At 45.1% G+C, this 230,686-nt stretch carries 167 protein-coding genes, 6 tRNA genes and 6 rRNA genes (1 of these 179 running past the window's edge); 133 read left to right on the top strand and 46 right to left on the bottom strand.

Annotated features, from left to right (window positions below):
• Positions 1–785, bottom strand: partial view of a tetratricopeptide repeat-containing sensor histidine kinase gene (locus BACHE_RS01115; protein ID WP_013545859.1) — the 5' end (the start) only. Its footprint begins 1,108 nt before the window's first position; only the first 785 of its 1,893 coding nucleotides appear in the window; the start codon lies at positions 783–785; the stop codon falls past the left edge of the window.
• A gap of 140 nt (positions 786–925) precedes the next feature.
• Positions 926–2,761, bottom strand: coding sequence for a DNA polymerase III subunit gamma/tau (locus BACHE_RS01110; protein ID WP_013545858.1), 1,836 nt, complete (start codon positions 2,759–2,761; stop codon positions 926–928).
• A gap of 178 nt (positions 2,762–2,939) precedes the next feature.
• On the opposite strand from BACHE_RS01110, the gene BACHE_RS01105 reads away from it, so the two are divergent.
• From BACHE_RS01105 to BACHE_RS01040, 13 genes are all read left to right on the top strand, one after another.
• Entirely contained in the window at positions 2,940–3,248 is a 309-nt protein-coding gene (locus BACHE_RS01105; RefSeq protein WP_013545857.1) for an FtsB family cell division protein, read from the top strand.
• A complete protein-coding gene (locus BACHE_RS01100) occupies positions 3,245–3,583 on the top strand; it encodes a hypothetical protein (protein WP_013545856.1) in 339 nt (112 codons plus the stop codon). The genes BACHE_RS01105 and BACHE_RS01100 overlap by 4 nt, the downstream gene beginning before the upstream one ends.
• 1,413 nt (positions 3,584–4,996) lie before the next feature.
• A 16S ribosomal RNA gene (locus BACHE_RS01085) occupies positions 4,997–6,521 on the top strand.
• A 183-nt stretch (positions 6,522–6,704) separates the two neighbouring features.
• Positions 6,705–6,778, top strand: a tRNA-Ile gene (locus BACHE_RS01080).
• 82 nt (positions 6,779–6,860) lie between these two features.
• Positions 6,861–6,934 (top strand) — tRNA-Ala (locus BACHE_RS01075).
• 151 nt (positions 6,935–7,085) lie between these two features.
• Positions 7,086–9,965, top strand: a 23S ribosomal RNA gene (locus BACHE_RS01070).
• Positions 9,966–10,051: 86 nt separating this feature from the next.
• Positions 10,052–10,162, top strand: a 5S ribosomal RNA gene (gene rrf, locus BACHE_RS01065).
• Together the 16S, 23S and 5S rRNA genes with 2 tRNA genes alongside form the textbook arrangement of a ribosomal RNA operon.
• Before the next feature lie 171 nt (positions 10,163–10,333).
• Positions 10,334–10,915, top strand: a complete 582-nt coding sequence (locus BACHE_RS01060) for a YceD family protein (protein ID WP_013545855.1) — start codon at positions 10,334–10,336, stop codon at positions 10,913–10,915.
• A gap of 13 nt (positions 10,916–10,928) precedes the next feature.
• Positions 10,929–11,114 (top strand): 50S ribosomal protein L32, encoded by a 186-nt coding sequence (rpmF, locus tag BACHE_RS16785; RefSeq protein ID WP_004288267.1) that lies wholly within the window; start codon positions 10,929–10,931, stop codon positions 11,112–11,114.
• A 124-nt stretch (positions 11,115–11,238) separates the two neighbouring features.
• Positions 11,239–12,243, top strand: a complete 1,005-nt coding sequence (locus BACHE_RS01055) for a beta-ketoacyl-ACP synthase III (protein WP_013545854.1) — start codon at positions 11,239–11,241, stop codon at positions 12,241–12,243.
• A gap of 110 nt (positions 12,244–12,353) precedes the next feature.
• Positions 12,354–13,235, top strand: a complete 882-nt coding sequence (era, locus tag BACHE_RS01050; RefSeq protein WP_013545853.1) for a GTPase Era — start codon at positions 12,354–12,356, stop codon at positions 13,233–13,235.
• Between the two features lie 48 nt (positions 13,236–13,283).
• Positions 13,284–14,597, top strand: a complete 1,314-nt coding sequence (der, locus tag BACHE_RS01045; protein ID WP_013545852.1) for a ribosome biogenesis GTPase Der — start codon at positions 13,284–13,286, stop codon at positions 14,595–14,597.
• Positions 14,598–14,786: 189 nt separating this feature from the next.
• Positions 14,787–15,440, top strand: a complete 654-nt coding sequence (locus tag BACHE_RS01040) for a response regulator (protein WP_013545851.1) — start codon at positions 14,787–14,789, stop codon at positions 15,438–15,440.
• Between the two features lie 234 nt (positions 15,441–15,674).
• Here BACHE_RS01040 and BACHE_RS01035 read toward each other — a convergent pair whose 3' ends face one another.
• Positions 15,675–16,445 carry an ABC transporter ATP-binding protein gene (locus BACHE_RS01035; RefSeq protein ID WP_013545850.1) on the bottom strand — a complete coding sequence of 257 codons (771 nt, stop codon included), beginning with the start codon at positions 16,443–16,445 and terminating at the stop codon, positions 15,675–15,677.
• Positions 16,446–16,473: 28 nt separating this feature from the next.
• On the bottom strand, positions 16,474–17,217 hold the full coding sequence (locus BACHE_RS01030) for an MlaE family ABC transporter permease (protein WP_013545849.1): 744 nt from the start codon (positions 17,215–17,217) through the stop codon (positions 16,474–16,476).
• A 75-nt stretch (positions 17,218–17,292) separates the two neighbouring features.
• Here BACHE_RS01030 and lptB point away from each other — a divergent pair, with 75 nt between their 5' ends.
• Positions 17,293–18,048 (top strand): LPS export ABC transporter ATP-binding protein, encoded by a 756-nt coding sequence (gene lptB / locus BACHE_RS01025; RefSeq protein WP_013545848.1) that lies wholly within the window; start codon positions 17,293–17,295, stop codon positions 18,046–18,048.
• A gap of 58 nt (positions 18,049–18,106) precedes the next feature.
• Here lptB and BACHE_RS01020 read toward each other — a convergent pair whose 3' ends face one another.
• A complete protein-coding gene (locus BACHE_RS01020; protein WP_013545847.1) occupies positions 18,107–18,355 on the bottom strand; it encodes an RNA recognition motif domain-containing protein in 249 nt (82 codons plus the stop codon).
• Between the two features lie 491 nt (positions 18,356–18,846).
• Here BACHE_RS01020 and tig point away from each other — a divergent pair, with 491 nt between their 5' ends.
• The 11 genes from tig (at position 18,847) to mutL (ending at position 34,135) form a co-directional block, all read left to right on the top strand.
• On the top strand, positions 18,847–20,202 hold the full coding sequence (tig, locus tag BACHE_RS01015; protein WP_013545846.1) for a trigger factor: 1,356 nt from the start codon (positions 18,847–18,849) through the stop codon (positions 20,200–20,202).
• 138 nt (positions 20,203–20,340) lie between these two features.
• Positions 20,341–21,003: an ATP-dependent Clp endopeptidase proteolytic subunit ClpP gene (gene clpP, locus BACHE_RS01010; protein WP_013545845.1), complete on the top strand. Its 663-nt coding sequence runs from the start codon at positions 20,341–20,343 to the stop codon at positions 21,001–21,003.
• A gap of 2 nt (positions 21,004–21,005) precedes the next feature.
• Positions 21,006–22,250, top strand: a complete 1,245-nt coding sequence (gene clpX / locus BACHE_RS01005; protein ID WP_013545844.1) for an ATP-dependent Clp protease ATP-binding subunit ClpX — start codon at positions 21,006–21,008, stop codon at positions 22,248–22,250.
• Positions 22,251–22,424: 174 nt separating this feature from the next.
• The gene (gene recQ / locus BACHE_RS01000; protein ID WP_013545843.1) at positions 22,425–24,608 is read left to right on the top strand and encodes a DNA helicase RecQ; all 2,184 of its coding nucleotides are present in this window, start codon (positions 22,425–22,427) and stop codon (positions 24,606–24,608) included.
• A gap of 104 nt (positions 24,609–24,712) precedes the next feature.
• Positions 24,713–26,188, top strand: coding sequence for an IMP dehydrogenase (gene guaB / locus BACHE_RS00995; RefSeq protein WP_013545842.1), 1,476 nt, complete (start codon positions 24,713–24,715; stop codon positions 26,186–26,188).
• Between the two features lie 115 nt (positions 26,189–26,303).
• Positions 26,304–27,860: a peptidylprolyl isomerase gene (locus BACHE_RS00990; RefSeq protein WP_013545841.1), complete on the top strand. Its 1,557-nt coding sequence runs from the start codon at positions 26,304–26,306 to the stop codon at positions 27,858–27,860.
• 57 nt (positions 27,861–27,917) lie between these two features.
• On the top strand, positions 27,918–28,760 hold the full coding sequence (locus BACHE_RS00985) for a peptidylprolyl isomerase (protein WP_013545840.1): 843 nt from the start codon (positions 27,918–27,920) through the stop codon (positions 28,758–28,760).
• Between the two features lie 15 nt (positions 28,761–28,775).
• A complete protein-coding gene (locus tag BACHE_RS00980; protein ID WP_013545839.1) occupies positions 28,776–30,143 on the top strand; it encodes a peptidylprolyl isomerase in 1,368 nt (455 codons plus the stop codon).
• Between the two features lie 27 nt (positions 30,144–30,170).
• Positions 30,171–31,892: an OstA-like protein gene (locus BACHE_RS00975; RefSeq protein ID WP_041579089.1), complete on the top strand. Its 1,722-nt coding sequence runs from the start codon at positions 30,171–30,173 to the stop codon at positions 31,890–31,892.
• Between the two features lie 5 nt (positions 31,893–31,897).
• Positions 31,898–32,188, top strand: coding sequence for a hypothetical protein (locus BACHE_RS00970; RefSeq protein ID WP_013545837.1), 291 nt, complete (start codon positions 31,898–31,900; stop codon positions 32,186–32,188).
• A 12-nt stretch (positions 32,189–32,200) separates the two neighbouring features.
• Positions 32,201–34,135, top strand: a complete 1,935-nt coding sequence (gene mutL, locus BACHE_RS00965; protein ID WP_013545836.1) for a DNA mismatch repair endonuclease MutL — start codon at positions 32,201–32,203, stop codon at positions 34,133–34,135.
• Positions 34,136–34,326: 191 nt separating this feature from the next.
• Here mutL and trpS read toward each other — a convergent pair whose 3' ends face one another.
• From trpS to BACHE_RS17470, 3 genes are all read right to left on the bottom strand, one after another.
• Complete coding sequence (gene trpS / locus BACHE_RS00960) at positions 34,327–35,421, bottom strand: tryptophan--tRNA ligase (RefSeq protein WP_013545835.1); 1,095 nt, start codon at positions 35,419–35,421, stop codon at positions 34,327–34,329.
• Positions 35,422–35,484: 63 nt separating this feature from the next.
• On the bottom strand, positions 35,485–36,129 hold the full coding sequence (locus BACHE_RS00955) for an HU family DNA-binding protein (RefSeq protein ID WP_013545834.1): 645 nt from the start codon (positions 36,127–36,129) through the stop codon (positions 35,485–35,487).
• A 348-nt stretch (positions 36,130–36,477) separates the two neighbouring features.
• Positions 36,478–36,642, bottom strand: a complete 165-nt coding sequence (locus BACHE_RS17470) for a hypothetical protein (RefSeq protein WP_187289280.1) — start codon at positions 36,640–36,642, stop codon at positions 36,478–36,480.
• Between the two features lie 564 nt (positions 36,643–37,206).
• On the opposite strand from BACHE_RS17470, the gene BACHE_RS00945 reads away from it, so the two are divergent.
• Positions 37,207–38,502, top strand: coding sequence for a site-specific integrase (locus tag BACHE_RS00945; protein ID WP_013545833.1), 1,296 nt, complete (start codon positions 37,207–37,209; stop codon positions 38,500–38,502).
• A 93-nt stretch (positions 38,503–38,595) separates the two neighbouring features.
• On the opposite strand, the gene BACHE_RS00940 is transcribed toward BACHE_RS00945, so the two are convergent.
• Both BACHE_RS00940 and BACHE_RS00935 read right to left on the bottom strand, forming a co-directional pair.
• On the bottom strand, positions 38,596–38,913 hold the full coding sequence (locus tag BACHE_RS00940) for a helix-turn-helix domain-containing protein (protein WP_005858007.1): 318 nt from the start codon (positions 38,911–38,913) through the stop codon (positions 38,596–38,598).
• A 1-nt stretch (position 38,914) separates the two neighbouring features.
• Entirely contained in the window at positions 38,915–39,208 is a 294-nt protein-coding gene (locus BACHE_RS00935; RefSeq protein ID WP_004326140.1) for a helix-turn-helix domain-containing protein, read from the bottom strand.
• A 242-nt stretch (positions 39,209–39,450) separates the two neighbouring features.
• Between BACHE_RS00935 and BACHE_RS17465 the strand changes: the two genes are divergently transcribed.
• A complete protein-coding gene (locus BACHE_RS17465) occupies positions 39,451–39,807 on the top strand; it encodes a hypothetical protein (RefSeq protein WP_005858004.1) in 357 nt (118 codons plus the stop codon).
• Positions 39,808–40,035: 228 nt separating this feature from the next.
• On the opposite strand, the gene BACHE_RS00925 is transcribed toward BACHE_RS17465, so the two are convergent.
• Complete coding sequence (locus BACHE_RS00925; protein WP_004326138.1) at positions 40,036–40,389, bottom strand: winged helix-turn-helix transcriptional regulator; 354 nt, start codon at positions 40,387–40,389, stop codon at positions 40,036–40,038.
• Positions 40,390–40,513: 124 nt separating this feature from the next.
• Between BACHE_RS00925 and BACHE_RS00920 the strand changes: the two genes are divergently transcribed.
• Complete coding sequence (locus BACHE_RS00920) at positions 40,514–41,308, top strand: EFR1 family ferrodoxin (RefSeq protein WP_004326137.1); 795 nt, start codon at positions 40,514–40,516, stop codon at positions 41,306–41,308.
• On the opposite strand, the gene BACHE_RS17460 is transcribed toward BACHE_RS00920, so the two are convergent.
• From BACHE_RS17460 to BACHE_RS00905, 4 genes are all read right to left on the bottom strand, one after another.
• Entirely contained in the window at positions 41,266–41,484 is a 219-nt protein-coding gene (locus BACHE_RS17460) for a hypothetical protein (RefSeq protein WP_172579062.1), read from the bottom strand. The two genes, BACHE_RS00920 and BACHE_RS17460, sit on opposite strands and share 43 nt — an antisense overlap.
• 17 nt (positions 41,485–41,501) lie before the next feature.
• Positions 41,502–42,092, bottom strand: coding sequence for a DUF4948 family protein (locus BACHE_RS00915; RefSeq protein WP_004326135.1), 591 nt, complete (start codon positions 42,090–42,092; stop codon positions 41,502–41,504).
• Between the two features lie 87 nt (positions 42,093–42,179).
• A complete protein-coding gene (locus tag BACHE_RS00910; RefSeq protein ID WP_004326134.1) occupies positions 42,180–42,686 on the bottom strand; it encodes a hypothetical protein in 507 nt (168 codons plus the stop codon).
• Positions 42,687–42,748: 62 nt separating this feature from the next.
• Positions 42,749–43,879: a tyrosine-type recombinase/integrase gene (locus BACHE_RS00905; protein ID WP_013545831.1), complete on the bottom strand. Its 1,131-nt coding sequence runs from the start codon at positions 43,877–43,879 to the stop codon at positions 42,749–42,751.
• Between the two features lie 277 nt (positions 43,880–44,156).
• On the opposite strand from BACHE_RS00905, the gene BACHE_RS00900 reads away from it, so the two are divergent.
• The 5 genes from BACHE_RS00900 to BACHE_RS00880 all read left to right on the top strand — a co-directional run bounded on the left by BACHE_RS00900 (position 44,157) and on the right by BACHE_RS00880 (position 50,015).
• Positions 44,157–45,677 (top strand): DUF4099 domain-containing protein, encoded by a 1,521-nt coding sequence (locus BACHE_RS00900; protein WP_010992642.1) that lies wholly within the window; start codon positions 44,157–44,159, stop codon positions 45,675–45,677.
• An 89-nt stretch (positions 45,678–45,766) separates the two neighbouring features.
• A complete protein-coding gene (locus BACHE_RS00895) occupies positions 45,767–47,869 on the top strand; it encodes a type IA DNA topoisomerase (RefSeq protein ID WP_004327336.1) in 2,103 nt (700 codons plus the stop codon).
• Positions 47,866–48,342 carry a hypothetical protein gene (locus tag BACHE_RS00890; protein WP_004327334.1) on the top strand — a complete coding sequence of 159 codons (477 nt, stop codon included), beginning with the start codon at positions 47,866–47,868 and terminating at the stop codon, positions 48,340–48,342. Before BACHE_RS00895 ends, BACHE_RS00890 begins: the two co-directional genes overlap by 4 nt.
• A 232-nt stretch (positions 48,343–48,574) precedes the next feature.
• Positions 48,575–49,624 (top strand): type II toxin-antitoxin system RnlA family toxin, encoded by a 1,050-nt coding sequence (locus BACHE_RS00885; RefSeq protein ID WP_004327332.1) that lies wholly within the window; start codon positions 48,575–48,577, stop codon positions 49,622–49,624.
• 4 nt (positions 49,625–49,628) lie between these two features.
• Complete coding sequence (locus tag BACHE_RS00880; protein ID WP_004327330.1) at positions 49,629–50,015, top strand: type II toxin-antitoxin system RnlB family antitoxin; 387 nt, start codon at positions 49,629–49,631, stop codon at positions 50,013–50,015.
• 248 nt (positions 50,016–50,263) lie between these two features.
• Here the strand turns inward: BACHE_RS00880 and BACHE_RS00875 are convergent, their stop codons facing one another.
• From BACHE_RS00875 to BACHE_RS00840, 8 genes are all read right to left on the bottom strand, one after another.
• Entirely contained in the window at positions 50,264–50,755 is a 492-nt protein-coding gene (locus BACHE_RS00875; RefSeq protein ID WP_004327329.1) for a dihydrofolate reductase family protein, read from the bottom strand.
• A 409-nt stretch (positions 50,756–51,164) separates the two neighbouring features.
• Positions 51,165–51,524, bottom strand: a complete 360-nt coding sequence (locus BACHE_RS00870) for a helix-turn-helix domain-containing protein (RefSeq protein WP_013545830.1) — start codon at positions 51,522–51,524, stop codon at positions 51,165–51,167.
• On the bottom strand, positions 51,499–53,598 hold the full coding sequence (locus BACHE_RS00865) for a bifunctional DNA primase/helicase (protein WP_010992641.1): 2,100 nt from the start codon (positions 53,596–53,598) through the stop codon (positions 51,499–51,501). Before BACHE_RS00865 ends, BACHE_RS00870 begins: the two co-directional genes overlap by 26 nt.
• Positions 53,561–53,989, bottom strand: a complete 429-nt coding sequence (locus BACHE_RS00860; protein ID WP_004327326.1) for a helix-turn-helix domain-containing protein — start codon at positions 53,987–53,989, stop codon at positions 53,561–53,563. Before BACHE_RS00860 ends, BACHE_RS00865 begins: the two co-directional genes overlap by 38 nt.
• Before the next feature lie 239 nt (positions 53,990–54,228).
• The gene (locus BACHE_RS00855; RefSeq protein WP_004327325.1) at positions 54,229–55,065 is read right to left on the bottom strand and encodes an RteC domain-containing protein; all 837 of its coding nucleotides are present in this window, start codon (positions 55,063–55,065) and stop codon (positions 54,229–54,231) included.
• Between the two features lie 147 nt (positions 55,066–55,212).
• The gene (locus BACHE_RS00850) at positions 55,213–56,058 is read right to left on the bottom strand and encodes a helix-turn-helix domain-containing protein (protein ID WP_010992639.1); all 846 of its coding nucleotides are present in this window, start codon (positions 56,056–56,058) and stop codon (positions 55,213–55,215) included.
• Positions 56,059–56,280: 222 nt separating this feature from the next.
• Positions 56,281–56,799 (bottom strand): hypothetical protein, encoded by a 519-nt coding sequence (locus tag BACHE_RS00845; protein WP_004327323.1) that lies wholly within the window; start codon positions 56,797–56,799, stop codon positions 56,281–56,283.
• A 30-nt stretch (positions 56,800–56,829) separates the two neighbouring features.
• Positions 56,830–57,105 (bottom strand): immunity 17 family protein, encoded by a 276-nt coding sequence (locus tag BACHE_RS00840; RefSeq protein ID WP_010992638.1) that lies wholly within the window; start codon positions 57,103–57,105, stop codon positions 56,830–56,832.
• A gap of 157 nt (positions 57,106–57,262) precedes the next feature.
• Between BACHE_RS00840 and BACHE_RS00835 the strand changes: the two genes are divergently transcribed.
• The 5 genes from BACHE_RS00835 (at position 57,263) to carB (ending at position 68,212) form a co-directional block, all read left to right on the top strand.
• Positions 57,263–58,018 (top strand): WG repeat-containing protein, encoded by a 756-nt coding sequence (locus BACHE_RS00835; protein ID WP_004327321.1) that lies wholly within the window; start codon positions 57,263–57,265, stop codon positions 58,016–58,018.
• 569 nt (positions 58,019–58,587) lie between these two features.
• On the top strand, positions 58,588–61,908 hold the full coding sequence (locus BACHE_RS00830; protein WP_013545827.1) for a SusC/RagA family TonB-linked outer membrane protein: 3,321 nt from the start codon (positions 58,588–58,590) through the stop codon (positions 61,906–61,908).
• A 13-nt stretch (positions 61,909–61,921) separates the two neighbouring features.
• Positions 61,922–63,730 carry a RagB/SusD family nutrient uptake outer membrane protein gene (locus BACHE_RS00825; protein ID WP_013545826.1) on the top strand — a complete coding sequence of 603 codons (1,809 nt, stop codon included), beginning with the start codon at positions 61,922–61,924 and terminating at the stop codon, positions 63,728–63,730.
• Positions 63,731–63,788: 58 nt separating this feature from the next.
• A complete protein-coding gene (locus tag BACHE_RS00820; RefSeq protein ID WP_041579534.1) occupies positions 63,789–64,658 on the top strand; it encodes an endonuclease/exonuclease/phosphatase family protein in 870 nt (289 codons plus the stop codon).
• Positions 64,659–64,984: 326 nt separating this feature from the next.
• On the top strand, positions 64,985–68,212 hold the full coding sequence (gene carB / locus BACHE_RS00815; protein WP_013545823.1) for a carbamoyl-phosphate synthase (glutamine-hydrolyzing) large subunit: 3,228 nt from the start codon (positions 64,985–64,987) through the stop codon (positions 68,210–68,212).
• Between the two features lie 65 nt (positions 68,213–68,277).
• On the opposite strand, the gene BACHE_RS00810 is transcribed toward carB, so the two are convergent.
• Positions 68,278–68,610: a tRNA-binding protein gene (locus BACHE_RS00810; protein WP_013545822.1), complete on the bottom strand. Its 333-nt coding sequence runs from the start codon at positions 68,608–68,610 to the stop codon at positions 68,278–68,280.
• Between the two features lie 264 nt (positions 68,611–68,874).
• Between BACHE_RS00810 and BACHE_RS00805 the strand changes: the two genes are divergently transcribed.
• From BACHE_RS00805 to tsf, 13 genes are all read left to right on the top strand, one after another.
• Positions 68,875–69,084: a hypothetical protein gene (locus BACHE_RS00805; protein ID WP_041579083.1), complete on the top strand. Its 210-nt coding sequence runs from the start codon at positions 68,875–68,877 to the stop codon at positions 69,082–69,084.
• A gap of 20 nt (positions 69,085–69,104) precedes the next feature.
• Positions 69,105–69,665, top strand: a complete 561-nt coding sequence (locus tag BACHE_RS00800) for a sugar O-acetyltransferase (RefSeq protein ID WP_013545821.1) — start codon at positions 69,105–69,107, stop codon at positions 69,663–69,665.
• Between the two features lie 129 nt (positions 69,666–69,794).
• Positions 69,795–69,869 (top strand) — tRNA-Val (locus BACHE_RS00795).
• Positions 69,870–69,902: 33 nt separating this feature from the next.
• A tRNA-Val gene (locus tag BACHE_RS00790) sits at positions 69,903–69,977 on the top strand.
• 171 nt (positions 69,978–70,148) lie between these two features.
• Complete coding sequence (gene purB / locus BACHE_RS00785) at positions 70,149–71,495, top strand: adenylosuccinate lyase (protein WP_013545820.1); 1,347 nt, start codon at positions 70,149–70,151, stop codon at positions 71,493–71,495.
• A 131-nt stretch (positions 71,496–71,626) separates the two neighbouring features.
• On the top strand, positions 71,627–73,132 hold the full coding sequence (locus BACHE_RS00780; RefSeq protein WP_013545819.1) for a pseudouridine synthase: 1,506 nt from the start codon (positions 71,627–71,629) through the stop codon (positions 73,130–73,132).
• Between the two features lie 28 nt (positions 73,133–73,160).
• Positions 73,161–74,564, top strand: coding sequence for an asparagine--tRNA ligase (asnS, locus tag BACHE_RS00775; RefSeq protein ID WP_013545818.1), 1,404 nt, complete (start codon positions 73,161–73,163; stop codon positions 74,562–74,564).
• 154 nt (positions 74,565–74,718) lie between these two features.
• Positions 74,719–75,210, top strand: coding sequence for a DUF4488 domain-containing protein (locus tag BACHE_RS00770; protein ID WP_013545817.1), 492 nt, complete (start codon positions 74,719–74,721; stop codon positions 75,208–75,210).
• A gap of 69 nt (positions 75,211–75,279) precedes the next feature.
• Positions 75,280–75,516, top strand: coding sequence for a hypothetical protein (locus BACHE_RS17660; RefSeq protein ID WP_222836626.1), 237 nt, complete (start codon positions 75,280–75,282; stop codon positions 75,514–75,516).
• Between the two features lie 26 nt (positions 75,517–75,542).
• A complete protein-coding gene (gene rplM, locus BACHE_RS00765; RefSeq protein ID WP_013545815.1) occupies positions 75,543–76,004 on the top strand; it encodes a 50S ribosomal protein L13 in 462 nt (153 codons plus the stop codon).
• Positions 76,005–76,011: 7 nt separating this feature from the next.
• The gene (gene rpsI, locus BACHE_RS00760; protein WP_013545814.1) at positions 76,012–76,398 is read left to right on the top strand and encodes a 30S ribosomal protein S9; all 387 of its coding nucleotides are present in this window, start codon (positions 76,012–76,014) and stop codon (positions 76,396–76,398) included.
• Between the two features lie 178 nt (positions 76,399–76,576).
• Positions 76,577–77,413 carry a 30S ribosomal protein S2 gene (gene rpsB, locus BACHE_RS00755; protein ID WP_013545813.1) on the top strand — a complete coding sequence of 279 codons (837 nt, stop codon included), beginning with the start codon at positions 76,577–76,579 and terminating at the stop codon, positions 77,411–77,413.
• Between the two features lie 122 nt (positions 77,414–77,535).
• Positions 77,536–78,528, top strand: a complete 993-nt coding sequence (gene tsf / locus BACHE_RS00750) for a translation elongation factor Ts (protein WP_013545812.1) — start codon at positions 77,536–77,538, stop codon at positions 78,526–78,528.
• Positions 78,529–78,636: 108 nt separating this feature from the next.
• On the opposite strand, the gene BACHE_RS00745 is transcribed toward tsf, so the two are convergent.
• Complete coding sequence (locus BACHE_RS00745; RefSeq protein ID WP_013545811.1) at positions 78,637–78,984, bottom strand: translation initiation factor; 348 nt, start codon at positions 78,982–78,984, stop codon at positions 78,637–78,639.
• A gap of 216 nt (positions 78,985–79,200) precedes the next feature.
• On the opposite strand from BACHE_RS00745, the gene BACHE_RS00740 reads away from it, so the two are divergent.
• The 9 genes from BACHE_RS00740 to rrf (BACHE_RS00695) all read left to right on the top strand — a co-directional run bounded on the left by BACHE_RS00740 (position 79,201) and on the right by rrf (BACHE_RS00695) (position 88,130).
• Entirely contained in the window at positions 79,201–79,863 is a 663-nt protein-coding gene (locus BACHE_RS00740) for a redox-sensing transcriptional repressor Rex (protein WP_013545810.1), read from the top strand.
• The gene (locus BACHE_RS00735) at positions 79,863–80,480 is read left to right on the top strand and encodes a fumarylacetoacetate hydrolase family protein (RefSeq protein ID WP_013545809.1); all 618 of its coding nucleotides are present in this window, start codon (positions 79,863–79,865) and stop codon (positions 80,478–80,480) included. Before BACHE_RS00740 ends, BACHE_RS00735 begins: the two co-directional genes overlap by 1 nt.
• A 40-nt stretch (positions 80,481–80,520) precedes the next feature.
• Positions 80,521–81,006, top strand: a complete 486-nt coding sequence (gene ispF, locus BACHE_RS00730) for a 2-C-methyl-D-erythritol 2,4-cyclodiphosphate synthase (RefSeq protein WP_013545808.1) — start codon at positions 80,521–80,523, stop codon at positions 81,004–81,006.
• A gap of 48 nt (positions 81,007–81,054) precedes the next feature.
• Positions 81,055–82,059: a metallophosphoesterase family protein gene (locus tag BACHE_RS00725; protein ID WP_013545807.1), complete on the top strand. Its 1,005-nt coding sequence runs from the start codon at positions 81,055–81,057 to the stop codon at positions 82,057–82,059.
• A 905-nt stretch (positions 82,060–82,964) separates the two neighbouring features.
• Positions 82,965–84,489: ribosomal RNA gene (locus tag BACHE_RS00715) — 16S ribosomal RNA — on the top strand.
• Between the two features lie 183 nt (positions 84,490–84,672).
• A tRNA-Ile gene (locus tag BACHE_RS00710) sits at positions 84,673–84,746 on the top strand.
• 82 nt (positions 84,747–84,828) lie between these two features.
• Positions 84,829–84,902 (top strand) — tRNA-Ala (locus BACHE_RS00705).
• Between the two features lie 151 nt (positions 84,903–85,053).
• Positions 85,054–87,933, top strand: a 23S ribosomal RNA gene (locus BACHE_RS00700).
• Positions 87,934–88,019: 86 nt separating this feature from the next.
• Positions 88,020–88,130: ribosomal RNA gene (rrf, locus tag BACHE_RS00695) — 5S ribosomal RNA — on the top strand.
• 187 nt (positions 88,131–88,317) lie between these two features.
• Here rrf (BACHE_RS00695) and BACHE_RS00690 read toward each other — a convergent pair.
• Positions 88,318–89,373 (bottom strand): porin, encoded by a 1,056-nt coding sequence (locus BACHE_RS00690; protein WP_041579080.1) that lies wholly within the window; start codon positions 89,371–89,373, stop codon positions 88,318–88,320.
• A gap of 191 nt (positions 89,374–89,564) precedes the next feature.
• Here BACHE_RS00690 and mnmA point away from each other — a divergent pair, with 191 nt between their 5' ends.
• The 7 genes from mnmA to BACHE_RS00655 all read left to right on the top strand — a co-directional run bounded on the left by mnmA (position 89,565) and on the right by BACHE_RS00655 (position 96,727).
• Positions 89,565–90,638, top strand: a complete 1,074-nt coding sequence (mnmA, locus tag BACHE_RS00685; protein ID WP_013545805.1) for a tRNA 2-thiouridine(34) synthase MnmA — start codon at positions 89,565–89,567, stop codon at positions 90,636–90,638.
• A gap of 47 nt (positions 90,639–90,685) precedes the next feature.
• On the top strand, positions 90,686–92,062 hold the full coding sequence (locus BACHE_RS00680; RefSeq protein WP_013545804.1) for a S8 family peptidase: 1,377 nt from the start codon (positions 90,686–90,688) through the stop codon (positions 92,060–92,062).
• A 42-nt stretch (positions 92,063–92,104) separates the two neighbouring features.
• Positions 92,105–93,340: an exodeoxyribonuclease VII large subunit gene (gene xseA, locus BACHE_RS00675; RefSeq protein WP_013545803.1), complete on the top strand. Its 1,236-nt coding sequence runs from the start codon at positions 92,105–92,107 to the stop codon at positions 93,338–93,340.
• Between the two features lie 3 nt (positions 93,341–93,343).
• Positions 93,344–93,556, top strand: coding sequence for an exodeoxyribonuclease VII small subunit (gene xseB / locus BACHE_RS00670; RefSeq protein ID WP_013545802.1), 213 nt, complete (start codon positions 93,344–93,346; stop codon positions 93,554–93,556).
• Positions 93,557–93,608: 52 nt separating this feature from the next.
• Entirely contained in the window at positions 93,609–94,625 is a 1,017-nt protein-coding gene (locus tag BACHE_RS00665; RefSeq protein ID WP_013545801.1) for a branched-chain amino acid aminotransferase, read from the top strand.
• 103 nt (positions 94,626–94,728) lie between these two features.
• The gene (trmB, locus tag BACHE_RS00660) at positions 94,729–95,487 is read left to right on the top strand and encodes a tRNA (guanosine(46)-N7)-methyltransferase TrmB (RefSeq protein WP_013545800.1); all 759 of its coding nucleotides are present in this window, start codon (positions 94,729–94,731) and stop codon (positions 95,485–95,487) included.
• Positions 95,488–95,626: 139 nt separating this feature from the next.
• Entirely contained in the window at positions 95,627–96,727 is a 1,101-nt protein-coding gene (locus BACHE_RS00655; RefSeq protein ID WP_013545799.1) for an Mrp/NBP35 family ATP-binding protein, read from the top strand.
• Between the two features lie 73 nt (positions 96,728–96,800).
• Here BACHE_RS00655 and BACHE_RS00650 read toward each other — a convergent pair whose 3' ends face one another.
• Both BACHE_RS00650 and BACHE_RS00645 read right to left on the bottom strand, forming a co-directional pair.
• Positions 96,801–98,426 carry a M56 family metallopeptidase gene (locus BACHE_RS00650; protein ID WP_013545798.1) on the bottom strand — a complete coding sequence of 542 codons (1,626 nt, stop codon included), beginning with the start codon at positions 98,424–98,426 and terminating at the stop codon, positions 96,801–96,803.
• Positions 98,427–98,442: 16 nt separating this feature from the next.
• Positions 98,443–98,808, bottom strand: a complete 366-nt coding sequence (locus BACHE_RS00645; RefSeq protein ID WP_013545797.1) for a BlaI/MecI/CopY family transcriptional regulator — start codon at positions 98,806–98,808, stop codon at positions 98,443–98,445.
• Between the two features lie 289 nt (positions 98,809–99,097).
• Here BACHE_RS00645 and BACHE_RS00640 point away from each other — a divergent pair, with 289 nt between their 5' ends.
• From BACHE_RS00640 to BACHE_RS00565, 16 genes are all read left to right on the top strand, one after another.
• Positions 99,098–99,628, top strand: coding sequence for an RNA polymerase sigma factor (locus tag BACHE_RS00640; protein WP_013545796.1), 531 nt, complete (start codon positions 99,098–99,100; stop codon positions 99,626–99,628).
• A 74-nt stretch (positions 99,629–99,702) separates the two neighbouring features.
• A complete protein-coding gene (locus tag BACHE_RS00635) occupies positions 99,703–100,887 on the top strand; it encodes a FecR family protein (protein ID WP_013545795.1) in 1,185 nt (394 codons plus the stop codon).
• Between the two features lie 173 nt (positions 100,888–101,060).
• A complete protein-coding gene (locus BACHE_RS00630; protein ID WP_013545794.1) occupies positions 101,061–104,369 on the top strand; it encodes a TonB-dependent receptor in 3,309 nt (1,102 codons plus the stop codon).
• A gap of 15 nt (positions 104,370–104,384) precedes the next feature.
• Complete coding sequence (locus BACHE_RS00625) at positions 104,385–106,223, top strand: RagB/SusD family nutrient uptake outer membrane protein (protein ID WP_013545793.1); 1,839 nt, start codon at positions 104,385–104,387, stop codon at positions 106,221–106,223.
• Positions 106,224–106,468: 245 nt separating this feature from the next.
• Positions 106,469–110,329, top strand: a complete 3,861-nt coding sequence (locus BACHE_RS00620; RefSeq protein WP_013545792.1) for a TIM-barrel domain-containing protein — start codon at positions 106,469–106,471, stop codon at positions 110,327–110,329.
• Between the two features lie 94 nt (positions 110,330–110,423).
• On the top strand, positions 110,424–111,989 hold the full coding sequence (locus BACHE_RS00615; RefSeq protein ID WP_013545791.1) for a Gfo/Idh/MocA family protein: 1,566 nt from the start codon (positions 110,424–110,426) through the stop codon (positions 111,987–111,989).
• A 528-nt stretch (positions 111,990–112,517) separates the two neighbouring features.
• A complete protein-coding gene (locus BACHE_RS00610; protein ID WP_013545789.1) occupies positions 112,518–112,946 on the top strand; it encodes a bactofilin family protein in 429 nt (142 codons plus the stop codon).
• Positions 112,947–113,154: 208 nt separating this feature from the next.
• Entirely contained in the window at positions 113,155–114,072 is a 918-nt protein-coding gene (locus BACHE_RS00605) for a tyrosine-type recombinase/integrase (protein ID WP_013545788.1), read from the top strand.
• A gap of 433 nt (positions 114,073–114,505) precedes the next feature.
• Positions 114,506–115,738 (top strand): FimB/Mfa2 family fimbrial subunit, encoded by a 1,233-nt coding sequence (locus BACHE_RS00600; RefSeq protein ID WP_013545787.1) that lies wholly within the window; start codon positions 114,506–114,508, stop codon positions 115,736–115,738.
• Between the two features lie 91 nt (positions 115,739–115,829).
• The gene (locus BACHE_RS00595; protein WP_013545786.1) at positions 115,830–116,738 is read left to right on the top strand and encodes a FimB/Mfa2 family fimbrial subunit; all 909 of its coding nucleotides are present in this window, start codon (positions 115,830–115,832) and stop codon (positions 116,736–116,738) included.
• 29 nt (positions 116,739–116,767) lie between these two features.
• Positions 116,768–117,364 carry a DUF3575 domain-containing protein gene (locus BACHE_RS00590; RefSeq protein ID WP_013545785.1) on the top strand — a complete coding sequence of 199 codons (597 nt, stop codon included), beginning with the start codon at positions 116,768–116,770 and terminating at the stop codon, positions 117,362–117,364.
• Between the two features lie 25 nt (positions 117,365–117,389).
• Entirely contained in the window at positions 117,390–119,240 is a 1,851-nt protein-coding gene (locus BACHE_RS00585; RefSeq protein WP_013545784.1) for an OmpA family protein, read from the top strand.
• Positions 119,241–119,264: 24 nt separating this feature from the next.
• Positions 119,265–121,727 carry a Calx-beta domain-containing protein gene (locus BACHE_RS00580; RefSeq protein ID WP_013545783.1) on the top strand — a complete coding sequence of 821 codons (2,463 nt, stop codon included), beginning with the start codon at positions 119,265–119,267 and terminating at the stop codon, positions 121,725–121,727.
• Positions 121,728–121,809: 82 nt separating this feature from the next.
• Positions 121,810–124,314, top strand: coding sequence for a BACON domain-containing protein (locus BACHE_RS00575; RefSeq protein ID WP_013545782.1), 2,505 nt, complete (start codon positions 121,810–121,812; stop codon positions 124,312–124,314).
• Positions 124,315–124,347: 33 nt separating this feature from the next.
• The gene (locus BACHE_RS00570) at positions 124,348–126,000 is read left to right on the top strand and encodes a FimB/Mfa2 family fimbrial subunit (protein ID WP_013545781.1); all 1,653 of its coding nucleotides are present in this window, start codon (positions 124,348–124,350) and stop codon (positions 125,998–126,000) included.
• 10 nt (positions 126,001–126,010) lie between these two features.
• Entirely contained in the window at positions 126,011–126,355 is a 345-nt protein-coding gene (locus tag BACHE_RS00565; protein WP_013545780.1) for a hypothetical protein, read from the top strand.
• Positions 126,356–126,496: 141 nt separating this feature from the next.
• Here the strand turns inward: BACHE_RS00565 and BACHE_RS00560 are convergent, their stop codons facing one another.
• From BACHE_RS00560 to BACHE_RS00540, 5 genes are all read right to left on the bottom strand, one after another.
• A complete protein-coding gene (locus tag BACHE_RS00560; RefSeq protein WP_013545779.1) occupies positions 126,497–127,735 on the bottom strand; it encodes an ABC transporter permease in 1,239 nt (412 codons plus the stop codon).
• The gene (locus BACHE_RS00555) at positions 127,735–128,916 is read right to left on the bottom strand and encodes an ABC transporter permease (RefSeq protein WP_013545778.1); all 1,182 of its coding nucleotides are present in this window, start codon (positions 128,914–128,916) and stop codon (positions 127,735–127,737) included. The genes BACHE_RS00560 and BACHE_RS00555 overlap by 1 nt, the downstream gene beginning before the upstream one ends.
• Before the next feature lie 55 nt (positions 128,917–128,971).
• Positions 128,972–129,958, bottom strand: a complete 987-nt coding sequence (locus BACHE_RS00550; protein WP_013545777.1) for an HlyD family secretion protein — start codon at positions 129,956–129,958, stop codon at positions 128,972–128,974.
• A 112-nt stretch (positions 129,959–130,070) separates the two neighbouring features.
• Positions 130,071–131,540, bottom strand: coding sequence for a TolC family protein (locus BACHE_RS00545; protein ID WP_013545776.1), 1,470 nt, complete (start codon positions 131,538–131,540; stop codon positions 130,071–130,073).
• Positions 131,541–131,682: 142 nt separating this feature from the next.
• Entirely contained in the window at positions 131,683–132,561 is an 879-nt protein-coding gene (locus BACHE_RS00540) for a hypothetical protein (RefSeq protein ID WP_013545775.1), read from the bottom strand.
• A gap of 467 nt (positions 132,562–133,028) precedes the next feature.
• Between BACHE_RS00540 and mdh the strand changes: the two genes are divergently transcribed.
• From mdh to lacZ4, 14 genes are all read left to right on the top strand, one after another.
• Positions 133,029–133,970 (top strand): malate dehydrogenase, encoded by a 942-nt coding sequence (mdh, locus tag BACHE_RS00535; RefSeq protein WP_013545774.1) that lies wholly within the window; start codon positions 133,029–133,031, stop codon positions 133,968–133,970.
• Positions 133,971–134,067: 97 nt separating this feature from the next.
• A complete protein-coding gene (locus BACHE_RS00530; RefSeq protein ID WP_013545773.1) occupies positions 134,068–137,319 on the top strand; it encodes a S41 family peptidase in 3,252 nt (1,083 codons plus the stop codon).
• Between the two features lie 30 nt (positions 137,320–137,349).
• Positions 137,350–137,931, top strand: coding sequence for an RNA polymerase sigma-70 factor (locus BACHE_RS00525; RefSeq protein WP_013545772.1), 582 nt, complete (start codon positions 137,350–137,352; stop codon positions 137,929–137,931).
• Positions 137,932–137,977: 46 nt separating this feature from the next.
• Positions 137,978–138,997, top strand: coding sequence for a FecR domain-containing protein (locus tag BACHE_RS00520; protein ID WP_013545771.1), 1,020 nt, complete (start codon positions 137,978–137,980; stop codon positions 138,995–138,997).
• Positions 138,998–139,166: 169 nt separating this feature from the next.
• On the top strand, positions 139,167–142,556 hold the full coding sequence (locus BACHE_RS00515; protein ID WP_041579528.1) for a TonB-dependent receptor: 3,390 nt from the start codon (positions 139,167–139,169) through the stop codon (positions 142,554–142,556).
• Between the two features lie 25 nt (positions 142,557–142,581).
• Positions 142,582–144,498 carry a RagB/SusD family nutrient uptake outer membrane protein gene (locus BACHE_RS00510; protein ID WP_041579527.1) on the top strand — a complete coding sequence of 639 codons (1,917 nt, stop codon included), beginning with the start codon at positions 142,582–142,584 and terminating at the stop codon, positions 144,496–144,498.
• Entirely contained in the window at positions 144,482–145,867 is a 1,386-nt protein-coding gene (locus BACHE_RS00505; RefSeq protein WP_013545768.1) for a sulfatase, read from the top strand. Before BACHE_RS00510 ends, BACHE_RS00505 begins: the two co-directional genes overlap by 17 nt.
• Positions 145,868–145,884: 17 nt before the next feature.
• A complete protein-coding gene (locus BACHE_RS00500; protein WP_013545767.1) occupies positions 145,885–147,480 on the top strand; it encodes a sulfatase-like hydrolase/transferase in 1,596 nt (531 codons plus the stop codon).
• Positions 147,481–147,597: 117 nt separating this feature from the next.
• Positions 147,598–151,599: a hybrid sensor histidine kinase/response regulator transcription factor gene (locus tag BACHE_RS00495; RefSeq protein WP_013545766.1), complete on the top strand. Its 4,002-nt coding sequence runs from the start codon at positions 147,598–147,600 to the stop codon at positions 151,597–151,599.
• 113 nt (positions 151,600–151,712) lie between these two features.
• Entirely contained in the window at positions 151,713–154,931 is a 3,219-nt protein-coding gene (locus BACHE_RS00490) for a SusC/RagA family TonB-linked outer membrane protein (RefSeq protein ID WP_013545765.1), read from the top strand.
• An 11-nt stretch (positions 154,932–154,942) separates the two neighbouring features.
• On the top strand, positions 154,943–156,658 hold the full coding sequence (locus BACHE_RS00485) for a RagB/SusD family nutrient uptake outer membrane protein (RefSeq protein WP_013545764.1): 1,716 nt from the start codon (positions 154,943–154,945) through the stop codon (positions 156,656–156,658).
• A gap of 40 nt (positions 156,659–156,698) precedes the next feature.
• The gene (locus BACHE_RS00480) at positions 156,699–158,639 is read left to right on the top strand and encodes a heparinase II/III family protein (RefSeq protein ID WP_041579078.1); all 1,941 of its coding nucleotides are present in this window, start codon (positions 156,699–156,701) and stop codon (positions 158,637–158,639) included.
• Positions 158,636–159,889: a glycoside hydrolase family 88 protein gene (locus BACHE_RS00475; RefSeq protein WP_013545762.1), complete on the top strand. Its 1,254-nt coding sequence runs from the start codon at positions 158,636–158,638 to the stop codon at positions 159,887–159,889. The genes BACHE_RS00480 and BACHE_RS00475 overlap by 4 nt, the downstream gene beginning before the upstream one ends.
• A 32-nt stretch (positions 159,890–159,921) precedes the next feature.
• Entirely contained in the window at positions 159,922–161,970 is a 2,049-nt protein-coding gene (gene lacZ4, locus BACHE_RS00470; RefSeq protein WP_049778952.1) for a beta-glucuronidase LacZ4, read from the top strand.
• 137 nt (positions 161,971–162,107) lie between these two features.
• Here lacZ4 and BACHE_RS00465 read toward each other — a convergent pair whose 3' ends face one another.
• Entirely contained in the window at positions 162,108–163,739 is a 1,632-nt protein-coding gene (locus BACHE_RS00465; RefSeq protein ID WP_013545760.1) for a beta-N-acetylhexosaminidase, read from the bottom strand.
• Between the two features lie 66 nt (positions 163,740–163,805).
• The gene (locus BACHE_RS00460) at positions 163,806–164,675 is read right to left on the bottom strand and encodes an NAD kinase (RefSeq protein WP_013545759.1); all 870 of its coding nucleotides are present in this window, start codon (positions 164,673–164,675) and stop codon (positions 163,806–163,808) included.
• A gap of 104 nt (positions 164,676–164,779) precedes the next feature.
• Between BACHE_RS00460 and BACHE_RS00455 the strand changes: the two genes are divergently transcribed.
• The 13 genes from BACHE_RS00455 (at position 164,780) to folE (ending at position 175,839) form a co-directional block, all read left to right on the top strand.
• Positions 164,780–165,493, top strand: coding sequence for a pyridoxine 5'-phosphate synthase (locus BACHE_RS00455; RefSeq protein ID WP_013545758.1), 714 nt, complete (start codon positions 164,780–164,782; stop codon positions 165,491–165,493).
• Positions 165,493–166,209, top strand: coding sequence for a MotA/TolQ/ExbB proton channel family protein (locus BACHE_RS00450; protein WP_013545757.1), 717 nt, complete (start codon positions 165,493–165,495; stop codon positions 166,207–166,209). The genes BACHE_RS00455 and BACHE_RS00450 overlap by 1 nt, the downstream gene beginning before the upstream one ends.
• A 38-nt stretch (positions 166,210–166,247) precedes the next feature.
• Positions 166,248–166,664: an ExbD/TolR family protein gene (locus BACHE_RS00445; RefSeq protein ID WP_013545756.1), complete on the top strand. Its 417-nt coding sequence runs from the start codon at positions 166,248–166,250 to the stop codon at positions 166,662–166,664.
• Positions 166,661–167,476, top strand: coding sequence for a TonB family protein (locus BACHE_RS00440; protein ID WP_013545755.1), 816 nt, complete (start codon positions 166,661–166,663; stop codon positions 167,474–167,476). Before BACHE_RS00445 ends, BACHE_RS00440 begins: the two co-directional genes overlap by 4 nt.
• A 14-nt stretch (positions 167,477–167,490) precedes the next feature.
• Positions 167,491–168,039: a DJ-1 family glyoxalase III gene (locus tag BACHE_RS00435; RefSeq protein ID WP_013545754.1), complete on the top strand. Its 549-nt coding sequence runs from the start codon at positions 167,491–167,493 to the stop codon at positions 168,037–168,039.
• Complete coding sequence (locus BACHE_RS00430) at positions 168,039–168,710, top strand: 2-C-methyl-D-erythritol 4-phosphate cytidylyltransferase (RefSeq protein ID WP_013545753.1); 672 nt, start codon at positions 168,039–168,041, stop codon at positions 168,708–168,710. Before BACHE_RS00435 ends, BACHE_RS00430 begins: the two co-directional genes overlap by 1 nt.
• Positions 168,698–170,794, top strand: coding sequence for an ATP-dependent DNA helicase RecG (gene recG / locus BACHE_RS00425; protein WP_013545752.1), 2,097 nt, complete (start codon positions 168,698–168,700; stop codon positions 170,792–170,794). The genes BACHE_RS00430 and recG overlap by 13 nt, the downstream gene beginning before the upstream one ends.
• 269 nt (positions 170,795–171,063) lie before the next feature.
• On the top strand, positions 171,064–171,936 hold the full coding sequence (locus BACHE_RS00420; RefSeq protein WP_013545751.1) for a M23 family metallopeptidase: 873 nt from the start codon (positions 171,064–171,066) through the stop codon (positions 171,934–171,936).
• A 106-nt stretch (positions 171,937–172,042) separates the two neighbouring features.
• The gene (locus BACHE_RS00415; RefSeq protein ID WP_013545750.1) at positions 172,043–172,585 is read left to right on the top strand and encodes a DUF1599 domain-containing protein; all 543 of its coding nucleotides are present in this window, start codon (positions 172,043–172,045) and stop codon (positions 172,583–172,585) included.
• Positions 172,575–173,873, top strand: a complete 1,299-nt coding sequence (locus tag BACHE_RS00410) for a BT_3928 family protein (protein ID WP_013545749.1) — start codon at positions 172,575–172,577, stop codon at positions 173,871–173,873. Before BACHE_RS00415 ends, BACHE_RS00410 begins: the two co-directional genes overlap by 11 nt.
• Positions 173,870–174,625, top strand: coding sequence for a triose-phosphate isomerase (gene tpiA, locus BACHE_RS00405; RefSeq protein WP_013545748.1), 756 nt, complete (start codon positions 173,870–173,872; stop codon positions 174,623–174,625). Before BACHE_RS00410 ends, tpiA begins: the two co-directional genes overlap by 4 nt.
• A gap of 130 nt (positions 174,626–174,755) precedes the next feature.
• Complete coding sequence (locus tag BACHE_RS00400; protein ID WP_013545747.1) at positions 174,756–175,211, top strand: SPOR domain-containing protein; 456 nt, start codon at positions 174,756–174,758, stop codon at positions 175,209–175,211.
• A 40-nt stretch (positions 175,212–175,251) separates the two neighbouring features.
• Positions 175,252–175,839: a GTP cyclohydrolase I FolE gene (gene folE / locus BACHE_RS00395; RefSeq protein ID WP_013545746.1), complete on the top strand. Its 588-nt coding sequence runs from the start codon at positions 175,252–175,254 to the stop codon at positions 175,837–175,839.
• Between the two features lie 19 nt (positions 175,840–175,858).
• Here the strand turns inward: folE and dnaG are convergent, their stop codons facing one another.
• From dnaG to recJ, 8 genes are all read right to left on the bottom strand, one after another.
• The gene (dnaG, locus tag BACHE_RS00390) at positions 175,859–177,907 is read right to left on the bottom strand and encodes a DNA primase (protein ID WP_013545745.1); all 2,049 of its coding nucleotides are present in this window, start codon (positions 177,905–177,907) and stop codon (positions 175,859–175,861) included.
• 110 nt (positions 177,908–178,017) lie between these two features.
• Positions 178,018–178,791 (bottom strand): prephenate dehydrogenase, encoded by a 774-nt coding sequence (locus BACHE_RS00385; RefSeq protein ID WP_013545744.1) that lies wholly within the window; start codon positions 178,789–178,791, stop codon positions 178,018–178,020.
• 2 nt (positions 178,792–178,793) lie between these two features.
• Positions 178,794–179,861, bottom strand: coding sequence for a bifunctional 3-deoxy-7-phosphoheptulonate synthase/chorismate mutase type II (locus tag BACHE_RS00380; protein WP_013545743.1), 1,068 nt, complete (start codon positions 179,859–179,861; stop codon positions 178,794–178,796).
• Positions 179,862–179,968: 107 nt separating this feature from the next.
• Entirely contained in the window at positions 179,969–181,150 is a 1,182-nt protein-coding gene (locus tag BACHE_RS00375) for a pyridoxal phosphate-dependent aminotransferase (RefSeq protein WP_013545742.1), read from the bottom strand.
• Entirely contained in the window at positions 181,125–181,973 is an 849-nt protein-coding gene (locus tag BACHE_RS00370) for a prephenate dehydratase (RefSeq protein WP_013545741.1), read from the bottom strand. The genes BACHE_RS00375 and BACHE_RS00370 overlap by 26 nt, the downstream gene beginning before the upstream one ends.
• Positions 181,974–182,306: 333 nt before the next feature.
• The gene (locus tag BACHE_RS00365) at positions 182,307–183,266 is read right to left on the bottom strand and encodes a tetratricopeptide repeat protein (RefSeq protein WP_013545740.1); all 960 of its coding nucleotides are present in this window, start codon (positions 183,264–183,266) and stop codon (positions 182,307–182,309) included.
• Between the two features lie 56 nt (positions 183,267–183,322).
• Positions 183,323–185,218, bottom strand: coding sequence for a RecQ family ATP-dependent DNA helicase (locus tag BACHE_RS00360; protein ID WP_041579076.1), 1,896 nt, complete (start codon positions 185,216–185,218; stop codon positions 183,323–183,325).
• A 79-nt stretch (positions 185,219–185,297) separates the two neighbouring features.
• On the bottom strand, positions 185,298–187,013 hold the full coding sequence (recJ, locus tag BACHE_RS00355; protein ID WP_013545738.1) for a single-stranded-DNA-specific exonuclease RecJ: 1,716 nt from the start codon (positions 187,011–187,013) through the stop codon (positions 185,298–185,300).
• Between the two features lie 234 nt (positions 187,014–187,247).
• Between recJ and yaaA the strand changes: the two genes are divergently transcribed.
• On the top strand, positions 187,248–188,012 hold the full coding sequence (yaaA, locus tag BACHE_RS00350) for a peroxide stress protein YaaA (protein WP_013545737.1): 765 nt from the start codon (positions 187,248–187,250) through the stop codon (positions 188,010–188,012).
• On the opposite strand, the gene BACHE_RS00345 is transcribed toward yaaA, so the two are convergent.
• Positions 187,999–188,628, bottom strand: coding sequence for a DUF6266 family protein (locus BACHE_RS00345; protein ID WP_013545736.1), 630 nt, complete (start codon positions 188,626–188,628; stop codon positions 187,999–188,001). The genes yaaA and BACHE_RS00345 overlap by 14 nt on opposite strands.
• A 326-nt stretch (positions 188,629–188,954) precedes the next feature.
• Here BACHE_RS00345 and BACHE_RS00340 point away from each other — a divergent pair, with 326 nt between their 5' ends.
• From BACHE_RS00340 to BACHE_RS00285, 12 genes are all read left to right on the top strand, one after another.
• The gene (locus tag BACHE_RS00340) at positions 188,955–192,953 is read left to right on the top strand and encodes an AlbA family DNA-binding domain-containing protein (RefSeq protein WP_013545735.1); all 3,999 of its coding nucleotides are present in this window, start codon (positions 188,955–188,957) and stop codon (positions 192,951–192,953) included.
• A gap of 112 nt (positions 192,954–193,065) precedes the next feature.
• The gene (locus BACHE_RS00335; RefSeq protein ID WP_013545734.1) at positions 193,066–194,025 is read left to right on the top strand and encodes a phosphatidylinositol-specific phospholipase C; all 960 of its coding nucleotides are present in this window, start codon (positions 193,066–193,068) and stop codon (positions 194,023–194,025) included.
• A gap of 129 nt (positions 194,026–194,154) precedes the next feature.
• The gene (locus BACHE_RS00330; protein WP_013545733.1) at positions 194,155–194,982 is read left to right on the top strand and encodes an ROK family protein; all 828 of its coding nucleotides are present in this window, start codon (positions 194,155–194,157) and stop codon (positions 194,980–194,982) included.
• 137 nt (positions 194,983–195,119) lie between these two features.
• Positions 195,120–198,299 carry a SusC/RagA family TonB-linked outer membrane protein gene (locus BACHE_RS00325; RefSeq protein WP_013545732.1) on the top strand — a complete coding sequence of 1,060 codons (3,180 nt, stop codon included), beginning with the start codon at positions 195,120–195,122 and terminating at the stop codon, positions 198,297–198,299.
• A gap of 21 nt (positions 198,300–198,320) precedes the next feature.
• On the top strand, positions 198,321–199,961 hold the full coding sequence (locus tag BACHE_RS00320) for a RagB/SusD family nutrient uptake outer membrane protein (protein ID WP_041579523.1): 1,641 nt from the start codon (positions 198,321–198,323) through the stop codon (positions 199,959–199,961).
• A 195-nt stretch (positions 199,962–200,156) separates the two neighbouring features.
• Positions 200,157–203,087: a GH92 family glycosyl hydrolase gene (locus BACHE_RS00315; protein WP_013545730.1), complete on the top strand. Its 2,931-nt coding sequence runs from the start codon at positions 200,157–200,159 to the stop codon at positions 203,085–203,087.
• Positions 203,088–203,103: 16 nt separating this feature from the next.
• Positions 203,104–203,967 carry an endonuclease/exonuclease/phosphatase family protein gene (locus BACHE_RS00310; protein ID WP_013545729.1) on the top strand — a complete coding sequence of 288 codons (864 nt, stop codon included), beginning with the start codon at positions 203,104–203,106 and terminating at the stop codon, positions 203,965–203,967.
• A 50-nt stretch (positions 203,968–204,017) separates the two neighbouring features.
• Positions 204,018–205,160, top strand: a complete 1,143-nt coding sequence (locus tag BACHE_RS00305) for an alkaline phosphatase (RefSeq protein ID WP_041579522.1) — start codon at positions 204,018–204,020, stop codon at positions 205,158–205,160.
• A gap of 12 nt (positions 205,161–205,172) precedes the next feature.
• The gene (locus tag BACHE_RS00300; protein ID WP_013545727.1) at positions 205,173–206,810 is read left to right on the top strand and encodes an MGH1-like glycoside hydrolase domain-containing protein; all 1,638 of its coding nucleotides are present in this window, start codon (positions 205,173–205,175) and stop codon (positions 206,808–206,810) included.
• A 16-nt stretch (positions 206,811–206,826) separates the two neighbouring features.
• Positions 206,827–208,278 (top strand): glycoside hydrolase family 125 protein, encoded by a 1,452-nt coding sequence (locus BACHE_RS00295; protein WP_013545726.1) that lies wholly within the window; start codon positions 206,827–206,829, stop codon positions 208,276–208,278.
• The gene (locus tag BACHE_RS00290; protein ID WP_013545725.1) at positions 208,275–210,596 is read left to right on the top strand and encodes a glycoside hydrolase family 20 protein; all 2,322 of its coding nucleotides are present in this window, start codon (positions 208,275–208,277) and stop codon (positions 210,594–210,596) included. Before BACHE_RS00295 ends, BACHE_RS00290 begins: the two co-directional genes overlap by 4 nt.
• 13 nt (positions 210,597–210,609) lie before the next feature.
• Positions 210,610–212,058, top strand: a complete 1,449-nt coding sequence (locus BACHE_RS00285; RefSeq protein WP_013545724.1) for a PA14 domain-containing metallophosphoesterase — start codon at positions 210,610–210,612, stop codon at positions 212,056–212,058.
• 1 nt (position 212,059) lies between these two features.
• On the opposite strand, the gene BACHE_RS00280 is transcribed toward BACHE_RS00285, so the two are convergent.
• Positions 212,060–213,244: an AraC family transcriptional regulator gene (locus BACHE_RS00280; protein ID WP_013545723.1), complete on the bottom strand. Its 1,185-nt coding sequence runs from the start codon at positions 213,242–213,244 to the stop codon at positions 212,060–212,062.
• 55 nt (positions 213,245–213,299) lie between these two features.
• Positions 213,300–213,740 (bottom strand): acyl-CoA thioesterase, encoded by a 441-nt coding sequence (locus BACHE_RS00275; RefSeq protein WP_013545722.1) that lies wholly within the window; start codon positions 213,738–213,740, stop codon positions 213,300–213,302.
• Between the two features lie 80 nt (positions 213,741–213,820).
• Between BACHE_RS00275 and BACHE_RS00270 the strand changes: the two genes are divergently transcribed.
• From BACHE_RS00270 to BACHE_RS00225, 10 genes are all read left to right on the top strand, one after another.
• Positions 213,821–214,384, top strand: coding sequence for an L-threonylcarbamoyladenylate synthase (locus BACHE_RS00270; RefSeq protein WP_013545721.1), 564 nt, complete (start codon positions 213,821–213,823; stop codon positions 214,382–214,384).
• A gap of 8 nt (positions 214,385–214,392) precedes the next feature.
• Positions 214,393–216,183: a chloride channel protein gene (locus tag BACHE_RS00265; protein WP_041579519.1), complete on the top strand. Its 1,791-nt coding sequence runs from the start codon at positions 214,393–214,395 to the stop codon at positions 216,181–216,183.
• A gap of 124 nt (positions 216,184–216,307) precedes the next feature.
• Positions 216,308–217,276, top strand: coding sequence for a methionyl-tRNA formyltransferase (gene fmt, locus BACHE_RS00260; RefSeq protein WP_013545719.1), 969 nt, complete (start codon positions 216,308–216,310; stop codon positions 217,274–217,276).
• Positions 217,277–217,358: 82 nt separating this feature from the next.
• Positions 217,359–218,012 carry a ribulose-phosphate 3-epimerase gene (rpe, locus tag BACHE_RS00255; RefSeq protein ID WP_013545718.1) on the top strand — a complete coding sequence of 218 codons (654 nt, stop codon included), beginning with the start codon at positions 217,359–217,361 and terminating at the stop codon, positions 218,010–218,012.
• A 565-nt stretch (positions 218,013–218,577) separates the two neighbouring features.
• Positions 218,578–221,769 carry a SusC/RagA family TonB-linked outer membrane protein gene (locus BACHE_RS00250; protein WP_041579514.1) on the top strand — a complete coding sequence of 1,064 codons (3,192 nt, stop codon included), beginning with the start codon at positions 218,578–218,580 and terminating at the stop codon, positions 221,767–221,769.
• Positions 221,770–221,794: 25 nt separating this feature from the next.
• Positions 221,795–223,708, top strand: a complete 1,914-nt coding sequence (locus tag BACHE_RS00245) for a RagB/SusD family nutrient uptake outer membrane protein (RefSeq protein WP_041579512.1) — start codon at positions 221,795–221,797, stop codon at positions 223,706–223,708.
• Positions 223,709–223,799: 91 nt separating this feature from the next.
• Positions 223,800–225,308 (top strand): arylsulfatase, encoded by a 1,509-nt coding sequence (locus tag BACHE_RS00240; protein WP_013545715.1) that lies wholly within the window; start codon positions 223,800–223,802, stop codon positions 225,306–225,308.
• Positions 225,309–225,441: 133 nt separating this feature from the next.
• Complete coding sequence (locus BACHE_RS00235) at positions 225,442–226,995, top strand: sulfatase family protein (RefSeq protein WP_407707872.1); 1,554 nt, start codon at positions 225,442–225,444, stop codon at positions 226,993–226,995.
• Positions 226,985–228,223 (top strand): PNGase F N-terminal domain-containing protein, encoded by a 1,239-nt coding sequence (locus BACHE_RS00230; RefSeq protein WP_041579072.1) that lies wholly within the window; start codon positions 226,985–226,987, stop codon positions 228,221–228,223. The genes BACHE_RS00235 and BACHE_RS00230 overlap by 11 nt, the downstream gene beginning before the upstream one ends.
• 42 nt (positions 228,224–228,265) lie before the next feature.
• Entirely contained in the window at positions 228,266–230,353 is a 2,088-nt protein-coding gene (locus tag BACHE_RS00225) for a ComEC/Rec2 family competence protein (RefSeq protein WP_013545712.1), read from the top strand.
• Positions 230,354–230,686: the final 333 nt, after the last annotated feature.

The raw sequence follows: 230,686 nt of genomic DNA, 5'->3' as shown, positions 1-230,686 counted from the left end.
CAATATTGTTTATTCCAATTTCCCATAGCTCGGTAATAGGCAGCGGTGGTATAATCTAAATGGAAACGGTAAAATCTTTCGGGATGTTTTTTGTAAATGGAATCTGTTTTATACAAATGGCCTGCTGCTTCATCCAGATAATTTTGTGAGAGATGCCCGTGAGAAATAGCATAATTGGCTTTCTCTATGTTGAAAAAGAATTCCGTGGGATAATCCGGTTTTTGTTGAAGGATGTCTTTCAGCTCATTTAGTATCTCATGTGCCTCTTCCAAACACCCTTTTCGTTGCAGCACATTGGATATTTTCAGTAGAAGTCGTGTCCTGTACGGGTGTTTCGAGGAAATAAGTGACAGTTCGCTTAACGCATCTTGATAAGATTCCAAAGCTTTGTCATACAGATCGGCAATGGTGTTATAAGCATCTCCGATGGCCTGATTGGCTACCACTATACCGAATTGGTAGTTCAGGTTTCTTGCACCCTCATACATTAATTGTGCAAGGTCTGTTGCCAGGCCGACATCGCCTCGTAGAGTATAGGCATTTGCTAACTGGAGCTGTAGCAAAAAATAGACTTCTTTATCTTTATGTTCGTCCGCTTGTATGCTGGGAAGGAGTTGCTCGCTCCAAAGAATCACGCTATCCAACGGGGTGGAAACATCATAAAGAATTTGTCTTTTTACGAATGATTCCAGTATCTTTTGTTTTCCTTGGTTGGTTACTGCGGAAGCAGTAAATACAGAAGCAAACAGCATCTGCCCGAATATCGCCAATGTAATTACTTTCATCCCTTGTCTATTTGTTTGCCTCTTTTGAATATTATTGGCAAAAATAAACATTTATCCAATAATAAAAAATTAAATACACTGATTTTCTTCTGATTAGAAAACAATAAATATCGGCAGACTTCGGAAAGGGCTAAATAGAGTTAATAGAGCTCCAGGCCGAATTCGTTTTTCAGTTCCATCAAGGCATTGTTTTTTTGTGCCATCATTTGGAACTTTTCAACTCGGCCGTACGCCCGGACCTTTTCTGCGGGGGCACTGACGCGTACGGTCATGGTGACTTTTCGGTTTTTCAGGCGGATGCGCAAGTAATCCTGCAAAGCAGGTATCATAGATATAAAATCTTTGGCAATGATTTCGTTATCTACTACTGCTTCAAAGGTAGTATCATTCAGCAAGGTGACATGCATGTTTTGCATACGTTTGGCGATGGCAACCTGTTCCTTAGGCATACGTCCGGCATACTCTTGCCAATAATAGTTTATGTCTCTTTCGTTGAATATGAAATCTTCCTCAGTCTGGGATGTTTGTGGTAAAACTGTGGGAATATCTGTTTTTTTTTGTTCTTCTTCTGCATGAGGGCGTTTTATGGAGACACCCAGTCCGGACATTTTCATCACCGGAATTTTCTTTTCTTCTCTGCCTTGTGCTATCAGTACGGCAGCAGGAGTATCGTGTGTTGTAGCAGCATTGCCTATTTGGGTGACTATCGGCTTGGAACTGTTATTTGTTTGTATGGCAGATTCAGGTTGCGTAATCGGCTTGGCTGCTGGTTGCTGATGAAGTGTAACTGGGGTGGCCTGTTGCGGCTGTGCTGCGGCAGGTTGTGTAAATACGGGTTTTATGATTTGTTTAGGGCTGCGCCCACCCGAAGTATCGTCACCTTCGGTGGTGAGTTGGGCTACCTGTATAAGAGTCAACTCTACAAGCAGTCGTTTGTTCTTGCTGGTCCGATAATTCAGGTCGCAGTCATTGCACAATTTCATGGAACGGTACAAGAAAGGCAGAGGACATTTCTGTGCCTGTACCCGATATCGTTCGCGAATGCTTGCACCGACTTCGAGCAGTGACAAGGTTGCCGCATCTTTACTCACCAGCAGGTCGCGCAGATGAGAGGAAAGACCGGTGATGAAATGACTGCCGTCAAATCCTTTGTTCAGTACATCATTCAGCAACAGCAAAGCATCGCTCACTTTGTTTTCGAGGAAGAAGTCGGTCAGTTTGAAATAGTATTCGTAGTCCAGTACATTGAGGTTCTCAATCACGCTTTGGTAGGTGATATGTCCTCCGGTGAAACTTACTACTTGATCGAAGATAGACAAGGCGTCGCGCATGCCTCCGTCCGCTTTCAGGGCAATGACATTCAGGGCTTCCGGTTCGGCGGTGATACCCTCTTTGGAAGCTACGTAGGCCAGATGTGCCACGGTATCTTCCACACCGATTCGGCTGAAGTCATATATCTGGCAGCGAGAGAGGATGGTGGGCAATATCTTGTGTTTTTCGGTGGTGGCAAGGATGAAGATAGCATGGCGCGGTGGTTCTTCCAGCGTTTTCAGGAAAGCGTTGAATGCGGAAGCAGACAGCATGTGCACCTCGTCGATGATATATACTTTATATTTGCCGATCTGTGGTGGGATTCTTACTTGCTCTACCAATTGGCGGATATCGTCCACCGAGTTATTGGAGGCGGCGTCCAGTTCATGGATATTATACGAGCGTTGTTCGTTGAAAGCTGTGCATGATTCGCACTGGTTGCATGCTTCACCGTCGGCAGTCGGAGTCATGCAATTGATGGTTTTGGCAAAGATACGTGCACACGTGGTTTTCCCTACGCCTCTCGGTCCGCAGAAAAGGTAAGCGTGAGCCAGCTTTCCGGTAGCTATGGCATTCTTCAAAGTGGTGGTCAGGGCGCGTTGCCCTACCACAGACTCAAAAGTCGAAGGACGGTATTTTCTTGCTGATACGATATAATTTTCCATGTCAGGGATCTTTGTTTATAGTGTAAAGATTGTGCAACCCGAATGCAGAAGTAGGTTCGCTTTCTTATGCTGAGGCGCAGCATGTCTTTGCTTTTTGTGCAAATGTACACAAAAAAAAGTTTTTTTTCAGTTATTCGTCTTATCTTTGTGCACACTAATCATTAATCATTGAATCGTCATGGACAAACTCGCTTCTCTTTGGTCTTTCGTCCGCAGGCATAAGTATCTGATTACGTTTATGCTCTTTGTGGTTATTGTGGGTTTTCTGGATGAGAACAGTATTATGCGTCGTTTGGGATACGCACGTGAGGAGAGCCGGTTGCGCGGTGAGATAGAAAAGTATCGCAAGGAATACGAGGAAAATACGGAACGGCTCAATGAACTTGCCGTCGATTCCGGTGCTATTGAACGGATTGCCCGCGAAAAGTACCTTATGAAGAAGCCTAATGAAGATATTTATGTATTTGAAGAAGACATAGAAGAATGAAACAACTGATCCCTGTTCTTTTTATAGTAGGAGCTGTTATGCTTTTGGCTGGTGCTGCCGTTTATATTACCGGATGGGCATTTGCACCTTATATATATACTATTGGTGCTACTTTAGTAGCTTTGGCGCAGGTCAATTCTCCTTCTGAGTGCAAGAGTCTTGCCGTAAAACGCTTACGCCGTCAACAGGTTTTCGGAGCATTGCTGCTGGTGTTGAGTGGAGCATTCATGCTTTTTACACATGGCAATGAGTGGATTGTTTCTTTAACGATAGCTGCCATACTCGAACTTTATACATCTATCCGCATTCCACAGGAAGAAGCGAAAGAGGGGTGAGCATCATTCCTTCCGGACTGCTTCTGCCTCTCTACCCGCCGGTATTTTACAAGGATGATTTTTTCCCCGTTTGCATGTATTATGGAGGTGTGCAGGTTTGCTTAGTCATGTCTTTATGCGAAAGTATATACTGTTCGTCATCCGAATTAGCCCCTGAATCTATTTCGCCTTGTTTTGATGTTTCATCCTTTCACTTTTTTTCTTGCTGTCCGTGTTTTAGTTGTTTTGGCTGAAAGAAAGTCTGTTTCCCTTTTTTCAAATCATTCAGGGGTGGGGGATATCCTACTATTGCTTTCATGGTTTCACTGTGTGTACTTTACTGCCTCTCTACTTTGTGTTTTTAACCTTCAGCTCCACGCTTCTATCCCTCAGCTTCATGTCACCGAAAGTCTGTGAGAGCATAAAAGATGAGTGAGGGAGTGAAAGCGGCGAGACTAAAAAACGAACCCTTTTTGAAGGCAGTGCCGCGTGTTGTCAGATACGGGCACTAATCTTGCCGGCCACAAGAATTTATCTCGTCAGACATTGGCATTTATTCTGTCGGCCACAAGTATTTCTTGTGATAAATGCAAGTGTCTGACAAACAGCGATATTTAATCAGCGTTTTTGCATCTATATATCGCGTTTCCTGGATCTATATATCGAGTAACCTGGATCTATAGATGCAGTCCGGTGGATATATAGATGCAGGTAGCCCGATATATAGATGATATATTCTTCTCTTTTATCTTACTTTCTTCCTTCCTTTTCACCCCGTTTGCGGCTGCATGGATCTTTTCCCGTTCCCCCCGATTCCCGTGCCTGCTTCTTCCCTCCCCCTTCGCCCGCTTTATATATATAATGTGTCCCCTTCTTCTTTTTTTAATCTTCCTTTTCCATCGGCATAAAACCATGTCTTCCCTCTTCCTTTGTCAATCAGCCTGTTAGGTGTTGTATTGAAAAAAACTTCAGAAAAAGGTTTGGATATATTTGTTTCGTGTTTGTAAAATCTCTACTTTTGCACCCGCTTTCCAAGAGACGGGGAGCCTTGAGATTGACATTCTGAGAGAGACGGATCATGAGGGCAGTCCCTTTTTCCCTTTCCCCTCCCTTTCGCAAAGAGAGACGACGAGGAGAAAGAAAAAAAAGAAAAAAACTTCAGAAATATTTGGAGCATATACTTAAAAGTTCTTACCTTTGCATCCGCTTTCCTAAAGAAAGCCGATTTGAAACAAGCGATCTTTGAACAGATTTACATAAACAATACAAGTAGTACAAGAGCAAGGCACTTGACTTTTTTTATAAAGACGAGTGTCTTGGGTATAATGAAAGAACCGTCAATACTTATGATAAATAGGTAAAGATAAACTTTTAATAAACCGAGCGTCCTGAACAGAGCAAAGACCGGCAGCAATGCCGATTGACAATACTTTTACAATGAAGAGTTTGATCCTGGCTCAGGATGAACGCTAGCTACAGGCTTAACACATGCAAGTCGAGGGGCAGCATTGTCATAGCAATATGACAGATGGCGACCGGCGCACGGGTGAGTAACACGTATCCAACCTGCCTTCCACTCGGGAATAGCCTTTCGAAAGAAAGATTAATGCCCGATGGCACTGAAAGAGGTCATCCTTTTTCAGTTAAAGAATTTCGGTGGAAGATGGGGATGCGTTCCATTAGCTTGTTGGCGGGGTAACGGCCCACCAAGGCATCGATGGATAGGGGTTCTGAGAGGAAGGTCCCCCACATTGGAACTGAGACACGGTCCAAACTCCTACGGGAGGCAGCAGTGAGGAATATTGGTCAATGGGCGAGAGCCTGAACCAGCCAAGTAGCGTGAAGGATGACTGCCCTATGGGTTGTAAACTTCTTTTATAAGGGAATAAAACGGGCCACGTGTGGCCTTTTGCATGTACCTTATGAATAAGGATCGGCTAACTCCGTGCCAGCAGCCGCGGTAATACGGAGGATCCGAGCGTTATCCGGATTTATTGGGTTTAAAGGGAGCGCAGACGGGGTCTTAAGTCAGTTGTGAAAGTTTGCGGCTCAACCGTAAAATTGCAGTTGATACTGGGGCTCTTGAGTGCAGTATAGGCAGGCGGAATTCGTGGTGTAGCGGTGAAATGCTTAGATATCACGAAGAACTCCGATTGCGAAGGCAGCCTGCTGGACTGTAACTGACGTTCATGCTCGAAAGTGCGGGTATCAAACAGGATTAGATACCCTGGTAGTCCGCACAGTAAACGATGAATACTCGCTGTTGGCGATACACAGTCAGCGGCCAAGCGAAAGCGTTAAGTATTCCACCTGGGGAGTACGCCGGCAACGGTGAAACTCAAAGGAATTGACGGGGGCCCGCACAAGCGGAGGAACATGTGGTTTAATTCGATGATACGCGAGGAACCTTACCCGGGCTTGAATTGCAGAGGAATATGTAGGAAACTATATAGCCGCAAGGTCTCTGTGAAGGTGCTGCATGGTTGTCGTCAGCTCGTGCCGTGAGGTGTCGGCTTAAGTGCCATAACGAGCGCAACCCTTATCTATAGTTACCATCAGGCAATGCTGGGGACTCTATGGAGACTGCCGTCGTAAGATGTGAGGAAGGTTGGGATGACGTCAAATCAGCACGGCCCTTACGTCCGGGGCTACACACGTGTTACAATGGGGGGTACAGAAGGCAGCTACACAGCGATGTGATGCCAATCCCAAAAACCTCTCTCAGTTCGGACTGGAGTCTGCAACCCGACTCCACGAAGCTGGATTCGCTAGTAATCGCGCATCAGCCACGGCGCGGTGAATACGTTCCCGGGCCTTGTACACACCGCCCGTCAAGCCATGAAAGCCGGGGGTACCTGAAGTGCGTAACCGCGAGGAGCGCCCTAGGGTAAAACTGGTGATTGGGGCTAAGTCGTAACAAGGTAGCCGTACCGGAAGGTGCGGCTGGAACACCTCCTTTCTGGAGCGACGCTCAATCAAAATCTTCGATTTTGAAGTTCAAAGTTCAAAGTTGAAGGTTGAAAATTAAAAGTTGGTTCTTTCAGTGATACTGACATCAGAACCTCTTCGTACTACGCGTACTTGTTTATTATGATATAATGAGAAAGAAGAAGCCGAGCCGTAAGGCGAGGTTGAACTCGACAGTCCTATAGCTCAGTTGGTTAGAGCGCTACACTGATAATGTAGAGGTCGGCAGTTCAACTCTGCCTGGGACTACGTAAAGAGTTAGAAGTTGACAGTTCAAGGTTGATGGTTATTGTAACTTTCAGCTTTCCACTTCCACTTTCAACTAAAAAACGGGGGATTAGCTCAGCTGGCTAGAGCACCTGCTTTGCACGCAGGGGGTCAACGGTTCGAATCCGTTATTCTCCACTCAGCGACAGTCTTAGTGTGATTGATTTTTGAAACTTTCAACTATCAATTCTCAACTATCAACTGTTTGCAAAGCGAACTATGACATGATGTAACGAAAAAAGTAAAGTAAGAGCTGAAAGTATATATCGACCATACGTGATCGGTAAGACAAAAAGTAAGCAAGGGCGCATGGCGGATGCCTTGGCTCTCGGAGGCGATGAAGGACGTGATAAGCTGCGATAAGCTTCGGGTAGGTGCAAATGACCTTTGATCCGGAGATTTCCGAATGGGACAACCCGGTTAGTTGAAGACTAACCATTCTGCATAGCAGAAGGCTAACGCAGGGAACTGAAACATCTTAGTACCTGCAGGAACAGAAAATAAATAATGATTCCCCCAGTAGTGGCGAGCGAACGGGGAACAGCCCAAACCATACATGTTACGGCATGTATGGGGTTGTAGGACCACGTCGTGGGACGAAAGTTGGTGAGTGGAATGATCTGGAAAGTTCAGTCATAGACGGTGACAACCCGGTACACGAAGCCGACCGAACCTTAGTGGTATCCTGAGTAGCGCGGAGCACGAGGAATTCTGCGTGAATCTGCCGGGACCATCCGGTAAGGCTAAATACTCCCGAGAGACCGATAGTGAACCAGTACCGTGAGGGAAAGGTGAAAAGCACTTCGAACAGAAGAGTGAAATAGTTCCTGAAACCATGCGCCTACAAGCGGTCGGAGCACCTTTTGGTGTGACGGCGTGCCTTTTGCATAATGAACCTACGAGTTACTTTTTCCGGCGAGGTTAAGCGACTCAGTCGCGTATCCGAAGCGAAAGCGAGTCTTAATAGGGCGTATAGTCGGAAGGAGTAGACGCGAAACCAAGTGATCTACCCTTGGGCAGGTTGAAGGATGGGTAACACCATCTGGAGGACCGAACCAATAAGCGTTGAAAAGCTTCTGGATGACCTGAGGGTGGGGGTGAAAGGCTAATCAAACTTGGAGATAGCTCGTACTCCCCGAAATGCATTTAGGTGCAGCCTTGACTTATACTGGTATGAGGTAGAGCGACTGATAAGATGCGAGGGCTTCACCGCCTATCAAGTCTTGACAAACTCCGAATGCGTACCAGTTCTATGTCAGGAGTGAGGGCATGGGTGCTAAGGTCCATGTCCTAAAGGAGAACAATCCGGACCAACAGCTAAGGTCCCGAAATGAACACTAAGTTGAACTAACGAAGTCAGATTGCTAAGACAGCTAGGATGTTGGCTTGGAAGCAGCCATTCATTTAAAGAGTGCGTAACAGCTCACTAGTCGAGGAGTTTGGCGTGGATAATAATCGGGCATAAGTGTTCTACCGAAGCTTTGGGATGAGAAATCATCGGTAGGGGAGCATTCCACTCGGCGTTGAAGGCGGGGCGTGAGCCCTTCTGGAGCGTGTGGAAAAGCAAATGTAGGTATAAGTAACGATAAAGGGGGTGGGAAACCCCCTCGCCGAAAGACTAAGGTTTCCTGATCAACGCTAATCGGATCAGGGTCAGTCGGGTCCTAAGGCTCAGCCGAACGGCGAGGCCGATGGCAGAACCGGTTAATATTCCGGTACTACCTTCAGGAGTGACGTGGAGACGGAGCAGTGACAATGCCGCCATCTGACGGAATAGATGGTTGAAGGGTGTAGATGTTGATTGTGCCAGGCAAATCCGGTGCAAGAGTCGAACCTGACAGTACGGAGCGTTCTTCGAACAATCCGATAGCGCATGTAATCATACTCCCGAGAAAATCCGCTAAACTTCATCCTGTTGGTACCCGTACCGTAAACGGACACACGTAGTCGGGTTGAATATACTAAGGCGCTTGAGTGAATCACGGTTAAGGAACTAGGCAAATTGACCCTGTAACTTCGGGATAAAGGGTCCTCACAGCAATGTGAGGCGCAGAGAATAGGTCCAGGCAACTGTTTAACAAAAACACAGGGCTATGCGAAATGGAAACATGAGGTATATAGCCTGACACCTGCCCGGTGCTGGAAGGTTAAGAGGAGATGTCATCGCAAGAGAAGCATTGAATTGAAGCCCCAGTAAACGGCGGCCGTAACTATAACGGTCCTAAGGTAGCGAAATTCCTTGTCGGGTAAGTTCCGACCTGCACGAATGGTGTAATGATCTGGACGCTGTCTCAACCGTGAGCTCAGTGAAATTGTAGTATCGGTGAAGATGCCGATTACCCGCGATGGGACGAAAAGACCCCGTGAACCTTTACTATAGCTTAACATTGAATTTGGGTGATTGATGTGTAGGATAGGCCGGAGGCTTTGAATCAGGTACGCCAGTATTTGTGGAGCCGCTGTTGAAATACGGCCCTTTGATTATTTGAGTTCTAACCCGCTGATGCGGGGACACTGTTTGGTGGGTAGTTTGACTGGGGTGGTCGCCTCCAAAAGTGTAACGGAGGCTTCTAAAGGTGCCCTCACGACGATTGGTAACCGTCGGCAGAGTGTAATGGCATAAGGGCGCTTGACTGGGAGACTGACAAGTCGATCAGGTAGGAAACTAGAGCATAGTGATCCGGTGTTTCCGTATGGAAGGGACATCGCTCAAAGGATAAAAGGTACTCCGGGGATAACAGGCTGATCCCTCCCAAGAGCTCATATCGACGGAGGGGTTTGGCACCTCGATGTCGGCTCGTCACATCCTGGGGCTGGAGAAGGTCCCAAGGGTTGGGCTGTTCGCCCATTAAAGTGGCACGCGAGCTGGGTTCAGAACGTCGTGAGACAGTTCGGTCTCTATCTATCGTGGGCGTATGAAATTTGCGTGGCTCTGACACTAGTACGAGAGGACCGTGTTGGACTGACCTCTGGTTTACCGGTTGTGCCGCCAGGTGCATTGCCGGGTATCTAAGTCGGGATTGGATAAGTGCTGAAAGCATCTAAGTACGAAGCCAGCCACAAGATTAGATTTCTCAGGGTCGTCAAAGACTATGACGTTGATAGGATGCAGGTGTACAGGCAGCGATGTCACAGCCGAGCATTACTAATTGCCCGTTGACTTTTTGTCTTCCGTAGTATGGGGGATATATACGTTCAGCATATCGTAATGATTAATTACGCATGACTTTACTTTTTGCATCATGTCTGCCTTATTCAGGTGACTACAGCACCGGGGTTCCACCTCTTCCCATTCCGAACAGAGAAGTTAAGCCCGGTCACGCCGATGGTACTGCGTAACAGTGGGAGAGTAGGTAGTCGCCGTTTTAGAGAAGCCCCCGTATTCCGGAAAGAATGCGGGGGCTTTATTTGTTTATGGAAAGGCAGGAGAAGAATTTTTCAGGATGAAAATCATATAAAAGTGAAGTTTTTGCTTTAAATGCTACATAATGAGGATAATTATTCGTATCTTTGTCGCCCGAATAAATAAAAGAAGCTTTGGGAAAGTTTGATAAATACAAAATAGATTTGAAAGGGATGCAGGTAGATTCTCTGAAATATGAGTTCTTACTGGACAATCTTTTTTTTGCCAATATTGATGCTCCGGAAGTTCAGAAGGGGAAAGTCAATGTGGAATTAGTTGTAAAAAAAACATCTCGTGCTTTTGAATTGAACTTTCAGACAGATGGATTTGTGTGGATACCATGCGACCGTTGTTTGGATGATATGGAACAGCCGGTCAGTTCTACTGATAAGTTGCTGGTTAAATTTGGTCATGAATATGCTGAAGAGGGTGATAACCTTATCGTTATTCCTGAAGAAGAAGGAGAAATTAATGTTGCATGGTTCATGTATGAGTTTATTGCTTTGGCTATCCCGATGAAGCATGTACATGCTCCAGGAAAATGTAATAAGGCGATGAGCAGCAAACTGAACAAGCATTTGCGTACAACTTCTGATGATGACATGGCGGAGGATGGTTTTACTCCTGAAGAAGAAGTGGAGCTGATGAATGAAGAAACGGAAACGCCGGTGGATCCGCGTTGGGACGTATTAAAGAAAATATTAGATAACAATTAAAGATTAAAAGAAAATGGCACATCCTAAGAGAAGACAGTCAAAAACAAGAACTGCAAAGAGAAGAACTCATGATAAAGCAGTAGCTCCTACACTGGCTATTTGCCCGAACTGCGGTGAATGGCATGTATATCATACTGTATGTGGCGCATGCGGCTACTACAGAGGTAAACTTGCAGTTGAAAAAGAAGCGGCTGTTTAATTGCAGGCAGTTTGACTAAAACTTATACTTGAATAGTGGGTGTCTAAAAAGATTTGTTATTTGAATGAGCAAATCTTTTTAGACTACCGTTGTTTAAGTGTTTCTATAAGAAAACAAGATTTTAATGGAAAAAATAAATGCAGTAATTACAGGAGTCGGCGGATATGTGCCCGATTACGTCTTGACAAATGACGAAATCTCAAAAATGGTAGATACCAATGATGAATGGATTATGACCCGTATCGGAGTAAAGGAAAGACATATTCTGAATGAAGAAGGTTTAGGAACTTCGTATATGGCTCGTAAAGCGGCCAAGCAATTGATGCAACGTACAGGTTCCGATCCCGATGACATTGATCTGGTGATTGTCGCTACTTCTACTCCCGATTACCAGTTTCCTTCTATTGCATCTATCTTATGTGATAAGCTTGGCTTAAAGAATGCTTTTGCTTTTGATTTGTCGGCTGCTTGTTGCGGGTTCCTCTTTTTGATGGAAACTGCTGCAAACTTTATTCGTTCTGGAAGATACAAGAAGATTATTATCGTAGGTGGAGATAAAATGTCGTCGATTGTGAATTATAGTGACCGTGCTACTTGTCCGATTTTCGGCGACGGAGCAGCTGCCTTTATGATGGAACCGACGACGGAAGATGTGGGTGTTATGGATGCTATCCTAAGAACCGATGGCAAAGGTTTGCCTTTCCTGCACTTGAAAGCTGGAGGATCGGTTTGTCCTCCTTCTTATTTCACAGTAGATAACCATATGCATTATCTTTATCAGGAAGGGCGTACAGTATTTAAGTATGCTGTTTCTAATATGTCTGATGTCAGTGCAGCGATTGCAGAGAAGAATGGTTTGACAAAAGAAACCATTGATTGGGTGATTCCGCATCAGGCAAACCTTCGTATTATTGATGCTGTGGCACATCGTTTGGAAGTTCCTCATGAAAAAGTCCTGATTAATATAGAACGCTATGGTAATACAAGTGCCGGTACGCTGCCGCTTTGTATCTGGGATTTTGAAGAGAAACTGAAGAAGGGTGATAACCTTATCTTTACAGCGTTCGGCGCCGGGTTTACTTGGGGAGCCGTTTATGTGAAATGGGGATATGATGGAAAGAAACAGTAACAGCTTGATTGCGGATTCTGATAAAGTCTTTGCTGAACATATAAAAATAAGAAACGCATCCTATCTTGATTCGATGCGTTTTTTTGTCTCAATCCAAATACATTGAAGTTATGCATAAAGCCGGATTTGTAAATATCGTGGGTAATCCTAATGTAGGTAAGTCCACATTGATGAATGCTTTGGTAGGTGAGCGTATTTCTATCGCTACTTTTAAGGCACAGACTACCCGTCATCGTATTATGGGTATTTATAATACGGATGATATGCAAATTGTGTTTTCGGATACCCCGGGTGTTCTGAAGCCAAATTATAAGTTGCAGGAATCTATGCTGAACTTTTCGACTTCGGCATTGACGGATGCAGATGTGCTGCTTTATGTTACTGATGTGGTTGAAACTCCTGATAAGCACAATGATTTTGTGGAGAAGGTAGCCCAAATGGAAGTACCTGTATTGCTGCTTATCAATAAGATCGATTTGACTAACCAGGAGAAACTGGTAGAACTGGTAGAAGCATGGAAAGAATTATTGCCTAAAGCGGAAATAGTACCAATTTCTGCTACAACGAAATTCAATGTGGACTATGTCATGAAGCGGATAAAGGAGTTTTTACCTGATTCGCCGCCTTATTTTGGCAAAGACCAGTGGACGGACAAACCGGCACGTTTTTTTGTGACTGAGATTATCCGTGAAAAGATTCTGCTATATTACGATAAGGAGATTCCTTATTCGGTAGAGGTAGTGGTGGAGCAATTTAAAGAAGAAGCGAAGAAGATACATATTAATGCTGTTATCTATGTAGAACGTGATTCGCAGAAAGGTATTATAATCGGTAAACAAGGGAAAGCTTTAAAGAAAGTTGCAACCGAGGCACGCCGGGAATTAGAAAAGTTCTTTGGGAAAACTATTTTCTTGGAGACGTTTGTGAAAGTTGATAAAGATTGGCGCAGTTCGGATAAAGAATTGCGTAGCTTTGGTTATCAACTGGATTAAGAGTTATTCATACGACTGTGATAGTCGCAAAAACAAAGAGTGTGAACTATGGGAAATTTAGTTGCAATAGTAGGACGCCCCAATGTGGGAAAATCTACGTTATTTAACCGTCTGACAAAAACACGTCAGGCAATCGTGAACGAGGAAGCGGGAACTACGCGTGACCGCCAATACGGAAAAACCGAATGGCTTGGACGTGAGTTTTCGGTGGTAGATACTGGTGGCTGGGTTGTGAATTCAGATGATGTATTTGAAGAAGAGATACGAAAACAAGTACTGATGGCTTTAGATGAAGCCGATGTCATACTATTTGTTGTGGATGTGATGAACGGTGTGACTGACCTGGATTTGCAGGTAGCTACCATTTTGCGTCGTTCCAAAAAGCCTGTATTGTTGATTGCAAATAAGACTGATAATAATGAACTGCAATACAATGCCCCTGAGTTCTACAGTTTGGGATTGGGAGATCCTTATTGTGTTTCGGCGATTACAGGCAGTGGTACTGGAGATATGATGGATCTTATCGTCAGCAAGTTCAAAAAAGAAACCGATGAAATATTAGATGAAGATATTCCTCGTTTTGCTGTGGTAGGCCGTCCTAATGCCGGTAAATCTTCTATTGTAAATGCATTTATAGGCGAAGATCGCAATATCGTTACTGAGATTGCAGGAACTACTCGTGACTCAATTTATACCCGTTATAATAAATTCGGTTTTGATTTCTATCTGGTAGATACTGCTGGTATCCGTAAGAAAAATAAGGTGAATGAAGATCTGGAGTATTACTCAGTAATCCGTTCCATTCGTTCTATTGAAAATTCGGATGTGTGTATCCTGATGCTGGATGCCACCAGAGGTATTGAAAGTCAGGACTTGAATATCTTTTCTTTGATTCAGAAAAATGCCAAAGGTTTGGTAGTGGTTGTGAATAAGTGGGATTTGGTGGAGGATAAGACTGCGAAGGTGATGAAGACCTTTGAGGATGCTATTCGCAACCGTTTCGCTCCTTTTGTGGATTTTCCCATTATCTTTGCTTCGGCATTAACTAAGCAGCGTATCTTGAAGGTGCTTGAACAAGCTCGTAATGTTTATGAAAACCGTATGGTACGCATTCCGACCGCCCGTCTGAACGAGGAGATGTTGCCACTTATCGAGGCTTATCCCCCTCCTGCTATCAAGGGCAAATACATTAAGATAAAATACATTACGCAGTTGCCTAATACGCAAGTACCTTCATTTGTATATTTTGCAAATCTTCCGCAATATGTAAAGGAGCCGTATCGCCGTTTTCTAGAGAATAAAATGCGTGAAAAGTGGAATCTGACCGGAACGCCCATAAATATATATATAAGGCAAAAATAAAATGATGATAATCTGTTTGGGAAAATGATGAAATATTGTTTCTCTCATGAAAGAGTGCGAAAAAGCATACTTGGATTTTCGCACTCTTTCTCTTTTTTGTGTATTTCCATTAAAGGATTATAGGGATGTGTACTGTAAGTTATTTTACATACACTTGCCAGAAAGAGTTACTGTTTTAGTATAGGAGTTATGAGGGAAAAGACAAAAGCTGAAATGCTGGTGGTTGATGACCACAGTCTGATAATAGAAGGTATTTGCAGATTGGTGGAGAAGTTGCCTGAAGTAGTGGTAGCCGATGCCGTAACCTCAGGAGAAGAGGCAGTTACCCTGATAGCCAGGCGTGACTATGACCTCTATGTTCTGGATGTGGGAATGCCGGGAATGTCCGGCTTCGAGTTGATTGTCCGGATAAGAGAAATTAATGAGAATGCGCGGATTATCATTAATACGATGCATGAAGAAATCTGGATGGTTAACCGTTTGGTACAAAGTGGAGTAAACGCAGTCATTTTGAAAAGCTCGACAGCTTCGTATCTGATTGATGCTGTACGCTGCGTACTGCAGGGAAATTCGTATGCATGTCCTCGTTTTGCTTCCATTAGTCGGAAGTTGTGCCGTACTTCTCCCGAATTGCAACAGAAAGATGTTCCCACGCGGCGCGAACAAGAAGTTTTGCAGGCTGTGGCTAAGGGGCTAAATACCCGTGAAATAGCTGATTTGCTAAAAGTATCAGAAAATACTGTGGAAACTTTTCGTAGAAGATTAATATTTAAGTTTGATGCTAAAAACGCCATTGATATGGTGTTGAAAGCTGTTTCTCAAGGTTGGATCATTGTAGAATAAATCATAAAAAATGCAGTTGTCATGGTTTTCCGTGATTTTTTTATTGAACAGTTTTGTGTAACTTTGTAGCGTAATTGAAATTGTGTTTTACACTTTTACGTGAAGTAGTGAAGACAATTAAAATATATCGTGATGATATAGGTCAATTCTATTAACTGGTTTTATGAGTATGAGGTGTCCGGAATTTTATTCCGGACACCTCTTTTCTTGGCTGTATAGAGGCTTTTGTTAACCTTATCCTTCTATATTCTGTATTTCCACTTCCTTCACTTTACGGAACAACTCGGATGCGAAGATAAAGCTGTTCAGACGTTCATTGGTTGAGGTGAATATATCATCTTTGCTACCTTCCCATTCTTTATGGCCTTCGTAGATATAGATGATTTTCTCGCCGATGCCCATTACAGAATTCATGTCGTGGGTGTTGATAAGGGTGGTCATATTATATTCACGGGTAATGTCTTGTACCAATTCGTCGATGACCAGAGACGTTTTGGGATCCAGACCGGAGTTGGGCTCGTCGCAGAATAAATATTGAGGATTCAAGGAGATGGCACGGGCTATTGCGACGCGCTTCTGCATGCCCCCACTGATTTCTCCTGGAAATTTGTCTTTGGCTTCGATCAGGTTGACACGTTCCAGGCAGAACATTGCGCGGCGAGTACGGTCACGCAGTGTATCGTTGCTGAACATATTGAGTGGAAACATAACATTGTCCTGCACTGTCATGGAATCAAAGAGTGCGGCACTCTGGAAAATCATTCCCATCTCACGGCGCAGTGCTTTCTTTTCATTTTTACCCATGGCAAGAAAATTGCGGTCATCATATAATAATTCTCCTTTTTCGGGAGTGAGCAGACCAACGATACACTTCATGAGTACAGTCTTTCCTGAGCCACTCTGTCCGATAATGAGATTGGTTTTCCCGTTTTCAAAAGTAGCATTGATATTTTTCAGTACCTCTTTTTCTTCAAATGACTTGCAAAGTCTTTTCAGTTCTATCATCTTGTTGAATTTTGAATTGTGAATAATTTCATCCCATCAGTAACTGAGTCAAGATGAGATCGGCAAACAAGATAAGTACGCTGCTACATACTACGGAGTCTGTGGATGCCTTGCCTACCTCTATGGAACCACCTTCCACAGTATAGCCGAAGAAGGCAGATACACTGGCTATGATGAAGGCGAAGAACAGCGATTTGATGATGCCGCACCAGATGAACCATTCTACAAATGTGTATTGCAAGCCGTATTCCAAATCGACTGCCGACATGATACCGCCGAACCAGCAGGTACAAAAGGCGCCGATGATACCGGCAAATATACTGAATGTCACCATCAATGGAATGGTAGTAACCAAAGCCGATATTTTAGGAAGTATCAGGTAGTTGGCGGAGTTCACTCCCATTATTTCAAGGGCGTCTATCTGTTGGGTGACTCGCATGGTTCCTAATTCGGACGCTATGTTAGAACCTACTTTTCCTGCTAATATTAGGCACATGATGGAGGATGAGAATTCCAGCAGCATGATTTCGCGGGTGACGTAGCCTACTGTCCATCGGGGCATAAAAGGACTTTCGATATTCAGTTTGATCTGTATGGTGATGACAGCTCCTATAAAGAACGATATCAGGAGTACGATGCCGATGGAGTTCACGCCAAGCTGCTCCACTTCGTTGAGATATTGGCGGAAGAACATACGCATGCGTTCCGGACGGGCGAAAACACGTCCCATCAGTATGATGTATCTTCCCACTGTTCTGAGTGCTTTTATCATAACTCGTAAGTATTTGACTGCAAATGTACTCATTTCAGCTTATTTTTGCTACATTTGCGGCAAAATAAAGCAAGTATGGAAGAAAGCAAAATGGTACTTCGCACGGAAGATTTGGTGAAAAAGTACGGGAAGCGTACGGTGGTGAGCCATGTTTCCATCAATGTGAAGCAGGGTGAGATTGTAGGCTTGTTGGGGCCGAACGGCGCCGGAAAGACAACTTCGTTCTATATGACCGTGGGGCTGATAACTCCGAATGAAGGACGTATCTTCCTGGATAACTTGGATATAACAAAATATCCGGTATATAAGCGTGCGCAGACGGGTATTGGTTATTTGGCACAGGAGGCATCTGTGTTTCGTCAAATGAGTGTGGAAGACAATATTGCATCTGTACTGGAGATGACCGACAGGCCATTAGACTATCAGAAGGATAAGTTGGAAAGCTTGATAGCCGAATTTCGCCTTCAGAAAGTGAGAAAGAATAAAGGTAACCAGTTGTCTGGTGGCGAACGTCGCCGTACAGAAATAGCTCGTTGTCTGGCCATAGATCCTAAGTTTATCATGCTTGACGAACCGTTTGCGGGTGTGGATCCTATTGCGGTGGAAGATATCCAACAGATTGTGTGGAAGTTGAAAGACCGTAATATTGGTATTTTGATAACCGATCATAACGTGCAGGAAACATTGAGCATAACAGATCGTGCCTACTTGTTGTTCGAAGGAAAAATCCTGTTCCAAGGTACACCGGAAGAGTTGGCAGAGAATAAAATTGTTCGCGAAAAGTATTTGAGTAATAGTTTTGTGCTCCGTAGGAAAGACTTTATGAAATAATTGGTTGCAGCCAAAAAAGGACCGCCAATGGCGGTCCTTTTTATTTCTCCTTATATAATTAAAATTTAGGAGGTCTTGCTTCTTTGACTACCATTTGACGTCCGAAAAATTCAGCTCCATCCAGTTCTTCGATAGCTTTGGCAGCAGCTGCTGCGTCTTCCATTTCAACGAATGCAATGCCTCTAAAACGTTTCGTTTCGCGGTCAGTGATAAATTTGATAGAAGTTACGGCTCCGTACTCTTCCATGGCCTTTTGCAGGTCGCTTTCCTTAACACGGTAGTTAAGGTTTCCAACATAAATGTTCATAATGAAAAATGTAAAATAAATAAATGAATAAAACTCTCTTGGAGATAATGGCCGAATAATAACAGGGATCACAACGACAGAGAGTTTACAAAAACGTTTTTTAGACGGAAGTAAAAACCATGTAATGGAAATCGAGAAACTAATGCGCCATCATTCCGCGACAAAGGAACATATAAAATTCGAATAAACAATACTTTTCCTTCATTTTTTTTGAATCTGTCCTGCTTGTCTGTTATATACTTATCTGATAGATTCTCTCTCTGGCAGGTACTTTGGTGTATTCCGGACGTTGGATGCAAGTGCAACATGGTATTGTGAAAAGTGTGAAGATTCGACAGATTCCTTTTTGCTTATGTTGGACGACACTGTCCATGTTATGTGAAAACTAAATAATTAGGCTATGTTTTTTTGATAATTGAAAGAATAACGCTAATTTTGCACGCTCATTTGAGATGTGGAATAAAATATAAATCAAATAAATAATTGTCAGAATGAACGTTTCATTGCAAAACATTGACAAAGTAAGCGCTTTGCTTACTGTAAAGCTTGAGAAAGCAGACTATCAGGAGAAGATAGACAAATCGTTGAAAAACTTCCGTCAAAAAGCTCAGGTTCCCGGATTCCGTAAAGGAATGGTTCCTATGAGTCTTGTTAAGAAAATGTATGGAAAGTCTGTATTAGCCGAAGAAGTCAATAAATTACTTTCCGAATCAGTATATAAGTACATTCAAGATAATAAGGTGAACATCCTTGGTGAGCCCCTTCCCAATGAAGACAAACAGAAGGAAATAGATTTCGATACGATGGAGGAATTCGAATTCTTGTTTGACATTGCTTTGGCTCCTGAATTCAAGGCTGAAGTCTGTGCTACCGACAAGGTAGATTATTATACAATCGAAGTTACAGACGATATGATTGAAAATCAGATAAAGTCTTATACTCAACGTAGTGGTAAGTATGACAAGGTAGATGTTTACGAAGACAACGACATGCTGAAAGGATTGCTTGTCGAATTGGACGAAGAAGGCAATACTAAAGAAGGAGGAGTTCAGGTGGAAGGCGCCGTGATGATGCCGTCTTATATGAAGAATAATGATCAGAAAGCCACTTTCAAAGATGCAAAGGTCAACGATGTGCTTGTATTCAATCCGAATACGGCTTGGGATGGCAATGCTGCCGAACTGGCTTCCTTACTGAAGATTGATAAGGAAGCTACTACTGAAATTAAATCCAACTTCAGTTTTCAGATAGAGGAGATTACACGTTTTGTACCTGGTGACCTGAACCAGGAAATTTTTGATCAAGTATTCGGTAAAGACGTTGTGAAGAATGAGGAAGAATTCCGCGCCAAAGTAAAGGAAAGCATTGCTGCGCAATTTGTAGCAGACAGTGATTATAAATTCCTTATTGATATGCGCAAGGCATTGATGGAGAAAGTAGGTAATCTGGAATTCCCAGATGCACTGTTGAAGCGCATCATGCGTCTGAACAATCCGGAAAAGGACGAGGCATTTGTAGAAGAAAATTACGACAAGAGCATTGAAGAACTTACTTGGCATTTGATTAAGGAACAATTGGTGAAAGCCAATGACATCAAGGTTGAGCAGGAAGATATCACAAACATGGCTAAGGACGCTACTCGTGCACAATTTGCACAATATGGTATGTTGAGTGTGCCCGAAGAAATTCTGGAAAACTATGTCAAAGAGATGTTGAAGAAAAAAGAAAGTATTGAAGGGCTGGTGAACCGCGTGGTTGAAAGCAAACTGGCTGCTGTTTTGAAGGCTCAGGTGACATTGGAGAACAAAAACATTTCATTGGAGGAGTTCAATAAGATGTTTGAATAAGAGATTTAGCTGGAAAGCGGCTGGCTTTTATAAAGAAACACAGAGTTTGACAAACTATAACTCTGTGTTTTTTTGTGTCTCTGTGTTCTTTTTTGTTTCTTTGCATCCACATTATATTAAACTAAAACAGAAAGAAAAATGGATGATTTCAGAAAATATGCTACCAAGCATTTAGGAATGAACGGCTTGGTGTTGGACGATGTGATTAAGTCACAAGCCGGGTATTTAAATCCTTATATCTTGGAAGAACGTCAGCTTAACGTTACACAGTTAGATGTGTTCTCTCGTTTGATGATGGATCGTATCATTTTCCTTGGTACACAGATTGATGATTATACTGCCAATACTTTGCAGGCACAGTTGTTGTATCTGGATTCTGTAGATCCGGGCAAGGATATCTCTATCTATATCAATTCTCCTGGTGGATCGGTATACGCCGGATTGGGGATTTATGATACCATGCAGTTTATCAGCAGTGATGTGGCTACAATCTGTACGGGTATGGCAGCCAGTATGGCGGCTGTGCTCTTAGTGTCTGGTGCTGAGAGTAAACGTTCTGCCTTGACACACTCCCGTGTCATGATTCACCAACCGATGGGCGGTGCGCAGGGACAGGCTTCGGATATCGAGATTACGGCACGTGAAATCCAAAAGTTGAAGAAAGAACTTTATGCCATTATTGCCGATCATTCGCATACAGACTTTGATAAGGTCTGGGCCGATTCTGACCGTGATTACTGGATGACGGCGCAAGAAGCCAAGGAATATGGAATGGTAGATGAAGTGTTGATTAAAAAATAAATATGGCAGATTCAAGAAAAAATAAAAACAGATGCAGTTTCTGTGGACGCTCTGAGGATGAAGTAGGTTTTCTCATTACAGGAATGAATGGCTACATCTGTGACAGTTGTGCTACCCAGGCATACGAGATTACTCAGGAAGCTATGGGAGGAGCTAAGAAGGGCACTGCTACAAAGCTGAATTTGAAAGAACTTCCTAAACCGGTAGAGATAAAGAATTTTCTCGACCAATACGTTATTGGACAGGATGATGCCAAGCGTTTCTTGTCAGTGTCAGTGTATAATCACTACAAGCGGCTATTGCAAAAGGAAAGCGGTGATGATGTGGAAATCGAAAAATCGAATATCATTATGGTAGGTAGTACCGGTACGGGAAAGACCTTGCTGGCGCGTACGATTGCTAAGTTGCTCCATGTACCTTTTACTATTGTGGATGCAACCGTCTTGACAGAGGCCGGTTATGTAGGTGAAGACATTGAAAGCATTTTGACCCGACTATTGCAGGTAGCAGATTATAATGTGCCGGAGGCCGAACAGGGTATCGTATTTATTGACGAGATAGATAAAATTGCTCGTAAGGGTGATAACCCTTCCATTACTCGGGATGTGAGTGGTGAAGGTGTGCAGCAGGGATTGTTGAAATTGCTGGAAGGAGCTGTAGTAAACGTACCGCCTCAGGGAGGGCGCAAGCATCCGGACCAGAAGATGATTCCGGTAAATACAAAGAATATTCTGTTCATTTGTGGCGGAGCTTTTGATGGCATTGAAAAGAAGATAGCTCAACGCTTGAATACCCATGTGGTGGGATATGGAGCAGTACGCAATACGTCTGTCATAGATAAGAACAATATGATGCAGTACATTGCTCCACAGGATTTGAAGTCGTTCGGTTTGATTCCCGAAATCATCGGTCGTCTTCCGGTATTGACCTATCTGAATCCATTGGATCGTATGGCTTTGCGTGCTATTCTTACAGAACCGAAAAACTCCATTATTAAACAATATATCAAGCTGTTTGAGATGGATAATGTGAAGTTGACTTTTGATGATGCCGTATTCGAGTATATTGTGGACAAAGCTATTGAATACAAGTTGGGTGCTCGTGGTTTGCGCTCCATTGTGGAGACAATCATGATGGATGTAATGTTTGAAATTCCATCTGAGCACAAAGACAACTTTGTAGTGACACTGGATTATGCAAAACGCCAGCTTGAAAAGGCAAATATGGCGAGACTTCAAAGTGCTTAAAATGAGAAGGTAATGCTTGAAAGGAGCGACTTTTTTGCTTTTTATTGAAAATATTAGGCGGATTATGCTTGAAATTTAAGAAGTTGTTTATAACTTTGTTAGAGTTCTTCAATAAGAATAATTGCCGAATGGCACAAATTAAAGATTACTCTATAAACAACAACCTAATGAATCATGGCAGGGAAGAAAACCAATTTGACAGACCAGTTGAAGGAATACTTCGGGTTCGACACATTTAAGGGAAATCAGGAAGCAATAATCCAGAACCTGCTGGATGGGAACGATACTTTTGTGTTGATGCCCACCGGTGGAGGTAAATCATTGTGCTATCAATTACCCTCCTTATTAATGGAAGGTACAGGAATTGTGATTTCACCGTTGATTGCCCTGATGAAGAACCAGGTCGATGCGATGCGCAACTTCAGCGAGGAAGATGGCATTGCTCATTTTATTAATTCTTCTCTGAATAAGGGAGCGATAGATCAAGTGAAATCCGATATTGTTAGTGGTAAGACCAAGTTGTTGTATGTAGCTCCCGAATCGTTGACGAAAGAAGAGAACGTTGAGTTTCTGAAGACGGTAAAGATTTCTTTCTATGCCGTGGATGAGGCGCATTGTATCTCAGAGTGGGGGCATGACTTCCGTCCGGAATATCGTCGCATTCGTCCTATTATTAATGAAATCGGAAAAGCTCCGCTTATAGCGTTGACTGCGACTGCCACACCCAAAGTGCAGCATGATATTCAGAAAAATCTGGGTATGGTGGATGCGCGGGTATTCAAGTCGTCATTCAACCGTCCAAACCTATACTATGAGGTACGGCCCAAAACCGCTAATGTGGATAGGGATATCATCAAGTTTATTAAGAACAATTCTGAAAAGTCAGGTATTATTTACTGTCTGAGTCGGAAGAAAGTAGAAGAACTTGCTGAAATCTTGCAGGCTAACGGCATCAATGCCCGTGCATATCATGCCGGAATGGACTCGGCTACACGAACGCAGAATCAGGATGATTTCTTGATGGAAAAGATAGATGTGATTGTGGCTACCATTGCTTTTGGTATGGGCATTGACAAGCCGGATGTACGCTATGTGATCCATTATGATATTCCGAAAAGTCTTGAAGGATATTATCAGGAAACCGGACGTGCCGGTAGAGATGGGGGAGAAGGACAGTGCATTACTTTTTATACGAACAAGGACTTGCAGAAACTTGAAAAGTTCATGCAAGGCAAGCCTGTAGCAGAGCAGGAAATAGGCAAGCAGCTTCTGTTGGAGACGGCTGCGTATGCCGAATCTTCCGTATGCCGTCGAAAGACATTGCTTCATTACTTCGGTGAAGAATATACGGAGGAGAATTGTGGTAATTGTGACAACTGTTTAAATCCAAAAAAACAAGTGGAAGCTCAGGAATTATTGTGTACCGTTATTGAGGCGATCCTCGCGGTGAAAGAAAATTTTAAAGCGGACTATATTATAGACATAATACAAGGTAAGGAGACTTCGGAAGTGCAGGCTCACCTGCACGAAGAGCTCGAAGTGTTCGGTTCCGGTATGGGGGAAGAAGACAAAACGTGGAATGCCGTTATCCGTCAGGCTCTTATAGCTGGATATTTAAGCAAGGATGTCGAAAATTATGGTTTGCTGAAAGTTACGGATGAAGGTAAGAAATTTCTCAAGCATCCCAAGTCCTTCAAAATTGTGGAAGACAATGATTTTGAGGAGGTAGAAGAGGAAGCTCCGGCACGCGGAGGCGGTGCTTGTGCGGTTGATCCCGCATTATACTCCATGCTGAAAGATCTACGTAAAAAACTGTCCAAAAAACTGGAAGTTCCTCCTTACGTTATATTTCAGGATCCTTCTCTGGAAGCAATGGCAACTATTTATCCTGTGACATTGGATGAGTTGCAGAATATTCCGGGGGTCGGAGCAGGCAAGGCGAAACGTTACGGTGAAGAATTCTGCAAGCTAATAAAGCGCCACTGCGAAGAAAATGAGATTGAACGGCCGGAAGACTTGCGTGTACGTACCGTAGCCAATAAATCAAAGATGAAAGTAGCCATTATACAGGCTATCGATCGTAAAGTCGCATTGGATGATATTGCTATGTCAAAGGGCATTGAATTTGAGGAGTTGCTGGATGAGATAGAAGCGATTGTTTATTCAGGAACCAAACTGAATATTGATTATTTTCTGGAAGACATTATGGATGAAGATCACATGCTGGACATCTATGATTATTTTAAGGAATCCACAACGGATAAGATTGATGATGCTCTGGATGAATTAGGTGATGATTTTACGGAAGAAGAAGTGCGTTTGGTACGTATTAAGTTCATCTCAGAAATGGCAAACTGATCACTCTTTTGGCAGATAAAAATAGAAAAAATATTGCGTGCAAATATAGGGAATGGAATAAAAGCCGTATATTTGCACGCAATAAATTTTAAACGCATAGCCCTATGTCATTTATTGCTGATAAGATTGTAATGGATGGGTTGACGTACGATGACGTATTGTTGATTCCCGCTTATTCTGAAGTCTTGCCCAAAACAGTCGAACTCTCGACTAAGTTTTCACGAAACATTGAGTTGAAAATCCCGTTTGTAACTGCTGCTATGGATACGGTTACCGAAGCGAAAATGGCAATTGCAATTGCCCGCGAAGGTGGTATTGGTGTAATCCATAAAAACATGTCTATTGAAGAGCAGGCACGTCAAGTTGCCATAGTGAAGCGTGCGGAAAACGGTATGATTTATGATCCGGTAACTATCAAGAGAGGCTCTACGGTGGCCGATGCTTTAGATTTGATGGCTGAATATAAGATCGGTGGTATTCCGGTTGTGGATGATGAAAGATATTTGGTGGGAATTGTCACTAACCGTGACTTGCGTTTTGAGAAAGATTTAAGCAAACGCATAGACGAAGTGATGACTAAGGAGAATATAATCACTACCAATCCTACCACTGACATGGATGCCGTTTCACAGATTCTGCAGGAGCATAGGATTGAAAAGTTGCCGGTAGTAGATAAAGATAACAAACTGGTAGGTTTGATCACTTATAAAGACATAACCAAAGCAAAAGATAAGCCGATGGCTTGTAAGGACGCCAAGGGACGTTTGCGTGTTGCCGCCGGTGTAGGGGTTACGGCTGATACTCTTGACCGTATGCAGGCTTTGGTAGATGCTGGGGCGGATGCCATTGTAATTGATACGGCGCATGGACATTCTATGTATGTAATAGAGAAACTGAAAGAAGCAAAGAAGCGTTTCCCAAATATTGATATCGTGGTTGGCAATATAGCTACGGGTGAAGCGGCAAAAGCCTTGGTTGCTGCGGGTGCTGACGGAGTCAAAGTTGGCATCGGCCCGGGTTCTATTTGTACTACTCGTGTTGTTGCCGGTGTGGGCGTTCCACAGTTGTCTGCTGTATATGACGTAGCGAAGGCTTTGAAAGGGACAGGAATACCTTTGATTGCCGATGGTGGTTTGCGCTATTCTGGTGATGTCGTTAAGGCTTTGGCTGCCGGTGGTTACAGCGTGATGATCGGTTCGCTGGTTGCCGGGACAGAAGAATCTCCGGGTGAAACAATTATATTTAATGGACGTAAATTTAAGTCTTATCGCGGTATGGGCTCTTTGGAAGCTATGGAGCATGGATCTAAGGACCGCTATTTTCAAAGTGGAACAAGTGATGTGAAAAAACTGGTTCCAGAAGGAATTGCCGCCCGTGTTCCTTACAAAGGAACTTTGTTTGAGGTGATTTATCAGTTGGTCGGCGGTTTGCGTGCTGGCATGGGATATTGTGGCGCGGCCGATATCGACAAATTGCATGATGCTAAATTTACTCGCATTACAAATGCCGGTGTATTGGAGAGCCATCCGCACGATGTAGCCATTACCAGTGAAGCTCCGAATTATAGCCGTCCCGAATAAGGATATATAAAGTAAAGATGCCCGGAAAGAGTAGGATGCTTTTCGGGCATTTTTATATCTTTGGCATGTGACATTGAGAAATCATTTCTGTAATGGTTTTATTCTATTCAAAACGATGATTATGATAAAGAATGGCTTGGCAATTGTATTTCTGTGCTTAAGTTTGGCGACGGCTGTTGCTCAAGATCCTGTATTGATGCGTATCAATGGGAAAGATGTTCTCCGTTCGGAGTTCGAGTATGTTTATAATAAGAATAACAAGTCTGCAAGTGCAAGGCAGGTGATGCCAAAAAATTATGTAGGGACGTTTATTGATTACAAGCTTAAAGTTGCGGAGGCAGAAACTGCCGGTATGGATACGACATCGGCTTTCCGGGATAAACTGGAGGCTCGTCGCCGCTGGTCATCCATATCTTATTTGGTGGATGAAGAGACGGAGGAGCGTATTGCACATCGATTTTATAACAGGCTAAAGTTTGCCAGACAGGCAGGGAAGGTACGTGTCAGTCATATTTTTAAATATCTTTCCCAGAATATTTCCGGACATGCATTGCATGAGATAGAGGCTAAAATGGATTCTATCTATCAAATGCTCAGAAAACAGGGGAAAAATGCGGATTTTGATGCCTGCGTGGTGGATTTTTCAGATGAAAAAAGTGAGTTTTGGGTAAGCTGGTTGCAAATGCCTGCCGAATTTGAAGATATTGTTTTTGGCATGCAGGTCGGTGAAATCTCACACCCGTTTTTTACTCCGCAAGGCATTCATATTGTAAAAGTTCTCGAACGGAGAGAACTTCCTCCATTTGAAGAAGTGAAGGAAGGTATTATGCATAGTCGGACATATCGTTATGAGATGGATGAGGAGATGGATGCTTTGGTGGAAAAATTGAAGAAAGAATACCATTATATTCCCGATCAGGCTGGAATGGATGAACTTATATCCAAGGGAAAGACAAGCCGAGTATTGTTTATTTTCGGGGGAAAGACATATACCGGTAGAGAATTTACCCGTTTTGCGGTGGCTCATCCTGGAGGTGTGCGGCGTCAGTTGAGAGAATTTGTTATGAAATCCGTCTTAGATTATGAGAATAGTCATTTGGAACAGAAATATCCTGAATTTCGTTTGCTGATGCAAGCATATAAGGAGGAATTACTGCTACATGAAATTACTGACCGTGAAGTTTCGGAACGAATTAAAATGGATGAAGCCGGTTTGAAGGCTTACTTTGATACCCATCGTTCCGATTATTATTGGAAAGAACCTCGTTATAAAGGAATTGTGTTGCATTGTACTACCAAGCGTGTAGCAAAACAAGTACGTAAATTTCTGAAACAAATCCCTGAAAGTGAATGGATGGATGCCATCCGGTTGACTTTTAATGCCGAAGGTACTCCTGAAGTGCAGGCTGAACAAGGTCTTTTTGCGTATGGAGACAATGCCTATGTCGATGCTCTGGTGTTTAAGGGGCAAGAGGCGACTCCTATATTGTCTTTTCCTTTTACTGCTATCCTTGGGAGAAAAGTTAAAGGGCCGGAGGAATTTCATGAAGTTAGTGAACGCCTTTCAGTTGATTATAGAAACTACCTGGAACAGCGTTGGGTGGCTAAACTGCGTGCTTCCGCTAAGGTTGAAATTAACCAAGAGGTTTTAAAAACCGTTAATAATCACTGATGCAACCAATTAAAGCGCTATCTTCGTACTTTAAAATAAAGTAAATCCCAGTTGCTAATGCGAACAACCAGCTTCTTGCTTTTCATTACTCTTCTCTGTATGGCGTGTAGCGAGCAACACGACCATAAGGGACGGACACCATTAGTGGAGTTGGATGGAAATTTTCTTTATCGGGAAGATTTGCAGGCGGTACTTCCTGTCGGTTTGTCAAAAGATGACAGTTTGTTGTTTGTAGAACATTACATCCGTAACTGGGTGGAAGACATTTTGCTTTATGACAAAGCGCAAAGCAATATCCCCAATAATGATGAAATTGAGAAACTTGTGGAGAATTATCGTAAAGCATTAATTATGCATACTTATCAGCAGGCATTGATACATCAGCGGTTTTCGGAAGAAATCTCAGAAAGAGATTTGGCAGATTATTATGAAAAGAACCGGGAGCTTTTCAAAGTAGAGCGTCCGTTGATGAAAGGGCTGTTTATTAAAGTTCCCTTGACTGCTCCTCAATTGGCAAATGTCCGGCGTTGGTATAAAACGGAAACACAAGAGGCGGTGGAACATCTGGAAAAGTACAGTTTACAGAATGCGGTGAAATATGAGTATTTCTACGACAAGTGGGTATCTGTTTCGGAAGTGCTGGACCTGATACCATTGAAGGAATCTGATGTGGATGAGTATCTGAACAGGAATCGCCATGTTGAATTGAGCGATACTGCCTTTTACTATTTTTTGAATGTGAGCGATTATCGTCGGATAGGAGAGCAGGAACCGTATGAATTTGCCCGGACACAAGTGAAAGACATGCTACTGAACGTAAAGCAAGTGGAGTTTATGGAGCAGGTAAAAGATGACTTGTATCAGCGAGCTGTAAAAAGAGACAAAATTAAGTATTATTAGTATAAGACACCAAGAATGAAAAAGTGTATGAGCTTTAAGTTTGTAGTTTTATTTGCCTTGACACTATTAGCCGGTTCTACCGTTTATGGACAAGACAACGTGATTGACGAGGTAGTTTGGGTAGTAGGCGACGAGGCTATATTGAAGTCCGAAGTAGAAGAAGCACGTATGAGTGCATTGTACGAAGGACGCAAGTTTGACCGTGACCCTTATTGTGTGATACCAGAGGAAATAGCAGTTCAAAAACTGTTTCTTCACCAAGCTGCACTTGATAGTATTGAAGTCGCTGAAGCCGAAGTGCTCCAGCGTGTGGACTACATGACAAACATGTATATTTCAAACATCGGTTCGCGTGAGAAGATGGAAGAGTACTTTAATAAAACTTCCAGTCAGATTCGTGAGACTTTGCGTGATAATGCCCGTGAAGGTTTGAAAGTGCAAAAGATGCAACAGAAACTTGTAGGAGAAATAAAAGTGACTCCTGCTGAAGTACGCCGTTATTTTAAGGATCTGCCTCAGGATAGTATTCCTTATATTCCTACTCAGGTAGAAGTGCAGATCATTACTTTGCAGCCGAAGATTCCTCAAGAAGAAATAGAGGATGTAAAGAGGCGTCTGCGTGAATATACCGACCGGGTCAATAAGGGTGAAAGTTTTTCCATGTTGGCTCGTATGTACTCTGAAGACCGCGGATCTGCCATTCGTGGTGGTGAGATAGATTTTTCGGGTCGCGGCATGCTCGATCCTGCTTATGCGAGTGTAGCCTTCAACTTGCAAGATCCCACTAAGGTATCCAAAATCGTGGAGTCGGAATATGGATTTCATATCATTCAGTTGATAGAGAAACGTGGTGACCGCATCAAGACCCGCCACATATTGCTGAAGCCGCATATCCCCACAGAGGCTTTGACTGCAGGTTGTGCGCGTCTGGATTCTATTGCAGATGACATCCGTAATAACAAATTTAGTTTTGAAGAAGCAGCTTCCGTACTTTCACAGGACAAGGACACTCGTAACAATCACGGCCTGCTGCCCAATCCTAACAGCAATACTTCCAAGTTTGAAATGCAGGAATTACCGCCTGAGATAGCAAAAGTCGTGGACAAGATGAAAGTTGGAGAAATCTCAGAGGCATTCACTATGATTCCTCAGAAGACCGGTAAGGAGGAATGCGTGATTGTGAAGCTGAAAAGCCGTATTAACGGACATAAGGCAACGATTGCGGATGATTATCAGAATCTGAAAGATATAGTGTTGGAGAAGCGTCGTGACGTAGTGTTGGACAAGTGGATTCGTGAAAAGCAGAAACACACTTATGTGCGCATTAAGGACAATTGGAAAAATAATTGTACGTTCAAGTATCCGGGGTGGATCAAAGACTGATCCGGAGTAAGTTACATAGACTTTTGTATGCAAAAGAAAAATACGAGAATGAGTTTTCTGAACAGGCATAGATACCTATTGGCAGGTATTCTATGCCTGTTTGGCATGTGCCTGATGAATGGTCAGGACAGAAAGACGAATACCAAAGCTCCGGACAGTAAGAATACAGTAGCTGTTGCGCAGAAGAAAAACGGAATTCCCGAAAAGAAGAAAACGCGCGTAGATTTGTTGTATGCCGACGAGGCGCAGGCCGATAAACTGTTGCGCCCGGATGTGCAGGTACTTATCGGATCGGTAAGGCTGAAACATGACAGTATGTACATGTTCTGCGACAGTGCCTTGATTTACGAAAAAATCAATTCGGTTGAAGCTTTTGGTAATGTTCGTATGGAGCAGGGGGATACTTTGTTTATTTACGGTGATTATTTGTACTATGACGGAATGTCGCAACTGGCAATGTTGCGTGAGCATGTGCGTATGATCAACCGTAAGACGGTGTTGACTACTGACAGCTTGAACTACGACCGTCTGTATAACTTGGGTTACTATTTTGAAGGAGGTACGCTGACCGATGAGGAGAATGTCCTTACTTCGGAATGGGGCGAGTATAGCCCGGCCACTAAACTGGCTGTTTTCAACCATGATGTGAAGCTGGTCAATCCCAAGTTCACATTGACTTCCGATACCTTGAAGTACAGTACGGCATCCAAAGTTGCCACAATTTTGGGTCCCTCTGATATCATAAGTGATAAAAACCATATATATTCTGAGCGCGGCGAGTATAATACGGTTACTGAACAGGCTGAATTGCTTGACCGTTCCATATTGACCAATGAAGGCAAGAAGCTGACGGGCGATAGTCTTTTCTATGACCGTAAGCTGGGATATGGCGAGGCTTTCTACAATGTCCAGATGAATGATACCGTTAACAAGAATATGCTTACGGGTGATTATTGCTTTTACAATGAACTTACCGGGAATGCTCTGGCAACCAAACGTGCCGTGGCAATAGATTATTCGCAGGGTGACAGTCTGTTTATGCACGGTGATACTCTGAGGCTGCTTACTTATCATCTGAACACGGATTCCATGTATCGGGAGATGCATGCCTATCATAAAGTTCGTGCCTACCGCACAGACGTACAGGCTGTGTGTGACTCTTTGGTGTATAACTCCAAGGACTCCTGCATGACTATGTACTATGATCCTGTGTTATGGCATGGCAGCCAGCAATTATTGGGGGAAGAAATAAAGGTTTATATGAACGACAGCACCATAGACTGGGCGCATATCATTAATCAGGCTTTGGCTGTGGAACAGAAAGACAGCATTCATTATAACCAAGTGACCGGTAAGGAAATGAAAGGCTTCTTTATCGGCGGAGATATGCGCCGGGTGGAAGTGAATGGCAATGTGCTGGTTGTGTTTTATCCGGTAGAGGAAAAAGACAGTTCTCTGATTATGATGAACTATTCGGAAGGCAGCTTCTTGAGACTGCTTTTGAAAGACAGGAAAATGGAGCGAGGCTCCTTTATCGGTAAGGCCAACGGGACAGCTTATCCTCTGGATCAGATACCGTCGGACAAATATAGATTGCCGTCTTTTGTCTGGTTTGATTATATTCGTCCGCTTAATAAGGAAGATATCTTCAATTGGAGAGGTAAAAAGGCCGGTGAAGTATTACAGAAGAGTGATCGCAAACCTGTAACTTCACCAAGGAATATGCATATAAAACGTAATAATAAATAGATGCTATGGGAATGTTTACAATGCGCAAGCCTCGTGGCTTTAATCATCGCTATATCTATGTGGATGAGCGTAAAGAGAAGTTGGCGAAGATGGAAGAAAGTGCCAAACGTGATTTGGGGATGTTGCCCGAAAAGGAATTTTCTCCGGAAGATATCCGTGGGAAGTTTATGGAAGGAACCACTCATCTGAAACGTCGGAAAGAAAGTGGGCGCAAACCTGTCCATCTGGGAATCATCCTGATTGTCATAGCCATCCTGTGCTATCTGTGGTATGCCATCAGTACGGGAGTCATTTAATTCAACTTGTTTATGAGCGACATTATTCATTTGCTGCCCGATTCGGTTGCCAATCAGATTGCTGCCGGAGAGGTGATACAGCGTCCGGCATCTGTCATTAAAGAATTGGTTGAGAATGCGATTGATGCCGAGGCGCAGGAAATTCATGTTTTGGTAACGGATGCAGGTAAGACTTGCATCCAGGTGATTGACGATGGAAAGGGCATGTCGGAAACAGATGCCCGTCTTTCCTTCGAACGTCATGCTACTTCAAAGATACATGAGGCTGCGGATTTGTTTGCATTGCGTACGATGGGCTTTCGTGGAGAGGCTCTGGCGTCCATAGCAGCAGTGGCGGAAGTAGAATTGAAGACACGTCCTGCCAGCGAGGAACTGGGAACTCGTTTGATGATTGCCGGTTCCAAGGTGGAGAGTCAGGAAGCTGTATCCTGTCCCAAGGGAAGCAATTTCTCCGTGAAAAACCTGTTCTTCAATGTCCCTGCCCGCCGGAAGTTCCTCAAGGCCAATTCTACGGAACTGAGTAATATCCTGAATGAGTTTGAGCGCATTGCACTGGTTCATCCGGAGGTGGCTTTCTATCTGTATAGCAACGACACGGAGCTGTTTAATCTTCCGGTCATGCCTTTGCGCCAGCGCATCATGTCCGTGTTCGGTAAAAAGTTGAACCAGCAATTGCTGGCGGTAGAAGTGGATACGACCATGGTGAAGGTTTCCGGCTATGTGGCCAAACCGGAGACGGCGCGCAAGAAAGGCGCACATCAGTATTTCTTTGTCAATGGACGCTACATGCGTCATCCGTATTTTCACAAGGCAGTGATGGATGCTTACGAACAGCTTATTCCGGCCGGTGAACAGATTTCGTATTTTATATATTTTGAAGTCGATCCTGCTAATATTGATGTGAACATACATCCCACAAAGACAGAAATAAAGTTTGAAAATGAGCAGGCTATCTGGCAGATATTGTCTGCTGCCGTGAAGGAGACGCTGGGACGTTTCAATGCCGTGCCTACCATCGACTTTGATACGGAAGACATGCCCGACATTCCGGCTTTTGAACAGGCTCGTCCGATAGAGCCGCCCAAGGTACATTATAACACTGATTTCAATCCTTTCAAGACATCTTCTGCGCCTTCATCCTCTTATGGCGGTGATTACTCTCGTCCGAAGATGGAATGGGAAGGGCTTTATGCCGGTGTCGAGAAGGCCAGCAGGATGAATGAACCGGTGGAGGAAGAATTGTTTTCGGAAGATGGGCGGGAGGCTCCTTCTGCTCCTTTGGAGGAAATGCCGGATGGCGGAGGAATGCCTTTTCTTCGAGAGTCGGCCGGAGATACGGTATCTTCTTCTTCTCTCTACGGAGATGAACCTGTCATTGAAAAGGGAGGGCGGCATCTGCAATTCAAAGGTCGTTTCATCCTTACTTCCGTAAAGTCGGGGTTGATGCTGATTGACCAGCACCGTGCACATATACGTGTCCTGTTTGAGCGTTACCTCGGTCAGATACGCCAAAAGCAAGGAGTTTCGCAAGGAGTTCTGTTCCCTGAAATTGTTCAGCTTCCGGCTTCAGAGGCTGCTGTCTTGGAGGATATTTCGGGCGATTTGGCAGCGGTAGGGTTCGACTTGAGCCCTTTGGGTGGAGGAAGTTATGCCATCAACGGCATACCGTCCGGCATTGAGGGACTGAGCCCGGTGGATTTAATCCGGAATATGGTGCACACGGCTATGGAAAAGGGCAATGACGTGAAGGAGGAGGTGCAGACGATTCTTGCATTGACATTGGCACGTGCGGCAGCCATTGTTTACGGGCAGGTTTTGAGCAATGATGAGATGTCGAATCTTGTGGATAGCCTGTTTGCCTGTCCCTCTCCTAATTATACTCCGGACGGGCATACGGTATTGGCCACAATTAAGGAAGAAGACATTGAAAAGCTTTTTGCCAAATAGCGGGTATTCCCGATAGATAATCGAGGGGGGATGTGTCAGGGCCTCCCCTTTTATGGGGATCACGAGGGTGTGTCGAAACAAGAATGACTATAATACTTGAAAGGGTCGTGTCATTGCTCAAAACGGAGCTTGATACGACCCTTTCTTCAGTCTCTTAGTATGCTTAGATTGCTAATTAAAGTTTCCGGTGCTTACTCTCCGCTGAACTTCCTTACTTGTTCGGCTATCAGCTCTTCGTCGTCAAAGTAGTTTATTTTCATTGCCTTGCGCACGTCGTCCAAAGTTGAGGCTGCGGCTTCTCTTGCCGTTTCACAGCCCTTCTTCAGCATGTCGTAGATGGCGGGGATGTCTTTCTCGAATTCCTTGCGGCGGTTGCGGATAGGCTCCAGTGTTTCCTGCATAATCTCGTTGAGGAATTTCTTTACTTTCATGTCACCCAGGCCGCCACGCTGGTAGTGGGCTTTCAGCTCGTCCAGATTAGGATATTCGGGCAGGTAGAGGCCGAAGTGCTCCGGGCGGCAGAAGGCGTCAAGGTAGGTGAACACGGTGTTTCCTTCAAGCTTTCCGGGGTCTTGCACGCGCAGATGGTCGGGATCGGTGTACATGCTCTTCACCTTTTTCTGCACTTCGTCGGCCGTGTCCGAAAGGTAGATGCAGTTGCCCAGGCTTTTGCTCATCTTGGCTTTGCCGTCGGTTCCGGGCAGGCGGAGGCAGGCGGCGTTTTCGGGCAGTAGTATTTCCGGTTCCACGAGGGTTTCACCATATATATAGTTGAAGCGGCGTACTATCTCGCGGGCTTGTTCCAGCATCGGCTCCTGGTCTTCGCCCACGGGCACGGTGGTGGCGCGGAAGGCGGTGATGTCGGCGGCCTGGCTGATGGGGTAGGTGAAGAAGCCTACGGGGATGCTTGTCTCGAAGTTGCGCATCTGGATTTCGGTCTTTACCGTGGGGTTGCGCTGCAGGCGGCTCACGGTGACGAGGTCCATGTAGTAGAAGGTCAGTTCGCAAAGTTCGGGTATCTGCGATTGGATGAAGATGGTGCTCTTCGTCGGGTCCAGTCCGCAGGCCAGATAGTCCAGCGCCACTTCGATGACGTTCTGGCGTACCTTCTCCGGATTCTCCATATTGTCCGTCAAGGCTTGCGCGTCGGCTATGAAGATGAAGGTCTTGTCGTACAAGCCGGAGTTTTGCAGTTCCACTCTGCGTCTCAATGAGCCTACATAGTGTCCTATGTGTAGGCGTCCTGTGGGGCGGTCGCCCGTAAGGATGATTTTTTCTTTTGCCATATATCTTTTTAAAATTAAGTCCACTGAAATTCTTCGGCAAAGATATTGATAATTATCGTAACCTCAAGGGATGGGTGATTCTTTCCTCTTGATGTACACGCGGTGACTGCCTCGGCCGCTGATGCCGATGCCGCTGTCCGGCTGCGAGGCCCATCGGCGCAGTTCGGTGGCGGCGGAGGTCTGAAGCAGTCCCGTCAGGTGGCGATAGGTCTGCACGCTGAGGTACGGATTCTCCTCCAGATAGGCGCGGGCGAGGGCGAGGCGTTGTTCGGGGGTGTATTTGCGCGACGAACGGGCGGGCTTCCAGGGGGCGCGTTCCAGGTCGCACCAGCGGTTTGTCTCTTGCACCAGTTCCTTGTCCGCGCGGAAATTGACGCTGCCCACGCGCAGGCTCTGGGCGTTTCGCTTCGTGGCGTTCCGGTCCGTTTCTTCGCGTTCCTTGCCCGCGCGCAGGGCCAGCGAAGGGGTGAAGATGCCGAGCCCGTCTATCTTGACTGAGCGTCCCATGCCCATCTCGTGGGCGATGGCTTCGCTCAGCTCGCAGATGACGCCTTCGGTGATGCCCTTGGCAAAGCCGGTTCCTTTGGCGATGTACTCTGCCAACTGCCGTGTGTTGGTCTGTCCGGTCAGCACCATCTGAGGATAGGTGACGGTCTTGCCTGTGTCCTGCAGGTCAGGCATTTCTTTCATGATGTAGCGTGTGCCCATGGTTCTTGTTCTTTATTTATGTGAGTCGGGAGTTTTCTTCTCAGGGAGTTATCGTTCGCTTTGCTCTCTCAGGGAGTTATCGTTCGCTTTGCTCTCTCAGGGAGTTACCGTTCGCTTTGCTCACTCAGGGAGTTATCGTTCGCTCTGCTCACTCAGGGAGTTATCGTTCGCTTTGCTCTCTCAGGGAGTTATCGTTCGCTTCGCTCTCTTAAGGAGTTATCGTTCGCTTTGCTCGCTCAGGGAGTTACCGTTCGCTTTGCTCTCTCAGGGAGTTATCGTTCGCTTTGCTCTCTCAGGGAGTTATCGTTCGCTTCGCTCTCTCAGGGAGTTACCGTTCGCTTCGCTCACTCAGGGAGTTAAAGGCCGATAGCTCTGAGATTGAGAACCTATGACTAATGAATCCACAAGAGTATCGGCCTCTAACTCCTCAGCCTGCCTTGGCAGGCGATAACTCCCTTTAACTCCTTCTAACTCCCTGAGAGAGCGAAGCGAACGGTAACTCCCTCTTTCCATAATCCTTCTCCATGCCTGTGAAGACTTCTCTCCGTAGGCAGAAATTCTTCTCTTCTTGCTTTCCGATACTTTGATCGAAGTCTTCGTCTCTGTAAACGAAAGCTTCGTTTTAAGAAACCGTGGTTTCATCTGTAGGAATGAAACCTGCGTCTTGAATCTGCCTTTGCGCAAAGATAACTATTCGTACCTACCGAAGCAAGTTTTCGTCCGCATATCTTTGTATTATGATTGTAACTTCCCCTTAATGGCTTTGCGATGTCACAATCATACTTTTGCCGCCGTAAACAGTTTTTTCAATAAAAATTGGTATAAGGCGCAAAGAAAAGCAAAGTTCTACATAAATAAATGCAGGTCAGCATCTTGTATGCAGGGCGGGTTGAAGCAAGCTTCGGCATAAAAAGCCTGAAAACACCCCTTTCGGACAAAGTTCGGCTACTAAACAGCTACCGGTTCCGAAACGGGGTATATACGGCATAACAAGTTCTGTTTCATCGCTTTGCCTTGTTTTGCATAGCTCTTGGTAAGAAATAAGTAACTACCTTTAGAAACGAAAATTTTAGAGTTATGGAAACAAAGAGAAGTACGTTTGCGACCTCGTTCTACATCAAGAGATCCGCAGTGAGAAACCGGGACGGGAAAGCCCCCATCATGGTGAAAATCTCCGTTGACGGGGATGACAAGGCGGTGGGAACCAAGCTGTTCGTCACCCCCGACCTCTGGGAGAACGGCAAGGCGAAAGGCAAGTCCGCCGAGGCAAACGAGATAAACGGGCAACTGAAGGAGGTCTCCGCCCGGCTCACCAACCACTACCACCGCATCCTCCGGGAAGAGGATTTCGTCACCGCCGAGAAGCTGCGCAACGCCTTCCTCGGTGTCGGCGTGATGGAGAACTGCATACTGAAAGACTTCGAGAATATGAACAAGGAGTTCGGGGCGATGGTGGAGAAAGGGCAGCGAGCCAAGTCCACCTACAACAAGTATCTGGCTGTTTACAACCATTTCAAGACCTTCCTTTGGGAGAAGAAGAAGCGCACCGACATGGCTTACAAGGAGCTGACCAAGGAGATCATCGCCGATTTCGACAAGTACCTGCGGGTGGAGAAGGGATTGAGCGCCAACACCCTCTGGATATACACCATGCCCCTGCTCAGCCTGACCGACAAGGCGTGGCGGCGGGGCATCGTCCGCACCGACCCCTTCGGCGAGTACAGCCTTGAGATGCAGGAGACCGACCGGGGCTATTTCACGGAGGAGGAGCTGCGCACCTTGGCTAACGCCGTGTTCGTCAAGAAACAGACCAGCCTCGTGCGGGATATGTTCCTCTTCGGGTGTTTCACCGGGCTTAGCTACATTGACATAAAGACGCTCACCCATGACAAGATACAGCGCATGGACTTCGACGGCGAGGAATGGATCATCACCCGGCGCACCAAGACCCGTGTGTCGAGCAACGTCCCTCTCATGGAGATTGCCAAGGAGCTGATAGAACGTTACAAAGGGCTTGCCGGGGGCGACCTTGTCTTTCCCATGCCCAGCAACAGCGTGTGCAACAGGCACCTCAAACAGATAGCCAAAGCCTGCGGCATCCACAAGGAGATCGGCTTCCACCTAAGCCGCCACACCTTCGCCACGACCGTCTATCTCTGCAACGGCGGCACCATCGAGGCACTCTCCAAGATACTCGGGCACAAGCACATTTCCACGACCCAGATCTACGCCGAGGTGACCAACAGGATGGTCAGCTCCGATTTCCGGGCGATCTCCGGCAACCTCGCCGCCATGCAGCGGAGCGTGCTGGAGAAGAAGGACAGGAAACAGGACGGGAAGCGGGTGCGCCGCTCCCTCCGGGAAACGGCTTGACGCCTTTCCCCGGCGCAGAATGCGGCAAAGGCAGGAACTTCCGATGCGGTGTTCCTGCCTTTGCTGCATTTCCCGATGCACACCCCCGTGCGTTTATGTTGGACTTTTCCCCCGTTTGCGCTTTGGGCGCATGTCCACGTAGTTCTCCTCCAGCATACGCAGCAGATCCGACTGGCGGTAGAGCGTCTTGCCCGGCAGCGATATGTACGGGATCAGCCGCTGCGTGCGGTAGTCCTGCAACGTTCTCGGCGTGATGTGCAGCAGCCTGCACACGTCCTCGCCCGTGAGATAGACCTCGCCGTTCATCGCCGGGCGGAAGTGCGCCGTTACCGTGTCAAGGTACCTCATGCCTTCCTCCAGTGCCTCGAAGTACGCCCGTACCTCTTCCGTGTCCCTTGTGATCACTTCCATCTCACTCGTCCTCCGTCATTTCCCGGCTCATGGCTTCCACGAACGCCTCCACGTCCTCCGTCCGGTAGTAAATCTTGTGGTTGATCTGGCTGTACGGCAGCAGCCCCCGGTCACGGTAGGTCTGCAATGTCCGCTTGCTGATGCCCAGTTTCTCGCACACGTCCGCCCCGTCCATCCAGTTCATCTTTTCGGGCGGTCGGTAGCGGGCGCAAAGCTCCCTCACGTGCTGCGAGAAGCTGCCGAACCGTTCCTTCATCTCCTCGAAGGTCTTTTTCTCGATGCTTACTATTTCCATTGTCCCGATACGTTTTTATTGTTATACTTCCCTGCAAATATACCGGTCTGTATATGTCCGTGTATCAAAACCGTACCGCTTGTCCTCGTTTTGCTTCACGTTTGTAGCCTTGTCACGTTCCGGGCGGTGAAAAGCAGGGAGAAGCTCTACATATCCGCACGCCCTTCCGCATATTTCCCGTCTCTTCCGCTTGCCGTGTGCCGGACATTTCGCATATTTGTAACCGACCAAACATCATCACTATGGACGAGGCTGTCTTTATCGCACAATACACCTTCCTTGCCACTCCTGCGGTCATCGAGGAGGAGAGCCGCATCTTGGGCAAGATCGCACGCCGCCTGCGCTGCGAGTACGTCATCCGTTTCGAGGACGACGGCAAGTTCTATTTCCTGCTGGAGACCCGTTCCGGCTACGAGGAGCATTTCGCCCGGTGCGGCTGGTACGTCGTCAGCCAGACCGACTTCAACAGCCGCCTGACCATCGGCATGGGCTTGTACGAGAGCGGGAACTTGGCGGGCTTCATGTACAGGCTTGATTCCGGCAGCTGTATCCGGGCGATTCAGGAGAACAGGCATCGTGCCGCTTGGATTATAAATTAAGCGTTATTTATTCCTAAATATCAGCACTTTCTGAAATTTTGGCTTTGCATCCGTCACGCTTTTAGTCCTTAAAAGCTGTCTGCTGTTGTCCGGTGTCTGTCTGCCAACATCTTGGGTTCAGATGTCCGCATTATTTTTGGATTATGCAAATCGTTGAAAATAAACATTCTAAGGTTATTGCAAGGTGCAAGCTATATATAAATATATACTTGTACCTTGCAATAAATTTCAATACTTATTTTTCCGTCTATTTTCCATTATCGTTTCAAAATTTTCTTGCCCCCATTGTTTCAACTGCTCTAAATAAGGGATTAAAGTTTCTCCAAATTCAGATACATAATATTCCACTTTGGGTGGAACTGTGGGATATATTTTTCTATTTACCAATCCGTCCGTTACCAATGACCGCAAAACAGTAGATAGCATCTTTTCCGATATAGAGGGGATTGTTTTGTATAGTTCATTGAAACGTATTACTTCATTCTCATGTAGCTTCAATAAGACAACTAAAGCCCATTTGTCACCCAGCCATTCCAGTATAGGGGAAGCAGAACAATAATCGTAATCTAACTTTTTTCTCATTTTTCTTTTATCCAACAAATTGATATACAGGAAAACTAACCTAAATGTAAGTTGCTGATAACCAAGATAGTTCTTCTTTTTTTTAAAGAGACCTATTAACTTTGCTGTCGCAAAAATAAATGTTATGGACTATAAAAGCAAAACGGCAAACGACAAAGAAATATCCATCTATTATTTCTCCGCCACAGGCAACAGCCTGAAATTGTCGCAGGATATTGCGGCGGCTTTTGGAGGAGCCGGGCTGTTCAGAATGACACCGTCAGCTGGAATCACCGCATCGGACTCCCGAATCGTAGGTTTTATATTCCCCGTATATATGGGCGGACTGCCCGGCATTGTCCGCCGGTTCTTGGAAAGTTATCCGTTCAGGAAAGGCGTGTACTATTTCTCCATAGGCACATATTACACGTACAAGGGCTGTGCGGTGTCCGTTGTGGACAAAATCATGTCCGGCAAAGGCGTGCGTCTGGACTATGGCTACAACCTGCCCACCGTAGGGAACTGCCTGAAGGAATACGAGGTATCTTCAGTAAGGAGGACGAAGATACTGGAACGGGCGGAGCTTTACACTTCACGAATAATCGACGACTTGAAAAAAGGCAAACGGAAAAAGCCTTTCCCGTATTGCAGGTTATCGGATCTGTTGCACAAAGGGCTGTTCAATGCCTTTTTCAGTCGCTCGCACTTGAACTTCTCCTTGGAAAATGGTTGTATGGGATGTGGTGTCTGCGAACGTGTATGTCCCGTGAACAATATTACGCTGAAAAACGGAGTGCCCCGGTGGGGAACCGGTTGCGAGGCTTGCCATGCTTGCGTACACTGGTGTCCCCGGAATGTCATTCAGATCGGGAAGTCCAAAGGGCGGCTGCAATACCATCATCCAGCTGTAAAAAGAACGATGCTGTACCGTGTGGAATGATGGGTTCCTATGCTGCGTATCCAGAGATTCCGGTCTGTTTCCCGTTTGTAGGATTCCACCGGAACCAGCCCGTTCTTGCGTTGTTCATGCCGACAGGTCATAGAAACGATATGGATGACCTTACGCATCCTTGCCATCATCTGGAAGAATCGGCGCATGTATTGGAATATCCTCATGCGTCCCTCTTTGCAGGTTATCGTGAATGGTCTAACTCGATGTACCAGCCTTCCTTGACAGGCTTGTACAACGTGGTGTCGTTGTACGTCCTGCGGTAGATCTCGTTCAGGTCGCCGTGTTCGGTGATACGGATATTCCGGCGGCTTTCCAATCCGGGATCGTAAATGAAACTCTTGGACGTTCCCGCATCCACGATGCCGTGGGAATAGTACGGCATAACGAGGCTCACATATACCGAATCCGCCGTTTCCCATTCCCTGCGGTCAACAAGGACAAGACCGCATCCAATCTCTGACAACAGGGAATCGAGCTGTATTCGGTCTGGCTTCAGCAGCCCATATACCGGGAGGTTTTCTTCGTCATTCGTTTCATGGGATGTATCGCTTTGCTCTGTTGAATCAAGTATAATGACCTCTTCCGGAGAAAGCGGCGGGTAGTGGAAACTACCTTCTGAACTCTCTGACATGATTTCGTACACCTTGCGGAACGCCGCCTCGTGCGTGGCGAAGTGGCGTATCATTTCCTCGTCGCTCGGTGGCATGGGCGGCTCTCCGCAGCTTGCGGCAAACAGGCTTGCTAAAAGCAGGATTATGGCGGGTGTTCTCATATTCTTATGTAGATGATGTTTGGCAGCGTTTCGCTTTAAGCGGCAGTGCTGTTTGTTATCTAAATCTTAATGTCTTTATTGGCAAAATCAAGGCACTATTTCGTAAACGGTTCGTTCGTTGTTCCTGAAAATGGTCTGCTCAATCTGTTTTCCGACCTTTACGATGCTGTCTATGTCAGCATTGACTTTCAGGCTAAGGACGGGAGCGTATTTCAGATGTTCGTAATCGACCGGAGTATTGTTATAGGTTGTTTCGACAATAGGATAATTATGTTCCTTTGCGAACTGTTTCAAGGTATCTATGTAGGGAAGCTGCTCTTTACCCATAGCTTCAAAATCTATGTAAAACTTTCCGTTCTCCAGCACAAAGTAGATGCAGTCCACACCATTGGAACAAATACCTATAAAATCATAATCAGTATTTCCTGCCTGCACGTTTCTCAATACATCCGGCAGTTTGTCTATCGTAATCCGGGCAGCAACCGGGATATTGGAGTTTATACCGTCGTTTTGCGTCACTCGTTTATTCCCATGCCCGCAACTCAATAAACTTAAGATAGAAGTAAATATTCCCATAATTTTTAAGAATCTCATAGTTTTATGCTTATTATTAAATAGATAACATGTAATTATCAGCGGTTTTCGCTGTTATTTTCTTATTTAACTATCTCATTATCACTTTCAAGAATATCATCCAATGGAGTGCGGATGCTGCTCTTGAAAGTGTCGGCTATATGCACGTACATTTCCGTCGTTTTCAGTTGGTTGTGCCCCAACAGCTCTTTCACGATTTTCAAGTCCGTGCCTTGCTCGATCAGATGCGTGGCGAACGAGTGCCGCAACAGGTGGGGGTACACCCGCTTGGTGATTCCGGCTTCCTTCGCCGCCTCTTTCAGCTTCTTCGACACGATGCTCTCCGTAAACGGCTCACCCTTGTACCGCTCGAAGAGCCATTCCTGCGGCTTGTACAGCTTGGTGTACTCGGTCAGCTTCCTGACAAGGGGCTTCGACAGCAGCGTGTAGCGGTCTTTCCTCCCTTTGCCCTGCCGTACCCGTATCAGCGAACGGCTCACGTTGATGTCGTGAGGTTTCAAGTCCAGCAGCTCGCTGATTCTCAACCCGGCGGAGTAAAGCAACGAGAACATGCAGAACAGCCGGATGTCCGGACCGGTTGCGTCAAGGATGGATTTTATCTCCTCCTTGCTCAGCACGTCGGGCAGCGTCCGTTCCCGTTTGGCTCGCTTTACCTCGTAACATTTCCGTTCCTGTCCCAGCACCTTCTCGAAATAAAACTTGATCGAGTTGATGCGCAAGTTCTGTTGGCACGACGAGATCCCCCGTGTGTCAATCAGGTGTACGATGTAGGCGTTGATTTCTTCCGGTCGGATGTAGCGGAGGTTTCTTCCCGCAAAGTATTGCTGGAACTCCCTGAAATAGGCAGTGTACGCACGGACGGTATGCTCGCTGTACCGCAGTTGCCGCAGCGTTTCGGCATAGCCGGGCGGGATGGCGGGGCTGGTTTTCCCGTTTTTCTTGGGCAAGGTGTTTTTCAGGGCGGAGTAATTGATATACGCCGTTTCCACATGGCGGTCGAAAAAGCCGGACAGGTCGAAGCCTTCTTCCGGCAGGTAGGCTCTGTCGCCCTCGAACCGCACACCCTTCTCTTTCGACAGCGACAGCCGGATGGCATCGTCCTCGTCGAACTCCACTTCCACGTATTTCTGCCCGTCACGGATGGCAGGTGAAAGCGTTATTCTCGGTTTGCTCTGATAGACTTTCATACGCATCGCATGGGTGGCAATGACAGACCGTGTCCCTCATTACCCATATTTTACAAATATAGAGAAAACAACGAATTATCGCCGTTTCCCGGAGGAGAAAAATGCGTGCGGGGCATGATTTTTTGGTATTTTTCACAGGAAAGGGCTGCGACAAACCTGCGAACCGGACGACAAGTGCGGACAGCCCGCCCCGGAGTTGCACGTTCCCCGTGTTTCTCCCTCTATATTTACGCCCGGTTTCGTTTGAGAACCAATAGTATTCACCATTTAAAAACATTAGATTATGGACGAACGACCGGACAGCAGCCAGCAGTTGATGGACATCCTGCTCGTCATGGACGAGAAAGGCACGCTCCAAGCCGTCAGCGGAGTAAAGGACGGCGAGTTACAGACCAAGAATCCCTTGGAGGACAACAACGACCTCCTGCGGGTGGATCGCCACGGCGATATGTTTTCGAATTTCTTTTCCAACCTCTGGAACCAGTTGAAAGACCCGACCCGCTTCCACTTCTTCCGTGTGCCGGAAGAGGAGGTGCAGCGGGTAGCCGCCGATTTCCGGCAACGGGAGAGCCAGTCCGTCAAGACGGGCGAGCCGCTCGTTGCGCAGTACGAGGTGCAGCCGCCCGTGCAGGCGCAGCAGCAGACCCAAGCCGGGCAGCAGCAACAGCCGGAGGGTGCGCCGCAGCAGTCCGCCGGGCAGACCGAACAGAACCCGCAGTACAAGTACCGCCCGGAGGACATCGACTGGAACAGCCTCGCCGCCCTCGGCGTGCAGCGGGAGCAGATCGAGGGCAACGGGATGCTCGACCAGATGCTACGGGGCTTCCAGACTGACAAGACCGTCCGGGTGCATTTCCACTTCGACGGCATCTCGCACAGCAACGACAGCCAGCTCTCGCTCAAGCCCGGCACGGACGGCAGGCTGACCGTGTGCAGCCACGGCATCCTCGACCCGGAGAAGATGCAGAAGCAGTTCTTCGGCTACGACATCACCGACTCCGACAAGCAGGTGCTCCGGCAGACGGGCAACATGGGACACCCGGCGACTGTCACCAACCGGGCGGGCGAGCAGGTCGAAGCCCTTGTCAGCCGCAACCTCAAGACCAACGAGCTGGTCGCCTTCCCGCTCTCCAAGGTCAATATCCCGGCGGAGAAGAACGGGCATACCTTCACCCCGGACGAGATAGCCCGGCTCAAACAGGGCGAGGCGGTGGTCTGCCAGTTCCTTTCCAGAGCCAAGGAGGGGGAGCAGCCCAAACTCTACCCGGCTCCCGTGCAGTTCAGCGCAGCCAAGATGCAGATCGAATTTCTTTTCGGCGACCGGGGCAGGCTGGCGATGGATGCGTACAAGGCGAACCTGAAACAGACCGCCAATCAGGAGGTGCCGAAGACCTTCCGCAAGCAGGAGCTTACCGAGAAGTCCCGCCTCGAACTCGAAGCCGGGGGAACGGTCAAGGTTTCCGGCTTGGTGGACAAGAAAGGAAAAGCCTACCAAGGCTACATCACATGGAAGCCCGGCGAGAAGCCCGCCTTCATGTTCCCTAAGGACTACAAGGCGGCGCTCGAAGAGGGGCGTGTCAAGCCCGCCGTGGAGAACGAGGTGCAGGTGGCGGTCAATTCCGAGGGCAAGACCGTCGAGGCGACCCGTAACCTGAAAGAAGCCCTGCAATCCGCACAGCAGCGACCCACCGGGGAGCAGAAACAGCAGCAGGAGCGCAGGCAGGAGCAGAAAGAGGACCGGAAACAGGAACAGAAGCAGGAGCAGCCCGACAAGCCCAAGCGCAGCCGGGGTGTCCGCCGATGATTTCCCCCGCCATTCTGTAAATGAATTACCCGGTTATCCCGTCGCTCGGACGGGATAACTTTTGTCAAACCGTTAAAAATCAAAGAAATATGATTACAGCAGTCATCGCTGAAAAGCCTTCCGTAGCGAAGGATATAGCAAACGTGTTGAATGTCCGGGAGCGGCACGATGGCTACCTCTCAGGTAACGGCTACCTCGTTACCTGGGCGTTCGGCCATCTCGTCCAGCTCGCCATGCCCGAAGCATACGGCTACACGGGCTTCCGGCGTGAGAACCTGCCCATTCTGCCGCAGGAGTTCAAGTACATCCCCCGCCAGATACGGGAGGGCAAGGAGTACAAGCCCGACCTCGGCGTGCTCAAACAGTTGAAGGTCATCAAGGAGGTTTTCGACCGTTCCGACCGTATCGTCGTGGCGACCGATGCCGGGCGTGAGGGCGAAGCCATTCATCGGTACATCTACAATTACCTTGGCTGCCGCAAGCCCTGCCTGCGCCTCTGGATCTCCTCGCTGACCGACCGTGCCATCCGGGAGGGGCTGGACAACCTCAGACCCGGTAGCGACTACGACAACCTCTACCGTGCCGCCGAAGCCCGTGCCATCGCCGACTGGGAGATTGGGCTGAATGCCACCCAAGCTCTCAGCATCGCCGCCGGGCAGGGCATCTACTCCCTTGGACGGGTGCAGACGCCCACCTTGATGATGATCTGCTCCCGTTATCTGGAGAACAGGGATTTCACCCCGCAGACCTATTTCCGGCTGAAGATCACGGCGGAAAAGGACGGCACGCCTTTCGCCGCCATCTCTGAATTGCGTTACGAAACCCTTCCGGCGGCAAACGCCGCCCTCGCCGCTGTAACCGCAACGGGGACGGTGCAGGTTGCCGACGTGCAGCGCAGGGAGGTGAGCCAAGAGCCTCCCTTGCTCTACGACCTGACCGCCTTGCAGAAAGAGGCGAACGGCAGGTACGGCTTCTCGGCGGACAAGACCCTCTCCGTCGCCCAGTCGCTTTACGAGAAGAAGGTGTTGAGCTACCCCCGTACCGGCTCCCGCTACCTCTCGGAGGATGTGTTCGACGAGATACCCGACCGCATCGCCCTGCTGGAGCGGTACCCGGCTTTCTCCACCCATGCCGCCGCCCTGAAAGGGGCTTCGCTCAACCGCCGCAGCGTGGATGCGGGGAAAGTTACCGACCACCATGCGCTCATCATCACCGAGTGTCTGCCCGGCGAGCTGTCCGCCGACGAGCGCACGGTGTACGACATGGTAGCCGCCCGCCTGCTCGAAGCCTTCTCCGCCCGTTGCCTCAAGGACGTTACCACCGTCTCTTTCACGGCGGGGAACAGCGTGTTCACCGCCAAGGGGACGGTCGTCAGGTCCGCCGGATGGCGTGCCGTGCGGAACGAGCGGGACGAGGACGACGAGGGAACAGCCGCTTTGCCGCCCTTGCAGCCCGGCGAGGCTTTCCTCCTGCAATCGGCGGAGTGCGTGGAGAAACAGACCAAGCCCCGTCCCCTGCACACCGAGAGCAGCCTCCTTTCGGCGATGGAGCATTGCGGCAGGGAGTTGCGGGACGACGAGCTTCGGGACAGCCTGAAAGGGAACGGTATCGGCACGCCCGCCACCCGTGCCTCCATCATCGAGACCCTCTTTGCCCGTGACTACGTGCGCCGGGAGAAGAAGAGCCTCGTGCCGACCGACAAGGGGCTTGCCGTGTACCAGATAGTGAAGGACAAGCGCATCGCCGATGTCGAGATGACCGGGCAGTGGGAGACCGCCCTTGCCAAGATCGAGAGCGGGGAGATGAATCCCGACACCTTCCGCAAGGGCATCGAGGTCTATGCCGCCCAGATTACCGAAGAACTCCTGCAAGTGCAGGTATCGGTGGCGGACGGCGGACATATCCCGTGCCCCAAATGCCGTTCCGGTCGCATCCTCCTTTACCCGAAGGTCGCCAAGTGCAGCAACGTCGATTGTGGGCTTACCGTCTTCCGTGGCAAGGGGGAGAAGCAGCTCACCGACAGCCAGATTGCCGACCTTGTAACCAAAGGCAAAACATCCCTTATCAAAGGATTCAGGAGCAGGGAGGGTAAGCCCTTCGATGCGTACCTCACCTTCGACAAGGACTTCCGCATCGTGTACGGGTTCCCGCCCCGCACGGACAAGCCCAAAGGAAAGGAGCGCAGGCGATGAACGGCATCGGTTGGATCACCGTGGCGGAAGCCGCCCGGCTCTGCGGCACGGACGAGCTGCGCATCACCCTCTGGATGAACGGCAACCACATCGCCTACGCCCGTTTCGACGGCATCCTGATGATCGACGGCGCATCCCTTGCCGCCCTGTTCAGCCGCAACCGGGTCGCCACCATCTACGAGGATGTGGCGCAACAGCGGGGCAAGCCCGGCAGACCGGGCAGGCTCCGCCGCCTGCTCGACACCCCACTCGACACCTTCGGCTTGTCGCAGCGCATCGTCCGGGCGTGCCGGGAGCTGGGCGTCTTCACCGTGGAGCACCTGCTCGTCCACCTCCGCCGCTTCCGCTTCTCCCGCCTGTACTGTGTCCGCAACTTCGGCAGCGGATCGGCAGCCGAGACCCTCCGGCGGCTCCGGCAGGACGGCTTGACAGACAGCGGCAGCCCACGGGATTTCAAGGTCTTGTACCCGTAATCCCGGCAATATTCACTATCTTTGCCAGCCGATTATATAAGAAGGCGGATTTGTCTTTCCCATAACCGACTGGCAAATACTCGAAAGGATTTCGAACCTATTCTGTTCATAATATGAAGCGTTCCATTTCCCTTTAAACAGCCTTTTTACAGCTCAAAAAGGGTTAAATGCTTGAATTTGTGGACATATATTCGAAAAATATTGTATTTTTGTACCCGAAAATAGGACGACAATGGCTAAAAAGCACTCATTATCTGTTGAAAACATAGATCAGGTTGCTATTGATTTTATAGCGACAAAACCTTCATATTCAATCAAAATAACAGATTGCCAAGAAGGTAAATTAAAAAAAATAGCAATAACTCATAATAAGGAAACTGGTATCTTAAACTGTTTTATTAATGGCGGGCAAGTTTCTTATAGTACGCAAGGAAAAGCACATTTAAAAGGAATATGTGAAGAATGTTGGAACGTTATCCTTCAAAATACTTCAATTCCTTGCCCTGATAAGAAAAGCTTTACGGCAAAAGGAATAAGTGAAGAAGATTTTGATGCTTTTATAGATGTATTATCGGAAAGTGATGAAATCGAAATAACTACGGTCAATACAGATAACAATCCTGCTATCAGGAACCAATATCATTTAAAGGGGAAATATGATGCCAAGGTATCTATTATTTTTTATAATAATGGGACTTTATTTTTACAGGGAGCTGTAACAGCTTTTTATATTGAGCTTATTACAGAAATAATGGAGACAATATCTTCTGTTCCAACCGAAGTAATGGAAGACTTCTTGGCTATTCAACCTTTAGTAGGATGTGTGATAGAAAAAGATTTGAATAAGCATTTCACGAAAACTGAAAACATTGAAGGAAGTATTCTTGAAGATTTTCTGAAAACATCTATTGCTCTTGCTAACTCCGGTGTTGTGGTTGATGATTACGGGTGTTATACATTCGGTATAATGAAGGCTTTGGATGGCTTGATTAGCAAAAGACTCTTGGAAGACGCACCGGATTTTAAAGATTATGGTACATATTTTGAGAGAGGTAAAGATGGAAACTACCATTTTTTGGAGAATGTGGGAACTTACAATGGTAATCCCTCGTTAAAAAGAGCATTGGAAAAGGCGTATGACTTTTATAACAAGAATCGGCATACAACTTTCCATATTGATCGCAGGAACTTAGAAACAAGCAGAACCTTATATTATGATGAAGCGGTGAACATAATAAAGGATGGACTTGTTATTATAAATGACTTATGTACTAATTGGTAAAGAAATGAAGACAAAAGATTATCAAATAATCTCTTTAGGAGAACGAAGTTTTTTAGTAGTAGTTCTGTCATTGGAAATGACGGATTACTATTGGACTGCTCTCCAATCAGAATTGGCAAAATATAATGTTGCCGATGCTGAAGTTTATTTTGATTTTCTATACCGTAACGGATTAAAAAATAGATTTTTCAAAACTAAGCTCATGGGAGTTAGTCTATTGAATAATTCTTTGAGAAAATGTAAAGCTACACAAGAGTGTATTAGTGCTTCTGATAAATTCTTTACTTTGCATAAGGATGTGATTGAACATAGCGTATTATCGTCTATTCAAAAAACATTCTTTAGAAAGAAATTAGACAGAACTAATATTCTTCCGACAAATGTACTTTAACATTATAAAGGAATTAATATATTAGAACAAAAGGTGCATCATTGATGCACCTTTTGTTTATACTTCAAATTTAGGCATCAGTAAGACCTAAATTCAACATATCTTTGTCATTCCAACTATTTCCGTTATCTTTGCACCAGTAGAACCTGCCAAGCCTCTTGATAATGCTCAAATCGGCGGGTCGTTTTTTTATAACCCGTCATCCTTTCCTGAATGACCCAAGCCACTTTTCAGTGGCTTTTTGCATTTCATGGGCATACCCTTCCGTACACCGTCCGGATTTTCCCGTCCTCCAATACCTTGCTCGACCGCACGACCCACGTCCTGCCATCATTCAGCCCGCACTCCAGTGCCTTCTCGCCGCCGCCGACCAGTACCGGCACGGTTATCACCACGATTTCGTCCGCCAGCCCGTTATCCAAGAGCAAAGCCCCGGTTTCCGCTCCGTAAGCCGTTACCGTACCTTCGCCGTCCGCTTTTATTCCCCGCAGTTCCGCTGCCGCATCCCCTGTAACAAACCGCACCCGTTCCTTCTCCGTCAGGTCAATACAGCCGTCCGTCACGACCAAAGTCTCTTTTGCCGTGAGCGGCCAGCCCAGATGGTTCAGGTAAATGCGCAGGTAGGTTTCCTCGTCGATCAGCACGCAGCCGGAGGCGTCCACCGCCGCATCGAAATACTTGTCCGATCTGACCGGACAACCGTCAATGGATTGGTACACGTGCAAGGTAATCTGTTTCATATCAATGTATTTTTAAGGATTATGTCCGCCTCGCACCCAAAAGAACAGCGTGAACTCACGCTATTCCGAAGTAAAGGTACTGGTATTACCCGATAAGCAGAATAGGCAAGCCCACGCCGTATAAGCATACAGCATGAACATTGCGCCATTCGTCTTGCTTATCAAAAATTACCAGTTTTTTACTTCAAGACGTTCAGCGAACGTACAATATGTATATCAATCCCCGCCTGCTTCCAAGCCGGGCATGAATCTTCTATGTCACGACAGAGACCGTGCCCGAGAGCACCGCCTTCTGTCTTCGTATGGCAAAGATACGGAAACTTCCCGAATAACAAAACAATAGCCCCGCCTAATCTCACGATCCGGCAGGGCTTCATCCACTAAAAGCACCGTCAGAAAAATGTCATTCTCACGGGAACAGCCCCCTTTTCCTGCGCCTTTCCTCTTTCCGGGCTTCCTTCTCCTTGCGTTTCGCAGCCCGTTCCTTCACGTCGGCGAAACGGGTGCGGATGAACTCGTGCACGTCCTTCGTGCGGTAGAACACCTTGCCGCTGATGGTGAAGTACGGCAGCACCCCGATGGCACGGTAGCGTTGCAGCGTGCGGATGCCCACCTTCAGCAGCAGGCACAGGTCTTGGTTGTCCAGCACCTCCTCGCCGTCGAGCGTGTTGTTCTTCTTCAGCACCCTTTCCAGCAATTTCTCCGTCCGGTCGAAGCGTTCCATGATGCGCTCCATCCAGCCCTCAAACTCTTCCCTGTCCGTGTACATAGCAGTCGCCCTCCTTTTCGATGATTTCCTTTTCCCGCATATAGCGGATGTAGCCTTTCGCCGTCCGTTCCTTCACTTCCAGCATCTCCTGTATCAGCTCGCACAGTTCGATGTAGCCGTACTTCTCCTGCCGGGCGAACGCCTCCCGTGCCATCTCCGCCAGCTCCTTCTCCTTGCGCTTCTCTTTCTCCGCCCTCGGCTTCTCGCCCACATAGACGGGCATCCCGGCTTGCTTGTCCCATCTGAACTGCATCAGCGGAATATCCAGCGGGCTGCCGTCCCTGACCTTCAACGCCTTCACCACCGACACCTCCGGGTTCTCGTCCTTCTCGATGGAGAGGATGGCGGCGGACTTGCGTTGCAGCTCGCTGCCGAGGTGTCCCCGCAGCTTCAGTCCGTTCGGCACGAAATGCACCACGGCGGCGATGCACGTGCGGTAGATTCCCGCCAGCCGGTAGATCTCGTCAATCAGCGCCACGCTCTCCGCCTCGTCGTTGGCGCAGCGGATCAGGTCTGCCACCCCGTCGATGACGACCAGATGGATGCCCCCGTGCAGGTAGTGGTACCGGTCCATGCTCTGCACGATGGCGGTCAACCGCTCGCTTCTCGACATCCCTGTCAGGCAGTACACGTGCAGGTACTCCGGCATCCGCTCACGCCCGGCACGGCGCAGCAGCCGCCCCGTGTTCTTGTGGAGCTGTTGCTCGCTCTGTTCCGTGTCGTAGAGCAGCACCGCACGCCCCTTGCGGTTCGGTTCCACCCGCACCCCCAAGAGATCGGCGTCCGTCTCCCGTTCCATGATCGCCCCGGCGACCAGTGCGGCGGTGTAGTTGCTCTTGCCCGTCCCTTCGCCGCCCGTGATGCAGAGGATGTTCTCTTCCGAGCCTAACGGCACGTCCCCGGCGGTAACGATGGCGACCGCCTGTTCGGGCGGGTGGTCATAGTCGATCTCGCACGATTTCAACATCGCCAGCGTGTCCCCGTACAGCGTGTCGAGCAGTTTCAGGAACAGCCCCATCAGCTCCTCCCTCGTGTGCCCGGCTTTGAAGTAGTCCGTCACGTCCTTCTCCGCCTTCGTCCCCGGCAGCGGCAGCACCAGCCGTTTCACCCCGTACTCCGCCAGTTGCGCACGGTGCTTCTCCGAGCATTCCAGCCCCGTCTTGTCCGTGTCGTACAGCAGCACGATGTGCTTGAAGCGATAGACCAGCTTGCGCACGGTCTTCGCCGGGATGACCGAGGTCTCCGAGTTGAAGCAGATGGCGTGGAAGCCGTGCGCCGCCAGCGTCAGCACGTCCTTCTCGCCGCCCGTGAGGAAGAGCAGGTCGCCCTTCGAGGGCAGTTGCTCCAGCCCGAAGCAGTAGTTGTCGCCCGTGTGCCCGCCATAGACGAAGCGCACCTCTGACATCGGGCGATAGACCTTCACGCCCCATTTCCCCCTGTACCCGAACATCGGTTCCGCCGGGGTGGAGCTGAAGCCGAACGCCTTGCCCTCCCTCGTCTCGCCCCGGTACTCGGCGAGCGATACCGTCCCGTAGCGGCGCAGCACCTCCACGGTGATGCCCGATGCGCCCCAGTAGGCAAGCTCCGCATCCGTAAACGGCTTTTCCGTCGTCCGGTAGGGCTTCGGTTCGGGACGGTCAAAGGGCGCAGCCGCCTCTTCCGTGTCCGTTCCGGCTTCCCCGGCACCGCCGCCCCTTGCGCCCGGCACGAGCCGCAATCTCCGGCAGCCCCCGGTTCCTACTGTCCCGTCGGTCGGGATGTCCCCGTCCAGTCCGAGGCACAGCTCCCGGTCGATGGTGTGCAGCACCTCCACGAAGTCGGCGGCGTTCCGGCAGTCCAGCCCTTTCAGCTTCGCCACGAGGAAGAAACAGTCTCCCGAATAGTCCCCGTTGCCGAAGTCCTTCATCCGGTACGTACCGCTCCGGCGGTCGTAATACACGTTGCACGAAGCCTTGCTGTCGGCGTACAGCGGGTTCAGGAAGTTCCTGCCCACCCGCCACTTCACGGGCAGGTAGTGGCGGAACACGTCCAGCCCGTTACTGGTTCTTGCCAGCACTTCTTCCTTTCTTACCATAGCTGCCGTTTTTTCGGTTATGCAGGGGATGTTCCGCTATCATCCGGTCGATCTTGGCGGCGGGCGTCTCCACCATCCACCGCTCACGCAGGCTCTCGACAGCCTGCCGGGGATAGCGTATCTGCCGCCCGATCATCGAATAGGGAATGATATGCTTCTGGCGGTAGCGTTGCAGGGTGCGGTGGCTGATGTCCAGCGCCTCGCACACCTCCTTGTGCGTCATCCACTTCGGGTCGGCTTTCCGTCCCTTGGTCGCAGGGCTTTCCGCTTCCTCTTTCCGTTTGCGCTCCGTTTCCTCCCGGTTCCGGGATTCCTCCACGTAGGCGGTTATCTTCTCGATCTTCTCCACGAGCAGGCGGTAGGCGTTGCTCTCGATGGTCATTATTTCCATTGTCGTACTCATTTTTAGGTTTCTGCCGCAAATGTCGCCCGATTCGCCGGTTTTTCCTGCCACTATATTAGCACCTTGGCAAAGATTTTTTTTTCGGGGCGCATTTTCGCCCTTGCCACCGTTCCGGGCGGTAAAAAGGACCGAGACGGGGTAAAAAAGAGCGTCCGGAAGGCTCTTTCCAGCCCTTCGGACGCTCCCTTCCCGTGTCCTGCCGTCTCTGCCGCCCCGTTGCCAACTTGCTACCGGCTATCCATGTCCCGCATCTTTTTCAGCAGCCTCTCCTTCATCTCGTCCAAGAACGCCGTCGGGTTCTGTTGCCCCCGCAGCCTGCCGAAAGCGTGGTACACGTTGCCCAGATCCACGTGGAAATGCTTCTCGAACAGCGCAGCCAGCTCGCCGATCTCGGCGTTGCCCTCGTCCACGCTTCCCGTCACGTGTATGCCATAGACGAGCAGTATGGCGGCAACCTTCGTGTTCGTCCAGCGGTGTTCCTTCTCCGGCACGGCTTCCGTCTCCGTCCCCTGCGCCGCACGCTCCATCCGGCGGCTCAGGTGTACCAGCAGCATCTCCACCGAGATCAGCCGTGCCGCCAGTATGTCGTAGCCCGTGGAGAACTCCGCCTCCTCGTCCAGCACGAAGCTGCCGCTCTCGGGGCTTAGCTCGCCCTTCGCCCGCAGGAAATAGTAGCTGTCCCGGTACGTCGCCCCGCTGTGGTAATACTGGTAAAAGGGCAGGTAGCGTTCCATCATCCGCTCGGCACGCTCCATCGCCTTGCGGTAGTACGGTTCGGCGACACGCAGGCAGGCGGGGCAGCCGCTCTCTATCTGGTACACCCGGTAATAGTACAGCAGCCTGCCCGTCAGGGCGGGCTTGTAATACTTGAAGTAGAGGATCTCCTTCGCGTCCCCGGCGAACGGATGGGCGAGGGCGTACTCCTTCAGTTCCCGGTTCTTGCCTTTCAGGTACGAGACCATCTCACGGCAGACGCCTATCACCTCCTTGCCGTCCATGCCGGGGGCTGTGGTCGCCATGCGCTGATCCACCTCCTTCAGCAGCCCGTTAAAATATTCTTCCATATAAATCTTGTTTCATGTTGTTTATAAGGGCGCAAAGTTAGCGGACGGCAGGGAAACGGACGTTCTGAATCCTCACCGCCGGATTCGGATTGTCCGCCAATCGGCTCCGGACGGTCGGTTTTTCACGGCAGGGCTGGAAAAGGGAGGCTAAACGGTACGGGCGCACCGGGCGATTTCACGGATTTCGGCAGGAGTAGCCTTCAGGTGCTTCTTGCAGAAGTCCCACAGGTAGCTCGGAGTGGCGAAGCCGCACACGTCGGCGATCTCTTGAAGGGGCATGTCCGTGTCCGCCAGCAGGGAGGTCACGTGCGCTTTCCGCTGTTCCGTCAGCCAGCGGTGCGGAGTGGTGTTCAGCTCCTCCTTGAAACGCCGTCCCAGCGTATTGACCGACATGGCGCATTCCCGTGCCAGTTCCTCCACGTTCTTCACCTTGGGCAGAGCCAGTGCGATTTCTTCCCGGAACGAGCAGCCCCGCAGGTGCGGCAGGTACTTTTCCACCTCCTGCAAGTCCGCCCCGCTGAACATCGGCGGTATGCCCTTGCGGTACTCGGACGCCCGTTCACGGCGGAAGCGGAACAGCAGTCCCGCCAGACGGTTGCAGAGCACGTTCAGGTGCGGGTATTCGTCGTAGGCGTTGATGCTTGCCTGCATCCGGCAGAGGAACAGGAATCCTCCGCAGTCCCTTTCCCGGAAATACGCCTCCGCCGTTTCCAGCAGGAAGTCTGACGAGCTTCCGTGGCGGTGATAGGCGACCAGTATCAGCAGCCCGGCTTCCTCCTTCACCCGGTACGAAAGTACGGGGCGGTGTTCCCGCAGCAGCTCCACCAGCCGCACCATCCGTCCATTCTCCTGTGCGAGCCGTTCCGCCGCAATCCATGTCACCGGACGCTCCGCATCCGTTTGCGGCAATACCTTGCGTACCTTTTCCATCCATTCCCGCCATCCCTCCCGGACGGCTTCATTCATTAGAATTAGTGTAAGATTCTGTTTCATTTTGTTTCAACACGATATTAAATAATACAAATCTTACACGAAATTACAAATTGTTTGCAATAGATGTCCTGCCGACACCCCGTATCGGTCACGATATTTCCTTGAATTACAGATTCGGATTTTGCTCCATAGGTTCGGATATTCAGTCGTGAAAAACAGAAAGGCTGTGCCGGTTCCACCCGCAGAACGGCATGACAGTAAGCAGGGGGAGCCGGAAGAAAGTCATTCGCCGGTTGGTGAGTGCGTCTTTTCCACGGGATATTTACCGTCCCGTATCTCCTGCAACCTTTCGATCAGCGGTTGCTCCTTGGAATGGTTCTTTTGTTCGGCTATAATGAAGAACGATGCAAAACTGCCGATAACATACAGCCAGAACAGGCATTGACCGAGCAATTTCCGGTATTCGCCCATTGTCTCGTACTTCGCCTGCATCGCTTTCAGCTTCGCAGGACGGTAATACAGCTTTCCGGCAATCCAGATAAAAGGGGCGAGCGTCGCTGCGGCGAACAGGTAGGCAACCGGGTTGAACCTGCTCCATTCCACCTTGTCCGTCAGGGAAGAGAACCAGCCCGTCAGCATATCCCATCCCCATGCCTCGAACAAAAGATGGAGAGCCATCAGGTTAAGAAACCACAGGATTGCCATCGTCCACGTGGCATTGGAGATAACCGCCTTGTCTTTCCTTGCACGTTTGTTCTTGCTCCAGAAGTAATACATCCAGTATGCCGGTTCCTTGAACATAGCTTCCTCCTTTCCTTGTTTTCCGCTTGCTTATCCCGTTACGGAGAACAGCAACAGGGCGCATCCCGTTGCGGCGGCAACGATCAGCCCCAGCCAGAAACGGTAACTCCTTTCACCCAGCGTACCCAGCCAGAAATTCCCTTCCCAACTTCCCGGACGGGAGTACGTCCACCGCCATCCGCAGACAATCCCCACAAGCCACAGCAGCAGGATTCCCGCCACGATCAGGTAGCCGTACCTCGGATGCGCCTGCAACCACTCCGGCAGACCCTCCATAAACTCGCTTATCTTATCGAACCATTCCATAGCAATAACAGAAAAAGCCTAATTCATACCTTACGGACGAACCGTTATACATCAAAGCAAAAATAGTGAAAAGTCCAATCACTCAAAAAGTTTCACCGCAAAAATCTTTTCCGTTTGGAAGAAATACGTTTTATTTGCACCTATATAGCCGCAACGTATGAAGAAAGCCTCCCCACATAAAAGAACCAGTCGGCCGAAGCTCCCCGGATTCTTCGACCACCTCTTTTATTGGACGTGGCGCAGTTGTCGGCACGGCTTCCCGGATCGTAGTTTTGCGGTCATCAGTGTGGTCCAGTTTGCCTGCCTCCTGTTTCCTGTCGCCATCGCTTTACAGTTCTTGGGCACTCCGGCTGTCCGCTTCCTTTACGAAACAGACGACCGCCTTACGCTTTTCCCGCTGATACTGCCGTTCCCCGTATTGCTCTGGAGGAATATGCGCATCTATACCGAGGAGCGTTACCGCATGATGCACGACTATTACGGGGCGTTCCATGTATCGGTGCGGCAACGCTATCGCCTCCGTTTCCTTGTCTGCACGGTGCTTGCAGTCCTTGCCATCCTGCTTGAAATACGGCTGTTCACCCTTTATCATGACCGCTGCACGGCCATATCCTCCGGCAACAGCCATCCCGCAAGCCTCTATGTCCCATACCGGTATGACAACGGCAACGACCCCGTGCAGGAAGGCGTTTACCGCATCGTCGATGAAAAAGGGCGTATCGGATATGCGGACGAGCATGGCAATACCCTCATAGAGCCACGCTTCGCTTTTGGCTTTCCTTTCGAGAACGGGAAGGCGAAAGTAACCGACACGGGAGAACAGAAAGAAGTTCCCAGTTCGGATGGGGAATACCACTATTGGGAAAGCGATGATTGGTATTACATCAACCGCAAAGGGCAAAGGATTGAATAAAAGCCCCAAGACTGCCCTAAGCCCGACATTCCAGCCACCCCACCTGCCAAGCCCTTGCAGGGCAAACACGAAGCCGCCAAGCCCTATCGGAACATCCCGTTCATCCCACCTTTCCCCCGAAACAAACACCAAAACTCAAAACCAACTCATTTACAGCAACTTAAAAGAATGTCGGTGCAAGCCGCAAAACAGCCCTGTGTGGCTGGTGCAAGGTGCAGCTATATATATAAATATAGCTGCACCTTGCACCACAGAAATACACACTGAAAATCAACACCTTACACTTTTGGTAAAACCACGGGTGCAACCTCGTTTTTTGCACCACCTCCTGATTTTATGCTTTTCCTGTAATCCGGTAATCCCGAAAAATAAAAAATCCCCGAAACATTTCCCTTTTTCGGTCAAAATCCCTATATTTGCATCAGTTCCAAGAGCAGAGCGAAGCAATGCAGCGAAACCCGCACAGCTACCAAATCGCTACCGGCTACCGAACTTTCTACTCTTTAAGTCTTATCTACCAACCGATTACAAAAAAACGATTGTTTTTTACATAAAAAGGTAAAAGATTTATGAAGAAGGTAAAATTATTTGTTTTAAGTGCCGGCTGCGCGCTGTTGGTTGGCATTGTGCCGCCGCTTCCGGCCTATGCAGTGCCGGTGGCCGACAGCGTATGGCAGCAGAATGGACGTACCGTCACTTGCTATGTGAAGGACGCTCATGACGCGGTGATAGGCGCCAACGTGCTGATAAAGGGAACCGCCAACGGCGTGATTACCGATGTCAACGGCAAGGCTGTGCTGCAGAATGTGACGCCGGACGCCACATTGGTCATCTCCTATATAGGCTACGTTTCGCAGGAGGTGAGGGTGCAGGGCCGGAGCAGCTTCACCGTCGTGCTGGCCGAAGATGCCCGGGCACTGGACGAGGTGGTGGTAGTGGGCTACGGTACGCAGAAAAAGGTCAACCTGACCGGCGCCGTGGAGCAAGTGACCGGTGACGTGTTTGAAGGCCGTCCCACAGCCAATGTGGCACAAATGCTGATGGGAGCCGTGCCTAACCTTAATATATCCTTGTCGGACGGAAAGCCCAACCGTTCTGCCTCTCTGAACGTGCGCGGCACGACATCCATCGGGCAGGGCGGCAGCGCGCTTGTCTTGATAGACGGCGTGGAAGGTTCCATCGACATGCTGAACCCGAACGACATCGAGAGCATCTCTGTGCTGAAGGATGCGGCAGCTTCTTCCATCTACGGCGCACGCGCCCCTTATGGCGTGGTGCTGGTAACCACCAAACATCCGGTGAAGAACAAAACCAAGGTGAGCTACTCGGCCAACCTGACGCTGCAACGACCCACTTCCGTGCCGGATATCGTGACCGATGGTTACACTTGGGCCGAGCATTTCTACGAAGCCTATTATGGATTCCAGCGTTCCACCCCGTCGGGCATCAACAAGTCACAGCAATTTTCCACCGCATGGCTTGAGGAGTACAAGAAGCGCAAGGAAGAAGGAAACCTTGGCACGGTGGTCAGCGACGGCTCTTGGGGAACAACTAAGGGACGCTATGTCTATTTCAACGACCAGACCGACATCTATGGCACACTCTATAAGGACAATGTGTTTTCGCAGACGCACAACCTTTCCGTGTCCGGTTCCGAAGGCAAGTTCGACTACTTCCTCTCCGGCCGATATTACGCTTATGATGGCTTGTTTGACAGCGATACGCAGACCGACAGGTACAAGAAGCTGAACATGCGTGCCAAGGTGGGCTACCAACTCTATGATTGGCTGAAGATCGGCAATAATATGGAGATTGCCCACGACAACTACTACAATCCGGTGACTTACTCGGAAGGAACCGGCAACGTATGGCGTAACATCGCCGACGAAGGCCACCCCTCTTCTCCGGTCTTCAATCCGGATGGAACCATGAGCTACAGCGCGGTCTATTCGTTCGGCGACTTCCTTTACGGCAACAGCGGACGCAAGACGAAGAACAACCTGACCCGCAGCACCACCAGTCTTGCCGCCACTTTTCTGGACAACAAATTGCGTTTCAATGCCGACTTCACTTACAGTGACCGCAATTACTACCAGACCATCAAGCGTGTGAAGAGCAAATACTCTCGTACGGCAGGGGTGGAGGAAACCATCTCCGGAACCCAATCCTACATCAGCGAGACGCAACGCAACGTCAATTATCTTGGCACAAATGCCTATGGCGAGTATGAAGATACCTTTGCCGGAAAACATTACTTCAAGGCCATGTTAGGCTACAATTACGAGCAGTCTCAAACCAAGCAGCTTTATGCCTACAACGACGACCTGCTGACGGAAAATGTGGAGAACATCAATATGGCGATGGGTACGGACAGCAGAAGCATCACTTCTTCTTGGAGCAAATGGCGCACGGTAGGTTCTTTCTTCCGCTTGAACTATGGCTATGACAACCGCTATCTGCTGGAAGTGAACGGCCGCTATGACGGTTCTTCCAAGTTCCCCGCCAATCAGCGTTGGGCATTCTTCCCCTCGGTGTCTGCCGGATGGCGTGTCAACGAGGAACATTGGTTCAAGGTGGCCCCCTCTTTGGTGTCGAACTTGAAACTCCGTGCCTCATACGGTTCGCTGGGCAATGGCAATGTGTCGGCCTATTCTTATGACGAGTCTTTCGCTTTCTCCACCAGCGGACGCATCTTCAATGGCGTGAAACCCCGCTATACATCCATCCCGAGCGAAATACCCGAATCGCTGACTTGGGAAACCTCGCAGACGTTTGATGTGGGCGTTGACCTGGGCTTCTTCAACAGCCGTCTGACGATGAGTGGAGACTACTATGTGCGCAAGACCAAAGATATGTACACACAAGGCCCCACGTTGCCCGATGTATTCGGAGCCACTTCCCCGAAAGGAAACTATGCCGACATGAGCACACGCGGATATGAAGTCTCCGTGGCATGGAACGATGCCGTGGAGCTGGCGGGCAAATCGTTACATTACTACGTCAAGGCCACATTGGCCGACTACCGGTCCACGATAGATAAGTACAACAACAGTACCAAGGCGATAGGCAGCAGCAACAGCCCCAACTATTATGAAGGTATGAAGATAGGTGAGATCTGGGGATATGTGTCCAATGGCTTGTGGCAGTCACAGGCGGACATTGATGCAGCCGAAGCCGCAGCCAAGGCCGCCGGACAAAAATACTACATGCCGGGCATACAGACCGAGAAGAACTACAAACTCTATCCCGGAGACATCAAGATTGAAGACCTGAACGGCAACGGATATATTGACCGCGGTTCTGGTACGGCCGATGATCCGGGCGACCGTAAAATTATCGGTAACTCCGAACCGCGTTACATCTATAGCTTCACTTTGGGTGGAGATTGGAACCGCATCTTCTTCAGCGCCTTCTTCCAGGGGGTGGGTAAGCAAGACTGGTATCCCAACGGTGAGACTTCGGCCTTTTGGGGACAATACAACCGCCCTTACAACCAAATGCCCAAATGGCATCTTGGCAACTATTGGACAGAGGACAACACCGATGCCTATCTGCCGCGCTACGCCGGATATTACCGTCCGGCATATTCGGGGGGAAGCAATGCCAACACCCGCTACTTGCAGAATGTGGCATATCTCCGTCTGAAGAATATCCAGATAGGTTACAATCTGCCGGAAGAATGGATTAAACCCCTGAAACTCACGGCAGCCAGCATTTACTTCTCCGGTGAGAACCTTTTCACGTGGTCACCACTCTACAAGCATAGCCGGGATCTTGATGTCACCAATATCTACGGTTCGGACGCAGATCTCTCCAGCTCCAATGTAGGAGACGGAAACAACTATCCCACCATGAAGAGTTTCAGTATCGGTGTTAATTTAACTTTCTAAACAGACTATCAGAATGAAGAATATAATCTATAAATATGCGCTGATTGCTCTCTCGGCAGTTGCCATCAGCAGTTGTGACCTTACCGAAGAACAGCAATCCACGGCCGGGCGCTCCATGGTCTTCGGCTCCGAATCGGGACTTGCGGCTTATACCTATTCTTTTTATGACCAGTTGCCGGACTATGGCAATGCCTTCAAGCAAGATGCTACGGCTGCCGACTTTGCTGCCAAGAACTCTACGGGAACCTACGAAAGCGGTGCTTATACCACCAATACCTCTACCGGTTGGAGTTGGTCGGCTCTGCGAAACATCAACTATTTCATCAAGTATAACACCAATGAGGCAGTCAGCGAGGTAGTGCGCAACAACTATACGGGCATTGCCCGCCTTTTTCGCGCCTACTTCTACTTCGACAAATTAGTGACTTACGGTGAAGTGCCTTGGATAGATGAGCCCATTGCCAGCGATGACAGTGAGAAACTTTATGCTCCGCGCGACACACGCGATGTCATTATCACCAAAATGATAGAAGACCTGGACTATGCCTTTGCCAACATTACGGCAAGCGGAGTTACAGGCAACTCAAATACGGTGAACAAGTGGACGGCAGCCTTTTTGAAGTCTCGTGTATGCCTTTTCGAAGCCTCCTGGCGCAAGTATCATGCCGGAACAGACTATGTGAAGAATTGCACCATCACGGCCGATGCGCTTTTTACCGAAGCTGCCGATGCGGCCAGATTGGTAATGGACAGTGGTGTGTACAGCATCTATACCGGCACGGCCTACGCCAATGGACGCGGTTCCTATCGCGAGCTCTTCATCAGTGACAACACGGTGGTTCAAGAGGTGATACTGGCCTGCTCCACAGACAAGACCTTGCAGATGGGCGAGCAGAACTGGTGGTACAATTCATCTACTTATGGTCCTCACTTGTGCATGACCCGTGTGTTTGCCAAGACTTATTTGAATCGGGACGGCAGCTTCTATGACGAGAAGAATTCCGACGGCTCCTACAAAACTTTTGTGGAAGAAACCGCCGGGCGTGACACCCGTCTGAACCAGACTATCCGCGGTTATGATTACACCCGCAAGGATGCGAGTGGAAATTATGTGGCGACAGCCGCCAACTATACCGGACATACGCTCACCGGCTATCAGTTCACCAAGTATGTGATGGATGATGTATCCTATGACGACGGTCGCAACAATGACAATGATATTCCTATCTTCCGTTATGCCGAGGTGCTGCTGAACTATGCCGAGGCCAAGGCAGAACTGGGCATTCTGACTGATGCGGAATGGAAAAACACTATCGGAGTTCTGCGCCGTCGTGCCGGCATCACCGGGGGAGACCTTGACAAACTGCCGACAGTTACGGATGCTTATCTGCAAAAAAACTATTACCCTTCCATTTCCAATCCCGTGATTCTGGAGATACGCCGCGAGCGTGCCATCGAGCTTTGCTTGGAAGGCACTCGCTTGAACGATCTGAAGCGCTGGGCTTGTGGCAAACTGTGGGAAACGAACGAATGGACCGGTGTCTATATCCCGGCTCTCGACACGCCTCTCGACATGAACGGTGATGGAGTGAACGATGTCTATATCACCAAAGACACCAAGTATTCTGGTGAATACAACTCTATCCTCGTGAAACTGGGCTCTACGCAGACTGTTCAGGAATTGGCCGATGACCCAAACCATGGATATATCTATTGGTATCACATCACTTCGCGCGTCTGGAACGATAACATGTATCTGTATCCCATTCCGCAGGAAGTGCGCAACATTAACGGAAGTATCACGCAGAATCCGGGTTGGTAAATGAGATTTATGGATTATCAAATTATAAACTATATTGGCATTGTGCATTATGAATGATATGAAAAAACAGTTATACTCTCTTTTGTTCTTTTTTGTACTGCTTTCTTGTGGTGGTGAAGGCTTTGCAATGTCTCCCGCCAAGGGAGATGGTAAAACAACCTTTGTGGCAGCTTCTTTCAATATCCGCATGGATACTCCGAAAGATAGCGTCAACGCCTGGCCCAACCGTAAAGAGTTGGTGAAGGCTCTTGTCCGTTTCCATGATTTCGACATCTTCGGTGTGCAGGAAGCTTTCCGCCACCAGTTAGACGGCATTCTGGAGTTGAACGAATATGCCGGTATCGGTGAAGGACGTGACGGAAATGATGAAGGTGAGCATTCCGCTATCATCTACAAGAAGAGCCGTTTCACTTTGTTGGATAAGGGCGATTTCTGGTATTCCGAAACACCGGACCGGATAGGGCTTGGTTGGGATGCTACCTGCTGCAATCGCATTTGCTCTTGGGGAAAGTTCAAGGAGAACAAGACTGGAAAGGAATTTTATTTCTTCAATTCCCATTTTGACCATCAGGGAGTGGTTGCCCGCAGGGAATCTTCCAAGTTGCTGCTGAAGAAAATCAGGGAAATTGCAGGAAATACTCCTGCATTCTCTACCGGTGATTATAATGCGACTCCCGATTCCGAGCCCATACGGATTATAGTATCGGATGGATTGCTTAAAGATTCATATACCCTCAGCGAGCAGGCTCCATACGGAACGGTCGGTACTTATCAGGGCTTCAAGAGACTGGCAAACTCGCAGTCGCGCATCGACTATGTGTTTGTAACCAAGGAAGTGCGTATCTTGAAGTATGGCACACTCAATGAAGTGCCCAATGGAAAGTTTCCGTCCGACCACTTTCCTGTCATGGTGGTTGCGGAACTCTGATTTTGCACTGTGATTCAGAATGATATTTTTGTATTTGTAAAGAAGTATGGTTTTCTTGCAAATGCAAAAATATTATTCTGATTAGTTTGTTCTTCTCGTAAATAAGTCGTTACTTTGCATAAATTAAAAAACAGCAATGCAACCGCAGGAAATGAGAAGTAAATACAATCTTCGTTCGAATGAGTTCCATTCGGAAGCTGTTGGGCTCTCCATTTCCTCAAACGATATTTTAGTTCTTTGGTAATGCGTTAATCCTTTATTGGGGTAACGCATTTTTTTTATGCCGGAACGTAAGGAAGAAACTTAATGGACAACAACAAGAGAATATGGAAAAGAATTTAAAGAAGGTGCTGGTCTTGGGCTCAGGTGCACTTAAGATCGGCCAGGCCGGAGAGTTTGATTACTCCGGTTCGCAAGCGTTGAAAGCTTTGCGCGAAGAAGGAATCGGTTCCGTTTTGGTAAATCCGAACATTGCTACTATTCAAACCTCGGAAGGTATTGCCGATAAAGTCTATTTCTTGCCGGTGACTCCCTACTTTGTAGAAGAGATTATCAAGAAAGAACAACCGGACGGCATCCTGTTGGCATTTGGCGGACAGACGGCTTTGAACTGTGGTACTGAGCTTTATCGGAATGGCGTACTCCGGAAATACGGCGTGCGTGTATTGGGTACTTCAGTAGAAGCTATCATGTACACCGAAGACCGTGACCTCTTTGTGAAGAAGCTGGATGAAATTCCGATGAAGACCCCGAAAAGTCATGCCGTGGAGAGCATGGAAGATGCGTTGGAGGCAGCACGTGAAATAGGCTATCCGGTGATGGTGCGTTCGGCTTATGCTCTCGGCGGATTGGGCAGTGGAATCTGTCCGGACGAAGAAAGCTTTATTAAGCTGGCCGAAAGTTCTTTTACTTTCTCCAAACAGATATTGGTGGAAGAATCCCTGAAAGGCTGGAAGGAAATAGAGTTCGAGGTAATCCGCGATGCCAACGACCACTGTTTCACTGTGGCAAGCATGGAAAACTTCGACCCGCTGGGCATCCATACCGGTGAGTCTATCGTGGTTGCTCCCACTTGCTCGCTTACCGACGAACAGGTGAAGATGTTGCAGGAACTTTCTACCAAATGCATCCGTCACCTCGGCATCGTGGGCGAATGTAACATTCAGTATGCGTTCAATGCCGAGACCAACGACTACCGCGTAATCGAGGTGAACGCCCGCCTGTCCCGTTCTTCTGCATTAGCCTCCAAAGCCACCGGTTATCCGTTGGCGTTTGTGGCAGCCAAGATTGCATTGGGCTATACGCTCGACCAGATTGGCGAAATGGGTACTCCCAATTCTGCCTATGAAGCTCCCCAACTGGATTACCTCATCTGCAAGATTCCCCGTTGGGACTTGACCAAGTTTGCCGGTGTGAGCCGCGAAATCGGGTCGAGCATGAAGTCGGTGGGTGAGATTATGTCCATCGGCCGCACATTTGAGGAGATTATTCAGAAGGGCTTGCGCATGATAGGGCAGGGTATGCACGGCTTCGTAGGCAATGACGATGTAGAGTTCGGAGACTTGGATTACGAACTTTCTCATCCCACCGACCTGCGTGTGTTCGCCATTGCCCAGGCTTTGGAGAAAGGCTATACAATCGACCGTATCTTTGAACTGACGAAGATTGACCCCTGGTTCCTCGGCAAACTGAAGAACATCGTGGACTATAAGAATAAACTCTCACAATATAATAAGGTGGAAGATATTCCGGCCGACGTGCTGCGCGAAGCGAAAGTGCTCGGTTTCTCCGACTTCCAGATTGCACGTTTCGTGCTGAGCCCGGAAGGCAATATGGAGAAGGAAAACCTTATGGTACGCGCCCGTCGTAAGGAACTGGGTATTCTGCCGGCCGTGAAACGCATCAATACCATCGCTTCCGAACATCCGGAACTGACGAACTACCTCTATATGACGTATGCCGTACAGGGCTATGATGTGAACTATTATAAGAATGAGAAATCGGTGGTTGTGTTGGGTTCGGGTGCTTACCGCATCGGCTCTTCCGTAGAGTTTGACTGGTGTTCGGTGAACGCCATCCAGACTGCACGCAAGCTGGGCTATAAGTCTATCATGATCAATTACAACCCGGAAACCGTTTCTACCGACTACGATATGTGCGACCGTCTGTACTTCGACGAACTTTCTTTTGAACGTGTGCTCGATGTTATCGACTTGGAACAACCTCGTGGTGTTATCGTATCGGTAGGCGGGCAGATCCCCAACAATCTGGCTATGAAGCTCCATCGCCAGTCCGTTCCCGTGTTGGGTACTTCTCCTATCTCCATCGACCGTGCAGAGAACCGTAACAAGTTCTCGGCCATGCTCGACCAGCTTGGCATCGACCAGCCGGCTTGGCAGGAACTTACCAGCCTGGAAGACGTGAAGGGCTTTGTTGAGAAAGTGGGTTATCCTGTATTGGTTCGTCCGTCGTATGTGCTCTCCGGTGCTGCGATGAACGTATGCTACGATGAAGAGGAATTGGAGAACTTCCTGAAAATGGCTGCCGAGGTTTCCAAAGAATATCCGGTAGTGGTTTCTCAGTTCCTGCAGAATACGAAGGAAATAGAGTTTGACGCTGTGGCTCAGAACGGTGAGGTAGTGGAATATGCCATCTCCGAGCACGTTGAGTTTGCCGGTGTACACTCCGGTGACGCTACGCTGGTGTTCCCGGCACAGAAGATTTACTTCGCTACGGCACGCCGTATCAAGAAAATCAGCCGTCAGATTGCGAAGGAACTCAATATCTCCGGTCCTTTCAACATCCAGTTCTTGGCTCGCAACAACGAAGTGAAGGTTATCGAATGTAACCTGCGTGCTTCACGCAGCTTCCCGTTTGTGTCTAAGGTGCTGAAGCGCAACTTCATCGAGACGGCTACGCGGATTATGCTGGATGCTCCTTATAGCCGTCCGGATAAATCGGCGTTCGACATCGACTGGATTGGCGTAAAGGCCAGTCAGTTCTCTTTCTCCCGCTTGCACAAGGCAGACCCGGTATTGGGTGTGGATATGTCATCTACCGGTGAAGTGGGCTGTATCGGTGACGACTTCTCCGAAGCGTTGCTGAACTCCATGATTGCTACCGGCTTCAAGATTCCGCGTCCGGAGAAGGGTGTGATGTTCTCTTCCGGTGCAATGAAGTCAAAAGTGGATTTGCTGGACGCAAGCCGTATGCTCTTTGCCAAAGGATATAAGATTTACGCTACGGCAGGTACAGCCGCGTTCCTCAATGCGCATGGAGTGACTACCGAACCGGTATTTTGGCCCGATGAACGTCCGGATGCGGCAAACAATGTGATGAAGATGATTGCAGGGCATAAGTTTGACCTGATTGTCAATATTCCGAAGAATCACTCGAAGCGTGAGCTGACCAATGGTTACAAAATTCGCCGTGGCGCTATCGATCATAATATTCCGTTGATTACGAATGCCCGTCTGGCAAGCGCGTTCATCGAAGCATTCTGCGAGATGAAGATGGAGGATATTCAGATAAAGAGTTGGCAGGAATACAAATAGTGCTCTGCCTGAACGGAACATGGAAATTAGAAGGATGCCGAAATCAACCGGCATCCTTTTTTTTATCAAAAGACCACATCTCCATTTTCTACTTTTAGAGAGGGTTCCAGCAAAACACATCCTTGTGCCGAATTAGTACCAAGAATTCGGACTTCACTTTTTACTGAACCAATATGGATGGCCGGGAGGTTGACACAGCAAATGACTTGTTTCCCTACAAGGTTTTCCTCATTGTATAAGTCCGTAATTTGTGCTGACGTTGATTTAATCCCGATTTCGCCACCAAAATCAATATCAACCTTATATGCCGGTTTTCGTGCGCGTTTGTTAATCTCTACATGAACGACAGTTCCTGCACGCATTTCGATTCTGTCGAAATCTTCAATTGTTATTTCCATTATTCTTTTTATTTATTCGGGCTTCCATTGTTCGGCCTATCCGCAGGCAGCTTTCGGGTCAATAGGATGCCAATTGTTGTTCATCTTGATTTATTCTCCTTTTGGGGTACAAATATAGGTGTTTTTAGGAATGAAAAAGGAATACGGACAGTTAAAGTGCCTGATTCCCCTTGCCGATTGGCCTTTATTAACATAGGCAGACATTCAGAGAATTATCAGGAAGTTGAAGGAATATCTGTATAACCATTTTCCTTATGGGGGGACTTGATTCTCGATACGGATGAAGCGCTGTATATAGGACTGTCTTCATTTGTATTGGGAACCATCCTCTTTCTGCATGTGACAGATGCAACGGAAGCAACAGGCAGAAACAATGTGCGTTGGAAATTGGGTGTGAATGGAATTTTTCTTACTTTTGCTCTCCGTGCAAAATGCCGGTTCACGGCATCATTCAGTGCCGGAACCCATGCTTAATATAAAGGAGACAAGGAACTATGACTGAAACAGAAAAGATGAGGAGTTTGCAATTGGCCGACATGTCCGTGCCGGAGATACAAATGAAGTTTGAACATGCCAAGCGCTTGCTGGCAAAGATGTGCACCATGACTATCTATGATGAGGCTTACCGTGGATTGTTGGAAGATTTGATACCAAATATTCCCGCAACGTCCGTTGTGTGTCCGCCGTTTCATTGTGACCACGGTGATGGCATCCGCTTGGGTGAACACGTGTTTATAAACGCCAACTGTACGTTTCTTGACGGTGGCTATATCACGATTGGTGACTATACTTTGGTGGGGCCCTGCGTACAGATATATACTCCGCATCATCCGATAGATTATGTAGAGCGCCGCACTCCGAAAGAATATGCCTATCCGGTGAAAGTAGGAAAAGACTGCTGGATTGGTGGTGGAGCTGTTATTTGTCCCGGAGTAACTATTGGTGACCGTTGCATCGTAGGTGCGGGGAGTGTCGTTACGAAAGACATCCCGTCCGATTGTGTAGCGGTTGGCAATCCTGCGAAAGTGATCCGTCAAAACGAAGTAAAAAAATAATAAGCTAATTGCTTGAAATACAATATATGGGTGCATTTAATAAAAAAAAGATTAGAAAATAGTACACGAAAGTTTTGGTAGTCTCAAAATAAGCTGTACCTTTGCATCGCTTTTGAAACGGAAGTGTAGGGGCGTTTAGCTCAGCTGGTTCAGAGCATCTGCCTTACAAGCAGAGGGTCGGCGGTTCGAATCCGTCAACGCCCACACAAAAAAAAATAAGCACTTTCGTTCATCAAAGGGCGTTTAGCTCAGCTGGTTCAGAGCATCTGCCTTACAAGCAGAGGGTCGGCGGTTCGAATCCGTCAACGCCCACTTCATTTTAATGAGGATTGATAATTAAAAATCATAGTCTTGCGAGTGATCGTAGGGCTATTTTTTTTATCTGTTAACTTCCTTTTCTTAATTTCTTTTCTCTTTCTATCTTATAACTCAGAAAAAAGCAGTAATTTTGCAGTCTGATAATTATCATCATAAATACGACGTATGAAACTTGATTTACTTACTGCAATCTCTCCGATTGACGGTCGTTATAGGGGTAAGACGGATGCTCTGGCTGCCTATTTTTCTGAATTCGCACTGATAAAATATCGTGTGCAGGTTGAAGTGGAATATTTTATAACCTTGTGCGAGCTGCCGTTACCCCAATTGAAAGGAGTGGACAAAGGGATGTTCGAGACTTTGAGAAACATTTATCGAAACTTCTCCGAAGCTGATGCCGGTCGTATCAAGGATATTGAGGGTGTGACCAATCACGATGTAAAAGCTGTGGAGTATTTTCTGAAAGAAGAATTTGACAAGTTGGGCGGAATGGATGATTACAAGGAGTTTATCCACTTCGGGCTGACTTCGCAAGATATCAATAATACTTCTATTCCTTTGTCCATAAAGGAGGCTTTGGAAAAGGTGTATTATCCTCAGATAGAGGAATTGATTGCTCAACTACGCATGTATGCGGAGGAATGGGCCGGTATTCCGATGCTTGCCAAGACACATGGGCAGCCGGCTTCCCCTACTCGTTTGGGAAAGGAGATAATGGTATTTGTCTATCGTTTAGAACGTCAGTTGGCAGTATTGAAGACAAGTCCGTTGACTGCTAAGTTTGGCGGTGCTACAGGTAATTATAATGCGCATCATGTGGCTTATCCGGAATATGACTGGAAAGCATTCGGTAATAAATTTGTTGCGGAGAAGCTGGGCTTGGAGCGTGAGGAATATACAACTCAGATTTCCAACTACGATAATCTGTCTGCTATCTTCGATGCGATGAAACGTATTAATACAATCATGATCGATATGAACCGTGACTTCTGGCAGTATATCTCTATGGAATACTTCAAACAGAAGATTAAAGCGGGTGAAGTCGGTTCCAGCGCAATGCCGCATAAGGTCAATCCGATAGACTTTGAAAATGCCGAAGGTAATCTGGGCATGGCGAACGCTATTCTTGAGCATTTGGCGGTGAAGCTTCCCGTATCCCGCTTGCAGCGTGATTTGACGGATTCTACTGTCTTGCGCAATGTCGGTATGCCGTTCGGACACATCATAATTGCTGTCCAAAGCTCATTAAAAGGTTTGCGCAAATTGTTGCTGAACGAGCCTGCCATTTATCGTGATTTGGATAACTGCTGGAGTGTAGTGGCTGAAGCGATCCAGACTATTCTGCGTCGTGAGGCATATCCGCACCCTTATGAAGCACTGAAAGCATTGACCCGTACTAATCAGGCTATTACTGATACTTCCATTAAGGAGTTTATTGAAGAATTGAATGTCAGCGAAGATATAAAGAAAGAATTGCGTGCGATTACTCCCCATACATATACAGGAGTATAAATGGCATAAGAAGACCGGGAGGGCAACTTTCTATCCCGTAATTTGTTATAGACTATATACTAATAATGCTATAAGTGAGACAAAATGAATGGCCGTGAGGCCAGTAGGTTTAATTTTATTCGAATAAAACAATGAGTACAGAAAACGAAACTTGGCGTGAAGCTTCTTCCTCAGAGGAGAACTCAGGAGCCGGCCGTGATGGTAACCAGTTTGACAGAGAAGGTGGATATAGCCGTCCGTCCTACAACCGTGAAAGCGGCGAACGTCCTTATCGTCCGCGTTACAGCAGTGAAGGCGGTGATCGTCCGCAGCGTCCTTACAACAGCGACCGCCCTTATCGTCCGCGATTTAATCCTAATGCGGAAAATGGTGACCGTCCACAACGTTCCTATAATAGTGATCGTTCGTATGGCAACAGTGACCGTCCTTATCGTCCGCGCTACAACAGTGACAATGGTGATCGTCCGCAACGTCCTTCTTATGGAAGTAATATGGGAGGTGATCGCCCTTATCGTCCGCGCTACAATGATGACAATAGCGATCGTCCGCAACGTCCGTACAGCGCTGATCGTCCGCAACGTCCGCGTTTTAATAGTGAGGGCGAAGATCGTCCGCAGCGTCCTTATAATAATGATCGCCCCTATGGTGGCGACCGTTCGTATGGTAATAGTGACCGTCCTTACCGTCCTCGTTATAACGGTGAAAACAGTGACCGTCCGCAACGTCCTTATGGAAACAATGCAGGTGGTGATCGTCCTTATCGTCCGCATTACAATTCGAATGGTGGTGGAAGGTCCGGCGGGTATGGTAACAGAGACAGTTATAGCCGTCCGATTCGTCGTTCTGCCGATTATGATCCTAATGCAAAGTATAGCAAGAAGAAGCAAATTGAATATAAAGAGCAATTTGTTGATCCTAATGAACCGATTCGTTTGAATAAGTTCCTGGCCAATGCAGGCGTTTGCTCTCGTCGTGAAGCTGATGAGTTCATTACAGCCGGAGTAGTTTCCGTAAATGGAGAAGTGGTTACGGAATTGGGTACAAAAATTAAGCGTGGTGATGAAGTGAAATTCCATGATCAGGCGGTCAGTATCGAACGTAAGATTTATGTCCTATTGAATAAACCGAAGGACACGGTTACTACTTCTGATGACCCGCAGGCTCGTCGTACCGTGATGGATCTTGTGAAAGGAGCTTGTGAAGAACGTATTTATCCCGTCGGTCGCTTGGATCGCAATACCACTGGCGTATTGTTGCTGACAAATGATGGCGATCTGGCTTCTAAATTAACGCACCCCAAGTTCCTAAAGAAGAAAATATATCATGTGCACTTGGATAAGAATCTGACAAAATCTGATATGGAGCAGATAGCGGCCGGTATTCAGTTGGATGATGGCGAAATTCATGCAGATGCTATCAGTTATACGGACGACTTCAAGAAAGATGATGTTGGCATTGAGATTCATTCTGGTAAGAACCGTATTGTACGCCGTATTTTCGAGTCATTGGGATATAAGGTCGTAAAACTGGATCGTGTTTATTTTGCCGGTTTAACTAAGAAAGGCTTACGTCGTGGTGAATGGCGCTACCTCTCGGAAGCAGAGGTGAACTTCCTGCGCATGGGATCTTTTGAGTAATATATAATAAAGGTATAAAAACTGTTTTATGGAAAAGATTAGTAGAACAAAGATTATTGACTTGTTGAAGCGTGAGGATTTTGGCGCTATGGTCAATGTGAAAGGTTGGGTTCGTACCCGCAGAGGTAGTAAGCAAGTAAATTTTATCGCGCTGAATGATGGTTCTACAATAAATAATGTGCAGATTGTAGTGGATCTGGATAGCTTTGAAGAAAATATGCTGAAGGATATCACTACCGGTGCTTGCCTAAGCGTAAACGGTGTATTGACAGAATCCGTCGGTTCCGGTCAGAAGGCTGAAGTACATGCTCGTGCAATAGAGGTGCTTGGCGCTTGTGATAATGCATATCCATTGCAGAAGAAAGGGCACTCCATGGAGTTCCTGCGTGAGATAGCTCATCTGCGTCCCCGCACGAATACGTTTGGCGCAGTATTTCGTATTCGTCACAATATGGCGATGGCCATTCATCATTTCTTCCATGAGAGAGGATTCTTTTATTTCCACACTCCTATTATTACGGCCTCTGACTGTGAGGGTGCTGGGCAAATGTTTCAGGTGACTACTAAGAATCTGTATGACTTGAAGAAAGACGAGAACGGTTCTATCATTTATGATGATGACTTTTTCGGGAAGCAGGCAAGTTTGACAGTTTCCGGTCAACTGGAAGGCGAACTTGCCGCTACTGCATTGGGCGCAATCTATACGTTTGGTCCTACTTTCCGTGCGGAAAATTCTAATACTCCTCGTCATTTGGCTGAATTCTGGATGATTGAGCCGGAAGTGGCTTTTAATGATATTGTGGATAATATGGATTTGGCGGAAGAATTCATTAAGTATTGTGTGCAATGGGCTTTAGACAATTGTGCCGATGACGTGAAGTTCCTTAATGATATGTTTGATAAAGGTTTGATTGAACGTCTGCAAGGGGTGCTGAAGGAAAAGTTTGTCCGTCTACCTTATACGGAAGGTATCAGAATTCTGGAAGATGCCGTTTCCAAGGGACATAAATTTGAGTTCCCGGTATATTGGGGTGTTGATTTGGCTTCTGAGCACGAGCGATATTTGGTGGAAGAGCATTTTAAACGTCCGGTTATATTGACAGATTATCCCAAAGAAATCAAAGCTTTTTATATGAAGCAGAATGAAGACGGAAAGACAGTACGCGCTATGGATGTATTGTTCCCGAAGATTGGTGAAATTATTGGTGGTTCAGAGCGTGAAGCTGATTATGATAAGCTGGTGACACGTATTGAAGAACTTCATATTCCAATGAAGGATATGTGGTGGTATCTCGATACACGTAAGTTCGGTACTTGTCCTCATTCAGGTTTTGGATTGGGATTTGAACGTCTGTTGCTGTTCGTTACGGGTATGACGAATATTCGTGATGTGATACCGTTCCCGCGTACCCCGCGTAACGCGGAATTTTAATCATTCTGAGGCGGAATATTAATCAGATAAAAAAGCTTGCACAAACTTTGGGTTGTGCAGGCTTTTTTTATTCCTTAAAGTGTTATATTCCCAAAATAAATCTTTATATTTGTGTCAACAGGAATGACGTAACGTTAACCAATATCATAAGAATATGAAAAGGAAGTATTTCTTTACCATGCTGGCGGTGATGCTGCTTGCGGTAACAGGAGCTGCGGCTCAGGAAAAAGCCGAGTTTAAACCTGCAAATCTGGCGGGAATCTGGCAGTTATGTCATTATGTATCTGAAATCCCGGATGTTCCCGGGACGTTGAAGCCGAGTAATACTTTTAAAGTGTTAAGTGATGATGGTCGAATCGTCAACTTTACGATACGGCCTGGTTCGGATGCCATTATTACCGGCTATGGAACTTATCAGCAAATATCTGATTATGCTTATAAAGAAAGCATTGAAAAGAATATCCATTTGCCTATGCTTGATAAAAAAGATAATGTGTTGGAGTTTGAGATGGGTGAAGGTGGTGTGATGTATCTGAAGTATTTTATAGAAAAAGATTTAAATGGGAATGAACTGAACTCTTGGTTTTATGAAACCTGGAAGAGAATTAATATGCCTGCTAAGTTCCCTGAAGATATTGTCAGATAGTGTCATGGTATCAACTTTATTTTGTCTTTGCCACGCTTTGGGAAAGCTTTATCTATAAAAAAATAAGTTGTGAAAGATTTTATGAGGTTATTTTTCGGGGAGTTCCCATTGCTCTGGAGAATAACCTCTTTTAGTTGTATATCAGCCAAGTGGCTTTCTAAAAAAAAACAGAAAACGTTTGCCAGTTCTAATAAAAACCGTACCTTTGCAAGCCGATTATTATCTCATAAGGATAAGCAATTAATTCATAGCAAGTTAATCTTCCTTTGTCCGGGGGGATTAACTCGTGGTGAAGAAAATATTTAGTAGTAACATTTAAAAAACAATTAAGAGTGGATACTTTAAGTTACAAGACCATTTCTGCAAACAAAGCTACAGTGACTAAAGAATGGGTCATTGTTGACGCTACAGACCAAGTATTGGGTCGTCTGGGCGCAAAAGTTGCGAAACTGTTGAGAGGAAAGTATAAACCTAACTTTACTCCTCACGTAGATTGTGGCGATAATGTAATTATTATCAATGCCGACAAAGTAAAATTAACCGGTAACAAATGGAATGACAAGGTATATTTGTCATATACTGGCTATCCCGGTGGTCAGAGAGAAATTACTCCTGCTCGTTTGCAAGCAAAACCGAACGGTGATGACAAGTTGCTGAGAAAAGTAGTAAAGGGTATGTTGCCTAAAAACAAGTTGGGCGCTAAATTGCTGGGTAATATGTATGTATATGCCGGCGGTGAGCACAAACATGAAGCTCAGAGCCCGAAATTGATTGATATTAACGCACTTAAATAAGAGATAAATGGAAGTAGTAAATGCATTAGGCAGACGTAAAAGTGCAATTGCACGTATTTTCGTAAGCGAAGGTACTGGGAAGATTACTATTAACAAGAGAGACCTCGCAGAGTACTTTCCATCAAGCATTCTCCAGTATGTAGTAAAACAACCGTTGAGCAAACTGGGTGTAGCTGAAAAGTACGATATCAAAGTAAACCTCTGCGGTGGTGGTTTCACCGGCCAGTCTCAGGCTTTGCGTTTGGCAATTGCTCGTGCGCTGGTGAAAATCAATGCAGAAGATAAGGCTGCTCTCCGCGCTGAAGGCTTTATGACTCGTGATCCTCGTTCTGTTGAACGTAAGAAGCCGGGTCAACCGAAAGCACGTCGTAGATTCCAGTTCAGTAAACGTTAAGAGTTGGAGAACGGTTGGGGCGGACAAGTTGCTTAAATTCTCGACTTTCACCTCTCAACTCTCAACTGAAAAAGCGTTTAGTATCTAAACTACCGGGACTCTTTATTTAGATGGACTACTCGGCGGTTGGTTTAGGAAAAACAAAAAAGAAAGTAAACGATTTAAAGATTAGAACAAAATGTCAAGAACAAATTTTGATACATTATTGGAAGCCGGTTGCCACTTCGGTCACTTGAAAAGAAAGTGGAACCCTGCAATGGCTCCTTATATCTTCATGGAGCGTAATGGTATTCATATCATTGACCTCAATAAGACGGTTGCTAAAATTGACGAAGCTGCTGAAGCTTTGAAGCAAATCGCTAAATCAGGAAAGAAAGTCCTGTTTGTTGCTACTAAAAAACAAGCTAAGCAGGTGGTTGCCGACAAGGCTGCATCTGTAAATATGCCTTATGTAATCGAGCGCTGGCCGGGTGGTATGTTGACTAACTTCCCGACAATCCGTAAGGCTGTAAAGAAGATGGCTACTATCGATAAGTTGACTAATGATGGTACTTATTCTAACCTCTCTAAGAGAGAAATTCTGCAAATCTCTCGTCAACGTGCTAAGTTGGACAAGACTTTGGGCTCTATCGCTGACCTGACTCGTCTTCCTTCTGCTTTATTCATTATTGACGTAATGAAGGAGAATATTGCAGTTCGCGAAGCCAACCGTTTGGGTATTCCGGTATTTGGTATCGTTGATACTAATTCGGATCCTACAAATATCGACTTCGTTATCCCGGCAAATGATGACGCTACCAAATCAGTAGAAGTAATTTTGGATGCTTGCTGCGCTGCTATGCAGGAAGGTCTGGAAGAACGTAAAGCTGAAAAGGTAGATATGGAAGCTGCCGGTGAAGCTCCTGCTAATAAAGGCAAGAAGAAGACTGCAAAAGCAAGACTCGATAAGTCTGACGAAGAGGCAATTAATGCAGCTAAAGCTGCTGCTTTCATCAAGGAAGACGAAGAGGCTTAATCATATAGTTGAGAGTTGAGAATTGAAAGTTGAGAGTTACTTTACGGCAATTCTCAATTCTCTATTCTCAACTCTCAATTGTTTTATAAAGATATTATTAACAATTAAAATATAAAGATATTATGGCTGTAAGTATGGCTGATATAACCAAGCTCCGTAAAATGACCGGTGCTGGTATGATGGATTGCAAAAATGCTTTGACTGAAGCTGAAGGCGATTTTGACAAGGCGATGGAGATCATCCGTAAGAAGGGACAGGCTGTTGCTGCAAAACGTTCAGATCGTGAAGCCTCTGAAGGTTGTGTCTTGGCTAAGACTACCGGTGATTTTGCCGTTATTATTGCTTTGAAATGTGAAACAGACTTTGTGGCTCAGAATGCTGATTTTGTAAAATTGGCTCAAGATATTCTTGACCTTGCTGTTGCTAACAAGTGCAAAACTTTGGATGAAGTGAAAGCTTTGCCGATGGGTAATGGCACTGTACAGGATGCAGTGGTTGATCGTAGTGGTATCACTGGTGAAAAAATGGAACTTGATGGCTACATGACTGTAAAGGGTGCAACTACCGTTGTTTACAATCACATGAACAGAAACGGTCTTTGTACTATCGTTGCCTTCAACAAGAATGTGGACGAGCAATTGGCTAAGCAGGTAGCTATGCAGATTGCTGCTATGAATCCTATTGCTGTTGATGAAGACGGTGTTTCTGAAGAAATCAAGCAGAAAGAAATCGAGGTTGCTATTGAGAAGACAAAAGCTGAACAAGTACAGAAAGCTGTAGAAGCTGCTCTGAAGAAAGCTGGTATCAATCCGGCTCACGTGGACAGCGAAGACCACATGGAAAGCAATATGGCTAAGGGTTGGATCACGGCTGAAGATGTAGCTAAAGCAAAAGAAATCATTGCTACTGTTTCTGCTGAGAAGGCTGCTCATTTGCCCGAACAAATGATTCAGAACATTGCTAAAGGTCGTCTGGGTAAGTTCTTGAAGGAAGTTTGCTTGCTGAACCAGGAAGACATCATGGATGCCAAGAAGACAGTAAGAGAAGTATTGAAGGAAGCTGATCCTGAATTGAAGGTTGTTGACTTCAAGCGTTTCACTTTGCGCGCTGAATAATTCTATTCCGATTATAATATGAAAACGGTCGCACGGGATATCCGTAGCGACCGTTTTTTATACTGTTTTATTATATCGAAATGCATTATCTGTTTTGAGGTGATAGTTTTATCCCACAGGTTTAGTCTGTGTGTAGCCTTCTTTCTTCAATAGTTCCAGTACTTTCTGTTTGAAGTCACCTTGCACTATGATTTCTCCATCTTTGGCACTGCCTCCTACACCGCATTTGCTTTTCAACAGTTTCCCTAATTCTTTTATGTCATTATCAGTGCCAACAAAACCGGTAACTAAAGTTACCACTTTGCCACCCCGGTTCTTCCGATCCAGTTGCACGCGCAGATGTTGTTGGGCAGGTGGGAGGGTATTTGGCTCTTCGTCATCTTCCATTTCGTAATTATAGTCCGGGTTTGTGGAATAGACCACATTTAATCTTTCTTTCCAATCTTTATTTTTCATATTCATCCTATGTTAGCTGAATCAAAAGTAATATTTTGTGTGGAACTCTGCAAACTTTTGCTGCTTTTGTAGTTTAATAATAAAATATCCTCTATAGCTTGTGTCTGCTCTTGTGTAACACTTTTGTGGAAATTATGTTAACTTTCTTCAGCCTGAACATTGTTTTGCAGAAAAAGATGTATTTTTGTCAATCCGTAACCTAAAAGAATGAAGAGAATGACCGCGAACCAAGCAATTCAACAAAAGGATAGCATGAAAGTGCCGGAGCCTACTTTGCGCAGGTTACCGTGGTACTTATCAAATGTAAAGTTGCTGAAGCAAAAGGGCGAACGTTTCGTTTCCTCCACTCAAATATCAAAAGAGATCAATATAGATGCTTCTCAAATAGCAAAAGACCTGTCGTATGTAAATATATCGGGACGCACGCGTGTGGGCTACGAAGTAGATACGCTGATAGCGGTGTTGGAGGACTTTTTGGGATTCACTAATATACATAAAGCTTTCCTTTTTGGTGTCGGCAGTTTGGGAGGAGCTTTGTTGCGAGATTCAGGATTGAGTCATTTCGGACTGGAGATTGTGGCTGCTTTTGATGTGAATCCGGAACTGGTGGGCACAGCACTGAACGGAATTCCTATTTACCACTCGGACGAATTCGAACGGAAGATGAAAGAGTATAATGTCAATATCGGTGTGTTGACCGTACCTATTGAGATAGCACAGCGTATAACAGATACCATGATAGTGGGTGGTATTAAAGCTGTATGGAACTTTACTCCGTTCCGCATCCGTGTTCCCGAAGATATTGTTGTTCAAAATACTTCCCTGTATGCCCATTTAGCAGTAATGTTTAATCGTCTGAATTTTAACGAAATCAAGTAATGAAGATTATAGCTGTAGGAATGAATTATGCCCGGCATAATGAGGAACTTGGACATAAGGAGGTAAACAAGGAGCCGGTTATCTTCATGAAGCCTGATTCGGCCATATTAAAGGATGGAAAGCCTTTTTTTATTCCAGATTTCTCAAATGAAGTTCATTATGAAACGGAAGTAGTGATACGTATTTGCCGTTTAGGAAAAAATATAGCACCTCGGTTTGCGCATCGTTATTATGATGCGGTGACTGTTGGGATCGATTTTACGGCACGTGATCTTCAGCGTAAATACCGTGAAATGGGTAATCCGTGGGAGCTTTGCAAAGGATTTGACAATTCTGCTGCTATCGGAATGTTTGTCCCTTTGGAACAAGCGGGAGGAGATGTGCAAAATCTCAATTTTCATCTGACGATTGATGAGAAAGAAGTACAACGTGGTAGCACTTCGGATATGCTGTTTGGAGTAGATGATATAATTGCTTATGTCAGTCGGTTTATGACGTTGAAAATAGGGGATTTGTTGTTTACAGGCACTCCAATGGGCGTGGGGCCCGTCAGTATAGGCCAGCATTTGCAGGGATATCTTGGGAAAAGTAAGTTACTCGATTTTTATATACGTTGAAATACGGTATAAATAACGGTAAGATAAATTAGAAAGAAAAATGAAAATACGTATAGGCTTTGGTTTTGATGTTCATCAGTTGGTGGAAGGGCGTGAATTATGGTTGGGAGGTATTCGTTTGGAGCATGTGAAAGGACTGTTGGGGCACTCTGATGCAGATGTGCTTATTCATGCCATTTGCGATGCATTGTTGGGAGCAGCGAATATGCGCGACATCGGCTACCATTTTCCTGATACAGTTGGTGAGTTTAAAAATATTGATAGTAAGATATTATTAAAACAGACAGTAGAACTGATAGCTACCAAAGGTTATTCGGTGGGTAATATTGATGCTACCATTTGTGCGGAACGGCCCAAATTGAAAGAGTATATCCCTGGGATGCAGCAAGTTTTGGCTGCGGTAATGGGCGTGGAAGAAGATGATGTTTCCATCAAGGCCACTACTACGGAGAAACTTGGTTTTACGGGTAGGGAAGAAGGTATTTCTGCTTATGCCAGCGTGCTGATTACTAAAAATACAGACTGATTGATTATCAAAGAATCTTTTCAGTCGGTCTTAAACTTAGAAACTAAAATGAAGAAGATTTTATTAATTCTTGGTTTAGTGCTTTTGCCCGTCCTGTTATGCCGGGCACAAGTTGCGCCTTTGAAGTTCAATAAAAACGGTGAGTTTAAAATCGTACAGTTTACCGATGTTCATTTTAAGTATGGTAATCCAGCTTCGGATATTGCCTTGAGGCGTATAAATGAAGTGCTTGATGCAGAACGCCCCGATCTGGTAATCTTTACGGGTGATGTGATATATGCTGCTCCGGCCGATACGGCTATGCGTACCGTGTTGGCCTGCGTTTCTTCTCGTAAGATCCCTTTTGTTGTAACATTTGGCAACCACGATAATGAACAAGGTAAAACGCGTGCAGAGTTGTATGATGTTATCCGTTCTATGCCCTTCAATATGCAGCCCGACCGTGGCGAGGCGGAATCTCCTGACTATATTCTTACGTTGAAATCCTCGGATGGTAAGAAAGAAGCTGCTTTACTTTATTGTTTTGATTCCCATTCTTATTCTAAGTTGTCGGATGTGAAGGGGTATGATTGGCTAACTTTTGATCAGGTGAATTGGTATCGTCAGCAAAGTGCTGCTTATACGGCAAAAAACGGTGGAAAGCCTTTACCGGCTTTAGCTTTTTTTCATATTCCTTTGCCCGAATATAATGAAGCCGTTACGGATGAAAATACCATATTGGTAGGTACTCGTATGGAAAAGGCCTGTTCTGCTGCTTTGAATACAGGTATGTTTGCAGCCATGAAGGAGGCAGGCGATGTGATGGCTACTTTTGTCGGGCATGACCACGACAATGATTATGCAGTGATGTGGAAGGGAATCCTGTTAGCTTACGGTCGCTTTACTGGGGGAAATACTGAATATAATCATTTGTCCAATGGTGCTCGCGTTATTCTGATGAAAGAAAAAGTCCGTACATTCACTACTTGGCTTCATTTAAAAGATGGTGAGATCGTTGATAAAACAATCTATCCGGATAGTTATGTGAAAGATGATTGGCGCAAACGTCCATAAATAATTTCCTTGTCTATATATTTATTTTCTTAGTGTGTTGTCCTGTTCTTAATCTTCTGCATTTGTATCCTGCATTTTTCGCATCTATATACCCACTATCCTGCATCTATATATCGCGTTACCTGGATCTATATATCGAGTAACCTGGATCTATAGATGCAGTCCGGTGGATCTATAGATGCAGGTAACGCGATATATAGATGATATATTCTTCTCTTTTATCTTACTTTCTTCCTTCCTTTTCACGCCGTTTGCGGCCGCATGGATCTTTTCCCGTTCCCCCCGATTCCCGTGCCTGCTCCTTCCCTTCCCCTTCGCCCGCTTTATATATATAATGTGTCCCCTTCTTCTTTTTTAATCTTCCTTCTCCATCGGCATAAAACCATGTCTTCCCTCTTCCTTTGTCAATCAGCCTGTTAGGTATTGTATTGAAAAAAACTTCAGAAAAAGGTTTGGATATATTTGTTTCGTGTTTGTAAAATCTCTACTTTTGCACCCGCTTTCCAAGAGACGGGGAGCCTTGAGATTGACATTCTGAGAGAGACGGATCATGAGGGCAGTCCCTTTTTCCCTTTCCCCTCCCTTTCGCAAAGAGAGACGACGAGGAGAAAGAAAAAAAGAAAAAAACTTCAGAAATATTTGGAGCATATACTTAAAAGTTCTTACCTTTGCATCCGCTTTCCTAAAGAAAGCCGATTTGAAACAAGCGATCTTTGAACAGATTTACATAAACAATACAAGTAGTACAAGAGCAAGGCACTTGACTTTTTTTATAAAGACGAGTGTCTTGGGTATAATGAAAGAACCGTCAATACTTATGATAAATAGGTAAAGATAAACTTTTAATAAACCGAGCGTCCTGAACAGAGCAAAGACCGGCAGCAATGCCGATTGACAATACTTTTACAATGAAGAGTTTGATCCTGGCTCAGGATGAACGCTAGCTACAGGCTTAACACATGCAAGTCGAGGGGCAGCATTGTCATAGCAATATGACAGATGGCGACCGGCGCACGGGTGAGTAACACGTATCCAACCTGCCTTCCACTCGGGAATAGCCTTTCGAAAGAAAGATTAATGCCCGATGGCACTGAAAGAGGTCATCCTTTTTCAGTTAAAGAATTTCGGTGGAAGATGGGGATGCGTTCCATTAGCTTGTTGGCGGGGTAACGGCCCACCAAGGCATCGATGGATAGGGGTTCTGAGAGGAAGGTCCCCCACATTGGAACTGAGACACGGTCCAAACTCCTACGGGAGGCAGCAGTGAGGAATATTGGTCAATGGGCGAGAGCCTGAACCAGCCAAGTAGCGTGAAGGATGACTGCCCTATGGGTTGTAAACTTCTTTTATAAGGGAATAAAACGGGCCACGTGTGGCCTTTTGCATGTACCTTATGAATAAGGATCGGCTAACTCCGTGCCAGCAGCCGCGGTAATACGGAGGATCCGAGCGTTATCCGGATTTATTGGGTTTAAAGGGAGCGCAGACGGGGTCTTAAGTCAGTTGTGAAAGTTTGCGGCTCAACCGTAAAATTGCAGTTGATACTGGGGCTCTTGAGTGCAGTATAGGCAGGCGGAATTCGTGGTGTAGCGGTGAAATGCTTAGATATCACGAAGAACTCCGATTGCGAAGGCAGCCTGCTGGACTGTAACTGACGTTCATGCTCGAAAGTGCGGGTATCAAACAGGATTAGATACCCTGGTAGTCCGCACAGTAAACGATGAATACTCGCTGTTGGCGATACACAGTCAGCGGCCAAGCGAAAGCGTTAAGTATTCCACCTGGGGAGTACGCCGGCAACGGTGAAACTCAAAGGAATTGACGGGGGCCCGCACAAGCGGAGGAACATGTGGTTTAATTCGATGATACGCGAGGAACCTTACCCGGGCTTGAATTGCAGAGGAATATGTAGGAAACTATATAGCCGCAAGGTCTCTGTGAAGGTGCTGCATGGTTGTCGTCAGCTCGTGCCGTGAGGTGTCGGCTTAAGTGCCATAACGAGCGCAACCCTTATCTATAGTTACCATCAGGCAATGCTGGGGACTCTATGGAGACTGCCGTCGTAAGATGTGAGGAAGGTTGGGATGACGTCAAATCAGCACGGCCCTTACGTCCGGGGCTACACACGTGTTACAATGGGGGGTACAGAAGGCAGCTACACAGCGATGTGATGCCAATCCCAAAAACCTCTCTCAGTTCGGACTGGAGTCTGCAACCCGACTCCACGAAGCTGGATTCGCTAGTAATCGCGCATCAGCCACGGCGCGGTGAATACGTTCCCGGGCCTTGTACACACCGCCCGTCAAGCCATGAAAGCCGGGGGTACCTGAAGTGCGTAACCGCGAGGAGCGCCCTAGGGTAAAACTGGTGATTGGGGCTAAGTCGTAACAAGGTAGCCGTACCGGAAGGTGCGGCTGGAACACCTCCTTTCTGGAGCGACGCTCAATCAAAATCTTCGATTTTGAAGTTCAAAGTTCAAAGTTGAAGGTTGAAAATTAAAAGTTGGTTCTTTCAGTGATACTGACATCAGAACCTCTTCGTACTACGCGTACTTGTTTATTATGATATAATGAGAAAGAAGAAGCCGAGCCGTAAGGCGAGGTTGAACTCGACAGTCCTATAGCTCAGTTGGTTAGAGCGCTACACTGATAATGTAGAGGTCGGCAGTTCAACTCTGCCTGGGACTACGTAAAGAGTTAGAAGTTGACAGTTCAAGGTTGATGGTTATTGTAACTTTCAGCTTTCCACTTCCACTTTCAACTAAAAAACGGGGGATTAGCTCAGCTGGCTAGAGCACCTGCTTTGCACGCAGGGGGTCAACGGTTCGAATCCGTTATTCTCCACTCAGCGACAGTCTTAGTGTGATTGATTTTTGAAACTTTCAACTATCAATTCTCAACTATCAACTGTTTGCAAAGCGAACTATGACATGATGTAACGAAAAAAGTAAAGTAAGAGCTGAAAGTATATATCGACCATACGTGATCGGTAAGACAAAAAGTAAGCAAGGGCGCATGGCGGATGCCTTGGCTCTCGGAGGCGATGAAGGACGTGATAAGCTGCGATAAGCTTCGGGTAGGTGCAAATGACCTTTGATCCGGAGATTTCCGAATGGGACAACCCGGTTAGTTGAAGACTAACCATTCTGCATAGCAGAAGGCTAACGCAGGGAACTGAAACATCTTAGTACCTGCAGGAACAGAAAATAAATAATGATTCCCCCAGTAGTGGCGAGCGAACGGGGAACAGCCCAAACCATACATGTTACGGCATGTATGGGGTTGTAGGACCACGTCGTGGGACGAAAGTTGGTGAGTGGAATGATCTGGAAAGTTCAGTCATAGACGGTGACAACCCGGTACACGAAGCCGACCGAACCTTAGTGGTATCCTGAGTAGCGCGGAGCACGAGGAATTCTGCGTGAATCTGCCGGGACCATCCGGTAAGGCTAAATACTCCCGAGAGACCGATAGTGAACCAGTACCGTGAGGGAAAGGTGAAAAGCACTTCGAACAGAAGAGTGAAATAGTTCCTGAAACCATGCGCCTACAAGCGGTCGGAGCACCTTTTGGTGTGACGGCGTGCCTTTTGCATAATGAACCTACGAGTTACTTTTTCCGGCGAGGTTAAGCGACTCAGTCGCGTATCCGAAGCGAAAGCGAGTCTTAATAGGGCGTATAGTCGGAAGGAGTAGACGCGAAACCAAGTGATCTACCCTTGGGCAGGTTGAAGGATGGGTAACACCATCTGGAGGACCGAACCAATAAGCGTTGAAAAGCTTCTGGATGACCTGAGGGTGGGGGTGAAAGGCTAATCAAACTTGGAGATAGCTCGTACTCCCCGAAATGCATTTAGGTGCAGCCTTGACTTATACTGGTATGAGGTAGAGCGACTGATAAGATGCGAGGGCTTCACCGCCTATCAAGTCTTGACAAACTCCGAATGCGTACCAGTTCTATGTCAGGAGTGAGGGCATGGGTGCTAAGGTCCATGTCCTAAAGGAGAACAATCCGGACCAACAGCTAAGGTCCCGAAATGAACACTAAGTTGAACTAACGAAGTCAGATTGCTAAGACAGCTAGGATGTTGGCTTGGAAGCAGCCATTCATTTAAAGAGTGCGTAACAGCTCACTAGTCGAGGAGTTTGGCGTGGATAATAATCGGGCATAAGTGTTCTACCGAAGCTTTGGGATGAGAAATCATCGGTAGGGGAGCATTCCACTCGGCGTTGAAGGCGGGGCGTGAGCCCTTCTGGAGCGTGTGGAAAAGCAAATGTAGGTATAAGTAACGATAAAGGGGGTGGGAAACCCCCTCGCCGAAAGACTAAGGTTTCCTGATCAACGCTAATCGGATCAGGGTCAGTCGGGTCCTAAGGCTCAGCCGAACGGCGAGGCCGATGGCAGAACCGGTTAATATTCCGGTACTACCTTCAGGAGTGACGTGGAGACGGAGCAGTGACAATGCCGCCATCTGACGGAATAGATGGTTGAAGGGTGTAGATGTTGATTGTGCCAGGCAAATCCGGTGCAAGAGTCGAACCTGACAGTACGGAGCGTTCTTCGAACAATCCGATAGCGCATGTAATCATACTCCCGAGAAAATCCGCTAAACTTCATCCTGTTGGTACCCGTACCGTAAACGGACACACGTAGTCGGGTTGAATATACTAAGGCGCTTGAGTGAATCACGGTTAAGGAACTAGGCAAATTGACCCTGTAACTTCGGGATAAAGGGTCCTCACAGCAATGTGAGGCGCAGAGAATAGGTCCAGGCAACTGTTTAACAAAAACACAGGGCTATGCGAAATGGAAACATGAGGTATATAGCCTGACACCTGCCCGGTGCTGGAAGGTTAAGAGGAGATGTCATCGCAAGAGAAGCATTGAATTGAAGCCCCAGTAAACGGCGGCCGTAACTATAACGGTCCTAAGGTAGCGAAATTCCTTGTCGGGTAAGTTCCGACCTGCACGAATGGTGTAATGATCTGGACGCTGTCTCAACCGTGAGCTCAGTGAAATTGTAGTATCGGTGAAGATGCCGATTACCCGCGATGGGACGAAAAGACCCCGTGAACCTTTACTATAGCTTAACATTGAATTTGGGTGATTGATGTGTAGGATAGGCCGGAGGCTTTGAATCAGGTACGCCAGTATTTGTGGAGCCGCTGTTGAAATACGGCCCTTTGATTATTTGAGTTCTAACCCGCTGATGCGGGGACACTGTTTGGTGGGTAGTTTGACTGGGGTGGTCGCCTCCAAAAGTGTAACGGAGGCTTCTAAAGGTGCCCTCACGACGATTGGTAACCGTCGGCAGAGTGTAATGGCATAAGGGCGCTTGACTGGGAGACTGACAAGTCGATCAGGTAGGAAACTAGAGCATAGTGATCCGGTGTTTCCGTATGGAAGGGACATCGCTCAAAGGATAAAAGGTACTCCGGGGATAACAGGCTGATCCCTCCCAAGAGCTCATATCGACGGAGGGGTTTGGCACCTCGATGTCGGCTCGTCACATCCTGGGGCTGGAGAAGGTCCCAAGGGTTGGGCTGTTCGCCCATTAAAGTGGCACGCGAGCTGGGTTCAGAACGTCGTGAGACAGTTCGGTCTCTATCTATCGTGGGCGTATGAAATTTGCGTGGCTCTGACACTAGTACGAGAGGACCGTGTTGGACTGACCTCTGGTTTACCGGTTGTGCCGCCAGGTGCATTGCCGGGTATCTAAGTCGGGATTGGATAAGTGCTGAAAGCATCTAAGTACGAAGCCAGCCACAAGATTAGATTTCTCAGGGTCGTCAAAGACTATGACGTTGATAGGATGCAGGTGTACAGGCAGCGATGTCACAGCCGAGCATTACTAATTGCCCGTTGACTTTTTGTCTTCCGTAGTATGGGGGATATATACGTTCAGCATATCGTAATGATTAATTACGCATGACTTTACTTTTTGCATCATGTCTGCCTTATTCAGGTGACTACAGCACCGGGGTTCCACCTCTTCCCATTCCGAACAGAGAAGTTAAGCCCGGTCACGCCGATGGTACTGCGTAACAGTGGGAGAGTAGGTAGTCGCCGTTTTAGAGAAGCCCCCGTATTCCGGAAAGAATGCGGGGGCTTTATTTGTTTATGGAAAGGCAGGAGAAGAATTCTTCAGGCTGCCAGTCTTTTCTCATCCCTTACTTTTTTCATTTCCACAGATTCTTCTTATTATATTTGTTATCCTCTTGTTATCTTTATGGCACAAAAAAAGGATAAATGATCTGTTTTAGAAACGGATCATTAATTCTAATACAATTTTGTCTTGTTCTGATTCTTTGGCTATACTGTTTTGGGCATAGAAATATTTCTCGTAATTTAACCGTAAGTCAGTGTGAAAAGCTTTACTTAGGCTGAAAGTGATGCCTCCCGTCAGACGTTGGCGTTTATAGTCAGTGATGGTTAGTTTGCCTGTTTCATTATCGGTGGTCTTGGCATCACTTTGGTCGGTCATCATGTCATAGCGTAGCAGGAAAGACATTTTGTTGAATAATTTACGGAGTGGTAGGTCGTAATTGATGAAAGTATTTACAGCTTGAACATCTCCGAATGCATTGTCGCAATATCGTTTATATAAATACTCTCCTTCGATATGAAAACGATTGAATTCATAATACACACCGGCATCATAAGACTGCATGCGCACTTCTTCAGGCTGAATACTTTGTACGCTCAGTGTGAGATTTAATCCTTTAGTAAAAATGAATTGTGCTTTGGCGGAGTAGTTTATTTCTTTATGCCATACTTTTTGGTTAGTCAATCCCGAACCGTTATAAAATCCTCCTTCTATAATAATCGGCATATCTGTGGGTAAGGTGTATCCTAATGTGAGGCCTACGTCGCGTACATTTCCTACTTGCTTAGCGATAAATGAGCGATTGGCAAAATATTGTTGATGTGGTGATCTGTGGGCATCTATGGTGAACGGAACACGCATCTGGCCGGCGGTTACCGTAAGCCCTTTGGTCGGGAAAAGACGTGCATAAGCATCCAGCATTTTGATTTGCCCTTCATCAGAGAGATCGATTTCGGCTTTATAGGCAACAACAGGGAGTATATTTCCTGTTACACTGATACGTGCATTCCTTACTTCAAAACGTCCGGCCCCCATTGTTGTCTGGTATTCGTACTTGGAACGGATGGTTCCGTGCACTTCCGGCAGATAGTCTTGTGTTTCCATCTTTTCCTTCTCTATTTTTTTTCCATCTTCACTTCCTGAGTATTCTTGGGCATTTGCGGTCAATGATAGTAAAACGATGGACAGTATCAGTGTTCTCTTTTTCATAATTTGTTGTCGTTGATTAATTTTAGTCGCAAAGTTCGGACATAAGTGTTGTGTTTCCATGTCATATATATTTCATTTATGTTACTTTTTGAAAAAGATGCTTAATGTGAAGGCATGCTAAAAAGACATCTTTTTCTGTCTCTTCTCCCTGAAAACCTGTATTTTTGCAAAATAATGAATAATCTTCTAACATGAATGTATTTGAGAAACGGGTGTTGGTAGGTATGAGTGGTGGCATAGACAGCACCGCTACTTGCCTGATGCTGAAAGGGCAGGGCTATGAAATAGTAGGACTTACAATGTGGGTATGGGGTGATGAACCTGTTGAAGCCGGACAACTTGCCGATAGCATGGGCATCGAACATTATATTGTCGATGAACGTGAATCTTTTCGCCGGATAATCGTACAGAATTTTATTGATGAATATAGCGGAGGACGTACTCCGAATCCTTGTGTAATGTGCAATCCCTTGTTTAAGTTCCGCATATTGACTGAATGGGCGGATAAATTGTGCTGCAAGTATATTGCTACCGGACACTATACTCGTTTGGAGGAAATAAATCATAAAATATATATCATAGCCGGAGATGATGACAAGAAGGACCAGTCTTATTTCCTCTGGAGGCTTGGGCAGGATGTGTTGAAGCGTTGCATTTTCCCTTTAGGAACTTATACAAAAATACAGGTGCGTGAATATTTGCGGGATAATGGATATACCGTCAAGGCAGAAGAAGGTGAAAGTATGGAGGTGTGTTTCATCAAAGGTGATTACCGGGATTTTCTGAAGGAGTATTCTCCTGAAATAGACAGTGAGATAGGGTCTGGGTGGTTTGTCAATTCAGAAGGTGTGAAGTTGGGTGAGCACAAAGGTTTTCCTTATTATACCATCGGGCAGCGGAAAGGACTTGAAATAGCTTTGGGAAAACCTGCTTACGTTTTGAAAATTAACCCGCAGAAGAATACGGTTATGTTAGGAGATGCTGAACAGTTGAAGACCAGATATATGCTGGCTGAACAGGAAAATTTGACAGATGAAGGGGAGTTCTTTGAAAGTGATGTACTCACAGTACGCATCAGGTATCGCAGTAAACCTATTCCTTGTACTGTGAAGCGTCTGGAAGACGGCCGTTTGCTGGTGCATTTTCTAATTGATGCGTCAGCTATTGCACCGGGACAATCTGCCGTTTTCTATATCGACAAAAGAGTGGTAGGTGGGGCATTTATAGCCTCTCAGAGAGGGATTGGAATGTATCTGGAGAATTGAAATTTAAACAAATAGATGACTGAAGTTAATTAAAAACAGGGAAATTAATGATGAAGAAATTAATAGTTTTTGTGGGTTTGGTATTGTTGACGGTAAGCGCGTCTGCACAACGGGATACGCTGAAGTTTCGGATAAGTCTTACTGATAAAGCTGCCACCACTTATTCCATCGATCGTCCGGAGGCATTCTTGTCTGATAAAGCGATTGCACGCCGCCGGAAACAGAACTTGCCGATAGATTCGACCGATTTGCCGGTATGCCGTAAATATATTGATGCAATTCGTGGTCAAGGAGTTCGTATTGTAGCAACCGGAAAATGGGAGAACTTTGTTACGGTATCTTGTAATGATTCTGCATTGATAGCCCGTATTGCAGCAATGCCCTTTGTGCGTGCAACAGAGAAGGTATGGACGGCTCCTCATACAAATCAGCCGGATTTTTCAACAGAAAGAGATTCTCTGATAAATACACCGGTTGTGCATCCGGATAGCATTTATGGTCTTGCTGTCAGTCAAATACAGCTCAGTAATGGTGATAAGCTGCATAGTGCCGGTTTTAGAGGACAAGGAATGACGATTGCAGTGATTGATGCAGGTTTTCATAATGCTGACAAGATTAGTGCCATGAGTAACATCTGTATTTTGGGGACAAAAGACTTTGTGAATCCGCAGGCTGATATTTTTGCGGAAAGCAGTCACGGTATGATGGTACTTTCCTGCATCGGTATGAATCAGCCCGGTATAATGACCGGTACAGCTCCAGAAGCTTCTTTCTGGCTACTTCGTAGTGAAGACGAGTATTCGGAGCATTTGGTAGAACAGGATTATTGGGCTGCCGCGGTCGAATTTGCTGATAGTGCGGGTGTGGATGTGCTTAATACTTCATTGGGATATTATTCTTTCGATGATAAATCCAAAGATTATAAATATCGTGATTTGGACGGATCTCATGCTTTGATGTCACGTCAGGCGTCACGCATAGCAGATAAAGGTATGATACTTGTTTGCAGTGCGGGCAATTCGGGAATGGGTTCATGGAAGAAGATTACGCCTCCGGGAGATGCCGAGAATGTTATAACTGTGGGGGCTGTTGATAAAAATGCGCTGTTGGCTCCTTTCTCATCCATAGGCAATACGTCGGATGGCCGGATAAAGCCTGATGTCGTGGCGGTCGGTTTGGGCTCTGACGTGATGGGGACGAATGGTAATCAAGGAAAGGCGAACGGAACCTCATTTTCTTCACCTATCATGTGTGGCATGGTAGCTTGTCTGTGGCAGGCATGCCCTAAGCTGACGGCAAAGGAGGTGATAGGACTTGTGCGGCGCTTTGGTGACCGTACGAATTATCCCGATAATATCTACGGCTATGGCATTCCTGATATGTGGAAGGCGTATCAAGATTATCAGAACGGACAAAGCAAATAACGGAAACTCCTTTTATATAGCAATAACTATCTGAAGAATGATATGGATGCTCTCTCTTTATACGACCTGAATGCTTTGGTTCGTCATAGCATAGAACAATGCTTGCCTGATGAGTTTTGGGTACAGGCGGAACTTAGTGATGTACGCACCAACAGTACGGGGCATTGCTATTTGGAATTTGTGCAGAAAGACCTCCGTAGCAATAATTTGATAGCTAAGGCCCGTGGCACTGTTTGGGCAAATGTGTTCCGCTTGCTGAAACCTTATTTTGAAGAAACTACGGGGCAGGCTTTTGTCGCAGGTATCAAAGTATTGGTGCAGGTTACGGTCAACTTCCATGAACTGTATGGATACAGTCTTGTCGTCCAGGATATTGATCCCACTTATACATTGGGAGACATGGCACGCCGCCGCAAGGAAATATTGAAGCAACTTGAAGAAGAAGGAGTGCTTACGCTTAATAAAGAGTTGGAGATTCCCCGTTTGCCACAGCATATTGCAATTATTTCTTCGCCCACGGCTGCCGGATATGGCGATTTTTGCCATCAATTGCAGAACAATCCGCGGGGGTTCTATTTTTATACAGAATTATTTCCGGCCTTGATGCAGGGTGAACGTGTGGAAGAATCTGTTTTGGCTGCCCTTGACAATATAAATGCTCGTTTGTCAGAGTTTGATGTCGTTGTCATCATCCGTGGTGGAGGGGCGACTTCCGATCTTTCAGGTTTTGATACCTATTTACTTGCAGCCGCTTGTGCGCAATTTCCGTTGCCGATTATCACCGGTATAGGTCATGAAAGAGATGATACTGTGATTGATTCTGTGGCACATACCCGTGTGAAGACTCCTACGGCCGCCGCCGGCTTTCTGACGGAATGCATGAATAACGCTGCGGATGAACTGGATCTGCTTGCTGGTCGTCTGCAAGAGGGTGTCAGGAATTTGTTGATGCATGAACGGCATAAATTGTTTGCATATAAGAATAGTATTCCTTCCGCCGCTTATCGCCGCATATCGGAAGCCAAATTGGCTTTGCTTACCGCGCATAGAGATATAGAGCAAACTGTGACTTCTTTTTTATCCCGCCATCACCATCGTTTGGAGCTATTGCAGCAGCGATTGGCGGATGCTTCGCCCGAAAAACAACTTGCCCGCGGTTACAGCATTACTTTGAAGGATGGCAAGGTTGTGAAAAATGCGAAACTGCTGCGGACAGATGATGAGATTGTGACCCGTCTTTATGAAGGAGAATTAACCTCAATTGTAAATCATAGATGAAATATGGTAACAAAGAAAAAAGAAACATACTCCCAAGCCATGGCTCGACTGGAAAAAATCGTCAGCCAGATAGACAATAATGAATTGGAGATAGATGTGCTTGCTGAAAAAATTAAGGAAGCAAACGAGATTATAGCGTTTTGCAGTGATAAATTGATCAGTGCCGATCGGGAAATAGAAAAATTACTGTCGGAGAGGAAGGAATGTGAAGAATAAAAGCTATTTTTGTTGCAAAATGTATTAATAAGGTAACTAAATACTTTGAGATATGAAAGAATTGGATTGGGCTAATCTGCCATTCGGATATATGAAGACAGATTACAATGTGAGAGTTTACTATCGTAACGAGCAGTGGGGCGAGTTGGAAGTTTGCAGTGAGGAGACTATCCCCATGCACATGGCCGCTACTTGTTTGCATTATGGGCAGGAAGCATTTGAAGGTTTGAAAGCTTTCCGTGGCAAAGATGGCAAGGTCCGCATTTTCCGTCTGGAAGAGAATGCAGCCCGTTTGCAGTCCACCTGCCGTGGCATTTTGATGCCCGAACTCCCTACTGAACGCTTCAAAGAAGCGATTCTGAAAGTGGTGAAGCTGAATGAGCGTTTCATTCCGCCCTATGAGTCGGGTGCTTCCCTGTACATTCGTCCGTTGTTGGTGGGAACCGGTGCGCAAGTGGGGGTGCATCCTGCCAATGAATATCTGTTTGTAGTATTTGTCACGCCGGTAGGCCCGTACTTCAAAGGTGGCTTTTCTACCAATCCGTATGTTATCATCCGTGAGTTTGATCGCTCTGCTCCGCTTGGTACGGGAATATATAAGGTAGGTGGCAATTATGCCGCCAGCTTGCGCGCCAACAAGAAAGCGCATGATTTGGGCTATGCCTGTGAATTCTATTTGGATGCCAAAGAAAAGAAATATATTGATGAATGTGGTGCTGCCAACTTCTTTGGGATCAAAGACAATACTTATATCACTCCGAAATCTACTTCCATTCTCCCGTCTATTACCAACAAGAGCCTGATGCAGTTGGCCGAAGATATGGGGATGAAGGTAGAACGCCGTCCGGTTCCTGAAGAAGAACTTTCTACTTTTGAAGAAGCCGGTGCTTGCGGCACGGCGGCTGTCATCAGTCCTATCGAACGCATCGATGATGTGGAAAACGGTAAGTCTTACGTCATCGCCAAGGATGGCAAACCGGGACCTGTATGCACTGAACTTTATAATAAGTTGCGCGGCATCCAGTATGGTGATGAGCCGGATATTCATGGTTGGGTTACAATTTTGTAGAAGTGTCCCGCAAAGATAAGACAAAGACCCGCAAGCGAAATGCGGGTCTTTTTTTTCTCTTTCACGGGATATTCCCTACCTTTGTCGGGCAAAAAAGAAAATTATGGGAAAAGGAAAACTGGAAAAATTTGCTGACATGCGTGATTATCCGCACGTGTTTGAGTACCCTTATTCGGTGATTGATGATGTTCCATTTGAAATGAAAGGGAATTGGAATCGAAACTTTTTCAAGAACAATCACCCGATAGTGCTTGAACTGGGATGCGGACGTGGTGAGTACACGGTGGGCCTGGGTAAGCTGTTTCCTGAAAAAAACTTTATAGGTGTGGATATCAAAGGGGCCCGTATGTGGTCGGGTGCTACGGAGTCTTTGCGGGAAGGCATGAAAAATGTGGCTTTTCTGCGTACGAACATTGAAATTATAGACCGCTTCTTTGAACAGGACGAAGTGAGTGAGATATGGCTTACTTTCTCTGATCCGCAAATGAAGAAGGCAACCAAGCGGCTGACTTCTACTTTCTTTATGGAGCGTTATCGCAGATTTCTGAAGCCCGACGGGATTATCCATCTCAAGACGGACAGCAACTTTATGTTTACTTACACTAAATACATGGTGGAGAAGAACAATTTGCCCGTCGACGTGATGACCGAAGATTTGTACCATACAGGATTGGCTGACGAAATTCTCAGTATCAAGACTTATTATGAACAACAATGGTTGGACCGTGGTTTGAATATCAAGTACATCAAGTTCCGTCTTTCGCAAACAGGCGAGTTACTGGAGCCTGATGTAGAAATAGAATTGGACGAATACAGAAGCTATAACCGTAGTAAGCGCAGTAGCTTGCAAACCGGTAAATGATTGATTTATCATTCGATGGGTATTGATGCGATGATAATCCTATATTGCATTATCGCATCATCTGTATTTATTCTTGCACAAAGCGCAATAGAGCCGTAGCTTCTGCTATCATTAAAACTATTATACTAAAAAAAATATTATGACTTTATATCCGAAACTGATTCTTGATGCGCTGGCAACAGTGCGTTATCCGGGTACTGGAAAAAACCTTGTAGAAGGGGGAATGGTAGCCGACAATCTGCGTATCGACGGGATGAAAGTCAGCTTTTCGCTGATATTCGAGAAACCGACCGATCCGTTTATGAAATCAATGGTGAAAGCCGCTGAAACGGCAATACAGACCTATGTATCTCCTGAGGTAGAAGCCGTGATTTCCACCGAGAGCCGTCAGGTTGCCCGTCCTGAAGTGGGCAAGCTGTTGCCTCAGGTAAAGAATGTGGTTGCCGTTTCTTCTGGCAAGGGGGGAGTGGGAAAATCCACCGTAGCGGCTAATCTTGCTGTATCGTTGGCCAAGCTGGGCTATAAAGTCGGTTTGCTGGATGCTGATATCTTCGGCCCTTCCGTTCCCAAAATGTTTAAAGTGGAAGATGCGAAACCTTATGCCGAAAACATAGGTGGGAGAGATTTGATTATCCCGGTAGAGAAATACGGCATAAAGCTGCTTTCCATCGGTTTCTTTGTAAATCCCGAACAGGCCACCCTGTGGCGCGGGGGTATGGCGAGCAATGCCTTGAAACAACTGGTGGGTGATGCCGACTGGGGAGAACTGGATTATTTCATTCTTGATACTCCTCCTGGAACGAGCGATATCCACTTGACATTGCTGCAAACGCTCGCCATCACCGGTACGGTGATAGTCAGCACTCCGCAGCAAGTGGCGCTTGCCGATGCACGGAAGGGGGTGGACATGTACACCAATGATAAGGTGAACGTACCCATCCTTGGATTGGTGGAAAACATGGCATGGTTTACGCCTGCCGAATTACCGGAGAACAGATATTATATTTTTGGAAAAGACGGCTGTAAGGAACTGGCCGAAGAGCTGAACGTGCCTTTATTGGGACAGATACCCGTAGTGCAAAGTATTTGCGAGAGTGGTGACAATGGCACTCCGGCTGCCCTCGATGAAAACTCCGTAACCGGTCGCGCCTTTTTGCAATTGGCTGCTGCCGTGGTTCGTCAGGTTGATAAGCGGAATATAGAAATGACACCGACAAAGATTGTGGCAGTACATAAATAATCTATCTTGAAAAGGAGTTGCATCAAGGCAACTCCTTTTCTTTCTTTCTTTCATTTATTCATTCTGTCAAGGCCTATTGTACTCTGAACATGACAGGAATTGTGTATCTCACGTTTACGGGCATCCCTTTTTGTGTTCCCGGTTTCCATTTGGGCATAGAGCCTATTACTCTCAAAGCTTCAGCATCCAGCAGAGGATCTACTCCTTGGGCAACTTTGAGGTTGGTGATATTGCCTTCTTTGTCTATAATCATTTGCAAGAGTACCCTTCCTTGCTTACCTGCTTTTTGGGCTTCTGCAGGATACTTGGTGTTTTTGGAAAGGAATTGCATTAAGGCCGCTTGTCCTCCGGGGAATTCTGGATTTTTTTCTACTATTTCATAAACATCACCCTTGGCGCTTGTTGTGGCTGGCTTGGCAGGTTTTTGTAATCTGAACATGACAGGCACAATGTATCTCACCCGCACTGCTTTGCCGCGTTGTTTCCCCGGTTTCCACTTTGGCATTCCCGTTATCACGCGGATAGCTTCTTTGTCCAGATATGGGTTCACGCCGCGAGACAGCTTTACGTTGGATATACTTCCGTCTTTTTCCACTATGAACTGTACGTTGACCCTTCCTTGGGCTTTGGCATCTTGGGCTTCAGTGGGATATTTTATGTTTTTACTCAGATATTTCATCAGGCCATTTATGCCTCCGGTAAATTCCGGCATAACCTCTACTGCTTCAAAGACCACGTCTTCGGGAATCGTGTCTTTGGCGGCAATTGGTTGTTCCATCTTGAGGTCCACAGCCTTTATGACTTCCGTTGCTATCTGTTTGGTGGTGCGTGCCACGGCTTCGATATTGCTGACAATCATAAGTAAGGCTGCCAAAGGAAGGAACATCAGGTATTTTGCCCTTCCTATCTCTTTTGTTCTCTTTTTGTTCATCATCTTGATTCGTTTTTTTAATGGTAAAACATTGAAATTGTTATAGATAGTTGCTGCAGCCTTGTGATGTGATAATCCCAGCAGATGATACTGGTAGGTTTTGGAGTCATAGCCGTTTTCCAAAACGCGGGCATCGGCCATGTATTCCAGATTAGTGCGTACTTCTCGCTTCATGAGCCAGGCAAAAGGATTGAACCAGCATAGAATGCAAGTCAGCTCACTGATGACTACATCAATGGAATGCCATTGACGGGCATGTGTTAGCTCATGGGTCAATATTTCATTGAATTCTTGTTCCGTATGTGAAGTCGGATATATGAAGATCCAGTGAAAGAATGAAAAAGGGCCTTCCGCCTGCGGAAGTAAATATATGTAGGTGTCGTTGGCGCGCAAGGTACGGCAGTGGAACGCTAATCGGACTATGCTTGCCAATTGAGTAAAGAAGCGTATTCCCAAAAGTATGACTCCTCCCCAATAAACAATGCCTGCAAATGCTAAAATGCTGTCTTCCCGGTTGGGTGCGACCCGTGTGTTTATCGTGAATTCCGGCAGCACGATGTTGGCATATAGATCGGCCATTGCTACCATGGGCTCTTGTTCTGTAATCCAAGTTTGTATGTTCAATAACGGAATGGCTGCCGAGACGGCAAAGAAACAAAGTAATGCCGCTCTGCGCCATCCGAAGAACGTGTCTTTGTAGAAGAACAGCCGATAGAATGCGTAGAACAGTGCTATCGCTACATTTACTTTCAGAAAATAGGCTAACATATATATGGTGTATGGGTTATTGTTCCTTTCCTTTTTCTATCATATCTATGATGTCTTTCAAGTCATTGGCCGAGATTTTTTGTTCTTTGGCAAAGAATGAGACCATTTCCTTGTAAGAGTTTTCAAAGTAGTTGTGTACAAAGCCACTCATAAAGGTACGTTTATATTCACTTTCCTTGATCAGAGGGGTGTACAGATAGGTGTTACCTATGCGTTTTGCACGGACATATCGTTTACGCTCCAGATTTTTCACGATGGAGGCTACCGTTGTGTAGGGTGGTGTCGGCTTTGAGTACTTGGCGACGATGTCTTTTACGAAACAACCATCCAGTTCCCAAATGTAGAGCATTGCTTCTTCTTCTTGTATAGTTAACTTTTCCATGGATAAAATGTTTTAATGAATTCAATGCAAAACTACGATTCTTTCGTAAGACTGCAATATGCATTGAGTTAAATGGTGTGAATAAATGATTTTTTGATGTGTGAAGATGAATTCTGAAGGAAAAAGCAGAGGAATTTTACTAAGAATCTGAGAGAAGGTTTATTTTAATAACTTTGAGAAATGCAGATAATCATAAAAAACATTACAGATATTGCATTTTAATAATATATTTCAGTAACTTTGTTCAAAAATATGCATATAAATGGTAATTTGCAATAAATAGGAACAGATGCATCGGCAAAATAATATAACTGATATGGATGAGCGTTCTTTCAGGCGTTTTGTCGAATTATATTCCAGCGATCTGTTGTATTACGCACGTTATCTGGTCCATTCCAAAGAGGCGGCGGAGGAAATAGTGAGCGATGTATTCTTTGAGGTTTGGCAAATCAGAGGGAAACTGACCAAGATAAAAAAAGAAAAAGCCTGGTTGCTTACTATCACCCATAATAAAGCGATCTCCTATTTGCGTAAGAATATTCTTCCTGCTTCCTCCGTTTCGTGGGATGAATTGGGAGATCACACTATTCCCACTGATTTGCAGACACCTGATGAATATTTGATTAGTCAAGAAGAAATGATTCGGATTAATGATGCCATTAATGGTCTGCCTCCCCGATGCAAACAAGTTTTTGTATTGGCAAAGATAGAAAAACTCCCCTATAAAGAAATAGCCGATATTTTGAATATTTCGGTAAAGACCATCAATATTCACATAGCCAAAGCCTTAGAGCTTATTTCTTCGGCTTTGAAAAAATAAATCTTCCCCAAATCCATTTTAGGGATAGGAGATTTGAAAAAACACTGCGTCATATAAATAACACTGTCATACAGATGAAAGATAAAAAGAAAGAAGAGAGCGATAAGTACGAATGGTTGGCATCCATTTTGGATGACCGTTCTGCTTTTTCCGGTGGAGAAACCTCCCGGCCGGAAGAAGAATTGCAAAAGTTGATTTTCTTATGGAATGATTGTGAACCTTCCCGGATGGATACGGACGAAGTGTGGAACAAGACACTTCAGAAAATAAAAGAGGAAGAAAGCAGACAAAAGTTCGGCGTCAAAACACGCCTTTCCTTCAATCTGTATGCTGGATTGGTTGCGGCATCCATAGCTCTCTTGCTGGGTCTTTTCTATTTCTTCAATCATGGAGGAAGGGAAATTGAAGATGAAAAGATGAAAATGGAACAATTCTTACTTGCCAACAAAACCGCTGAGAATGTGAAAGAAGTTACTTTGGTCGTTTCAGATAAAAAGAAGGTAGAGATAGCTAACAATGCCAAGGTAGCTTATACGCAGAACGGGCAGGTACAAGTAAACTCAGCCAAACTGGACGAGGCGGTTGTTGCCGAAGAAGCAGAAAAGGAAGAAGGGGCTGGAGAGTACAACCAAATAATAGTTCCGAAAGGACGTCGCTCTATGATTGTGCTTGCTGACAATAGCCGGATATGGATAAACTCTGACAGTAAGGTAATTTATCCGCGTACCTTCAAGGGTAAGAAAAGGCAAATTTTTGTAGAAGGTGAAGTCTATCTGAAGGTGGCGCGCGATGAGAAGAAACCTTTTGTGGTTGGTACTTCTGCCTTTGAAGTAGAAGTGCTGGGTACATCTTTCAATGTAGCTGCTCGTAAAGGCAGTACGCATGCAGATGTGGTTTTGGTCGAGGGAGTTGTTGATGTAAAGGATCATCAGGAAAAACATATAAAGATGCAGCCCAATGAACGGGTGGAGTTGAATCAGGCAGGCATTTCGAAGAAAGAGAAAGTAAATGCGCTTGATTATATTCATTGGGTGGATGGCGTATGGGTGCTGAACGGGAAACCTTTGAAAGAGGTACTTCAGTATCTTACGGAATATTACGGGCAGTTGATAGTTTGCCATCCTTCCATAACGGATATTCCTTTCTTTGGAAAACTTTATTTGAACGAAGAATTGGATGCGGTGCTGGAATCGATTAGACAGACCTTGCCGTTGGCATTCGCTTCTCGAAAAGATGCGGTTTATATAGACAGCATTTAAAGAAAAACATATTGTTAACCTTAAAATTGTAAGAAAATGAAGCAACAGAAAAAGCAAACGTAAAACAACCTTTCAAAAGAGAAAAAACAGTCGGACATTACTCGCGATATTGTCCGACTGGAATTGATTTCAATAAATTCATTTTATTTAGTAACCAAAATCATTACGAAAGTATGAAAAAAAAGATGACTATTGGATGGATAAATGGCTGTTTTATGCCTATTTATCTATTATTAGGTGTTTTTTTAGCAATGGAGGGAAGTTTGTTCCCCCTTCATGCCGCAGACTACCGCGGTTCAGAGAATGAACAAAGAGTGGCAATAACACAGACAGTGAAGCAGGTGCTTGGCTACATCGAACGTAACAGTAATTATGTCGTTCTGTACTCCAACAATGTTTTGTCGGAATTAGAAAAAAAAGTTTCCGTTAACACGAACGGGAAAGCGGTAAAGGAGATTCTGAATGAACTCTCTTCTGCAACGAATCTGGAGTATAAAATCAATGCCCGTCAGATTACAGTGGCAAAAAAAGCTCCGATTGCTGTTCCTCAGCCTCAACAAAATGCTATCATCAAAGTAACAGGCCAGGTTGTTGACGAAAATGGGGAAACAATTCCCGGCGCTAATGTTGTTGTAAAAGGCAATGCCGGAATTGGGGCAGTGACCGATTTGGACGGTAAATTCACGCTGGACGTTCCTCAAGGTTCTGCATTGGTAGTATCTTTTATCGGATATGTATCACAAGAACATGTCGTGAAAGCAGGAGAAAAATTGATAGTGAAGCTACTTCCTGACGCTCAAGCACTGGATGAAGTTGTTGTTGTGGGCTATGGCGTGCAGAAGAAGGAAAGCTTGACGGGTGCGATGCAGACTGTAAGTAGCGGAAAACTGAAAGACATCACTACTCCTTCTGTAGAAAATATGCTGAATGGTAAGGTAGCAGGTGTATATGTTGCTCCGGGTTCAGGTCAGCCGGGTGCTTCGGGCGCAGTAGTCATCCGCGGACAAGTAACTCTGAATGGTACAACTTCTCCGTTGTGGGTTATCGACGGTGTGATTGTAGGTTCGGATGCCGGACAGTTGAATCCGAATGACATCGAGACTATGACCATCCTGAAAGATGCTTCTTCTACCGCTATCTACGGTTCGGAAGGTGCCAATGGTGTAATTGTTGTCACTACCAAGAGTGGCAAGACCGACAAGATGAGCGTCAATATTTCCGCCAAAATGGGTATCAGTAGCCTGAACAACGGTAAGCTGGAGATGATGAACGGTGCGGAGCTTTATGACTTGTACAGTAACTTCTCCAATTCAGGTGACATCAGCTTCCCGCGTTGGAGTTCTGATTTGCGTAACAGTAATTTCAGTTGGTGGGATTTAGCTACCAAGACAGGCTTTACACAAGACTATAATGTATCTTTGCAGGGCGGAAACGAGAAACTGAATTCTTTTGTTTCTGTCGGTGTATATGATGAAAAGGGTGCAGTCAAGGGATATGACTATACGCGCTATAATTTCCGTGCGAAGACCGCTTATAAACCGTACAAGTGGTTGACGGTAAAGCCTTCATTGTCCGGCGCACGTCGTGACATCAACGATACGCAATACAGTGTAGGAGCCATGTATTCCATGTTCCCTTGGGACAGTCCTTACGATGAAAATGGTGGTTTAGTGCCACATCGTAATTCCGGTTGGGTAAACAATACGGCAACCAATTACTTGCTTGACCTTAGCTATGGCGATAAGTCCAGCTCCCGTTACTTGGAATTCATGGGTAATTTTGATTTTGACATCAAATTGACTGATTGGCTGACCTTCTCTTCTATAAATAGCTATAAGTACATTTCTTATGCAAGCGAGTCCTATACAGCCCCCCGTTCCAGTGGTGGTGAAAGTGTACAAGGACGCGTCACTGACTATAGATGGGAAGTAGCGCGTCGCTTTACCGATCAAATTTTGCGATTCAGCAAGAACTTTAACAAACACTCGGTGCAAGCATTGGCTGCACATGAGTTCAAGGACTATTGGAGCAAGACACTTGATGCTTATGGGACAGGTCTGATTTCAGGCTTTGAGGTATTGAATGCAACAGCATTGGCTGAAAAAGCCAAAGGTGGAATTTCCGAATGGGCAGTGGATTCTTACTTCTTAAAGGGGAATTACAGCTACGACAACAAGTATTTAGTAGAAGCTTCTTTGCGTCATGACGGTGCTTCTAACTTCGGAGACAATAATAAATGGGGTAATTTCTTTTCTATCAGTGCTGGTTGGAATGTCAATCGTGAAGAATGGTTCAAATGGGATTTTGTTAATAACTTGAAACTTCGTGTCTCTTATGGTACTGTTGGTAATCGCCCGGATGCTCTTTATCCGCAATATGACCTCTATTCTGTTTCTTCCAGCTATAGCTACGACGGTGTTCCTGGTGCCTTGATTAGCCAGATTGGAAACAAAGATCTGACTTGGGAAGAAACAAGGACTATCGGTGTAGGCTTGGACTTGTCCATGTGGGAAGAACGTTTCCGCTTCACTTTTGATTGGTACACAAAGAATACGGACAACATTCTGTATGCAGTGCCCGTTTCAGGTCTGACTGGTGTTACAAGCATTTACAGAAATGTAGGTAAGATGGAAAACAAAGGTTTTGAGTTCTCTATTGGCGGTGATATCATCCGTACCAAAGACTGGTTATGGAGTATTGATGGTAATTTGGGACACAATAAGAATCAACTGAAAGATCTTTATCAGACTCGTGCCGCTGATGGTACAACCAGTACTGCAAGATTGGTTATTGGTGATGGTTCCGGCATTGCAGGCAGTGCACAGCGGGTTTTGGAAGTAGGGACTCCTATCGATACGTATTGGATGCCGGAATGGGCTGGCGTAAATCCGGAAAATGGTGCACCGCAATGGTATGATGCCGATGGTAATAAGACCAGTGCATACGCGGATGCCGCTTACCGTAAGTGCGGTACTGCCAATCCTAAGATTTTTGGTGGATTTTCTACAGCCTTGAGATGGAAAGACATCGATTTCAATGCCGTATTTGGTTATTCATTGGGTGGACATATCTATAACTATTCTCGTCAGGAATATGATTCGGATGGTACGTATACTGACCGTAACCAGATGAAGTTGAAAGATGGTTGGACGCGTTGGGAGAAAGCGGGAGATATAGCAACTCATCCGGTAGCTTCTTACAATAACAAGAGTAATTCTAACAAGATGTCATCCCGCTACATTGAAAGCAATGACTTCTTGAAATTGCGTTCTGTCAGCATAGGTTATAACCTGAAGTTGCCCCAATATTACATTCAGAATATGCGTATCTTCTTTACGGGTGAGAACTTGCTGACATTCACGGGCTATTCAGGTGTTGACCCGGAACTTCCGGCAAGTGATGGCGCTGTAATGGGAACTACAGGACCTTCTGTTTATCCGTCTGTACGGAAATATATGTTTGGTATTAATCTCACATTCTAATAAGGAGACAGATATATGAAAAAAATAATTCTTATCATATTGGCGGTCGTATCGTTCACGGCTTGTGACATTGACCGCCTGCCTTACGGCTCTATGGCGGCAGAGGATGTTGCCTCAGATCCTAACTCTTCGCTTGAATCTTTGTTGAACGGCTGTTATGCACAGCTCAAACATTGGGCTGACCCCATGCACCGTTGTGGTGAATATGCCGGTGATAACATGATGATTCGTGGCTCATCTACCGATGCTTTCTATGAATTCATCTCATTCAGCCGCACGCCGCAGAATTACCGTTTGCAGAATTTCTGGGACTACAGCTATAAAGCCATTGCCCAGAGTTCCAATATCATCAATATGATAGACGAAGGACAAAGTGATGAGGTGGACAACAAATTGGGTGAATGCTACTATATCCGTGGCATGCTCTATTTCTACCTTTGCCGTGCTTACGGCCGTCCTTATGCGCAGAATCCTGAAACCAATCTTGGTGTGCCCATCGTAAACGGCACTCCTTCTGATATCAGTAATCTCAATCTGCCCGACCGTGCTACTGTAAAGCAAACTTATGCCCAAGCCATCACTGACTTGCGCAAGGCGGCAGATATGATGACTATAAACAATAGTGCAATCTTTGCATCGAAGGAAGCTGCGCAAGCCATGCTTTCACGTGTTTATTTGTATATGAGCGGCACATACGAGAATCCTAATACGAACTATGCGGATTCTGCAATTTACTTTGCTACGCAAGTCATCAATTCTGGTAAATACTCTTTGCTGTCCCGTTCGGACTTCATGAAGTACAACACATTTGTGCCGGAAGACAATAAAGAGACGATTTTTGCCATCAAACGTGTAGCGTCCGAATACTCCGGTTATGACCACTATTATGGTGTAGGCGGTATGTATGCCAACATTGGCGGCATGGGCTGGGGCGAAATGTACGCCAGTGCCAAATACATCGACTTGCTGAATGAGACAGGACGCAACGATTGGCGTGAAGATCATTATAAGATGGTGGATGCCCGTGCTGCTTTCATTGAGCCTACTTACGATGATGCCAAAACGGAAGTGTTCCGCTTCATCAAACCGACGCTGCCGTTGGAGGTGAATGTCTCTATGGATAAACTGACCGGATACAATTATGTACAAGCCAACTTCGTGGAAGAAAATGGCAAGTATTATGCGGTAGAAAAGAATGTGACGCAGTATAAGGTAAAGGCAGATGACGCTAACAAGTTGGAAGCCTTGAAGGATGCTGCGGGGAATACCGTTACCAAGGACAATAAGTATGAACTGGAAGTGGTAGATTTGGAACAGGGTCGTTTCAAGATACTTAATTACAATGTCGGTACAAACGTTACCAATGTACTTACTGACTTGACGGGTATTGAAGATTACTTCATTTCTTTGAACCGTGTTTATCCGCAGTTCTATATCACGAAGTGTTCTCGTGAAGGTGAGGATTCTCATTTGCATTCTCCCATCATCTCCCGTTTGAGCGAAATCTATCTGAACCGTGCTGAGGCTTATGCCAAGCAAGGTAAGTATGCGGAAGCGCTTGCTGACCTGAATCTGATTCGTAACCGTGCCATTGTAGGTGGTGGATATGCCTCTTTGGATGCAAGCAATGCCAAGACACGTATTGACAAGGAACGGCAGTTGGAGTTGGCCTATCAGGCAGAACGCAGTTACGATGTATTCCGCAATGGTGACCCATTGGTGCGCCGCTATCCCGGACCGCAAAGTCAGCTTGAAGACATTCCCGCTACAGATTATCGTGTTGTTTATTACATTCCGCAAGATGCAATAAATTCATATCCGGGAACATTGACGCAGAACCCGACGCACAACTAAAACCGCATTCTATCTAACTAATCTAAATCAATAAATGTAAGAGGACTTACTTGCTTTGTTTCATGGAAATATAGTGGGTAAGCCCTTTTTATGTAAAGTCGCCTCCTTTCTTACTTTCAATGGTCAAATACTGTGAAATTCAAGTGTTTTATTTAGATGGCATTATTTAAAATCCTTAGAATGTAATATCTTTGATGCGAAAATTTATGTAAATCAATCTCTAACCTGTAAATTTAAATTATAGTATGAACAAATTGTTTTATGATTCAAGGGGGTGGAGGGTGATTCCGTTCGCTCTCATTTTGCTTTTCCTCTCCCCTTATTGGGCAACACAAGCTGTATGTGGAGAGAAGAGTTCGGTTGTGGTAACACAACAACTTCCTCGGCTTGTGAGCATTGTAAAAATCAATCCCACTACTGTTGAAGTTTTATTTTCAAATCATCAGCGTATGACTCTTGATTTTTATGGAGAAAATATTTTCCGTATGTTTCAAGACAATAATGGTGGCATACTCCGCAATCCAGAGGCAAAGCCCGAGGCAAAAATTCTGGTGGATCAGCCACGTAAATCATTGACTTTGTTGGATGTGAAGGATGAGGTTGGCTCGGTGAGCATCCTTACCGGAAAAATAAAAGTGGAATGGAGCAAGAGCAGCACTTTGATGAAAGTTACTAATCTGGAAACTGGTGCTGTTGTGCTGGAAGAGTTTGAAGCCGTCTTTTTCGATAAGGAAAGAGTTGTCTTGAAACTGAAAGAAAATCCGCAAGAGTACTTCTACGGTGGCGGTGTGCAGAACGGACGTTTTTCCCATAAAGGTAAAGTGATTTCCATTGAGAATCAGAATAGCTGGACTGACGGGGGTGTAGCATCACCTAACCCGTTTTATTGGTCAACAAATGGCTATGGCATTCTGTGGCATACCTTTAAAAGAGGCGTCTATGACTTCGGATGTGAAGAAAAAGGTGTCGTGAAATTGTCCCATCAGACAGATTATCTGGATGTTTTTGTCATGGTGGATAATGGTTTCATATCCTTGCTGAACGATTTTTATCAACTGACGGGACATCCGGTACTGATACCCAAATTCGGTTTCTACCAAGGACACCTCAACGCCTACAACCGTGACTTTTGGAAAGAAGATGCGAACGGCATTTCTTTTGAAGATGGGAAGCGTTATAAAGAAAGCCAGAAAGACAACGGTGGCATCAAAGAGTCGCTGAACGGAGAAAATAATAACTATCAATTTTCTGCACGCGCCGTGATAGACCGCTATAAAAATCACGATATGCCTTTGGGATGGTTACTGCCGAATGATGGCTATGGAGCTGGCTACGGGCAGGCGGAAGCTCTGGATGGCAATATTCAGAATCTGAAGAATCTGACCACCTATGCACACAGAAACGGTGTGGAAATAGGTTTGTGGACACAGTCTGATCTTCATCCGAAAGCTGGTATCAGTGCTTTACTTCAACGTGATATCGTGAAGGAAGTGCGCGACGCTGGAGTGCGCGTGTTGAAGACCGACGTTGCCTGGGTGGGAGCCGGATATTCTTTCGGACTGAACGGCATCACGGACGTGGCACAAATCATGACTTACTATGGTAACAATGCCCGTCCCTTCATCATCTCTCTTGACGGGTGGGCGGGTACACAGCGTTATGCGGGTATCTGGTCAGGTGATCAAACCGGTGGAACCTGGGAGTATATCCGTTTCCATATCCCTACTTATATCGGCTCCGGACTTTCGGGCAATCCTAATATTTGTTCTGATATGGATGGCATCTTCGGTGGAAAGAATCTGGCTGTGAATATCCGTGATTTTCAATGGAAAACTTTTACACCCATGCAGTTGAATATGGATGGTTGGGGAGCCAACGAAAAATATCCTCATGCTTTGGGCGAACCTGCCACTTCCATCAATCGATGGTATCTGAAACTGAAGTCAGAGATTATGCCGTATGCTTATAGTATTGCCAAAGAGTCCATAAACGGGCTGCCCATGATACGTGCTATGTTCCTTGAATATCCCAATCCTTATACGTTAGGTAAAGCCACACAATACCAATTCCTTTATGGACCTTATTTTTTGATAGCTCCTGTCTATCAGGAAACTAAGCCTGATGGGCAAGGTAATGATATCCGCAATGGTATTTACTTGCCTGAGGGTGAATGGGTGGATTATTTCTCCGGGGAAATTTATCAAGGTGGACGCGTTATCAACAATTATGCTGCACCGCTTTGGAAATTACCTGTATTTGTGAAGAACGGAGCCATCATTCCTATGATATCTCCCAATAACAATGTTCAAGAAGCAGATAAGGGGCTTCGTATATACGAACTTTATCCCTATGGGCAGAGTTCATTTACTGAATATGACGATGACGGCACGACCGAAGCGTATCGTTCAGGCGAGGCTGTGACTACTCTGATAGAATCAACTGTCGGTGTAAAAGGAGATGTTACTGTTACTATTCATCCTGTCAAAGGTAACTTTAGTGGTTTTGTAAAAGAGAAGGCTACTGAATTCAGAATAAATGTTACCGGGAGACCTGAAAAAGTTTCGGCAATCCTTGGAAGAAATAAGATGAAACTTACAGAAGTCGGAAGTATGGATGAGTTCCTTCAAAAAGAGAATGTGTATTTCTATAATGCTACACCTGACCTGAATAAGTTTGCTACTAAAGGAAGTGAATTTGAAAAAGAGGTTATTACAAAGAATCCTCAACTTTTTGTCAAATTGGCGGTCACCGATATTACGGCAAACCGAACTGTGCTGAAGATTGACGGTTTTATTTTTGCTCCGACGGATAATAGTAAAGTAATGTCAGGTTCACTTTTTGCTCCGAAAGCGCAAGTTACAGAGGAAAATGCGACTGCCTATACTCTGAAGCCAACTTGGAACAAGGTGAATAATGCTGACTATTATGAGATAGAATTCAATGGGATGAACTATAGCACCATCAAAGATACAGAACTGTTGTTTGAGGACTTGAATGTAGAAACTACTTATGACTTCAAGATACGTGCGGTGAACAAAGAGGGCTGGTCTGAATGGTCGGCTTTCAGTGCAACTACCAAGAAGGATCCGTTGGAGTTTGCTATCCGTGGAATTACCGGTGAAACAACGGCAACGAATCAGGGGCGTTCACTTCGTCGTTTGTTCGACTTTGAAGAAGGTGAACTTTGGCATACGGAATATAATAAAAAGTCTGTTCCCTTTGAGTTGATAATGGATTTGAAGTCCATCAACAAGATTGATAAATTTCATTATCTTCCTCGTGAGAATGCCGGAAACGGAACCATTTTAAGGGGAACTGTATTTTATAGCATGGATAAGGAGAACTGGACTGAAGCGGGAGCTTTTGAATGGAAGCGTAACAATGAAGTAAAGGTCTTTGCTTTTGCACAATCTCCGACGGCACGGTTTATTAAAATAAACGTTGTGGACGCAGTAGGTGATTATGGTTCTGGACAGGAAATTTATGTGTTTAAAGTGCCCGGAACGGAAAGCTATCTGCCGGGAGATATCAACAATGATAAGTTTGTGGATGAAAATGACCTGACCTCTTATGTCAACTATACTGGTCTTAGACAGGGTGATGCTGACTTTGAAGGATACATCAGCAACGGTGACTTGAATCGTAATGGCCTGATAGATGCTTATGATATATCTGTTGTAGCTACACAACTTGAAGGGGGAGCTGACGGTGTAAGGGGTGAGACCGTAGATGGAGATATCAGTATCAGTACGGCGAAACGTTCATATATCAAGGATGAAACGGTTGAGGTGCTGGTGAAAGGCTCAGGTCTGCGTTTTGTCAATGCCATCAGTTTTGCTTTGCCTTACAATCCGGTTGATTATGAGTTTATCGGTGTACAATCATTGGGCATGAAACAGATGGAGAACCTTACCTATGACAGACTTCATACTAATGGAATCAAATCTTTGTATCCTACATTTGTGAATATTGGAGAACATGAGGCATTGGAAGGTAACTGTGATTTGTTTGTCATCAAACTGAAGGCTCGGAGAAATGTGAAATTCGACTTGAAAGTGATAGATGGATTTTTGGTAGATAAGAATCTGAGTGTCCGTCACTTTTAAAAAATGAGTATGGATTTGTTAGGTTGACAAAGAATCCATAACTTTGCGACATTAATTAGATTCATTAGATTACTAACTTTAAACTTTTTAAATCATGAGAAAAATTGGAACTTTTGCGTTGGGCGTATGTTTCGCATTGGGTGTATGTTTCGCTCAGACTGCCATTGCTCAAACTTCGCAGGAAGGAACTCCTTGGAATTGGAAGAAGGGGACTATTGTCGTGGAGACACCTCAGCGTCCAGCCGGACAGAAAAGTGTGTTGGGATTGACTGTCCCAAAAATGGATGTAGTTCGTGTAGGATTTGTAGGTTTGGGTATGCGTGGTCCCGGTGCAGTGGAACGCTTTACTTACATTCCGGGAACTCAGGTTGTGGCGCTTTGTGACTATGTGCCTGAACGTGCTGAGAGATGTCAGGAGATTCTGAAAAAGGCTTCTATGCCGAAGGCTGCTGTTTATTCGGGGGCTATCGGTTATGAGGAGCTTTGTAAACGTGAGGATATTGATTTGGTTTATATTGCTGCCGACTGGTTACATCATTTTCCCGTAGCTAAGTGCGCTATGGAGCATGGCAAGAATGTAGCTATTGAAGTACCGTCTGCCATGAACTTGGAAGAATGCTGGGCCTTAATTAATCTTAGCGAGACTACTCGTAAGCATTGCATGATTTTGGAAAACTGTTGCTATGACTGGTTTGAAATGAATACTTTGAACATGGCGCAACAGGGTGTATTTGGTGAGGTTATTCGTGCGCAAGGTGCTTACATACATAATCTCGACCAGTTTTGGGATTATTATTGGAAGAAGGATTCTGACGATAAATTGGGATGGCGTTTGGAATATAACATGAAGCATCGTGGTGATGTATATGCAACTCATGGTCTGGGACCTGTGGCACAGGCGCTTGATATTCACCGTGGTGATCGCATGACGACCTTGGTGGCCATGGATACGAAATCTGTCAATGGTAAGGCTTTGGTGGAGAAGAGGGCTGGAACATGCGGTGATTTCCGTAATGGTGACCACACCACTACTTTGCTTCGTACGGCCAATGGAAAGGTTATTGAAATTCAGCACAATGTGATGACACCGCAACCTTACAATCGACTGTATCAGCTTACAGGTACTAAAGGATTCGCCAATAAATATCCGGTAGAAGGTTATGCTCTCGATGCTGCACAGTTGACAGCTTCCGGTGTACAGCCTAAGGTTGATGATTTGAATTCTCACGGCTTCCTGCCTGAAACAGAGATGAGTGCTCTTGTGGCAAAATACCAGCATCCTATATTGAAGAAATACGGTGAGATGGCTAAGGAAGTTGGCGGCCATGGCGGTATGGATTTTATTATGGACAGTCGTTTAGTATATTGTCTGCAAAATGGTCTTCCTCTTGATATGGATGTTTATGACTTGGCTGAATGGTGTTGTTTGGCAGAGTTGGGTGAGCTTTCTATGGATAACGGTTGTGCTGCCGTGGAATTCCCGGATTTTACTCGTGGAGAATGGAACATAGTAAAAGGTTATAAGCATGCTTACGCAAGTCCTGAAGATGAGGCTGCTTCATTGGAAAAGGCCAAGGCCTTTACAATTCAATTGAAAGAAAAAGGAGCGAAAGAGTGGGCTGCTCAAGCAAAGAAAGACAGTAAGAAGAAGAAAAAATAATAACCTTTCTTCCTTTATGAATGGAAAAGCTCAAGAGTAGTAAAATCAGCTCTTGAGCTTTTTTTATTGGAATTATGTTTTGTTTGTTATATGGGGCATATCCGTACCGGATAGTCTGGAAATCGATTAATACGGAAGTCTTGAACTTGTGGATGATGGAAGTGAATCTGACGTGCCATTGATGTACGCTTGTTTCCCCCATAGTTTTGTAGATTGTGAAATTTGTTTTTTTATAGTGCGATGTCTGTTGGATTACCATGTTGGGACGAATCTTTTTCAGCATTACGCATTATTGTAAAAAAATAAAAACGAAAGCTAATCAGTTTGAATAAGAAGCAGTTTCAAAGATTTTATCTGTTTGACTATGCATGGTGTTTATTTGGCTAATTTAAACTTTATATACTTTGCGGGATTTTTTTCATCCTTTCCTTTTTCTTGTATTTAAATTAACTTATATTTGCCTTTAATTTAATATTTGGTATCAGCAGAATGTTCGTCCTTTTTTTATTTACATAAATCATGTTTATTATGTTAGGAAAGAAAAAGAATGAAGATTATTCTGCAAAAGCAGTAAAAGTCAGTGCTGACGGATTGACAACAATAGCACAAGGGACAATAGTGACAGGTACAGTTACTGTTGAAGGGAATCTACGTTTGGATGGGACGGTTGATGGAAACATTTCCTGCAAGGGGAAAGTTGTGATCGGCCCACAGGGAAAAATCAAAGGTGATATAACATGTGATGCAGCGGTGTTGCATGGTATGTTGCAGGGAGATATCCATGTGACGGAGGAACTGATAATGAAGTCGGGGTGTATAATGAATGGAGATGTTTATACATGTAAACTTGAAATTGAATCAAAAGCCCGATTTAACGGAACATGCAATACTACGGAAAAAAGTATGCCTGTGGAAGGAAAAGCGGCCCTTTCTGGAAAACACGCACAAGAAGGCTGATAATCACGGTATTTATACATTAATAAGACATTAGTAATCCTTTATTTAGGTAAAAGTTTCTAATGGCAGCAAAGTTATCTAAAATATAAAAGATAATGATGCGAATGGTTTGTTATGGCACTATGCTTTGACTGCTTGTGGAAATTATAGTATATGTACGAGTATAAAAAGTATAATAACTTAATGTGTAACTAAAGCAGACTTAAAAATGAAAGAAGAACTTTTAACACAATTTATGGAGAAGCTAATTGTCAAATTAAAGGAAGGACAGCGTGATGGTACGGCTCATGTATATAGAAGTACTTTGAATAGGCTGAGAAAGTTTGTGAATGGGCGTGAAATAAGTTTTAAACAGTTAACTCCGGAATGGTTGGCACGGTTTGAGCAAAGATTGTTGGCAGATCAGCTAAGTTGGAATACAATTTCCACATATATGCGTATGCTGAGATCTGTTTATAACCAGGCTTTAGAATGTGGTATGGCCATTTATGTTCCACGCCTTTTCAGTAAAGTACATACAGGAGTTAATTGTCCGGTAAAAAGAGCTGTTTCACCAGAAGTAATATGTCAGCTAATGACGGCTAAAAAAAAGTTGCCCGAAAGACTTTCTTTTAGCCGTGACATCTTTGTTTTATTGTTTTTGCTTCGTGGAATGCCATTTGTCGATCTTGCTTTTTTACGCAAGTGTGACTTGCAAGGAAATGTCATAACCTATCATAGACATAAGACGGGGCGCAGGATGTCTATTGTTGTTTGCCCGGAAGCAATGGAAATAATCGGAAAATATAAGAATGTTTTTCCCGATACTCCTTATCTTTTCCCTATTATCCTAAATCCTGGGAAAGATGAATATCGGCAATATTCTCGGATGTTACGTTTGGAAAACCATCGCTTATTGCAAGTAGCCCGTTCCTTGCAAATAAAAGAACGATTAAGTACTTACACTGCCCGCCATACATGGGCAACCACAGCGCTAAGACAAAATTATAATTCCAATCTGATATGTGATGCAATGGGGCATTCTTCTGTAAAGGTTACGGAAACATATTTTCAACCTTTTAAAGAAGCTGAAATTAATCGAATGAACAAATCTCTCATTACATATATTTTATCGAGAAATTTATAGGAGGAAAATAGACAATTGCTGATTTAATAGATTGATAATAAGAACGGTATAATCCCGTTACTTTGCAAGTAACAGAACTGTAATTGTGCGGCAAAGTTAAATATTATATTTTGAAAGACAAATAATATACCTATTTTTTTTCAATAAATATTAAAATCACGAACAATTTAAGATAGCTCCTTTCAGCTATAAATAATAATCGAACAGTCCATCTTTATAGGTTCAAAGGTGGATACATGCTTTATTGTCTCAATTCAGATTAGAGATTCATTCTATAATAAACTTCTTTTAAAGACTCCTCTTTCTCCTTCTTTCTGTGCATTCCCGTTACTTGCAAAGTAACGGGAATGCACGAAGCTTCTAAATTGATGAAGTTTTAGCGTAACATTTTGTTTATACCAATTATTAATGTGAATTTTTAATTTTTTTTATTATGAAAAGAAAAATTATTTTAGTATGCTCATTATTCGCTGTAATGGCGTTGGGCGCATGTTCAGAAAAAAATGATCCCTCAAATGAGAATGGGAATGGAGATGCAAAATCTAAGCTTGTTGTACAGTTGAATTTTGCGGGTGTTGATAATAAAGGGGTACAGACGAGAGCTCAATCTACTGCTGTGCCTGCAACCTCATGGTCTAATATCAAACAAGTACAATTTTTACTTTATGATGCAACGACCAATAATATCCGCTTTTCTGCAATAGCAACTCCGGCGAGTGGTAGCAATACCTTTACATATACGGATATACCGGTTGGTACATATAAATTGGTTGCTATTGCAAATGCAAAAAGTTCAAGCGATAATATCGTGACCTCTTTGGATGGCGGCGCTACGGCAATGGAATGGGATATGTGGAACGTGCGTCAGAAAAATGCGACAAGTCTGGTAATGACTCACAAAACAGGTACATTCCCTGCTTTCTGTAACACGGAACAAACCACTGCTGGTAATACGGCTTATTTGGAACCTTCTGAAATCTTTATGGGGTCTGAAAATGTAGTTGTGGCTACTGGAACCACTGCTAATCCTACGGTTTCTTTGACGCGTGAGGTGTCTTTGATGAGGGTTCGTCTGAATGTGAAAGAGGGGCAGAATGGTGTAGATAATGACGCGTCAGTGGATTATACCCAGAATGCTTCTATCATGATTTATCGTTTACCTGAAAAAATGGGTGTTCTGGCAGGCAATGACGGTGGTGTGGCTGCTACTTCAAATGAACATTACGTTTTACCCGTTTCTGGCTCAGATGTATTTAAGACAACTAATCCGACAAGTGGTTATACCGGTACTGTTTTAGGTGGTAATTATACAATGTGGAGAGACATTGTGGTATTTCCTAATAATGGTGGGCGTGTTAATAATGGTTTAACTACTGCTAATGCCGATGCTGCGCGCCAATATTTCATTGTTATTTCTGCAACAGGTAAACCGGGACATGTCCTGGCTGACGGAACCCAGTTGTCTACCAATACTACAGTATATTGGCAGGGTGTAGTGAAAGAAAATTTTGTACCGAATACCATTCGTGAAGCAAACCTTACTTTACGTACAGGTGGTACGACTGTTGTTCCCGTTACTCCTACGACATATGGTGACATGACTATTACAGTCAGTGAACCGACTCCGTGGAACGGCAATATCGTAGAATCTTCTATTATTATGTAATTTTCCCGGCTGTAGTTTGGGGGCAGAAAACGGAATAAGAAAACGTTCTGCTCCCTCTATGGTCCGCTTGTGATAAAATAAACTATAGAATATGAGAAAAAACAGACTTCTCATAGTGTTATTTATTGGTGTAACGGCTTTGTTTTTGACTTCATGTACATATGACTATTTTGAAGATGAAACTAATTATCAGGTCTTTGTGCCTGAGGTCCTGAATAAAACAGTCAGTGATTGTCGTGTATTGGTTTATAACAATGCCGGAGTATTGGTAGGTACACGTTATGCAACTTCTCCTTGGGATGAAAATCCCCGTATGGCAATGGGCTTATTTGGTTTTAAGTTACAACCAGGTGAGTACAAAGTGTATTGCTATACCAATACGGATAGCATCTCATTTGTAGATGAACAGCATTTGGAAAATTCTGCTTTTGTTTTGAAAAGCAGTTCTTCCGGACAACACCATTATGTACAGCCTTCGGATATGCTATTTCAGAAGTTTGTACCTGTTATTGTTCATCCGGGTATCTTAAAAACTGATACTGCGCATTTGGAGCGTTATACAGGTCGTATTACTGTGCGTTTCAAAAACTTTCCCGGTGATGTGTCGCGCATAAAGAAAGTACAATTATTGGCAGAAGGAGCATCGGTTATGCAGTATCTCAAAAATGATACTTTGACTTCACGATTGACTTCGGATGACCGAGTGTACCATTTAGGCGAACTGCCTGTGCAGGAAAGTGCCGGAATATTAGAGGTCGATCACCGTTACTTGCCTTCTTTAGAAGGAGAACCTATGAGGTTGAACTATACATTCCTTGGAGATGACGGTGCTGTCATTAATAATTTGCCGGTTGAAGTGAAAGACAAAAATACCGGAATGCCGATGAGATTGCTGTATGGTCGGCGCATCATTATTGAAATAGACTCTTACACTGTTATTAAAATATCAATTGTAGGATGGAATGAAGATATAGAGGGTGGAGATACAGACTTGGAATGATATATATTAAAATAAAAAAGAGAAGAATCATGAAACCAGTTATACGACATATTTTAAGTCTTACCGTCTTGCTTTGTTTTATCGGCGGAGTACAGGCACAAAGTGTCAAGATTAATATTCCTTTATGGTTGACAGGATCACCTAATGTTGGTTTTGAATATACGTTGACCAGACAAATTACTGTGAATGGAGAAGTGTCATGGTTGCCGTACTTGTTTAAAAAGCATGAAGAGGTTTTTCGTGCTCTTCAAGCTACGGCGGAGGTACGTTATTACATAAATCCACGTAACTTTTATACTAATGACTCATGGGATGGCTTTTATATTGGTCCATATGCCATGTATGGCAACTTCAACATAGGTTTGTTAGAACACAATGATCCGTTACAAAGTTTCCGCCGTAAGGGTTGGGGAGTGTCAGGAGGTATCTCTACCGGGTATAAATTTGCTTTCAATTCTCGTTGGGGGTTAGATTTGAATATCGGTATAGGATATGCCCACCTTCAATATGATAAGTTTTATTTGGGAGGAGAATATGTGGACTTCCCTTTAGAACGGAAAAAGACAAAAGCTTGGATTGGACCGACAAAGTTTGGCATAAACCTTACTTATAATATATTCCGCTAATGTTACTGATAAAAAGTTGCTGAAAATGAGAAAGAAGAAGTTACAAATTCTCCTGTCTGCTGCTGCATTCCTTTTCTTAATGGAAGGGGGTACGCCTTCTTTTGCGCAGGAACGGAAAATAGGACGGGTAGAACGACGGGCAGATCGTAATTTTATCAGACAGAAATTTGATAAAGCGATGACTCAGTATGAGACAGCTATTAAACGTGAGGAGAACATTGAATCTCGGGCTGCGCTTCATCTGAAGATAGCACGCTTATACTTTATGGTTAGGGAATACGCCCGCGCATCCGAACATTATAGTAAAGCGATGGAGTTACGCCCGGATTTGCTCGGAGTGGATGATGTCTGTGAATACATAGATGCTCTGCGCTTTCAAGGGCAAGCTCGTCAGGCAGAAGCTATCTGTTTGGATAATGCCTATAAAGATGTGTATAGCCGATATCAGCGATATCAGAATACATTGGAGGCACTTGCTATGCAACATTCTGTACAAGAAGATCCGGGATTTTCGGCTAAACGGTTGTCTTTGAATACGGACAATTCCGAATTTTGGATTGGCAATTATGGTGAACAACCTTTTTATGCTATTAGTTACAGCAATTTCAATGATCCAGGAAAGTTGTTTTTTCACCGCACCCATTATTATGTGTTGAATGAAACTGATAATCCGGAAACAGCTTTTCGTAAACCACCGAAATATTACGATTATTTCCGCAAGATTCCGGCAGATTTACAGAATGGACCGGTAGCTTTTTCACCGGATATGCGTACAATGGTAGCTACTGTCATAGAGTATGATAAAAAGAAAACAACGGTAGAAATGGCTGATAAGAAATTCCGTCCGTTTCGTACAAAACTTTTCTATTCTATACTGAAAAATAATAAGAAGAGATTTACCAAATACGCTCCTGTCTTTCCCCAGGAGTCTATGGCTTCATATGCCCATCCATACCTCTTGAATGATGGCAAATCATTATTGTTCACTTCGGATATGCCGGGAGGTTATGGTGGTTTTGATTTGTATATCACTCATTGGAATGAAGAAAATCAAACATGGGGAACTCCTCAAAATTTAGGACCTCAGGTTAATACGGAAGGTGATGAAATTTTTCCTGTTGTTTATAAAGGACGCCTTATTTTCTCCTCTAATGGATTGCCGGGATTTGGTGGATACGATTTGTTCAGTGTCTTTTTTGATAAGGACGGGGTAGTTCCGGGTGGTATTAATCATTTCCCTTATCCGGTAAATTCTGTTTTCAATGATTATTATATGTGTCCGCTTGACTTACGGACTGCTTATTTTGTATCTGATCGTGAAATGGAGTCCAGAGATGATATCTATTATTTGCGTACAGTGGAAGATTTGGGCACTCAACATGGAAAACCTTTCTACGGCATGAGTGAGGAGAATGCAATTTTAGGAGGAGCATTATTGTTGAATGGAACTACTGAAAACGTTCGTCCGGAAACCATTACATTAAAGCAATATGCACCGGAAGGTTTGCTGATGACTCTTTATTTTGATTTTGATTCGGATGCATTGACCCCTGAGTCTGTCCAACGCTTGGAACGTTTTGTAGATGAGATGGGTACTTACGATTTCTCAGAGCTGAGGTTTGATGGTTTTGCCGATGAGATAGGTAGTGACAGTTATAACTATAGATTATCGGAACGCAGGGCTGAACAAGTAGCTGATTTCCTGCGTGCTCGCGGCATAGATGTGAATTTTAACATACAAGCCCATGGCAGGATAAAACTTTCTCCGGAAGAAGTGAAAGAAGAAGTTGAGAGCTATCGCTGGCCGGAAGGAGGCATTGACTGGATACAAGTTAATCGTCGGGCAAGACGCGTGGAAATATATAATAAGAGGTAGAAATATAATAAAAGTAACGATAATATGAAGAAGACAAGAATTCATAGAGTGTGGTTATTACTCCTGCTGATTACCATGATCTGTTCGCAGGTAAGAGCCCAATATATGCCGGTGGTTTTTGATAAAAAGTATGGTGATAAAAATCAGATACAGCAGATTTGCCCACTGTCCGGTGATGAAGTGGCTATGATAGGTAAAGAAGGGCAAAAGTACAACCTGACATGGGTGGGGCGAGAAGGTGAGGTTGTTTTCTCGTTGCCACTGATTGGATTTACGAAGGTAAACGAAGTTACGGGATTGGACAACGATTGCATCTTGATTGTCGGTCAGTCTGCTGTGCAGAATACTAAAAACAGAAAAGACCGTGTTACTTTGAGTGGACGGGCGATTATAGTGAACCGTAGCGGACAGCTTGTGAACAATATTTATGCCGGAGCTCAGGGTAGCGATTTTCTGAAAGGAGCTTTATTGCGTAGTGGATCACTTCTTTTGTCTGGAACCGAGCCCAAAGGAACAAGTGAACGTCAGGGAATACTTCTGAAGACTGATAAATCAGGTAAGGTCATTTATCAATATAAGAATGTCGATAGCGGTTATTGTGATCAGTTTGCCGTATTGGGTAATACCACAGAGTATGTTTGTGCGGCCTTCTCTGGTGACAGAGATAAAGAACAGACTGTCGTAGTCAGATTAGATGACAAGGGAAAGCCTTATTATATGACAGTTATTCCAGCAAAGAAATATACGGTAACCGGATTGAGTGCGAATATCAATGACGGCTCGGTTATTATTATCGGTAACTCACAGTTGGAAGGAGGTATTATTTATAAGATCCGTCCGGAAGGTGATATTGTTTTTGGGAAGACGCTGATACCTGCTAATGACGGAAATGCGTCATTAAAGCATCTTTTGGTAGCCCGTAACGGAAATGTGCTGGTAGGAGGAAGTGGAACTAAAGGCTATTATGCTCTACTGCGTAATGACGGAACAGCTTTGTATTCCGGTTCATCCAATGGTAGCGTCAGAGGAGTGGGGATGAACCAGAATACCGGTGAGTCGGTGGTTACCACTTATGACATGAATACACGTCGAGGGACATTTGTGCGTATCCAACCGACCGGAAAGGCCGAGTTTGACCGTACTGTTGAAGGAAATTTTGACAAGATTAAAGTGACGAATAACGGTGAGGTTCTTCTACTCTCATCGGATGAAGGCAGGGTTTGTATGTATTCTGCTGCTGGTGAAAAAGAGTTTGACCGTTATGTTACAGATAATAAACCGACTGTTTTCCGTCAGGCATTAACAGCAGCATCCGGTGAACTGCTTTTCTTAGGTAATGGAAGCCGTTTGGTTAAACTGGGGCATGGACTTTATGTTTCGGATCTGAAGATAACTAAGCCTGTAAACGGAACTGCCACTGCTGTATTTACAGTGACATTAACCGGTTATTCTACGACAAAGGAAGGAGCACCTATTCCGGTTAATGTAGGATATGCTACTCGTGAAGTATCGGCTACTACTGCGAATAATTTCACGCCGGTGAAAGGTAAGTTATCGTTTACTCCTTCGCGTGGAACGGCCGACCGCTATTTGGTGAAACAAGAAATAGAAGTGCCGGTGAAAGCGAATGATTTGATAGAGGGAGTAAAAACCTTCGAGTTGCTTCTTTCTGACGTGCAACAGAGTTATTTAGTGAAACCCGTTGGAAAGGCGCTCATTGAAGATCAGCAGGCAGTTGTGAAGTTAGTACGCACAGAGCGTGGCGAAGAAGGTGCAAAAGATATTCTGTATGAACTGGGCCTGTTCAAAACCGATGGTACTGCTTTGACAAATGCAACCGGTGCTAATATTATAGTGGATGGTACTTATGGAGAAGGTACAGCCGATGCGCTTGATTTTGATATGGGGCTGACTCCAAGGGTCGTTTTTGCCAATGGCTCTCGGAAATCTTCATTCAGTGTCAAAACTTTGGAAGATACCCGTTATGAACTTCCCAAGACTGTGGTGGTGAACTTCAATAAAGTACACAGCCTGAGTGGTTCTAATGTTTCATTTGATGGCGAATTATTGAGTTGTAGCGGCATAGTTGCTGACCAGCCTGCGCGTTTGGCTATTACTTCGCTTGGCGATCACAGAGTAAATAATAACGTAGTATCCGGATTCTTCACCGTCTCCCTGTTGCGTGCCTCAGATGGGGCATTGCTGACCAATGCCACTGGCAGTGATATTATAGTGAATTGTGTTGCGCTTCCCGATGCTACGGCAAAAGAAGGTAAAGATTTTGTTTTCACAAACTTGCATGATCTTCGCATAAGTGGTGACGGCAACCATAGCTCGGCTAATGTAAATGGTGTGGTATTGTATAGCATGGATAATGCGGAGAAACAAGTAAAACTGAAGATCAAGTCTGTGAATCAGCCTATCGGTGCACAACCTATAAGTGTATCGGCAGAGGAAAGCACAGCAGAATTTACAATCCGGAAATAACATATTCCTTTGAGATAAGAATATCTTGTGATTTGCGGGATATTCTTATTCTCTTTGAAATAATGGCTGAAAAAGGAAAACTATGACAGGAAAAAAAGTAAATATATTATTAGCATATCTGTTGCCTCTTCTGATATTTGCCTGTACAGATGACAAGGAAACTCCGAACACAACGAACGGTAATCCTGCCTTGACATTTGTGATGACAAAGTCTTTGGGAAATATTATCAATAACACTCAAGTCTATCTTTTCGATGGAGAGGGGGCTGATGCAGGAAAATTCAGACAGAAGGTTCCTGATATAACTTATGGCGCAGATCGTCTTACAATGTCTGTTGCTGCAGGAAAATGGGATTTTATGTTGGTTAGTGCCGATACGGATATAAGTGGGCAAGTGATTCAGCCTGTTCGCGGACAGGCACGTTCAGCTTTGAAAATGTGGGAGACACATTCTTCAGGTGGAATTCTGCCATCTATGCCGGAGTTGCGTACCGCTTATCTTGCCGGGCAACGGGTTATTGCAAATCAGGCAAATACAGCTACTGAAACAGCTTTGTTAGCTCGCAATGCCGCTTTGGTAAAAGTAGAGATAGCTGATGCAGGAGGATTGGACGTGAATGGAACCCATACATTGAAGTTGACGAATGTGCCTACAACTCTTAACTGGGAGGGTGGATTGTACCCTGACAAGAACAATCCGACTGTAAGTACGGATCCTATGACGGGTACTTTGACTGTACATAATAATACCTCACAAAGCGGACATCAATATAGTGATGCTTTAAGTTTCATTATTCCTGCACACAAGGGAAGTGATTATTTGAGTACCTCTCCTGTTGATACTACTACAAGCCATTTGAAATTGAGTGTAGATTTGGCTTGTGAAGGAGGAACCCGTTTCCAAAAGACAGATGTGGTGATTCCTCGTGTACCGCGTGTAAATGCTACCTTGCTCGTGCGTATTTTTTTAGGAGGCAAGCTTGATGTATCTACGGATATTCTGGATTGGGAAGACAAGGCATTGAATGCTGATTTGTCACAAACATTGCTTTATACAGATAAGGCCGAAGTAGGATTAGCATTTAAAGATACGATACATATAAATACTAATGCGTCGGATTTTACGGTAGAGAAGGCAGCAGATGCTGATTGGATTACATCCGTGAAAAAGTTAGGCAACAATGCTGTTGAAATTACCGCTAATGTGGATACTTATGTAGATAATACTCCGCGTAAATCCTACATTACCATTAAAGCTAATAATGTGTCGAAGAAGATTCCTGTCACTCAAAGACCGGATAGGGGAACTATTAAAGTCAGCGCTAAAAAATTGCAGTTTAGCCCTCCTCATCCTACTGCTTCTCTCTCCGTTCACTCAGTTGGCGGAAATTGGAGAATCCTTGCACAAAGTCCTAAAGCAACTGCTACTGTTTCTCAAGGGACAAAAGGAGATACGCCTGTTAGTTTTACAAGGACTTCTACTGCTGATGATTCATTATATGGTGAATATTATGGAGATGACCAAGTTGTATTTAAAAATTTGACGACTCTTGATACAGATACAGTTCATTTAAGTAATTTATTTATTGGTATTGTTGATGATTTAATAGAAGTTGCGCAGCCTATAACTCACCCTGACACCACATGTACAGTAGATAATGTAAAAGTGTATGGTGGACTTACTCATGATTTGAATATTATTAGCAAACCAAGTTGGATACATCCCGCACCAGAGACAGATTATAATCCTGCAACGGGAATCTTTACTTTTGTTTGTGATCGTGAACCTAATGAGGAAGAACGTTATGGAGAAATTATCCTTGGACATGCTGATGATCCTGATTATACAGTTAAAGTTTCGGTTCTTCAGGATATAATTGTACGTATTCCTGAGTTTAATTATTTTGTTGTACAATTTGTTTGGAGTGCGAATGATGTAGATGTGAAAGTTGGGTTTACAGGAAATCCTACATCGGTTGTCGTAAATGGTATTACTTATAATACAAGCTCAGTTAATTCATTCCAAGACAAATGGGTCGGCTGGGGTTTGACTGGTACAGTTAATTATAACAGCAATACATTGTTGCAGTGGGGTGGTGATGCTCAGAGTGGGCAAGGAGAAACGGCTTTCTTTAATGCACCGGTAATCAACTCTGCTCCTTATCCGGGACAGCATGGCGTAGCACCTGATGCACCGGGACTGTTGCCGCGTACAGTAACTTTACAAGTGAATGCCGGATGGTATAGAGGTGGTGGTATTCCTATGACTTGTAATATCTATGCTTATTTAGGAGGTACAATGAGTCATGTGGGAACAAACTTTGTCAATCAAGGTGGAACGTTAGTTTATACTTCTACGAATGTGTTTAAAGTAGTATCTTCTGGTAGTCATCAATATGATCATATCTGTGATATTGTGTATGACCGTAAAAAGCATACTGCAAAGATAAACTGGACTGGAACAGTATGGACTGGAACTCGTTCAATACAGGTTCCTATGAGGCCTGTAGAAGAAACCTCGAAACCTCACTGGACTCCTACCGTAGTCAATACCTATTCCAATGGTTATCGAGGAAAGAAGGAATAACTTTAATGTGTATGATGAAAAATGTGCTATAATATGAAAATACAATATATTATATATGTACTAATAGCTTTTCTGTCTCTTTCGTGCAGTAACGAAGAAAGCGACAAGCAACAAACACTTTATGGCAAGGTAGATGTCACCGTTTCGGTGACATTGCCTCAGCCGGAGTCTGTAAATGCTTTCACTCGTTCTTATACAGATACGGATATCAAGAATGTAGATGTATTGGTATTCAATAAAGACGGTAAGTTTATGGAGCGTGTGAAGGTGGAAGGTAATCAGTTGACTGCTACGGCTACAGGAGTAACCTTTACTGTGCGATTGAATGCTACTTCTGAGAAACGTATTATTCATTTGGTTACCAATGGTCGTACAGCAGATGGTGCAACGGATCGTTTGAACTTTAATGATTTGAATGTGAATATGGCAGAAGCAGCGGCTATATCTTCTTTGCATACAGCTTCACTTGAGAATGTGAACAATGGAGAAAGCACTTTAGTGAATAATGTGATGCCTCTGGTTATGTGGGGACGCTTTGTCTTGGATAATGGAATTAATATTATTACGACCGCAAATAATGTAAAGCTTTTGCGCTCTGCTGCCTGTATTCAGGTGAAGAAAGCTGCTGGCAGCAGCAGTAACGGATTAAACGATTTTGTGATTGAAGGCATCACTGTACATAAAGGAAAGTCTTATGGCTTCTTGGCTCCTGCAAATTGTACAGGAGCTGTAAGTACGCCTGCTACTGCAAATCCGGTCACCGATAGTAACTATTTGGATTATAATAAAGGATGGGTGCATGCCGCAGAGCCTTCTTTATATATTTATGAACGCAATTGTACCGTCTCTGATTATATGGCAGTGATACTTAAAGGTAAATATAAAGAGAAGCTGGGATATTATAAAATAGTAATGACCGATGGTAATGGAACTCCTCTGAATGTTGTACGCAACCATCGCTACATCATTACCATTGTCGGTGTCAATGCTCCCGGATATGCAGATGTGGCAACAGCAGTGGCTTCTGCCCCTTCGAATACTTTGAAGGTGGAGTTGAAGGATGAAGATATAGACTTTTCATGTATTGTTGCCGATGGGCAACATCAGATGGCTTCGTCAAATAATGTTTTTGAGCTATATGGCAAAACAGGTGGAACTACATCGGCTACCGGGGTAGAAATCTGTACAGTGTATTCCGATCGTGGCCTTTCGCCTGTTTTGTCGGCTCCTGGTGCTACCTGGCTTACTAACTTGAGTGCCCAGGCTTTGGGAGGTAATAAATACCGGATAACCGGTGATTTTACATCTTCGGGCAATAGCCCTGTTACTACGACTTTGACGATGACATGTGATAATCTCTCTTTGCCGGTTGAGATTAACTGGAATCCTATAATATCAAATCAAAAAGATAATGACTCTTATGTGTTTGATTTGATTAAATCTACTGATAAAAACTGGAATATACGGGTGGTGAATCCATCTTCTGCAACCGGGCTGTTTTTACATCCTTCTTCTGCCGTTCCTGCTGGCTATTCGGGTGATGGTATGCTGTCTGAACTTAGCAGTAAGTATAGCGCACATGCATACTTGCATGTAGTTATTGGAAGTAATAAACGGGGTAGTGTGCAGAAGGCCTCCGTTTCCGGTGGAAAGGCAATAGCCAGTAAAATAATGATTGTTCAATAAGACAGAAAGAATGAGCTTGGAAGAGATTTTGCAAAAGGAAGAAAAGAATGTGGATTGCATTTTTTTGTACCAGGAAGACGGGGCATGGTATGCGTACGAGCATTCTGCTTTTTATTGTTATTCTCTTTTGGGTATATTGGAGATAGATTGGCTGTCTTCGCCGGCCGATCCCTCTGAATATAAAACCATCAGGGTACGTGTTTCCGAACCGGATAAGTTTTTGTGTACCCCTCTGTTGCGTTTACTTCATAAAAAGAAAACAGAATATGTCATCTTATGTAAAATCTCATGTGGCGGTTTTCATTATTGGCGAGCTCAGTTGCAGATGAAGTTTCATGCTTTGCAAAAAGAGTAAGAATAATTTCCTGTGATACTCTTTGAGTATTTAGTGGATTTGGCCTGTGAAGGTCGTTTTATATGTTTTGTTTGTTACCCCTCACATATTTTAGCGAAAATATGTGAGGGGTGTTTTTTTCTTTTATGGAGTTTTGTTTTATCACTCAGCCATTCTCTTATGCCTTTTGTATTCCTCGATCACATGTTTCCTGCTTTGCAGTATCTGTCGGCGATATACCAGACATGTAGTAATGAAATAGATGCCGGTTTGAATCCATAAAGCCTGATATTCTGCTGATACTTCATTGAGGGTAGCACCCATACTGTTGATGCGTACATATCCGTTGATTCCGAATGTAGAGGGGAAAATATAAGAGAAATATCTCCAGAATGCAGGCATGGCAGCACCCGGCCATGAAATGCCGGAAAGGAATAGCAGAGGTACGGAAGTGAAGACAAACAGCAGCATGCACGTTTCACGGTTACGAATGGCAATGGAAGCTGTCATGGCAAAGAATATGCAGGCTGACAAGTAGGGCAGAGTAAACAGTGTCAGCACTCCGGGCATGGCTATTTGGTTGAGGCTGAATAAGTATGGCACTACACATTCTATATAGACCGTGACCAAAGAATATACCATGAAATAGCTCAATCCTTTCCCCATGACAATACGCAGTGTGCCATTGTAATGGCGGTTGATGGGAACCAGATCCCTGAACCTGTTTTGCTCGCGGGCAGTACCGGCTGATAATCCAATGCCCAGTAGCAGTGTTTGCTGGATAATCAGCATCAGCACGGCAGGTATCAGGAAAGCGGCGAAGCCGTTAGTAGGATTGAAAAGAGTGACGTCCTCATACTCTATGGGGTAAGCTGTAATCTCATCCTGCCGATCGGTTGTATTGCCGGTACGCTCTATCTTGATGTCGGCATTCATGCCCAATGATACATTGGTGTTGGCAGTCAGCAGGGCTTTGTAATAGAGCAGCCCACTCATGTCACAAAAAAGACTGACCTGAGTTTGTTTGCCTCGGGTTATATCATCACTGAACGAGGCGGGTATGTAGATGATGCCATACGCTTTCCGGTCTTTCAGCATCTGTTTGGCCTCTTCCATGTCAGAGCAATAGGTCACTATATTTACCTCCGGACTGGCATTTACTTTCCTAAGATATTCGCGGCTGAGTGAAGTGCGTGAGTTATCCACCACTGCGGCCGGTACTTCACGTATGGTCTCGTTGGTGTAAATAAAGGCATATATCAGCGGATAGACCAGAGGAACGAGCACGAAGAATATGAGCACTCCCTGGTCACGGAAGGTTGTGCGGAATTCACGTTTCCAGATATAGAACAAATCGTATATACCTTGTGTTATTTTCTCTCTGAACGTCAAATCTTTCATTATGGCATGTATTTATAGTAAACCAATGCTTCTTTCAGCCGGCGGGCTACGAGGAAAGGAAGCATCATAAAAATAAGCAAAGCCACATAATTGATCCATGAGTAGATCATCGGGTAGCCATTGAGTGCCTGATCTACGTAAATCAGAAAGTAGTGGCGCAGAGGAAACAGATTTGCCAATGCTTGCAATACAGGGTGCATGGCCATGGCCGGGAATGACAATCCGCACATGGAGAATGAGAGTACACCCCACAGGGAAGCAAAACTAAGTCCTAACCGCAAAGTTGGCAAAGTACCTATCATCAGTACGCCCATGCCTTGCGATGCCAAAACCAGACAAAGGGTGGCAAGAAGCATAGGGAGGATACCGCTGTTGCAGGGGAAGTGCAGATAACCATACAGATATACATTATACAAGATACCCATCAGAAAAAAAATGGCTGTATGCGGCAGAAGTTTGCCACCGAGAGAAATCCAGATCGAATCGTTTCCTGCATGAATCCATTCGCGGGCAGTGCGGTCTTTTATTTCCACGCCGATAGAGTAAACGGTTACCATGAAAATAAGCAGCATCAGCACACCGGGGGCAAAGGTATTGCACAGATATACGGAATAGTTCAGCCATGGGTTGTTTAATGGATGAGTATCTATAACAATCGGTTGGAGAAATGCCATAGCCTGGCTTTCGGTAACACCTTTGGCATACAAACTTTTGCGTGCTGCTGCTCCGGATGCAAGTTCACTCATCATTTTCATGTCTTTGAACAGCAGAGAACCGGCGATCAGTAAGGTGTTGTTGGTGTAAAAAGACAATTTGGGCTGCCGTCCGGCTTGGGCTTTTGCGGAAGTCCCCTGAGGGATGTAGTAGAATCCGTAAACATCTCCCCGTTGCATGGCAGTGCGTGCTTCGCCGATGGTAGGATAGTGAGCCACGATGGCGGTTTGTTCAAAGGCATCCAGATTGCGGACCAGTTGCCGGGAGGTAGTGGTCATATCTTGATCCACTATGCCTACGGGCATGTTGGTAGGTAGTCCGGAATCCATCAGCGTGGTGAAGAATATATAGCAGAACAATGGAGCTATAATCATGCAGAACAGATATAGCGGACGAGAGACGAGACGGCGGAATTCGCGTTTCATCACATTCCATAGGGCTATATATTTATTCTCTCTTTCTGGCATCTTTCAAGTTTTTTACTGTCATTCCGATGGCTATGCCATCACAATTGTCTTATATTCATTTTTTGAGTATGACAGACATTCCTGGTCTTAATCCTTCAGCTTTTTCTTGAGGGGAAGCTTTTATTTCGAATGTCTTCAGATCGAATTGTCCGGTTGTCTTGGTTGCTTTCCAGGCAGCGTATGTACCGAGATCTTTCATGTAATATACTTTCAATCTGATGCTCTTTTCAAGTGCCGGAATATATGCGTCAAATTCGGTATTCATTCCCAAACCTTGCAACAAATCCTCGCGAACATTGAATGTCACCCACATGTCATCCAGTATGGCAATGTTCATGATAGGGGCGCCTGTCCCTACCAGTTCACCCACTTTGGGGAAGATTTCGGAAACTTCACCTGCGGTTTGCGCTATCAGATAAGTCTCTTTTATATACGATTCCACTTCGGATACAGCTCCTTTGGCGCGCTCTACCAATGCTGCGGCTGCGGCTTTGTCTTCACGCTCCGCACCGTTTCTGGCCATATCATATTGGGCTTTGGCTGCGTTTTCAGTAGCCTTGGCCGCATTCCTCTGTGCAGTTACTTCATCAAGTTTCTGGGCAGACATCACTCCCTGGTCGTACAGGTTCTTCACACGTTTGTAAGATTTCTCTGCAATGTCAAGTCCGGCTTGCGCCTTCTGCCACATTTCATAGGCAGCCTGTATCTGCTCGTGGCGGGCGCCTTTCAAGGCTTTTTCATTTTGGGCTTTTGCGGCAGCTTCGGCAGCGCGTGCCTGCTCCAGCTTGGCTTGTACGTCCGGAGCTTCCAAAATGGCAAGTGTGTCTCCTGCCTGGACGCTTTGTCCTTCTTTGACACGAAACTCCAGAATACGTCCCGGAACCTTGCTTGATACGCGATATTCCGTTACCTCTGCCTGTCCCTGCACAATTTCCGGTCCTTTGCGCAGCATGAAGAAACCTACAATGGCAACTACGGCTATAACCCCCGTCAATGTGAGGAACGCCAGTAGCATGTTGCTGTTTTGTGATTTTGTATCCATTTTGTTATTTTCGGTTTAACTCCCTCCGGTTTCTGCCTGAGGAGGGAAATACTTTAATTTATATTTTTCGATTTTTTTTGTGGGGGATATGCATGTCCGTTCTTATCTCTCCTTAGGGGAGCGAAGGATTTAATTGTCCCGTTGCTTTTTTCAGATATATTTCCGTCAGTTTTACGTCTATCTGCGCATCTATTTTTTCCGATTGGGCAGAAAGCCATGCTGTATGGGCTTCAAGTACATTGCTTGCCGGAATCACACCTTCTCCAAAACCGAGGGTGGCATATCTCAGGTTCTCATCCGCTTTTTCCAGATTTTTCTTGGCCATAATCAGCTTCTTGGCTGCTTCGTTGACTTTAAAAGCTGCTTGGCTGACTTGCAACTCTATTTTCTCCTTGGCATCATCCAGTTGGTATTGGGCGATGCGAGCTTCAGACTTGGCAGCTTTTACTTTATAAATCCCTTCTCCCCAGTGCCAGATGGGGAGAGATACCATGACACCGACATTCCACATGCCCTTGAATTTCTTTTCGAAACTGTTGAAAGCAGAGGGATTGGTAGCCATATAGCTTCCCATCAGTGCAACAGATGGGAGGTACTCTGCACGCGCTACGTTTACTTTCTGCTTATAGATTTGTGTGGCAAGTTCCAAACTGCGCACTTCCGGGCGTGTGGCATATACAGTATTAATGTCGATGCTTCCGGTTACTGTCATGTCAAGCTTCAGATCACCTTCCTGCTCATCTTTCAGTATAATAGGAGAGGTAAGATTCAGCCCGCATAGCTGGCAGAGCAACATCCTGCTGAGGCTCAGACCGTCAGTAACTTTGGTCAATGTCATTTCTGCCTCGTTTACTTTTACCTTGATAGATAGCCCGTCGGCTTTGGTAGCCACTCCTTCCGCTATCATCTTCTCAACGTCACTGTCCAACTTTTGTAATAGTTCCAGATACCCTTCTGCCAGTTTCTTTTTGCTTGCCAAAGATACCACCTGCCAATATGCCTGATCTGTGCTGAGAATGACCTCCTGCATGCCGTTGTCGTGCTGTTGGCGTGCCAGTTCTTCGGCATATTTGGTGATTTTGTTGTAGGCACGAATCTTTCCGCCCATATATAAAGGCTGTGTCAATGTAAGGGCGCCTGCATACATATTGCGGGTATCCGTGCGGAAAGCATCGACAATAGAACTACCGGCATCGTTAAGAGCACTGGCCATGCCTTGTCCGAACTGTCCCAAAAGACCGGCCAGTTGAGGATTCTGCTGTGCGATGATTTGTGCTGCCTGCTCCAACGGGCCACTCAGCGTAGTACCTATTCCCGACAAAGCGCCTTTTTGTGCATCGCTCAGTATAGATAGTTCTTTTTGGCTGCGCATATATCCACCAGTAGCCGAGATGTTGGGAAGGTAATTGGTGAATGCCGCTTTTTTTTGGTAATGTGCGGCATTGATTTTCTCCCGGCTTATCAGTAGTTCTTTGTTGTTGGATATTGCCAACGCGCGGCAACTATCCAAACTCAATGCTTCCTGTGCGGCCATAGGGAAGGCTGAACAAACCAACCAAATGAAACAGAAGAACTTTTTCATGGAATCTATTCATTAATAATGATGATAAAATGATCGTTTGCGTAACGACAATAATTGCATAAACAACGATGCAAATGTATGGGCTTTCTGTGATACGGCAAAATTATTTAACCAGTTTTTATAATAATGGCTCTATGAACGATCAGTTCAATGTAAACGATTGTGAACCGATCATCGTACCGTCCGCAAAGATGTCCACCCGGTAATTGCCTGCATAAAGGTATTCTTCTACATCCCAGTAAACGGTTACGGCCTGTTCTTCACCGTTGTATTCAATGTATTTCTTGATAGAGTAGGGCAAATTGCGGTTCTCGTAGGCGAAAGTATTCGACGGGCTTTTGGTCAGCACATCGTTGTCGGGCTTGGTGATGCGGATATAGAGGGTACGCTCGCCGGTTTCGGCCGTGATATTCTTTACGATGGAAAAATTAATCTTGAACTTTACGATGTCCTTTACCTTCTTGGCTGTCTTGCCCCGCTTATTGGCGGCCTGTATGGAAATGTTGGTCGCATCCAGTTGGGCGGCCAGAGTCACTTTCTTGTTCAGGTTCTTTTTCTCTTCGGAGAGATTGCTGATTTGGCGGGAAGCGGCATCGTACTTCTGTGTCACATCGGCGATGATTTCTTTTTGATGGGCTGTCAAGCGGTTCAGGGAGTCTATTTGGTTGATGTAGCCTATCATGACTTTGCGCAAGGAAGCCAGTTCGTTTTTCAGTCGTCGAATCTCAGTGGCATTGCTGCTTTTTACGGTACGCAACTCTTCGAGCAGGCGTTGCGTTTTCACCTGCTCTTGCTCCAGAAGGACTGACAGAGAGTCGTTGGAGACTTTAAGCTTCAGTTCGTCATATTGCTGGGCGAAGTCGGTATATTGGTTTTCAAGGTCTTCTTTGTCCAGTTGGAATTCCTGTGTCAATTCTCTGTTGGTTTTCTTTTCGGATATCAATAACACGGTGACTCCTATCAGTAGCGATATGAGTAAGCTTCCGGCTACAATAAGAAGTGTATTTTTTCTTGCTGCCATTTTTTTGTTTTTAGAATTATGATTTTAAAAGAACAATTACCAATAGGTTGAATCTATTTTGTCGCAAAAATAATCATTAATCGCTAATGGGCAATCTTTATTCTCATCTAATTTTTCAGGCTCCCTTAATCCGGTAGGGGATGTGCGTAATAATGTGGAATCCGATAAATAGACTAAATTGTTTATCTTCTTGTTCCCTTATGTCTGCTCCCTATCTGCTCCTTACCTTCTCCTTACCTTCTCCTTACCTACTCCTTGTATTCTTTCTCTATAGACACGGAGAAAACAGGGAGTAGGTACGGAGAAGGTAGGGGGAAGAACAAAAGCAGAACGTGATTGAAATACTTCTTCCGTTCCATCAATCCACCTTTAACTAAAATTATTGCGGAAATATTTCTTTAATTACGAAGTTCGCTGTACTTTTGCATCATCTTTAAGAATACTTATAAACAAAAACTTTAGAAATTATGTCAAAAGTAACCGTAGTAGGTGCAGGTAACGTAGGTGCTACATGCGCTAATGTGTTGGCCTTTAATGAAGTGGCTGATGAAGTGGTAATGCTGGACGTGAAAGAAGGCGTTTCAGAAGGTAAAGCAATGGATATGATGCAGACTGCTCAGTTGCTGGGCTTCGACACCACAATTGTTGGTTGTACTAACGATTATGAAAAGACTGCTAATTCAGACGTTGTAGTTATCACATCGGGCATCCCCCGTAAACCGGGCATGACTCGTGAGGAGCTGATCGGTGTGAACGCAGGTATCGTAAAGTCGGTTGCGCAGAACATCCTGAAATATTCTCCCAACGCTATCCTTGTTGTTATCTCCAATCCGATGGATACCATGACCTATTTGTCATTGAAGTCTTTGGGCTTGCCGAAGAACCGTATCATCGGTATGGGTGGTGCTTTGGACAGCTCCCGTTTCAAATATTTCCTGTCTCAGGCTTTGGGCTGCAATGCCAACGAAGTAGAAGGCATGGTTATCGGTGGTCACGGTGACACTACCATGATTCCGTTGGCTCGTCTGGCTACTTACAAAGGACAGCCGGTAAGCACGCTGCTGAGCGAAGAAAAACTGAACGAAGTGGTAGCTTCTACTATGGTAGGTGGTGCTACATTGACTAAGTTGTTAGGTACTTCTGCATGGTATGCTCCGGGTGCGGCAGGTGCTTATGTAGTTGAGTCTATCATCCACAACCAGAAGAAGATGATTCCTTGTTCAGTATATCTGGAAGGAGAATACGGTGAATCAGACATCTGTATCGGTGTTCCCGTAATCCTTGGCAAGAACGGTATCGAGAAAATCGTTGAACTGGAACTGACTGCTGACGAAAAAGCTAAATTTGCTGCCAGCGCTGTTGCCGTTCACAAGACGAACGCTGCTCTGAAAGAGGTAGGTGCTCTTTGATTGAGGCAACCTTAAAAGCATAAGCAAACCTCACGGCTCTCTTCAATGACAAGAGACGTGAGGTTTCTTTATTTTACCTTTACTTAAATGTCATAGTATGAAGAAACTACTACTCAGTATAGCCACCATTTGCCTGGCTGCTTTTGTCTCTGCCCAGGACTCTCCGCTTTGGTTGCGGAATTGTGCCATTTCTCCGGACGGAACCGTTGTTGCTTTCACCTATAAGGGAGATATTTATACAGTATCCGTCACCGGTGGGCGTGCTACGCAGATTACTACCAATGCGGCTTACGATACTACTCCTGTATGGAGCCCTGACAGCAAGTGGATAGCCTTTGCATCAGATCGTTTGGGAAGCATGGATGTTTATCTCGTCTCTAAGGAGGGAGGTGAACCTCGCCGTCTGACCACGCATTCAGGAAGCGAAATGCCCCTTGCGTTCAATGATACCGGACATATCCTTTTTTCCGCAGATGTTATGCCTTCTGCAGAGGCTATAACATTTCCTTCCAACGGGCAGTTCCGGCAAGTCTATCAGGTGTCTGTGGAAGGTGGACGTCCGGAGCTGTTTTCTTCCATGCCGATGGAGTGCATATCCATCAATAAGGACGGAGAGATGCTTTATCAAGATAAGAAGGGCTATGAGGACTATTGGCGGAAACATCAGGTATCGCCTATTGCCCGTGATGTATGGATGTACACTTCGGGTAAGAATCCTGCCTATCGGCAACTGACTACTTTCGGAGGAGAAGATCGTGAGCCGGTCTGGGCTCCTGACGGGAAATCATTCTATTACCTAAGTGAAGAAAATGGAACTTCCAATATCTATCAGCGTGTTCCCGGCGATCCATCGGGCGTACAGATTACGCACCACACCAAGCATCCGGTGCGCTTCCTTAGCATAGCTGCCGATGGCAGGCTTTGTTATGGATTTAACGGAGAGATTTATACGCTTCTTCCTGGCGGAAAGTCAAGCAAAATGGTTGTTAGCATCATTTCTGATAAGAGTGACAAAGATCTGATTCGTAGCATCAAAGGTAGCGGAGCTACCGAAATGGTGGTGTCTCCCGATGGCAAAGAGATTGCTTTCGTTTTGCGTGGAGATGTTTATGTAACCTCGGTAGAGTATAAGACTACGAAGCAGGTCACCAATACTCCTTTTCAGGAACGTGATATTGATTTTGCTCCTGACGGGCGGTCTCTGGTTTATGCTTCTGAGCGTGGCGGGCTTTGGCAACTCTATACTTCTTCCATTGTACGTAAGGATGAGAAGCTGTTTACGTATGCCACTGAGTTGAAGGAAGAACGGCTGACAAACTCTGATGTGGCTTCTTTCCGACCGCGGTATAGTCCTGATGGTAAGGAGGTGGCTTTCCTTGAAAACCGTACGGCCATCCGTGTCATCAATCTGAAGTCAAAAGTTGTGCGCACTGTTATGGATGGCAAGTATCAGTATTCTTATGCTGATGGTGACCAGTGGTTTCAGTGGAGCCCGGATAGTAAGTGGCTTCTTTCAGACTATATCGGTATCGGTGGCTGGAACAACAAAGATGTGGTTTTGCTGAATGCCGATGGTAAAGGTGAGATGGTGAATTTGACCGAGAGTGGATATTCTGATGGCAGTGCCAAATGGGTGTTGGGCGGAAAGGCCATGATTTGGAGCAGTGATCGTGCCGGCTATCGCAGTCATGGCAGTTGGGGAGCTGAAGATGATACTTACATCATGTTTTTTGATGCCGAAGCGTATGACCGTTTCCTGATGAGTAAAGAAGAAACCGCACTGCTGGAAGAAGCCGAGAAAGCGGATAAAGAGGAAAAGGAGAAAGCTGAAAAGAAGAAAGAGGACAAAAAGAAAGAGGGGGTTGATAAGGAGAAAGAAAAAAAAGTGGAACCGTTGAAGTTTGATCTTGAGAGCCGTTTTGACCGCATCGTGCGCTTGACCGTCAACTCCTCACACATGGCAGACGCCGTGCTCACTCTGAAAGGTGATGTGCTTTATTATCTTTCTACTTTTGAAGGTGGCTATGATCTTTGGGAGCGCAACCTGAAAGAAAATACGACGAAGGTTCTTTTGAAGAAAGTGGGAGCCGGTGCTTTACAGCCGGATAAAGATGGCAAGAATATTTTTCTTTGTACTAATGATGGTATGAAGAAAATAGAAATCGAGGGCAGTAAAGTGACTCCCGTTGAGTTTGAGGCATTCTTTGATTACCGTCCTTACGGTGAACGCGAATACATCTTCGAACACGTTTGGAAGCAAGTAAATGATAAATTTTATGTGGCAGATTTGCAGGGCACAGATTGGATCGGATATAGAGAAGCTTACAAGCGTTTCTTGCCTTATATCAGCAATAATTATGATTTTGCGGAAATGCTGAGTGAAATGTTGGGCGAATTGAATGGCTCTCATACGGGGGCGCGTTATTATGCTTCAGGATCAGCATTGGCTACTGCCGCTTTAGGCGTATTTTATGATGAAGCCTATAAGGGTGACGGATTGAAAATCAAGGAGATTATAGCACAAAGCCCTTTGACAAAGAAAAAAACAGATGTCACACCGGGGTGCATTGTCGAAAAAATAGACGGTATTGCCATTAAAGCCGGTGCTGATTACTTCCCGTTGTTTGAAGGAAAAGCCAATCGTAAAGTGATTCTTTCCATTTGTGACCCTGCTACGGGAAAAAGGTTTGAGGAAACGGTGAAACCTATTACGTATGCAGCGCAAAGCGAATTGCTTTACAAGCGTTGGGTAGAAAATTGCCGCAAGAAAGTAGAGGAGTTATCTGATGGACGCATCGGCTACATTCATATTAAAGGCATGGATAGTCCGAGTTTTCGTAAGATGTATTCGGAATTGCTTGGACGCTATCGTAATAAGGAAGCTGTGGTAGTAGATGTGCGGCATAATGGTGGCGGATGGTTGCACGATGATGTTGTAACTTTGCTTAGCGGAAAAGAATACGAGCGCTTTGTTCCACGCGGGCAGTATATAGGCAGCGACCCGTTTAATAAATGGTTGAAGCCATCGTGCATGTTGGTGTGTGAGGATAATTACAGCAATGCTCATGGTACTCCGTTTGTATATAAGGCGTTGGGAGTTGGCAAATTGGTGGGTACTCCTGTTGCCGGAACCATGACTGCCGTATGGTGGGAACGCCAGATTGATCCGAGCATTGTGTTCGGTATCCCGCAGGTGGGATGTATGGATATGCATGGCAATTATCTTGAAAATCATACTTTACAACCGGACATTTTGGTTTACAACAAGCCCGAAGATACTTTGAAGGGCGAGGATATGCAATTGAAAGCTGCGGTCGATTGCTTGCTGAAGCAGTTGTCGGATAAGTAGAAAGGCGTATTTATGCTGGAATAGAAAACAATGGAAATCGGTCATAATCTTGACTTCTTGTTTGCCCGCATTGTATTTCAAGATGATGAAGTGGCGTTTAAAAAGTTGTTCTTCGACTTTTTCGCTCCTTTGTGTCTTTTTGCCAGTCGCTACATTGAGGAGAAGGAGGCTTGCGAAGATGTGGTGCAGAACGTGTTTTTTCATTTGTGGCATAGCCGAAAACATTTGCAAATCAATGCATCTGTACGAAATTTTTTGCTGACAAGCGTACGCAATGCATGTATTGATTATCTGAGAAAGCAGAAGTTGGAGATACGATACCGCGCGAGTCTGCCTATGGAAGAAACTGATGATAGGGATGCGGACACGCTTTTAGCCATGTCTGAATTGAAGGAAAGGCTGGAGCAGGCATTGTCCCGGTTGCCGGAAAACGTGCGCCATGCCTTTCAATTGAGTCGCTTTGAGGAGAAAACTTATGCAGCGATAGCAGAAGACATGGGCATTTCCATAAAGACGGTAGAAGCATATATCAGTAAAGCTTTAAAGCTACTTCGTGTAGAGCTGAAAGAATTTTTGCCATTCCTTATTCTATTTTTAGATTTGTCAAGATAGGGAGAGTCGTTCTCTATTCGTCTATATTATACAAATTGAACGGTGTATGACAACAAATGAAAAAGAAATATTAGCCTATCTGAACGGACAGTTGACCAGTGAAGAAGTGTTGGAGTTTGAAAAGGAACTCCAACACTCGGATGCATTGAAGAGGGAGGTGGAAGACTACCGTTTTATACTACGGCAAACATCTTTGCTGAAAGCGCAAAATCAATATTCCACGCAGAAGAAGTGGGAAGAGTTGGAGATGCGTATTGGGCGTGAGAAACGCTGGAACGGTGTCAGGAAGTTCATGCGAAATGCTGCTGCCATATTGGTATTGCCATTGCTGATGGTTACTTTATATCTATGGACCGGCAAAGGGGATAAAAAACAGCCGCTTGTGGCTGAATGGGTGGAAGTGACTTCTGCACGGGGAGTCATCTCAAAAGTCATATTGCCGGACAGTACGGTGGTATGGCTCAATTCGGCTTCTACTTTGCGCTATCCACATGAATTTGGTGAAGGAAGGAGAACGGTGGATTTAAGGGGAGAAGCCTATTTTAGAGTGAAGGCTGACAAGGAACATCGTTTTGATGTAAATGTGCCGGAGGGATTGACTATAAGTGCCTATGGTACGGAATTCAATGTGTCTTCTTATGAGAATAGCCCTACGGTAGAGGCCGTATTGACCAGGGGAAATGTGGAAATACTATTGAATAATCACGCTTTGGCTCATTTGCAGGTGAGTGAACAGGCTGTTTTGAACAAGGCAAGAAACTCGCTTGAAGTGCTTCCTTGCAATGTGGAGGAAGCAACAGCTTGGCGTGAAGGGAAACTGATATTCAGAAGAGCCGGTATAGAAGAAATATTATATAAACTGGCACGTCGATATAATGTTGATTTTGAGGTAAGTGGTCGTAAAATATCGAATTATGAGTTCTCGGCCACCTTTACAGATGAGAGTTTGGAGGAGATTTTAAGTATCTTGGAACGTACGGCGCCGATGAGCTATACAATCTTTGCTGCAAAGGAGATGGAGGACTTTACTTATCAGCGGAGAAAAGTGTCTTTGAAACTGCGCTGATAAGAAAACAATAAAAAAGCATTCTTTCCCATAGGGTATATGATGTTCCGCTTCGTCTATGGAGTGAATAAACCCAATTGTTAACTAAAAAATGGAAAGAATGAAAGAACTTTTAAGCACATTCAGCCTTCGGCTTCTAAAGGAGTCGGGGCACAAAATTCCTTTATCTATGAGAATTACACTCTTACTACTTTTCGCCGTTTTGCTGAATTTGCATGCCGAAAGTGCATTTTCCCAATCTCTTGCCGTCTCTCTGGACATGAAGCAGACAACAGTAGAAAGTGTCTTGAATGCGATAGAAAAGCAGTCCGGACTTTATTTGGTGTACAATAGCAAGCTTATCAATGTAGATAGGCTGGTAACTATTCAAGTCAAGAATCGTGCGGTCAAGGATGTATTGGCCCAACTTTTTGGAGACACGGAGGTTAAGTATGAGATTAATGGCAAGCACATCATCCTGACACCGGGGTCAGCCATTATGCAACAGTCTCGCAAGGTGAACGGTGTAGTGCGCGATGTGACTGGAGAACCTATAATCGGGGCCAATGTTGTAGTGAAAGGTAATGAAATTCAAGGCTCTATTACGGATATTGACGGAAATTTTTCTTTGGATGTTTCCGAAGGTAAGTCTGTTTTGGTTGTTTCATATATAGGCTATCTTACAAAGGAAGTCCCGGTTGTGGGCAAGGGAAAATTGGAAATCGTCTTGCAGGAAGATGCGAAGGCCTTAGACGAAGTTGTAGTTGTAGGTTTCGTGACACAAAAGAAGGCTAATGTAACAGGAGCCGTGACACAGGTTTCTATGGATAAGACTTTGGGTGACCGCCCTGTGACGAGTTTAGGTTCTGCTTTACAAGGAGCTATGCCCGGATTTACTGCTTCAACGGGAGCGCAGCCTGGAGCCAGTAATACTTTTAATGTGCGTGGTCTTGAATCTATCAATGGAGGATCTCCGTTAATATTGGTGGATAATGTGGTCTATAATGATTTGTATCTGTTGAATCCGGCAGATATAGAAAGTGTATCTGTCTTAAAAGATGCTTCTTCTGCTGCCATTTATGGTGCTCGCGCTTCTTTTGGCGTAGTGCTGATTACGACAAAAAAGGCAAAGAAGAATGAGGCGCTTACCATTAATTATAATAATAACTTTGCTGTATCTCATGTAAACAATCTGCTGGAAATGGCCGAACCTATCGACATGATTCAAACTCTGAAAAATGGTGGATATAGTTCTATTTGGGCAGGACAGAATATTGATACTTGGTTAGGATTGTTGGATGAATACAATTCCAATCCCTCCGGATACCCTAAAGGATGGACAGAAGTGAACGGAACCAAATACTTCTTGCGTAATAATCACATGTATAAAAGCATGTTTGAGACATCTTGGCAACAGACGCATAACATTTCTGCGCAGGGTGGCAGTGAGCGTATTAAATATAGAATTTCTGCGGCATATACCAATCAGGATGGAGTTTTGGTGACTGATAAGGATGGATTCAGACGTTTTAATGTATCTTCCTATGTGAGTGGAGATATTACGAAATGGTTATCTACTTCGTTGGATATTTCGTATAATAAAGGTGATAAGAAGTTCCCGGTAGTGGATGGTACAAGTGAAATGGGATTGTGGCAGACTAACTTACCCTCTTATTATCCTACGGGTAGCTTGCCTTATGGCACTGATGGAGAGGAATACCCGGTGATGTCACCGCCTAATGTTATTAGGATGGTGAATCCGGAACGTACTGTGACCGATAATACGCGAATATTGTCACGTACAGTGTTGACTCCTCTTGATGGGCTGCAAGGAGTATTGGAATATTCTTATCAGATTGGCCTGAGTGACTACGAATCCTATAATAATAAATTTGAGGTGCATCAAGGACTTGCGGAAAGTATTAAGCCTTCAAGTTCGAGTACTCCTTTTACACGATATACTGCTTCTACACGTTACTCTACGATTAACGCTTTTGCATCTTACAATAAAGTTTTTGGAGGAGTTCATAATATATCTGCCATTGCCGGATTTAATCAAGAGAAAAGTGAATACCGTAAGTTGTATGCACAGGCCTATAATATGATTAGTAATGAGTTGCCATCTTTAAGTGGAAGTACGGGGGAGACTCCTTCTAAAGCATTGGATGAATATAACGACTATGCTTTGAGAAGTGCCTTCTTTAGAGCCAGTTACAATTATGCACAGCGCTATTTTGTAGAGGTGAACGGACGCTATGACCTTTCTTCAAAGTTCCCGAAAGATTATCGTGGCGGATTTTTCCCTTCTGTATCAGTTGGATGGAATCTGCAGGGAGAGAAGTTCATGAAACCACTTGAAAATGTGCTATCAGCCTTGAAATTACGCGGTTCTTATGGTACGCTTGGCAATCAGAATATTAATAATTACGGATATTATGCTACGATGGGAGTAGAAACGGCAAGGTGGCTGACGGACGGTACACAACCCAAAACGCTACTTGCTCCAGGAATGGTACGGGCTAACTATACATGGGAGAAAGTAACGACCATCAATGGAGGATTGGATTTTGGTTTCTTGGATAATAAGTTGACTGGTACATTCGATATTTATCGTCGCGATACAAAAGGGATGTTAGGCCCTGGTGAAGATCTGCCTGCTGTTGCCGGAGCTACTGCACCATTGCAGAATGCCGCTGATATGAAAACGAATGGCTGGGAGTTTGGTGTGAGTTGGCGCGACCGTATCGGCAGTGTAGATTATGGTGTGGGTGTTAATCTCTATGATTCCAAATCTGTTATAACTCGGTACAAGAATGATAATAAACTCCTGACTAACTCTAAAAATGAGGATATGTACTATACGGGTAAAACAGCCGGAGAAATATGGGGGTATATAACCGATGGATTTTATACTGCCAATGATTTTACCGAATCTGGAAGCTTGAAGGAAGGTGTTGTTTCCATTAATGGTGTGACCTCGCATGTAGGCGACATTAAGTATAAGAACTTGCGCGATGACGAAAATTATGTGAATACCATAACTTCGGGAGACAATACGTATGACAATCCGGGCGACCGTGTAGTGATAGGCAATAGCCGTGCCCGTTGGCAATATGGGGCAAATGGCTTTGTACAATGGAAAGGTTTTAATTTATCCTTTATTCTGCAAGGTGTCGGTAAACGTGATGCATGGATTGGTGGTGACATTACCTTTCCTATGGCCAGTCAGTATGGAACGGTGTATAAGCATCAGGTAGGACGCATCTGGACAGAAGATAATCCCAATGCTTTTTACGGGCGTATTTATGAGAATGCGGGAGGCTCGCAAAGTGCTAACCAAAGAGTGTCGGACAAGTTTCTGTATAATGCTGCCTATATGCGTGTGAAAAATTTAACATTGAGCTATTCGTTTCCTACTCAATGCATACAAAAGATTTCTTTGCGCGGACTGAAGATCTTTGTGAGTGGAGAGGATCTGTTTACATTCGACCATCTGCCCGATGGAGTTGACCCTGAAACATTAAAATGGAATTATCCTCATTCAAGCACTGTTTCCTTTGGCATTAACATAACGCTTTAAATGACAATCTAAGAAAATGAAGAATATGAAAAAATATATATATTATGGGGCTTTTGCCTTAGTTGCGGCATTGAGTGCATGTAACGACAGCTTTATGGAATATGAACCCAAAACGACACCTACGGAACAGACGGCTTTTGTGTCGTATGATAATTTCAAGACTTATTCCTGGGGGCTGTATCGAGTTTTTGAGAGTGACAGTCTCAGGCAGTATATAGATGTGAATAATACCGGATACTTGACGATGGTGGATGGAGATGTAAAGGCCAATTACCTGTATAATTCAAACGGCACTGACATTCAGAACAACGCATGGCAGTGGAACAACATCACTTCAACGACTAATACGGATGACGGGTGGAACTTTGCATATATCCGCAGGGTGAATATAATGTTGAGGAACATAGATGCTTCTGAAATGGCTGATGCGGAAAAAGCACACTGGCGTTCTGTAGGGCTGTTCTTTCGGTCTTATCGTTATTATGACTTGTTGGCGCGTTACGGTGATGTGCCTTGGCTGGAGAATGTAGTGACCGATGATGATGCGGAAATACTTTATGGCAAGCGGACATCGCGTGATGAGGTGGCTGCAAATATTTTGCGTGACTTGCAATATGCAGAAAATAATGTTAAGGAGAATGGTGACGGCAACAATACCATTGACCGTGATTGCGTGCGTGCCTTGCTGTCTCGATTCTGTTTGTTTGAGGGTACGTGGCGGAAATATCACGGTTTGTCGGATAGTGAAAAATATTTGAATGAGTGCGAGAGAGTATCATTGGAACTGATGGACGCTTATCCAAACATTGCACCTAATTATGTCGATTTGTGGAGCTCGGATGATTTGAGTAAAGTACCGGGTATTATCCTTTATAAAGAATGCCTGCCGGATTTGATTATGAGTGGTTTTCCTCGTGCCGAACGTGGTGGTTCTGTAAAAACAGCTATGCATGCCCGTACGGTGGGACGTTACCTTTGTCAAGACGGGAAGCCCATTGCTACAAGCCCTCTTTATCAAGGAAAAGGTGCTACCGCATCTATGAATGATGAGTTTATGAACCGTGATCATCGTCTGTATTGGAGATGTATTCCTCCTTATAAGACAAACAAGGCGAATGCAGTGCCGGTGAATGATGCAAACAAGGACTCTTGGTGGACTGATGGCATGGATGCAAAGGATCGTTATTATATAGACTATATGAATAAGATAAATGATGCTAATCATCAGTTTCCTCTTTATACTTGGCAGCCTCAGTTCTTGAGCAGAGTTCCTATGATTCAGACTTCAAATAAGTCGTGGGGACCGATGAGAAATTATGGCGGATATTATTTCTATATGTGTTATAGCACTTATAATGAGGCCGGGATTCAGGCTGGTGGTAAATATGCTGTTTCTGATTATCCTATATTCCATATAGAGGAAATTATGCTGAATTATGCGGAAGTGATGTTTGAATTGGGCAAATTCAGTCAGGCTGTGGCTGATCAAACTATTAATAGACTGCGTGGCAGAGCTAATGTTGCTGCCATGACGGTGAGCGATGTTACCGAAAACTTTGATCCGGACAGGGATCCTGAAGTAGCACCTCTTGCTTGGGAAATTCGTCGCGAGCGTATGGCTGAATTGATAGGCGAAGGATTTGGATTCTATGATATCCGCCGTTGGAAGAGAGGCGCCTATTATATGAACCAGCGCCCACTGGGCGTGCGTGTAGCTGCAAATGAAAAAGATGAATACTTTGGTGCAGCTTCTATCTTTGTGACGGAGGGCGATATTAATTCTGCCGCTTCAGTGTCTGCCGAGGATGTGGGACGCGTGGTCTGTGTAGGAGATTTTATGAAGCAAGGAAAGGGGTGGCGAGATTATTATGATGTGAATCCTATTCCCCAGAAGGAAATTATCCTAAACAGTAATCTGGAGCAGAATGAAGGGTGGAAATAAGATATTGATAATGGGATGTTTCATCGGCTTGGCCGGTGGAACATCTTGTATGGCAGCTTCTAAGAAGCGACCTAATATCATTTTGATTAATATTGATGATTTGGGTTGGTCTGATGTTCAGTATAATGATGCGGGACACTATTATGAGACTCCCAATATAGATCGGTTGCGGCAGAGTGGGGTGAACTTTTCTTATGCTTATGCCGGAGCTGCTAATAGTGCTCCCAGTCGTGCCTGTCTTTTGAGTGGACAGAATACACCTCGTCATGGAGTTTATACAGTCAGCCCGCCGGATAGAGGACGGGCTGAAGACAGACGGTTAGTGCCTTACCCCAACTGTGAAGTGCTCGATTCAACGTTCATTACTTTGCCCCAAGCCTTACAAAAGTTAGGTTATCATACTTGCCACATCGGGAAGTGGCATATTGGCTATAATCCTTTGGCACAGGGAATGGATGTCAATATAGGAGGCAATCATGCCGGGCATCCCGCTTCTTATTTCTCTCCTTACAAGAATCCTGACTTGCAGGATGGTCCTGAAGGGGAGTATCTGATGGACAGACTGTCTCGGGAAGCAGAAAACTATATTGATACAGTGGATCGCAGCCGTCCGTTTTTTCTATATTATGCCAGCTATGCAGTGCATGCCCCGTTGCAGGCAAAAGCGGAGCTTGTGGAGAAATATCGGAAGAAAAAAACTTCCGACGCCCATTTCAATCCGGTTTATGCTGCCATGGTAGAGAATATGGATATGAGTGTAGGGCGCATTTTGGATGCGGTAGAGCGTAATGGGCTGACAGGAAATACGCTTGTTGTTTTTACCTCCGACAACGGTGGCCCTTATGAAATTTCCCATCAATGGCCGCTTAGGGCAGGTAAGGGCTCTTTTTATGAAGGTGGGATAAGGATACCTTTTATAGTATATATGCATGGAAAGTATGAGGGAGGAAAAGAAACGACCGTACCCGTGTCTCATTTGGATTTATATCCTACCTTTGTGGAATTTGCGGGAGGAAGGAAAGACAAAAGTCTTGATGGCCTTAGTTTACTTCCTTTGCTGGATAAGGGAAAGGAGGATTATCTGAATGAACGTAGTTTGTATTTTCATTTCCCTGCTTATCTGGAGAATGGTAACGTGGAAACTCGTGACAGATTGTTCAGAACCCGTCCTGTATCAGTGCTGATTAAAGACGGATGGAAATTGATTGAAAATTATGAAGACGGGGTATTGGAATTGTATGATGTGAGAAATGATGTTTCGGAACGTTTTGATAGAGCTGGTGATGAGCCGGTTCGTACGAAGTGTATGCTCGAGCAATTGAACAGTTGGAAACAACGCGAGAAAGCATCTATACCGATGTTTAAATAGAATTAGTAATATATAAGATGAGAAACTTACTTGGTTTTGCAATTCCTTTCGTTACAGGAGTTCTCTTTGAGAGTAATGCTTGGGCTGCTGAAGATGTGAATTTTGTTAAAGAGGAAGAGATGACCTCTCAACACTCCGATCGCCGACATCCCAACGTTATCTATATCTACGCTGATGACATGGGAATCGGCATGCTTTCGGCCTATGGCCAACGGCAGTTCACCACTCCTAACATCGACCGCTTGGTGAAGCAAGGTACAGCTTTCAGCCGCGCCTATGGCTGCATGCTTTCAGCGCCGGCACGAGCCTCGCTCCTGACGGGCTATCACGACTGTCATGGGCAGGACAAGTGGAATATTTCCGCAGGAGCAGCCTATATGCTGCCTGCGGCAGATACTGCCCGTATAGCCTCTGTGGAGGCTCGGATAGATGCATCCGATGTGTGTCTGCCGGAAGGAGATCTTTATTTGCCACAAGTTTTTCGTGCTGCAGGTTATGCTACGGCTCAGATAGGCAAATTGGAATGGGGATTCACGGCTACCCGCAACCAAATGCGCCGTCATGGATGGGATTATTATTACGGCTATCTGGATCATGCACGTTGTCACGGATTCTATCCTCCTTTTTTGTTCGATGATGGATCGATTGAGCTTATCGAGGGGAATACCCGCATCAATTGCGGCAAAAGCATCGAGCAAGAGACGGTGCAGACTTTTGCAGAACGGCGTGACCATACTGGCAAGAACGTGTATTCACAAGATATTTTTGTAGATAAGATTCTGAACTATATCCGTGCCCATAAGGAGGAACGTTTCTTCCTCTATCATCCCAGCCAGTTGCCTCACGGACCTGTGGCCATACCTTCTGTCCATCCTGAATTAGCAGCTAATCCTCACCTTACGCCTATTGAACGTGAGTATGGTTCTATGGTGAAGAAGCTGGACGAGACGGTGGGACTCATCTTGGCTGAATTAGAAGAACTGGGTATTGCAGACCGTACGATAGTGGTGTTTTCTGCCGATAATGGGCACGAATTGTATTATTCGCAGAAAGGGCGTTGTGAGAAGCCTTATCGGAATCTCGATACGGGAATGCTGTATGATGACTTGGCAGATAAGTATCGCTCGGAAACCAGTGGAGACATCTTCAACGGCAACGCAGGAATGGCCGGACTGAAGCGTAGCAACTTGGAAGGCGGTGTGCATATACCGCTTGTCTTCTACGGGCCTGGTATCATTCCGAAGGGTAAGAAGTCGGATGCATTGGTGAGCAATTATGATTTTCTACCCACAATGGCCGAATGGTTGAAGGTGTCTGTGCAGCAGAAGGACGGTGTGTCTTTCCTGCCTCAACTGCTGAAAGGAAAGCCTGGTAATAATCGGCGTTACATCATTTTTGGTTCAAATACCGGGCCGGGTATTGTGATGGGCGATGGATGGAAACTGAGGCATTATTTGTCGAAGCAGACGGTAGAGCTGTTCTATCTGCCCGATGACCCACAGGAATGGCATGATTTGAGCAAGATACATCCTGAAAAGGTGGAAGAACTGAAGAAAATCCTGCTGGAAGAATGTGGTGGTGACCTGAATCGTGGGGTGAACCGGGCAGGTTGACCGTTGCTTTAAGAGGGGGAAATTTATAGTCGCTTGATGTTAATGTGAATGTAAGTCTTTTGTTGAATAAACTTTTTTCTTATTTTTGCCTTTCATATATTAAAGAACCATAATCCTATGAAATTTATGAAATGGCTGCTCTTTTTTGTGACTCTATTCTTCATCTTGCTCCCCCTTCCATCTTCAGCCAAATTTTTCAAGAATCTGGATGAGTCCGACGGGCTTGCACAGACCTCAGTGATGGCCATCTATCAGGACAAATTGGGGAGAATGTGGTTTGGAACTCGTGAGGGCATATCTGTATATGATGGACGAAAAATGATAAATTATAAGCCTTGGGCTTATCAGGGTGTGGGGACAGGAGATATGCAGAAGTTCTGGGTAGGAAATCAGGTGAGTAATATTGTAGGCAATGAGGAGGGGGATATATTCATATCGGTAGATGATAATTTATTGAAGTATGACATTCGGTTTGATACTTTTGAATATGTTCATAAACACAATGTAGCATGCATTGCCATGGATAAAAACGACAATCTATGGTGCATTTGTGGCGATTCTCTTTTTGTATATGGTGGGCTGTCCGGTAAATTGGAGTTTCATCGGAAGATAGAGGTGACGGGCGTTTACTGCATGTTGGTGGCAAATGACATGTTTTGGTTTGGAACTGGGCATGGACTTTATCGGATGGATAAGACTGAAAAAGCAGAATGTATTCTTGCTGACGTGGATGTACGGGGATTGTTTGAAACCAGCAGTGGAGAAGTTTGGGCTGGTACGGTGGCCGATGGCGTGTTCCGAATAAGCGGAGACAAAGTGACGAAATTGCCTTATGGACAGAAGTTTCCCAATGCGATGTCAAGTAAAGATGTCAGGTGTTTTGTGGAAGACAAGCATCACAATATTTGGATGGGAACCTTTGATGGTTTACAGAAGTACGATTCTCTTACCGGAATTTTCACTCTCTATACCCAATCCTGGATGAAAGGAGGGCTGAAGCATTCATCTATTTTTTCACTTTGTCTGGATAGACAGGGCACTCTTTGGACCGGTACTTACTATGGAGGAGTCAATTATTTCTATCTTGAAAATGAGATATTCAGATACTACCCGTACAATCCGGATAGGACTGACTGTATCGCTTTCCCGTTAGTGGGGAACATGACGGAAGACTTGGAAGGAAATTTGTGGATTTGTTTGGATGGAGGTGGGCTGGCATGTCTGGACCGAAATACAAACAAGATAACTACACTCAAAGCGCGTAAAGGTGGTTTGTCGCATGATAACTTGAAGGCTGTTATTTACGATGCTTCTCATAGTAACCTTTACATAGGAACGCACAAAGGGGGATTATGCCGATATAATCTTGTTACAGGACAATTTTACAATTATTTGGAGCATCTGGGTGGGGATAGTCCTGCCGATATTATTGACTGTCTTTGTCTTTGGAAGGATTATCTGTTGGTGGGTGCACGTAATGGACTTTTTAGGATACACTTGCAGACGAATGTGATAGAACGGATTTCAACATTAAATTTCACACGAATAGCAGTGGACAATAATGATAGAATGTGGGGAGTTGTCAGCTATCGATCTTTCATGGTATTGAATTTGAAAACACTGAAAGTCGAGAATGTTGACTTTCAACATCAGAAAGGCATTCTGTTGTCTCAGGTGGTAGATGGAGTTGACAGGGTATATATTGGTTCTATAGGTGGCGGCTTGTATGTATATTATAAGGATACACGTTTGGTGGAGAACTATACGGTTGAGAAGAATCAGTTGATAAGCAATTACTGTTATAGTGTCTGTCGTGCAGACAATGGGGATCTGTTGCTGGTGAGTGACCGGGGCATTACGTTGTTCACTCCTCAGAAGCAGGCTTTCCGTTCGTTGGAATTGAAGAAAGGATTGAATCTTTCATCTATTGTAGATGGATGTGGGTCTTATGTGTGCAAGGATGGTAGAATATTTATAGGTGGTACGGATGGTCTTATTTCTTTTCAGGAAACCGACTTTGACGTATCGGATGAATCTCCTCTGTTTTATCTTTCCTCCTTGCAAGTGAATAACGAGGAGGTGCGTCCTAATGACGGTTCGGGAATACTTTCTCAGGCACTTCCCTGGGTGAGTAGCATTGAGCTGTCTCATACACAGAATAATTTGTCTGTGGGATTTGCTTCTTCCAACTATGTGGACATTTTGAGCAATTCAAGCTACGAATATATGCTCGAGGGATTAGATAAAGAATGGATAAGTACAGATCGAACAGAACTCTTTTATACCAATCTTTCGGCAGGGCGCTATGTGTTGCGAATACGAGAAATAGGCAATTCGTTACAGACACGCGTTCCACAGGAGATAACACTGTCTATCTACATTCATCCGGCTTGGTACGATACTTGGTGGGCGTATTGCCTTTTTGTGTTTATGGTGTCGGTGTTTGCTTTCTGGCTGTATAGAGTGATAAGCGTGAGGCATCGTCTGCTTGAATCACTCAATAAAGAGCGTATGGAAAAAAAATACATTGATGAGCTGAATCAGGCCAAATTGCGTTTTTTTACTAATGTAAGCCATGAATTCAGAACTCCTTTGACGCTGATTACTACGCAGGTGGATGTACTGTTGCAGAATTATTCATTGGCTCCCAGTGTTTATAATACACTTCTGAAAATAAACAAGCATACCAGACAGATGCGGAATTTGATATCAGAGTTATTGGATTTTAGAAAATTTGATCAAAGCAGCGTGAGACTGAAGTTGGGAAATACGGACATGAATGCTTTTGTGCAAGAAGTATTCCTCTCTTTTACAGACTTGGCTGCACAAAGAAATATTTTGTATCAATTTGAGGGAGAGAAAGAAACCGCAAGATGCTGGATAGACCATCGCCAATTGGAAAAAGTATTCACTAATTTGTTATCAAATGCTTTTAAGTTTACGCCTGATGGGGGAACCGTGAGTGTGACTTTGCTGCGTGAGGACGAATTGCGGTTGAAAGTGATGATATCCGATACGGGAAAAGGCATCAGCAAGGAAGACATACCTTATGTGTTCAATCGTTTTTATCAAGCAAAGAATATGCCTGAACAAGCAAACCCCGGTACGGGTATCGGACTGGCTTTAGCCAAAAATATTGTGGAATTGCATCATGGTACTATTGAGGTGCAGTCAGAGAATGGGGAAGGAAGCAAATTTGTGGTAACTTTGTTCACTGGGAAAGAATGCTTTCTGCAAGACGGAAATGTGGAGTGGATTGCAGAGAATGAGGTGGAGGCAATGATTCCGGAAACTATACCAGACGAGAGTTTTGTGAATGAGGCTACCGAACTGCTTCAATGTGTGAATAAGAAAAAACACTCTTTCCGTTTGCTGATAGTAGAGGATAATGAGGATTTACTGAAAACGCTCGGACAACTTTTTGCACCTTATTATGAGGTGACTTTGGCACATAACGGTCGGGAGGGAATGGATATGGTTTTGGAAGTGGAATATGACCTGATATTGAGTGACGTAATGATGCCAGAGATGTCGGGTGTGGAAATGTGTGCCGAGATAAAAGGAAACATCAATATGTGCCATATCCCTGTGGTGTTGCTTACGGCACTTGATTCGGTGGAACAAAGTATAGATGGACTTCGTTGCGGGGCTGATGACTATATAGCTAAGCCTTTTAACGGAAAGATGTTGCTGATGCGTTGCAATAACATCGTACGGAATAGACTGCTGATGCAGGAACGATTTGCCCAAAAGAAGGATGCTGATGTGTCATTGCTTGCTGCGACTCCGTTGGACAAGAAATTTTTGGATGCGGTAATGGAGGTGATTGAGGCTAATTTGGATAAAGAGGATTTTGATGTTCCTGCTCTCTGCCTCGCAGTAGGGATGAGCCGTACTTTGTTACAGACTAAGTTTAAGGCACTCACTGATATGTCCCCCAATGAGTTTATCATCAATCATAAGATAAAGATAGCGGCTACGCTGCTTGTCAGTCAGCCCGACTTGACGATTGCTGACATTTCGGACAGATTGGGCTTCAGCTCACCGCGTTATTTTAGCAAGACTTTTAAAGCACGGATGAATATAGCGCCTCAGGAATACCGTAAGAATCCCCTATGAATTAGGTTGAAATGTCTAAAATGACCCATTTATTGTTGGTTTTGGTCACATGAAAGAAGCCCAACTTCTTAATTTTGCTGCCATAAAGGTAACTTTTAAAATGATTAATACTTATGGAAAAAAAGCAAATTACTTCTGGTCTATCATGGAAGATACTCGCAGGAACGGCGTTTATGCTTGTGTCTGTGTGTATGGTATCGGCAAGTCCGGTGAAAAAACAAGTATTGAATTCGGGATCGGATTTGATTGTAATGTCACCACAGCAAGCTATGGTCACGGTTAGTGGAAAAATTGAAGACCAAAGCGGTCCTATTGTCGGAGCAAGCGTAGTGGAGAAAGGTACTACGAATGGCGTTATTTCTGATATTGATGGTAATTTTAAACTGACCGTTTCTCCTAAGTCAGTTTTGGTCATCTCCTTTGTGGGGTACATTGAGCAACAAATTACGGTAGGAGCACAACGTACTTTCAACATTATGCTGAAAGAAGACTCCAAGCAATTGGAAGAAGTGGTGGTAGTGGGTTATGGTACGCAGAAGAAAGTTAATCTTTCCGGTTCAGTCTCTACCATCAATGTAAGTGAACTGGCAGAAAGCCGCCCTGTCAACAATGTCTCTCAGGCACTTGCCGGCATGGCAGCCGGTGTGACTGTCACTTCGTCAAGCAATCAGCCGGGAAACGATAACGCAGATATCAAAGTGCGTGGGCAAGGTACTCTGAATTCTTCATCGCCTCTTATTATTATAGATGGTGTGGAAGCTGGCATCAATACTGTATTACCTCAGGACATTGAAACCATGACTGTATTGAAAGACGCATCCTCGGCGGCAATTTACGGTTCCCGTGCTGCTAACGGTGTCATACTGATTACTACCAAGCAAGGTAAGGCGGGCAAGCTGAAGCTGGAGTATAACGGATATGTATCATTTGCATCTATTCGCAAGACCTTGACTCCGGTTTCGAATTATGCCGATTATATGGAATTGGTCAACGAAGGTTATGCTAATAGTAATCTGTCCACAGTATTTTCACAGGCAAGCATAGATACTTGGCGGAAAGATGCAGGTAAGAATCCTCTGCTTTATCCGAATACGGATTGGATTGATGCGACTTTCAGTACTTCTACGGCAACTAACCACGTGGTTTCAATGAGTGGGGGTAGTGATAAGTTTCATTTTTACAGTTCTTTTGGTTACAGCAATACTCCTGGTGTTATGGCTAATGCCGGATATACTAAATATAGTGGCCGATTAAATATGGATGCGGATGTCAAGTCGTGGTTGAATCTGGGCATACAGGTGAACGGATATTTGTCTGACATGGAGCCGGGGGCTCGTTATGCCAGTTCGGGAACAGTGATAGACGATGTGTTCACTTATGCCAGTGCTACTACTCCATGTATGGTATTTCAAGCTCCTGACGGACGTTTTGGCGGCATACAGAATCCGGAAGATGATGCACAAACCAATGGCAATAACCCTTTGAAGCGTGCATACGGAGTTACAGGAAATATTCGTAAGAATAATTTGCGTGCCCGTTTTTTTGGTACATTGAAGCCATTGAAAGGGCTGTCTGTAACGGCATCCTATTCATACGAACTTTTGGATGAAGAACGCACCAGAAAACCGAATTATTTGGATTCATGGAATTTTTTGACGGAAACATCTATTTCATCTACCGGAAAGACTTATATTTATAATTATGACGGTAAAGTTGAGAGATATTTCAATGATGTTGTTCTGCGTTACGAAAACAAATTCTTTGGTGATAAACTGAATTTCAATTTCATGGCAGGCGCTAGTCAGGAATTATACCGTTCCAAGAGCTTTGCCACTACCAAGTATGATTTGGTGGATATTAGTCTGGGGGTTATCAACGGTGCTACGGGAGATGCATCTTCTTCAGGTAGTTTGGCCGAATGGGCCATGCACTCTTACTTTGGCCGTGTCAACCTGAGTTGGGCTGATAAATACTTGGCAGAATTTAATCTTAGGGCAGATGGTTCTTCTCGTTTCGTTTCGGGCAAACGTTGGGGATATTTCCCTTCAGGTTCGGTTGCTTGGCGCATAGATCAGGAAGCTTTTATGGAAAGCCTGGTTGACAAAGGATTGAGCAGCTTGAAGTTGCGCGCGTCTTATGGCTCTTTGGGCAATAACTCTGTGGGTAACTATGATGCTTTGGCTCTCTATTCTAATAAAGATGCCAATGGTAATATTTTGAGTTATGTCCTTAATAATGGCTTGGCAACGGGGTTGGCCCAAGCTGCCATTGCCAATTCCAGCCTTACTTGGGAGACGACAAAGGTGGCGGATATCGGTCTTGATTTCGGCTTTCTGAACAACCGTCTGACAGGTACGGTGGATTATTTTAATAAACGTACTACGGGAATTTTGATCAGTCTGCCTGCACCTTCGGTTCATGGCATAACTTCCATACCTAAGATGAATAGTGCTACGGTGACCAATCAAGGTGTGGAAGTAACTTTAGGATGGCAAGATAAAGTAAAAGGTTTCAGCTATGGCATTAATGCTAACTTTACTTATGTGAAGAATATCGTAAACAAGTTTAAGGGACGAGATGAAGGTGGACAGTCTTTGAGTGGGGCTAACCTGATATGGGAAGGTCATGCCATTAATTCACAATACCTGTTGAGAGTTGACCGTATTCTTCAGACAGATGAAGATATGGCACTGGTTCAGCAAATGATAGATAATGCACCTATGGATGAGGCTACCGGAAAGAGGGTGAATCCATTTGCGGCATTCGGTACTCCGCAAAAAGGTGATTTGCTTTACAAAGATGTGAACGGTGATGGTGTGGTCAACAATCTGGATAAAGAGATTGTAAGCGATGGTCCTAATCCCAAGTACCTGTTTGGTCTTAGTCTGAATGCAGCTTGGAAAGGGATTGACTTCTCCATGTTGTTGCAAGGGTCGCTGGGGGCTAAGGTTTATTGGCAATCTACTGCATACAATACTCCCACTGTCCGCTATGGCTATCAGATAAATAAAGAGGTGGCTGACGGCCGTTGGTACGAAGGACGTACGGATGCCACCTACCCGCGTCTGCTGCAATACTCGGATGTGCGTAACCAGCAATTGAGTGATTTCTATCTTCAGAACAAGAATTTCCTGAAGATTCGTAATATTCAGGTAGGATATACACTTCCTCAATCATGGACGAATGCTTGTGCCATTGAGAAGGTTCGTGTTTATGCCAGTTTGGAGAATTTTTTCACCTTCACTTCCTACAAAGGCTTCGATCCCGAAGTCAGTGGCTTGAATTACCCTACCATGAAGCAGGCAGTTGTTGGTCTTAATGTAACTTTTTAATTGATAATGCTATGAAATTTAACAAGATATATACAGTATTTGCAGCATGCCTATTCCTTTTCAGTGGCTGCTATGATTTAGAGAGATTCCCGGCTGACCAATTGAGTTCCGGAACGTTTTTCAAGACTCAGTCGCATGCCGATCAGGCTATGATGGCTGTTTACAGTACCATGCAATATGACCACGTGTTTGGCCTCCAGTTTGCTATGGATGGTTTGGGTGGTCTTGCCATGGGTTATGATAATCCTTCCTACCAAACTTTTCAAAGAGGTGTTTATGATGTAACTAACAGTTGGATTCTTAATAAATGGACGTATTTGTATGAAGGTGTTTCGCGTGCCAATATTGTTCTTCAGAATATAGACAATTGTGATATGGCTGCTGAATTGAAAATGCAATATAAGGGAGAGGCCCGCTTTATGAGGGGATTGTATTATTTCACCTTGATGGATTTTTTTGGCGGTGTGCCCATCTATGACGAAAGCTTCGTTGTGGCCGACGGATTCAGCGAGATGAAAGAACCAAGAGCAGATATAGCCAGGGTCCGTGCATTTGTTATAGCAGATTTGGATGCTGCCATTGCTTCTCTTCCAGCCAAGTGGGATGATGTTAATTACGGGCGTGCTACTTCTGGGGCTGCGACGGCGTTGAAGGGTAAGGTGCTTCTTTATAATAAACAGTACAGTGAAGCTGCCGCTTGCTTTGAAACAATAAAGAATAGCGGACAATATGCACTTTATAATAATTATCCTGACCTTTTCAAGCCGGCGGGTGATTCAAGCTCCGAAATGATTTTCGCCATTCAGAATATGGGTGGTGTAGGTACTGATTTGGGGATGCCAATGACATTTTATATGGGAACTCGTGCTTCCTTCGGTAGTTGCTGGAATAATGTGATGGCTTCAAATGACTTGGTGGACAGTTATGAATGGAAAGATGGCCGACCATTCGACTGGGAAGAAGTGAAGCCGGGATTCACTACCAGTGATATTGTGAAAGATGCTACCTTCCGGGCTACCATGAATGCTGCAAAGACTCAGGTTACTGCATATCCGGCTGATAAGGATAAGTTGCTGGCTATGTATGCCGAACGTGATCCGCGTATGAGTTATAGCATCATTTTGCCCTACACGCAATATAAAGGCTGGTATGCCAATGCGCCTCATGATTGTGAATATGTTGTTGTAAAGGGAGGTGTGACGGATGGGCATCATTACATTCGTGTCAATGGTAATCGCGAATGTTATCTTTGGCGGAAGTTTGTTGCTGAATATGATATGGATGGTGCTATTAATAATCGTGCCGATACACCTATCAATTTTCCGTTGATTCGTTATGCTGATGTTTTGTTAATGCTTGCCGAATGCTACAATGAAATGGATAGGCAGACTGATGCCGTATCGCTCGTCAATGAAGTCCGTGCTCGTCCATCGGTAGAGATGCCTGCTCTTAATAGTGGTCCTGACTATCTGAAAGCTACTACTAAGGCTGAAGTTTTTGAACGTATCAGGCACGAACGTGCTGTAGAGCTTGCGGCCGAAGGGCATAGTTTCAGCGATATGCGTCGTTGGGGCCTGCTTGAAACACTGAATGGACGTGCTGAGAAGTATTTCACAGGGAATACATTTTATACTCGTAGTGTCTCGGCACGCGATTATTTATGGCCCATTCCTTCTACGGAAATTGATAAGAATCCTTTGTTAAAGCAAAATCCGGGATGGGAATGATGTAGTCAGTTTTAATAAAACCCAATGAAATAGTATAGATATGAATAAACGAATGATTACTCTGCTTTGCTTGTTAATGGCTATTGCGCTGCAAGTGAATGCTTATGAAGAGCGTGACTTGCTACAAAAGAGCGCAGATTTGGCGAGAATCAAGTCTTCTTTGATTCTGAATCAAAAATGGGTTCCCTATCCTGCTTATACTGACCGTGAGGGATGGAACAGTTTTGTCGGTGAATATAAAAACCTGATTATCAGCCAGGGGGAAAAGTACCTGAACTTTGATTGGAAAGTGGTGAAGGCTACCGATTATCTGGAATTCAAGAGAACGGGTAGCCGTAAAGTCATGGAGAATCCTTTGGACGCTAATAATACGGCACTCGGTGCTTTGGTAGTGGCCGAACTGGCAGAAGGCAAGGGGCGCTTTGTTGATGAAATTATAAACGGTGTGCTCCAAGCTTGTGAGATGACTACTTGGGCACTTTCTGCCCACCTTGTGTCAGCGCAGCACTGCAAGACACCATTTCCTGACTACCGTGAAGATGTGTTGGATCTGACGCAGGGAAATATGGCACAGATGTTGGCATGGACATATTATTTTCTTCACGAAGCCTTTGACAAAGTGGAGCCGATGGTTTCCATCCGGCTCCGTCATGAATTGCAGAAGCGTGAATTGGAACCTTATATGAATCGCAGTGATTTTTGGTGGATGGCTTTCGATTACAAACCGGGCATGATGGTTAACAATTGGAATCCTTGGTGCAATTTCAACGCACTGACTTGTTTCCTTTTGTTGGAGAATGATCCCGATAAACTGGCTCAGGCTGTACAGCGCACTATGATGTCGGTAGATAAATTCATTAATTACGTGAAGGCTGACGGTGGATGTGAGGAAGGACCATCTTATTGGGGGCATGCAGCCGGAAAGCTCTATGATTATCTGCAAATGCTGTATATGGGCACAGGAGGAAAAATCTCTATTTTTGACAATCCGCAGGTGAAGTATATGGGTGAATATATTGTACGTTCTTATGTTGGCAATGGATGGGTGGTTAATTTTGCTGATGCATCAGCTCGTGGCGGAGGTGATATCGCAGAGATATATCGTTACGGTATAGCTGTAAACAGTGAATTGATGAAAGGATTTGCCGCTTGGATGAATCGGGAAAAGCCCTGCATGCCTGCTGTTAATTGGCTGGATATGTACCGTGGCCTGGAGACACTGCGTTTTATGCCACAGTTAAAGGCCGAAACTGCTGTTTTCAGCATGCCTGCCTATACGTGGTATCCACAGACTGAGTTCTGCTATCTAAGCAATAAGAATAATCTGTTTTTGGCAGTTAAAGGCGGCTACAACAATGAAAGTCATAATCATAATGATGTGGGTACTTTCTCCTTATATTCCAATACTGTCCCCATGCTGATTGATGCAGGTGTAGGTACTTATACGCGCCAGACTTTTAGTAATGAGAGGTACAGTATCTGGACCATGCAGAGCAACTACCACAACCTGCCTATGATAAACGGTATTCCTCAGGCATTCGGAAGTCGTTTCCGGGCAACGGAAGTAAAAGCTGATCCTAAACGTCAAAGTTTCTCGTTGAACATTGCTACCGCTTATCCCGAAGATGCTATGGTGGAGAGATGGATTCGCTCTTATCGGCTTACTAAGAACGGACTTGATATTAGCGATGATTTTAAATTGAAAGCTGCTATAGCCCCTAATCAAATAAACTTTCTTACTTGGGGGAAAGTGGATGTGTCCAGGCCGGGAGTCGTAATCGTAGAGGTGGGAAATGAAAAAGCGGTTCTTACTTATGACAATGCTGCGTTTACCGTTGCTGTAGAAACTATCAGACTTTTCGACAAAAGATTGTCTGATGTATGGGGAGATGAAATCTATCGCATTTCGCTGAATGCACAAAAACAGATATTGGTTGGCACATATAATTATAAAATAAAAATTAAATCCTTAAAACAATGAAGAAAACCTTGCTTCGCCTCCGGTGGCTGGTACTGCTGCTATGTTATTGTTCTGTCAGTTCTTCTGCACAATCTTGGTTTGTGCAGAAAAATGTGCTTCATGCACGGCAACAGTTGAATCTTTTTCTGGAGCAGATACCGGCCGGGGGGACGGTGTGCCCGAATCCTGTACATATCAAAACGGACGGAAGTACTATGTTCTGTTCCTACCGCGATTGGCGTAGTGGATTCTTTCCCGGTACTTTATGGTTGGCGTATGAGATGAGTGCCGAAGCTGACTTGTTGGAGTGGGCTCGAAGATATACTGAGTCTGTTCGGCCGGCCGAACAGATAACAGATAATCATGACATAGGTTTCATTGTGATGTGCAGCTTCGGCAATGGCCTCCGATTGACCGGTGACAGTACATATGCCCGTACTATTATCACGGCAGCACGTTCGCTGTCCACTCGTTTCCGTCCGGCGGCAGGTATTATCCAAAGTTGGGATGTGTCATCCGGGTGGATGAGCAAGCGTGGCTGGAATTGTCCGGTTATTATAGATAATATGATGAATCTGGAACTTTTGTTTAAGGCTACCGAACTGTCGGGTGATTCTGCTTATTACAAATTGGCGGTGAAGCATGCTGATCGTACTTTGAAAGAACATTTCAGGAAGGACGGAAGTTGTTATCACGTGGTGGATTATGACTGTCGGACAGGACGGGTACGTAGCCGAGTCACGGCACAGGGGTATGCTGACGAATCAGTATGGTCGCGCGGACAGGCATGGGCTATTTATGGTTATACGGTCTGTTATCGTGAAACGGGAGATATGCGTTATCTGAATCAGGCATTGAAAACTTTTCGCTTTATGAAAAACCATCCTGCCATGCCTGCCGATGCAGTGCCTTATTGGGATTTGTCAGTCCCTGATATTAGTAAGGAACCGCGTGATGCTTCAGCAGCGGCCTGCATGGCTGCGGCACTTTATGAGCTGGGAACGATGAGGATCAAAGAAAGTGAGGAATGCAGGGAGTATGCAGATAGAATCATGCAGTCTTTGTCCTCGCCTGCTTATCGGGCGGGATTGGGACAGAATAATTTCTTCTTGCTGAGGCATTCCGTAGGGAGCATTCCGCACCATGCCGAGGTGGATGTACCTCTCAATTACGCTGATTATTATTATATGGAGGCTTTGAAGAGAAAGTCTGTTCTTGAAGAAATGGAATGTGGGGTGGAAAGGAAAAATCACGGGGTACATTTGAGATGAGTGCTGGTGAAAGATTAGATAATGACAATAATATGAGTTTAAAAAAGATCGCTTTATGGAGTGCTTTGCTCTTTGCCTCCTTTGGGAGTATTGTGGCACAACGCACGGATCGGCTTGTTAACGATGGTTGGCAGTTCCGTTTTTCGCATCAGGTACAGAAGAACTCGGCCCAACGGGTAGATTTGCCGCATACTTGGAACGCGCAGGATGCGCTGAGTGGGAAGATGGACTATACAAGAGGAATAGGAAACTACACCAGACGCCTTTTTGTGGACAGGCGGAGTGAAGGTCGCCGTCTCTTTCTCCGCTTTGAAGGAGCCAATAGCATTTGTAATGTCTTCATCAACGGCAAGCATTTGGGCGAACATAGAGGCGGATACGGAGCCTTTATCTTCGAAATAACAGATGCGGTGAAGTATGGTGCAGACAACGAACTGCTGGTACGTGTCAACAATGCCGAACAGCTTGATGTGATGCCGTTGGTGGGAGACTTTAACTTCTACGGGGGACTTTATCGGGATGTACATTTGCTTTCCACCGACCGTCTTTGCATTTCTCCGTTGGATTATGCTTCTCCCGGTGTCTATTTAGTGCAACGCAAAGTAACGGACGAGAAGGCGGAGGTGCGGACACGCATATTGCTGAGTAATGGTGACGAACAGGATCGACAGACTATGATCCGGCTGGAAGTGATGGATGGAGAAAAGGTGGTGGTATGCAAGGAGAAGAATATTCATGTGAAAGCCCGCACACCTCAATCCGAACAGGAGATTGACTTCGATATTCCGTCACCGAGGCTGTGGAATGGTACGCAAGATCCGTTTATGTACCGGGTTGTAGTAAGTTTATGGAATGACGGCACGGAGATAGATCGTGTAGAGCAACCATTGGGGCTTCGTTACTACCATACAGATGCCGACAAGGGCTTTTTCTTGAATGGCAAGCATCTGTCGCTTCATGGCGTGTGCCGTCATCAGGAACACAGTGGGGTGGGCAATGCCTTGAGGCCGGAACACCATGAGGAAGATACGCGGTTGATGTTGGAGATGGGGGTAAATGCTGTCCGGTTGGCACATTATCCGCAGGCCATGTATATGTACGATTTGATGGATAGACATGGCATTGTGACATGGGCCGAGATTCCCTTTGTGGGACCGGGCGGCTATGCTGATAAAGGGTTCGTCGATCAATCGTCTTTTAAGGAGAATGGCCGGGAGCAGCTTCGAGAAATGATTCGCCAGCACTTTAACCATCCGTCCATCTGCTTCTGGGGATTGTTCAATGAACTGAAGGAATGGGGAGATAATCCAGTGGAATATGTCAAAGAACTGAACCGGTTGGCTCATCAAGAAGATGCTACGCGGCCTACTGTCGGTGCGAGCAATCAAGGAGGTGACCTTAACTTTATCACCGATAATATTGCCTGGAATCGCTATGACGGATGGTATGGCTCCACCCCTGCCACGCTGGCTGCCTTCCTTGATGAAACTCATCGGGCATATCCGCAGACGAAGATTGCTGTCAGTGAGTATGGAGCAGGCGCCAGTATCTATCATCAGCAGGACACTTTGGTGCAGACAGTGCCGGGCAGTTGGTGGCATCCGGAAAATTGGCAAACGTATTACCATATTGAGAATTGGAAGATTCTTGGTCAGCGCCCGTTTGTATGGGGCACTTTCGTGTGGAACATGTTCGATTTTGGTGCTGCCCATCGCACCGAGGGCGACCGTCCGGGAATCAATGACAAAGGACTGGTGACACACGACCGTAAGGTAAGGAAAGATGCTTTCTTCTTTTATAAGGCCAATTGGAATGCTGAACCGATGCTGCACTTGGCTGGAAAAAGGGTGACGGAGCGTACTCGTGAACAAGCGGATGTCATGGCTTTCTCTAATCTTGATAAGGTGACTTTGTTGCTCAACGGAAAGGTGATAGCCCGGCAGAAACCCGATGCTCTGAAGATAGTGACCTTTAAAGGTATAAAATTGGCAAAGGGAGAAAACCGGATAGAAGTCATCGGCAAGCGGGGGAAGACTGAATTCAGGGATAGTGCCATTTGGAGGTTTGCACCGGGATTTTGAAGTTCAGGTGGGCTTTCCTTTATTCTGAGATAAGTTTCCAATATGAGTGAAGCCAGTTCTATATACGATGGAACTGGCTTCATTTGTATTGGAAAGTGAGTTCCACCTTGATGAAAAAAGGTGGAACTATTAATGCGTTATCTATTAAATACTTCGAACGGAACACGTATGGATACTCCTCGTCTCATCATGTCAGACAGGTTGGGCAGCATTCTGCTTTTAAAAGACTCCCAATCGTTGCCGGGACTTTGACACCATCCGGCTTCGGCCAAGGCCAGTCCTCTGGGGTAGGTCATGTAGGTGGCACGATGTATATCGTTGATAGCTTCGCCCCAAAGGGTTCCCATCACCCCGATAATCTGTTGGCGTTTCTCAGGCTCCAGCTTGTAGGTAGGGTCAAATTCAAAAGTCTTCTGCAGGGTTGTTGTGGGCATGCCCCAATTGTTGAATTCCGGAAAGTCGTTCTTATACTGCGGGTAGTCCAAGTAAGCATATTCACCGGGGGCAAGAATCAGCGCATTGCCCGCTTTCCGGGTCAGCTCTATGCACTTGGGCGTAAGGGCATTTCGCCAGGTGACGAGTGTTACATCCTGCGGATAGTCGAAAAGATAGGTGTTGGCGGGCATATAGATGTTATCCAGTTCGCACCAAAGGATGGTGTGCAGACCGTACTTCTTGGTGGAAGCCAGCACTTTGCCGAAGAAGATGTTCATCAGTTGGTCGGCTTTGGTATAGCCATGCTCCTTCATCAGTCGCAGGTGTTCGGGGCTCTTTGCCCAATTGCTTGCTATGGCCGATTCGTCTCCTCCGAGGTGGATTTTCTTGGACGGGAAGATTGTGGAAATTTCGCGGATGATGTCGTCAAGAACTTCATATACTTTGGGATTGGCGGCAGACAACATGAGGTTGAAGGTTTTCCCGAATTCAAAGATCGTGTCTTGGTGGATGTCGCAATGCAGTTCGGGATAGGCCATAAGGAGGGCGGCTGTATGGCCGGGGATGTCTATTTCGGGGATGATTTCCACATTCAGATTAGCGGCATAGCGGACAAGCTCTTTCAGTTGTTCCTGAGTATAGAAACCATTGTCAGGGCTTCCCTCACCACCTTTGGAGGTAGGATATGCGCCGACTTCAGTCAGCTTCGGATGGCTCTTTATTTCGATGCGCCAGCCTTGGTCATCGCTGAGGTGGAGCTGGAGAACGTTGTACTTGTAGCGGGCCATCTGTCGGATGTAATGCTTCACGTCATCAATTGGCAGGAAGTGGCGGGCTGGATCGAGCATTAGCGCACGGTATGGATAGACAGGTTGGTCTTCGATGTAGAGAGACTGAATCTTGCTGTTTTTAGTGTTCACTACATCGCCCAGGAGCACTTGATCCAGTGTATAGATACCGTAGAGTATGCCTGCTGGCGTTTTCCCTTTTACGGTGATGCCCTGTGGAGCGATGGTCAGGCGGTATTGCTCGTCACTGTTGATTCGGTTGTCAAGTATCAGCTTGATTTTTCCATTCTTTCCGTACTGCGGTTCATAGCCGAAGCGTTGCCGGAAGATGTGCTGCAACTCTGTGACCGCAAACTGCAGTTCACCGGAGTTGGTGGTGACTTGTTCGCTCGTGGATAAGGAAAAAAATCCTTTTCGTTGCTCTATGTGATTGGGCAGGGGGAGCAGTGCCGACAGATTGTCTTGTGCGGCAACGTTCGGTGCAATGACTAAGGCAAGGAAACAAAGGATGTTTCTGACGTTCTTTCTGAAGAAGTTCTTTTTCATAAGAGTTTGAAAATGGTATTTGTAAGGTTGATAAATGCAAAATGAGAGATTGTGCTGGCATTGTTCTTATCTGACATCTACTCCCCACATCATCTTGTTGCGGAGTGTATCAAAAAAGACATGATCAAATCTTTTGATTACTTTTATACTGTAGTCTGCACGAGATATATGCAGGCGGGTGGTTTCTCTGCACGATTCGCTCCTTCCGTCAATGGCGACCAGAAAACTGTGGCTGCGGCTTTCTACGTCAAGAGTGATTTCCCAGTCATCGCAGATGACAATAGGGCGCACATTGAGACTGTGCGGGGCAACGGGGGTAATGGCAATCGTCTTGCTGTGCGGAACGATAACCGGACCACCCACGCTGAGCGAATAAGCGGTGGAGCCGGTAGGTGTGGCAATCACCAGGCCGTCGGCTTGATAAGTGGTGAGTGGCGCACCGTTGATGGCGGTATGAATGCTGATCATCGAAGAACTGTCCCGTTTCAGCACTGCTATTTCATTGAGTGCATAAGGGGACTTCATCAGTTTCTCGTCATCGCATCTCAGTTGCAGCACGCTCCGTTCCTCTACTTTATAATGATTGTTATAAATTTCGTCGAATGTTTCTTCCATCTCTTCCGGTGAAATGTCTGCCAAAAAACCTAAACGGCCGGTGTTAATACCTAAAATGGGAATGTTCTTTTTCCCTACACGACTGGCTGCCTTCAGAAAAGTACCGTCACCTCCGATGCTGATGACCATGTCGGCGCAAAAGTTATCTCCGTCAAATAATTCGGCAGCAGGAATATTGAGGTGTAAATCGTTGGTAAGAAAGTGATGAAACTCCCTGCAGATGCAGAGTTGCGCATTATGCAACTCAAGTAGTCGGAAGAGGTTTTCTGCATGAGAAGATTTTTTAGCCTGATAAGTATTTCCAAATATGGCAAATTTCATAGTCAATTCTGTTGTTATGCTGTGCAAAGATGCTATTTTTTTCTCGGATTGCTGCCAACATATCGCTATTATTTGTACTTTTGCCCCAAACTATGAATCGAATTATGACGAGATTAAGCGTAAATATAAATAAGGTTGCAACGCTGCGTAATGCCCGTGGAGGTGATATGCCTGATGTTGTAAAAGTGGCTTTGGATTGTGAAAACTATGGTGCTGACGGTATTACCGTACATCCTCGTCCGGATGAAAGACATATTCGTCAGAATGATGTTTACGATTTGCGTCCGTTACTGCGCACTGAGTTTAATATAGAAGGATATCCTGCTCCGGAATTCATAGACCTTGTTTTGAAGGTAAAACCGCATCAGGTGACTTTAGTGCCTGATAGTCCTACACAGCTTACTTCAAATGCCGGTTGGGATACAAAGACTCATTTTGATTTTTTGAGTGAGGTGCTGGATGAATTCAATGATGCCGGTATCCGTACATCGGTTTTTGTTTCCACTGATGCCGATATGATAGAACATGCTGCAAAAGCAGGTGCTGATCGTGTCGAATTATATACGGAACCATACGCCACAGTTTATCCAAAAGACCGTGAAGCGGCAGTTGCCCCTTTTGTGGAAGCGGCAAAAGTGACTCGTAGCTTGGGACTGGGGCTGAATGCCGGACATGACCTGAGTTTAGTGAATCTGAATTATTTTTATCAAAACATTCCATGGTTGGATGAAGTCTCTATCGGACATGCACTGATTTGCGATGCTCTGTATTTGGGATTGGAACGTACCATACAGGAATATAAAAACTGTCTTCGCTGATGAATGCAATGTTGTTATTAGCCCAAATGGCTCCGGCACTTACTGATTCTATTGTAGGTGCTAATCCGGTATTGACTCCTGTTTCTGCTTCTGATGAGATGAACTTATGGAGCATGGCTGTCAAAGGTGGCTGGATCATGATTGTATTAGGTCTGATGTCCATACTTTGCTTCTATATCTTGTTTGAACGTAATTATGTGATCCGGAGAGCCGGGAAGGAAGATCCTCTGTTTATGGATAAAATCAAGGATTACATTTTGGGTGGCGAATTGAAAGCTGCCATAGCTTATTGCCGCAGTGTGGATACTCCTTCTGCACGTATGATTGAAAAAGGCATCAGTCGGCTTGGACGTCCGGTGAATGATGTGCAGGCTGCTATCGAAAATGTGGGCAATATAGAAGTGGCCAAGCTGGAAAAAGGAATGACAATCATGGCTACTATTTCAGGCGGTGCTCCTATGCTTGGCTTTCTTGGTACTGTAACGGGTATGGTAAGGGCTTTTTGGCAGATGGCAAATGCAGGTAATAACATTGACATAACAATGCTTTCCGGTGGCATCTATGAAGCGATGATAACTACGGTAGGAGGTTTGGTAGTCGGTATCGCAGCCATGTTTGCCTATAATTATCTGGTGACTCTGATAGACGGAGTTGTTAATAAAATGGAGGCCAAGACAATGGCATTTATGGACTTGCTGAATGAGCCTGCACGTTGAGCAATTAGAAATAAGAATTAAAAAATGGGGAAGAAGACGTGTTAAAACGTAGAATTAAAATATCACCTAATTTCAGCATGGCATCCATGACGGATTTGATTTTCCTGCTGTTGATTTTCTTTATGATAACATCGACAATGGTATCGCCTAATGCTATTAAAGTGTTGTTGCCACAAGGAAAACAGCAGACTTCTGCTAAACCTTTGACGAGAGTTGTCATTGATAAGGATTTGAATTATTATGCTGCTTTTGGCAATGATAAGGAAAAAATGTTATCGTTGGAAGAACTGACTCCATTTTTGCGGGAATGTGCGGAGAAGGAACCTGATATGTATGTTGCTTTATATGCTGATGAGACAGTTCCTTATCGGGAGATTGTTAAGGTGCTAAATATTGCAAATGAAAATAAATTCAAGATGGTGCTGGCTACACGCCCACCGGAAGGAAAGAAATGAACCATAAAAAAAAAGGAAAATATGCCGGAATTATAGGCGCTCTGTTGATACATGTCGCCTTTATTACCATTCTGATGCTGGTGGGATTTGCAGTGCCTCGTCCTCCGGAAGAAGATGGTATGCCTGTGATGTTGGGAGAAGTACCTGATGCATTGGGCATGGCAGATCCCTCTTTGGTAGAAGTGGATGTCGCTCCTGAAGAGAAGGTTCCACAGATGGAGGAAGCCGGAGAGCAAAATATTATAACTCAAGAAGATGAAGAAACAGTTGTCTTGAAACCTAAGTCTGACCCTAAGAAAAAAGAAGTAAAGAATCCTGAAAAAACAACTGCCGAAAAAGCAGCGGAAGCTCGTAAACAAGCTGAAGCGAAAGCTGAGAAAGAGCGCAGAGAAGCCGAAGAGGCGGCACGTAGGCGGGTTTCCGGTGCTTTTGGTAAGGGGGCGCAGATGGGAAGCAAAGGAAATTCGGAAGGCAAAGGAATTCAAGGCGCTCCTACGGGAAATGCTGCGACGGGAGCAACATCGGGTATCGGAGGTTATGGAACCTTCAATCTTGGTGGTCGCTCCATAGGAGAAGGGGGGCTTCCACGACCGGTGTATAATGTGCAGGACGAAGGCAGAGTGGTGGTTACAATAACCGTAAATCCCGCAGGACAAGTGATTGCAACTGATATCAATCGTCAAATGACAAATACCGTAAATCCGGCTTTGCGCAAAGCAGCGGAGGATGCGGCCAAAAAAGCGCATTTCAATGCAGTAAGCGGTTTGAATAATCAGACAGGAACAATAACGTATTATTTTAATTTAAAATAAGAGGAGAGAAAATTATGGGTACAGTTTATGTTTTTTTTGCTGACGGATTTGAAGAAATTGAAGCTTTCACTTCTGTTGACGTAATGAGACGTGCGGGCTTGAATGTTGAAATGGTGACAGTAACTCCTGACGAAATTGTGACAGGCGCTCATGACATACCAGTCTTGTGCGATAAGAATATAGTGAACTGTGATTTTTTTGATGCAGATATGATTTTGCTTCCGGGTGGTATGCCAGGTGCTGCTACATTGGAAAAGTGTGATGATTTACGTAAATTAATATTGCGCTTTGCTGGAGAAAACAAACCGATTGCTGCTATTTGTGCTGCTCCCATGGTGCTGGGTAAGCTTGGCTTGCTGAAGGGAAAGAAGGCTACTTGTTACCCTGGTTTTGAACAATACTTAGAAGGTGCTGAATGTACAGGTGCTCTGGTTGAGAAAGACGGCAATATTATTACTGGCAGAGGTCCGGGTGCTGCTATGGAATTTGCTTTGGCTGTTGTCGGACTTTTGCTGGGTAAGGAAAAAGTAAAGGAATTGAAAGAAGCGATGTGCGTTTGCTGATGAAGTATGCTCTGATTGTTGCAGGAGGTAAGGGCTTACGTATGGGGGCGGATATTCCCAAACAGTTTCTTCCCGTTGGAGGAAAGCCTGTGTTGATGCATACATTGGAAGCTTTCCATGCTTATGATCCGGATATGCAAATAATATTGGTACTTCCACGCAGTCAACAAAATTATTGGAAACAACTGTGTAGGGAGTATCATTTTTCGTTATCCCATATCATTGCAGACGGTGGTGAAACCCGTTTCCACTCAGTGAAGAATGGTTTGGCTTTGGTGAAGACTTCCGGTTTTGTGGGGGTGCACGATGGTGTTCGTCCATTTGTGTCACAAGAGGTGATTTCTCGTTGCTATGATTTGGTTGTGGAAAAGAAGGCGGTTATCCCCGTGACAGATGTTGTGGAAACTGTACGTCATTTGGAGAGAGGACGGAGTATTACTGTCAGCCGTGATGATTATAAACTGGTTCAGACACCACAGGTTTTTGATGCAGATCTTTTGAAAGAAGCTTATAGGCAACCTTATGCATCTTGCTTTACAGATGATGCTTCCGTTGTAGAAGCTTTTGGCGTACCTGTTTTCCTCACAAATGGAAATAGGGAGAATATAAAAATAACCACTTCTTTTGATTTAAAAATAGCTGCTGTCCTCATAGATTCATGTTCGATTTAGTTACTCGTGACATAAAATATTTGTCGGGTGTCGGACCGCAACGCGCTTCGGTGCTTAATAAGGAATTGGGCATTTATTCCCTTCACGACTTGCTGTATTATTTCCCTTATAAGTATGTGGACCGTAGCCGTATCTACCATATTCAGGAAATTGACGGCACTATGCCTTATATTCAATTGAAAGGCGAGATTTTGCATTTTGAAACTGTTGGTGAAGGACGCCAACGCAGACTGATAGCTCATTTCTCGGATGGTACAGGAATGGTGGATTTAGTTTGGTTTCAAGGCATTAAATACCTGTTGGGACAATATAAAGTGCATCAGGATTATGTTGTTTTTGGCAAACCAACAGCTTTCAACGGACGAATAAACATAGCTCATCCTGATATAGATCCGGTTTCGGAATTAAAATTATCTACTATGGGGATGCAGCCCTACTACAATACAACGGCTAAAATGAAGCGGAGTTCGCTGAACTCGCATGCCATTGAGAAAATGATGAGCACGGTAATCCAACAATTGCGTGAACCTATACCCGAAACTCTTTCTCCCGCCATTCTGAATGAGCATCATTTGATGTCTTTGACCGATGCTCTGACAAACATTCATTTTCCCGTTAATTCGGAATTGTTGCGTAAGGCACAGTATCGGTTGAAGTTTGAAGAACTTTTTTATGTACAATTGAATATCTTACGTTATGCAAAAGATCGTCAACGTAAATATCGTGGTTATATTTTTGAAAAAGTAGGTGAGATATTCAATTCTTTCTACTCTCGCAATCTTCCTTTTGAGTTGACGAATGCACAGAAACGTGTATTGAAAGAAATCCGGCGCGATGTGGGCTCCGGAAAACAGATGAATCGTTTATTGCAAGGCGATGTCGGTAGCGGAAAGACTTTGGTGGCTCTGATGAGTATGTTGATAGCTCTTGACAACGGTTTCCAGGCATGTATGATGGCTCCTACTGAAATATTGGCAAATCAGCATTATGAGACTATTTGTGAATTGCTGTATGATATGGATGTACGTGTGGAACTTTTGACCGGTTCCGTTAAAGGTAAACGCCGTGAGACGATTCTTGCCGATCTGCTTACAGGAGATGTGCATATTCTGATAGGTACTCATGCCGTGATAGAAGATAAGGTGAATTTTGCCTCATTGGGATTGGTTGTAATTGATGAACAGCATCGTTTCGGAGTGGCACAGCGTGCCCGTTTGTGGACGAAAAGCATACAGCCTCCGCATGTGCTTGTAATGACTGCTACTCCTATACCACGTACTTTGGCCATGACTTTGTATGGTGATCTTGACGTGTCTGTCATTGATGAGCTTCCTCCGGGACGTAAGCCTATTGCTACCATCCATCAGTTTGATAATCGTAAAGAGAGCTTGTACCGATCGGTACGCAAGCAGATTGCAGAAGGACGCCAGGTTTATATAGTTTATCCTTTGATAAAAGAGAGTGAAAAGATTGACCTGAAAAATCTGGAAGAAGGCTATCTGCATATTTGTGAAGAATTTCCCGATTGTAAGGTGTGTAAAGTTCATGGTAAAATGAAACCTGCCGAGAAAGATGCGCAAATGCAGTTGTTTGTTTCAGGTGAGGCGCAAATAATGGTGGCTACTACCGTCATTGAAGTAGGAGTGAATGTTCCTAATGCTTCAGTAATGATTATAGAAAATGCAGAACGTTTTGGTTTGTCGCAACTACACCAGCTTCGCGGCAGAGTAGGGCGTGGTGCAGATCAGTCTTATTGTATCTTGGTGACAGGGTACAAATTGGCGGAAGATACGCGGAAACGTTTGGAAATTATGGTACGGACAAATGATGGCTTCGAAATAGCAGAGGCCGATCTGAAATTGCGCGGTCCCGGAGATTTGGAGGGAACGCAGCAAAGTGGCATTGCTTTTGATCTGAAGATTGCTGACATAGCTCGCGACGGACAACTGCTGCAATATGTCCGTGAAATTGCTCAAAAGGTTATAGATGCAGATCCCACCGGTGCTCTTCCCGAAAATGAGATACTGTGGAGGCAATTGAAAACTCTGAGAAAAACGAACGTTAATTGGGCTGCTATAAGTTGAAATTCGTTTAAATATACACTTTCCTTGCGTTTTATGTTGTAAAACATATCCGTTCGTATCTTCCCTATTTATAGGGGATTAAAGATGAAAAACTCCTACCCTTTTTATCTCACTTCTTGAAAAAAAGTTAATGATATGTGCTGTGTTTCAGATAGAAATGTTACCTTTGGGAGAATTTTTTAAAAATCAATCTGGATATTCGCGTAGAAAAGGTGATGCTGATTGCCGGAAATGCTTGCAACGAATACCAAAATGAATGACGAAACGGAATGAATTTTAATTGGATTAAAACAGCTTTATTAGCTTCGACGGCAATGGTCAGCTTGAATTCTTTCTCGCAAGATCTGATTGCCCGCCAAGCTCCTATCGACAGAAAACTTAAGAGTGTGGATTCATTGGCTTTGCAGAAGCAAATACGTGCGGAACAAGTTTTATATCCTGGCTTGGATTTGTATCCGAATTGGAATAATGAATTTGTACAAGCGTATGGAGATGCCATTGTGCCGGAAAATCATACCTTTGATTTGACAGGTTTTTGTATGCCGACTACCAATGATCGTATTACAGATGTGTTTGGCTATCGTCCCAGGAGGCGGAGAATGCATTATGGATTGGATATCAAAGTTTATGTGGGCGATACGATACGGGCTGCTTTTGACGGGAGAGTGCGTATTGTAAAGAATCAAGGGCGTCGCGGATATGGAAAGTATGTCGTCATTCGTCATGATAATGGATTGGAAACAGTATATGGGCACTTGTCCAAGCAATTGGTTGATATTAATCAGACTGTGAAGGCCGGAGAACCTATCGCATTGGGTGGTAATACCGGACGTTCTACCGGGTCGCATCTTCATTTTGAAACTCGTTTTTTGGGAATTCCTATTGATCCTGCACTCATGTTTGATTTTGAAAAGCAGGATATTGTTGCCGACTCTTACACTTTCCATAAGACAAAAGGGACTACGGGCAATACAGCAAGACAGATGGCTGTCGGTGAAGGTCTGTTCTATAAAGTGAAGAAAGGTGATACATTGGAAAGAATAGCCCGTCGTCAGGGAACAACAATAGCCAAACTGTGCAAACTAAACCGAATTACAAGTAGAACTACTTTGCGGCCGGGACAAGTATTGCGCTGTTCATAGAAACGTAAACAATCTCAATAGGGGAGGGTACTTTAATATAATTTAGAGTGCCCTCTTTTTCTTTTTTCTTTAATTATTCCTAACTTTGCAACTTATTTGTAAGGATATGAAAGATACCAAGCAACAATTTGAACATGTCATTGCCATTTGCCGTGACTTGTTCTCCAAGAAACTTCATGATTACGGTCCGGCGTGGCGTATTCTTCGCCCGGCTTCCGTGACAGATCAGATATTCATAAAAGCCAATCGGATCAGGAGCATTGAAACAAAAGGAATAACTTTGGTGGATGAAGGCATTCGTTCCGAATTTATTGCTATTGTTAACTATGGAATCATCGGATTGATACAGTTGGAATTGGGCTATGCCGAATCTGCTGATATTACGAACGAAGAGGCTATGGCCTTTTATGATAAATATGCCAGTGCTTCTTTGGAGTTGATGCTTGCAAAGAATCACGACTATGATGAGGCTTGGCGTTGCATGCGTATCAGTTCATATACCGATTTGGTTTTGATGAAAATTTACAGAACTAAGCAGATTGAAAGTCTGTCGGGAAAGACTTTGGTTTCAGAGGGTATTGATGCTAATTATATGGATATGATTAATTATTCCGTATTTGGTTTGATAAAGATAGAGTTTGGAAACTGAGAAAAAACATATCATAGCGAAAGTTTGGGTAAATGTCTGCCGCTTTTTACTGGGATTAGTCTTTATATTCTCTGGATTTGTAAAAGCTGTTGACCCATTAGGATTTTTCTACAAAATTCAGGATTACCTGGCCGCTTTCGGTATGGAATCTTGGTTTCCCGTTTATTTGCCTTTGCTCTTTGGCATTGTCTTATCGGCAGTGGAATTCAGTGTAGGCATCTTTATGTTTTTAGGCATACGTAAGAATACAGCATCGACACTGGCTTTACTGATTATGGGAGCAATGACTCCATTGACTTTTTATCTGGCTCTGGCAGATCCGGTATCTGATTGCGGATGTTTTGGAGATGCGTGGATTTTGACTAATTGGCAGACGTTTGGTAAAAATATTGTCTTGCTGATAGCTGCTATATCAATCTTTAGGTGGAAAGATTTGACGGTTCGTTTCATTACGGCTAAGATGGAGTGGATGGTTTCCATGTACACGTTCCTGTTTATCTTTGTACTTTCATTTTATTGTTTGGGTAATCTGCCTATATTGGATTTTCGTCCTTACAAGATTGGGGTAAATATTAAAGCCGGTATGGAAATCCCTGAAGGTGCAAATCCCGGAGTATTTGAAAGTCGGTTTGTCCTGGAAAAAGACGGCAAGCGTCAGGAGTTTGCGTTGGAGGATTATCCGGACAGTACGTGGAAATTTATCGAAACGCATACAGTGTTGAAGGAAAAAGGTTACGAACCTCCTATCCATGATTTTTCTATGATGAATCTGGAAACGGGAGAAGATATAACAGACAGTGTATTGTCAGATAAGGGATATGCGTTTTTATTGGTTGCCCATCGTATAGAGGATGCGGATGATAGTAATATTGACCTTATCAACGAGATTTATGATTATAGCTTGGAGCATGGTTACGCTTTTTATGCTTTGACTTCTTCTCCGGAAGATGAGATTGAATTGTGGCGTGACAAAACAGGGGCAGAATATCCTTTCTGTCAAATGGATGATATTACCTTGAAGACAATTATTCGTTCCAATCCCGGTCTGTTATTGATAAAAGACGGAACTATTTTGAATAAATGGAGCGATAATCGCCTACCGGATGAATATGTGCTGACGGACAGTCTGGATAAGCTGGAAGTAGGCAAGCAGAAGCAGGAGAGCGATTGGCATACTATGGGGTGTGTCTTGCTTTGGTTTATTATCCCTTTGATGTTGGTTATCGGAGTGGATATTTTAGTCGTGAAACGTAAATATATTAACCCTTTTAATAATAAAACAAAATGAGAAAAAACATTGTTGCAGGAAACTGGAAAATGAACAAAACCCTTCAGGAGGGTATTGCTCTTGCAAAAGAACTGAATGAAGCACTGGCTGATGGAAAGCCTAATTGTGATGTAATCATCTGTACGCCATTTATTCATCTGGCATCTGTTACTCCGTTGGTTGATGCTGCCAAGATCGGTGTAGGTGCAGAGAACTGCGCAGATAAAGTATCTGGTGCTTATACCGGTGAAGTATCTGCCGCTATGGTTGCTTCTACAGGAGCTCAGTACGTAATCTTAGGTCACTCGGAACGTCGTGCTTACTATGGTGAAACAGTAGCTATCTTGGAAGAAAAAGTAAAATTGGCTTTGGAAAACAATCTGACTCCGATTTTCTGTATTGGCGAAGTTTTGGAAGAACGTGAAGCAAATAAGCAGAATGAGGTAGTTGCAGCTCAGCTTGCATCTGTATTCTCTTTGTCTGCCGAAGATTTCTCCAAGATTATCCTGGCATATGAGCCGGTTTGGGCTATTGGTACTGGCAAGACTGCCACTGCTGCCCAGGCTCAGGAAATCCATGCTTTTATCCGTTCAACAGTAGCAGAGAAATATGGTAAGGAAATAGCAGACAATTGTTCTATCCTTTATGGCGGTAGCTGTAAGGCTTCTAATGCTAAGGAATTGTTTGCAAATCCGGATGTTGACGGTGGCTTGATTGGTGGTGCTGCTTTGAAGGTTGCTGACTTCAAGGGGATCATTGACGCTTTCAATTAAAAAAGTGGATAGTTAATAGATGATGGCTGATAGTTGGTTACACAAGGATGTGCATATCGACTGTCGTCTGTCATCTGTTAACCATTGTTTACAGTCTATCATTTATTTTTTGGTATATTATTCGTAAGTTATGAAGAAACTTGGTTTACTTTTGGTTGCATGTTTTGCTTTTGCAACTCTTTCTGTAGGTCAGAATAGCATGGTGAAGAACCTGGAACGTAATGTTCCGGGACAAGGCAAGGTAACTATCCATCAGGATGCCCGTATTGCGGCATTGATAGGCACTGAGGCTCATGTTGGTACTGATGAAGAGAAAGTGATTAAAAGTTCGGGATATCGCATACAGGTTTATGCCGGTAATAATACTCGTCAGGCCAAGAATGAAGCCTATTCGGTGGCTTCACGTATAAAGGAGCGTTTTCCTGAGCTTACCGTCTATACTTCATTCAATCCTCCTCGTTGGCTATGCCGGGCCGGAGATTTCCGTAGCATTGAAGAAGCGGATGCTATGATGCGTCAGTTGCGTGCTACCGGAGTGTTTAGGGAGGTTTCCATAGTAAAGGATCAGATAAATATCCCCTTATAGTCTCTTTACAGAATTATAAACATAAACCATAAATTCTCTCATGTTAGGAAAAGAAGAAATAGTATCTCCTTCATTGGATGAACTGAAAGAGCATTATCATCGTATTCTTACTTTATTGGGTGAAGATCCCAGCCGTGAAGGCTTGTTGAAAACTCCGGAACGAGTGGCAAAGGCCATGTTGTCATTGACAAAAGGTTATTTTATGGACCCGCATGAGGTGCTTCGTTCCGCTAAGTTCCAGGAAGAGTACAGTCAGATGGTAATTGTGAAAGACATTGATTTCTTCTCACTCTGTGAGCATCACATGCTTCCGTTTTACGGCAAAGCTCATGTAGCCTATATTCCCAACGGCTATATTACGGGATTAAGCAAGATAGCCCGTGTAGTGGATATTTTTTCCCATCGCCTTCAGGTACAAGAGCGCATGACGTTGCAAATCAAAGATTGCATTCAGGAAACTTTGAACCCATTGGGCGTCATGGTGGTGGTGGAGGCCAAGCATATGTGCATGCAGATGCGTGGTGTAGAGAAACAAAATTCCGTGACTACTACATCCGATTTTACCGGAGCTTTCAATCAGGCAAAAACCCGTGAAGAATTTATGAATCTGATTCGGCATAATTCATAAAGTTCCCAAGCAGGAATATCTAAAAACTTATTACAACTCTGTCTCCCAAATGCTTTGCCATAATGCTCTTTATTTCGCGAAGCTCATTATAGCGTTTCATGATGTTGTTACATCTGGTTTCATCGTTGATGACAGCCGGGTCTTGTAAGGCTGACATGATATGTTTTAATTCCTCGCTGACAATGGCATATTTAAAGTTTATCATCAATGTGGGAACCAGTTCATAAAGTCGTTCTTCATCTGTCACAATCTTTTGGCTTTTGGAGTGGTATTTGCTGAGCTGATAACGATTGCTGATGAGTTCTACACTCAACTTGCTGATGGTAGCGTCCGGATGGGCAAGAAAGTAGCGTTCGGAAATAAATCCTTCATTATGTATATGTTCGGCCGCTTCCGCCAATATCCGACGGTGTAGCGGGTTGTGGAATGCGAGTTCATCTTCTTTCAGATCATTCACGATGTATTCGGTTACGGTAATGGGAACTTCTTTACCAGCTTCATTAGTGATGTTGCACATGATCTTTTCTCCGTAGCGAACTACCATTTGCAGAATCAGACGTTCATATTTGTAAAACTCTTGCCCTTCTTTGCCCTCTTGTGGTATGAAAGAGGTATATTCTTCTGCTGCCGATGGAAGGGGAGTGGGTGCTTCGGGTGGAAATGTTTCGGGCGGATAGTTGTTGGGATATTCTGTATTTTCTTTTGCGGCATTGGCGGAGCGACGCTCCCTTTCAGCACGCTCCACTTGTTGTTCTGTCTGCTTTTCCCGGCGTTTGGCTACCTCGCTTACCAACAGCTTGTCTTCTACGTGTAGCAGTTGCGCGCACTCCTTGATATATACATCGCGTACAATGGCTTCGGGAATGACAGAAATACTTTGTACAAGATTGCCTATCAACTCGGCTCGTTTAATAGGATCTTTGTCTGCTTCCTTCAATAACAGGTTGGTTTTAAAGCGGATAAAATCCGTTTCATTATCCTTGATGAAGGTTTGGAATTCCGTAGCGTTATGCTTGCGGGCAAAGGAGTCCGGATCGTCTCCGTCGGGCAGGAGACAGACCTTGATGTTCATTCCTTCTTCCAATAACATGTCTATGCCCCGCAGGGAAGCATGTATGCCGGCATCGTCGCCGTCATAAAGGATGGTCATGTTATTGGTAAAGCGGTGAATCATGCGGATCTGGCCGGAAGTCAGTGCGGTTCCTGATGAGGCTACCACATTTTCTACACCAGACTGGTGCATGGAGATAACGTCAGTATAACCCTCCACCAAGAAGCAGCGGTCTTGTTTCACAATGGCTTGCTTGGCAAAGTAGATGCCGTATAGCTCATTGCTCTTGTGATAGATTTCCGATTCAGGAGAGTTGACATACTTTACTTTAATCCCTTTGGTGGCGCTGGCAAGTACGCGTCCGCCAAAAGCCACTACTTTGCCTGAAAGCGTATGTACCGGAAAGATGACTCGCCCCCAAAAACGGTCGCGCACGCGGTGATCGTCGGTTTCGTAGCAAAGGCCGGTCTTTATGAGATATTCCTGCTTATAACCTTTTTTCAGGGCTTCTTGTGCCAGAGCGTCGTGGCTTTCCGTACAATATCCCAACTGGAACTTTTCAATGATGTCATCTCTGAACCCCCGATTACGGAAATAAGCCATGCCGATGCTGCGCCCGTCCACATGGTTGTGAAGAATGTTCTGGAAATAGTCGCGGGCAAACTGGTTGACTATGAACAGACTTTCCCGTTCACTCTGAATTATTTTCTCTTCGTTGGACAGTTCCCGTTCTTTGATTTCTATGCCATATTTCTTGGCAAGATACTTCAATGCTTCGGGATAAGACATCTGCTCATGCTCCATGATGAAGTGCACGGCATTTCCTCCTTTGCCGCAGGCAAAGCATTTGCACAGTCCTTTGGCTGGCGACACATAGAAAGAGGGGGTTTTGTCATCATGGAAAGGGCACAAACCTACATAGTTTACACCGCGCTTGCGCAAGGTGACAAAGTCCGATACGACATCGGTGATTTGTGCGGCATCGAGTATCCGGTCTATTGTGGCTTGATCTATCATTACTGTTTCCTTTTGTAGTGGCGCAAAGTTACATATAAAATCAGCCTTTGCAAAAAAAATTGCAAAGGCTGATGCAGATGCGAGGTTACAGATGTTGCATCTTTGGATGGTTATTTGATTTTCTCCCTGATTTTCGTCAGATACTTTTTCATACCTTCCGCATCCTTCGTACTGATGATTTCCAGCAAATTCTTCAGCTCCAGACGAATATTTTCCACCTGCGACGGAGTGCGGGGATTGAAGAGTATTTCCTGAAGCAGATAGTCATCTTCGCTCAGCAGTCCTTTGGCTATGGCCATGTGCTTTTTGAAAGTAGTACCGGGTGCTTCCTGATGTTTCATCACTGCTGCAAACACGAAAGTGGAAACAAACGGGATGGACAAAGAATAAGCTACCGTTTCATCATGCTCATCGAAGGTATATTCGAAAATGTTAAGCTTCATGGTCTGGTAAAGGTCTTTGAAGAAAATCTTTCCCAAGTGGTCACCTTCACTGATGATGATGGCATTTTCCGTATTCAGGTTGCTGAGGCTGGCAAAAGTAGGTCCGAACATGGGATGTGTTGATACATAACGGAAACCGCTTTCTTCATAAAATTTCTTCAGTCCGGTTTTTACCGAAGCGATGTCGCTGATGATGCAGTCTTTAGGCAGCACAGGCAATACCTGGCGGAAAGCGTCTAATGTATATTTCACCGTAACGGCGTTGATTACAAGTTCCGGCTCAAAGTCCTTGATTTCTTCGAGTGTAGTGAACCGGTAGGTGTTGTAAACAAAACGCAATTGAAGTGGATTGGCATCATACACAGCCGTTTCGTGTTGAAAACTCAGGATGTCTGTGAAAAAAGAGCCCATTTTTCCGGCTCCGAGTATTAGTATTCGCATGATTACTTGTTTATAATTTCCATTTGTTGTCTCACGCTCTCCTCATGTATGGCCTCAAATACTTTCTTTATGAATTCGGCGTCCATGCCGCAGAGTGAGCCTTGTGAACCGCGCTTTTCAAGAATTTCATTGTAGCGTCCGGTTTGCAGGATGGTCATATCGTGCTCTTTCTTGTAAGTGCCGATTTCGCGTGCAATCCGCATACGTTTTGCCAGTTCCTGAATCAGATTATTGTCGCATTCGTCAATTTGTTTGCGCAGTTCACTGAGATTTTCGGTGGTCTGCGTTTCTTTGCGGATGACGAGCAGGTTGAGGATGTAGTCAAGGACATCCGGAGTGACTTGCTGGGCGGCGTCGCTCCATGCGCAGTCCGGGTTGCAGTGGCTCTCTATTATCAGTCCGTTGAAGCCCAAGTCCATGGCTTGTTGGCAGAGTGGGGCTACAAGTTCCCTTTTCCCTCCGATGTGGCTCGGATCACAAATGATGGGCAGGTTCGGAATGCGGCGGCGCAGTTCGATGGGAATGTGCCATTGGGGCAGATTGCGATACAATTTCTTGTCGTAGCTGCTGAAACCGCGATGTATGGCGCCCAAGCGTTTTAGCCCGGCATTGTTGATTCGTTCCAAAGCCCCTATCCACAATTCCAGGTCGGGATTTACCGGATTCTTCACCAGTACGGGGATGTCCACACCTTTCAGGGCATCGGCTATTTCTTGTACGGCAAAAGGATTGGCTGTAGTGCGTGCACCTATCCAAAGGATGTCTATACCTGCCTTCAGGCATTCATACACATGCTTTGCGGTAGCTACTTCGGTAGATACGTACATACCTGTCTCTTTCTTCACTTCCTTCAGCCAGGAAAGGCCTTCCACTCCGATGCCTTCGAAGCCTCCCGGTTTGGTGCGTGGCTTCCAGATTCCGGCGCGGAATATCTTGAGGCCTTTGTCTGCGAGCTGCTTGGCGGTGCTCATTACTTGTTCTTCGGTTTCGGCACTGCACGGGCCGGCAATAACTACCGGGCGCTTGTCTTCAACGCCGGACAGTGTGATAGGTTCTAATTCGAGTTCCATATTCTGTTTATTTGTTTAATTATATAGTCTTTTTGTTGTAATCTTTTCCTTTACGTTTTACTAAAAAAGAATCCGGTTTTGATTATGACTTTTTCTGTGTAAAGATATCATACTATTTCCTTTATTCTTCTCAGCGCTTCGGCCAGTTTGCTGTCTTTGCAGCACAATGAAATGCGGATGTATCTCCTTCCGTTGCTTCCGAAGATAAATCCGGGAGTGACGAACACCCTTGCTTCATGCAGCACACGTTCGGTCAGTTCTTCGACGTCGGCGTAATCGGCTGGTATCTTGCCCCAAAGGAACATGCCCACTTGGCTTTCGTCATACGTGCATCCCAAGGCATGCATGATTTCTCCGGCCAGACGGCGTCGGTTGCGATAGTTCCGGTTGTTGCCTTCATACCATTCTTCTCCGGCCTCAAGGGCTTTTGAAGCAGCCAGTTGCATGGCGCGGAACATGCCGCTGTCAATGTTGCTTTTCACCTTCAGTATCCATTGCACGAAGTCGGCGTTTGAGGCAAGCATGCCGATACGCCAGCCCGGCATATTGTGACTCTTGCTCATTGAGTTGAATTCGATGCAGCAGTCTTTTGCTCCCGGTACGCTGAGGATGCTGATAGGCTTGTCGTTCAGTATGAAGCTGTATGGGTTGTCATTGACGATGACGATATTCTTGCGGCGTGCGAAGTCAACCAGCTTCTGGTAAAGTTGAGGTGTGGCATTTGCGCCGGTAGGCATATTGGGATAATTGGTCCACATCAGTTTTACGCGGCTCATATCCATTTTTTCCAATTCATCGAAGTCGGGCATCCATCCGCTTTCTTCTTTCAGGTTGTAGTTCACAACTTCGGCGCCGAGTATCTTGCTCAATGAAGTGTAAGTGGGATAGCCGGGATCGGGAACCAGTACCTGTTCGCCGGGGTTGACGAATGCCAGCGTGACGTGCAGTATGCCTTCCTTTGAACCTATAAGCGGTTGTATTTCTGTATTCGGATTCAAATCCACATTATACCATTTCTTGTACCAGTCGGCAAATCCGCCGCGTAGTTCGGGAATGCCGATGTACGGCATGTAGCCGTGTCCGTCCAGATTGCGTGCTTCCTTGCAGAGTGCTTGTATGGTGTCTTCAGAGGGGGGCATGTCGGGGCTTCCTATGCCCAGGCTGATGACATCTTTTCCTTCAGCGTTCATCTGTGCCACTTCCTTCAGTTTCCTTGAGAAGTAGTATTCGCTGACGTTTGACAGGCGGTCGGCAGGCCTGATTTTAGATGTTTGATTTTCCATCTTCATATTCTCCTAATATTTTAAGTTCTTTGGTCAGCGGAGCGATAGCCGCGATAGACTGTTTATATCTCAATACGTTGTCGAAAACGATGTCCACATAAAACTGATATTCCCATTCGCGCCCGATGATGGGTAGGGATTGTATTTTGGTCAGGTTGATATTGTAGAAGGACAGGATGGAAAGCACTTGCGAGAGGCTTCCTTCGGTATGAGGCAGCGTGAATACCATACTTGCCTTGTTTACCTCCTTACTGCGATGTCGGTTCAACTCATCCACCTGCCAGGGATCGGCTACCACTAAGAAGCGTGTGAAGTTATGCTTGTTGGTTTCGATTCCTTCTTGCAGGATTTTCATTCCATAGCGTTCGGCTGCTGCTTTGGAGCAGATGGCTGCATGGCCTTTTAAGTTTCCGGTCTTTATGATTTCAGCACTCAAGGCGGTGTCTTCTCCTTCCACAACTTTTATTTTCGGATGCTGTCCCAGAAATTCCCGGCATTGCATCAAGGCGATGGGGTGGGAGTTTACTTCCGTGATGTCATCCCAGTCTTCTTCGGGGAGGCATACGAAACTGTGCGAGATTCGCAGCTTGTATTCGCCTATAATTTGTGTTCCGCTTTGGCGCAGCAACTCATTGTTGTGCAGCAGACTGCCTGCAATGGTGTTTTCTATTGCCAGCATGCCTATGGTTTTGCTGTCCTTCTTTATGGCCGCAAATACGTCTTCAAAGCTGGCGCAACAGATCAGTTCTATTTCCTCTCCTTCGAAGTATTTGTGTGCGGCAATGTCGTGATACGAGCCTAATGTTCCTTGGATGGCAATTTTCTTCATTATTGGATCTTTGTTTTCTTAAAAGGGGTTATGCTATAAAAAAATCCCGCGTCCATAAGATGGAGCGGGATTCAGTATATTACTTGGTTCTCTATTCAGTCCTTAAGCATCACTGTCACTTGACACATACAAACTCCCGCTCTACTTTCTGGCTAAAGTAAAAGTAAAAAAAGAAGTAATATGCATAAATAAGTGATTTCATACTTGTATTCTTTGTTTTTGAATTACGCGACAAAAGTAATGCTTTTCTTTTAGATACAAACAAAAAACAGTCTTTTTTTTGTTGTCCCCTGTTTTTTTGTTTGAACTTGCCCGTATCAGGTTACATTCTTCTTACAGTCCTAATATATTGCCGGTCGTTCCTCCCGGTTGGTTGCCATATTGCCCGTTCAAGCTTTGTATGTCCTTGGGAGAGAGTTCCAGTCCTTTCTTCATGTCTTCCATGGAACCCTCTTTGTCCCCATTCAGCAACTTGGCACGGCCTCGCTCATGATAGGCTTCCGCAAAGTTCGGATTCAGTTCGATGGCTTCGTCAAAGATGGAAATGGCTTCGGTCAGTTTCTTTTGGGTGATGTATAGCTGTCCTAAATAGAGAAATGCCTGTTCGTTGAACGGGTTCAGTTCCGTTACGTTGCGATAGTCATTCTCGGCTTCTTCTTCGGCATGGGTAGCTTCTTTGATTTTTCCACGCAATAAGAGAGCGCTTTCGTCTTCTTGATTTTGTGTCAGAACGGCATCTATATCTTCCATAGCTTCCTTGTATTGTTGCATCTTCATCAATGCCTCGGCACGCATCAAACGGGCTTCGGTAAAATCATCTTTCAGTACGATGGCTTTTGTGAGATGGGCAATGCACATGATGCTGTCTTCCTGCCCGTTGTCGGCTTTGCCAAGCAGATAATGTGCCATGGCGTTACCTTCTTCTATTCCGATTGCTTTTTGGGCTGCTTCTGCCATGGCGGGATAGTCTTCCTGCATGAAGCATACATTGGCAAGGGTGAGGTAGGTGGAGGTGTGTTCGGGCTCCATTTCAGCCATACGTTCCAGCAGTTTGCGTCCTTCTTCCAAAGATCCGGTCTGGATATAGACCTGTGCCAGATATCCCATCGTCTCAAAGTCTTCTTGGATAGTGAGAGCTTCTGTAAAGCATTTCACGGCATAGTCTGCACGCCCCATACGCTGTGCACGCATGCCGTCATATTTGAATATCTCAAAATTCTTTTGATCGTTTTTTTGTTTTTCATCTTCCGGTTTTTCTGATTTACCGGAGAAAAATGATTTGAAGAATCCCATAATGTGTATGTTTATTTAGTAATTGGCATAATATTCTGAGAAGCAAAAGTAGTGAATTATTTTTTGATTTGCAGCATTCCGTTATTGGTAATTATTTCACCTTCATCCAGTAACTCATGGAGTGCATTGACAAGAGCTTCTTTATCAACAGCTATTTGTTCGGCCAAGGTTGCAGGTGTCATAGTCTGTCCGGACAAGGCTTGAAGTATTTCTTCGGTAATTTTCTTTGTAGAAGAGCGATCGGCATCCTCTTTGCTCCTCAGACTGATGCAAGTGTCGCATTGTCCGCAGTTATGTTCATTGTTTTCTCCGAAGTAACGCAACAGTTTGCGGCTGCGGCATGCGGTGTCATTTTCGACATAATCCAACATGGCTTCGATGCGTTTTTCATAACGCTCTTTACGCTCTTCATATACATGAGGAGGGATTTGCAGATGCCGTATTTCGATCCTTTCACGTGTGTATATTATATAAGGTGTCTTTTTGTGTGGAATATAACTGATGATTCTCAGTTTGGCAAGATGCATCAATCGCTCGTATATCTGTCTTCGGGTGAGTCCTGTGCGTGCTGCAAGTGAATCTTCGTTGATGAAAGTATAGTCGGTGAATACACCTGTGTAGGAGCGCAATATGGTTTGGATAAGCATTTCCGTTTCTTCGCCCGTTTCACGGAGTTTGTATAGCTCATCTCTGCGGATGGTGAAATAAATCCGGGAAGCATTATCCTGCTCGTCCGTGTATTCCAGATACCCGGCTTGCGTTAATATTTTCAAGGCACTGTCCACCGGGACGGGAAAATATTTAAATTTCCGGCAGAAATCTTCGATGTTGAATTCGCGTATGCAACCTTGCCCGTCCCCCATTGCCATCTGGTAGTAGTATTGCAGATGTTCGTACACTTCTTTGATGTAATTTTTATCGGGAAAGGTATCTGGAATGCGTTTATGGAGAGTTGTCCTGTCTGATTTGGAATAAAGGATGACGGCATACGCTTTCTCTCCGTCACGCCCGGCACGTCCGGCCTCCTGGAAGTAGGCTTCTATGGAATCCGGTAGATCCATGTGTATAACGATACGTACATCTGGTTTGTCAATGCCCATTCCGAATGCGTTGGTTGCTACAATGACACGGCTTTCGCCTGTTTGCCAGCGTTGCTGGCGTATATCTTTGGTCGTGTCATCAAGTCCGGCATGGTAGAAATCTGCTGTGATGCCTTCGTTATGCAGCAGTTCGGTGATTTCTTTGGTACGGCGGCGGTTGCGTACATATATGATGGCACTACCGGTCATGCGGTGCAGAATATGTAGCAGTTCTCCGGTCTTGTTTTCCGTTTTGCGTATGATGTAGGCAAGGTTCTTGCGCTCAAAGCTCATGCGGAATACGTTTTCTTCACGGAAATGAAGCCGGAGTTGTATGTCCTTCACTACTTCCGGGGTAGCGGTGGCTGTCAGTGCAAGCACAGGCACACCCGGCAATAAATCGCGTATTCCGGCTATTTTGAGGTAAGCCGGACGGAAGTCATAACCCCATTGTGAGATGCAATGGCTTTCATCGACGGTGATCATGCTGATCTTCATCTTCTGCAATTTGGTGCGGAAGATTTCCGTATCTATTCGTTCGGGAGAAATGTAGAGAAACTTGTAGTTGCCGAAAATACAGTTCTCCAAGGTGACGATGATCTCCTGTCTGCTCATACCGGAATATATGGCAAGTGCTTTTATGCCACGTTTCCTGAGGTTCTGCACCTGGTCTTTCATCAGTGCGATCAGAGGAGTGATTACAAGGCATAGTCCGTCCTTAGCAAGTGCCGGAACCTGGAAAGTGATGGATTTTCCACCTCCTGTGGGCATTAGCCCCAAAGTATCCTTGCCCTCTCTGATGCTGTTGATAATATCTTCCTGAATGCCTCGGAAGGCATCATATCCCCAGTATTGTTTGAGAATCTCCCTCATCTCCTCCCCTGTAGGGAGAGGAGATGTTAAGTTGTGATTATCGTTCATTGCAGTGTGAAACTCTTTTGGGGCAGAAGGCTTAGTTAGGCTTGATGTCTTCAATCTGCAACTGCACTTCTCCTCGTTTGTGAGTATTCTCTTCAATGGTATAACAGATGTCGAATGAACGCTTCGTCTTAATGAAACGTACATGTGAACTCTGTCCGAATGCAATGCCGTTCATCACGTTGTTCGATTTGTTGTCAACCAGTTCCAGTTTGATGTGCTCCTGATCGCGTCCCACCACCTTGCTGGTTCCATAATCGTAAACATTGTGTGTGCAAAATACAGGTTTCACGTTGTCCGGACCGAAAGGATTGAACTTCTTCAGGTCGTTGCAGAATTTCGGGGTAATGTCTCTGAAATCGATTTCGGCATTGATATTGATCACCGCACTGGTCTGTTCCGGAAGGATATGTTTGGCGACAAAGTCTTCAAAACGTTGCGTAAAGGCGGGTACATTTTCCACTTTCATGGAAAGACCGGCGGCATACGTATGCCCTCCGAAGTTCTCCAGCAGGTCACGACAGTATTCAATGGCTTTGTAAACATCGAATCCGGAGACAGAACGGGCGGAACCGGTTGCCATGTCGTCCGTGCGTGTCAGTACAACTGCCGGACGGTAATAGATTTCTGTCAGGCGTGAAGCTACGATACCTATCACTCCTTTGTGCCAGTCTTCATTATACAACACAATGGAACGGCGCTCGGAAAGCCCTTCCAGGTCAGCGACAATCTGATTGGCTTCTTCCGTCATGCTCTTGTCCAGATCCTTCCGGGTTTCATTGTATTGGTTGATTTGCCCGGCTTTTTCCAATGCGGTGGAAAAATCCTTTTCGGTCAGTAGGTCAACGGCTTCTTTGCCGTTTTGGATGCGTCCGGAGGCATTGATACGCGGTCCTATTTTGAATACGATGTCACTTACGGTGATATCCTTTTCGGCCAGTCCGCATACATCGATGATGGCCTTCATCCCTACGCTGGGGTTGCTGTTCAGTTGCTTCAGGCCGTGATAGGCGAGAATGCGGTTTTCGCCCATGATGGGTACGATGTCCGACGCGATGCTTACGGCGCAAAGATCCAGCAGAGGAATCAGATGGTGAAACTCTATGCCGTTACTGATGGCGAATGCCTGCATGAACTTAAAGCCTACTCCGCAGCCGGATAGGTGTTCGTACGGATAGGTGTTGTCTTCGCGTTTGGCATTCAGTATGGCTGAGGCGGGTGGTAATACCTCATCCGGGACATGGTGGTCGCAGATGATGAAGTCAATGCCCTTCTCTTTGGCATACGCAATTTCATCTACTGCCTTGATGCCACAGTCCAATACGATAATCAGCCCTACACCGCTTTCGGCTGCATAGTCCACGCCTTTGATTGATACCCCATATCCCTCGTTGTAGCGGTCGGGGATGTAATAGTCAATGTTCGAGTAGAACTGTTGAATAAACTTGTAAACCAATGCTACGGCAGTGGTTCCATCCACATCGTAATCTCCATATACCAGAATTCTTTCTTTCTTTCCCATTGCCCTGTTCAGGCGTTCTACGGCCACATCCATATCTTTCATGAGGAAAGGGTCGTATAAATCCGGTAGTTGCGGGCGGAAAAACTTCCGGGCATCTGTTGCCGTATGTATTCCCCGTTCCACCAGCAATCTCCCAAGTACCGGGCTAATTCCCAATTCTTGAGCCAGTTGTTGGCTTGCTTCTGTCTGTTCGGATGTAATGGGTTGATAGTTCCATTTGTGAGTCATTTTATATATTATTTTTTTCTTTCTTCTATTTTCGGATGTCGGAGAAGGGGAGGCTTCTGCACTTTTGTATGCATACTTTTCTCCAACAAGCTGTAAAGGTATGAAAAACTCTTGAAACTGATGTGAATTCTGTGGAAAATATTATTAGCTCCTGTCCATTCTCTTCTAAATTCCCTTATTTTTGCACTGTCTAAATAAGGTTAAGACTTTTATTCCATTAAACGAGGATTGTTTATGCTTACTTTTATTTCTTGTGCCAAGACGATGGCATTACGTTGCTCTGTCACTGTTCCCCAAATCACGGTTCCCCACTTTGAGCAGGAAGCGGTGGAGAGTGCTTTGGAAATGTCGCAATATACCACAGCGGAATTGGAAAGAATACTGCGTGTAAATGCCAAGATTGCTGCCGAAAACCGTTTGCGCTATCATGATTTCTGTTCGGAAGATAATCGTCCGATGCCTGCCGTCTGCGCCTATACAGGGGCGGTTTACAAGCGCATTTTCCCGGAAGACTTTGCTGCCGGCGATTTTCTTTATGCCCAGGAGCATCTTCGCATCACTTCTTTTCTCTATGGGTTGCTTCGTCCGTTGGATGGAATTAAGCCTTATCGTTTGGAGGGTAATGTCTGTTTGCCCGAAAAAGGAGGCATTTCCATGTTTGATTATTGGAAACCTCTGCTGACGGACTTTTTTATAGCTGAGACCAAGCGTCTGGGTGGTGTTCTTGTCGATCTGGCAAGCGGTGAAATGAAAGAATTGTTCGATTGGAAGCGTGTGGAACGGGAAGTGAGGATTGTCACTCCTGAATTTCAAGTGTGGAAAAACGGGCAGTTGAAGACTGTTGTCATCTATGCCAAGATGTGTCGTGGAGAAATGGTGCGCTACATCATTAAGAATCGCATAGAGTGTACTGACGGCTTGCGGAATTTTGCCTGGGAAGGCTTTTCTTTCGATGAAAGCCGTAGTACAGACCGGCATTTGCTGTTTACTCTCGCTTGAGGCGCAGACTGTTGGAAACGTAGTTGCCGTCTGCGCTTCTGAATCCCAAATAGCATATCAGCGTGTCCTTGTCCCAGTCGGCGGGCAATGCAAGTGCGGCATATCTTTCGGAACGCGTGGCTGCCGCCATATCATACGTCGCCATTTCTTTTTCCTTGTTATAGACGAGCAGCATGGCGCTATCCGTATCATCTGCATTGCCGGTTCCGCCATTGTTTTTCCATTCAAACGAAGCGCAATTTCCGCTTATTCGTACTGTTCCGTCAAAAATTGGCATCAGGCTTCCGGTGGATACCATCAGGCGGTTGAAGTCGATAGCTGTCTGGTTTCCTTCATCTTTCAACGCTTTCCTCATGATGTATGACATGGCTGCGTTGAAAGGAGTCTTGCCTTGTGCTGTTTCTGCATAACCGATGCGTATGAATGGGGTGATTGTTTTTAGAAAGCCGAATGCGGTGGCAAATCGTCCCCGCTGTTCTTGTTGCTTCTGTGTACGGGGATTGATTGCGTTGCCGTTGTGGGCGCGTATGTAGTTTCCCGATTTTCCTTTGCAGCCTACTACCGGACCTATTTTCCCGGAAAATTCTCCTAAGATGCCTTGTTCTATTTTTCCCATGTTTTCTTGATGTTTGTTGTCCCTTTTGTCTTTTTGCAAAGGTCGTGAAAAAAAACTGTTTAAGCAAGAATGGCGGGCTTTAGTATTCCACATTGTGTACTGCTTCTGTTCTACACCTGTGTTTCGCCGTACTTCCTCCGTAGTTTCTCCATGTAAAGTACCATGAATACGGAGAAAATATGGAGAAACTACGGAGGAATAGTGTATGAGTCATGGGCAAAAACAAAAGGTGACATCACTTTTTTAGTTATAGAATGAAATAATCGGAATATTTACAGTAGGAAAAATGATGAAATAATGTATATTTGTAAAAATGTCTGTATAGGATGTTTGATCTTATAACTAAAATGGTGAAAAACATGGAGTTGCGTAAGAATGATATATATGACTTGCCCGTTAAGGAAAAGAGGATTGAAGGCGATAGTCTGTGCTACATTGTAGAATTTGCAGGGAAAGAATATGGAGTGAGGCTGTTCAAGTTTCAAAAAGAAGATCCGTTGCCGGATAAGATTTCTTGTTTGGTAAAGGATATAGATGAAAGAGGGCCTGTGCTGGTTCAGAATTATGGACAATTGTTGCCGAGGTTTTATGAAGAAGGACGGGTTTATACTTTTTGGGTGCGCCGAGATTTGTCGGACGCGATGGGAGGCTACTACGAAGTGGGAGATAAGAACGGCTTTTACTTCAGGTTGCAGACGGACAAAAGGATAAAACTGCAAATCTCACAAGAAATAGAGTGCAGGGTCGCATTGCTGAAAGGCAATAGGCTGAATTTGAGGCTCACCGATGATGAGTCTTGTAACAGAGGTAATTATCCCTTCAGACCTTTGGAGGAGATGATTGGGATGATGAATATGACGGAGACCGATGCCCGCTGGTTGACAAAGACTCTTTTGAGTACACAGACTTTTGCGGAAGTCAGAGAGGCATTGCTGCGTTATGATGAGGAATGGATGAAAGCAGGAATCAAACAGTTGGCAGAGCGACTTGACGAGTGGGTTGAACTTGGTGGCAGACATCGGGAACGATGGCTGAATATATGCCGGAGGATCTGCCTGTTTTTGCTGGAGGATTCTGATTTTCTGGACGGATGCGCAGATGAACGACGCTTTTCTATTGTTGGATTGCTGTCGCAGACGATGAGGCGTATTGAAGAATATATGGAAGCGGTAAGAATGCTGGCATCGGGGGAGGATGGATGCTATGTTGACGATCTGCTCGCCAAGATGAAGAAGTCGGGCAATCTTTATCGTTCGGAGGAAAAGCTGGATGTCTTGCATTGCATTTTTCGTCTGGACCGGCAGTCCCTGACCCGCAAGATACAGCCGCTTCTTGATGTAATTATCGGAGGACCTTCCGCACTGCGGATTTACGAGCCCTATCGGGATGTATTTATTAAGTCTCTCAGTCTGTATATTGACGAGCATAGCGGCTATATTGACCGCATGGGTGGTATAGAAAGCGAAGAAGAGGCATCGCTCGTGAGAAGCACGGTCATGTCACTGGCTGTTCTTTTGCTGCTGGTGCGGGAAGAAGATCGGTGTAAGTGGCGATTGAAACGTGCAAGGCTATACCGTTATCTCACTTTTTTGAAAGAAAGTTCATCTTCCTTGTTGCTGGAGAAGGCTTTTGGCATTATCGCAAACGATGAGTGCCCGAAGCTGGAATTTGAATGGAAAGATGTCAGGGAGCTTGCCATGCTCATAGTCCGCCTGTCTTATCCTCTGGCCGATGGTCGGGAAGGTATGGCAGAACGTGTGTATGAAGACAGGCAGGTGCAGCTCTGCATAAAAGATGGTGACATAAGTCTGCGTACTGCCAAGAAGGTGAAAAAGCAATGGCCTTGCATCTCCGAGGGGTTGCTGCCTTGGCATCACTTGCAGGTGCAGTTGTCCGGTGTGAATAATCGGAGTGTGTCTTCGGGAACCAAGGACCTGGCTCCCTATCAGCAATTGTGGAGAAATGCGGAACAGGAGTTGTTCGATGGTACGGATGTACTGGCTTTCAGGCCGGGGGTACGTAAGGTGATGCCTGAAATAGGCGACAAGGTGAGGATAAGAGTCGTGAAACAAGAATCTCGTAATCCCAATTATTTCTTGTGCCGGATAGAGGATGATATGTATGAGGGGGAAGGAGTTCTTTGCACGAACAATATAGTGCGCTATGGCCTGCGTACGGATGTAGGGGCTTTTACATCCGATTCGGGAAAGCCCTATTTGTTTCAGGCAGTGGTGCAGAGCCGGCGAAAAGATGGCGGATTTAATTTCCGGTTGGTAGAATTGCTGGATACGTTTATTTATCAAAGTGTATATGTGGGCGAGATTGTGACATGTGTGGTGGCCGAGGTTCAGAAGTATCATTATTTTTGTATCTGCAATTATGGTTACGGTCTTTTCATACCCATACTTCCCGGAAGCGTAGAATTGAGACAGGGCGATTTCCTTGAAGCGGAGATTAATGAAGTGCGTACATCAGGAGCTGTCATGGCGGACTTCTTGCGACAGACTGCGCCCACTTTTATTATAGCGGATGCTTTTGCCAATTTGATTTATAGCTATGCGGACGAGCAGGTATATGAAGAAGCGGTGGAAGAAGAAATGCCTGCCCGGAGGGAAGACAATGAAATGGATAAATCTTCTGTCTGCGAGCTGATGCATATCATTGACCGTGTGGCAATGCTTGAAGAAAATTATGTAAAGACCTACAATTATCTCGGTTTTGCAAGGATATTGGCCATCTTGCTGGATAAAGAAGAATTAGGAAAATCTTTCTTGGAACGGATGAGGCTGCTGCAGATGCTCCAGCAGTTTGCCGTCAACGGGCAGATGGATATGAAGGAACTGAAAATGCGAAACCAGGCTTGTCATGATTTGCTGCCGAGCTATCCCTTGCTTCAGTCAGACATGCTGGATATGTTGGTGCTGGGCAGTCTTGACAGTTCGGCACAGAACAACTTCCTCTGGAAAGTGCTGCAACAGGGAGGCAATGAGAGGCGGGTGAAGTTGGCGAAACTGGTACTTGCCTATAATTTATTGGAAGCCTCTTCTATGGACGGGCAGCAAGATGCTATCTGTGCGAAAATCTATGATATCTTGAATATGGACGTCGGCAAGCATGTGTTCTATTCGTTTGGAAGTGAAGGGCAGAATGTGGAATTCAAGACATCTATTGTCTATTCGCCGGAAAAGGGTATGAGGGCAAATCTCCCTAAGCAGACACAAGAAATCATGTCTGTTATCTGCGGTTTCCTAAACGCTGATGGCGGCACACTCTATTTGGGAGTGAATGATGAGGGTGTGGCAAGCGGTCTGGATGCAGATATTGCCTACTTCAACGGAAGTTTGGACAAATTCGACTTACATGTCCGTAATAGCGTGGTGCGCTATTTGGGCATGGAGGCTAATGCTAAGATTACCGTTTCTTATCCGTTGGCAGGCAAGAAGCAGGTCTATGCGATGGATATAAAACCTTGTCTTCATCCGGTGATGTGTGACGGTGTCTGCTATCAAAGGCAAGGATCTTCCACCTGGTCTTTGCAAGGAGATGCGTTGAATGCTTTCTTGAAGAGTAAGTGCGGTACGGAAGAACTTTTACCTCAGCCGGAAGATGCCGGGGCTGTCGCAATGCCGCTTGAGATACTTTCAGAGACGATAGAGGCATCTCCCGAAAAAGCAGATATGCCGGAAGAAAAGCCTGTTGTGAAGAAGGCTTCCGAGGCGGGGGAGATAGCAACGGGATTGATACGTGCCAATGCCACGCATAGTTGGATGGATGGGTTTGGGGTGAGTACGGTGCGCTATTTGCATCTGCTTTCCGAAAACGGCTATTTGATGACGCAGGATGAGTGCTGGCGTAATGATGTATTGCTGTCTATGGCTATCCATGAGGATGAATCGGACGGTTATCTGATAAACGTGTTTGAAAGCGGACGCATTGTCAGAGTCTCTATGGCCGATTTGCTGGATAAGAAGCTCGATAAGGAATATAAAAGATATGGACAAGACAGGTTGGTCTTTTCTTGCCCGGCGCATAAGGATGATGCACTGCTCACAATAATGAGTGATGTGCAACAGCGGCCGGCCTACCGTATGGATGATATAGAGTGCTTGAAAGATGGCAATATGTTGGCTAAAGGAGATTTTGCCTCAGTGGTGGAAACTACCGGAGTATTGCGATGCGAGGTGATACCTGCGGCAAGAAAACCGGTACTGAAACGCATACATAACATGAAGCCTACCCTTATCGGGCTCAACCTAAGTACTTATTGGGGAGGGGAAGAACTGAAAGAGCTTGAGGCCATAGGAATTAAACCGGAACTGACATAACGGGCATGGCATAGTCATGATTTGCGCAAAATGAAGAATAAAAAGCGCATTAGGAGGTGTCGTATGAGAATGACATCGCTACTTTTGTATGTGCGTAAAATTTTTAGTACAGATGACTATGAAACAGAAGATAACGGTTTTTCTTTGTGCAGTGTCTTTAATGGTGCTGACATCATTCTCGACACTGCGGGCCGATAATGCGGACAGAACGGAATGGATGAAGGGTGTCCAGGATACCGCCTTGCTATGTAGGCTCTCTATTCCCGGCACGCACGATAGTGGAGCTATGACTGGTGGTCCCTTTTTGCAGACACAGGGTGTGGGTATCTCGGAGCAGTTGGCACAGGGCATCCGCGCTTTTGATATCAGATTACAGGAGAGGGAAGGTAAGTTAGGAATATTTCATAGCCATGTGTTCCAACGCATTTATTGGGAAGAAGATGTGTTGCCGGTTTTCGTGGCTTTTTTACGGGCACATCCTTCTGAAACTCTGATTGTGTCGCTGAAGAAAGAGGGTGGGGCATTGCGGGACTATGCTTCCCTGCTGTCCGCTTCTTTGCGTGATTCTGTATATCAACCTTATTTTATTGCAGATTTTCGTCCGGAACTGAGACTGAAAGAATGTCGTGGGAAAATTCTTTTTTTGCACAGAGACTCTGCGATGAATAATTATCCGGGAGCTGCCTGCATCGGTTGGAAAGATAATTGCTCTTGCTTACTGACGCTTCGTGACAAGAGGGGCCGAGAGGGGTATGTCTTGCTTCAGGACGAGTATCAATATCAGTCGGACAAAGAAGCTGATAGAAAAATTGACGCCTGCATCTGCAATTTCGAGAGGGTATCCGGTGAGTCGGCCTCTTTGTGCAGGTGGGGAATTTCTTTTGTGAGTGCCACAGGATTGCCTTTGGGGACTCCCCGCACTTTTGCTGAGAAGATAAATAAACCGGTGGCGGATTATATAGAGAGGGCGGGCAGGCGGAACTATGGCATTGTGTTCATCGATTTTGTCGATGCTCCGGGAGGGAATGCATTGGTGGAGAACTTGATAGGCAGTAATTTCGCAGAAATGTGATTTTAGTTTTCGGGGACGATTAGACATGTTTGCGCAAAAAGAAGATTTAAATGCGCAAAAGGGAATGCCGAAGGGTGGGGATTCCTTTATTTTTGCTCCGACAAAAATCCTTTAAAGAAAGAATATATCATGAAACTCGCAATTGATTTAGGAGGAACCAATATAAGGATTGCCCAAGTGGAAAATGCCAGGTGTCTGAACAAAATGTCAATAGCTTGCCTGGCGCAGCAGGATGCTTCTGCGGTACTTAGTCAGCTTTTCCAACTGATTGAAGGCATGATGAATGAACAGGTGAATGGCATCGGAATAGGTGTTCCTTCCATTGTTGATCCGGAAAAAGGGATAGTATATAATGTGGCGAATATTTCTTCCTGGAAAGAAATTCATTTGAAAGCGATTTTGGAGAAGAAGTTTGGAGTGCCGGTTGCCATTAATAACGATTCTAATTGTTTCGCTTTGGGTGAAAGCCTGTTCGGTGAAGGTAAGCCATACGCCAATATGGTGGGTGTTACCATTGGAACAGGTATCGGAGCAGGAGTTATTGTGAATCGTCGTTTGTATTGCGGACAATACATGGGAGCCGGTGAGATAGGGTCGTTCCCATATCAGGATACTGATTTTGAACATTATTGCAGCAGTTTCTTCTTTAAGCGATATGATACGACGGGAGCAGCGGCAGCCGAAAAAGCGGAGAAAGGAAACCAAGCCGCATTGAAAATCTGGAAAGAATTCGGGCTGCATCTGGGCAATCTGGTAAAAGTAATCCTTTTTGCCTATGCTCCTCAAGCTATTGTTTTAGGCGGAGGCATTGTGTCGGCTTTTCCTTTCTTCAGAGAGACGATGGAAGGTGAAATGAAAGACTTTCCTTACAAAGTCATCTTGGATGAGTTGAAAGTGATTCCATCTCAAAAAGAAGATATTAGTTTGCTGGGAGCTTCTGCTTTGCTGGATAACTGAATCTAAAGTTACACTGATTTTTATCTTAAAATAAACGAAAAACCTTTGTAATGCAGTTGTAATGTAGTTTTATGAACTTTGCTGTTTTTTAAACTATAATGTGATTGTATAATATTATAAACTTAAAATTTACATGCATGAAACGAACAAATCTTAGAATCTATCGAACGATTCTTACCCTGATTTTAGGGCTGTTCTTGTCGGTTGGTGCTTTTGCACAGCAGATTTCAGTGAAAGGAACAGTGAAAGATCAAATCGGTGAACCGATTATTGGCGCCAATGTCTTGGTGAAAGGAACTACCGTTGGAGTGGTTACAGACATTGACGGTAAATTTGAATTGCAGGCGGCGAAGAATGCTGTTCTGGTTATCAGTTTTGTAGGCTTCACGAATCAGGAGGTCACGGTTACAGGAAAGGCTTTGACGGTAATAATGAAGGAAGATACCGAACTGTTGGAAGAAGTGGTGGTGCTGGGTTATGGTGCGAGTGCACGCAAGCAAGACTTGTCTGCTTCCGTAGGTGTGGTAAGTAATGCCGACGAGTTGGCTGTGCGTCCTGTGACTTCTACTGAAAGTATGCTGCAGGGGCAGTTGCCGGGAGTTACCATTCAGTCGGATGGAGGCGATCCTACTTCTTCTCCGAATATCGTTATTCGTGGGCAGGGTTCGGCAAAAGATGATGTATTGTGGGTGGTAGATGGTGTTCCCGGTGCTCCCATAGCTTCTATGAACGATATTGAAAGCATCGTTGTCTTGAAAGATGCCGCATCGGCAGCCATCTATGGCGCTCAATCCGGTGCGGGAGGTGTAGTTTTGGTTACAACGAAGAAAGCCAAAGAAGGAGCGCCTGCTTTGGTTTACGATGGCACTTTCGGCATTCGTCAGGCTGCCAACCTGATTGAGCCTCTGAATGCGGAGCAGCAGATAGAGATGCGTAAACAGTCTTATGCCAATGCCGGTATGACTTTGCCCACCGGTTGGGATGTTACCAAAAATCCGTGGGTGGGCACTACCCGTACGGACTGGATGGATGCCATTTTCCGTACTGCTTTCTACCAACGTCATAATGTTGCCCTGAATGTAGGTGCAGACAATTACAACAGTCGTATTTCCTTTGCCTATGACAATGATGAAGGTGTGCTGATCAATACTTTTAACAAGAATTTATCTTTGCGCTACAATGGAAAGATGAAACTGAACAAGTGGGTGACTATCAGTGAAGACTTTGTTTGGAAAAACACGGAATCACGTTCTAAAGATACGGATAATGATGGTTATACAGGCCCTATCATTTCTGCCATTTATATGCCTGCCAGCGCTTCTATTTATAATGAACTTGATGGAAGTTACGGAGGAACCACTACCGAAGATCCGGCTTATATTGCCAAGTATGGCTCCAATTTTGCGGATATTCATGGTGACGCCGTGAATCCTGTTCGTTTGTTGGAGGCTGAAAATAGATATAATAAAACCAGCGATATTTGGAGCACCACCAGTCTGGAGATTGCTAATGTGGTTCCGGGACTGAAGTTCACCAGTCGTTTCACTTATAATTTGAATAGTAATTTATATAAGAACTTCAATCCCATCCGTGACGAGGTAGGTAAGCCGGCTTTATCAAACTCTTTGACGGAAACGACCTATCGTGCCGATGCCTGGAAAACGGAAAATACTTTGACCTATGACCATACATTTGGCGAACATACGATCGGAGCTTTGTTTTCTACTACTGCCGATCATTATAGCCGTCGCGGACTGGAAGTAACAGGCAAAGACCTGGCTGATGAATCAACCTATCTGCAATATCTTGCTTATGCGGGAACTACTCAGGCCACTGATTATCTGACCGGCCCTGACGCCAATGTGTCATTGATTGCCCGTTTGGCGTATTCTTATAATGACCGTTATTTTGTGACTGCTTCATGGCGTCGCGATTATGCGGGTCGTTTACCTAAAGAGAACAATAGCGGTGACTTTCCTGCAGTGACATTGGGCTGGAAAATCTCTAATGAGAAGTTCTTTAAGAAAAGTGACTTTATCAGCTTGTTGAAATTGCGCGCATCTTGGGGACGCATCGGTAATCTGGGTTCCATATCCTATAATTATAAATCACCGTTGCTGGGAAAAACTTTTTGGTCTGAATCTGCGCAGTATGGTGTGGAGTCGGGGCTTACTTGGGGTAACCTCGTTTATAACTATAAGGCTTTGAATTCTGCCTTGACTTGGGAGACATCAGAACAATATGACTTGGGCTTGGATATGGAGTTGTTCAAGAACCGTTTGTCTGTATCTTTGGATTATTTTGATAAACGTACTTTTAACTTGATTCAGGAACGGGAAATGGAGTGGCCTACTACTATGGGGCTGAATCCTTTGGTAGTCAATCAAGGTGAAGTCCGTAATCGGGGATTTGAGGCACAGCTTAGTTGGAATGATAGAGTCAACAAAGACTTCTCTTATTTCGTAACGGGCAACTTTTCTTACCTTAAAAATAAGGTCTCGGACATCGGCTTGAAAAATGCGGATGGAACTTCGGGCGTTTGGACGAACAGCAAGAGTTTTCGTGGCGTTCCCTACATCTATCAGACTGCCGAGGGTGAACCTTTGAACTCTTACTACCTGGTTAAGACAGACGGTATCTTCCAAAGTGATGCAGAGGCTGCTGCCTGGAATAAGGAGCATGGGGCTTATGTGACCAATTCTGATGGTACGAAAGAATGGGTGGGTATTCAACCGAATGCTAAGGCAGGCGACTTGAAATTTGTAGATGCCAACGGTGATGGCAAGATTACGGACGCTGACCGTCAATACATGGGTAATGCTACACCTGAAACCACATTTGCTTTGACATTGGGCTTTAGTTATAAGAAGTTTTCCTTCAGTGCCATGCTTCAAGGTGTAGGTGGTGCACAAGCTGCCTATGTGGGTAAGTATATGTTGCTGAGTGATGTAGAAGGTAACTTTAATCGTTCCAATGAGATATTGAATGCATGGAGTCCTACGAATACAGGATCCGATATTCCCCGCCTCTCAAAGAATGATCCGAATGGAAACTTCAGCACAGCGTCTGATTGGTATTTGGAAGATGCTTCTTATCTCCGTTTGAAGAATGTCACCCTTTCTTATGACTTGACAGATGTGCTTCGCAAGTGGTCTCATCTGAATGAACGTAACAGCCGTATGTCTGTATATCTCAGTGGCGAGAATTTGGCTACCTTTACCGGTTATTCGGGTATGGATCCTGAGTGTGGTGGCTGGGATGCCATGAAATATCCTATATCGCGTGTATTTTCTGTTGGCGTAAAATTGACTTACTAATTTATGAAAGGAAAGAATGTTATGAAAAAGAATATAATATATATTGCAATGTCTTCTGCATTGCTTCTGAGCTCGTGCAGTGAGTTCCTTGATGTGCAGCCCGAAGGAGATGCTACCATCACCACTTACTTTACGAATGACCAACAGGCTATTGATGCTGTGGATGCTTTGTACGAACGTTTCCATCAGGAAGGAGTCTATGGACGTGAACTGTTCTGGGAACAGGGTGGCGCTTGTGATGTGGTCTGGGGTAAGACACGTAGCTATCCATCTCTTGCAACGTTGAAATATACAGGAAATGAATCTCCTTTGAGTGGTGTTTTTGATAAGATGTACGTAGTGATGTCTCGTTCCAATTGGGTTATCAAGCAATTGACTGACAAGGCTGCTTCCACTACCTTGACCGACATTGAGAAACGCAGTCTTGGCGAAGCTTATTTTACCCGTGGATGGGCACATTTTTTGATAGCTTACCGTTATGGTACAGACAAGCAAGGTGTGCCGTTCATACGCTATGAAGATTATGCAAGTCAGAATGAATATTATTCCATTCCACCCCAGCAGGCATCTGTCATAGATGATTACACGTATATTATTTCGGATATGGACAAAGCTATAGAGTATTTACCTAAGTTCGAAGAATATGGAGTTGACGACAGGGGGCGTGCGCATGATGCGGCTGCGGTAGCTTTCAAGGCAAAGGTATATGCTTATTGGGCTACTTGGGATGCTACCCAATGGAATAATGTCATCAGCATGGTGAATACTCTGGAAAGCACCTATGGCCGTGACTTGGCTGATACTTATGCCCAAGTATTCTCTTCTGATTTCTCTGACTTTTGGAATAAGGAGTATTTGTGGACTATTCCGGGTAATGGCGGTTCTACCGGTGGTGGCTCCGAGTTTCCGGGCGTTATTCTTGAAAATAAAGCCTGGGGAAAATACAATGGTTGGGGACAGAATAAGCCGTCTTATGACATTTATGCTGAAATGCTGAAGGATGGCGAAGGTAATGACCGTCTGAAACGCTCTATCCTGGAGTATGGACAAGAATTTCAGTTATTTGGTGAAACTCGTACTTTTTGGTCAACTTCAGATATTGAGTCAGGTTTTATGATCAATAAATATATGGACCCTTTCAAACATGCCGATGCTGCTGATAAAGGATATGTCAATACAAATGGTGACTGGCCTACTGCCCGTATCAACTTTCCTGTTATTCGTTTTGCAGAGATGCTGCTGTTTCGTGCAGAGGCTTACCTGATGACCGGACAGGCAGACAAGGCTACTGCCGATTTGAACCGCATTCGCAAGCGTTCCAATTTAAATTTGCTGGCGGGTACTGCTACAATGACCGATTTATATCATGAACGTCGTTGTGAACTTGCGTTCGAGTTTACCGACCATTTATTCGATTTGAAACGTTGGCATCGTTCCGGAAACGCAGAAATCAAAGCATTGGCGGCTGCTGAACTGAATGCCCATCCGAGTGTACGTCACTATGAGGACCGTCAGGATCCGGCATCTGCATGTACGGTAGCCGATTATGAGGATTATAAAGATAAGACTGCATATCAAGACTATATGATGGTATTTCCTTATCCTTCCCAACAAGTGGATAATTCGAATGGCAAGTTAAAACAAAACGAGGGCTATAATTGATTCTCTCCCTTGGAGAATGTAAATAAAATCAGAAAAATAGATCATTGCCATTGATCTGGTCTGCAAGGGATAATATCTATGGATATTGGTCCTTGCAGATTTTTTTATTACTTTACAGAAGATTGTGTGCCAAACACTACCTTTGGTGCATGGAAGGGAAAGTATTCCCTGCAACTTTTCTTAATATGCAATCAGATGAAACAGAAAGAATTGATATTTTCCATTGCTGTGTTGCTGTTCTGCGGCTCTTGCTCGTCGGGCAAGCAGTCTCTCGTTGACTATGTGGATCCTTTCATCGGAACCGGCTTTCATGGTCATACTTATCCGGGAGCCACTGTTCCTTTCGGTGCAGTGCAATTGAGTCCTGATACTCGTGCCGGAAACTGGGATGCCTGCTCCGGATATCATTATGACGATGCCAGGTTGAAAGGTTTTTCACATACGCACCTCAGTGGAACCGGCTGTATTGATCTTGGGGATATATTGTTCCGTCCCACTACTCAAAAAACGGACTTGACTGCAGAAGATTTTTGTCCTCCGGCTATTTTTTCCCATAAGGATGAGAAGGCATCAGTTGGCTATTATTCGGTTATACTGAAGGATGAGGGTATAAAGGCGGAATTAACGGCGACTACACATGTTGGTATGCACCGTTATAAATTTCCTTCAGATAAGACTGCTTCTGTTATTATTGATTTGGCGCATCTGCTTGACAATGAGTATGTTTATGGAGCTGAATTGGAACAGACGGCAGCCAATGAAATAACAGGTATGCGGAAAACCAGAGGATGGACGGATAACCAATACATTTATTTTGTCGCTCAATTCTCTAAACCTTTCCAGACTGTCCGATTTGTAGAAGATAGGAAGATTATTTCTGTTGAAACAAAATCGGCGGGAACCAAGCTGCAGGCTGTCCTTACATTTGATGTTAAAGATAAAGCTCCTGTTATTGTAAGGGTAGGGTTGTCTTTGGTAAGCGTGGATAATGCACGTGAGAATTTGGAACATGAAGTGAAGGATTTCGATTTTGATGCAGTGTGCGCCACCGCCCGGAATGCTTGGGAGCAGGCACTTGCAGCCATTACCGTGGAGGGAGGCAGTGCCGACGACTTGAAGAATTTCTATACTGCCATGTATCACACTATGGTTGTACCCAATACGGTGAGTGATGTCAATGGTGAGTATCGCCGTCATGATATGCGGGTGGGGAAGTTGCCCGAGGGTAAAGTGCAATATTCTACATTCTCCCTTTGGGATACTTTTCGTGCATGGAATCCTTTGATGACATTGATCGATACTACGTTGGTTAATAATATGATTAATTCTTATCTGGATATTTACGACGCTTCTGGTGAACTTCCCATTTGGCCGCTTTCTGCCGGAGAGACGGGGACGATGATCGGATACCATTCGGCTTCTGTTATCGCTGATGCTTACTTGAAAGGAATCAGAGGGTTTGATGCGGAAAAAGCATTGGAGGCAATGGTCGCTTCTTCTGAAAAGAATAAAAAAGGCGCTGATTACTATATAAAATATGGTTTTATTCCTGCGAATATAAAAAGGGAATCTGTTTCTTGCCTGTTGGAATTTGCTTATGATGACTGGTGTATTGCACGCATGGCTCGGGAGATGGGGAAAATGGATATTTATGAAAAGTACATCGGACGTTCTCAAAACTATATCAATGTTTTTGACGGATCTACAAAGTTCTTTCGTGGCAAGCGGATGGATGGCAACTGGGAAGTTCCTTTCAATCCGTTGGAAGTAGGACGTGCTTATACGGAAGCTACTGCTTGGCAATATCGTTTCTTCGTACCTCACGATGTAAATGGAATGATGCAGTTGTTTGGTGGGAAAGAGGCTTTTATCACTGCGCTCGATTCTATATTCGTCACAGACTCCACGGTGCAGGGTGATCTTGTGGATATTACCGGCTTGATAGGTCAGTATGCCCATGGAAATGAGCCGAGTCATCACATTGCCTATTTGTATGATTATGTAGGGCAACCTTGGAAGACACAGGAAATGACGCGCCGGTTGCTACATGAAATGTATCAGCCTACCCCGGAAGGTATTGTTGGCAATGAAGACTGCGGGCAAATGTCTGCATGGTATATACTTTCCAGTTTGGGAATTTATTCTGTTTGTCCGGGAAGCAATGAATTTGCTTTGACGGCTCCTTTGTTCGAGAAAGCAGCAATAAAACTGGCAAATGGAAAGAGACTGACCATTCTTGCCAATAATCCGGGCAAGAATATTTATATCAGTAAAGTAGAATTGAATGGCAAACGGATAGATGCTAATTTCATTACCTATGCTCAATTGATGGAGGGAGGGGAATTGTGCTTTACTTTATCTGGCAAGCCGGATAAATCCAGAGGAGTCTCACAAGAATCTTCCCCTTACTCTTATACCGGAGAGAAAGTGGTTTCCATTCCTTATGTAGATAAGGATCTGAATTTGTTTGCGGATAAGATAACGGTGGCTTTTGCTACGACAACCGAGAATGCATCAATCAGATATACTTTGGATGGAAATGAGCCGACAGAAGAATCTTCGCTTTATGAGAAACCTTTTGAACTGGATAAGACATTACTGATTAAAGCGAAGGGATTTAAAGAGGGCTTCCTTCCGAGCAGGACTTTGTCTATAATGGCCACTAAAGCTGAATTGAAAGCTTCGCTTCCAGTGTACCCTGTGAAGAACGGTACGGCCTATAAATATTTTGAAGGAGTTTGTCAGAAAGTCACGGATATTGAGAGAATGTCATTGCTTGAGACAGGCATTATGCCGGAACCATCCATTGAAGATGCCCGGAACAAGGATCATTTTGGCTATATATTCTCTGGATTGATTAATGTACCCGAAGATGGAGTCTATACTTTTCAGACGCGTTCGGATGACGGCAGTGTCTTGTATATAGGAGATGAAATGGTAGTGAATAATGATGGTTCTCATGCCGCTATTTCCGCTACTGGAATGATTGCTTTGAAGAAAGGTTTTCATCTGTATAAGCTTTATTATTTTGAAGATTATGAAGGGGAACATTTAAGCTGGGCCTGGAAGATTCCTTCTGCAAAAGAGTTAGTGCCGATTCCTGCTTCTGCTTTATTTGTGAATTAATTAATAATAGATTGATATGAAAAGAATTATTTTGTTACTTTTACCACTTTGGGCTGCGTCATGCGGGCAATCGAAGAAGCCGGTATCTGCACCGGACCCTGTAAATGTAATGTCTTTCAACATTCGTTATGATAATCCGGAAGACAGCCTGAACAATTGGAGATACAGAAAGGATAGAGTGGCGACGGCTATCCGCTTTTACGATACGGATTTATTGGGTACGCAGGAGGTGCTTCACAACCAATTGAAGGATCTTCAAGAATGTTTACCGGAATATGGGGTGGTAGGAGTAGGTCGTGAAGATGGAAAGGAAAAAGGCGAGTATAGCGCACTCTGGTATAAGAAGGATCGCTTTGTTTTACTTGATTCTGGAAACTTCTGGTTAAGCGAAACACCTGGTGTAGCCGGTTCCAAGGGGTGGGACGGTGCTTGTGAGCGCATCGCTTCATGGGCAAAACTGAAGGATAAAGTTTCCGGTAAAGAATATTTTGCGTTGAATACCCATCTGGATCATGTAGGAGTGGTGGCACGTAGTGAGGGAATAAGACTTATACTGGACAGAGTGGATGAACTGAGCAATGGATTGCCGGTGATTGTCACCGGGGACTTTAATGCAGATCCGGAGTCGGATGTAATTAAGCATGTGACCGATCCTGCCAATCCAAGGCATTTGACAGATGCCCGTATGGAATCTCCTGTTGTTTATGGTCCGGCGTGGACTTTCCATGATTTTGGAAAGATCCCTTATGATCAGCGTCCGTTGATTGATTATGTATTTGTACGTAATGGTCTGAAAGTATTGAGGTATGGCGTTTTGGCCGAAACGGAAGGTAATGCTTTCTTGTCAGATCATTCACCTGTGCTGGTAACAGTAGAGTGACTGTTGAAAAAAATGTAAATAAATATAATACCCTATTTTAAATGATAATGATGAAAAATGTATTGAGAAACAGTGTCTTTGCTGTTTTGATGATTGGATTATTACCTGTCGGTGTGTTGGCGCAAAGCCGTCGTGACAAAGAGCAAACTTATGTATTGGAACAACCTTATGAAGTGACCAGAATAACACCGCCTCAAGGGAAGAAAATAAAAAATGTCATTTTAATGATAGGTGACGGCATGAGCCTTATGCACGTATATTCAGCATGGACTGCCAATCGCGGCAAGTTGTTTTTGGATAATTGCCAGGTTGTAGGACTCTCTAAAACTTACTGTGCCGATAAGTTGATTACTGATTCTGGCGCGGGCGGTACAGCCATGGCGGTAGGGCAGAAAACCAATTATCACAGTGTGGGTGTAGATACTCTGGGACGTCCTGTGCCATCACTGGTTGATTTGGCTGCTGCCAAGGGAAAATCTACCGGTATTGCAGTGACTTGCCGTCTGTGGGATGCTACGCCTGCTGATTTTTGCTGTCACAACAAAGACCGTGATGCGGAAGCTGAGATTGTGACTGATTATGTGAACAGTCCGGTAGATTATGTATTTGGCGGTGGCTCCAAACTATTTGAGAATCGTGCGGACGGACGAGACTTGTTCAAGGAACTGCGTGCCAAAGGATTCAGTACACCTCGGAATTGGAAAGAGCTGGAAGCTGTAAAGAAAGGTAGGGTATTTGCCGTTACCGATACGGTGGATACTCCGCTTCCTTCTGTGCGTGGCAACCTTCTTGCACGTGCTTCGTTGAAAGGGATTGAATTGCTGAATCAGAATAAGAATGGTTTCTTTATGATGATTGAAGGATCACAATTGGATGACTATGGACACTTCAATGATCTTGATCTATTAATGCAGGAAACACATGACTTCGACCGTACCATTGGGGCTATCTACCAATGGGCAGCCAAAGACGGTGAAACATTGGTGATTGTTACTGCCGATCATGAAACGGGTGGCCTTACATTGGTGGACGGTGATTTGAAAGACGGTAAAATTATCTGCAAATTTTCTACAGGAGGTCATAGTGGTGTGATGGTTCCGGTATATGCTTTTGGGCCCGGAGCGCAAGAATTCACCGGTATTTATGAGAATACTGCTATTTTTGATAAGATAAAGAAATTGCTTGACTTATAAACTAAAAAGAATATGAATCCCATTATTGTGCAGACACACTATGCAGGCGCTTTGCGTACTTTACTCATCTTTTGCCTGCTTTTCCCGGCAGTTCTTTTGCTGAAAGCCCAAAGTTGTGGCAATGATGAAAAATATCACCTGCCTTATAAAAATACGTATGTGAAAGAACCATTGGTCACAGAAAATGAATATCGTGTGTCAAAGCCTGATCCGCTTGAACCGAAAAGCTTCGAAGAAGCGCGGCAGATACTTCCAAATCCTATTTGGGACGGACATGAAAAGGAATTGGAGATGTATTGGAGGGCATGGGAAATAGCTGTAGGCAACATTCGGACCCCTCAGCCGGGATCAGGTTTTGTGTCGAGCTATCTGGATACAGCCTATAATGGCAATATCTTCATGTGGGATTCTTCTTTTATCCTGATGTTTGCCCGGTATGGTGCGCGATTCTTTCCTTTCCAGCATACCTTGGATAACTTCTATGCCAAGCAGCACCCGGATGGCTTTATTTGCCGTGAAATAAAGGCCGACGGTTCCGACTGCTTTGAACGGTATGATCCCGTCAGTACAGGACCGAACCTGATGCCTTGGTGTGAAATGGTTTATTTTCACCAGTTTGGCGATACGGAACGTTTGCACAAAATTTTTCCGGTGCTTTGTGCTTACTACAAATGGTTGAAACTGAATCGTACATGGCGGAATGGAACATACTGGTCCAGCGGATGGGGGACGGGCATGGACAATATGCCTCGCGTACCGGCAGGATATAGTCCTATTTATAGCCACGGACACATGATTTGGCTGGACACTAATCTCCAGCAGCAGTTTACCGCTAATCTGTTACTTGAGATGGGATTCTATCTGGAACGTTGGCAGGAAATCGAAGAATTCGAGGATGAAGCAAAGATGTTGGGAAAATACATCCATGACAATCTTTGGGATGAACGGACAGGTTTCCTTTATGATCAATACGCTGATGGTACACTTTGCAGCACCAAAGGAATAGGTGCTTATTGGGCATTGTTTACCAATGTTCTGGATAAGGGACAACTTGACCGTATGGTGAAAGAATTGGATAATCCGGCAACGTTCAATCGGAAATACCGTATTCCCTCTTTGTCGGCAGATAATCCTAAATATAAGGAAAACGGGCGTTATTGGCAAGGTGGAGTATGGCCGGGAACAAACTATATGGTGATGCAGGGGCTTATAAAGAAAGGCTACCGCAAACAGGCGAGAGAGATTGCCGTGAATCATTATGGCGAGGTGTTCGAAGTATATAAGAATACAGGAACTTTTTGGGAGTATTATTCTCCGGAGAAAGCAGAGCCCGGATTTATGGCAAGAAAAGAATTTGTAGGGTGGGCAGGGCTTCCTCCTATTGCCGAATTGATAGAGTTTATCCTTGGTATTCAGGGAGATTACATCAATAAGAAGATTGTCTGGGATATGAACTTGACGGAGGTTCATGGAATTGAGCGTTATCCTTTTGGTCCGGAAGGACTTGTCTGTCTGAAAACCGAAGCTCGCCGTTCTGCAAAGGAAGAACCGCGTATTACCGTAGATACCAATATTGATTTTGAATTATTGGTGCTCTACGGTGGTAAAGAGAAAAAAATAAGTGTAACTTCTGGTAAGCATACCTATTAAAACAAGTATATCAATTATGGGAAAGAATATGTCACGACGCCATTTTCTGAAGACAAGTGGACTCGCTTTGGCTGCTATGGCTGTCAATCCTGCTCTGACGTTTGCCTCATCTGGGATGCCGGAAGGGAAGTACATGTCCCGAAGACCTGCTAAGGACAAGAGACATTTTACCTCCAAAGCAGTGGAGGCTGCTATTGAAGAGAACAAAACGAAGATTAAAGATGATAAGCTTCGCTGGATGTTTGAGAATTGTTTTCCCAATACGCTCGACACCACCGTCAGGTATAAGATGAGGAATGGAATACCTGATACATTTGTTATAACAGGAGACATTGATGCCATGTGGCTGCGCGACTCTTCTGCACAGGTATGGCCGTATCTTCCGTTGATGAAAGATGATAAAGAATTGCAACTTTTGATTGCGGGGCTTGTTAACCGGCAGGCGGAATGTATTCGCATAGACCCTTATGCCAATGCGTTTAATGACGGTCCGTTGGGGAGCTATTGGGAAACGGACCATACGCAGTATATGGCAAAAGAACTGCATGAGCGTAAGTGGGAAATAGACTCCTTGTGTTATCCTATCCGTTTGGCCTATCATTATTGGTCGCTCACTAAAGACACTGCTATTTTCAGTTCGAATTGGCACGAGGCAATGAAGTTGGTTGTTCAGACCTTTAAGGAGCAGCAACGTAAACAGAACCTCGGACCATATAGCTTTACACGTGACTGTGACCGGCCTACCGATTCGCAGATAAATGGCGGCTGGGGTGCACCTGTTAAGCCTGTCGGACTGATAGTTTCTTCTTTCCGTCCGTCAGATGACTCTACGCAATATGGTTTCCTGATCCCTTCCAATATGTTTGCCGTGGTATCCTTGCGCCAATTGGCGGAGATAGAAACGGTGGTTTATAAGAATGGAGATTTTGCAGCGGAATGCATCGCTTTATCTGATGAGGTGGACAGTGCAATCCGCAAATACGGAACTTTCAATCATCCGGTCTGCGGACGTATCTATGCTTTCGAGGTGGATGGTTTTGGCAATGCTCTCTGCATGGATGATGCCAATGTGCCCAGTCTGCTGGCTGCTCCATATCTGGGGTATTGTTCCTGTAAAGATGCTATTTATCAGAATACCCGTAAAATGATATGGAGCGACAATAATCCCTATTTCTTCAAAGGAAAAGCCGGTGAAGGTGTGGGGGGGCCTCATGTGGGACTGGATCACATCTGGCCGATGAGCATCATTATGAAAGCTTTTACAACGGATGATGTTCAAGAAATACGCGCTTGTCTGAAACAACTGCGCGATACGGACGGAGGAACAGGCTTTATGCACGAGTCTTTCCATTCGGAAAATGCAGGGAAGTTTACCCGTTCCTGGTTTGCCTGGGTCAATACATTGTTCGGTGAACTCATTCTCAGAATAATCAGGGAGCATCCCAATCTTTTATCCCAAGCATTATGAAAAGAGTTTATTGGTTAATCGTTGCTTTATTTCTTTTTTTCTCTTGTAGAGGAGAGAAAATTTACTCCGTGGAGAATTATAGCATTATACCTATACCTGATGAGGTAATACCGTTGCAGGGCGAATACATTTTGCAGGGGGAAAAGACAGTGGCTGTTTCCTCGGAAGAAGCTTCTATGAAAGTTTTTCACTATTTAAAGGATGTGTTGAAGAACACTTCGGTCACGTTGAAGAATGTTCCTCAATCCGGATTGGCCGATATTTGCTTTTCAATAGATAATTCTCTTCCCGATGAGGCTTATATTCTGAAAGTATCTCCTGATGGCATAAAAATCAGCTCTAACAGTACGGCAACAGGATTGTTTTACGGAGTTCAGTCTCTGTTGCAGCTTATGCCTGTGGATATTTATGATCCCGACAGGAAGTATGGAGGGAAAATTGGAATCCCGGCAGTCAGCATAAAGGATGCTCCGCGCTTTTCATATCGCGGAGCCATGATGGATGTCGGCCGTAATTTTCAGCCAAAGGAAGAGGTGATGAAGTTTCTTGATTTGATGGCATTCTATAAGTTGAATAAGTTTCATTTTCATCTGACAGATGATCAGGGCTGGAGAATAGAAATAAAGAAATATCCGAAGTTGACTGAAATAGGCTCATATCGTAAACAAACCCAGGTAGGGCATTCCGATTTTTATTATCCGCGGCGTTTCGATGGAGAGGCGCAGAGAGGATATTACACGCAAGAAGACATCAAGGAAATTGTGAAGTATGCTTCAGAGCGTTTTATCACAGTTATTCCCGAAATAGAAATGCCCGGACATGCGTCTGCAGCTTTGGCGGCTTATCCTGAACTTTCTTGTGGCTTGGGAAAGAAATACGTAGTACGTGATTATTTTGATGTCTTTGACGAAGTGTATTGTCCTAAAGAAAACACTTTTATTTTTCTGGAAAATGTCCTTAAAGAAGTTATGGAGCTTTTTCCGAGTCATTACATCCATATCGGCGGAGATGAATGCCCGAAAAAGGCATGGAAAGCATGTACTCACTGCCAGATGCTGATGAAACAGGAAGGATTGTCTGATGAGACGGCCTTGCAGAGTTGGTTTATTCATCGGATAGAGCGCTTTGTTAATGATAGAGGCCGCAGTATTATCGGATGGGACGAAATCTTGGAAGGAGGGCTTGCTCCTAATGCTACGGTTATGTCATGGCGTGGGGAAGAAGGAGGCATTGAAGCTGCCCGCCAAAAGCATAAGGTTATAATGACTCCCGGTGGGAAATGCTATTTTGACCATTATCAGGAAAGCCCGGAGTTTGCGCCATTGGCTATTGGCGGTTTTCTGCCGCTGGATACTGTGTATGCCTATAACCCCCTACCTGTCGGGCTGACTCCTGAGGAGCAGTCTTATATAATCGGAGTGCAGGCTAATGTTTGGGGAGAATATATCCGTACTCCTGAGTATTTTGAATACATGGCTTTTCCTCGTTTGCTGGCAATGGCCGAAGTGCAGTGGACACAGCCGGAAAAGAAGGATTTTAAGTCGTTTGCCCACAGATTGGATAAAGAATTCAGAAGATTGGATTATTATAAAATAAATGCTTGCCGTAATTTTTATGAAGTGAATCAGACGGGTGCATGGAATGATTCGAGACAGGTTTATGAGGTGACTTTGCAAACCTTCTGTCCTGATACTGAGATTCATTATGCTATCAATGACTCTACAGTAACGGTTGAATCTCTTATCTATAAGGAACCGATACGTCTGGGCGAAGATGCAATAGTTTATGCAGCCGTTTATAAGGCGGGAAAGGCCTTGGGCAAGGTAACCTGTAAAGGCTTTGTGGTGAATAAGGCAACCGGCTGCAAGTATGAATGCAATCCGGAAGCGGGGTGGGAACATTTGAATAAGGGATTCGGACTGACTGACGGGCGGTGCGGATATGCTCATGACATGCGCCGTTGGATCAGTTTCTATCAGGACAGCGTACAGATAGTTGTGGAAATGAAGAAGCCGCAGTACATTCAAAAGGTGGCGCTTTCTTCTTTGTGGCGTCCTTTGAATGCAATCTGGCCGATAAGGGCATTTAGCGTTTCTGTTTCAATGGATGGGAAAACATTTGTTCCGGTAGGCAAGAAAAATCCGACTTATGATTTTACCTTGACGGAAGGTACACGTTTTCCTGTCTCTCTTTCCTTCCCAGAGATACAGGCGGTGTTTGTGCGCTTGGAGTTATTAGGTGGCGGTTTGTGTCCTGAAGGGTATTATAGTGAAGGACAACAGAGCGAACTGGCGATAGATGAGGTGGAAATATATTAGAATTTTAAAAATCATGAAGAAAATAGTTATCCTTTTATTTGTATTGTTGAGTTGTGCATCAACAACTGCTTTTGCACAGGAAGCATTTGCTTTTAAAAACGGAAAATTTAAAGTAGCCCAGTTTACGGATTTACATTGGACACCGCAATCTTCAAAGTGTGCCGAGACAGAGGCCACCATCCGTGCTGTCTTAAATGCGGAGCATCCTGATATCGCTATCTTGAGTGGAGATGTGGTGACAGAATCCCCCGCCATTGAAGGTTGGAAGGCTGTAATCGGTATTTTCAATAATGCCAAAGTACCTTTTGTCGTGACTATGGGAAATCATGATGCAGAATATATGGCGAAGGATGATATTTACGATTTACTGCTCCAATCTCCTTATTATGTAGGTACAAAAGGGCCGGAGGACATTATGGGATGTGGCAATTGCATAATTCCTGTTTACGGTACAAAAGAGAAAGAAAAAATACAGGCTCTACTTTATTGCATGGATTCAAATGACTATCAGTCCAATAAACTTTATGGAGCTTATGATTGGATTCATTTCGATCAGATAGACTGGTATCGCAGGCAGAGTGCCCGTTTTACAGAAAAAAACGGCGGGAATCCCATACCTGCCTTGGCATTCTTTCATATTCCTCTTATTGAATATGAGGATATCAGGAAGGATGGAAAGACTTATGGGAATGACAGAGAGGGAGGAGTGGCCTCATCGGACATAAATTCCGGAATGTTCGCTGCAATCATCGAGATGAAAGATGTTATGGGTGTATTTGCAGGGCATGATCACGATAATGACTATATCGGCATAAACAAGGGAATAGCGCTTGGCTACGGAAGGGTAACGGGAGCAGATGCTTATGGAACATTGACGAGGGGGGCACGTATCATTGAGTTGTTTGAAGGTAAATTCAAGTTTGATACCTGGATTGCTACACCTTCAGGACGGGAGGTCTCTTATTATTATCCATCGGGACTGAACTCCGAAGAGGAACGGAACATGACTTATTTGCCGGCATTGAGAGTGGCTTCCGGCAAACACGGAACAGCATATACTTATTATGAAGGAAAGTGTAAGCACGTTGCCGACATCGCCTCTTGTAAAAAAATAAACGAGGGTGTAATGAAGAATTTCTCAATCAAAGAGACTCCTGTTGCAGATCATTTTGCCTATGAATTTCGTGCGTTGCTGGATATTACTGAGAAAGGTGTATATCGCTTCTATACATTTTCTGATGATGGCTCTGTGCTTTATATAGACGGAAAATCAGTGGTTGATAATGACGGAGGACATAGTGGACGTCGTGCCGAAGGAAAGATAGCACTTGAAAAAGGATTCCATGAGTTGCGCCTGCTGTATTTTGAAGATTATATGGGACAGGAATTGGAGGTCGGATATTCCGGGCGGGATATTCCGGAAACTCCTTTGCCGGATGACATGTTGTTTTTGCCGGAGTGATTTAACGTAAGTTGTGGTTTATCATTTGATGTTTCTTTCTGTATTCATTGGGAGAAACTTTTTTTAAGAGTTTAAATTGGCGGGACAGGTTTTTCAGATTGCTTATTCCAACCTGTTCCGCTACATCTGCAATAGGTGCATCACTGGCCAGCAATAATTGGGCAAAGCGTTCCATCCTCAGGTTGAATATGTATTTGTGGATGGATTGTTGTGTGACTTGCTTGAAGCGGATTTCCAATAATCGGCGTGACAGGGGTACTTGTTTGACAATGTCTGTCACCGTGATGTCAGCGGCTATGTTCTGGTGAATATATTTCAAGGCCGTATGAATATATGCATCGGCAGTAGAGTAGAAATCGGTAGAGAGCCGGTTTACTATATTGATCGGTTGGATCACTACGTCTTGGATATTTTGATGACTGCTATCTTCGTCATTCAGTAAATGATTGATTAATTCTGCCGCTTCAAAACCACCCCGTGCGATATTGTGGCTGATACTGGATAAAGGAGGATCGGAAAGGTTGCAAATTATTTCGTCATTGTCAACTCCTAATATTGCTATTCTGTCGGGAACTCTGATATTGTTGACTTTGCAGATTTCCGTTATGCGGTTTCCTTGATTGTCGTCACAAGCCATAAGTGCTGTGGGTTGTGGCAAGGATTTCAGCCATGTCAGCAAAGGGGGAGCTTCATAAAACCATAAATCATCGAGAGACTGTTCCTGATAAGCATGGAAATTGTCTCCGAACCCTTGTGCGGCTATACATTCATAAAATCCTTCACAACGTTCCTGCGACCACACTGCATCACGATAACCGTAAAAGGCAAAATGTTGGAATCCTTTGCTTATGAAGAACTCTGCCGCCATTTTGCCGCTTTTGCGGTAATCACCGGTAATATTGGGAATACTCTTGAATCTCGATTTATAATCTTGCGCAATTGCTATGATTCCATGCTTACGGAACAACTCTACATTGTCGTTGTTGTCAAATCTGCCGATAATGGCATCAGCCTGCCAGGCTTTTGCCCATTTCAGTACTCCTTCCATACCATAAGTCAGTTTGTAAGAAGGCGGCATCCGGCATACAACCCATGGCTCGTGACTTTTTGAGTAGGCCAACACACCTTTCAATAGGTTGTATGAGAAGGATTCTGTAAAGTCTGTCAACAGTATTAATCGGATCATGATGGTTGATAGAATCAAAGTCGTTATAGATACAAATATAGCTTTTATTTCTTTATTATCCTAATTGATGCTTTCTCAAATCTTTTCCCTCAAACTTGCAGATTGCTTCGATCCACTTGTCTGTCAATGGCTTAGATTCATGCTTAATCAGGTCGTAGGTGACCATGACGGAGGTACATGTACATTTCACTTCTTTTGTTTCCGTATTGACTACCCTTTGGGCGAGGTGAAAACTCTTGGTCCCTATCTCTGTGACAGCAGTCTGTATGGCGATAGGATCCGAACCGTAGATCTGGGCGAGAAAATCGGCTTCGATGTGGACGACGACTATGCCGTCTTTTTCCCAATTAACATCCGGGCATACGGAAGCGAAATATTCGGTCTTTCCTAAATCACAAAAAGAAAAGTAAACTGTATTGTTTACATGCCCGAATTTATCGACATCATTGAAACGTAGTTGTATGGGCAGTGTGTGGTTAAATTGAATCTCTTTCATTGTTTTGTCTTCAACTTTGTTTGTTATCGGTGCGAAATTACTAATTTTGCGTGTTAATCACTGTATTTATACATCAAGAAATGATAGAAGACATTAAAAAAGCTTGTCAGGTGATGAGTGAAGGTGGGATTATTTTGTATCCCACCGATACAATTTGGGGGATAGGTTGTGACGCTACCAATGAAGATGCGGTGCGCCGTGTGTATGAAATCAAGCAACGGTCGGACAGCAAGGCGATGTTGGTGTTGGTAGATTCTTCGGTAAAGGTGGATTTCTATGTTCAGGATGTACCGGAGATTGCCTGGGATTTGATTGATCTGGCGGACAAGCCTCTTACTGTTATTTATTCGGGAGCGCGCAATCTGGCTTCCAATTTGCTGGCCGAGGATGGCAGTGTAGGAATCCGTGTGACCAATGAGGAATTCTCAAAACGGCTTTGCCGGCAGTTCCGCAAAGCGATAGTCTCTACTTCGGCTAATGTAAGCGGACAACCTTCACCGGGTAGCTTCTGTGAAATAACCGAAGATATAAAGTCGGCGGTCGATTATATTGTAAAGTATCGTCAAGAAGAAATGGGACATCCGAAGCCATCCAGTATTATAAAATTGGATAAGGGAGGCGTTATCAAGATTATTCGTGAATGAAGGGAAAGATGGCAGGGGAAAAGAGAAGTTTATTGCAGCGCTTCATCATTTGGCGTGAAAAGAAGATAAAGGAAAAGCAGTTTATTCTGATTCTCAGTTTTCTGGTAGGTATCTTTACGGCATTTGCCGCATTGATATTGAAGGTTATCATACATTGGATTCAGAATTTCCTGACAGAGAACTTTAATACAACGGAAGCCAATTATCTTTATCTGGTTTATCCGGTGGTAGGTATCTTTTTGGCGGGATTGTTTGTACGCTACGTTGTGAAAGATGATATCAGTCACGGAGTTACCAAGATTCTGTATGCCATATCCCGAAGACAGGGGCGTATCAAACGCCATAATACGTGGTCGTCTATCATTGCCAGTTCCATTACGATCGGTTTCGGTGGTTCGGTAGGAGCAGAGGCTCCGATTGTGTTGACAGGATCGGCTATCGGTTCCAATTTGGGAAGTGTTTTCAAGATGGAACACCGCACGCTGATGCTGCTGGTGGGTTGCGGTGCGGCCGGTGCTGTTTCCGGTATCTTTAAGGCGCCGATTGCTGGCTTGGTTTTTACGCTGGAAGTATTGATGATAGACCTGACAATGTCATCCCTGCTTCCGTTGCTGATTTCTGCTGTGACGGCGGCAACCGTTTCATACATTGTTACAGGAACGGATGCCATGTTTAAGTTCCATTTGGATCAGGCTTTTGAGTTGGAACGCATCCCGTATGTCATTATGCTGGGTATTTTCTGCGGATTGGTTTCGCTTTATTTTACCCGTGCCATGAATTCTGTGGAAGGTGTGTTCGGCAAGTTGAAAACTCCCTACAAGAAATTGCTACTGGGCGGTATGATGCTGAGTATTCTTATTTTCCTTTTCCCTCCTCTGTATGGTGAAGGGTACGATACGATAGAATTGTTGCTGAATGGTGTGAGCAATGCCGAATGGGATACGGTGATGAATAACTCCTTCTTTTACGGGCATGGCAATTTGTTGCTGCTTTATCTGATGCTGATTGTCCTGTTCAAAGTATTTGCTTCGAGTGCTACGAATGGCGGCGGCGGTTGCGGCGGTATTTTTGCCCCTTCATTGTATCTGGGCTGCATTGCCGGGTTTGTCTTTTCGCATTTCAGCAATGAGTTTGAGATGACTGCCTTCTTGCCGGAGAAGAATTTTGCCCTGATGGGTATGGCGGGGGTTATGAGTGGTGTGATGCATGCTCCGTTGACAGGTGTTTTTCTGATAGCCGAGCTGACCGGAGGGTATGACCTCTTTTTGCCATTGATGATTGTTTCGGTCAGTTCCTACCTTACTATTATAGTTTTCGAGCCCCATAGCATTTATTCCATGCGTTTGGCAAAGAAAGGTGAGTTGCTGACACACCATAAAGACAAGGCCGTGCTTACGTTGATGAAGGTGGAGAATGTGGTAGAGAAGGACTTTGTGACTGTGCATCCGGAGATGGATTTAGGTGGGCTGGTGAAGGCTATTTCCGCTTCCCATCGCAATGTGTTTCCCGTGACGGACAAGGCGGGAGTGCTGATAGGGGTCGTTTTGCTGGATGACATTCGCAACATCATGTTTCGTCAGGAGTTGTACCATCGTTTTACAGTGGGTAAACTGATGACCTCGGTTCCGGCACGGCTCTATGATACGGATAGCATGGAGCAGGTGATGCGTACTTTCGATGACACGAAGGCATGGAATCTGCCGGTAGTGAACGCGGAAAACAAATATCTTGGCTTCGTGTCTAAATCGAAAATCTTTAATTCATATCGCGAGGTGCTGGTACATTTCTCGGATGAGTAAGCAATACGGATTATTCTTTATGCTACTTCATTGGTGGATGTTGTAGGGTAGAGTCGTAATCTTTGTTGGTATTAAAAGGCTTTCATCTTTATCTGTTTAAGGTATGATATTAAAATCAGAAATAATGAAGAAAGAAGATCTAAGGATCGTTTATATGGGTACTCCCGATTTTGCGGTTGAGTCCCTTCGTTGCCTGGTGGAAGGTGGCTATAATGTAGTGGGGGTCATCACGATGCCCGATAAACCTGCCGGACGCGGGCACAGGCTTCAATTCTCACCGGTGAAGCAGTATGCGCTGGATCATGATTTGCCGTTGCTTCAGCCGGAGAAATTGAAGGATGAGGCTTTTGTGGAAGCTTTGCGCGCTTGGAAAGCTGATCTGCAGATAGTGGTAGCTTTCCGCATGTTGCCCGAAGTAGTCTGGAACATGCCCCGTTTGGGTACATTTAATCTGCACGCTTCTTTGTTGCCGCAATATCGGGGGGCTGCTCCCATCAATTGGGCGGTAATCAATGGTGATACGGAAACGGGAATCACGACTTTCTTCCTGAAGCATGAGATTGATACGGGAGAAGTAATTCGACAAGTGCATGTGCCCATAGCAGACACTGACGATGTGGGTATTGTGCATGACAAGCTGATGCTGCTGGGCGGGCGTCTGGTGCTTGAAACAGTGGAGGCTATCCTTGATGGCTCGGTAAAGGGGATTCCACAAGAGGAGATGGCTGTGGCGGGTGACCTGCGTCCGGCTCCAAAGATTTTCAAGGAGACTTGCAGGATAGACTGGAACCAACCGGTGAAGCGTATCTATGACTTTATCCGTGGCCTTTCTCCCTATCCCGCTGCTTGGACCGAGCTGATTCAACCTGATGGCGAAACTGTGGTGGTTAAAGTGTTTGAAACGGAAAAAATGGAAATTACCCATCAGCTTGTTCCCGGTATTTTGCAGACGGACGAAAAGACGTATATTCGAGTTGCCGCTACAGACGGATTTATCGGCATTCGTACTCTTCAGCTTCCTGGCAAGAAGCGCTTGAGAACGGATGAATTGTTGCGTGGTTTCCGGCTGACAGAGGAATTCAAAATGAAATAATTTCTTTATTAGGCTGGATGAAATCTTTTATTTACATTTGTACGTTACTTTTATAAAAAACAACCTTTAAAACTCAATCATTATGAAGCCAATCATATCTCCTTCTATCTTATCTGCCGACTTCGGTTATCTGGCAAGAGATATTGAAATGATCAACCAAAGCGAGGCGGAGTGGGTGCATATCGACATTATGGACGGTGTGTTCGTGCCGAATATTTCTTTTGGTTTTCCGGTACTTAAATATGTGGCAAAGTTATCGGAAAAGCCATTGGATGTGCATTTGATGATTGTGCAGCCGGAAAAGTTTATTCCGGAAGTAAAAGCTTTGGGAGCATATATCATGAATGTGCATTATGAAGCCTGCCCGCATTTGCACCGGGTGGTGCAGCAGATACGGGAGGCCGGAATGCAGCCGGCAATAACTATAAATCCGGCAACGCCCGTAGCCATGTTGAAGGATGTCATTCGGGATGTATATATGGTGCTTGTGATGAGTGTTAATCCCGGTTTTGGCGGGCAGAAGTTTATAGAACATTCGATAGAGAAAGTACGTGAACTGCGTGAATTGATATCGATAACCGGTTCTCAAGCTTTGATTGAAGTGGACGGAGGTGTCAACCTCGAAACTGGTGCTCGTTTGGTGAAGGCCGGAGCTGATGCACTGGTAGCAGGAAATTTCGTTTTTTCTGCTACCGATCCCGAAGAGGCTATTCGTACTCTGAGAAATCTTGTTTAAGCATATTATTTATTTCCTATTAAAATCCTTTTATTTCTTTCTCTTAATGCTTTAGTTGATCGGCTTTGATATTTTGAATATCAGAGCCGTTGTTATTATTCTCTTTTTAGACATTGTCTTTTTTAGTCCTTGCAAGGAGGAAGTATAAATTAAGCTATGTAATAGTTTAACCTCGGTGTCTTATGCTGAGTTTTGTGATATCCGAATCATATTTAAGAACCTTTTTAATAAATTCAAAACAGTCTCTAAAAAAATAGGAAAATAATTTTAATTAAAAATATATAAGATTATCTTTGTTGTATTAATATAATTTTATACATTTGTCCCAGTATTTCCTTTGTATTTTGGTTTTCTTAAAATATTCTTAGAGAGAATATGTTAAATCTAAACGTAGAGGAAATATTGGAATTCTCTCTTTTATAAAAGAATTTGTAGAAGAAAGTAATATTATTGATGCAATTTTAACTTAAAAGATAAACTTATGAATAAACGTTTTAAACAGGTATCTTTATTTCTTGCGCTATCCATGCTGTCCATGGGCGGAGTTTACGCAGCGAGTGCAACGATGCCTTTGGACATGGAAGTAGTGCAACAAAAGGGTATATGTACCGGAGTTGTAAGGGATGCTATTGATGTGGTTATCGGTGCTTCTGTGGCGGTTAAAGGAACCTCCAATGGCTGTATCACTGATATAGACGGAAAATTCTCCATTAAGGATGTAGCTCCGGGAAGCATTATCCAGGTATCCTTTGTGGGATACGTCACCCAAGAAGTGAAATGGAATGGTCAGCCTTTAAACATTACACTGAAGGAAGACTCCAAAACCCTGGATGAAGTGGTGGTTGTAGGCTTTGGTTCCCAGAAGAAAGCTAACTTGACAGGTGCGGTGGCTACGGTGAAAATGGATGAAGTATTGGGTAGTCGTCCGTTGACCAGTGCAGCAGACGCATTGCAGGGGTCTGTTCCAGGACTATTGGTTTCTAATGGGGGAAATGCTGCGGGTACAGCTAAATCTTTCCAGATTCGTGGAGCCTATTCAGTCGGTATAAAGAATACTAATGGTAGCTATGGTAATACCATCAGCCCCTTGGTGCTGATAGATAATGTGGAAGGGGATATAGACATGCTCAATCCGGAAGATATAGAGACGGTTTCTGTATTGAAGGATGCGGCTTCATCGGCCATTTATGGTGCGCGTGCTGCAGGCGGTGTAATATTGATTACTACCAAGCGTCCTAAAGATAAAGCGAAATTCCAGTTGAACTACAACAACAATTTTGCTTTCGCCAATGCCATGAATCTGCCCAAACAGGCATCTTTGATGGACTATTTGCAGGCATATTCGGACTGTCAGGGTGATGATTTCTGGGCCAGCAACGGTCAGAGTGTTTCCAAATGGATGGAATACCTGCAAGAATACAAGAAGAATCCTTCTTCATTCAATGTACAGGGTGATGGCGTGTATAAGGATGATGAAGGCGCAGTCTATTATTTGAACGAAAAGGATTTGGTGAAGAATATGCTTGAGACGAGTTTTCAGCAGACACATAATCTGTCTATGGCAGGCGCCACCGAAAAATTGCGCTATCGCTTGTCGGGGAGCTTTGTCAACAACGACGGTGTGCTGATTACCGATAAAGACCAATACAGAAGACTGAATGTAAGCGGTTTCGTTTCGGCCGACATAACCAAGTGGTTTACACAGGAAGCTACTTTCAGCTATGCTCACAGCAAGAAAACCTTACCCAGCTCGCCCACAGGAGGCATTTATTCTACCCGCCTTGTGTCTTTCTATCCGGAGGGAAATAAGCCTGCCGGAATATTGGATGCTGCTTCTGACAACCAGCCTTTCTTTACTCCGAAGAATCAGATATTGTGGTCCAATACCACCAACACTCTTAATGACAATCCCCGTATCTTCCTGAAGTCTATTTTGAAACCTATGAAGGGGCTGGAAGTGGCTTTTGAATATACTTTTGACAAGAAAGTATATGACTATAGCTATTATACGGGTCAGTCTTCTTATACGACTATACAGGGTGGTAGCATGAATACGATTGATAACGATCATTTAGACAAGACCAAGAGATATACGGATTACAATGCTTTCAACCTTTACGCCACTTATAATTTTGCATTAAAAGATCATAAGTTTAAGGTGATGGCAGGTTTTAATCAGGAATCAAGCTATCGGGAAGAAATGACAGCAAAGTCTTACGGACAGGCCGTTGTTGAAGTGCCGTCTCTGGGAGCCGGAACTTCTACTCTGACAGCATCGGATACTTATAATGAATATGCTGTTCGTGGCGGTTTCTTCCGCGTGAACTATAATTATAAAGATAGATACTTGGTGGAAGCTAACGGGCGTTACGACGGTTCTTCTAAGTTCCCCAAAGATTCTCGCTACGGCTTCTTCCCGTCAGTATCTGTTGGTTGGAACATCGCTCAGGAAAGTTTCATGGAAAGTACGCATAGTTGGCTGGGATCGTTGAAACTGAGAGGTTCTTACGGTATGATTGGAAACCAGAATGTACCATCTTATTCTTTCATTCCGACAATGGCTATCAATAATAAATATTTAGGATGGGTGACAGGAGGAGACTATGTGACTGCCATCACTTCATTACCGGCATTGGTAAGCTCCAACTTTACGTGGGAGAAAGTGAGAACACTTGATTTCGGCCTGGATGTTTCTGTGTTCAATAATCGCTTGACGAGTACATTTGATTGGTATCAGCGGAATACAGATGGCATGCTTGCTCCGGGTATGCAGTTGCCGGCCGTTATTGGTGCAAGCGCTCCTTATCAGAACACAGCCGATATGAGAACGAGAGGCTGGGAACTTAGTTTGAATTGGCGTGACCGTGTCGGTGAAGTAGGCTATCGGGTAGGATTTAATCTGTCAGACAGCCAATCCAAGATTATGAAGTACGATTCTAATAGCTCTAAGATTCTTACGAGTGTCTTGTCTGATGGGACTACTTTTTGGAATTTCTATGAAGGTAAAGATTTAGGTGAAATATGGGGCTATGAGTTTGACGGCTTCTATACTGTAGATGATTTCGTTGACACGAAGTCATGGAAGTTGAAGGACGGCGTGACAAGTATCAATGGTTATGGTAATCTTCGTCCGGGTGATGTGAAATTCAAGAACTTGAAAGATGATGAGAATTTTACCAACGTTATTACGAACGGCAATAATACTGTGGATAATCCGGGTGACCGTAAGGTGATTGGTAATAATACTCCCCGTTATCTGTACGGCATCACTTTGGGAGGAAACTTCAAAGGCTTTGATTTGAATATCTTTATGCAAGGTACTGCTAAGCGTGACGCGTGGATTGCCAATACGTTGATTTTCCCACTATATGCTGATTCTAAGTTTGTGCCCCTTTATGAAGGGCTCAATAATTATTGGAAGCCGGTTGATGCCGCCAACGATGACTATACTTGTGCCAATCCGGGTGCTGAATTTCCACGTATCTACGGAAGCTATGGAAATCAAGGCTCCAACTATCGCCAGTCTGATAAATACTTGTCGGATGCTTCGTATTTCCGTATCAAGAATGTGACCTTGTCATATACGTTCCCCAAGACATTGGTTCAGAAAGCCTCATTGTCATCATTGAAAGCGTTTGTCAGCGTTGAAAACTTAGCTACATTCTCTTCATTGCCCAAGGGTATCGACCCGGAAACACTTTCCTGGAACTATCCGGCGTATCGTACGATATCATTCGGCATAAATCTTTCATTATAAACCTAAAACAAATAAGATAATGTATATGAAAAAGATATTTATAGGCTTGGCGTTGCTTGCGGGAGTCGGTTTGTCAAGCTGCAATGACAGTTTTCTTGAAAAGACACCGGTGACGGATTTGACAGAGGATAATGCTTTCAATTCGTATGACAACTTCAAGGCCTTTGTGTGGCCTTGCTATGAGATGTTTACCAATACCACTATCCGCACGTCTCTGGCCAATTACGCCATGAACGGACAATATGGTGGCGATGTCGATGCCGGTTATTTAGAATCGAAATCACCCAGTGGCCAGAATGCATTCGCCTATCAATCCGTAGGAAGTACCGCCACCGGTAACGGATGGAATTTCAGTGGTTATATTCGTCGTGTCAATATCATGCTTTCGCACATAGATGCTTCTTCTATGTCGGATGCCGAGAAGAAGCATTGGCGTTCGGTAGGCTACTTTTTTCATTCGTTCTGGTATATGGAATTAATAGACCGCTTTGGTGATGTGCCTTGGGTCAATCAAGTGCTGGATGAAACTTCTCCTGAGGCCTATGGACCGAGAATGGATCGTAAGATTGTGGCAGACAGTGTGCTGAACCGTCTGAAGTATGCCGAGCAGAATATAGGAGATTATACCAAGCGTGATGGCGACAATACCATCAACAAGAACTGTGTGCTGGCAGCTATTTCACGGTTTGGATTGCGTGAGGGAACCTGGAGGAAATATCATGAGTTAGGCGATGAAACTAAATTCTTGCAGGAATGTGTACGTACATCAGAACTGCTGATGAATGAGTATCCTTCTCTTTACATGGGCACTGACGGACAGCCGGCTGCCGGATATGGAGAAATGTGGACTACGGATGATCTTTCTAAAGTGCCGGGTGTCATCTTGTACAAGGCTTATGTAGAAGATATCAACCCACACGGAATGGGACACGTAGAACATACTTCTTCCCATGCTACGGAAATGAACCAGAATACAGTGGATATGTATCTGATGAAGAACGGGAAACCCATCATGAATGATGCGTCCGGCTATCATGGCAATAAAGATATGTATGCTGCTTTTCGTGATAGAGATCCTCGTCTGTATCACACGGTCATTCCTCCCTATAAGGTGAAATCGGGAAAGGGTGATTATACCACATGGTCATATACGGCTAATGCTGCCGATCGTGAATATATTGACATCATGGGCCCGAATACAGCTTGTACAAATCCGGGCGTGGGTATGAAGCGTTTGCCGGGACAGAATTGGTCGGCTTCTCTACTTCCCGAAGTACCCAGATTGGCGACGGGCTCTTTCATCTCGTGTCGTTCGGGCTACTATGTTTGGAAGAATTGGACTAATTGGGAGACGAACTCAAATTTGGCTAACCTGAATGTTTCGGATAAGCCGATCTTCAAGATTGAGGAAGTGCTGTTGAACGAGGCTGAAGCTAAATTTGAATTGGGGCTATTCAATCAAGATGTAGCAGATAAGACCATCAATAAACTGCGTGAACGTGCTGATGTAGCGGAGATGACTGTGGCTGATATTGACGGAAGTTTTGACCCGAATCGTGGCAAATATTATCCGAAAGGAAATGAAACAGGCATTATGGTGGATCCTGTTCTGTGGGAAATCCGTCGTGAGCGAATCATAGAACTGATGGGAGAAGGCTTCGGCTTTTATGATGTGCGTCGCTGGAGAATGGCTCCTTGGTTTTTGAATCGTACTGCCGTGGGACTTTGGGTGACAAAGGCGAAAGCGACAAGTGCTGGCATGACTCTTTATAATCCGGAAACAGGGACTTCGGATGGTACAAGTGGCAGTTTGACTGGAGGTAATATTTTCCTTTTCAATAAGCCTGCCGGATGGTTGGAGAAATATTATTTGTATCAAGTGCCGACTACGGAAAGGCTCTTGAATCCGCAACTGACGCAGAATCCTGGATGGGATTGATCCGTATTATAGATAATAGGAAATTATAAAAGAAAGGGGTGTGCAGAACAAGAGGGGATGTGCACCCTTTTCTGATAAATACAAGAATATGATGAAACTTGATAAACTTTTCTTGGGATGCTCTTTGTTTTCCAGTGTCGCTTTGTCGGCACAGGAGGAGGTGACACGGCCTAACATTATCTATATCCTGATGGATGATTTGGGATACGGTGATTTGCAATGCTATGGGCAACAGAAGATAGAAACGCCCAATATTGACCGTCTTCGGGAGTCGGGCATGAAGTTTACCCAACATTATTCAGGTTCACCGGTTTCTGCTCCATCGCGCTGTGTATTGATGACAGGGCTTCATTCCGGTCATGCTCAGATTAGAGGGAATGATGAATTGGCAATCAGAGGAGCAGTACAAAACCATGACTCTATGTTTGTGCATAAGGAACTTGAAGGACAATACCCGCTAAAGGCGGGCACTATGACTATCGGAAGAATGTTGCAGGAGGCAGGATACATTACCGGATGTTTTGGAAAATGGGGACTTGGCTACCCTACTTCAGACGGTGTGCCTGATAAACAAGGATTTGATAGCTTTTATGGCTACAACTGTCAACGCCAAGCACATACCTATTACCCTCCGTTTTTGTATGCCAATGACGAAAGGGTGTATTTAGAGAATAAGGTGTTGACACCTCATGCTGTACTGGATAAAGATGCAGATCCCTATAAGGAGGCGAGCTATGCTAAATATACACAAAAGCAATATGCCAATGATTTGATTTTTGACAGACTGCTTTCTTTTGTGGATGAGCACAAGGGCATTCCTTTCTTTGCCATGTGGACTACACCGCTACCGCATGTGTCACTTCAGGCGCCCGAAAGATGGGTGCGGCATTATGTGGAGAAATTTGGAGATGAAAAGCCTTATACTGGTACTGCCGGTTATTTGCCTTGCCGTTATCCTCATGCCACGTATGCAGCTATGATCAGTTATTTTGACGAGCAAGTGGGTAAGTTGGTCGAAAGGCTGAAGGAGAATGGCGTCTATGAAAATACTGTTATAATCTATACTTCAGACAATGGACCTACTTTCAATGGCGGCACAGATTCGCCTTGGTTCAACAGTGGCGGTTTGTTTAAGTCGGAGTATGGCTGGGGAAAGTGTTTCCTGCATGAAGGGGGAATCAGAGTTCCTGCTATTTTTGCTTGGCCGGGTAAGATTGAGGCAGGTAGTGAGAGTGATTTAATCAGCGGCTTTCAAGATGTAATGCCTACGTTGGCCGAGATAGCCGGGATTGAAAGCCCTGCGACAGATGGCATTAGTTTTTTGCCTGCTCTAACAGGGAAAAAACAGAAAATACGGCATGAATACCTTTATTGGGAGTTCCCGGAACTGGATGGAGAAAGGGCAGTGCGTATGGGTAAGTGGAAGGCGCTATGGGGTGATATAAAGCATGGGAACAACCACATTCAGCTTTTTAATTTGGATAATGACGTCAGAGAAGAACACGATGTGGCGGCTCAACACCCGGATATCATAAAACAGATAAGGGATATCATGAAGAAAGAACACGTGGAGGCTGAAAATCCTAAATTTAGAATGTAATAAATGCAGGTATCAGAATTATTATTACTTTTGAGCCTTGAATAAATATAGCTTGAATTATGAAAAGAAAACCTGTAATAATGATTATTTTATGAACAGACAGATGAATATAGGGCTTTGCTCATTGGCGCTCATGTCTTGTGCGGTTTCCGTGCAGGCTTCAGCCAAGGGAAAAGTGAAGAATAAGCAAGTTGATACAAGACCTAATGTTATCTTTATTTATGCCGATGACTTGGGGTATGGAGATTTGCAATGTTATGGTGCAAAGAATGTGGAGACTCCTCACATAAACCAATTGGCACAACAAGGTATTCGGTTTACCAACGCTTATGCCACGGCCGCTACAAGCACTCCGTCGCGCTATTCCATGCTGACGGGTGAATATGCTTGGCGGAGACCTGACACAGATGTTGCCGCTGGTGATGCAGGCATGATTGTTCGACCAGAGCAGTTCACTATAGCAGATGTGTTCAAGAGTGCCGGATATGCTACTGCTGCTCTTGGTAAGTGGCATTTGGGCTTGGGTGACAAAACCGGGCAGCAGGACTGGAATGCCCCGCTTTCTGCTGCTTTGGGAGATCTGGGCTTTGATTATTCCTATATCATGGCAGCTACGGCCGATCGTGTGCCGTGTGTATTTATAGAGAATGGTAAAGTCGCTAATTACGATCCTTCCGCGCCTATCGAAGTGAGCTATGTGCGCAATTTTCCCGGTGAACCTACGGGCAAGAATAATCCGGAATTACTTTATAACCTGAAACCAAGTCATGGACACGATCAGGCCATTGTAAACGGCATCAGCCGTATCGGTTTTATGAAAGGTGGGGGAAAGGCGCTTTGGAAAGATGAAAACATTGCCGATTCTATTACCGTACATGCCATTGATTTCATCAAGAAGCATAATGATGAACCTTTTTTTATGTATTTTGCTACCAATGATGTGCATGTTCCCCGCTTCCCGCATGACCGTTTTCGCGGAAAGAATCCGATGGGGCTCCGCGGTGATGCTATTGTGCAGTTCGACTGGAGTGTAGGGCAAATATTGGATGTGCTTGAGAAGATGGGATTGCGTGAGAATACACTGATCGTACTTTCGAGTGACAATGGTCCTGTGGTGGATGACGGTTATCAGGATAAGGCGGAAGAATTGCTGAACGGACACAGTCCGGCAGGACATCTGCGTGGAGGCAAATATAGCGCTTATGAAGGTGGAACACGTGTGCCCGTCATCGTCAGTTGGCCGAAGCGCATCAAGGAAGAGGGAAGAGAATCGGACGTGGTGCTTTCACAAATAGACTGGCTGGCCTCCATGGCTGCACTATCAGGCATTCAGCTTCCCAAGAATAGCGCTCCCGACAGCTTCAACCGTTTGGGAAACCTTTTGGGAGAAGACGATACGGATCGGCCTTGGGTTATCGAACAGTCACAGAACAAGACTCTGTCTGTCCGCACTAAAGACTGGAAATACATCGAACCGAGTGATGGACCGAAAATGATTCAGTGGGGGCCGAAGATTGAAACAGGCTATCGTCCCGAACCGCAGCTCTTTGACATGAAACAAGGGTTAGAGGAGGAAAATGTGGCTGCTAAATATCCGGAAAAGACATTTGAACTTCAGCAGATTCTGCGTAAGGTGCGTAATAAAAGCATAACTTTGACTCCAACGACGCATGCTCATGGAAAATAAAATTTTATATCTTTTTGTTGTTCTTTTGGGTATCCCCGGACTTATTTCGGCCAGAAAGTATCCGGCGGTTGGAGATGTGAATGTCAAAGTCTTTGAGAAGACAAATGTGTGCTACAGGCCGGATCGTTGGAATGGATTTAATGAAGCCGGTGCGGACGGTGTCATAAGGCTGGTGAACGGTCGTATAATATTGAAGAAGATTCATATTCCGGTGTATAAGCGAAATGTGCGGGTAACTGCAACTGTTACGGTAGAGTCCAACGGTGATCGTTGGGACAAGACGGGCTCTTGTTTTGTACTTCCCAGGGAATCTGCTGTCAATCTGTTGAACATAGCACAAGGTGAAAAGAGGTTTCCCGCCATTGATTCTACTAAGTTAGAGAACCTGAAAGGCATCATAGCCGGCGATGACTATCTTCCTACCCTTGAAATCATGCGTTTCATGACTCCTTTCGGAGTGGGATTTTACAGTAAGCCGGACAATGAACTGAGCTCCACGCGTAAACCTGTATATATTGATCACTGGGAAGACAATGTGAGCTGGACTCAAGATGTCACCGATCGCTATTCAGCTCTTGAAGGTGATGTTTATGTGGGTGTTTACATTGATTCGTGGACGGCCGAAGGCTATCTGGTCTCACTTGAATTGAAAGTCAAGGAGTCTGACATTCCGGAAGACAAGCTACGGCAGACGCATGTATTGCCACTTGTCAATACGGTTCCCTATCAAGGACAGAATATTCCCGATATATTTGCACGTAAAGCTGTAGAAGTTCCTTTTCACCTTCCTGCTTCTGCACGGAATGTCCGTTTGAAGTATATTACTACCGGGCATGGAGGCCATAGCGGGGGTGATGAATTTACTCAACAGCGCAATTTGGTGAAGGTGGACGGTGAGACTGTACTCGATTTTATTCCTTGGCGTACGGATTGTGCCTCTTTTCGCCGCTTTAATCCGGGATCCGGTGTGTGGCTGGAAAAGAGAATGGCCTCCTTCATTGGCAAGGAAGGCTACGAGATGAAAGAGATAGAAGAACCGGTTGCTTCTTCCGATTTTTCTCGCTCCAACTGGTGTCCGGGTACGGATGTCTGGCCCGAAGAAGTGAATCTCTCCAATCTGGTGTCCGGCTCACACATCCTAAGCATTAGCGTACCCGATGCTCAGCCTGCCGATGGCGACAAGATGAATCATTGGCTGATTTCTGCTTATTTGGTTTGGGATGATTGATATAATGACGCTATCAGAGTTGTGATACACTCGTGCAATTTTATGCTTCGACTTTTTATCGATTATCCTTTCCTTCGGCTTTTGATACCGTTGTTAGCCGGTATCTTGTGCGGGGACGCGTTTCCCCGCATCCTTCCGTTGTGGATATATCCGCCTCTCTTATTGTCGTTGTTCATGCTTGCGTGGTTTTCTCATTGGTTTCGTTTACGATGGTTATATGGAGCAGGGGTGCATTTGTTCTTTTTCTGTTTGGGCTATATGCTTGTTGGACGGCAGTTGGAGCAGACAGATTATACTTTTTCCGGAAATCCCTCTGTCTGTAAGGTTCGTATTTGCGAAAAACCGGAAGTCAAGGAAAGAAGCATTCTTTGCCGTGCCGTATTGACGGAAGAGTTCCGGACGGATGGCAGTTCTTTGCGTGCTTCTTGCGATAATCTTTTTCTGCTTTATTTCTCCAAAGATTCAATAGAATCTGGTTTGCGGCAAGGTGCTGAGTTGTTGATATATACCCGTCTTTACCCACCTTACAATAATGGAAATCCCGATGAGTTTGATTATGCGAGTTACCTTAGGCACAAAGGTGTTACGGGTACGGCTTATGTCGCATCCGGACATTGGCGGGTGATTGATCGGGATAGCCATCTCACTTTTCGTCAAAGGGCATTGGAATGCAGGGAAAAGGTGGTTGCTCTTTATCATGCTTTAGGCTTCAAGGGAGATGTGCTGGCTGTTCTTTCGGCTTTGACGGTGGGAGACAAGGAGGAATTGAGTGATGATATCGCAGAAACTTATTCGGTGGCAGGAGCCAGTCATGTGCTGGCACTTTCCGGACTGCATATCGGGCTTATTTACGCATTGTTCCTTTTTGTGTTTGCACCCTTGTGGAAGCGTTGGGCATGGCTGAAGCCTTTTCTGCTTTTGTTCATTCTTGTTTTTTTATGGGGATTTGCTTTTCTCACGGGCTTGTCTTCGTCGGTTGTAAGGTCGGTCATCATGTTCTCGCTGTTGGCATTGGCTTGTTTGCAGCCGGAAAAGCCGTTGACTTTGAACACATTGGCGGCTACGGCTTTCCTAATGTTGCTGTATAACCCGTTTTGGTTGTTCGACGTCGGCTTTCAGTTATCTTTTGTGGCAGTGGCTTCCATTCTTGCCGTTCAACCTAAACTATATATGCTGTGGAAAGTCAAAAACCGCTTCTTGCGTTATGGGTGGGGGCTTGTCACGGTTTCCATAGCTGCCCAAATCGGCACGGCGCCATTGGTAATGCTCTACTTTTCCCGTTTTTCCACACATTTTTTGCTGACCAATCTATGGGTTATTCCCATGGTATCTTTGATCTTATATTCGTCTGTTATCCTTTTAGTCTTGACGCCTTTACCTTCTCTTCAGTTTGCCTTTTCGTCGGTAGTAGGAACATTGGTGCATATTCAGAATGAAGTGCTCCGATGGATAGAGCACCTGCCATTGTCTTCGATTGATGGTATTTGGATGGATGCATGTGAGGTTCTGCTGTACTATCTGCTTGTGGGGCTGATAGGTTACAGCCTGTTGAGGCGAACCGCCCGTTCTGTTCTTCTTGCCTTGTTTTTCTTGCTTTCCCTTGTTTCTTATCATGCGGTTTCGGTGATGCTTTATGCTCCTCGGAAAAGCATGGTTTTTTATAATGTGCGTGGCTGCCCGGCGGTTCACTGCATGGCGGAAAGCGGCAGGTCTTGGCTGGTTTGTGCCGATAGCTTGCCGGAGGTTTCCCGTTTAAGCAGCGCCCTCTCTCCATACTGGAATCGTTTGCATTTGGAAAGGCCGCAATTGGTGACCGGAAGATATATTTCCGATTGTCTTTCCATGCAAGGCCGGATGCTTTGCTATGTGGGAACGAGCGTTTGCTTCTTGCATGATGATAGCTGGACGGGCAAGACTGCCATTCGTCCCATGTCCGTGGATTATCTTTATATTTCCAAGGGATATGCAGGTGGGATAAAAGAACTTTCACCTCTGTTTTCTCCGCGGACGGTTGTGCTTGACGCTTCCCTCTCCGTTCATTATCAAGAAAAAATTATCAGTGAATGCATCCACTTGGGTATTCCTTATCTCTCTCTTTCTGAAAAAGGTTCTGTCCGCATATTGTTATAATCTGTAAGATATCAATTAAGGAGGAAGATACACGCATCCCGTGCGAGAAGCTTACCCATGTATAGGGAAAAGTATATCTCGGCTGCTGAGATTCATATCTCGACGGTCAAGATATATATCTTAGCCGTTAAGATGTATATCTCACGTAGCGAGATATAGTTTTATCCATACTTCATTCCTCTTCTGCAAGGGATAAGAACTGCTTTGCAGGCTGCCTTATGCCGCCTTTGCCGGTATTATGGAATACAAACTCCAAATAAACTTTCATTGCTTTCTGTCAACTCACGAACTTTTTCGTACTTTTGCCCTTTCAATTTGTTATAGATGTATGGA

Source organism: Bacteroides helcogenes P 36-108, assembly GCF_000186225.1.
Classification (GTDB): domain Bacteria; phylum Bacteroidota; class Bacteroidia; order Bacteroidales; family Bacteroidaceae; genus Bacteroides; species Bacteroides helcogenes.
The sequence above is the reverse complement of the archived record's forward strand: the minus strand, read 5'-3'. Positions and strand labels throughout refer to the sequence as shown.

Excerpts from the sequence above, each read along its gene's own strand:
- BACHE_RS00855 (WP_004327325.1), bottom strand. The coding sequence starts at position 55,065 with ATGGAAGAATATTTTAACGGGCTGCTGAAGGAGGTGGATCAGCGCATG.
- BACHE_RS00580 (WP_013545783.1), top strand. The coding sequence starts at position 119,265 with ATGAAGAAGACAAGAATTCATAGAGTGTGGTTATTACTCCTGCTGATT.
- tpiA (WP_013545748.1), top strand. The coding sequence starts at position 173,870 with ATGAGAAAAAACATTGTTGCAGGAAACTGGAAAATGAACAAAACCCTT.
- mutL (WP_013545836.1), top strand. The coding sequence starts at position 32,201 with ATGAGCGACATTATTCATTTGCTGCCCGATTCGGTTGCCAATCAGATT.
- BACHE_RS00565 (WP_013545780.1), top strand. The coding sequence starts at position 126,011 with ATGAGCTTGGAAGAGATTTTGCAAAAGGAAGAAAAGAATGTGGATTGC.
- BACHE_RS00310 (WP_013545729.1), top strand. The coding sequence starts at position 203,104 with ATGAAAAGAATTATTTTGTTACTTTTACCACTTTGGGCTGCGTCATGC.
- BACHE_RS00735 (WP_013545809.1), top strand. The coding sequence starts at position 79,863 with ATGAAGATTATAGCTGTAGGAATGAATTATGCCCGGCATAATGAGGAA.
- rpmF (WP_004288267.1), top strand. The coding sequence starts at position 10,929 with ATGGCACATCCTAAGAGAAGACAGTCAAAAACAAGAACTGCAAAGAGA.
- BACHE_RS00520 (WP_013545771.1), top strand. The coding sequence starts at position 137,978 with ATGACAACAAATGAAAAAGAAATATTAGCCTATCTGAACGGACAGTTG.
- guaB (WP_013545842.1), top strand. The coding sequence starts at position 24,713 with ATGTCATTTATTGCTGATAAGATTGTAATGGATGGGTTGACGTACGAT.
- BACHE_RS00560 (WP_013545779.1), bottom strand. The coding sequence starts at position 127,735 with ATGAAAGATTTGACGTTCAGAGAGAAAATAACACAAGGTATATACGAT.
- BACHE_RS00800 (WP_013545821.1), top strand. The coding sequence starts at position 69,105 with ATGACTGAAACAGAAAAGATGAGGAGTTTGCAATTGGCCGACATGTCC.
- yaaA (WP_013545737.1), top strand. The coding sequence starts at position 187,248 with ATGCTTACTTTTATTTCTTGTGCCAAGACGATGGCATTACGTTGCTCT.
- BACHE_RS00440 (WP_013545755.1), top strand. The coding sequence starts at position 166,661 with ATGAACCATAAAAAAAAAGGAAAATATGCCGGAATTATAGGCGCTCTG.
- BACHE_RS00230 (WP_041579072.1), top strand. The coding sequence starts at position 226,985 with ATGGAAAATAAAATTTTATATCTTTTTGTTGTTCTTTTGGGTATCCCC.
- BACHE_RS00830 (WP_013545827.1), top strand. The coding sequence starts at position 58,588 with ATGAAGAAGGTAAAATTATTTGTTTTAAGTGCCGGCTGCGCGCTGTTG.
- BACHE_RS00335 (WP_013545734.1), top strand. The coding sequence starts at position 193,066 with ATGACTATGAAACAGAAGATAACGGTTTTTCTTTGTGCAGTGTCTTTA.
- BACHE_RS01035 (WP_013545850.1), bottom strand. The coding sequence starts at position 16,445 with ATGATAGAACTGAAAAGACTTTGCAAGTCATTTGAAGAAAAAGAGGTA.
- BACHE_RS00465 (WP_013545760.1), bottom strand. The coding sequence starts at position 163,739 with ATGAAAAAGAACTTCTTCAGAAAGAACGTCAGAAACATCCTTTGTTTC.
- BACHE_RS00895 (WP_004327336.1), top strand. The coding sequence starts at position 45,767 with ATGATTACAGCAGTCATCGCTGAAAAGCCTTCCGTAGCGAAGGATATA.
- BACHE_RS00905 (WP_013545831.1), bottom strand. The coding sequence starts at position 43,879 with ATGCGTATGAAAGTCTATCAGAGCAAACCGAGAATAACGCTTTCACCT.
- BACHE_RS00740 (WP_013545810.1), top strand. The coding sequence starts at position 79,201 with ATGACCGCGAACCAAGCAATTCAACAAAAGGATAGCATGAAAGTGCCG.
- BACHE_RS00550 (WP_013545777.1), bottom strand. The coding sequence starts at position 129,958 with ATGGATACAAAATCACAAAACAGCAACATGCTACTGGCGTTCCTCACA.
- BACHE_RS00300 (WP_013545727.1), top strand. The coding sequence starts at position 205,173 with ATGAATCCCATTATTGTGCAGACACACTATGCAGGCGCTTTGCGTACT.
- BACHE_RS00870 (WP_013545830.1), bottom strand. The coding sequence starts at position 51,524 with ATGTACACGGACAGGGAAGAGTTTGAGGGCTGGATGGAGCGCATCATG.
- BACHE_RS00285 (WP_013545724.1), top strand. The coding sequence starts at position 210,610 with ATGAAGAAAATAGTTATCCTTTTATTTGTATTGTTGAGTTGTGCATCA.
- BACHE_RS00725 (WP_013545807.1), top strand. The coding sequence starts at position 81,055 with ATGAAGAAGATTTTATTAATTCTTGGTTTAGTGCTTTTGCCCGTCCTG.
- BACHE_RS00490 (WP_013545765.1), top strand. The coding sequence starts at position 151,713 with ATGGAAAAAAAGCAAATTACTTCTGGTCTATCATGGAAGATACTCGCA.
- BACHE_RS00655 (WP_013545799.1), top strand. The coding sequence starts at position 95,627 with ATGACTTTATATCCGAAACTGATTCTTGATGCGCTGGCAACAGTGCGT.
- BACHE_RS00970 (WP_013545837.1), top strand. The coding sequence starts at position 31,898 with ATGGGAATGTTTACAATGCGCAAGCCTCGTGGCTTTAATCATCGCTAT.
- ispF (WP_013545808.1), top strand. The coding sequence starts at position 80,521 with ATGAAAATACGTATAGGCTTTGGTTTTGATGTTCATCAGTTGGTGGAA.
- BACHE_RS17465 (WP_005858004.1), top strand. The coding sequence starts at position 39,451 with ATGGACGAGGCTGTCTTTATCGCACAATACACCTTCCTTGCCACTCCT.
- BACHE_RS01100 (WP_013545856.1), top strand. The coding sequence starts at position 3,245 with ATGAAACAACTGATCCCTGTTCTTTTTATAGTAGGAGCTGTTATGCTT.
- BACHE_RS00455 (WP_013545758.1), top strand. The coding sequence starts at position 164,780 with ATGACGAGATTAAGCGTAAATATAAATAAGGTTGCAACGCTGCGTAAT.
- folE (WP_013545746.1), top strand. The coding sequence starts at position 175,252 with ATGTTAGGAAAAGAAGAAATAGTATCTCCTTCATTGGATGAACTGAAA.
- tsf (WP_013545812.1), top strand. The coding sequence starts at position 77,536 with ATGGCTGTAAGTATGGCTGATATAACCAAGCTCCGTAAAATGACCGGT.
- BACHE_RS00475 (WP_013545762.1), top strand. The coding sequence starts at position 158,636 with ATGAAGAAAACCTTGCTTCGCCTCCGGTGGCTGGTACTGCTGCTATGT.
- BACHE_RS00745 (WP_013545811.1), bottom strand. The coding sequence starts at position 78,984 with ATGAAAAATAAAGATTGGAAAGAAAGATTAAATGTGGTCTATTCCACA.
- BACHE_RS00525 (WP_013545772.1), top strand. The coding sequence starts at position 137,350 with ATGGAAATCGGTCATAATCTTGACTTCTTGTTTGCCCGCATTGTATTT.
- BACHE_RS00810 (WP_013545822.1), bottom strand. The coding sequence starts at position 68,610 with ATGGAAATAACAATTGAAGATTTCGACAGAATCGAAATGCGTGCAGGA.
- BACHE_RS00860 (WP_004327326.1), bottom strand. The coding sequence starts at position 53,989 with ATGGAAATAATGACCATCGAGAGCAACGCCTACCGCCTGCTCGTGGAG.
- BACHE_RS00555 (WP_013545778.1), bottom strand. The coding sequence starts at position 128,916 with ATGCCAGAAAGAGAGAATAAATATATAGCCCTATGGAATGTGATGAAA.
- BACHE_RS00865 (WP_010992641.1), bottom strand. The coding sequence starts at position 53,598 with ATGGTAAGAAAGGAAGAAGTGCTGGCAAGAACCAGTAACGGGCTGGAC.
- clpX (WP_013545844.1), top strand. The coding sequence starts at position 21,006 with ATGGCAGATTCAAGAAAAAATAAAAACAGATGCAGTTTCTGTGGACGC.
- BACHE_RS00250 (WP_041579514.1), top strand. The coding sequence starts at position 218,578 with ATGCCTTTGGACATGGAAGTAGTGCAACAAAAGGGTATATGTACCGGA.
- BACHE_RS00235 (WP_407707872.1), top strand. The coding sequence starts at position 225,442 with ATGTCTTGTGCGGTTTCCGTGCAGGCTTCAGCCAAGGGAAAAGTGAAG.
- rpsB (WP_013545813.1), top strand. The coding sequence starts at position 76,577 with ATGTCAAGAACAAATTTTGATACATTATTGGAAGCCGGTTGCCACTTC.
- BACHE_RS00485 (WP_013545764.1), top strand. The coding sequence starts at position 154,943 with ATGAAATTTAACAAGATATATACAGTATTTGCAGCATGCCTATTCCTT.
- BACHE_RS00625 (WP_013545793.1), top strand. The coding sequence starts at position 104,385 with ATGAAAAAAATAATTCTTATCATATTGGCGGTCGTATCGTTCACGGCT.
- BACHE_RS00415 (WP_013545750.1), top strand. The coding sequence starts at position 172,043 with ATGAAAGATACCAAGCAACAATTTGAACATGTCATTGCCATTTGCCGT.
- BACHE_RS00845 (WP_004327323.1), bottom strand. The coding sequence starts at position 56,799 with ATGTTCAAGGAACCGGCATACTGGATGTATTACTTCTGGAGCAAGAAC.
- BACHE_RS00460 (WP_013545759.1), bottom strand. The coding sequence starts at position 164,675 with ATGAAATTTGCCATATTTGGAAATACTTATCAGGCTAAAAAATCTTCT.
- BACHE_RS01020 (WP_013545847.1), bottom strand. The coding sequence starts at position 18,355 with ATGAACATTTATGTTGGAAACCTTAACTACCGTGTTAAGGAAAGCGAC.
- mdh (WP_013545774.1), top strand. The coding sequence starts at position 133,029 with ATGTCAAAAGTAACCGTAGTAGGTGCAGGTAACGTAGGTGCTACATGC.
- BACHE_RS00990 (WP_013545841.1), top strand. The coding sequence starts at position 26,304 with ATGATTATGATAAAGAATGGCTTGGCAATTGTATTTCTGTGCTTAAGT.
- BACHE_RS00975 (WP_041579089.1), top strand. The coding sequence starts at position 30,171 with ATGCAAAAGAAAAATACGAGAATGAGTTTTCTGAACAGGCATAGATAC.
- BACHE_RS00985 (WP_013545840.1), top strand. The coding sequence starts at position 27,918 with ATGCGAACAACCAGCTTCTTGCTTTTCATTACTCTTCTCTGTATGGCG.
- dnaG (WP_013545745.1), bottom strand. The coding sequence starts at position 177,907 with ATGATAGATCAAGCCACAATAGACCGGATACTCGATGCCGCACAAATC.
- BACHE_RS00495 (WP_013545766.1), top strand. The coding sequence starts at position 147,598 with ATGAAATTTATGAAATGGCTGCTCTTTTTTGTGACTCTATTCTTCATC.
- BACHE_RS00515 (WP_041579528.1), top strand. The coding sequence starts at position 139,167 with ATGAGAATTACACTCTTACTACTTTTCGCCGTTTTGCTGAATTTGCAT.
- BACHE_RS00945 (WP_013545833.1), top strand. The coding sequence starts at position 37,207 with ATGGAAACAAAGAGAAGTACGTTTGCGACCTCGTTCTACATCAAGAGA.
- BACHE_RS00500 (WP_013545767.1), top strand. The coding sequence starts at position 145,885 with ATGAGAAACTTACTTGGTTTTGCAATTCCTTTCGTTACAGGAGTTCTC.
- BACHE_RS00640 (WP_013545796.1), top strand. The coding sequence starts at position 99,098 with ATGCATCGGCAAAATAATATAACTGATATGGATGAGCGTTCTTTCAGG.
- BACHE_RS01105 (WP_013545857.1), top strand. The coding sequence starts at position 2,940 with ATGGACAAACTCGCTTCTCTTTGGTCTTTCGTCCGCAGGCATAAGTAT.
- BACHE_RS00400 (WP_013545747.1), top strand. The coding sequence starts at position 174,756 with ATGAAGAAACTTGGTTTACTTTTGGTTGCATGTTTTGCTTTTGCAACT.
- BACHE_RS00620 (WP_013545792.1), top strand. The coding sequence starts at position 106,469 with ATGAACAAATTGTTTTATGATTCAAGGGGGTGGAGGGTGATTCCGTTC.
- BACHE_RS00630 (WP_013545794.1), top strand. The coding sequence starts at position 101,061 with ATGAAAAAAAAGATGACTATTGGATGGATAAATGGCTGTTTTATGCCT.
- BACHE_RS00385 (WP_013545744.1), bottom strand. The coding sequence starts at position 178,791 with ATGCGAATACTAATACTCGGAGCCGGAAAAATGGGCTCTTTTTTCACA.
- BACHE_RS00820 (WP_041579534.1), top strand. The coding sequence starts at position 63,789 with ATGAAAAAACAGTTATACTCTCTTTTGTTCTTTTTTGTACTGCTTTCT.
- BACHE_RS01030 (WP_013545849.1), bottom strand. The coding sequence starts at position 17,217 with ATGATAAAAGCACTCAGAACAGTGGGAAGATACATCATACTGATGGGA.
- BACHE_RS00605 (WP_013545788.1), top strand. The coding sequence starts at position 113,155 with ATGAAAGAAGAACTTTTAACACAATTTATGGAGAAGCTAATTGTCAAA.
- BACHE_RS00275 (WP_013545722.1), bottom strand. The coding sequence starts at position 213,740 with ATGAAAGAGATTCAATTTAACCACACACTGCCCATACAACTACGTTTC.
- BACHE_RS00370 (WP_013545741.1), bottom strand. The coding sequence starts at position 181,973 with ATGAAGAAAATTGCCATCCAAGGAACATTAGGCTCGTATCACGACATT.
- BACHE_RS00380 (WP_013545743.1), bottom strand. The coding sequence starts at position 179,861 with ATGGAACTCGAATTAGAACCTATCACACTGTCCGGCGTTGAAGACAAG.
- xseB (WP_013545802.1), top strand. The coding sequence starts at position 93,344 with ATGGTAACAAAGAAAAAAGAAACATACTCCCAAGCCATGGCTCGACTG.
- BACHE_RS00940 (WP_005858007.1), bottom strand. The coding sequence starts at position 38,913 with ATGGAAGTGATCACAAGGGACACGGAAGAGGTACGGGCGTACTTCGAG.
- xseA (WP_013545803.1), top strand. The coding sequence starts at position 92,105 with ATGGATGCTCTCTCTTTATACGACCTGAATGCTTTGGTTCGTCATAGC.
- lacZ4 (WP_049778952.1), top strand. The coding sequence starts at position 159,922 with ATGAGTTTAAAAAAGATCGCTTTATGGAGTGCTTTGCTCTTTGCCTCC.
- BACHE_RS00265 (WP_041579519.1), top strand. The coding sequence starts at position 214,393 with ATGGCAGGGGAAAAGAGAAGTTTATTGCAGCGCTTCATCATTTGGCGT.
- BACHE_RS01110 (WP_013545858.1), bottom strand. The coding sequence starts at position 2,761 with ATGGAAAATTATATCGTATCAGCAAGAAAATACCGTCCTTCGACTTTT.
- BACHE_RS00320 (WP_041579523.1), top strand. The coding sequence starts at position 198,321 with ATGAAAAAGAATATAATATATATTGCAATGTCTTCTGCATTGCTTCTG.
- BACHE_RS00650 (WP_013545798.1), bottom strand. The coding sequence starts at position 98,426 with ATGTTAGCCTATTTTCTGAAAGTAAATGTAGCGATAGCACTGTTCTAC.
- carB (WP_013545823.1), top strand. The coding sequence starts at position 64,985 with ATGGAAAAGAATTTAAAGAAGGTGCTGGTCTTGGGCTCAGGTGCACTT.
- BACHE_RS00315 (WP_013545730.1), top strand. The coding sequence starts at position 200,157 with ATGAAACAGAAAGAATTGATATTTTCCATTGCTGTGTTGCTGTTCTGC.
- trmB (WP_013545800.1), top strand. The coding sequence starts at position 94,729 with ATGGGAAAAGGAAAACTGGAAAAATTTGCTGACATGCGTGATTATCCG.
- BACHE_RS00575 (WP_013545782.1), top strand. The coding sequence starts at position 121,810 with ATGACAGGAAAAAAAGTAAATATATTATTAGCATATCTGTTGCCTCTT.
- BACHE_RS00600 (WP_013545787.1), top strand. The coding sequence starts at position 114,506 with ATGAAAAGAAAAATTATTTTAGTATGCTCATTATTCGCTGTAATGGCG.
- BACHE_RS00635 (WP_013545795.1), top strand. The coding sequence starts at position 99,703 with ATGAAAGATAAAAAGAAAGAAGAGAGCGATAAGTACGAATGGTTGGCA.
- BACHE_RS00570 (WP_013545781.1), top strand. The coding sequence starts at position 124,348 with ATGAAAATACAATATATTATATATGTACTAATAGCTTTTCTGTCTCTT.
- lptB (WP_013545848.1), top strand. The coding sequence starts at position 17,293 with ATGGAAGAAAGCAAAATGGTACTTCGCACGGAAGATTTGGTGAAAAAG.
- BACHE_RS00680 (WP_013545804.1), top strand. The coding sequence starts at position 90,686 with ATGATGAAGAAATTAATAGTTTTTGTGGGTTTGGTATTGTTGACGGTA.
- BACHE_RS00690 (WP_041579080.1), bottom strand. The coding sequence starts at position 89,373 with ATGAAAAAGAGAACACTGATACTGTCCATCGTTTTACTATCATTGACC.
- BACHE_RS00890 (WP_004327334.1), top strand. The coding sequence starts at position 47,866 with ATGAACGGCATCGGTTGGATCACCGTGGCGGAAGCCGCCCGGCTCTGC.
- BACHE_RS00325 (WP_013545732.1), top strand. The coding sequence starts at position 195,120 with ATGAAACGAACAAATCTTAGAATCTATCGAACGATTCTTACCCTGATT.
- BACHE_RS00915 (WP_004326135.1), bottom strand. The coding sequence starts at position 42,092 with ATGAGAACACCCGCCATAATCCTGCTTTTAGCAAGCCTGTTTGCCGCA.
- BACHE_RS00920 (WP_004326137.1), top strand. The coding sequence starts at position 40,514 with ATGGACTATAAAAGCAAAACGGCAAACGACAAAGAAATATCCATCTAT.
- BACHE_RS00510 (WP_041579527.1), top strand. The coding sequence starts at position 142,582 with ATGAAAAAATATATATATTATGGGGCTTTTGCCTTAGTTGCGGCATTG.
- BACHE_RS00450 (WP_013545757.1), top strand. The coding sequence starts at position 165,493 with ATGAATGCAATGTTGTTATTAGCCCAAATGGCTCCGGCACTTACTGAT.
- asnS (WP_013545818.1), top strand. The coding sequence starts at position 73,161 with ATGGAAAAGATTAGTAGAACAAAGATTATTGACTTGTTGAAGCGTGAG.
- BACHE_RS00585 (WP_013545784.1), top strand. The coding sequence starts at position 117,390 with ATGAGAAAGAAGAAGTTACAAATTCTCCTGTCTGCTGCTGCATTCCTT.
- BACHE_RS00225 (WP_013545712.1), top strand. The coding sequence starts at position 228,266 with ATGCTTCGACTTTTTATCGATTATCCTTTCCTTCGGCTTTTGATACCG.
- BACHE_RS00505 (WP_013545768.1), top strand. The coding sequence starts at position 144,482 with ATGAAGGGTGGAAATAAGATATTGATAATGGGATGTTTCATCGGCTTG.
- BACHE_RS00240 (WP_013545715.1), top strand. The coding sequence starts at position 223,800 with ATGAAACTTGATAAACTTTTCTTGGGATGCTCTTTGTTTTCCAGTGTC.
- mnmA (WP_013545805.1), top strand. The coding sequence starts at position 89,565 with ATGAATGTATTTGAGAAACGGGTGTTGGTAGGTATGAGTGGTGGCATA.
- BACHE_RS00545 (WP_013545776.1), bottom strand. The coding sequence starts at position 131,540 with ATGAAAAAGTTCTTCTGTTTCATTTGGTTGGTTTGTTCAGCCTTCCCT.
- der (WP_013545852.1), top strand. The coding sequence starts at position 13,284 with ATGGGAAATTTAGTTGCAATAGTAGGACGCCCCAATGTGGGAAAATCT.
- BACHE_RS17470 (WP_187289280.1), bottom strand. The coding sequence starts at position 36,642 with ATGGAAAGAGGGAGTTACCGTTCGCTTCGCTCTCTCAGGGAGTTAGAA.
- BACHE_RS00925 (WP_004326138.1), bottom strand. The coding sequence starts at position 40,389 with ATGAGAAAAAAGTTAGATTACGATTATTGTTCTGCTTCCCCTATACTG.
- BACHE_RS00875 (WP_004327329.1), bottom strand. The coding sequence starts at position 50,755 with ATGAAACAGATTACCTTGCACGTGTACCAATCCATTGACGGTTGTCCG.
- recJ (WP_013545738.1), bottom strand. The coding sequence starts at position 187,013 with ATGACTCACAAATGGAACTATCAACCCATTACATCCGAACAGACAGAA.
- BACHE_RS00980 (WP_013545839.1), top strand. The coding sequence starts at position 28,776 with ATGAAAAAGTGTATGAGCTTTAAGTTTGTAGTTTTATTTGCCTTGACA.
- BACHE_RS00365 (WP_013545740.1), bottom strand. The coding sequence starts at position 183,266 with ATGGGATTCTTCAAATCATTTTTCTCCGGTAAATCAGAAAAACCGGAA.
- BACHE_RS00420 (WP_013545751.1), top strand. The coding sequence starts at position 171,064 with ATGAATTTTAATTGGATTAAAACAGCTTTATTAGCTTCGACGGCAATG.
- BACHE_RS00615 (WP_013545791.1), top strand. The coding sequence starts at position 110,424 with ATGAGAAAAATTGGAACTTTTGCGTTGGGCGTATGTTTCGCATTGGGT.
- BACHE_RS00835 (WP_004327321.1), top strand. The coding sequence starts at position 57,263 with ATGAAGAAAGCCTCCCCACATAAAAGAACCAGTCGGCCGAAGCTCCCC.
- BACHE_RS17460 (WP_172579062.1), bottom strand. The coding sequence starts at position 41,484 with ATGAGGATATTCCAATACATGCGCCGATTCTTCCAGATGATGGCAAGG.
- BACHE_RS00435 (WP_013545754.1), top strand. The coding sequence starts at position 167,491 with ATGGGTACAGTTTATGTTTTTTTTGCTGACGGATTTGAAGAAATTGAA.
- BACHE_RS00590 (WP_013545785.1), top strand. The coding sequence starts at position 116,768 with ATGAAACCAGTTATACGACATATTTTAAGTCTTACCGTCTTGCTTTGT.
- BACHE_RS00780 (WP_013545819.1), top strand. The coding sequence starts at position 71,627 with ATGAGTACAGAAAACGAAACTTGGCGTGAAGCTTCTTCCTCAGAGGAG.
- rpe (WP_013545718.1), top strand. The coding sequence starts at position 217,359 with ATGAAGCCAATCATATCTCCTTCTATCTTATCTGCCGACTTCGGTTAT.
- BACHE_RS00665 (WP_013545801.1), top strand. The coding sequence starts at position 93,609 with ATGAAAGAATTGGATTGGGCTAATCTGCCATTCGGATATATGAAGACA.
- BACHE_RS00340 (WP_013545735.1), top strand. The coding sequence starts at position 188,955 with ATGTTTGATCTTATAACTAAAATGGTGAAAAACATGGAGTTGCGTAAG.
- BACHE_RS00430 (WP_013545753.1), top strand. The coding sequence starts at position 168,039 with ATGAAGTATGCTCTGATTGTTGCAGGAGGTAAGGGCTTACGTATGGGG.
- rpsI (WP_013545814.1), top strand. The coding sequence starts at position 76,012 with ATGGAAGTAGTAAATGCATTAGGCAGACGTAAAAGTGCAATTGCACGT.
- BACHE_RS00270 (WP_013545721.1), top strand. The coding sequence starts at position 213,821 with ATGATAGAAGACATTAAAAAAGCTTGTCAGGTGATGAGTGAAGGTGGG.
- BACHE_RS00825 (WP_013545826.1), top strand. The coding sequence starts at position 61,922 with ATGAAGAATATAATCTATAAATATGCGCTGATTGCTCTCTCGGCAGTT.
- recQ (WP_013545843.1), top strand. The coding sequence starts at position 22,425 with ATGGCAGGGAAGAAAACCAATTTGACAGACCAGTTGAAGGAATACTTC.
- BACHE_RS00595 (WP_013545786.1), top strand. The coding sequence starts at position 115,830 with ATGAGAAAAAACAGACTTCTCATAGTGTTATTTATTGGTGTAACGGCT.
- BACHE_RS00305 (WP_041579522.1), top strand. The coding sequence starts at position 204,018 with ATGAAAAATGTATTGAGAAACAGTGTCTTTGCTGTTTTGATGATTGGA.
- BACHE_RS00290 (WP_013545725.1), top strand. The coding sequence starts at position 208,275 with ATGAAAAGAGTTTATTGGTTAATCGTTGCTTTATTTCTTTTTTTCTCT.
- BACHE_RS01040 (WP_013545851.1), top strand. The coding sequence starts at position 14,787 with ATGAGGGAAAAGACAAAAGCTGAAATGCTGGTGGTTGATGACCACAGT.
- tig (WP_013545846.1), top strand. The coding sequence starts at position 18,847 with ATGAACGTTTCATTGCAAAACATTGACAAAGTAAGCGCTTTGCTTACT.
- BACHE_RS00360 (WP_041579076.1), bottom strand. The coding sequence starts at position 185,218 with ATGAGGGAGATTCTCAAACAATACTGGGGATATGATGCCTTCCGAGGC.
- BACHE_RS00880 (WP_004327330.1), top strand. The coding sequence starts at position 49,629 with ATGAAGACAAAAGATTATCAAATAATCTCTTTAGGAGAACGAAGTTTT.
- BACHE_RS00770 (WP_013545817.1), top strand. The coding sequence starts at position 74,719 with ATGAAAAGGAAGTATTTCTTTACCATGCTGGCGGTGATGCTGCTTGCG.
- recG (WP_013545752.1), top strand. The coding sequence starts at position 168,698 with ATGTTCGATTTAGTTACTCGTGACATAAAATATTTGTCGGGTGTCGGA.
- trpS (WP_013545835.1), bottom strand. The coding sequence starts at position 35,421 with ATGGCAAAAGAAAAAATCATCCTTACGGGCGACCGCCCCACAGGACGC.
- BACHE_RS00280 (WP_013545723.1), bottom strand. The coding sequence starts at position 213,244 with ATGATCCGATTAATACTGTTGACAGACTTTACAGAATCCTTCTCATAC.
- BACHE_RS00910 (WP_004326134.1), bottom strand. The coding sequence starts at position 42,686 with ATGAGATTCTTAAAAATTATGGGAATATTTACTTCTATCTTAAGTTTA.
- BACHE_RS00955 (WP_013545834.1), bottom strand. The coding sequence starts at position 36,129 with ATGGGCACACGCTACATCATGAAAGAAATGCCTGACCTGCAGGACACA.
- BACHE_RS00245 (WP_041579512.1), top strand. The coding sequence starts at position 221,795 with ATGAAAAAGATATTTATAGGCTTGGCGTTGCTTGCGGGAGTCGGTTTG.
- BACHE_RS00610 (WP_013545789.1), top strand. The coding sequence starts at position 112,518 with ATGTTAGGAAAGAAAAAGAATGAAGATTATTCTGCAAAAGCAGTAAAA.
- BACHE_RS00840 (WP_010992638.1), bottom strand. The coding sequence starts at position 57,105 with ATGGAATGGTTCGATAAGATAAGCGAGTTTATGGAGGGTCTGCCGGAG.
- BACHE_RS00375 (WP_013545742.1), bottom strand. The coding sequence starts at position 181,150 with ATGAAGATGGAAAATCAAACATCTAAAATCAGGCCTGCCGACCGCCTG.
- purB (WP_013545820.1), top strand. The coding sequence starts at position 70,149 with ATGAAACTTGATTTACTTACTGCAATCTCTCCGATTGACGGTCGTTAT.
- BACHE_RS00345 (WP_013545736.1), bottom strand. The coding sequence starts at position 188,628 with ATGGGAAAAATAGAACAAGGCATCTTAGGAGAATTTTCCGGGAAAATA.
- BACHE_RS00900 (WP_010992642.1), top strand. The coding sequence starts at position 44,157 with ATGGACGAACGACCGGACAGCAGCCAGCAGTTGATGGACATCCTGCTC.
- BACHE_RS00330 (WP_013545733.1), top strand. The coding sequence starts at position 194,155 with ATGAAACTCGCAATTGATTTAGGAGGAACCAATATAAGGATTGCCCAA.
- BACHE_RS00935 (WP_004326140.1), bottom strand. The coding sequence starts at position 39,208 with ATGGAAATAGTAAGCATCGAGAAAAAGACCTTCGAGGAGATGAAGGAA.
- BACHE_RS00850 (WP_010992639.1), bottom strand. The coding sequence starts at position 56,058 with ATGAAACAGAATCTTACACTAATTCTAATGAATGAAGCCGTCCGGGAG.
- fmt (WP_013545719.1), top strand. The coding sequence starts at position 216,308 with ATGAAGAAAGAAGATCTAAGGATCGTTTATATGGGTACTCCCGATTTT.
- BACHE_RS01055 (WP_013545854.1), top strand. The coding sequence starts at position 11,239 with ATGGAAAAAATAAATGCAGTAATTACAGGAGTCGGCGGATATGTGCCC.
- BACHE_RS00540 (WP_013545775.1), bottom strand. The coding sequence starts at position 132,561 with ATGGCAGCAAGAAAAAATACACTTCTTATTGTAGCCGGAAGCTTACTC.
- era (WP_013545853.1), top strand. The coding sequence starts at position 12,354 with ATGCATAAAGCCGGATTTGTAAATATCGTGGGTAATCCTAATGTAGGT.
- BACHE_RS00885 (WP_004327332.1), top strand. The coding sequence starts at position 48,575 with ATGGCTAAAAAGCACTCATTATCTGTTGAAAACATAGATCAGGTTGCT.
- BACHE_RS00645 (WP_013545797.1), bottom strand. The coding sequence starts at position 98,808 with ATGGAAAAGTTAACTATACAAGAAGAAGAAGCAATGCTCTACATTTGG.
- BACHE_RS00480 (WP_041579078.1), top strand. The coding sequence starts at position 156,699 with ATGAATAAACGAATGATTACTCTGCTTTGCTTGTTAATGGCTATTGCG.
- clpP (WP_013545845.1), top strand. The coding sequence starts at position 20,341 with ATGGATGATTTCAGAAAATATGCTACCAAGCATTTAGGAATGAACGGC.
- BACHE_RS00530 (WP_013545773.1), top strand. The coding sequence starts at position 134,068 with ATGAAGAAACTACTACTCAGTATAGCCACCATTTGCCTGGCTGCTTTT.
- BACHE_RS00295 (WP_013545726.1), top strand. The coding sequence starts at position 206,827 with ATGGGAAAGAATATGTCACGACGCCATTTTCTGAAGACAAGTGGACTC.